Origin of the sequence: Nocardia sp. CC227C (genome assembly GCF_030767025.1) — a bacterium.
In the GTDB taxonomy this organism is placed as follows: domain Bacteria; phylum Actinomycetota; class Actinomycetes; order Mycobacteriales; family Mycobacteriaceae; genus Nocardia.
On record NZ_JASITE010000003.1, the window covers coordinates 1 to 230686 of the forward strand.

Annotated in this window: 187 protein-coding genes, 1 tRNA gene and 4 pseudogenes (1 of these 192 cut by a window edge); 115 read left to right on the top strand and 77 right to left on the bottom strand. The window is 69.4% G+C overall.

The features are described 5' to 3' along the window. The 5 genes and pseudogenes from QMO76_RS06025 to QMO76_RS06045 all read left to right on the top strand — a co-directional run. Positions 1-1178, top strand: a pseudogene (locus tag QMO76_RS06025) (histidine kinase); the annotation flags it as partial. Then, a complete protein-coding gene (locus QMO76_RS06030; RefSeq protein WP_029930951.1) occupies positions 1175-1588 on the top strand; it encodes a roadblock/LC7 domain-containing protein in 414 nt (137 codons plus the stop codon). The pseudogene QMO76_RS06025 and the gene QMO76_RS06030, both read left to right, overlap by 4 nt. A 7-nt stretch (positions 1589-1595) precedes the next feature. After that, the gene (locus QMO76_RS06035) at positions 1596-1970 is read left to right on the top strand and encodes a DUF742 domain-containing protein (RefSeq protein WP_029930952.1); all 375 of its coding nucleotides are present in this window, start codon (positions 1596-1598) and stop codon (positions 1968-1970) included. Then, positions 1951-2553 carry an ATP/GTP-binding protein gene (locus tag QMO76_RS06040; protein WP_172544792.1) on the top strand — a complete coding sequence of 201 codons (603 nt, stop codon included), beginning with the start codon at positions 1951-1953 and terminating at the stop codon, positions 2551-2553. Before QMO76_RS06035 ends, QMO76_RS06040 begins: the two co-directional genes overlap by 20 nt. Positions 2554-2586: 33 nt before the next feature. Continuing rightward, positions 2587-4125 (top strand): carboxyl transferase domain-containing protein, encoded by a 1539-nt coding sequence (locus QMO76_RS06045; RefSeq protein ID WP_306360196.1) that lies wholly within the window; start codon positions 2587-2589, stop codon positions 4123-4125. Positions 4126-4221: 96 nt separating this feature from the next. On the opposite strand, the gene QMO76_RS06050 is transcribed toward QMO76_RS06045, so the two are convergent. Further along, positions 4222-4761 carry a hypothetical protein gene (locus tag QMO76_RS06050; protein WP_306360197.1) on the bottom strand — a complete coding sequence of 180 codons (540 nt, stop codon included), beginning with the start codon at positions 4759-4761 and terminating at the stop codon, positions 4222-4224. Next, complete coding sequence (locus QMO76_RS06055) at positions 4758-5027, bottom strand: helix-turn-helix transcriptional regulator (protein ID WP_029930956.1); 270 nt, start codon at positions 5025-5027, stop codon at positions 4758-4760. Before QMO76_RS06055 ends, QMO76_RS06050 begins: the two co-directional genes overlap by 4 nt. Positions 5028-5126: 99 nt before the next feature. On the opposite strand from QMO76_RS06055, the gene QMO76_RS06060 reads away from it, so the two are divergent. Continuing rightward, entirely contained in the window at positions 5127-5984 is an 858-nt protein-coding gene (locus QMO76_RS06060) for an aldo/keto reductase (protein ID WP_306360198.1), read from the top strand. Between the two features lie 288 nt (positions 5985-6272). Here QMO76_RS06060 and QMO76_RS06065 read toward each other — a convergent pair whose 3' ends face one another. Beyond that, the gene (locus tag QMO76_RS06065; protein WP_372341921.1) at positions 6273-7490 is read right to left on the bottom strand and encodes a pyridine nucleotide-disulfide oxidoreductase; all 1218 of its coding nucleotides are present in this window, start codon (positions 7488-7490) and stop codon (positions 6273-6275) included. A 194-nt stretch (positions 7491-7684) separates the two neighbouring features. Here QMO76_RS06065 and QMO76_RS06070 point away from each other — a divergent pair, with 194 nt between their 5' ends. From QMO76_RS06070 to QMO76_RS06100, 7 genes are all read left to right on the top strand, one after another. Continuing rightward, a complete protein-coding gene (locus QMO76_RS06070; RefSeq protein ID WP_306360632.1) occupies positions 7685-8410 on the top strand; it encodes an enoyl-CoA hydratase in 726 nt (241 codons plus the stop codon). 143 nt (positions 8411-8553) lie between these two features. Further along, entirely contained in the window at positions 8554-9612 is a 1059-nt protein-coding gene (locus QMO76_RS06075) for an MBL fold metallo-hydrolase (RefSeq protein WP_306360633.1), read from the top strand. 29 nt (positions 9613-9641) lie between these two features. Continuing rightward, positions 9642-9932 carry an antitoxin gene (locus tag QMO76_RS06080; protein ID WP_306360200.1) on the top strand — a complete coding sequence of 97 codons (291 nt, stop codon included), beginning with the start codon at positions 9642-9644 and terminating at the stop codon, positions 9930-9932. Between the two features lie 172 nt (positions 9933-10104). After that, a complete protein-coding gene (locus QMO76_RS06085) occupies positions 10105-12399 on the top strand; it encodes an ATP-dependent DNA ligase (protein WP_306360201.1) in 2295 nt (764 codons plus the stop codon). An 84-nt stretch (positions 12400-12483) separates the two neighbouring features. Then, on the top strand, positions 12484-12711 hold the full coding sequence (locus tag QMO76_RS06090) for a type II toxin-antitoxin system VapB family antitoxin (protein ID WP_306360202.1): 228 nt from the start codon (positions 12484-12486) through the stop codon (positions 12709-12711). Next, positions 12708-13139, top strand: a complete 432-nt coding sequence (locus QMO76_RS06095; RefSeq protein ID WP_306360203.1) for a PIN domain nuclease — start codon at positions 12708-12710, stop codon at positions 13137-13139. Before QMO76_RS06090 ends, QMO76_RS06095 begins: the two co-directional genes overlap by 4 nt. Positions 13140-13398: 259 nt before the next feature. Continuing rightward, the gene (locus QMO76_RS06100) at positions 13399-14574 is read left to right on the top strand and encodes a lipase family protein (RefSeq protein ID WP_306360204.1); all 1176 of its coding nucleotides are present in this window, start codon (positions 13399-13401) and stop codon (positions 14572-14574) included. A gap of 41 nt (positions 14575-14615) precedes the next feature. Here the strand turns inward: QMO76_RS06100 and QMO76_RS06105 are convergent, their stop codons facing one another. The 3 genes from QMO76_RS06105 to QMO76_RS06115 form a co-directional block, all read right to left on the bottom strand. After that, positions 14616-15269 (bottom strand): ammonium transporter, encoded by a 654-nt coding sequence (locus QMO76_RS06105; protein ID WP_306360205.1) that lies wholly within the window; start codon positions 15267-15269, stop codon positions 14616-14618. Between the two features lie 216 nt (positions 15270-15485). Further along, complete coding sequence (locus tag QMO76_RS06110) at positions 15486-16247, bottom strand: energy-coupling factor transporter transmembrane protein EcfT (RefSeq protein WP_306360206.1); 762 nt, start codon at positions 16245-16247, stop codon at positions 15486-15488. Continuing rightward, a complete protein-coding gene (locus QMO76_RS06115) occupies positions 16244-18322 on the bottom strand; it encodes an ABC transporter ATP-binding protein (protein WP_306360207.1) in 2079 nt (692 codons plus the stop codon). The genes QMO76_RS06110 and QMO76_RS06115 overlap by 4 nt, the downstream gene beginning before the upstream one ends. Before the next feature lie 144 nt (positions 18323-18466). On the opposite strand from QMO76_RS06115, the gene QMO76_RS06120 reads away from it, so the two are divergent. After that, positions 18467-19381: a cation diffusion facilitator family transporter gene (locus QMO76_RS06120; protein WP_306360208.1), complete on the top strand. Its 915-nt coding sequence runs from the start codon at positions 18467-18469 to the stop codon at positions 19379-19381. Positions 19382-19403: 22 nt separating this feature from the next. Here QMO76_RS06120 and QMO76_RS06125 read toward each other — a convergent pair whose 3' ends face one another. Beyond that, the gene (locus tag QMO76_RS06125) at positions 19404-20855 is read right to left on the bottom strand and encodes an NAD(P)/FAD-dependent oxidoreductase (RefSeq protein ID WP_306360209.1); all 1452 of its coding nucleotides are present in this window, start codon (positions 20853-20855) and stop codon (positions 19404-19406) included. Positions 20856-21118: 263 nt separating this feature from the next. Between QMO76_RS06125 and crcB (QMO76_RS06130) the strand changes: the two genes are divergently transcribed. From crcB (QMO76_RS06130) to QMO76_RS06140, 3 genes are all read left to right on the top strand, one after another. Next, complete coding sequence (crcB, locus tag QMO76_RS06130) at positions 21119-21613, top strand: fluoride efflux transporter CrcB (protein ID WP_306360210.1); 495 nt, start codon at positions 21119-21121, stop codon at positions 21611-21613. Then, positions 21610-21972, top strand: a complete 363-nt coding sequence (gene crcB, locus QMO76_RS06135) for a fluoride efflux transporter CrcB (RefSeq protein ID WP_306360211.1) — start codon at positions 21610-21612, stop codon at positions 21970-21972. Before crcB (QMO76_RS06130) ends, crcB (QMO76_RS06135) begins: the two co-directional genes overlap by 4 nt. A 61-nt stretch (positions 21973-22033) precedes the next feature. Then, complete coding sequence (locus QMO76_RS06140) at positions 22034-23101, top strand: AraC family transcriptional regulator (RefSeq protein ID WP_306360212.1); 1068 nt, start codon at positions 22034-22036, stop codon at positions 23099-23101. Here QMO76_RS06140 and QMO76_RS06145 read toward each other — a convergent pair. The 4 genes from QMO76_RS06145 to QMO76_RS06160 form a co-directional block, all read right to left on the bottom strand. Next, on the bottom strand, positions 23085-23870 hold the full coding sequence (locus QMO76_RS06145; RefSeq protein ID WP_306360213.1) for a metallophosphoesterase: 786 nt from the start codon (positions 23868-23870) through the stop codon (positions 23085-23087). The genes QMO76_RS06140 and QMO76_RS06145 overlap by 17 nt on opposite strands. A gap of 139 nt (positions 23871-24009) precedes the next feature. Beyond that, positions 24010-24762 (bottom strand): RluA family pseudouridine synthase, encoded by a 753-nt coding sequence (locus tag QMO76_RS06150; RefSeq protein ID WP_306360214.1) that lies wholly within the window; start codon positions 24760-24762, stop codon positions 24010-24012. Between the two features lie 54 nt (positions 24763-24816). Beyond that, the gene (locus tag QMO76_RS06155) at positions 24817-26163 is read right to left on the bottom strand and encodes a wax ester/triacylglycerol synthase family O-acyltransferase (protein ID WP_306360215.1); all 1347 of its coding nucleotides are present in this window, start codon (positions 26161-26163) and stop codon (positions 24817-24819) included. Positions 26164-26253: 90 nt separating this feature from the next. Continuing rightward, a complete protein-coding gene (locus QMO76_RS06160; RefSeq protein ID WP_306360216.1) occupies positions 26254-27027 on the bottom strand; it encodes a hypothetical protein in 774 nt (257 codons plus the stop codon). A 182-nt stretch (positions 27028-27209) separates the two neighbouring features. Between QMO76_RS06160 and QMO76_RS06165 the strand changes: the two genes are divergently transcribed. The 9 genes from QMO76_RS06165 (at position 27210) to fabG (ending at position 36797) form a co-directional block, all read left to right on the top strand. Beyond that, positions 27210-27845, top strand: coding sequence for a TetR/AcrR family transcriptional regulator (locus QMO76_RS06165; RefSeq protein WP_306360217.1), 636 nt, complete (start codon positions 27210-27212; stop codon positions 27843-27845). Continuing rightward, positions 27842-28741 (top strand): SDR family NAD(P)-dependent oxidoreductase, encoded by a 900-nt coding sequence (locus QMO76_RS06170; RefSeq protein WP_306360218.1) that lies wholly within the window; start codon positions 27842-27844, stop codon positions 28739-28741. The genes QMO76_RS06165 and QMO76_RS06170 overlap by 4 nt, the downstream gene beginning before the upstream one ends. Continuing rightward, a complete protein-coding gene (locus tag QMO76_RS06175) occupies positions 28738-30330 on the top strand; it encodes an AMP-binding protein (protein WP_306360219.1) in 1593 nt (530 codons plus the stop codon). Before QMO76_RS06170 ends, QMO76_RS06175 begins: the two co-directional genes overlap by 4 nt. Before the next feature lie 42 nt (positions 30331-30372). Then, positions 30373-31506: a lipase family protein gene (locus QMO76_RS06180; protein WP_306360220.1), complete on the top strand. Its 1134-nt coding sequence runs from the start codon at positions 30373-30375 to the stop codon at positions 31504-31506. 188 nt (positions 31507-31694) lie between these two features. Then, positions 31695-33428, top strand: a complete 1734-nt coding sequence (gene ctaD, locus QMO76_RS06185) for a cytochrome c oxidase subunit I (RefSeq protein ID WP_306360221.1) — start codon at positions 31695-31697, stop codon at positions 33426-33428. 72 nt (positions 33429-33500) lie between these two features. Then, positions 33501-34454 (top strand): purine nucleoside permease, encoded by a 954-nt coding sequence (locus QMO76_RS06190; RefSeq protein WP_306360222.1) that lies wholly within the window; start codon positions 33501-33503, stop codon positions 34452-34454. 150 nt (positions 34455-34604) lie between these two features. Further along, positions 34605-35438: an SAM-dependent methyltransferase gene (locus QMO76_RS06195; protein WP_306360223.1), complete on the top strand. Its 834-nt coding sequence runs from the start codon at positions 34605-34607 to the stop codon at positions 35436-35438. A gap of 19 nt (positions 35439-35457) precedes the next feature. Continuing rightward, positions 35458-35997, top strand: coding sequence for a TerD family protein (locus QMO76_RS06200; RefSeq protein ID WP_306360224.1), 540 nt, complete (start codon positions 35458-35460; stop codon positions 35995-35997). A gap of 47 nt (positions 35998-36044) precedes the next feature. Beyond that, the gene (gene fabG / locus QMO76_RS06205) at positions 36045-36797 is read left to right on the top strand and encodes a 3-oxoacyl-ACP reductase FabG (RefSeq protein WP_306360225.1); all 753 of its coding nucleotides are present in this window, start codon (positions 36045-36047) and stop codon (positions 36795-36797) included. A gap of 100 nt (positions 36798-36897) precedes the next feature. On the opposite strand, the gene QMO76_RS06210 is transcribed toward fabG, so the two are convergent. Further along, positions 36898-37680 carry a hypothetical protein gene (locus QMO76_RS06210; RefSeq protein ID WP_306360226.1) on the bottom strand — a complete coding sequence of 261 codons (783 nt, stop codon included), beginning with the start codon at positions 37678-37680 and terminating at the stop codon, positions 36898-36900. An 11-nt stretch (positions 37681-37691) separates the two neighbouring features. Next, on the bottom strand, positions 37692-39011 hold the full coding sequence (locus QMO76_RS06215; RefSeq protein ID WP_306360227.1) for a LuxR C-terminal-related transcriptional regulator: 1320 nt from the start codon (positions 39009-39011) through the stop codon (positions 37692-37694). 240 nt (positions 39012-39251) lie between these two features. Here QMO76_RS06215 and QMO76_RS06220 point away from each other — a divergent pair. Together QMO76_RS06220 and QMO76_RS06225 are read left to right on the top strand one after the other, a co-directional pair. Continuing rightward, positions 39252-39494 (top strand): annotated as a pseudogene (locus QMO76_RS06220) (VOC family protein); the annotation flags it as partial. Positions 39495-39515: 21 nt separating this feature from the next. Continuing rightward, entirely contained in the window at positions 39516-39959 is a 444-nt protein-coding gene (locus tag QMO76_RS06225) for an iron chaperone (protein WP_306360229.1), read from the top strand. Between the two features lie 85 nt (positions 39960-40044). Here the strand turns inward: QMO76_RS06225 and QMO76_RS06230 are convergent, their stop codons facing one another. Beyond that, the gene (locus QMO76_RS06230; RefSeq protein ID WP_306360230.1) at positions 40045-41259 is read right to left on the bottom strand and encodes a lipase family protein; all 1215 of its coding nucleotides are present in this window, start codon (positions 41257-41259) and stop codon (positions 40045-40047) included. A gap of 192 nt (positions 41260-41451) precedes the next feature. Between QMO76_RS06230 and QMO76_RS06235 the strand changes: the two genes are divergently transcribed. Genes QMO76_RS06235 through pcaC form a run of 8 tightly spaced genes read left to right on the top strand, consistent with a single transcriptional unit; the run spans position 41452 to position 49608 of the window. Further along, entirely contained in the window at positions 41452-42633 is a 1182-nt protein-coding gene (locus QMO76_RS06235) for a 4-hydroxybenzoate 3-monooxygenase (RefSeq protein WP_306360231.1), read from the top strand. Beyond that, a complete protein-coding gene (locus QMO76_RS06240) occupies positions 42626-43441 on the top strand; it encodes a CoA transferase subunit A (RefSeq protein WP_306360232.1) in 816 nt (271 codons plus the stop codon). The genes QMO76_RS06235 and QMO76_RS06240 overlap by 8 nt, the downstream gene beginning before the upstream one ends. A gap of 56 nt (positions 43442-43497) precedes the next feature. Continuing rightward, entirely contained in the window at positions 43498-44223 is a 726-nt protein-coding gene (locus QMO76_RS06245; RefSeq protein WP_306360634.1) for a CoA-transferase subunit beta, read from the top strand. 55 nt (positions 44224-44278) lie between these two features. Then, on the top strand, positions 44279-45454 hold the full coding sequence (locus QMO76_RS06250) for a thiolase family protein (protein WP_306360233.1): 1176 nt from the start codon (positions 44279-44281) through the stop codon (positions 45452-45454). 16 nt (positions 45455-45470) lie between these two features. After that, positions 45471-46196: a protocatechuate 3,4-dioxygenase subunit beta gene (gene pcaH, locus QMO76_RS06255; RefSeq protein ID WP_306360234.1), complete on the top strand. Its 726-nt coding sequence runs from the start codon at positions 45471-45473 to the stop codon at positions 46194-46196. After that, complete coding sequence (gene pcaG, locus QMO76_RS06260) at positions 46189-46800, top strand: protocatechuate 3,4-dioxygenase subunit alpha (RefSeq protein WP_306360235.1); 612 nt, start codon at positions 46189-46191, stop codon at positions 46798-46800. Before pcaH ends, pcaG begins: the two co-directional genes overlap by 8 nt. Then, a complete protein-coding gene (gene pcaD / locus QMO76_RS06265; RefSeq protein ID WP_306360236.1) occupies positions 46793-49234 on the top strand; it encodes a 3-oxoadipate enol-lactonase in 2442 nt (813 codons plus the stop codon). The genes pcaG and pcaD overlap by 8 nt, the downstream gene beginning before the upstream one ends. Continuing rightward, on the top strand, positions 49231-49608 hold the full coding sequence (pcaC, locus tag QMO76_RS06270; protein WP_306360237.1) for a 4-carboxymuconolactone decarboxylase: 378 nt from the start codon (positions 49231-49233) through the stop codon (positions 49606-49608). The genes pcaD and pcaC overlap by 4 nt, the downstream gene beginning before the upstream one ends. A gap of 70 nt (positions 49609-49678) precedes the next feature. Here pcaC and QMO76_RS06275 read toward each other — a convergent pair whose 3' ends face one another. Then, positions 49679-51139: an aldehyde dehydrogenase family protein gene (locus tag QMO76_RS06275; RefSeq protein ID WP_306360238.1), complete on the bottom strand. Its 1461-nt coding sequence runs from the start codon at positions 51137-51139 to the stop codon at positions 49679-49681. A 179-nt stretch (positions 51140-51318) separates the two neighbouring features. On the opposite strand from QMO76_RS06275, the gene QMO76_RS06280 reads away from it, so the two are divergent. From QMO76_RS06280 to QMO76_RS06290, 3 genes are all read left to right on the top strand, one after another. Beyond that, on the top strand, positions 51319-51804 hold the full coding sequence (locus QMO76_RS06280; RefSeq protein ID WP_306360239.1) for a MarR family winged helix-turn-helix transcriptional regulator: 486 nt from the start codon (positions 51319-51321) through the stop codon (positions 51802-51804). Between the two features lie 112 nt (positions 51805-51916). Further along, positions 51917-52756 carry a p-hydroxycinnamoyl CoA hydratase/lyase gene (locus QMO76_RS06285; RefSeq protein WP_372341922.1) on the top strand — a complete coding sequence of 280 codons (840 nt, stop codon included), beginning with the start codon at positions 51917-51919 and terminating at the stop codon, positions 52754-52756. Between the two features lie 31 nt (positions 52757-52787). After that, a complete protein-coding gene (locus QMO76_RS06290; RefSeq protein WP_306360241.1) occupies positions 52788-54293 on the top strand; it encodes a long-chain fatty acid--CoA ligase in 1506 nt (501 codons plus the stop codon). A gap of 207 nt (positions 54294-54500) precedes the next feature. Here the strand turns inward: QMO76_RS06290 and QMO76_RS06295 are convergent, their stop codons facing one another. After that, positions 54501-55832, bottom strand: a complete 1332-nt coding sequence (locus QMO76_RS06295; RefSeq protein WP_306360242.1) for an MFS transporter — start codon at positions 55830-55832, stop codon at positions 54501-54503. Positions 55833-55962: 130 nt separating this feature from the next. After that, a complete protein-coding gene (locus QMO76_RS06300; protein WP_306360243.1) occupies positions 55963-56871 on the bottom strand; it encodes an amidohydrolase family protein in 909 nt (302 codons plus the stop codon). 51 nt (positions 56872-56922) lie between these two features. Between QMO76_RS06300 and QMO76_RS06305 the strand changes: the two genes are divergently transcribed. Next, positions 56923-57696: an IclR family transcriptional regulator gene (locus QMO76_RS06305; RefSeq protein ID WP_306360244.1), complete on the top strand. Its 774-nt coding sequence runs from the start codon at positions 56923-56925 to the stop codon at positions 57694-57696. 57 nt (positions 57697-57753) lie between these two features. Here the strand turns inward: QMO76_RS06305 and QMO76_RS06310 are convergent, their stop codons facing one another. Together QMO76_RS06310 and QMO76_RS06315 are read right to left on the bottom strand one after the other, a co-directional pair. Next, a complete protein-coding gene (locus QMO76_RS06310; protein ID WP_306360246.1) occupies positions 57754-58773 on the bottom strand; it encodes a hemolysin family protein in 1020 nt (339 codons plus the stop codon). Next, a complete protein-coding gene (locus tag QMO76_RS06315) occupies positions 58766-60130 on the bottom strand; it encodes a hemolysin family protein (RefSeq protein ID WP_306360247.1) in 1365 nt (454 codons plus the stop codon). The genes QMO76_RS06310 and QMO76_RS06315 overlap by 8 nt, the downstream gene beginning before the upstream one ends. Before the next feature lie 227 nt (positions 60131-60357). Between QMO76_RS06315 and QMO76_RS06320 the strand changes: the two genes are divergently transcribed. The 4 genes from QMO76_RS06320 to QMO76_RS06335 all read left to right on the top strand — a co-directional run bounded on the left by QMO76_RS06320 (position 60358) and on the right by QMO76_RS06335 (position 64418). Then, on the top strand, positions 60358-60813 hold the full coding sequence (locus tag QMO76_RS06320) for a MarR family winged helix-turn-helix transcriptional regulator (protein ID WP_306360248.1): 456 nt from the start codon (positions 60358-60360) through the stop codon (positions 60811-60813). Next, positions 60806-62611 carry a long-chain fatty acid--CoA ligase gene (locus tag QMO76_RS06325; protein ID WP_306360249.1) on the top strand — a complete coding sequence of 602 codons (1806 nt, stop codon included), beginning with the start codon at positions 60806-60808 and terminating at the stop codon, positions 62609-62611. Before QMO76_RS06320 ends, QMO76_RS06325 begins: the two co-directional genes overlap by 8 nt. 98 nt (positions 62612-62709) lie before the next feature. After that, positions 62710-63654, top strand: coding sequence for an ATP-binding cassette domain-containing protein (locus QMO76_RS06330; protein WP_306360250.1), 945 nt, complete (start codon positions 62710-62712; stop codon positions 63652-63654). Then, on the top strand, positions 63651-64418 hold the full coding sequence (locus QMO76_RS06335) for an ABC transporter permease (protein WP_306360251.1): 768 nt from the start codon (positions 63651-63653) through the stop codon (positions 64416-64418). Before QMO76_RS06330 ends, QMO76_RS06335 begins: the two co-directional genes overlap by 4 nt. On the opposite strand, the gene QMO76_RS06340 is transcribed toward QMO76_RS06335, so the two are convergent. Beyond that, the gene (locus QMO76_RS06340) at positions 64402-67572 is read right to left on the bottom strand and encodes a BTAD domain-containing putative transcriptional regulator (RefSeq protein WP_306360252.1); all 3171 of its coding nucleotides are present in this window, start codon (positions 67570-67572) and stop codon (positions 64402-64404) included. The two genes, QMO76_RS06335 and QMO76_RS06340, sit on opposite strands and share 17 nt — an antisense overlap. A 224-nt stretch (positions 67573-67796) precedes the next feature. Here QMO76_RS06340 and QMO76_RS06345 point away from each other — a divergent pair, with 224 nt between their 5' ends. From QMO76_RS06345 to QMO76_RS06355, 3 genes are all read left to right on the top strand, one after another. Continuing rightward, on the top strand, positions 67797-68438 hold the full coding sequence (locus tag QMO76_RS06345) for a DUF4097 family beta strand repeat-containing protein (RefSeq protein WP_306360253.1): 642 nt from the start codon (positions 67797-67799) through the stop codon (positions 68436-68438). Positions 68439-68638: 200 nt separating this feature from the next. Then, a complete protein-coding gene (locus tag QMO76_RS06350; RefSeq protein WP_306360254.1) occupies positions 68639-69511 on the top strand; it encodes a polysaccharide deacetylase family protein in 873 nt (290 codons plus the stop codon). Between the two features lie 74 nt (positions 69512-69585). Then, positions 69586-70035 (top strand): hypothetical protein, encoded by a 450-nt coding sequence (locus QMO76_RS06355; RefSeq protein WP_306360255.1) that lies wholly within the window; start codon positions 69586-69588, stop codon positions 70033-70035. A 40-nt stretch (positions 70036-70075) separates the two neighbouring features. On the opposite strand, the gene QMO76_RS06360 is transcribed toward QMO76_RS06355, so the two are convergent. The 3 genes from QMO76_RS06360 to QMO76_RS06370 all read right to left on the bottom strand — a co-directional run bounded on the left by QMO76_RS06360 (position 70076) and on the right by QMO76_RS06370 (position 72141). Next, positions 70076-70444 (bottom strand): DUF4189 domain-containing protein, encoded by a 369-nt coding sequence (locus QMO76_RS06360; protein WP_306360256.1) that lies wholly within the window; start codon positions 70442-70444, stop codon positions 70076-70078. Positions 70445-70714: 270 nt separating this feature from the next. Continuing rightward, the gene (locus QMO76_RS06365; protein WP_306360257.1) at positions 70715-71683 is read right to left on the bottom strand and encodes a haloalkane dehalogenase; all 969 of its coding nucleotides are present in this window, start codon (positions 71681-71683) and stop codon (positions 70715-70717) included. 14 nt (positions 71684-71697) lie between these two features. After that, a complete protein-coding gene (locus tag QMO76_RS06370; RefSeq protein WP_306360258.1) occupies positions 71698-72141 on the bottom strand; it encodes a hypothetical protein in 444 nt (147 codons plus the stop codon). 129 nt (positions 72142-72270) lie between these two features. Between QMO76_RS06370 and QMO76_RS06375 the strand changes: the two genes are divergently transcribed. After that, entirely contained in the window at positions 72271-72891 is a 621-nt protein-coding gene (locus QMO76_RS06375; RefSeq protein WP_306360259.1) for a TetR/AcrR family transcriptional regulator, read from the top strand. An 18-nt stretch (positions 72892-72909) separates the two neighbouring features. Here QMO76_RS06375 and QMO76_RS06380 read toward each other — a convergent pair whose 3' ends face one another. The 3 genes from QMO76_RS06380 to QMO76_RS06390 all read right to left on the bottom strand — a co-directional run bounded on the left by QMO76_RS06380 (position 72910) and on the right by QMO76_RS06390 (position 75879). Continuing rightward, on the bottom strand, positions 72910-73830 hold the full coding sequence (locus tag QMO76_RS06380) for an NAD(P)-dependent oxidoreductase (RefSeq protein ID WP_306360260.1): 921 nt from the start codon (positions 73828-73830) through the stop codon (positions 72910-72912). Between the two features lie 203 nt (positions 73831-74033). Continuing rightward, on the bottom strand, positions 74034-75242 hold the full coding sequence (locus QMO76_RS06385) for an NAD(P)/FAD-dependent oxidoreductase (protein ID WP_306360261.1): 1209 nt from the start codon (positions 75240-75242) through the stop codon (positions 74034-74036). Positions 75243-75333: 91 nt separating this feature from the next. Further along, a complete protein-coding gene (locus tag QMO76_RS06390; RefSeq protein WP_306360262.1) occupies positions 75334-75879 on the bottom strand; it encodes a dihydrofolate reductase family protein in 546 nt (181 codons plus the stop codon). A 120-nt stretch (positions 75880-75999) separates the two neighbouring features. Between QMO76_RS06390 and QMO76_RS06395 the strand changes: the two genes are divergently transcribed. Together QMO76_RS06395 and QMO76_RS06400 are read left to right on the top strand one after the other, a co-directional pair. Continuing rightward, positions 76000-76584 carry a hypothetical protein gene (locus QMO76_RS06395; RefSeq protein ID WP_306360263.1) on the top strand — a complete coding sequence of 195 codons (585 nt, stop codon included), beginning with the start codon at positions 76000-76002 and terminating at the stop codon, positions 76582-76584. Positions 76585-76743: 159 nt separating this feature from the next. Then, entirely contained in the window at positions 76744-77094 is a 351-nt protein-coding gene (locus tag QMO76_RS06400) for a MarR family winged helix-turn-helix transcriptional regulator (RefSeq protein WP_306360264.1), read from the top strand. Positions 77095-77319: 225 nt separating this feature from the next. Here QMO76_RS06400 and QMO76_RS06405 read toward each other — a convergent pair whose 3' ends face one another. The 8 genes from QMO76_RS06405 to QMO76_RS06440 all read right to left on the bottom strand — a co-directional run bounded on the left by QMO76_RS06405 (position 77320) and on the right by QMO76_RS06440 (position 83878). After that, positions 77320-77799 (bottom strand): ADP-ribosyltransferase domain-containing protein, encoded by a 480-nt coding sequence (locus QMO76_RS06405; protein ID WP_306360265.1) that lies wholly within the window; start codon positions 77797-77799, stop codon positions 77320-77322. Positions 77800-78047: 248 nt separating this feature from the next. Further along, complete coding sequence (locus tag QMO76_RS06410) at positions 78048-79250, bottom strand: RNA polymerase sigma factor (RefSeq protein ID WP_306360266.1); 1203 nt, start codon at positions 79248-79250, stop codon at positions 78048-78050. Then, positions 79247-79588, bottom strand: a complete 342-nt coding sequence (locus QMO76_RS06415) for a YciI family protein (protein ID WP_306360267.1) — start codon at positions 79586-79588, stop codon at positions 79247-79249. Before QMO76_RS06415 ends, QMO76_RS06410 begins: the two co-directional genes overlap by 4 nt. A gap of 6 nt (positions 79589-79594) precedes the next feature. Further along, the gene (locus tag QMO76_RS06420; protein WP_306360268.1) at positions 79595-80179 is read right to left on the bottom strand and encodes a dihydrofolate reductase family protein; all 585 of its coding nucleotides are present in this window, start codon (positions 80177-80179) and stop codon (positions 79595-79597) included. A 341-nt stretch (positions 80180-80520) separates the two neighbouring features. After that, positions 80521-80596 (bottom strand) — tRNA-Arg (locus QMO76_RS06425). Positions 80597-80708: 112 nt separating this feature from the next. Then, the gene (locus QMO76_RS06430) at positions 80709-81728 is read right to left on the bottom strand and encodes a HEAT repeat domain-containing protein (RefSeq protein ID WP_306360269.1); all 1020 of its coding nucleotides are present in this window, start codon (positions 81726-81728) and stop codon (positions 80709-80711) included. After that, positions 81722-82381 (bottom strand): HEAT repeat domain-containing protein, encoded by a 660-nt coding sequence (locus tag QMO76_RS06435; protein ID WP_306360270.1) that lies wholly within the window; start codon positions 82379-82381, stop codon positions 81722-81724. Before QMO76_RS06435 ends, QMO76_RS06430 begins: the two co-directional genes overlap by 7 nt. 33 nt (positions 82382-82414) lie before the next feature. Then, complete coding sequence (locus QMO76_RS06440; protein ID WP_306360271.1) at positions 82415-83878, bottom strand: NAD(P)/FAD-dependent oxidoreductase; 1464 nt, start codon at positions 83876-83878, stop codon at positions 82415-82417. Between the two features lie 502 nt (positions 83879-84380). Between QMO76_RS06440 and QMO76_RS06445 the strand changes: the two genes are divergently transcribed. Both QMO76_RS06445 and QMO76_RS06450 read left to right on the top strand, forming a co-directional pair. Beyond that, entirely contained in the window at positions 84381-86018 is a 1638-nt protein-coding gene (locus QMO76_RS06445) for a long-chain fatty acid--CoA ligase (protein WP_306360272.1), read from the top strand. Between the two features lie 188 nt (positions 86019-86206). Continuing rightward, positions 86207-87505, top strand: coding sequence for a CdaR family transcriptional regulator (locus QMO76_RS06450; RefSeq protein ID WP_306360273.1), 1299 nt, complete (start codon positions 86207-86209; stop codon positions 87503-87505). Between the two features lie 132 nt (positions 87506-87637). On the opposite strand, the gene QMO76_RS06455 is transcribed toward QMO76_RS06450, so the two are convergent. From QMO76_RS06455 to QMO76_RS06465, 3 genes are all read right to left on the bottom strand, one after another. Then, positions 87638-89008 (bottom strand): lipase family protein, encoded by a 1371-nt coding sequence (locus QMO76_RS06455; RefSeq protein ID WP_306360274.1) that lies wholly within the window; start codon positions 89006-89008, stop codon positions 87638-87640. Beyond that, the gene (locus QMO76_RS06460; protein WP_306360275.1) at positions 89008-90150 is read right to left on the bottom strand and encodes a triacylglycerol lipase; all 1143 of its coding nucleotides are present in this window, start codon (positions 90148-90150) and stop codon (positions 89008-89010) included. The genes QMO76_RS06455 and QMO76_RS06460 overlap by 1 nt, the downstream gene beginning before the upstream one ends. 127 nt (positions 90151-90277) lie before the next feature. Further along, on the bottom strand, positions 90278-90925 hold the full coding sequence (locus tag QMO76_RS06465) for a TetR/AcrR family transcriptional regulator (RefSeq protein ID WP_306360276.1): 648 nt from the start codon (positions 90923-90925) through the stop codon (positions 90278-90280). 369 nt (positions 90926-91294) lie between these two features. Between QMO76_RS06465 and QMO76_RS06470 the strand changes: the two genes are divergently transcribed. Beyond that, complete coding sequence (locus QMO76_RS06470) at positions 91295-92914, top strand: acyl-CoA synthetase (RefSeq protein ID WP_306360277.1); 1620 nt, start codon at positions 91295-91297, stop codon at positions 92912-92914. A 6-nt stretch (positions 92915-92920) separates the two neighbouring features. On the opposite strand, the gene QMO76_RS06475 is transcribed toward QMO76_RS06470, so the two are convergent. Then, positions 92921-94189 (bottom strand): CdaR family transcriptional regulator, encoded by a 1269-nt coding sequence (locus QMO76_RS06475; protein WP_306360278.1) that lies wholly within the window; start codon positions 94187-94189, stop codon positions 92921-92923. A gap of 224 nt (positions 94190-94413) precedes the next feature. On the opposite strand from QMO76_RS06475, the gene QMO76_RS06480 reads away from it, so the two are divergent. The 7 genes from QMO76_RS06480 (at position 94414) to QMO76_RS06510 (ending at position 100945) form a co-directional block, all read left to right on the top strand. Beyond that, positions 94414-95172: an ABC transporter ATP-binding protein gene (locus QMO76_RS06480; protein ID WP_306360279.1), complete on the top strand. Its 759-nt coding sequence runs from the start codon at positions 94414-94416 to the stop codon at positions 95170-95172. A 46-nt stretch (positions 95173-95218) separates the two neighbouring features. Then, positions 95219-95986, top strand: a complete 768-nt coding sequence (locus QMO76_RS06485; protein ID WP_306360280.1) for an ABC transporter ATP-binding protein — start codon at positions 95219-95221, stop codon at positions 95984-95986. A 2-nt stretch (positions 95987-95988) separates the two neighbouring features. Further along, positions 95989-96870 (top strand): branched-chain amino acid ABC transporter permease, encoded by an 882-nt coding sequence (locus QMO76_RS06490; RefSeq protein ID WP_306360281.1) that lies wholly within the window; start codon positions 95989-95991, stop codon positions 96868-96870. Further along, positions 96867-97922, top strand: a complete 1056-nt coding sequence (locus tag QMO76_RS06495; protein ID WP_306360282.1) for a branched-chain amino acid ABC transporter permease — start codon at positions 96867-96869, stop codon at positions 97920-97922. Before QMO76_RS06490 ends, QMO76_RS06495 begins: the two co-directional genes overlap by 4 nt. Beyond that, positions 97912-99162 carry an ABC transporter substrate-binding protein gene (locus tag QMO76_RS06500; RefSeq protein ID WP_306360283.1) on the top strand — a complete coding sequence of 417 codons (1251 nt, stop codon included), beginning with the start codon at positions 97912-97914 and terminating at the stop codon, positions 99160-99162. The genes QMO76_RS06495 and QMO76_RS06500 overlap by 11 nt, the downstream gene beginning before the upstream one ends. A 69-nt stretch (positions 99163-99231) precedes the next feature. Next, on the top strand, positions 99232-99987 hold the full coding sequence (locus QMO76_RS06505) for a hypothetical protein (RefSeq protein ID WP_306360284.1): 756 nt from the start codon (positions 99232-99234) through the stop codon (positions 99985-99987). A gap of 172 nt (positions 99988-100159) precedes the next feature. Next, positions 100160-100945, top strand: a complete 786-nt coding sequence (locus QMO76_RS06510) for a helix-turn-helix domain-containing protein (protein ID WP_306360285.1) — start codon at positions 100160-100162, stop codon at positions 100943-100945. A gap of 176 nt (positions 100946-101121) precedes the next feature. Here the strand turns inward: QMO76_RS06510 and QMO76_RS06515 are convergent, their stop codons facing one another. Beyond that, positions 101122-102198: a nitronate monooxygenase family protein gene (locus QMO76_RS06515; RefSeq protein ID WP_306360286.1), complete on the bottom strand. Its 1077-nt coding sequence runs from the start codon at positions 102196-102198 to the stop codon at positions 101122-101124. A gap of 340 nt (positions 102199-102538) precedes the next feature. Here QMO76_RS06515 and QMO76_RS06520 point away from each other — a divergent pair, with 340 nt between their 5' ends. The 6 genes from QMO76_RS06520 (at position 102539) to QMO76_RS06545 (ending at position 130837) form a co-directional block, all read left to right on the top strand. After that, positions 102539-103366 (top strand): M23 family metallopeptidase, encoded by an 828-nt coding sequence (locus tag QMO76_RS06520; protein WP_306360287.1) that lies wholly within the window; start codon positions 102539-102541, stop codon positions 103364-103366. Between the two features lie 56 nt (positions 103367-103422). Next, positions 103423-104403, top strand: coding sequence for a helix-turn-helix transcriptional regulator (locus QMO76_RS06525; protein ID WP_306360288.1), 981 nt, complete (start codon positions 103423-103425; stop codon positions 104401-104403). Between the two features lie 233 nt (positions 104404-104636). After that, positions 104637-114035 (top strand): non-ribosomal peptide synthetase, encoded by a 9399-nt coding sequence (locus tag QMO76_RS06530; RefSeq protein ID WP_306360289.1) that lies wholly within the window; start codon positions 104637-104639, stop codon positions 114033-114035. Between the two features lie 213 nt (positions 114036-114248). Further along, entirely contained in the window at positions 114249-128195 is a 13947-nt protein-coding gene (locus QMO76_RS06535) for a non-ribosomal peptide synthetase (RefSeq protein ID WP_306360290.1), read from the top strand. 189 nt (positions 128196-128384) lie between these two features. Continuing rightward, a complete protein-coding gene (locus tag QMO76_RS06540) occupies positions 128385-129425 on the top strand; it encodes an alpha/beta hydrolase family protein (protein WP_306360635.1) in 1041 nt (346 codons plus the stop codon). A 158-nt stretch (positions 129426-129583) separates the two neighbouring features. Continuing rightward, entirely contained in the window at positions 129584-130837 is a 1254-nt protein-coding gene (locus QMO76_RS06545; RefSeq protein WP_372341911.1) for an Nramp family divalent metal transporter, read from the top strand. Positions 130838-130940: 103 nt separating this feature from the next. Here the strand turns inward: QMO76_RS06545 and QMO76_RS06550 are convergent, their stop codons facing one another. Next, positions 130941-131813, bottom strand: coding sequence for a polysaccharide deacetylase family protein (locus QMO76_RS06550; RefSeq protein WP_306360291.1), 873 nt, complete (start codon positions 131811-131813; stop codon positions 130941-130943). Between the two features lie 65 nt (positions 131814-131878). On the opposite strand from QMO76_RS06550, the gene QMO76_RS06555 reads away from it, so the two are divergent. Then, a complete protein-coding gene (locus tag QMO76_RS06555; protein ID WP_306360292.1) occupies positions 131879-132250 on the top strand; it encodes a MerR family transcriptional regulator in 372 nt (123 codons plus the stop codon). Positions 132251-132270: 20 nt separating this feature from the next. Here the strand turns inward: QMO76_RS06555 and QMO76_RS06560 are convergent, their stop codons facing one another. Continuing rightward, entirely contained in the window at positions 132271-133065 is a 795-nt protein-coding gene (locus QMO76_RS06560; protein WP_306360293.1) for an enoyl-CoA hydratase-related protein, read from the bottom strand. A 139-nt stretch (positions 133066-133204) separates the two neighbouring features. Between QMO76_RS06560 and QMO76_RS06565 the strand changes: the two genes are divergently transcribed. Beyond that, positions 133205-134446: a TetR/AcrR family transcriptional regulator gene (locus QMO76_RS06565; protein WP_306360294.1), complete on the top strand. Its 1242-nt coding sequence runs from the start codon at positions 133205-133207 to the stop codon at positions 134444-134446. 15 nt (positions 134447-134461) lie between these two features. Here QMO76_RS06565 and QMO76_RS06570 read toward each other — a convergent pair whose 3' ends face one another. Further along, complete coding sequence (locus tag QMO76_RS06570) at positions 134462-135877, bottom strand: aldehyde dehydrogenase family protein (RefSeq protein WP_306360295.1); 1416 nt, start codon at positions 135875-135877, stop codon at positions 134462-134464. Between the two features lie 344 nt (positions 135878-136221). Between QMO76_RS06570 and QMO76_RS06575 the strand changes: the two genes are divergently transcribed. From QMO76_RS06575 to QMO76_RS06585, 3 genes are read left to right on the top strand one after another with little or no spacing between them, the layout of a single operon-like run. Beyond that, positions 136222-137217, top strand: a complete 996-nt coding sequence (locus tag QMO76_RS06575) for an ATP-binding cassette domain-containing protein (protein ID WP_306360296.1) — start codon at positions 136222-136224, stop codon at positions 137215-137217. Next, a complete protein-coding gene (locus tag QMO76_RS06580; protein ID WP_306360297.1) occupies positions 137214-138029 on the top strand; it encodes an ABC transporter permease in 816 nt (271 codons plus the stop codon). Before QMO76_RS06575 ends, QMO76_RS06580 begins: the two co-directional genes overlap by 4 nt. Further along, a complete protein-coding gene (locus QMO76_RS06585; RefSeq protein WP_306360298.1) occupies positions 138026-138889 on the top strand; it encodes an ABC transporter permease in 864 nt (287 codons plus the stop codon). Before QMO76_RS06580 ends, QMO76_RS06585 begins: the two co-directional genes overlap by 4 nt. Positions 138890-138910: 21 nt before the next feature. Here the strand turns inward: QMO76_RS06585 and QMO76_RS06590 are convergent, their stop codons facing one another. Beyond that, positions 138911-139606 carry a hypothetical protein gene (locus tag QMO76_RS06590; protein ID WP_306360299.1) on the bottom strand — a complete coding sequence of 232 codons (696 nt, stop codon included), beginning with the start codon at positions 139604-139606 and terminating at the stop codon, positions 138911-138913. A gap of 143 nt (positions 139607-139749) precedes the next feature. Between QMO76_RS06590 and QMO76_RS06595 the strand changes: the two genes are divergently transcribed. After that, positions 139750-140778 carry an SDR family oxidoreductase gene (locus tag QMO76_RS06595; protein WP_306360300.1) on the top strand — a complete coding sequence of 343 codons (1029 nt, stop codon included), beginning with the start codon at positions 139750-139752 and terminating at the stop codon, positions 140776-140778. A 10-nt stretch (positions 140779-140788) separates the two neighbouring features. Here the strand turns inward: QMO76_RS06595 and QMO76_RS06600 are convergent, their stop codons facing one another. Beyond that, on the bottom strand, positions 140789-142012 hold the full coding sequence (locus QMO76_RS06600) for a lycopene cyclase family protein (protein ID WP_306360301.1): 1224 nt from the start codon (positions 142010-142012) through the stop codon (positions 140789-140791). A 92-nt stretch (positions 142013-142104) separates the two neighbouring features. After that, entirely contained in the window at positions 142105-142713 is a 609-nt protein-coding gene (locus tag QMO76_RS06605; protein WP_306360302.1) for a hypothetical protein, read from the bottom strand. Between the two features lie 286 nt (positions 142714-142999). Between QMO76_RS06605 and QMO76_RS06610 the strand changes: the two genes are divergently transcribed. Continuing rightward, positions 143000-143662: a hypothetical protein gene (locus QMO76_RS06610; RefSeq protein WP_306360303.1), complete on the top strand. Its 663-nt coding sequence runs from the start codon at positions 143000-143002 to the stop codon at positions 143660-143662. Between the two features lie 207 nt (positions 143663-143869). Continuing rightward, a complete protein-coding gene (rpmI, locus tag QMO76_RS06615) occupies positions 143870-144076 on the top strand; it encodes a 50S ribosomal protein L35 (protein ID WP_306360304.1) in 207 nt (68 codons plus the stop codon). Between the two features lie 18 nt (positions 144077-144094). On the opposite strand, the gene QMO76_RS06620 is transcribed toward rpmI, so the two are convergent. Genes QMO76_RS06620 through QMO76_RS06630 form a run of 3 tightly spaced genes read right to left on the bottom strand, consistent with a single transcriptional unit; the run spans position 144095 to position 145134 of the window. Then, positions 144095-144571 carry a hotdog fold domain-containing protein gene (locus tag QMO76_RS06620; RefSeq protein WP_306360305.1) on the bottom strand — a complete coding sequence of 159 codons (477 nt, stop codon included), beginning with the start codon at positions 144569-144571 and terminating at the stop codon, positions 144095-144097. A gap of 48 nt (positions 144572-144619) precedes the next feature. Continuing rightward, positions 144620-144925: a type II toxin-antitoxin system PemK/MazF family toxin gene (locus QMO76_RS06625; RefSeq protein WP_306360306.1), complete on the bottom strand. Its 306-nt coding sequence runs from the start codon at positions 144923-144925 to the stop codon at positions 144620-144622. Further along, on the bottom strand, positions 144922-145134 hold the full coding sequence (locus QMO76_RS06630; protein WP_306360307.1) for a hypothetical protein: 213 nt from the start codon (positions 145132-145134) through the stop codon (positions 144922-144924). Before QMO76_RS06630 ends, QMO76_RS06625 begins: the two co-directional genes overlap by 4 nt. 479 nt (positions 145135-145613) lie before the next feature. Here QMO76_RS06630 and rpsJ point away from each other — a divergent pair, with 479 nt between their 5' ends. The 12 genes from rpsJ (at position 145614) to QMO76_RS06690 (ending at position 151832) form a co-directional block, all read left to right on the top strand. Further along, positions 145614-145919 carry a 30S ribosomal protein S10 gene (gene rpsJ, locus QMO76_RS06635; protein WP_003938093.1) on the top strand — a complete coding sequence of 102 codons (306 nt, stop codon included), beginning with the start codon at positions 145614-145616 and terminating at the stop codon, positions 145917-145919. Positions 145920-145933: 14 nt separating this feature from the next. Next, positions 145934-146599: a 50S ribosomal protein L3 gene (gene rplC / locus QMO76_RS06640; RefSeq protein ID WP_143982819.1), complete on the top strand. Its 666-nt coding sequence runs from the start codon at positions 145934-145936 to the stop codon at positions 146597-146599. Then, positions 146596-147291, top strand: a complete 696-nt coding sequence (gene rplD, locus QMO76_RS06645) for a 50S ribosomal protein L4 (RefSeq protein ID WP_306360308.1) — start codon at positions 146596-146598, stop codon at positions 147289-147291. The genes rplC and rplD overlap by 4 nt, the downstream gene beginning before the upstream one ends. Continuing rightward, on the top strand, positions 147288-147593 hold the full coding sequence (gene rplW / locus QMO76_RS06650) for a 50S ribosomal protein L23 (protein ID WP_029923608.1): 306 nt from the start codon (positions 147288-147290) through the stop codon (positions 147591-147593). The genes rplD and rplW overlap by 4 nt, the downstream gene beginning before the upstream one ends. A gap of 33 nt (positions 147594-147626) precedes the next feature. After that, the gene (gene rplB, locus QMO76_RS06655; RefSeq protein WP_029923609.1) at positions 147627-148457 is read left to right on the top strand and encodes a 50S ribosomal protein L2; all 831 of its coding nucleotides are present in this window, start codon (positions 147627-147629) and stop codon (positions 148455-148457) included. Between the two features lie 14 nt (positions 148458-148471). Then, the gene (rpsS, locus tag QMO76_RS06660; RefSeq protein WP_029923610.1) at positions 148472-148753 is read left to right on the top strand and encodes a 30S ribosomal protein S19; all 282 of its coding nucleotides are present in this window, start codon (positions 148472-148474) and stop codon (positions 148751-148753) included. A 26-nt stretch (positions 148754-148779) separates the two neighbouring features. After that, positions 148780-149181 carry a 50S ribosomal protein L22 gene (gene rplV, locus QMO76_RS06665; RefSeq protein ID WP_306360637.1) on the top strand — a complete coding sequence of 134 codons (402 nt, stop codon included), beginning with the start codon at positions 148780-148782 and terminating at the stop codon, positions 149179-149181. After that, positions 149182-149988: a 30S ribosomal protein S3 gene (gene rpsC / locus QMO76_RS06670; protein WP_306360309.1), complete on the top strand. Its 807-nt coding sequence runs from the start codon at positions 149182-149184 to the stop codon at positions 149986-149988. 3 nt (positions 149989-149991) lie between these two features. Further along, a complete protein-coding gene (rplP, locus tag QMO76_RS06675; protein WP_029923613.1) occupies positions 149992-150408 on the top strand; it encodes a 50S ribosomal protein L16 in 417 nt (138 codons plus the stop codon). After that, positions 150408-150647 (top strand): 50S ribosomal protein L29, encoded by a 240-nt coding sequence (rpmC, locus tag QMO76_RS06680; protein WP_029923614.1) that lies wholly within the window; start codon positions 150408-150410, stop codon positions 150645-150647. Before rplP ends, rpmC begins: the two co-directional genes overlap by 1 nt. Positions 150648-150723: 76 nt before the next feature. Beyond that, complete coding sequence (rpsQ, locus tag QMO76_RS06685; RefSeq protein WP_029923615.1) at positions 150724-151020, top strand: 30S ribosomal protein S17; 297 nt, start codon at positions 150724-150726, stop codon at positions 151018-151020. 287 nt (positions 151021-151307) lie between these two features. Beyond that, positions 151308-151832: a hypothetical protein gene (locus tag QMO76_RS06690; protein WP_306360310.1), complete on the top strand. Its 525-nt coding sequence runs from the start codon at positions 151308-151310 to the stop codon at positions 151830-151832. 7 nt (positions 151833-151839) lie between these two features. On the opposite strand, the gene QMO76_RS06695 is transcribed toward QMO76_RS06690, so the two are convergent. From QMO76_RS06695 to QMO76_RS06730, 8 genes are all read right to left on the bottom strand, one after another. Then, positions 151840-152421, bottom strand: a complete 582-nt coding sequence (locus QMO76_RS06695) for a putative glycolipid-binding domain-containing protein (RefSeq protein WP_306360311.1) — start codon at positions 152419-152421, stop codon at positions 151840-151842. A 130-nt stretch (positions 152422-152551) separates the two neighbouring features. After that, positions 152552-153073, bottom strand: a complete 522-nt coding sequence (locus tag QMO76_RS06700) for a hypothetical protein (RefSeq protein ID WP_306360312.1) — start codon at positions 153071-153073, stop codon at positions 152552-152554. Between the two features lie 109 nt (positions 153074-153182). Next, complete coding sequence (locus QMO76_RS06705; RefSeq protein ID WP_306360313.1) at positions 153183-153614, bottom strand: hypothetical protein; 432 nt, start codon at positions 153612-153614, stop codon at positions 153183-153185. A 183-nt stretch (positions 153615-153797) separates the two neighbouring features. Then, entirely contained in the window at positions 153798-154232 is a 435-nt protein-coding gene (locus QMO76_RS06710; RefSeq protein ID WP_306360314.1) for a pyridoxamine 5'-phosphate oxidase family protein, read from the bottom strand. A 320-nt stretch (positions 154233-154552) separates the two neighbouring features. Next, entirely contained in the window at positions 154553-154963 is a 411-nt protein-coding gene (locus tag QMO76_RS06715) for a hypothetical protein (RefSeq protein ID WP_306360315.1), read from the bottom strand. 118 nt (positions 154964-155081) lie between these two features. After that, positions 155082-155846, bottom strand: a complete 765-nt coding sequence (locus tag QMO76_RS06720) for a CPBP family intramembrane glutamic endopeptidase (RefSeq protein WP_306360316.1) — start codon at positions 155844-155846, stop codon at positions 155082-155084. 56 nt (positions 155847-155902) lie between these two features. Then, the gene (locus QMO76_RS06725; RefSeq protein ID WP_306360317.1) at positions 155903-156841 is read right to left on the bottom strand and encodes an RluA family pseudouridine synthase; all 939 of its coding nucleotides are present in this window, start codon (positions 156839-156841) and stop codon (positions 155903-155905) included. Positions 156842-156933: 92 nt separating this feature from the next. Next, positions 156934-157386 (bottom strand): TIGR03667 family PPOX class F420-dependent oxidoreductase, encoded by a 453-nt coding sequence (locus QMO76_RS06730; RefSeq protein WP_306360318.1) that lies wholly within the window; start codon positions 157384-157386, stop codon positions 156934-156936. A 241-nt stretch (positions 157387-157627) separates the two neighbouring features. Here QMO76_RS06730 and QMO76_RS06735 point away from each other — a divergent pair, with 241 nt between their 5' ends. Further along, entirely contained in the window at positions 157628-158911 is a 1284-nt protein-coding gene (locus tag QMO76_RS06735; protein ID WP_306360319.1) for a SidA/IucD/PvdA family monooxygenase, read from the top strand. 52 nt (positions 158912-158963) lie between these two features. Here QMO76_RS06735 and QMO76_RS06740 read toward each other — a convergent pair whose 3' ends face one another. Next, positions 158964-159617, bottom strand: coding sequence for a GNAT family N-acetyltransferase (locus QMO76_RS06740; protein WP_306360320.1), 654 nt, complete (start codon positions 159615-159617; stop codon positions 158964-158966). Positions 159618-159673: 56 nt separating this feature from the next. Here QMO76_RS06740 and QMO76_RS06745 point away from each other — a divergent pair. Further along, positions 159674-162943 (top strand): annotated as a pseudogene (locus tag QMO76_RS06745) (amino acid adenylation domain-containing protein); the annotation flags it as partial. A 22-nt stretch (positions 162944-162965) separates the two neighbouring features. Here QMO76_RS06745 and QMO76_RS06750 read toward each other — a convergent pair. From QMO76_RS06750 to QMO76_RS06760, 3 genes and pseudogenes are all read right to left on the bottom strand, one after another. Continuing rightward, the gene (locus tag QMO76_RS06750; protein WP_306360321.1) at positions 162966-165092 is read right to left on the bottom strand and encodes a glycogen debranching N-terminal domain-containing protein; all 2127 of its coding nucleotides are present in this window, start codon (positions 165090-165092) and stop codon (positions 162966-162968) included. An 851-nt stretch (positions 165093-165943) separates the two neighbouring features. Then, a pseudogene (locus QMO76_RS06755) lies at positions 165944-167074 on the bottom strand (glycosyltransferase family 4 protein); the annotation flags it as partial. 455 nt (positions 167075-167529) lie between these two features. After that, entirely contained in the window at positions 167530-168651 is a 1122-nt protein-coding gene (locus QMO76_RS06760) for an AMP-binding protein (protein ID WP_306360322.1), read from the bottom strand. Positions 168652-168833: 182 nt separating this feature from the next. On the opposite strand from QMO76_RS06760, the gene QMO76_RS06765 reads away from it, so the two are divergent. Together QMO76_RS06765 and QMO76_RS06770 are read left to right on the top strand one after the other, a co-directional pair. After that, positions 168834-169811 (top strand): ABC transporter substrate-binding protein, encoded by a 978-nt coding sequence (locus QMO76_RS06765; protein WP_306360323.1) that lies wholly within the window; start codon positions 168834-168836, stop codon positions 169809-169811. 38 nt (positions 169812-169849) lie between these two features. Next, on the top strand, positions 169850-170203 hold the full coding sequence (locus tag QMO76_RS06770; protein WP_306360324.1) for an MmcQ/YjbR family DNA-binding protein: 354 nt from the start codon (positions 169850-169852) through the stop codon (positions 170201-170203). 21 nt (positions 170204-170224) lie between these two features. Here the strand turns inward: QMO76_RS06770 and QMO76_RS06775 are convergent, their stop codons facing one another. Together QMO76_RS06775 and QMO76_RS06780 are read right to left on the bottom strand one after the other, a co-directional pair. Continuing rightward, positions 170225-172282, bottom strand: a complete 2058-nt coding sequence (locus QMO76_RS06775) for a M13 family metallopeptidase (protein ID WP_306360325.1) — start codon at positions 172280-172282, stop codon at positions 170225-170227. 105 nt (positions 172283-172387) lie between these two features. Beyond that, on the bottom strand, positions 172388-174445 hold the full coding sequence (locus tag QMO76_RS06780; RefSeq protein ID WP_306360326.1) for a M13 family metallopeptidase: 2058 nt from the start codon (positions 174443-174445) through the stop codon (positions 172388-172390). Positions 174446-174824: 379 nt separating this feature from the next. On the opposite strand from QMO76_RS06780, the gene rplN reads away from it, so the two are divergent. The 6 genes from rplN to QMO76_RS06810 all read left to right on the top strand — a co-directional run bounded on the left by rplN (position 174825) and on the right by QMO76_RS06810 (position 178974). Continuing rightward, positions 174825-175193, top strand: a complete 369-nt coding sequence (gene rplN, locus QMO76_RS06785; protein ID WP_029923634.1) for a 50S ribosomal protein L14 — start codon at positions 174825-174827, stop codon at positions 175191-175193. Between the two features lie 2 nt (positions 175194-175195). Continuing rightward, on the top strand, positions 175196-175510 hold the full coding sequence (gene rplX, locus QMO76_RS06790) for a 50S ribosomal protein L24 (protein WP_029923635.1): 315 nt from the start codon (positions 175196-175198) through the stop codon (positions 175508-175510). After that, entirely contained in the window at positions 175510-176097 is a 588-nt protein-coding gene (gene rplE, locus QMO76_RS06795; RefSeq protein WP_306360327.1) for a 50S ribosomal protein L5, read from the top strand. Before rplX ends, rplE begins: the two co-directional genes overlap by 1 nt. Positions 176098-176101: 4 nt before the next feature. Next, positions 176102-176287 carry a type Z 30S ribosomal protein S14 gene (locus QMO76_RS06800; protein WP_029923637.1) on the top strand — a complete coding sequence of 62 codons (186 nt, stop codon included), beginning with the start codon at positions 176102-176104 and terminating at the stop codon, positions 176285-176287. A 270-nt stretch (positions 176288-176557) separates the two neighbouring features. Next, positions 176558-177499: a hypothetical protein gene (locus tag QMO76_RS06805; protein ID WP_306360328.1), complete on the top strand. Its 942-nt coding sequence runs from the start codon at positions 176558-176560 to the stop codon at positions 177497-177499. Between the two features lie 113 nt (positions 177500-177612). Then, complete coding sequence (locus QMO76_RS06810; protein WP_306360329.1) at positions 177613-178974, top strand: MFS transporter; 1362 nt, start codon at positions 177613-177615, stop codon at positions 178972-178974. A 419-nt stretch (positions 178975-179393) separates the two neighbouring features. On the opposite strand, the gene QMO76_RS06815 is transcribed toward QMO76_RS06810, so the two are convergent. From QMO76_RS06815 to QMO76_RS06845, 7 genes are all read right to left on the bottom strand, one after another. Beyond that, a complete protein-coding gene (locus tag QMO76_RS06815) occupies positions 179394-180983 on the bottom strand; it encodes an HNH endonuclease signature motif containing protein (protein WP_306360330.1) in 1590 nt (529 codons plus the stop codon). A 290-nt stretch (positions 180984-181273) separates the two neighbouring features. Continuing rightward, entirely contained in the window at positions 181274-182521 is a 1248-nt protein-coding gene (locus QMO76_RS06820) for an alpha-L-fucosidase (protein ID WP_306360332.1), read from the bottom strand. A 67-nt stretch (positions 182522-182588) separates the two neighbouring features. Then, a complete protein-coding gene (locus QMO76_RS06825; RefSeq protein WP_306360333.1) occupies positions 182589-183101 on the bottom strand; it encodes a hypothetical protein in 513 nt (170 codons plus the stop codon). 52 nt (positions 183102-183153) lie between these two features. After that, entirely contained in the window at positions 183154-183666 is a 513-nt protein-coding gene (locus tag QMO76_RS06830) for a hypothetical protein (protein ID WP_306360334.1), read from the bottom strand. Between the two features lie 5 nt (positions 183667-183671). Beyond that, positions 183672-184871 (bottom strand): hypothetical protein, encoded by a 1200-nt coding sequence (locus QMO76_RS06835; protein ID WP_306360335.1) that lies wholly within the window; start codon positions 184869-184871, stop codon positions 183672-183674. Further along, on the bottom strand, positions 184868-185173 hold the full coding sequence (locus QMO76_RS06840) for a type VII secretion target (RefSeq protein WP_306360336.1): 306 nt from the start codon (positions 185171-185173) through the stop codon (positions 184868-184870). Before QMO76_RS06840 ends, QMO76_RS06835 begins: the two co-directional genes overlap by 4 nt. A gap of 13 nt (positions 185174-185186) precedes the next feature. Continuing rightward, on the bottom strand, positions 185187-185513 hold the full coding sequence (locus tag QMO76_RS06845; protein WP_306360337.1) for a YbaB/EbfC family nucleoid-associated protein: 327 nt from the start codon (positions 185511-185513) through the stop codon (positions 185187-185189). Between the two features lie 360 nt (positions 185514-185873). Here QMO76_RS06845 and rpsH point away from each other — a divergent pair, with 360 nt between their 5' ends. From rpsH to QMO76_RS06905, 12 genes are all read left to right on the top strand, one after another. Further along, a complete protein-coding gene (gene rpsH, locus QMO76_RS06850; RefSeq protein WP_029923644.1) occupies positions 185874-186272 on the top strand; it encodes a 30S ribosomal protein S8 in 399 nt (132 codons plus the stop codon). A gap of 14 nt (positions 186273-186286) precedes the next feature. Continuing rightward, on the top strand, positions 186287-186826 hold the full coding sequence (gene rplF, locus QMO76_RS06855; protein ID WP_143982798.1) for a 50S ribosomal protein L6: 540 nt from the start codon (positions 186287-186289) through the stop codon (positions 186824-186826). Positions 186827-186829: 3 nt separating this feature from the next. Continuing rightward, positions 186830-187237 carry a 50S ribosomal protein L18 gene (gene rplR, locus QMO76_RS06860; RefSeq protein WP_306360338.1) on the top strand — a complete coding sequence of 136 codons (408 nt, stop codon included), beginning with the start codon at positions 186830-186832 and terminating at the stop codon, positions 187235-187237. A gap of 55 nt (positions 187238-187292) precedes the next feature. After that, a complete protein-coding gene (gene rpsE, locus QMO76_RS06865; protein WP_029923647.1) occupies positions 187293-187919 on the top strand; it encodes a 30S ribosomal protein S5 in 627 nt (208 codons plus the stop codon). Position 187920: 1 nt separating this feature from the next. Next, complete coding sequence (rpmD, locus tag QMO76_RS06870) at positions 187921-188100, top strand: 50S ribosomal protein L30 (RefSeq protein ID WP_029923648.1); 180 nt, start codon at positions 187921-187923, stop codon at positions 188098-188100. 3 nt (positions 188101-188103) lie between these two features. Continuing rightward, positions 188104-188547 carry a 50S ribosomal protein L15 gene (rplO, locus tag QMO76_RS06875; protein WP_306360339.1) on the top strand — a complete coding sequence of 148 codons (444 nt, stop codon included), beginning with the start codon at positions 188104-188106 and terminating at the stop codon, positions 188545-188547. 157 nt (positions 188548-188704) lie between these two features. Then, positions 188705-190024, top strand: a complete 1320-nt coding sequence (secY, locus tag QMO76_RS06880; protein WP_306360340.1) for a preprotein translocase subunit SecY — start codon at positions 188705-188707, stop codon at positions 190022-190024. Next, the gene (locus tag QMO76_RS06885) at positions 190021-190566 is read left to right on the top strand and encodes an adenylate kinase (protein ID WP_306360341.1); all 546 of its coding nucleotides are present in this window, start codon (positions 190021-190023) and stop codon (positions 190564-190566) included. Before secY ends, QMO76_RS06885 begins: the two co-directional genes overlap by 4 nt. Then, on the top strand, positions 190567-191367 hold the full coding sequence (gene map / locus QMO76_RS06890) for a type I methionyl aminopeptidase (RefSeq protein ID WP_029923652.1): 801 nt from the start codon (positions 190567-190569) through the stop codon (positions 191365-191367). Between the two features lie 99 nt (positions 191368-191466). Further along, complete coding sequence (locus QMO76_RS06895) at positions 191467-191685, top strand: ribbon-helix-helix protein, CopG family (protein WP_306360342.1); 219 nt, start codon at positions 191467-191469, stop codon at positions 191683-191685. Further along, positions 191682-192029 (top strand): type II toxin-antitoxin system PemK/MazF family toxin, encoded by a 348-nt coding sequence (locus tag QMO76_RS06900; protein ID WP_306360343.1) that lies wholly within the window; start codon positions 191682-191684, stop codon positions 192027-192029. Before QMO76_RS06895 ends, QMO76_RS06900 begins: the two co-directional genes overlap by 4 nt. A 131-nt stretch (positions 192030-192160) precedes the next feature. Continuing rightward, entirely contained in the window at positions 192161-192385 is a 225-nt protein-coding gene (locus tag QMO76_RS06905) for a hypothetical protein (RefSeq protein WP_306360344.1), read from the top strand. Here QMO76_RS06905 and QMO76_RS06910 read toward each other — a convergent pair. From QMO76_RS06910 to QMO76_RS06945, 8 genes are all read right to left on the bottom strand, one after another. Continuing rightward, a complete protein-coding gene (locus tag QMO76_RS06910; RefSeq protein ID WP_306360345.1) occupies positions 192382-192984 on the bottom strand; it encodes an AAA family ATPase in 603 nt (200 codons plus the stop codon). The two genes, QMO76_RS06905 and QMO76_RS06910, sit on opposite strands and share 4 nt — an antisense overlap. Positions 192985-193040: 56 nt before the next feature. Next, positions 193041-193484: a D-aminoacyl-tRNA deacylase gene (dtd, locus tag QMO76_RS06915; protein ID WP_306360346.1), complete on the bottom strand. Its 444-nt coding sequence runs from the start codon at positions 193482-193484 to the stop codon at positions 193041-193043. Positions 193485-193671: 187 nt separating this feature from the next. Continuing rightward, on the bottom strand, positions 193672-194892 hold the full coding sequence (locus tag QMO76_RS06920) for an acetyl-CoA acetyltransferase (RefSeq protein WP_306360347.1): 1221 nt from the start codon (positions 194890-194892) through the stop codon (positions 193672-193674). A gap of 8 nt (positions 194893-194900) precedes the next feature. After that, entirely contained in the window at positions 194901-196601 is a 1701-nt protein-coding gene (locus QMO76_RS06925) for a class I adenylate-forming enzyme family protein (RefSeq protein WP_306360348.1), read from the bottom strand. A 26-nt stretch (positions 196602-196627) separates the two neighbouring features. Then, complete coding sequence (locus tag QMO76_RS06930) at positions 196628-197812, bottom strand: acetyl-CoA C-acyltransferase (protein WP_306360349.1); 1185 nt, start codon at positions 197810-197812, stop codon at positions 196628-196630. A gap of 113 nt (positions 197813-197925) precedes the next feature. Beyond that, positions 197926-198906, bottom strand: a complete 981-nt coding sequence (locus tag QMO76_RS06935) for an LLM class F420-dependent oxidoreductase (RefSeq protein WP_306360350.1) — start codon at positions 198904-198906, stop codon at positions 197926-197928. Further along, entirely contained in the window at positions 198903-200363 is a 1461-nt protein-coding gene (locus QMO76_RS06940) for a carotenoid oxygenase family protein (protein ID WP_306360351.1), read from the bottom strand. Before QMO76_RS06940 ends, QMO76_RS06935 begins: the two co-directional genes overlap by 4 nt. A 70-nt stretch (positions 200364-200433) precedes the next feature. Next, positions 200434-201342 carry a helix-turn-helix domain-containing protein gene (locus tag QMO76_RS06945; RefSeq protein WP_306360352.1) on the bottom strand — a complete coding sequence of 303 codons (909 nt, stop codon included), beginning with the start codon at positions 201340-201342 and terminating at the stop codon, positions 200434-200436. A gap of 212 nt (positions 201343-201554) precedes the next feature. On the opposite strand from QMO76_RS06945, the gene QMO76_RS06950 reads away from it, so the two are divergent. The 7 genes from QMO76_RS06950 to QMO76_RS06980 form a co-directional block, all read left to right on the top strand. Then, positions 201555-201875 carry a hypothetical protein gene (locus QMO76_RS06950; RefSeq protein ID WP_306360353.1) on the top strand — a complete coding sequence of 107 codons (321 nt, stop codon included), beginning with the start codon at positions 201555-201557 and terminating at the stop codon, positions 201873-201875. 19 nt (positions 201876-201894) lie between these two features. Beyond that, entirely contained in the window at positions 201895-202446 is a 552-nt protein-coding gene (locus QMO76_RS06955; protein ID WP_306360354.1) for a YbaB/EbfC family nucleoid-associated protein, read from the top strand. 17 nt (positions 202447-202463) lie between these two features. Further along, the gene (locus QMO76_RS06960) at positions 202464-227843 is read left to right on the top strand and encodes an ADP-ribosyltransferase (RefSeq protein WP_306360355.1); all 25380 of its coding nucleotides are present in this window, start codon (positions 202464-202466) and stop codon (positions 227841-227843) included. A 96-nt stretch (positions 227844-227939) separates the two neighbouring features. After that, positions 227940-228221: a hypothetical protein gene (locus tag QMO76_RS06965; RefSeq protein WP_306360356.1), complete on the top strand. Its 282-nt coding sequence runs from the start codon at positions 227940-227942 to the stop codon at positions 228219-228221. Between the two features lie 140 nt (positions 228222-228361). Next, on the top strand, positions 228362-229948 hold the full coding sequence (locus tag QMO76_RS06970; protein WP_306360357.1) for a hypothetical protein: 1587 nt from the start codon (positions 228362-228364) through the stop codon (positions 229946-229948). A 197-nt stretch (positions 229949-230145) separates the two neighbouring features. Next, the gene (locus QMO76_RS06975; protein ID WP_306360358.1) at positions 230146-230463 is read left to right on the top strand and encodes a hypothetical protein; all 318 of its coding nucleotides are present in this window, start codon (positions 230146-230148) and stop codon (positions 230461-230463) included. A 57-nt stretch (positions 230464-230520) separates the two neighbouring features. Next, a protein-coding gene (locus QMO76_RS06980; RefSeq protein WP_306360359.1) for a YbaB/EbfC family nucleoid-associated protein crosses the window boundary here: on the top strand, positions 230521-230686 show its 5' portion. Its footprint extends 341 nt past the window's final position; 166 of the gene's 507 nt are visible here — the first part of the coding sequence; the start codon lies at positions 230521-230523; the stop codon falls past the right edge of the window.

A 230686-nucleotide genomic window follows, 5' to 3' on the forward strand; every position in this document is an offset into this window, starting at 1 on the left:
CCGGCGGTCCGCCGCAGCGCGCGGCCTCGGGCGGGTTGCCACAGCGTGATCCGGGCGCCAATGGCGCGCCGCCGCGCGAGGGCGGCAAGGGGCTGCCGCAGCGCCAGGCCGCCCCGGGCGGGCTGCCGCAGCGTGGTGAGGCCCCGGGTGGTTTGCCGCAGCGTGGCGATGCGCCGGGTGGTTTGCCGCAGCGTGGCGATGCGCCGGGTGGTTTGCCGCAGCGTGGCGATGCGCCGGGTGGTTTGCCGCAGCGTGGCGAGGCCCCGGGTGGTCTGCCCCAGCGTGGCGAGGCCCCCGGTGGGCTGCCGCAGCGCGCGCCCGGCGGCAATGGTGCGCCGCCGCAGCGTGATTCGGCGCTGGGCGGGCTGCCGCAGCGGGACAGCGGCCTACCCAGGCGCGACGGCGGTCTGCCGCAGCGCGACGGCGGTCTGCCGCAGCGCGATAGCGCGATGCCGCGCCGCGATGCCGCGTCCACCGGCCTGACCCAGCGGGATACCGTGCTGCCGCAACGCGAGTCGGCGCTGCCGCAGCGGGACAACACCCTGCTCCCGCAGCGGGACGGCGGTGCGGGCGGCGGTCTGCCGCAGCGACAGCCGGGCACCGCTCCGGGTGGTATGCCGCAGCGGCCCAGTCCTTCCGGCCTGCCACAGCGCGATCCGGGTGCGGGTCTGCCGCAGCGTCCGGCTCCGGTGCCGGGGCTGCGCGGCAATTCCGCGGGCGGTTCCACCGAGGAGGCGCCCGCCGGTCCGGGCAAGCACAGCTTCCGCTCCAATCCGCAGAAGACGGCGTCGTTCTTCCAGACTCGACTGCAGCCTGCCAGCGAAGACGACTCGTCGTTCGGCACTCCGATCTTCGCCGAGATGATGTCGGCGTGGCTGCAGGATCCGAACGCGGACCGGTCCCAGGTGGCCGCCTCCTTCGAATCACCGGGGGACGAGGGTTGGCAAGCGGCCCGTCGTGCGGTGGAATCTCAGCCGGAGAAGCGAACGGCAGCCGGTCTGCCGCAGCGTGATCCGGGGCACCGGTTGGTGCCGGGCGGCGTGAACGGCAACGCCGATCGGACCACCCGCCGGGATCCGGAATCCATCAGGTCCAGCCTGAGTCGTCACCAGCAGGGCGTCCGGGATGGCCGTGCACAGCAAGCAATGAACCTAACCGGAGATAAAGGAGACCGATGAACCCCGATCTAGGTGGTACGAAGCGACAGCTGGATTGGCTGGTTTCGAACTTCGCGAATGAGGTTCCCGGCGTCGCGCATGCCGTGCTTGTCTCGGCCGATGGCCTGCTGATGGCTGCCAGCGCGCAGCTGCCCGTCGATCGGGCCGAACAGCTGTCCGCGGTGACCGCGGGGCTCGCGAGCCTCTCGGTGGGCGTGTCCAACCTCTTCGAGGGCGGCACCGTGCTGCAGTCCGTTGTCGAGATGGAGCACGGATACCTGTTGCTCATGGCCGTTGGTGACGGTTCCTACCTCGCCGTGCTCACGAATACCTCGTGTGACATCGGCCAGGTGGGGTACGAGATGGCTTTGTTGGTCGAGCGGGTGGGCCAGACAGTCCAGGCCACACCTCGCGTCACGATGGGTTCCTGATGGTGGGATGGACATAGACAATCAGCGCTTGGGGAGCGCCGAGCCCAGCCTCGTTCGCCCGTATTCCTTGACCGCCGGCCGCACGCGGCCGAAGGTGGAATTGGCGTTGGAGGCGCTCGTCGCATCGCATCCGGTCGCCTTCGAGCGGCAGTTCGAACTCACCAATATCGAGACGTCAATCGTGGAGTTGTGCAGAGAATCGCCGTCTGTCGCCGAAGTCGCAGCGCGCCTGGGCATCCCGATCGGGGTAGCCCGGGTGTTGGTCGCCGACTTGATCGAAGCCGGCCACGTGAAGGTTTCGGCGACATTGAAAGACGATTCCAGCGACGATGAACGTCGCGAGCTGATCGAAAGGGTTCTCAGTGGACTCCGGCGTATTTGATTCGACGACACAGGTCGACACACGCACGAGTAAGCCGACGTCGGCGAAGATCGTGGTGGCCGGTGGCTTCGGTGTGGGCAAGACGACCCTGGTCGGTGCCGTTTCGGAGATCGTTCCGCTGCGCACCGAGGCATTGGTGACCAACGCCAGTGTCGGCGTCGACAGCCTCAGTGGCGTCGAATCGAAGGCCACCACCACGGTGGCCATGGACTTCGGCAGGATCAGCCTTGCCGATGACCTGGTGCTGTACCTGTTCGGTACGCCCGGCCAGTACCGATTCTGGTTCATGTGGGACGACCTGATCCGCGGCGCCATCGGCGCGGTGGTGTTGGTCGACACCCGGCGACTGGAGGACAGTTTCGCCGCCGTCGACTACTTCGAGGCGCGGAACCTACCTTTCCTGGTGGCCATCAACGAATTCGACGACGCGCCTCGCTACCCGATCGAGGACATCCGCCAGGCCCTCGCGGTCCCGGCGGATACGCCGATTCTGTCGATGGACGCCCGTCGCCGGGAGCCGGTGAAGCAGGCCCTGGTGGCCGTCACCGAGTACGCCCTGCGCAAGGTCGTGCAGGGGTACTGAGGCGACCCTCTTCGGTACAGCTATTCTCGCGCCGTGAGTATTTCGGCGCGAGATCTCCTCGGCGGTCTGCTCGATCCCGGTTCCTTCGTGAACTGGGATCGGCCTCCGCTGCCGATTCCCCGTTCCGCCGAGTACCGCGCCGAGTTGCGGGCGGCCGAGGCCGCGACCGGTCTCGACGAGGCGGTGCTGACGGGGGAGGGGATGCTGCGTGGGCGGCGGGTCGCCGTGATCGCGTGCGAGTTCGGCTTCCTCGCGGGTTCGATCGGTGTGGCGGCGGCCGAGCGCATCGTCGCCGCCGTGGAGCGCGCCACCGCGCGGGGCCTGCCGCTGGTGGCCTCGCCGACCTCGGGCGGAACCCGAATGCAGGAGGGCACAGTCGCTTTCGTGCAGATGGTGAAGATCGCCGGGGCGGTCGCGGCGCACAAGTCGGCGGGCTTCCCGTATCTCGTCTACCTGCGGAATCCCACCATGGGCGGCGTGTTCGCCTCCTGGGGTTCGCTGGGGCACATGACTTTCGCCGAGCCCGGCGCTCTGATCGGCTTTCTGGGGCCGCGGGTGTACCGGGCGCTGTACGGGCGTGATTTCCCCGCGGGGGTGCAGACGGCGGAGAACCTCTATCGCAACGGTGTCATCGACGGTGTGGTCCCGGTGCGGGTTTTCCGTCGTATCGCGCACCGAGCCCTCAACGTGTTCAGTGGAATCGCTGTCGGGCATGCCGAATATTCGCGGGATCCAGCCACTTTGGATTGTTCTCCGGCGGAATACGGTTCGTTGGAAGCTATTCCGGCCTGGCAGTCGGTATCGACGTCGCGACGTGCCGACCGCCCCGGTATCCGCGAACTGCTGCGTCAGGTCACCGATCGGGTGCCGCTCAGCGGTACCGGCCAGGGAGAATCCGACCGGACGGTGGTGCACGCGCTGGCCCGCTTCCGCGGCCGGCCCTGTGTGGTGTTCGGCCACGACCGCTCCGGGCAGACCACCGAAACGACCATGGGCCCCGCCGCTCTGCGCGAGGCGCGCCGCAGTATGCAGTTGGCTCGGGAGTTGCGGGTGCCGCTGGTGCTGGTGATCGACACCGCCGGTGCGTCACTGTCCCGCGAGGCCGAGGAGCGCGGGCTGGCCCCCGAGATCGCCCGCTGCCTGGCCGATCTCGTCACTCTCGACACGCCGACCATCTCCGTCCTGCTCGGCCAGGGCACCGGCGGCGGCGCGCTGGCGCTGCTGCCCGCCGACCGGGTGCTGGCGGCCTCGCACGGGTGGCTCGCGCCGCTGCCGCCAGAGGGAGCCAGCGCCATCGTCTTCCGCGATACCGAGCACGCGTCGGAATTGGCGGCGGCGCAGCGCATCCGGTCTGTGGACCTGCTCGCCGACGGCATCGTGGACCGCATCGTCCCCGAACGCCCGGATGCGGCGGCCGAACCGGTGGAGTTCGCCCGCCGCATGGTGGCGGTCATCGCGCGGGAACTGGCCGACCTGACCGCCCGCCCGGTGGCGGAACTGCGCGCGGCCCGACACCTCCGATACCGCCGCCTCGGCGACACATCCGTGCTCGACCAACAGCTCGACCGATAGTCGGCGGGCGGGGCGGACTCGGTGCACGGGTCATCGTCGATGCCCCGGGCGGGACGCGTCCGCACTCTCGACGGGACGTGCCCGCACCCCGGCGGCTCAGCTCTCCGGCTCCGGCTCCGGCCGCGTCCACGCCAGGATCATGGCGGGGGCGAAGCCACCGCCCAGCAAGGTCGCCAGGATCATGACGCCGCCCGCGTAGGAGGTCTGGAAGGCGCTCGAGTCGGAGGCGAGCGCGGGCGCCCAGATCAGGTAGAACAGCGGCGGCAGCGTCAGCCACTGGGTCACCGACAGCCCGATGGACCGGGCGGCCGTTCGCTGCGCGATCTCGAGTTCGTCGAGGATTTCGGCGGGTGCGTTGTCCTGGCCCTGGGAGACGATGCGCAGCATGGTCCAGGCGACCAGGAAGATCAGGACCACCGGGAGGATGAGCAGCGTCGCCCATTCCAGATCGAATGCGCACAGCACGCCGGCGACGAAGAGCGCGACGAGGCCGACGGTCACGGTGACGACCAGCGCCCGTCGCCTGCGCCGGGTGCGCCATTTCGGGAGCATGCCCGCCATGCGCTGTTCGTGGACCAGCCAGCGGCGGACCCGGTAGGCCTGATAGCGGTCGATGAGGCCGGTAGCGGTGGTCATGGTTTCCCCTTCGAGTAGAACTCCGCGGACAGCGGCGTGAATTCGGTGCGAGAGAACACGGCCTCGACGGGCACACCGAAGACATCGCAGATGCGCATGGCCAGGTCGAGGCTCGGGTAGTGGTCGCCGCGCTCCAGTGCCCCGATGGTCTGCACATTCACGTCGACCGCCTCGGCGAGCGCCGCGCGGCTCATGCGATGCTCGGCTCGCAGCACCGCGATGCGGTTGTAGATCGGTAGGGTTTTACCCCTTCGCACTGGGCTCACACAACAGAGTGTTGTAAAAACACAATATCCTGTCAAGCCGTGACCAACACAGCGAAGGGGCTGATTGACCAAGCGGCAAACCGCTTCTACGGTCGGAACGTGACCTTCAGGAGTGAAACGAGCGCCGTCCCCTCGATCGTGCTGAACGACGGGCAGGTGATACCGAAGCTCGGTTTCGGCGTCTTCCAGGTGACGCCCGAACAGGCGGTCGACGCCGTCACCACCGCCCTGGAGGTCGGCTACCGCAGCATCGACACCGCCATGGTGTACGGCAACGAGGCGGAGGTGGGCCGCGCCATCCGCGATTCCGGCCTGCCGCGCGACCAGGTCTACGTGACCACGAAGCTGTGGAATTCCGATCAGGGATACGACGCCACGCTGCGCGCCTTCGACGCCAGCATGGAACGGCTGGGCCTGGACTACCTGGACCTGTACCTGATCCACTGGCCGATCGCGGACTCCGGCCTGTACGTGGACACCTTCCGGGCATTCCAGTCGCTCAAGGCCGCCGGGCGCATCACCTCCATCGGCGTCTCCAACTTCACCCGCGAGCACCTCCGGCGCGTCATCGCCGAAACCGGTGAGACCCCGGTGGTGAACCAGATCGAACTGCACCCCCGCCTGACCCAGCCCGAGCTACGCGCCTTCCACGCCGATCACGGCATCGCCACCGAAGCCTGGAGCCCACTCGGTCAGGGCACCCTGCTCGACGATCCGGCCGTCGTCGCCGTCGCCGAGGAAACCGGCCGCACCCCCGCCCAGGTCATCCTGCGCTGGCACCTGCAGCTGGGCAATATCGTCATCCCCAAGTCGGTCACCCCCAGCCGCATCGCGGAGAACTTCGCCGTCTTCGACTTCGAACTCACCAACGACCAGATGTCGCGAATCTCGGCGCTGGACAAGGGCTCCCGGGTCGGCCCGGACCCCGACACCTTCACCGCGGGCGCTCCGGGGTGAGACACCCCCACCCGAACCGCCGCGCCCGGCCGGTCCACGCCTGAACCACCGCGCTTGGGCAGTCTGCGCCTGAACCACCGCGCTTGGGCAGTCTGCGCCTGAACCACCGCGCTTGGGGCAGTCCGCGCCAGGGACGCAGGGTGGGCGAGCGCAGCACCCTCCGCGCGGGAGCGACGCCACCGGTCGCTCTGCCCGCCCCGCGCGGCGCTTCCCGCGCGGCAGTCGGTAATCCGGCCCGGTACCCGCCCCGCCCGCGACCCGACCGATCGGTCGAATTCCTGCTCGGATCTACCCGCGTCCGACCCCCAGAAACTCCGTCAGCTCCACCGCAGCCGCCCGGCCCGCGCGATTGGCTCCGATCGTGCTGGCCGATGGCCCGTACCCGAGCAGATGTATCCGCGGATCCGCTGCGACCTGCGTGGCCAGCCGACCGGTCATCCGGATTCCGCCTCCGGGTCCGCGCAGCCGCAGCGGCGCGAGATGGTCAAGGGCACTCCGGAAACCGGTGCACCACAGAATCACCTCGGCGGCCTGGAATTCGCCGTCCGCCCACCGCACCCCCTCGGGTTCGATGTGGTCGAACATGGGGCGGCGGCGCAGCGCGCCGCGTGCCCGCGCCGCCCGCACCCGGTCGTCCTCGCGCAGTCCGGTCACCGACACCACCGACCCGGGCGGCAGGCCCCTGCGCACCCGGTCCTCGACGATCGCCACCGCCGCCCGTCCGTCCTCGGGCGCGAACTCGCCGTCCCGGAACACCGGCTCCCGTCGTGTCACCCACGTGGTGCCGGTGACCTGCGAGATCTCATCCAGCAACTGCACGGCCGTGATCCCGCCGCCCACCACCACGACATGCCGTCCCGCGAACTCGTCGGCCGCTCGGTAGTCGTGGGCGTGAAGTTGTCGCCCGGCGAATGTTTCCGCGCCCGGGTAATAGGGAATGAATGGCTTGTCCCAGGTGCCCGTCGCGTTGATCAAGCCACGGACACGCAGCGCGGCCCCTGGGGTGGGCACCCGACGAGGAACGCCCCCGCCGAGGTCGGAGGCGGCGGCCGGAGCGGTTCGTTCGGTGTGCGAGGTGGCGGCGTCGCTCGGACCGGAATCGACAGCGTGGTCGGTTTCCGGACCAGCGGCGCCGCCGCCGCGGTCTCCGGCGGCCCGCTCGCCACCCACCCGTGTCTCCGCGTGCAGCAAACCGTCTACCTCCGCGTTCGGGCAGGTCGCGGCGGTGGCGCGATCACACACCACGGCCACCGAGACCGGTCGGTGCACGCGCAGGTCGAACCGCTTCTCGTACAGCTCGAAGTAGTGCGGGACCGCCGTCGCCGCCCGGGCGTCCGCCGCGTCGGGCGGCAGGGTTTCGGCGAATCCCATGCCCGGTAGGTCATGGACACGATTGACCGTGCTCAGTGTGAGTGAGGGCCAACGGAATTGCCAGGCGCCGCCCGGCCCGGGGGAGTGGTCGACAATGAGAAAGTCCTGCTCGGGCCGCAGCCCGAGTCGCCGCAGGTGGTAGCCGACGGAGAGACCGGCCTGCCCCGCACCGATCACCAGGATGTCCACATCGGGTGTCGCGCTCACCGTCCAGACAGTACCGACGGTGCGTTACCGGTTGGTACGTACGGCCGCGTCGAGCGCGGAACTGCCGGTCGGTCCCGCTTAGAGTGAAGGTGTCCAGGGTGCCGACAGTGGGGAAGGGACAGATGCTCGGAGTCAGCCGCGATGGTGAGGTGGTCACCATCGAACTGCAGCGTCCGGAACGCCGGAACGCACTCAACCTCGAGCTGGTCGGCCGGTTGCGCACCGCTCTCCAGGAGGCGGCGGCCGACGCGCGGGTGATCGTTCTCACCGGTCAGGGGCCGATCTTCAGCGCGGGGGCCGATCTGGACGGCGTCTATTCCGACGAGTTCCTGGACGGCCTGATGGGTATGCTGCGCACCGTCGAATCGGTGCCGGTGCCCGTGATCGCCGCCGTCAACGGCGGCGCGCTCGGCGCGGGTGTGCAGTTGGCGCTGGCCTCGGACCTGCGGGTGCTGAGCCCCGATTCCTACATCGCCATTCCGGCCGCGAAACTCGGTATCTCCGTGGATCGTTGGACGGTGCGCCGGCTGGCCTCCCTGATCGGATCCGGTCCGGCCCGCACCATGCTGTTGGGCGCGGAGCCGATCTCCGCCGCCGACGCCTACGGTTTCGGTTTCGCCAACCGTCTCGGCACCCTCGCCGACGCGCAGGCGTGGGCCAAATCCATCGCGGAGCTGGCGCCGCTGTCGCTGCGGCATATGAAACTGGTGTTCAACGACGACGGCACCCGTGAGGCCGACACCATCGAGCAGCGAGAGGCGCTGAGGGCGGCATGGACGAGCGAGGACGCACAGGAGGCGCGCGTGGCGCGCAAGGAGAAGCGTACAGCGAGGTTCACCGGACGATGAATGCCGAACGAGTTACCGGGACAACGGATATCGATGCGGTGCGGGGCCGGCTCACCGGCGCGGCCCGCACCGCGGTTGGTGCGGTGGCCGGTGCCGTGGGCATCGGCTGGCTGGTACGCGCGGCGTGGGGCCTGCCCTCGGCCATGGGGGCCGGCATCTCGGCCATCCAGCCGACCGCCACCGCCTCGGTCCGCTACCGCAACCGCCAGTTCCACAACACCGAGCCGAGCAGCCAGATCGCCTCCGGGTCGGGTTTCTCGCTGCTGAACTCGGTGCTGACCAAACGCAATCTGGGCCGGGCCCCCGGCCCGATCCCGCTGGTCACCCCGGAGCTGCCGGAGCAGGCCGCGGATCTGGCCGTCACCTGGTACGGCCACGCCACCGCGCTGGTCGAGATCGACGGCTACCGGGTGCTCACCGATCCGGTGTGGAGTGAACGCGTCTCGCCGTCGCCGCTGATCGGCCCGGCCCGCCAGCATCCGGTGCCGCAGCGGCTCGACGAGCTGCCGCCACTGGACGCGGTGATCATCTCGCACGACCACTACGACCACCTGGACCGCGATACGGTGCAGGGTCTGGTCGAGAGCCAGAGCGCGGTCTTCATCGTGCCGCTCGGTATCGGGGCCCATCTGCGGCACTGGCGGGTGCCGGACGAGCGGATCGTCGAAATGGATTGGGGCACCTCGGTTTCGCTCTCGACGCTGCAACGCGCGCACGAGGGTGCGGATCTGACCATCACGTGTACCGAGGCCCGCCACTTCTCCGGCCGCGGTCTGGTGCGCAACACCACGCTGTGGGCGTCCTGGTCGTTGGCCGGTCCCGAGCACCGGGTGTACTTCGGTGGCGACACCGGCTACACCAAGGCGTTCGCCCAGGCGGGCGCGCGGCTCGGTCCGTTCGATCTGACGCTGCTGCCCATCGGCGCGTACGACGCCGCCTGGCCGGATGTGCACATGAATCCGGAGGAGGCGGTGCGCGCACACGCCGATCTGAATCTGGGAAACGCGGCGCACGGACTGCTGGTGCCGATTCACTGGGCGACCTTCAATCTGGCCTTCCACGGCTGGTCGGAGCCGGTACAGCGGATGGTCGCGGCGGCCGCGGCGGCGGGCACGGCGGTCGCCGTCCCGAAACCGGGACAGCGGATCGACCGCAATGGCGTGCCACCAGGACAGACCTGGTGGAAAGATATCGACCGATGACCGAAGACCGAGTGTGAAGGAGCAGGGCTGTGAGTCTTTTGGACACGCTCAAGGGATTGGTCGGCAAGGGCAAGGATGTGGCGGCCCAGAACGCCGAGAAGATCGAGTCCGCGGTGGACAAGGCCGGGGGCTTCATCGATCAGAAGACCGGAGGCAAGTACTCCGGCCAGATCGACAAGGGTGCCGAGGCGGTGAAGAAGGCCATTCCCGAGCAGGGCGGTGCGGCCGCGGCTCCGGAGGCTTCGCCCGCGCCGGAACCGGCTCCCGAACCCGCGCCGGGTGAGAAGCCGCCCGGGGAGCAGAAGCCTCCGACGCCGTAGCACGGCCGACCGGGGCAGCCCGGTACGGCACAGGGTTCAGGGCGCGGCCCTGAACCGACCGAGTGCGGTATCCGGACCGTTCGAGTCCTCCCGCGGCCCGCGGGGGGACCCGAACGGTCCGTTGGTTTTTCGGGTCCAGCTGATTGTCGATGCCCGCCTCTAGACTGGCGTTATGGGATCCCGGCGGAGTTTCGGGGGAGTCGAGGTGGCGCTGACCAACCTCGACAAGGTGCTGTATCCCGCCACCGGTACCACCAAGGGCGAGGTCATCGACTATTTCACCGCCATCGCCCCGGCCCTGCTGCCGCATATCACGGGGCGGGCCGTGACGCGCAAGCGCTGGCCGAACGGGGTGGACGAGCCGTCGTTCTTCGAGAAGAACCTGCCCGACCACGCACCGAAGTGGATCGAGCGCCATCGCCTCGAGCATTCCGACCGCACAGTCGTCTATCCGGTGATCGACTCGGTTGCGGGCATGGCCTGGCTGGGGCAGCAGGCGGCCCTGGAAATCCATGTGCCGCAGTGGATATTCGACGGTGACGCGCGCGGCCCCATCACCCGGCTGGTGTTCGACCTGGATCCCGGGCCGGGGGCCGGGCTGCCGCAGTGCGCCCAGGTGGCGCTCATGCTGCGCGATGTGGTGCGTGATGTCGGCCTGGACGCCTTTCCGGTGACCAGCGGCAGCAAGGGCATCCACGTCTATGTCCCGCTCGATCGGCGATTGAGCGCGGGCGGCGCATCCACCGTGGCCAAACAGGTCGCCACCAATCTGCAACAGCTGTACCCGAATCTGGTCACCGCGAATATGGCAAAGGCGGCGCGCGCGGACAAGGTGCTGCTGGACTGGAGTCAGAACAACCCGGCCAAGACCACCATCGCGCCGTACTCGCTGCGCGGCCGCGCCGAGCCGACCGTGGCCGCACCGCGCGCCTGGGACGAGATCGAGAACCGGAAGAAGTTGCGGCACTTGCGGTTCGAGGAAGTACTGGAACGCTGGCGATCCGACGGCGATCTGATCGCCGCGCTGGACGCGCCGCCGCCGGAACATCGGCCCGACCGGCTCACCCGCTACCGCTCCATGCGTGATCCGGACCGCACCCCGGAGCCGGTGCCCGCCGATCGGCCCGCGCCTACCGAGGGCAATCGCTATGTGGTCCAACAGCATCGGGCCCGGCGGCTGCACTGGGACGTGCGGCTGGAACGGGACGGCGTGCTGGTGTCGTGGGCGGTGCCCAAGGGTCCGCCGACCGACACCAACGAGAACCGCCTCGCCGTGCACACCGAGGACCACCCCCTCGAATATCTGGAGTTCCACGGCACGATTCCCAAGGGCCAGTACGGGGCCGGGGAGATGACCATCTGGGACGCGGGCACCTACGAGACCGAGAAATGGCGCGACGACGAGGTGATCGTGCGTCTGCACGGCGAACGGCTCGACGGCCGGTACGCACTCATCCGGACCAATGGCAACCAGTGGCTCATGCACCTGATGAAGGACCAGCATCCGGAGCTCGACCGGCCGGGGACGGACGGCGAGGCGGTCGGCGAGGGAGCGCGGATGTTCACGCCGCCACGGCAACCGGTGCCGCTGCCGCGCGGGCTCACCCCCATGCTCGCCACCCCCGGCGACGTCTCCACCTTCGAGGCCGACGAGTGGGCCTTCGAGACCAAATGGGACGGCTTCCGCCTCATCGCCGAAATCGACGACGGCGCGGTGACCTTGCGCAGCCGCGCCGGAAATATCGTCACCGGCCGCTATCCGACCATCGCGCGGCTGGGCGTGGAACTGGCCGGGCATTCGATCGTGCTGGACGGGGAGGCGGTGGTCTTCGACGATCACGGCACCGCCAACCTCGGACTGCTGCGCAACCACGCCGGGCAGGCGGTATTCGTCGCCTTCGATGTGCTCTACCTGGACGGCACCGCACTGCTGCGCAAACGCTACGACGACCGCCGCCGGGTGCTGGAAGCGCTGGCCGGGCGGTCGTCCTCGCTGGTGGTGCCGCCGCGCCTGGACGGTTCCGGAGCGCAGGCGCTGCGCTACAGCCAGGAGCACGGCATGGAGGGGGTGGTCGCCAAACGCCGGGATTCGGTGTACCTGCCCGGCAAGCGCGGGCAGTCCTGGGTCAAGACCCGCAACTGGCGCACCCTGACCGTGACGGTCGGCGGTTACCGCCGCTCGGACGTGCGCCGCTTCGCCTCCCTGCTGGTGGGGGTGGAGCATGAGGGCAGGCTGTACTACCTGGGGCGGGTCGGCACCGGCTTCAGCGACCAGGAGATGAGCGAGCTGGACGCGAAGCTGCGCCGCCTGGAACGCAAGACCAGCCCGTTCGACAACGAACTCACCGCCGAGGAGCGCAAGGACGCGGTGTGGGTGACGCCCAAGCTCACCGGCACGGTGCGGTTCATGAACTGGACCGAGACCGGACGCCTGTGGCACCCGGCCTGGATCCCCGCCTCGGACTGAATTCTCGGCGCGCCGGTTGGTCCACAGCTCCTGCGCATATCGTCTATGTGTATCTACGATGCATAAGGCACGTATGCTTGAGGGATGACGCGGACGATGATCGACCTTGACGACGAATTATTAGCGAAAGCCGCCAAGGAGTTGGGTACGACGACCAAAAAGGACACCGTCCATGCGGCCCTACGGGCCGCACTGCGCCAGAGCGCAGCCCGCAACTTGCGGACCATGATGACCGGAGACCGCCAGGGGCTGGCGCATGAGGCCGTGGTCAACGCGATGTGGGAGGACGATGATCAGGCAAGGAATCCATGACGACGCGGTACCTGCTGGATAAATCCGCCGGATTTCGAATGCATATCGAGGTGGTCGACGCACGCGTCGGCCCACTGCTCGAGCGTGGGCTGCTCGCCACCTGTGGGATGGCCGATCTCGAGGCCGGGGTATCGGCGAGATCTCCTGAGCACCACCGGGCTCTCGGTGATGCGCGCCGATATGCGTTGCAGTACTTGACCACTCCCGACGGGGTGTGGGAGCGGGCCTGGCAGGTCCAAGAGCAGCTGTGCGCCCGCAGTCTCCACCGCAGCGTCAAGATTCCGGATCTGATCATCGCCGCGGTCGCCGAGCATCACGGTCTGACAGTGCTGCACTATGACCACGACTTCGACCGCATCGCCGAGATCACCGGCCAGCCGGTCGAGTGGGTCGTTCCACCGGGTATGGCGGATCAGCCGGTTCCGTAGTGGACCGCGGTCGGCGTACGCCCGCCACGCCCGGATCGCGAGACGCGCCGATGGCGCACGCATGTCCATTGACCAGGCCGGATGGTCCGCAGTACCGTGGGGTCTCCGATGCGCCGGGAGTACGTACGGCGATCACGGGCCTGATGAAGCTGGAGCGTCGGTGGGATACGACGCTGGAGGCGTAATGCGGCAGGGCGGCGCGCGGATTCGAGGATGCGCGCGGGGCGGCAGGGGCTGGTGGGCATTCCCGATCGCGGTGGTGATCGCTGTGTTCGCGGTGGTCGCGCCGCTGGCCAGACCGCAGATCCCGGTGCCGGACGAGGATCCGTTCTACGTGCCCCCGGTGAACCTGTCGGCCTATGCCAATGGGGCGGTGCTGGATTCGCGGCCCATCGCGGTCTTCGGGCTACCGCTGCCGGTGGCCGCCTGGCAGCTCCAATACCGCAGTACCGATGCGCTGGGCGTCCCGATCGCGAATGTCGCCACGGTCGTGCTGCCGCCCGGGGCGTGGACGAATCCCGGTGGACGCCCGCTGCTGTCGTACCAGATAGCGGAGGACAGTCTCGGCACCAGATGCGCGCCCTCCTACGCCCTGCGCGGCGGCCGCGACTTCTCCATCGTGAACACCCTTCTGGACATTCCGTTCCTGGCCGCCGCGTTGTATCGCGGCTGGGCCGTGGTGGTCTCGGATTACCAAGGGCCGCAATCGCGTTTCTTCGACGGGGTGACCTCGGGACGCGGTGTGCTCGACGGTATCCGGGCGGCCCGCGACTTCGCCCCGCTGGGTCTGACCTCCGACAGCCCGACCGGGGCCTGGGGCTACTCGGGCGGCGCGTTCGCCACCCTCTGGGCCGCACAGCTCCGGGCCGCCTACGCACCCGACATCTGGCTGCACGGGGTCACGGCGGGCGGTGTGCCGGCGAACATCCCGGCCGTCGCCCGCGGCGTTGACGGCACCCTCCAGGCCGGACTTGCCCTGCTCATCGTGTTGTCGCTGGCCCGCAACGACCCCGCCTCGGGTCTGATCGACCTGCTCGGCGATCGCGGCCGCGCGGCGCTCGCAGAGGAGTCCGAAGCCTGCGGTGCGGACCTGGTGGTCCGGCACCCGTTCGACCGGGTGGACAACTACTCGGCGGTCCCGAATCTCCTGTCACACCCGGTGTTTGAGGCGACCGCCCGACCCAAGGAGCTGGGTGGATCCACCCCCGACGTGCCGCTGTACCTCTACCACAGCACCGGCGACGACGTCATCCCCATTGCCGGATTCACCGCGCTCCGGAATCGATACTGCGCGGGCGGCGCGACGCTGGTCGCCGTGCACTCGCGGGTCCCCGGGCACAATCCCGCGGCCCTCGTGGAATCCGTTGGCGCGATGAACTACCTGTCGGAACGCTTCGCGGGCAGCCCGGCTCCCCGCGAGTGCGCCGAGAAGTGACGCAGCGGGGGCGGGCCTGCCCGCCAGCGGAGCGGGTGCCGTCAGTTGGCCCCGGCGAACTTGCTGGTGCCCGGAGGGGCCATGAGCGTGTTGATCAGGTCGATCCCCGCGATGATCAGCGTCGGACCGCCCACCACCAGGGTGCCGATAATGCCGCCGACGGCCGCACCGGCGATCACACTGGAGAAGCCTGTCGGCGGACCAACGATGAGCCCGACCGCCGCGCCGAGCGCGGTGCCGATGAAGGCGCCGATGGCGGTGGCGATTCCGAACTGGCTGGCGAAGGTCTGCTGCGCCAGCAGATTCTCCCTCGGCGAGGCGACCGGCTTGATCGCGGCCGGTCGAGCCGTCGACTCGTCCTTGATCGCCGTCAGCGACAGCGTGGTCGCGTCGGCGCTGATGTTGTGCGGCAGCGCGTATTCCGTGCCGTCCTGCTGGAACGACAGCGGCAGGCTCACCATGGTGCGCCCCGCCGCATCGTTGACATTCACCGTGTTACCGGCGAGCTGGAAGGTTCCGTTGGTGAGCGTGGTGACGACGGTGTTGCCGACCAACGTGGCCTCGTACCCGATATCGGGCGCGACGGTATCGGCCTGCGCGGTGCCCATGGCGCCGGTGCCGATGGCGAGGGCGGTGATTACCGGTGCGGCAACAGCCGTGATCTTGCGGTACATCTGCGGTTGTCCAATCTTCATCAGGTTGTTCTGTCAACGCGTGCCGCACGCGCTGAAATTTCCTCACCCCTCGCGCGCATGCGACCGTGATGCGAATCGCATCGTGATCCCTCATCCGATCTTCAATCGCCAACGGTAGCGCGCCCCACCGACACGCCGTATGATTTTCGGCCCAGACCGAGGTCAGTGGACAAAACGCTTGGGATGCAGCGGAATCTGCACCGCCGCGAAATCCACTCAGACCAGCACGTCGACCAGGATCGCACCCGCGCAGACGGCACCGACGATAGCGAGCGCGTATATATCCCTTCGGCCCGGCGCGCTGGGTCGCGCCGTGAGTTCTCCGGTGCCTCCGCGCGCGGTGATCGCCTCGCCGAGTTCGCCCGCCCGCCGCGTGGAGACCGCCAGCGCCGCGGTGAGAATATCCACCAGCGGGTTCGCGGCCCGCTGCAACATCCCGTTGCTCGGCCGCAGTTTCCGGGAGGCCCGCAGAATCCGCATCTCCTCCAGCAGCAGCGGCAGTCCGCGCAGCGTCAGCGCCACCACGACCGCCCATTCGTCCACCGGCACCGCGTGCCGCACACCGCGCCGCGTCCACCCGATCCGCCGCAGCGGCGCGCCGAGTTTGGCGAGTGCGGGCGCGATCTCCCCCATGGGCGTGGTCCAGGCGATGAGGAAGGAGGCGCTCAGCAGGATGAGCCCGAATACCGCCACATTGAGATAGCGCAGCACCGCCGCGCCGCCGATGGGGAGGTTGATCAGCGCGCCGAGCAGCAGCCCGGCCCAGAACCACCAGGGAAAGCGCGGCAGGGTGCCCAACGGCAGCCGCGCGGTGATCCACACCGCCGCCAGGAAGGCCACGCAGATGCCCAGGACCGGCCAGGACGGAATGAACATGAGCAATATGCTGACGGCGAAGGCGGCGATCATCTTGGTGCCGGCCCACAGTCGGTGCACCGGGCTCGCCACCGGGACTTCGCGCAGGATCGGGCCGCTCATCGCCAAGCCTCCGGCTGGTTCGTCGGGTAGGGGTGCCGCGGTGGCGCGGATCGCGCCGGGGGAGCGGGGGGTTCGAGTATCCGCCCGCCGCTCAGATGCACGGTGCGGTCGCACAGTACGGCCATGTCGTCGACATCGTGGGAGATGACGATCAGCGTGAGCCCGGAATCCCGCAGCCGCCCGAGCAGTTCCACCACGTCCGCGCGCCCCTCGGGGTCGAGTCCCGCCAGTGGTTCGTCCAAGACGACCACCTGGGGGCGGCTGGCCGCGATGGCCGCCAGCACCACCCGTTTCGCCTGTCCGCCACTGAGTTCCTCGATGGAGCGGGTGGCCAGCGCACGGTCCAGCCGCACGGCGTCCAGGGCGCGGCCGATGGCGAGGGTGCCGTGTCCGCCCCAGTCCTCGATCTCCGCGCCGACCGTCTGGCGCTGCAATTGCAGGCGGGAATGCTGAAATGCCAACTGCACGGCTCCGATTCGGCGGTGGGTGGGGCGGGGGCCGGTGGGTTCGAACAGCATGCAGGTGCCCTCGGTGGGCGCGGTGAGTCCGGCCATGATCCAGGCGAGGGTGGATTTGCCGGATCCGTTGCCGCCCACGATCAGCAGCGCCTCCCCGCGATACACGTCGAGGTCGATGCCGTGCAATGCCGGTGCCTCCCAAGGCGTTCGGCGATTGTAGGTGTGGCGCAGACCGCGCAGACGCAGGATGGGTTCGCCGATGGGCCGCCGCCGGGGCTCGCGGACGGGGCGCGGCCAGGCGGGCAGGTGGTCGACGGCGCGGCCGTCGCGCAGATGCACGACGCGATCGGCCACGGCGGCGTCGGCCTCGTGATGGGTCACCAGCACCACCGCCATGTCGTGTCGCTTCGGCAGGTCGGCCAGGAGAGCGACCAGTTCGCGTCGGCCCCCCGGATCGATCATGGCGGTGGCCTCGTCGGCGATGAGCAGGGTGGGGCGGCGTGCCAGGGCGGCGGCGACGGCCAGGCGCTGCTGCTGTCCGCCGGACAAGGTCGCGGTCTCCGCGTCTCCCATCCCGCCGAGCCCGACCTCGGCCAGCAGTCCCTCGACGTCGACGGTGGCGGCGATCTCGGTGGGCAGTCCCCACACCACGTCGTCGGCGGCGAGGACCCCGAGGGTCTGGCTCTCGGGCCGCTGGAGCACCAGCGCGGTGCCGCCGGTGACGCCCAGGCCCGCGGATCCGGGGCGGGTGACGCTGCCGGAGGTCGGCGGCCGTCCGGCGAGGATCCGGGTGAGCGTCGATTTGCCGGAGCCGTTGTGCCCGACCACCGCCACGAATTCGCCGAGCCGCACGGTGAGGTCGATGTCCTGGAGCGCGGGGGTGCGCGCACCCGGGTACCGGAACGACACCTGGCGCAGGCTGACCGGCAGCGGTGCGACGGGGCGGTCGTCGGCGGGGGCGTCCAGCAGGTCGCGGCCGGGCAGCCAGGACAGCCGCTCCAGCACCGAGCCGAGTACGTACCAGGAGATGAGGCCGCTGGTGACGACTCCCGCCAGGACGCCGCCCGCGATCCACGCCCACCACCAGCGCAGCACCGTATCGGTGAGATCGGCGATGGCGTGGCCGAGCGGTGCCAGGGTGGACTCGCTGGCGAAGATCTTCTCCAGTCCGGCGGCGGTATTGCGGATAGTGTCGAACAACAGTTGGCGTGCCCGGGAGAACAGCAGCAGCAATCCGATGGAGAACGATGCCCCAGCCAGTCCCGCCAGGGTGGACAGTCCCAGCACCGCGAGCAGTCCGCCGCGCCGCCGTTTCACCACGCCGATGATGCCGCCGATCACCGCCACCGACGCCAGGTTGAGCGCCGGGACGATGCCGGCCGCCACGAAGGTCACCAGGGTGGCCGCCACCGTGGTGGTGCTCAGCGCCCGCACCCGGTGCCGGTATGCGAGCAGTCCCATCGGCACGGCCGCCACCAATTGCAGCGCGGCGGCGAACGGCACCACCGACCCGACGGTCACCAAGCCGACGGTCGCCCCGCCGAGCACCGCACCGGTGGCGAGTTCGATCGGGCGCAGCGGGCCGTGCGGTACGGGAGCTCCGGGCGAAACAGTCACGCACCCAGTCTGCCGTGTGCACGGGTGTGCACGTACCGACCCGTGCCCGGCCTGTCCGCCGTGGTCGCCGGGGAGGCGGGTGTGCCGAATTCGTTCGGCCGTAGGTGTTGCATTCATGCGCAACTATGCATAGTTTGGATCATCGTGGGACACGATCATTCGCATGGCATCGCGCCGGAGAGCGCGTCGGGGAAGTATCTGAGCCGCCTGGTGATGGCGCTGGGCATCGCGGTCGTCTTCATGGTGGCCGAGTTCGTGGTCGCCTTCTGGACCTCGTCGCTGGCGCTGCTCTCCGATGCGGCGCACATGCTGACCGATGTCGTCGGCGTCGGCATGGCGCTGTCGGCGATCCTGCTGGCCAAGCGCAGCCGCCCCACCTACACCCGGACCTTCGGCTACTACCGCGCCGAGGTGCTGGCGGCGCTGGCCAACGCCGTGCTGCTGTTCGGCGTCGCGATCTACGTGCTCTACGAGGCCATCGCGCGACTGGGCGAGCCGCCGGAGGTGCCGGGCTGGCCGGTGCTCATCGTGGGCACGCTGGGCATGTTCGCCAATATCGCGTCGGCGCTGCTGCTGCGATCCGGTGCGAAGGAGAGCCTGAATGTGCGCGGCGCGTATCTCGAGGTGTTCGCCGACCTCATCGGCTCGGTGGGCGTGCTGATCTCGGCGGTCATCACCCTCACCACCGGCTGGCGCTACGCGGACATGATCATCGGTGTGGCCATCGGCCTGTGGGTGCTGCCCCGCACCTGGGTGCTGGCGCGCCGATCGCTGCGCATCCTGTTCCAGCACAGCCCCGAGAATCTGGATGTGGAGCAGATCGCCGCCGCCCTGCAGGCCGTGCCCGGCGTCGCCGATGTGCACGATCTGCACGTGTGGACGCTGACCTCCGGCATGGAGGTGGCCTCGGCGCACATCACCGTGGCGGGCGGGCACACCGGCGACGACGTGCTGCTCGCCGCCCAGCACGTGCTGGCGCACGATTTCCGCATCGAGCACGCGACCCTGCAGGTCGAGGGCGCGGACTCGGCGCGCCGGTGCGCCGAGTTGTCGTGGTGAACGCGGGCGGTGACCTCGGCGGCTAGCGGACCCGGGTGAGGAGGTAGTCCTGCGGCAGCACCTTCCGGGTCCGCCGCCGATAGCTGCGCGTCGTCCCCGGCCAGTTGTTGGTGATCTTCCCGGCCTCGTTGCGGTACCAGCTGGTGCAGAAGTTCCACGGCGTCAGGGCCAGCCGCTGCTGTAGCGCGATATTGAAGGCGCGTTCGGTCTCCGGCCGCACCTCCAGGGTGCAGCCCGGATGCTCGGCCAACACCTGTATCGCACCGCGGATGTAGCGGGCCTGCGACTCCTGCATGTAGATGATGGAGCCCACGCCGAGATTGGTGTTCGGGCCGTACACCAGGAACAGATTCGGGAACTCCGGCACCGTCATCCCCAGATACGCGTGTGCCCCGTCGGCCCACACATCGGCCAGGTTCCGGCCACCCCGCCCCCGGATCTTCATCGGCCACAGGAACTCCGTGCCCTTGAATCCGGTGCCGTAGATGATCACGTCGGCGGCGTGCAGGATGCCGTCGGCGGTGCGCACGCCCTCCGGCACGATCTCGGCGATCGGCGCGGTCACCAGCTCCACATTGGGCTGGGTCAGCGCCGGGTAGTAGTCGTTGGAGAACAGTCCCCGCTTGCAGCCGATCGGATAGTCCGGCGTGAGCGCGGCGCGCAGTTCCGGATCGGGCACCTGTTCCTCGAGGTGCTTCTCCGCGATCCGCGACACCAACCGCGCGATGCCCGGGAACTCCACCAGCCCGAGCGCCACCGTCTCCCCGACGAGCCACCACGAAACCCGCTCGGCCAGCGGCATTCCCGGAATCCGTCGCAGCACCCGGTGATGTACCGGCGTGTAGTCGGTGTCGAACTTCGGCAGCACCCACGCCGGGGTCCGCTGAAACAGCGTCAGCCGCTCCGCCGCGGGTTGGATCTCCGGAATGTACTGCACCGCACTGGCTCCCGTGCCGATGCAGGCCACTCGTTTGCCGTTCAGGTCCACGTCGTGATCCCACAACGCCGAATGGAACGACTCGCCCGCGAAGGTGTCGATCCCCGCAATCGCGGGCCAGGCGGGTCGCGACAGCTGTCCCACCGCGGAAACGAGCACATCCGCGGTCCGCGCGACGCCGTCGCCGGTCAGCACGGTCCACCGGCCGCTGGCTTCGTCGAACTCGGCCTCGGTCACCTCCGCGCCGAACACGATGGACTCCAGCAGTCCGTGCCGCCGCGCCACCTCCCACAGATAGGCATGAATGTCGCGTCGCCCCGAATAGCGCTGCGGCCAATCCGGTTTGGCCTCGTAGGAGAACGAGTACAGCGGTGACGGCACATCGCACGCCGCCCCCGGATAGGTGTTCTCCCGCCACACCCCACCCAGGTCCTGCGCCTTCTCCAGGATGGTGAACTCGCGAAATCCGTTGCGCTGCAACTCGATCGCCATGCCCAACCCGCCGAATCCAGCCCCGATGATGATCACGGACGGCATTGTGGCGCTCCTCACACTAGGTTGCTCTCCACTCTAGAATCCGACCTGGCGCGAGCCGATCGAGAAGTTCGGCCAATCTGCCGGGAGCCGCGCTTCGGTGATCTCACCCACCGGCGACCCCCACCCGGGGGTCGCGCGGTATGCTGATTCGCATTGCGGCGGTGGGGCTCGCCGCTCGGGCCGAACGGCTCCGAACAACCGTGGATTCCACCAACAGTCCCTACCCCAGAGACACCCCTGCGGTGATGGAGTAGGAGACGCCTGTGTCCGGTGAGCTGACCGCGTACGACGCGATCGACCCCGATGTCGACATCCGCCAACCCGAGCAGCGCCGCGAACTGTCGCATTCCCACGGCGCGGTCCTGATCGCGGTCTCCCTGGGCGGCGGTATCGGCGCGCTGGCGCGCTACGCGCTGGCTCAGCTCTGGCCCACCGCGCCGGGCGGCTTCCCGTGGGCGACCTTCGCCACCAATGTCCTCGGCTGTTTCCTCATCGGCGTACTGATGGTCGTCATCACCGAGATCCGCCCCGCCCACCCGCTGCTGCGTCCCTTCCTCGGCGTCGGCGTCCTCGGCGGCTTCACCACCTTCTCCACCTATGCCAACGACTTCCGCGTCCTGCTCACCCCGGAAACGGTCGCGACGGCCTTCGCCTACCTCGCCCTGACCCTGCTCTGCGCTCTGGCCGCCACGGCGGCCGCGGTGGTGCTGACCCGCCGGGTCCACCGAATCGTCCGTCGGCGGCGGGTGATGTCGTGACCGCGCTGCTGGTCGTCCTCGGCGCCATGCTCGGCGCGCCCCTGCGCTACCTCACCGACCGTGCCGTCCAATCCCGGCACGCCACCGTCTTCCCCTGGGGCACCACGACGGTCAACCTCACCGGTTGCCTGCTGCTGGGCGTCCTGACCGCCGCCGCGCTCGCCGCCCCCTGGACGGCGTTCCTGTCCACCGGCCTCTGCGGCGCCCTCACCACCTACAGCACCTTCAGCTACGAAACCCTCCGCCTCGCAGAATCCGGCGCCTACCGCCACGCCGCCCGCAATGTCGCCGTCAACGTCACCGTCGGCTTGGGCGCGACCCTGCTCGGCTACACCGCGACGCACGCGCTGCTCGGCTGATCGCCCGCCGACACTCCCACCCGGACTAGTTCTGATTGAGACTTTCGGCCACAATGCTCGGATGGGCACGGTGCAGGAGCCGGAGATTCGGGACTGGGACTTTCCGCGGGGAGTCGCCAGTGCGGCGTTGATGGTGGGGTATGCCCGGGAGCGGGGGGTGGCCGAGGAGCGGATGCTGCGGGGGACCGGGCTGACCGCGGCGACATTGGCCGATCCGGATCTGCAGATCGACGCCCGGACCGAACTGGCGGTGGTGCGGAATCTGGTGCGGGAGCTGGGGGACGAGCCGCTGCTCGGGGTGGACGTGGGGCGGCGGTATCGGATCACGACGTTCGGGATCTTCGGGTTCGCCTGCGTCAGCAGCCCGACGCTCGGGGAGGCGATCTCGTTCGCGCTGCGGTATCTGGAGTTGAGCTTCACCTTCTGCATTCCGGTGGCGCGGTGGCGGCCCGGTGAGTTCGTCGCCCGGGTGCACGATGAGCGGGTGCCCGCGGATGTGCGGCGGTTTCTGGTGCAGCGCGATGTCACCGCCATGCATCAGATGCTCTGCGATCTGTTGGGTCGCAAGGTCGCCCTGGTGCGGGCGGAGTTCGATTTCCCGGCCCCCGCGGGTTCCGAGCTGATCACCGACATCTACGGGGTGACACCGGCGTACGAGCAGCCGCACAACCTGTTCGCGCTGGATCCGGTGGAGCTGGAACAGCCGCTGCCGCAGGCCAACGAGTCCACCTGGGCCATGTGCCTGGCGCAGTGCCGGGATCTGGTGTCGCGGCGGCGCGCCCGCACCGGTATCGCCGCGGAGGTGCGGGAGCGGCTGGTGCCGCGCGGCGGGGTGGACGGATTCGCCACGCCGCCCGGAATCGACTCCGTGGCACGAGATCTCAATATGAGCACCCGGACACTGCGCCGGCACCTGGATGCGGCGGGTACCAGCTACCGGGCGCTGCTGGACGAGGTCAGGCGGGCGTTGGCCGAGGAAATGCTCACCGCCACACCGCTTTCGGTGAGCGACGTGGCGATTCGACTGGGTTATGCGGAGGCGTCCACCTTCATCCACGCCTTCAAGCGCTGGACCGGCACGACACCGTCGGTCTACCGCCGCAACCGGGTCACTACAGCGGTTCGGTGAGCCGGCCGCCCATGGGCACCGGTCGCAGCGAGGTCAGCAGGCGGCGGTCTTCGACGGCGTGGAAGTACAGCGAGGGCTCCGGCGCGAAATCGATCGGCACCCGGCCGGGGACGCCGACCTCCCACTCGCACCCGATGAAGGAGGCCACGCTCGGCGCGATCGCCAGCTGCTTCCCGGCGAACATCGTGTGCACGGGCACGTGCGCGTGCCCGGTGAGCACGCCCGCGATCCGGTCGTCCCCGGCGACGATCTCGGCCAGCCGCTGCGGGTTGGTGAGCGGAATCGGGTCCACCACCGTGGATTTGATCGGCACCGGCGGATGGTGCATGGCGATGACCACGGTGTCGTCGGCGGGCGTGGCGGCGAGCAGATTCGCCAGCCACGCATAGGTCTCGTCCGCGAGCAGGCCCTCGCTCTTGCCGGGGATGCTGGAGTCGAGCATGGCGACAGTCAGCCCTTTGACGCGATGCACCTGGTTGATGGGCTGGTAGCCGGGGGCCTCGCCGAACAGGATCTCGCGCATGGTGCCCCGGTCGTCGTGGTTGCCGGGCAGGAGGAGAACGGGCACGTCGGCGCCGTGGAACACGGCGCGCGCCTGTTCGTATTCCTCGGCGGTGCCTTCGTCGGCGATGTCGCCGGAGACGAGAATGGCGTCGGGGCGCGTCGGCAGCTCGGCGAGGAAGGCCATGACACGTTCGGCGCGTTCGCTGTTGCGGCCTCGGGTATCGAAGTGGGTGTCACTGAGGTGTGCCAACAGAACCATCGGCATTCGCTTTCTGCTGTGGATCGCGCCATTGCGCCCGACGTGCCGCGGGAGGCACGTTTTCCAGCGTAGTTGACCCGGTTTCCCCAGGTCTCGGTGAGCCTCGACACCGCTTATAGGTGTCGGCTACCGCCCGGTCGTCGAGCTATTCCGCGGCCCACAGCGCCTCGGGATCGGCGATGACGCGCGCCCCGCCGACCGTCCAGAAATCCGCGTCCGGCCGTGCCCGCAGATCCAGCACCGGCGGGGTGCGCCAGTCGGCGTCCAGCCGCAGCCGCCACGAGTGCAGATGGGTGCGCGGGTGCGTCCCCGACCGGTCGAACAGCGGATCGCCCACGATGGGATGCCCGATCCAGGCCAGATGCACCCGGATCTGATGCCGTCGCCCCGTGACCGGCCGCAGGGCGAGCACCGTGTGCGCATCGGTCACGGCGAGGGTGGTGAACTCGGTGACCGAGGGATAGTTCTTGCCCGCCAGCACATCCGCCGCATCGACGGTCCAGGTGTCCGCGTCACACCGAATGCGCTCGCGGGGCGCGGCGATCCGCACCCGGTTCTTGCGCCCGACGCTCAACGGCAGGTCGATGACACCGTGCTCGGGCAGGCCGGTGGTCGCGGTGATCGCCAGGTACGCCTTCTCGGCCGTCCGCTTGTTGAACTGCCGGGTGAGCTGCCCGTGCGCCTTCAGGTCCTTGGCCAGCAGCACCAGCCCCGAGGTGACCTTGTCGATCCGATGCACCGGGTACAGTTTCTCCCCCTGCGCCGCCGCCATGTCCACCATGTCGGTGTCGTGCCGCTCCCCGGTCACGGAGATCCCGGCGGGCTTGTTCAGCGCGAGTACGGCGTCGTCCTCGGTGATCAGACACTGTTCGCGCAGATCGGCCCACTCCACATCCACGCAGGACAGCGTAGGCGAGCCCGGATGGCGGCAGCCGGACACCCGGCCGCCGGGTCAGGCCACCGCCTTCTCGAGTTCGGCCAGGCCGCTCTCCAGATGTTCGGGCAGCCGGTCCAGGTGCGGGACGCGCCGGCAGCCGACGATGCCGAAATCGAGGTTGTCGCCATTGGTGTTGAGGGTGATGTTCATGGCCTGGCTCTCGAAGGGGATCGAGAGGGGGTAGTTGGCGTCCAGGCGCGCGCCCTGGAAGTAGACGGGGGTGCGCGGTCCCGGGACATTGGAGATCACCAGATTGAACGGCATCCGGGGCAGGGCGTCGAAGCCGGGCAGCAGGGAGACGCCGAGGGGCGCCATGAGCAGGGCCGACAGCGCGATGGCCTCCAGCTGCGGAAGCTGGGTGAAGATCTGCTTGGCGTCGCGCATGGAGGTGCTGATGGTTTCCAGGCGGGCGACCGGGTCCGCGATATTCGTGCCGAGGTTGCACAGGCAGGCGGCCACGATATTGCCGTCGGTCTCGGCCTCGGTGCGGATGTTCACCGGCACCATGGCGATGAGCGGCTGGTCGGGCAGCGCGTCGTGGTCCATGAGGTATTCGCGCAGTGCGGCGGAGCTCATGGCCAGCACGACATCGTTGACGGTGGCGCCGGTGGCGGTCCGCACCGCATTGATCCGCTCCATCGGCCATGACCGCACCGCGATCCGGCGCGCTCCGCCGATCGGCACGTTGAACATGGTGGGCGGCGCGGTCATGGGCAGCTCCAGGCGGCCGTCGAGCACGCCGCGCAGCGGGCCTACGGCGGCGCGGGCACCGGATACCGTGCGCGGCAGTGCCTTTCGCAGTTGCTGCCACGGGCTCACCGGTTCGGCGTGCGGCCGGGCCGGAGCGCCCATGGTCCACGGCACCCGCAGTTCGGTATCGAGCGGATCATCGGTGAGGGTGCGTTGCAGCAGGCGCATGGCGGAGACGCCGTCGATGAGGGCGTGATGGATCTTGATGTAGACCGCGAACCGGCCGTCGTCGAGCCCCTCGATGAGCCGCGCCTCCCACAGCGGCCGGTGCCGGTCCAGCAGCTGTCCGTGCAGGCGGGCGGTCAGGTCCAGCAGTTCGGACATGCCGCCGGGCGCGGGCAGGGCCGAACGCCGCAGGTGGTAGCTCAGGTCCACCTCGTCGGCGTGGTGCCAGGACACGCTGGAGAAGCCGCCGAACAGACCGCGGCTGGGATGACGGCGGAAGCGGGTGCGCACGTCGGTCGCCGAGGTCATCCGGCGGAACACGTCGCGGGTGAACGTCGGCCCGGCGTCGGCGGGCGGTTCGAACAGCTGCAAGCCGCCCACGTGCATCGGGTGCTCACGGGATTCGATGCCCAGGAAGATCGCGTCGATGGGGTTGAGAAGATCCATGTGTCATCGCCTGTGCCGGGTGGGGCAGATGTTGCCCGGGAGTACGGTTCGGCGACACTGCCCCCCGCTGCGTATCAGTGAACGAGGCTATCACGGTACTTGATTCGTCATAGCCGCTTCACCCGCGATCAAACCTGGTCCGGGCGTGTCGGGGGCGGGGCGGGCGCTCGCCCGCGCGGTGCGCACCCGCTCCGGATCGCCGCGCGCCGCGAAGCTCATGCTCACGATGGTGCGATGGCCGTGCTCGAAGGGATATACGCGGTGCAGGGTGCTGGCGGTGCGCATGAGGTACAGGTCGCCGGGCTGCAATTCCCAGGAGCGAATGGGATTTCGCGTGAGGGTGCGATGAATGTCCTCGCGATAGTGCGAGCGGCGGGTGTGCGCGACGGTCTGGACGAATCCGCCTTCCGCCAGCGGCGGACATTCCACCACCAGAACGAAGGCGAAAGAGTAGTCGTCCCAATGCCATTGGCACGGCTCGTCGTGGTGCCGCCGGGCGATCGCGTAGCGGGGTGCGTCCGGGCGGGGCAGCACCGTCTCGGCCGCCACCGTGGAAAGCTTGTGCCGCAGCGCATCACAGTCGTAGAGCTGCGGGATCAGCACGGCGTGCGTGTCGATGGTCCGCGCCGGGATGTCGATGCCGTACGACGTCGGCGCCGACTCGATGGGCAGCTGTTCGCCCCATCGCCGGTGGTGCTCGACGAGGGCAAGCGCCTCCGCGGCCAGCGCCCGCTTCACGCGATAGGGCAGCAGGAATCCCAGACGCGCGATACCGGTTTCGGCGAGCCGGTTGCGCGAATGCAGAAGTGCGTCCGGATCCACTCCGATCAGATGACGGCGTGCCGCCTCCAGTGTGCTGTGCACATATTCAATGGTAATTCCTTGCCCGACAAGGAATATGAGAATTACCCACGACCTTCTGTATCGCGACACGATCGCGGGTGGCCGGGCCGGTGTGCGGTGGCCCGGGGGGTTGACGTGAAGCCCGGTTACGGGCATTCTGAACCTTGTTCAATATGAACCGTGTTCAGAAACGGAGCGGCGGCATGGCCAAATGGGGTGACCGCGACGCGCGCCGACGCGACATTCTCGACGCCGGGCGCGCCCTGCTGATCGAACACGGCTTCGGGGCCCTCCAGATGCGGGACGTGGCCAAGGGCGCCGGGATCAGCCCCGGCACCGTGTACACCTACTTCGCCACCAAGGAAGCGCTGTACGCGGCGCTCTACGCGCAGCGCCTGCACGAATTCGCCGACACCATCGAACCCGTGTGCGCCGCCGCGGACGACGCCGAGGACCTGTATGTCGCCGTCGCCACCGAATACCTCGATGTCTACCGGGTCTACGGGCGGGAACTGAACGTCTGGAGCGTGCTCGCCGGTGAGGTCCACCTGGACCCGGAGGTGGGCGGCGTGCTGGCCGCCGCGGCGGGACGGGTGCTCGCCGTGACCCGCCGGGCGGTGGTGCGGCTGGGCGGCCACGACACCCCCGAGGACGAATTCGGCCCGGCGCTGGTGCTGCTGTGGTCCTCGATCAACGGCCTGGCCGATCACTTCACCAGCGTCCGCCAGTACCTGCACGCCTACGGCTGGGAGGAACTGGTGCGGTTCGCCGCGCGCACCCTCGCCGTCGGGCTCGCCGGTACGGCGGGGGAGCGCGCCATCGAGGAGAGACAGCGATGAGTCTGTGGGACAACGTCGTCCACACCGCCCGCGGCGCGGCCGACCGGGTGGTGAACCCGCCGCGGCTGCGGGACCCGGAAGCATTGCGCGCCGCGGTATCCGGGCGGACCGTGCTGGTCACCGGCGCGTCGTACGGCTTGGGCGCGGCCACCGCGCGGCTGCTCGGCGCGTCCGGTGCCACGGTGCTGCTGGTGGCCCGCACCGCCGACCGGCTGGAAGCCCTCGCCGCCGAGATCGAGGCCGAGGGCGGCCGGGCCGTCGCCTGTCCGGCCGACCTGTCCGACGAGACGGCGGTGGCGGAGCTGGCCAAGACGATCACCGAGCGGCACGGCGCGCCGGACGTGATCGTCAGCAACGCGGGCAAATCCCTGCGCCGCTCCCTGCATCTGCAATACGACCGATTCCACGACTTCGAACGCACCATCGACATCAACTATCTGGGCCCGATCGGGTTGCTGCTGGGGCTGCTGCCCGCCATGCGGGAGCGCGGCGGCGGGCACATCGTGAACGTCTCCACCATCGGCGTGCGCATCGCGCCCGGCCCGCGCTGGGGTGCGTATCAGGCGTCGAAGGGGGCCTTCGACACCTGGCTGCGCAGCGTGAGCCCGGAGATCCGGCGCGACGGGGTCACCGTGACCACCATCTATATGGCGCTCATCTACACCCGGATGAGTGCGCCCACGCCGATCATGCGTGCCCTGCCCGGCCTGTTCCCGGACGAGGCTGCGCAGATCGTGGCGCGGGCCATCGTGCGGCGGCCGCGCGGTATCGAGCCGTGGTGGGTGTGGCCCGCCGGGGTGGCTTCGGCCGCCGCGCCGGGCGCGATGGACCTGCTCATGCGCGGCTGGACCCGGTTCACCCGCGATACCGATGCGGCGCTTGGGAAGTCGTCATGACCGCGCCGTTGGCCGAGGTCGCCGCGGCGGTCACCAGATCCGGCATCCTGGCCCCGATGACTCCGCCCGCGCTGGCACGCATGGCAGGTGCGGTATGGCGCGGGCCGAATATCGCCACCCTGCTGAGTATCTCGGCCGCCCGCTGGCCGCACCGCATCGCCCTGGTGGACGAGCGCAGCCCGCTCACCTTCGCGACCCTGCACCATCGGGTGCGGGCCCTCGCGGGCGGCCTGCGCACCGAATACGGTGTCGGCCACGGCGATCCGGTACTGGTGATGTGCCGCAACGGCCGCGCCTTCGTGGAAGCCGCGCTGGCCGCCGCCCTGTGCGGCGCGGATATGGTGCTGTGCAATACCGAATTCCACGCCGACGCGCTGCGCCGCACCCTGTCCGAGCAACGCGCCTCGGTCTTGATATGCGATGCGGAATTCATCGAGAAGGTCCGCGCCGCAGGCTATCGCGGCCCTCTTCTGGTCGGCGCGGGTGGGGCGGAGTGCACCCTGGAGGAGTTGATCCGGCTGGGGCATCGCGCGCCGGGGCGGATTCGGCCGGGGCGCATCGTCATTCTCACCTCCGGGACGACCGGTGCGCCCAAGGGCGTGCCACGGCGGCCGTCGGTGCGGTCGTTCCTCGGCCCGGGGCTGAGCGCGCTGCACCGGCTGGGATTGCGCGGAGGTAGCACCATCGTGGTCGGGATTCCGCTGTTCCACGGCTTCGGGCTGGCGGTGCTGGCGCTCGGGCTGTCGCTCGGCGGGACCCTGGTGCTGCGCCGCCGCTTCGACCCGGAGGCGGCATTGGCCGCCACCGACATTCGGCGCGCGGAGGCATGGGCGGTCGTGCCCGTCATGTTGCAGCGGGTGCTGGACCTGCCGCCGGAGGTGCGCGCGCGGTACGACACCGCTTCGCTCGCGGCCGTGCTGTGCGGTGCCGCCCCGCTGACTCCCGCACTCGCGCAGCGGTTCATGGACGTCTTCGGCGAGGTGCTGTGCAACGGCTACGGCTCCTCCGAGATCGGCATCGCCGCGCTGGCCACGCCCGCGGAGCTGCGGGCCGCGCCGGGGACCGTGGGCAGACCGGTGGCGGGTGCCGCGGTGGCGGTGCTCGACTCCGCCGGTCGTCGCGTTCCGGCGGGCGGCACGGGGCGCATTTGCGTCGGTGGCGCACAGGGGTTCACGGGCTATTCCAGCGGGCACGACAAGCAGCGGGTGGCCGGGCTCATCGACTCCGGTGACCTGGGGCGATTCGATGCCGCGGGTCGGCTGTTCGTGGTCGGGCGCTCCGACGACATGATCATCTCCGGCGGGGAGAACGTTTATCCCCAAGCCGTGGAGAACGTTTTGGCCGCCCATCCCGATGTATCGGATGTGGCGGTCTTGGGTGTGGACGACGAGGAATACGGTCAGCGGCTGGTGGCGTATGTCGTGGCCGCGACCGGATCGTCACCGTCCGTCACCCGATTGCGAGAGTATCTGTATCCCAACGTCTCTCGTTTCGAACGCCCCCGTGACATCATGATCACGGGGGAGATTCCCCGCAATGCCGCCGGCAAGATCGACCGCACGGCCTTGCGACAGCAGTACGGCGGGTAGGCCATGGGGAACATGCCTGCCCGGGATGTGAAAGGCGGATCGATGATGACCGCGTTCCCGAACACCTCGGATTTCACCGCGCACCAGCATTCGCCCGGGCGACTGCTGGAGGCGCGGCGGATGAAAGCGTATCTGCTTCCCGGACTGCGGCATCGAGCCCGCGCCTGGCACATCCGCTACATGTCGACCAATGCGCAGGGCGCGCCCATCGAGGTCACCGGGACCGTGCTGGTGCCGCGGGCCCCGCACACCGACGGGCCGCGGCCGCTGATCGGATACGCGGTCGGCACCCAGGGGCTGGCCGATTTCGTGGCCGCCGCGTCGTGGCAGCTGAGCCGCGGTCTGGAGTACGAATCGCTGTTCATCGCGCAGGCGCTGCGGCGCGGCTGGGCAGTGGCCATCACCGACTATCCCGGGCTCGGCAGCGACGGCACCCATCCGTATGTGATGGGGCGGGCGCTGGGTCCGTCGGTGCTGGACAGCATGCGGGCGGCCCGGCAACTGGCGGACGCGGGACTGGATCCGGACGGCCCGCTCGCCATCTGCGGCTACTCCGAGGGCGGCTGCGCGGCGGGCTGGGCGCTGCAATTGCAGCCCGGCTACGCGCCCGATCTGCCGCTGGTCGGCGGGGCGGTGGGTTCGCCGCCCGCGGATCTGGAGGGCATGTTCGAGGCGCACGACGGAAAGCTGTTCGCCTTCCTGCTGTTCTGGGCGGTCATGGGCATCGACGCCGCCTACCCCGAACTGAAGGTGCTCTCCCACCTCAAGCCCTCGGCCCGGATGCTGGCCGCGGTGCTGCGCCGCGCCCACGTGGTGCCCGGCTTCGCGTTCGGCATGGCCTACGGCGCGGTGCTGCCCACCCAGTCGGCGCGCTTCGTGCACCGCCACCCGCTCGAGGTGCCGGAGGTCCTCGCCCGCGTGCGCGAGAACCGCCTGGGTTCCATTCCGCCCGCCGCGCCGATCCTGCTCGGCGCGGGGACGGGGGAGCAGATCGTCCCGTTCAGCCAGACCGCCAACCTCTACGAGGACTGGCGCGAACTCGGCGTGGACGTCACGATGCACACCATGCCGCGCCTGGAACACCTCACCGGGGCCTTCGGCTTCGCGCCCCGGGCCTTCTCCTTCCTGGCCGACCGCTTCACCGAGAACCGCCTCCGGCGCCCCCTCAGCGCCTGACCGCCCAGCGCGGGTGATGCGCCGTCGCGCGCATCACCGGCACGGGCCCCTTCTTCCAGTTCGGTTGCTTTTCTTCCGAATCGGAGTGTTTTCCGCGAAGATCTATTTGCTGTGGGTACGCTGTGCCCGCGTTTGCTGTGGTGCCGATCGGATCGTTCGCAACGAAAACCCTCCCGAGGAGGATGTGCGTGACTGCCGTAGCTCCAAAACCCGAACAGAACCTCGAGGCCGCCAGGCCGTTCCCCCGGCGCGGCAGGCCGAAGGGCGGGTTCCTGCGTGACGCGGTCACCACGACCGATCCGAAGACGCTCGGTCAGATGTACCTGTTCACCGCCATCTCGTTCTTCCTGATCGGCGGGTTGATGGCGCTGCTCATGCGCGCCGAGCTGGCGCGGCCGGGCCTGCAGTTCCTGTCGGCGGAACAGTTCAACCAGCTGTTCACCATGCACGGCACCATCATGCTGCTGTTCTACGCGACCGCGATCGTGTTCGGCTTCGCCAACATCATCCTGCCGTTGCAGATCGGCGCACCCGACGTCGCCTTCCCGCGCCTGAATGCCTTCAGCTACTGGCTGTACCTGTTCGGCGCGACCATGGCCACGGCCGGTTTCATCACACCGGGCGGCGCGGCCGACTTCGGCTGGACCGCCTACATCCCGCTGTCGGACATCGTGCACTCGCCCGGCGTCGGCGCGGACCTGTGGATTCTCGGTCTGGCCGTCTCCGGTCTGGGCACCATTCTCGGCGGCGTCAATATGCTCACCACGGTGGTCTGCCTGCGCTGCCCGGGTATGACCATGTTCCGCATGCCGGTGTTCACCTGGACCATCGCGGTCACGAGCATCCTGGTGCTGCTGGCCTTCCCGATTCTCACCGCGGCCCTGCTGGCGCTGTACTACGACCGGCACCTGGGTGGGCACATCTACGATCCGGCCTCCGGCGGCACCATTCTCTACCAGCACCTGTTCTGGTTCTTCGGGCATCCAGAGGTGTACATCATCGCGCTGCCGTTCTTCGGCATCATCTCCGAGGTGATCCCGGTGTTCAGCCGCAAGCCGGTCTTCGGCTACACCACGCTGATCTACGCGACCATCGCCATCGCGGCGCTGTCGGTGGCGGTGTGGGCGCACCACATGTACGCCACCGGCGCGGTGCTGCTGCCGTTCTTCTCGTTCATGACCTTCCTCATCGCGGTGCCCACCGGTGTGAAGTTCTTCAACTGGATCGGCACCATGTGGAAGGGGCAGCTGACCTTCGAGACGCCGATGCTGTTCGCGGTCGGCTTCATCGTCACGTTCCTCTTCGGCGGCCTGTCCGGTGTGCTGCTCGCCAGCCCGCCGGTGGACTTCCACGTGTCCGACACCTATTTCGTGGTGGCGCACTTCCACTACGTGCTGTTCGGCACCATCGCCTTCGCCACCTACGCGGGCATCTACTTCTGGTTCCCCAAGATGACCGGCCGCATGCTGGACGAACGCCTGGGCAAGTGGCACTTCTGGACCACCTTCGTCGGCTTCCACGCCACCTTCCTGGTGCAGCACTGGCTGGGCAACGAGGGCATGCCGCGCCGTTACGCCGACTACCTGCCGATGGACGGGTTCACCACGCTGAACACCATTTCCACCATCGGATCGTTCATTCTCGGCGCGTCGGTGCTGCCGTTCGTGTGGAACGTCTTCAAGTCCTACCGCTACGGCGAGGTGGTGACGGTGGACGATCCGTGGGGCTACGGCAACTCCCTGGAGTGGGCGACCTCGTGCCCGCCGCCGCGGCACAACTTCTACGAGCTGCCGCGCATCCGCTCCGAGCGCCCGGCGTTCGAGCTGCACTACCCGCACATGATCGACCGCATGCGCGCGGAGGCGCACGTGGGCTGGGGCACCGGAAGCCAGCACGAGGTGCGCGAAACCGAACGCGTCTGAATCGTCTGAATCGTCGGAATCGGCGCGGTGGCGTGCCCCGCCGCCGCGCCTCGGTGTGCTTATGCTGACCCGATGACGCACCGTTGCCGAAAGTTCGCCATCGCCCTCGGCGTGGCCGTGCTGGCCCTGACCGGCTGCTCCGGAACCGACGACGGCCCCGACCGGGTCGAGGTCGGCGTCCTGGTGATCACCATGTTCGACCCGGAGTCCGAGGTATGGCTGCGGCGCGAGCAGCCGTCCACCACGGTGGAGGTGCCCGGTGCGTACAAACCGGTCACATGCAATGGCGACGGTCTGTGCGTGGCCGAGACCGGGCAGGGCAAATCCAATGCCGCCACCACCATGACCGCCATTCTCGCCAGCCCGAAGTTCGATTTCTCGCACGCCTGGTTCCTGACCGCCGGAATCGCGGGCACGCCGCCGGATCAGGGCACGCTCGGTTCCGCGGCCTGGGCCCGCTGGGTGGTGGACTTCGATCTCGGCAATCACCTCGATCCGGCCGAGGCACCCGAGGTGCCGTTCGGCTTCCTCCCGGTGGAGGACTACAACACCGCCGCCTACCGCCTCGACGACGCCCTCGTCGAGACCGCCTACGAACTCACCCGCGAGGCCACCCTCGCCGACAGTCCCGAGGCCGCCGCCGAACGCGCGCAGTACCCGGGCCAGGCCGGGCGCACCCCGGATGTGCGGATCTGCGACACCATGACCGGTGACGACTACTTCTCCGGCAAGGTGCCCTCCGATACCGCCCGCTACATCATGGGCGTGCGCAGCAAGGGCGAGGGCGTGTACTGCACCACCCAGATGGAGGACAACGCCACCGCGACGGCATTGAACGGTTTCGGCTACCTCGACCGCTACCTGTCGCTGCGCACCGTCAGTAACTTCGACCAGCCCTTCCCCGGCCGGTCCGTGGTGGCGCATCTGGACCACTCCGGGCCGGGTTTCGCGCTGGCGCTGGAGAATCAGTACACCGTCGGCCGCCGCGTGGTGGACCACCTGTTGCGGAATCCGTATCAGAATTAGCGTTCGCCATATGGCGTTCGCCCAGCTCGAGCGGGTGTGGCCGGGCCGCGGCGGGGAACGTCGCAGATAGGTAAGGCCGTAACGCCCACAGGATGCGAGGAATGCGGGAAAATCTTCGTGTCGATGCCGAACCGACGCGAGGAGTTCGAGATGTCCCAACACTTCGCCGCCTATCCGAGCGCGGCGCCGGTCGGGGTGGACATCACCCGCGCGAGTATCGCGCGCGTCTATGACGCCGCGCTGGGCGGCAAGGACAACTTCGAGGTGGACCGCGAGGTTCTGGAGCAGGTGCGCGCGGTCGCCCCGCAGGTCGCCGAATTGGCCTGGGCCAACCGGGATTTCCTGATTCGGGTATGCCGCTTCCTGGCGCGGGAGGCCGGGGTCGAGCAATTCCTGGATCTGGGTTCCGGATTGCCGACGGCGGAGAACACCCATCAGGTGGTGCAGCGTCTCGTCCCGGCTTCGCGGGTCGTGTACGTGGACAACGACCCCATGGTGCTCACCCATGCGCGGGCGCTGCTGGACAGCGCGGCCCGCACCGCCATCGTGGGAGCGGATATCTTCCGGCCCTTCGACGTGATGAACCATCCGGATGTGCGCGCCCGTCTCGATTTCGACGAGCCGATCGCGCTGTTCCAGATCGGCACCCTGCACCACTATCTCGATGACGACGTGGGCGCGCTCATGCGCAGCTACGTCGATGCGCTGCCGTCGGGCTCGTATGTCGCCATCGCGCATTTCTTCGATCCGGAGACGCCCGAGCACAGCGAGTTGGCCCGCAAGATGGAGGACAAGTTCGTCCACAGTCCCATGGGCAGTGGACGATTCCGCACCCGCGCGCAGATCGAGGCCATGTTCGACGGTCTGGAAATGGTCGATCCCGGATTGGTGCTGTGCGACGAATGGTGGCCGGACGGCCCCCGGCTGCGTCCGCTCGAATCGGTTCGGCACTGTATAGCGGGTGGCGTCGGACGCAAGCGCTGATTACTGGCAAGCTCGTGTAATGACTCTGCGTGATGAGACCGAGGCGGCGCTGACCTATATCGAGTTGGCGCTGGGCTGGGATCCGGCCCAGCGGCGCGTATTCGGCGGGCGGGGCCGGAATATCGACCTCAATGCGGCGGCGCTGTTGTTCGTCGGCGGCGATATCGTCGATGTCGTCTATTCCGAACAGTTGACCTCGCGGGATGGCGCGGTGCGTCACCACGGCGACAGCCTGACCGGTGAGGGCCGGGGCGACAACGAGGTGATCACCGTCGATCTGACCCGGCTGTCCACCCGGGTCACGACGGTCGTATTCCTGGTGACCTGTTATACCGGGCAGGCTTTCGACCAGATCGACAATGCCTTCTGCCGTCTGGTGGACGGGGTGCGCGGCACCGAACTCGCCAACTACGACCTGATCGACGCCGAGCACGCGGGCTTCGTCGTTGGCAGGTTGTTCCCGGTCGATGGGACGTGGCGGTTCGAGGCGCTCGGGGTGCCGATCCACGCCGAGCATCCGGTGGAAGCGGTGGGGCAGATGGCGCGGTTCCTCACCTAGGCTCAGGCCGACCGGTCGGAACGGACGGAAGGTAAGGAACGAGGACTATGACCGAGCGCATCGCCATTGTGACGGGAGCCGCCCGCGGCATCGGCGCGGAGACCGCCCGCCGCCTCGCCGCCGACGGATTCGCCGTCGCCGTATTGGATCTGGACGAGGCCGCCGGCAAACCGGTGGTGGACGAGATCGTGGCCGCGGGCGGCAGGGCCCTCGCGGTCGGCGTCGACGTAAGTGACGAGCAGGCCGTCGAGACCGCCGTGCGGCGGGTCGCCGAAGAATTGGGCGCGCCCACCGTCCTGGTCAACAACGCGGGCATCACGCGGGACAATCTGCTGTTCAAAATGTCGGCCGCCGACTGGGATTCGGTCATGAACGTGCATCTGCGCGGCTCCTTCCTGATGACCCGGGCCGTGCAGAAGTACATGGTGGAGGCCGGATACGGTCGCATCGTCAACCTGTCCAGCACCTCCGCGCTCGGCAATCGCGGCCAGGCCAATTACTCGGCCGCCAAGGCGGGCTTGCAGGGTTTCACCAAGACCCTCGCCGTCGAGCTCGGCAAGTACGGCGTCACGGCCAATGCCATCGCCCCCGGCTTCATCGAGACCGAGATGACCGCGGCCACCGCCGAGCGGGTGGGCATGAGCTTCGACGACTTCAAGGCCGCCAATGCCGCCATGATCCCGGTCGCCCGCACGGGCGTGCCCGCGGATATCGCCAACGCGGTGTCGTTCTTCGTCTCCGAGGCGGCCGGATTCGTCTCCGGGCAGGTGCTCTACGTCGCGGGCGGCCCCAAGAACTGAGCCGTCTCACCTCCGCGACCGACTGCCGAATCGCGGTCACCGCAGCGTGCCGGTCCCGCGGGGCCAGCGGCATCGGTGGCCCCGCGGCCGAGGCAGCCGGTCAGCCGAGTGGGCTCAGCGGGCGCGGGGCGTAGGCGGTCGGTTCGATGATCTGGCCGGTGACGAAGTGGCTCCAGAGGCCGAACTTCAGCGGGGTGCCCGGGAGCGCGAAGGACTCCAGGTAGCTGTGCGTGCCGGTGTGATCGGTGTACGTCGCGCCGAAGGTGACGCGGAAGCGGGTGGTGGCGGGACGCTGGCCTGCGGGCAGCGGCGAGGGCAGCAGTTCGTCGAAGGCGACACCGTAGTCGGCGCGGTAGCCGTCGGACACCGGCTCGAGGGTGTTCTCCAGAATGCCGCCGGTGGCGGGAATGGTGATCAGCACGCCCCGATCGCCGTTCTCGTAGCGGGTATTGAACACCAGCACCTCCGCGGCCCGATCCGGATAGATCTCCGCCGCGCCCGCCCCGACCTGCGAACCGGACGGGCACCCCGCCGGTCCCCGCGCGGCCAGCACCGCACGCGCACAAGTGGGGAACCGCTCCGCGTTGATCCGCACCGACCGATCGAACAGGAATACGAACTGCTGTGCGGCGGCGGGCTTCTCCCCGCTCGCGGTACGGCTGCTCCGATCGAATTCCACGGTGACCCCGGTGAGGTAACCGCCGTCCGGCCGGACGTGCACCGTCAGCCCGTCGAGATTCTCCGGTCCGTCGACCGGTGCCTCGGCGGGCGGCGTCGGCCCGCCCGGTGTGGGCGGCTCCGCGCCCGCCACCCCGACGCCCAACAGGCCCGCGCACACGGCCGCCGCGGCGACCCTTACCAGCTGTGGATATCGAATTCCCATGCTCCATCACGCTATTGACCGGCGGCGCGGGCAGACAGGGCGGCGGATGACCAGTGTGGCGCGCGGTCGACCGTGTTAGACGCCGTCGAGTGACCGGGTGCGGTCCCGCTGATACGGGCAGCCCGCGGCCTCGAAGGCGGCGGCGACCGCGGGCAGACGACCGAGGTCGTTGTCGCGCAGCGCGACGGCCCGGTCGACAATGGCGCTGGCGACCGGGTTCCCGGACACCACGGTGCCTGCCGCGGTGAGGAACTCGGACGCCCGCGGATCGCCGGTGAGCGTCGCGGCTTCCGCGCGCAGCGCCGTGTACCAGTGCCGCCACACCCAGACGTACTCCACATCCAACTCCTCGGGCGGAGCCGCGAGCCGGGCCAGCGCCTCGTCGAGAGCGGCGCTGTGCGCCAACGGCTCTCCGGTCCGCTCCGCCAACTCGACCGCCCGCCGGGCCAGCGCGATCGCGGCGGCCGTGACCGTGTCGTGCTCGGCGACGACTCGGCGGTCCGGCTCGCGCGCAGCCCGTCCAGCCGCTGGCACACCTCGGAGACCTGATCCAGCTGCTCCGCGGGCACGGTCGAACCCAGCGCCGCGGCCCGGTCCAGGAACAGTGCGACGGCATCGGCGGTGCCGCCGTCCACCGACAGCGGCGGCACCGGGTAGACCTGTTCGAAGGGCACCATGAGCCGGGCCCGGCTGGTGGCCAGCACGGACACCCGCGGGCAGTGCGCGAGCAGGCGTTCGACGAACGGCACCACGCCGTCGAGCAGATGTTCGCAGTTGTCGAGCACCAGCAGCGTGTGCCGGTCGGCGAGGGCCGACAACACCGAATCGTCCAGACCGCGCCCCTGCTGCTCGCCCAGGCCGAGCGCGCGCGCCACCGCGGAGCCGGTCATCTCCGGATCGGTCACCGGCACCAGATCCACGAACCACGCGCCGCCGCCGAACGCACCGGCCAGGTCCGCGGCCACGGCCAGCGCGAGCCGTGTCTTGCCGACGCCGCCGGGGCCGAGCGCGGTGACGTGCCGGTGCGCGGTGACGGCCTCGCGCAGGGCGACGCGCTCGCTGGTCCGGCCGACGAACGACGTCAGCGGGGAGGGGAGCGTGGCCGCCTCCTCGGTCGGCTCCTTCCCGGTCAGCTCGGCCGCGCGGCCCGCGAGCGCTCGCCGGTCGGGGACGCCGACCTTGCGCAGCAGGGAGGACACGTGGGTTTCGACGGTGCGCACCGAGATGTACAGCTGTGCCGCGATCTCGGCATTGCTGCGGTGTTGCCCCACCAGGGCCAGCACCTCGGCCTCCCGTTCCGAGATCCCGGCGGAGACCTTCTGCTTCGACACGCCACCCATCCTCCCGCATCGGTGGCGATCCGTCGCACGGACTCGATTACGTGGTGAGATCCGTAGTCGGCACGGATGGCACCGGTCCGCGCCGTCCCTAGCGTTGTCGCCATGGAAGCACCACGAACGGTCGACCACTCCGGCATCAGGACCGTACTGCATCCCGTCTCCGATCTGGCGGCGGCCAAGCGGGTGTACAGCGCGCTGCTCGGGGCGTAGCCCGAGGTCGACGGCCTCTTCTACGTCGGCTTCGAGGTGGCGGGGCAGCACATCGGTCTGGTCCCGGACGGCGGGCCGCAGGGGATGATCGCACCGGTCGCCTACTGGCACGTACCGGATATCGAGGCCACGCTCGCCGATGTGCTCGCGGCGGGCGCGACCGTGCGGGAACCGGTGCGCGATGTCGGCGGCGGCCGCCTGGTCGCCACCGTCACCGACCCCGACGGCAATGTCCTCGGCCTGCTCCAAGACCGTACGCACTGACCACCGAGAGAGGTAACCACCATGACCAGCACCCGCAAGACCAAGTCCACCGCCGGCTTCTCGGCCGAGGAGCGCGCCGCCATGAAGGAGCACGCCCAGGAGCTGAAGGCCGCCGCCCGCCGCGGCCCCAAGGCCGATCCCGAGGTCGACGTGCTCGCCAAGATCGCCGAGATGCCCGCCGCGGACCGCGCCCTGGCCGAACGCATCCACGCCATCGTCAAGGAGAACGCCCCCGCCCTGAGCCCCAAGCTCTGGTACGGCATGCCCGCCTACGCCCGCGCCGGCAAGGTGGTCTGCTTCTTCCAGGGCGCCGAGAAGTTCAAGGCCCGCTACGCCACCCTCGGCTTCAACGACATCGCCAACCTCGACGACGGCCCCATGTGGCCCACGGCCTTCGCCCTCACCGAACTGACCCCGGCCGTCGAGCAGCGGATCGCCGACCTGGTGCGCCGGGCCGAGTCCTGACGCACCGCACACCGGGCCCGGAACCGGGCGAATGGTTCCGGCCCGGTGTGCGTGAGCAGCTGGTGCCGGGGCCCGGTGCGCGCGGTCAGTCGGCCGGGCAGTTGTCGGCGGCCGGGCGTCCGGCGAAGCGGTCCGCGGCCCAGGCCGGGAAGCGCTCCGCCGCCGTCGGCACCACCGTCTCGTGGTCCATATCCGGGAATTCGTGGTACTCGACGGCCGCGCCCGCCGCGCACAGCGCGGCGCGTTCGCGCAGGGTCAGCTCCACGGGCGTGGTGATGTCCCGCGCCCCCTGGAAGATGGTGAACGGCATGGAACCGGCCGGGCGGAAGTCGTCGATCGCCGTGAGCGCGTTCCACCAGCTGCTGCCCGGAGCCATGGCCTCGGGCCGGTAGGCGTCGCGCAGCGGCGCGGCCGCAGCCCAGATGTCGAAGCAGCCGTCGGCCAGCACCGGCAGCTCCTCCATGGCGGACGGGGTGAGGAAGTCCCGGTAGCGCAGCTCGGGGTGGGCGGCCTTGATGCCGGGCAGGGTGGCGATGACGTATCCGGCGTTCTCCGGGCCGCGCATGGAGTTGGCGGTGAGATCGCGAATGCGCACGGCGGGCGCGATCAGGGCGGCCCCGAGACCTTCGAATTCGGGGGCGTAGGACCCGGCGACGGCCTCCACCACCATGGTGGTCTGCCCGCCCTGGGACCAGCCGTACTCCACATAGCGCCGGGAGGCGTCGAGTTCGGGCAGTTGCTGTACCGCGCGCAGGATATCCAGGGACGCACGGGCATTGACCTCGCCGACCATGTAGTAGGCCGGACCGGGCAGGCCCTGTCCCGGATAGTCGCTCATGGCCACGATGTAGCCGGCGTCGAGCAGTGCCGCGATGCCGGGCACCCGGGCGGTGTCGCCGTCGTAGAGGCTGCGGCGCGACGGCGCGCAGTTGTCGGCCAGGCCGGTGGTTTCGTGATTCCACAACACCATGTCGCGCGGGCCGTCACCGGGGTTCAGCGGTGCGTAGATCTCACCGGAGACGTACTTCTGGACGCCCGGCGCGATCTCGGACACGTAGACGACATTCCACCCCTGGGCGCCCGCCGGAGCGTCGGAGCGCGGCTGCACCCGGAGGATGTCGCCGGGTACGGCATCGGCCGGTGGCGTGTCCTCGACGTCCCAGAACGGCGTGCCCTCCGGCCCCGCGGGTGCGGCGAGGGAAAGCGGTTGCGGCGCTGCGTTCTCCGACCCGCAGGCGGTGAGGCTCAACAGGGTCGCCGCCGCGGCGACGGCCGTGGCGGCGCGCGCGAACGACGTCACGCCTGTTCGGGAAACCGGCATCGGTCTGTCTCCGTATTCGTAGGTCTCTGGGGTGCCCGGGGTCACAGTCAATCAGCGGCGACCCCGGCCCGGCCCGAGCCCTTTCATTGAATGGAAACGGCCGTAGTCCGACCCGCTCCGCGTGACCGATTCTGTGCTCACTTCACCAGCACAGATGAGGAGTTCGGAACAGTGCGAACCCGAGTCGCGATCATCGGATCCGGCCCCGCCGGGCTGCTGCTTTCGCAGCTGCTCGACCGCGCGGGCATCGAATCGGTGCTCGTCGAACGCCAGTCCGCCGACCATGTGAAATCCCGGATCAGAGCCGGAATCCTGGAGTCGGCAACGGTCGAGCTGCTGCGGCGGGCGGGGGTGGGTGAGCGGCTGTCACGGGAGGCCATCGAGCATCGCGGCATCTATCTGCAATGGCCCGGAGAACGACGGCATCTGGACTTCGCCGCGCTGGCCGGGCGGTCGGTGTACGTCTACGGGCAGACCGAGGTCACCAAGGATCTGCTCGAAGCCCGGACGAGGGCCGGACAGCAGGCGTACTACGAGGTCTCCGATGTCGCGGTGCACGACGTGGCGACGGACCGGCCGCATATCACCTTCACCGACGCCGGGGGTGCCCCGCAGCGGGTGGACGCGGAGGCGGTGGTCGGCTGCGACGGCTACCACGGGCCCAGCAAACAGGCTGTCCCGCAACGGTTGCGGCGGACGTGGGAGCGGTCGTACCCGTATGCCTGGCTCGGTGTGCTGGCCGAGGTGCCGCCGTCCACGGACGAACTGATCTACGCCTGGCATCCCGAGGGGTTCGCGCTGCACAGCATGCGATCGGACCGGGTGAGCCGGTTCTACCTCCAGGTCGATCCCGCCGAGCGCATCGAGGAGTGGAGCGACGACCGGATCTGGGAGCAGCTGTCGACCCGTCTGGGAGTGGACGGCTGGACGCTGCGCACCGGCCCGATCACCGAGAAGAGTGTGCTGCCCATGCGCAGCTTCGTCACCGCCCCCATGCGCCACGGCCGCCTGTTCCTCGCCGGCGACGCCGCTCACATCGTGCCGCCCACCGGCGCGAAGGGACTGAATCTCGCGGTCGCCGATGTGGCGGTGCTGGCCCGGGCGCTGACGGCACTGCTGCGCGACGGTGCGAGCGAACTCGCCGACGCGTACTCCGACACCGCACTGCGGCGGGTGTGGCGGTGCACCCACTTCTCCTGGTGGATGACCAGCATGCTGCACCGGCACGGCGACGATTTCGACGCGCGGCTGCAACTCGCACAGCTGCACCGGGTTGTCGAATCTCCCTCGGCAGCAAGGGAACTAGCCGAGAACTACGCGGGACTTCCGATTCCGGGAGGCGACCATGGCTGAGTTCACGTCCCTGTCCGAAGCGGTCGGGGCACTGGTGGAGGACGGATCGACGGTCGCGCTGGAGGGCTTCACCCACCTCATTCCCATGGCGGCCGGGCGCGAGATCATCCGGCAGGGCAAACGGGAGCTGACGCTGGCGCGCATGACCCCGGACCTGGTGTACGACCAGCTCATCGGCGCGGGCTGTGCGCGCAAGCTGATCTTCTCCTGGGGCGGCAATCCCGGGGTGGGCTCATTGCACCGGTTCCGGGAAGCCGTCCAGCACGGCTGGCCGCGGCCGCTGGAGATCGAGGAGCACAGCCACGCCGGGATGGCGAACCGGTATGCGGCCGGTGCGTCCGGACTGCCGTTCGCGGTGCTGCGCGGTTACGCCGGAACGGATCTGGCGGCCGTCACCCCGACCATCGCCTTCATCACCTGCCCGTTCACGGGTGAGCGGCTGGCGGCGGTGCCCGCGCTCCGCCCGGACGTGACGGTCGTCCACGCCCAGCGCGCCGACCGCGCGGGCAATGTGCAGCTGTGGGGGCTGCTCGGGGTGCAGAAGGAGGCCGTGCTCGCCGCCCGGCGCAGCCTGGTCACCGTGGAGGAGGTGGTCGAGGAGCTGACACCCGTGCCCGGCGCGGTCGTGCTGCCGAACTGGGTGGTGAGTGCCGTCGCGGTGGTGCCGGGCGGCGCGCGTCCCTCCTATGCCCAGGGCTATTACGAGCGCGACAACGACGCCTACGCCCACTGGGATCCGATCGGACGTGATCGCAGCGCATTCCTGCGCTGGCTCCAGGACATCGAGGCCGAGGAGGTCGCATCGTGAGCACATCGGAACCCGTCGGGGGAGAATGCGCACCCGGGGATTACTCCGCCGACGAGATGATGTCCATTGCCGCCGCCCGCGCGCTGGGCGGGGACCGGCGGGTCTTCGTCGGCATCGGGCTGCCCTCCACCGCGGCGAATCTGGCGCGCCGCACCCATGCCCCGGAACTGGTGCTCATCTACGAATCGGGTGCCATCGGCGCGAAACCCGCCCGGCTGCCAGCCTCCATCGGCGACGGCATGCTCGGGGAGACCGCCGACGCGGTGGTGAGCGTGCCGGAGATGTTCAACTACTGGTTGCAGGCCGGACGCATCGACATCGGCTTTCTCGGTGCGGCGCAACTGGATCGGTTCGGCAATATCAACACCACGGTCATCGGCGACTACGCCGATCCGGTGGTGCGGCTGCCCGGCGCGGGCGGTGCGCCGGAGATCGCCGCCTCCTGCGGTGAGGTGTTCGTGGTGACCCGGCAGAGCCCGCGCAACTTCGTGGAGCGGGTGGATTTCATCACTTCGGTCGGGCACGGCAGCGGCCCGGGCGATCGCGCCGCGCTCGGACTGCGCGGGGCGGGGCCGACCCTGGTCATCACCGATCTCGGTGTGCTGCGGCCGGATCCGCGCACCGCGGAACTGGTGCTGACCGCCGTCCATCCCGGCGTCACCGTCGAGCGGGTGGTCGCGGCCACCGGCTGGGACCTGCGCACCGCCCCCGAGGTGACGACCACCCCGCCGCCGACCGCCGCGGAGCTGGCCGCGTTGCGCGCCCTGGAGGCGGCGCGATGACCGGCGTCCGCGGAACGGTCGGTGCGCGGGCTCCGCGCGGACGGGAGGAGCTTCGATGACCGACGTCTTCGTCATCGACGGCGTGCGAACGCCGTTCGGACGCTACGGCGGCGCGCTGTCGGCGCTGCGGCCCGACGATCTGGCCGCCCATACGCTGGCCGCGCTCGCCGAGCGTACCGGGCTGGACCCGGCCGAGGTCGGCGATGTGGTCCTCGGTGCGGCCAATCAGGCGGGCGAGGACAACCGCAATGTTGCGAGAATGGCCGCGTTGCTGGCCGGTTGGCCCACCGGTGTGCCCGGTACCACCGTGAACCGGCTGTGCGGCTCGGGTATGGACGCGGTGTTCCACGCGTCCCGGACCATCGCGGTCGGCGACGCGGAGTTGGCGGTGGCAGGCGGCGTGGAGTCCATGAGCCGTGCGCCGTGGGTACTGAGCAAGCCGGACAGGGTATTTCCCGCCGGGCCGGAGACCCTGCACTCGACCACACTCGGATGGCGGTTGGTGAATCCCCGGATGCCGCAGCGCTGGACCGTCGCGCTGGGCGAGGCCACCGAACTGCTCGCGCAGCGGTACGGGATCGACCGTGCGGTCCAGGACGAGTTCGCGCTGCGCAGTCATCGCGATGCCGCGCGCGCCTGGGAAGCGGGCTTCTTCGACGACGAGGTGACCGCGCCGCCCGGTGTGGACCTGCGCCGCGACGAGCCCGTCCGGGCCGACACCACCCTGGACCGCCTTGCCGCCCTTCGCCCTTCGTTCCGGAGCGCGGGCACGGTGACGGCGGGCAACGCCTCACCGCTCACCGACGGCGCGGCGGCGCTGCTGCTCGGCGACGCCACCGCGGCGGCCCGGCTCGGGCGGGAACCGCTGGCGCGCATCGCCGGACGCGGCGCGGCCGGGGTAGATCCGGACGTCTTCGGCATCGGACCCACCCGGGCGGCCGAGATCGCCCTGCGCCGCGCGGGTATCGGCTGGTCGGATCTGGCCGCCGTGGAACTGAACGAGGCGTTCGCCGCGCAATCGCTGGCATGTCTGGCGGAGTGGCCCGAATTGGATCCGGCCCTGGTGAATACGCACGGCGGCGCGATCGCGATCGGTCATCCGCTGGGCGCGTCGGGGGCGCGCGTCATCACCACGCTGGCCCGGAGGCTGCGGCAGCGCGGCGGCGGCTGGGGCCTGGCCGCGCTCTGCATCGGCGTCGGGCAGGGGTTGGCCGTGGTCCTGGAAGCATGACGATCGGAAGAGACTGATGACCACACCACATCGGGTAGTGCCGGGGTATCGACCGGACCCGCCGAATACTCATCCGCCGCTGCACTTTCCGGCCTACCGGGCCACCACGCTACGGCATCCCACCCAGCCCCTGGCACTGCTGCCGCAGCTGCTGACCGAGGTGACCGGGCCGCTGCTCGGCCCCGGCCGGGTCGCGCCCACCGACAGCGACCTCACCGCACAGCACGCCGGTGAACCCGTCGGCCAGCGCATCATCGTCTTCGGGCGGCTGCTGGACGGCGACGGGCGGCCCGTGCCCGATTCGCTCATCGAGATCTGGCAGGCCAATGCGGGCGGGCGGTACCGGCACGCGAACGACCGCTGGCCCGCGCCCCTGGACCCCAACTTCACCGGCGTCGGCCGCACCCTGACCGATGCGCGGGGACGCTACGAGTTCACCACGGTCAAACCGGGCGCGTATCCGTGGCGCAATCACGACAATGCCTGGCGGCCCGCGCATATCCACTTCTCGGTCTTCGGCCGTGCGTTCACCCAGCGGCTGGTCACTCAGATGTACTTCCCCGACGATCCGCTCTTCGCCCAGGACCCGATCTTCGGCTCGGTCCCGGAGTCCGCCCGCCCGCGGCTGATCTCACGCTTCAGCCTCGAACGCACCAGCCCCGAATGGGCACTGGCCTTCGAATTCGACATCGTGCTGCGCGGCCGGAACGCCACCCCGTTCGAGGAGCCCCATGATGACTGAACCGGCTCCGCTGCCGACCACACGCACCGTGCGTCCGGCGGCGAGCGTCGAACCCGCCCTGCGCCCGACGCCGTCGCAGACCGTCGGCCCCTATCTGCATATCGGTCTGACCTGGCCGGACGGGGCCTATGTCGTCCCCGAGGGCACGCCGTCGGCCTGCTGGCTGCGTGGCCGTGTCATCGACGGCGGGGGCGAGGTGATCCCCGACGCGCTGGTCGAGACCTGGCAGGCCGATCCGGCGGGCCGTTTCGCCCATCCCGACGACCCGCACGGAAGCGGAACGGCCTGGCGGGGATTCGGCCGCAGCGACACCACATCGGGCGAATACGCCATCCACACGGTGCGGCCCGGCGCTCTGCCCGGTCCCGCCGACATCCCGCAGGCGCCGCACCTGAACGTGTCGGTCTTCGCCCGCGGTCTGCTGCGCCGCGTGGTCACCCGCGTCTACTTTCCCGAGTTCGAGGCCGCCAACCGAGTCGACCCGGTGCTGAATTCCCTTCCCTGGCAACGCCGCGACACCCTGATCGCCACCGCGACCGCCGACGGCTACCGCTTCGACATCCGCCTGCAAGGCGACCGGGAGACCGTGTTCTTCGATGTCTGACCTTTTCGGCCCGCTACAGGCCGCCGGACCGGTGGCCGCAGCCACCGACGACACCGCCTGGCTGCAAGCCCTTCTCGACGCCGAAGCCGCCCTGGCCCGGGCCCAGGCCGACACCGGCCTGATCCCGCCCGCCCACGCGGCCGCCATTGCCGCCGCCTGTCGCGCGGACCTCTACGACCCCGCCGAACTCGGAGCGGCGGCCACCGCGATCGGCAATCCCGCCGCCCCCCTCGTCCGCGCGCTCACCGCCCGCGTGGCCGACGCCGAGGCGGCCGGTCGACGGTCGGCCATCGACGAGTTGCCCCCCGGCAGTGCCGATACCGCCGTGGGATCGGTCGCCACCGGGACGGGTGCGGCCGACGCCGGTGTCGCCGCCGACACGACCGACGCCGACGCCGAGGTCACTGCCACCGTCGGCGCTGCCGCTGCCGCGACGACCGCCGCGCGGAACGTCGATCCGGTCGACACCGCCCCGACCATCGGCGGCGCGGCCGGGTCGGTGCATGTCGGGGCGACGAGCCAGGACATCATGGACACCGCCGCCATGCTGGTCGCCGATCGGGCGCTGGCGGTGCTGCTCGATGATGTCGCGGCGTGTGCCGACCGGCTGGCGGAGTTGGCCGTGCAGCATGCCCGCACCCCGCAGGTGGGGCGGAGCCTGTTGCAGCAGGCGCTGCCGGTGACCTTCGGGTTCACCGCCGCCGGATGGCTGGCGGCGCTGCGGGCCGCGAGCGCGCAGCTGGACCGGGTGCGGCGGAAGCGGCTGGCGGCGCAGCTCGGCGGCGCGGTGGGAACCCTTGCCGCGCTGGGTGACTCAGGTCCGGAGGTGCTGGCCGCCTATGCGCGGCGATTGGGCTTGCCCGCGCCGGAGCTGCCCTGGCACACCGATCGGACCCGCATCGCCGAATTGGCCGGTGCGCTGGGCACCCTGGCCGGTGCGACGGCCAAGATCGCCCGCGATATCACCCTGCTGGCGCAGACCGAGGTGGGCGAGGTCAGCGAGTACGCGGCCGGTGCGGGCGGGTCCTCCACCATGCCGCACAAGCACAATCCCATCGCCGCGGTCACCGCCGCGGCCGGAGCCGCGCAGGCCCCCGGCCTGGTGGCGACCCTGCTCGCGGCCGGAGCCCAGGAGCACCAGCGCGCCGCCGGGTCCTGGCATGCCGAATGGCGTCCGCTCACCGAACTGCTCCGCAGCACCGGCGCGGCGGTGCACTGGCTGCGAACGAGCCTGTCCCGCCTGCGGATCCACCCGAAGCGCATGCGAGACAACCTCACCCGCACCGGCGGCCTGCTGCTGGCCGAACGCGTCACCACCGCCCTGACGCCCGTGGTCGGCAGACTGGCGGCCCACGACGCCGTTACCGCCTGCGCGGCCCGCGCCGCGGCGGGTGAGGGCGAGTTCGCGCACCTGCTCGCCGCGCACCCGCTGCTCGCACCGCACCTGGACCTCGCCCGCGTCGAAGCGCTGCTGGAGCCCGCGTCCTATCTCGGCAGCACGGCCACCTTCGTGCGTCGCGCCGTGACCGCCCACGACGCGGACCGAGCCCGCGTTCCCCGATGGCCTCGAGACGCCGAGGGGGAATCCGCGGCGGATGCGGGCGGCGCTGCCGTCGCCGACCGCACTCGTGCCCGCGGGGCCGCGCATGCTGCCGCGCCGACGTCCGTGCGGGTCCACAGCTACGTTCACGGTGATCCCGACGGGGTACCACTCGTCCTGCTCAATGCGCTCGGCAGCGATGCGAGCATCTGGGACGTGTACGTACAACCGCTGGTGGACAATGGTTTCCGGGTGATCCGCTACGACATGCGGGGCCACGGTGATTCGCCGGTGCCGGAGGGGCCGTACGCGCTGGCCGATCTCGGCGCGGATGTCGAGGCACTGCTGGACCGTCTCGGCGTCGCGGCCGCGCATCTCACCGGCATCTCGCTCGGCGGTATGGCGGCGCTCTGGCTGGCCCGGCACCGCCCCCGGCGGGTGCGCGGTCTGGTGGTGTGCTGCACGTCGGCGCGCCCCGGCAATGCCGCCATGTGGTCGGAGCGGGCCGCGCTGGCTCGGACCGGGGGAATGCGCGCCATCGCGGCGGCCAGTGTGGAACGCTGGTTCACCCCGGACTGGCGGGCATCCCACCCCGAAACCGCCGAGCGCATGCGGCGATTGACGGCCGACACCCCGGCCGAGGGCTACGCGGCCTGCTGCGCGGCCCTGTCCGGGCTGGACCTCACCGACGCCCTGCCGCACATCACCGCGCCCACTCTGGTGATCGCCGCCGCCGCCGACCCTGCCTTCCCGCCCGAGCACGGCCGGTGGATCGCCGACCGCATACCCGGCGCACGCCTCGAAATTATCGATGCCGCCGCACATCTGGGCACCGTCGAACGTCCCGACCGCTTCCTTCCCCTGATCATCGACCAGCTGAGGACGAACCCGTGAACCACTCCGCCGCAGAATCCGTCCGCCGCGCCGTCCTCGGGGACGAGCACGTGGATCGCGCGCAGGCCGAAACCACCGAATTCACCAGGCCCTTCCAGGAATACATCACCACCGCCGCGTGGGGTGCGATCTGGACGCGCGACGGCCTGGACCGCCGCACCCGCAGCGCGATCACCCTGGCGCTGCTCACCGCCCTGGGCTGTCCCGAGGAACTGGGCATGCACGTGCGCGCGGCGCTGCGCAACGGCCTGACCCGGGACGAGATCGGCGAGGTGCTGCTGCATTGCGCAGCCTATGCCGGAATCCCCAAGGCCAACACCGCTTTCGCGGTGGCGAGCCGGGTGCTCGCGGACGCCGACGCCCACCCGGGGTGATCCGCACCGACGGATCGCGGTGAAAAGCCCGGCCCCCATCGGGGCCGGGCTTTCCCCTCATCACCGCCGTTCAGCCCGGGAACGGCAGTTGCTCGGTGGCGACGGTCAGCCAGCGCGTATTCGAGAAGGCGTCGATGCCCCACCGGCCGCCGAATCGGCCGTACCCGGAGTTCAGCACCCCGCCGAACGGCGCCTGCGGTTCATCGCCCACCGTCTGGTCGTTGATGTGCACGATGCCGGTGCGCAGCCGCCGCGCGACACGCAGACCGTGGGTGGCGTTCTCGGTGATCACCCCGGCCGACAGGCCGTGCTCGGTGTCATTGGCCATGGCCACCGCCTGATCGTCGTCGGCGAAGGTGTCGACCACGCACACCGGCCCGAACGCCTCGGCGTAGTGGATCTCGGCGGCGGGCGGCACCTCGGTCAGCACGGTGGCGCGATGGACCGCGCCGCGCGGCTCATCGCCACCGGCCCGCACCGTCGCCCCCCGTGCGACCGCATCCGCGATCAGGGCCGAAACCCGCTGGGCGGCGGCGGTATTCACCAACGGACCGATTACCGTGTGTGGATCGGCGGGATCGCCGGTCGGCAGCGCGTCGACGATCGCGGCGAACTTGCCGAGGAATTCCGCCGCCAGCGATTCGTGCACCAGAATCCGGTCCGCGGACATGCAGATCTGTCCCGAGTTGGCGAACGCGCCGAAGACCGCCGCGCGTACCGCGTAGTCGACATCGGCGTCGTCCAGCACGATGATCGAATTCTTGCCGCCCAGTTCGAGCACCGCGGGCTTGAGGTGTTCGGCGGCCAGTGTGCCGATGATCCGCCCGACTCCGGTGGATCCGGTGAAGTTGACCGCCCGCACCCGCTCGTCGGCGATGAGGGTGCGCGCGATCTCGGCGGCGTCGGCGGGATCGTTGGTCACCACGTTCAGCACCCCGTCGGGGAGCCCGGCCGCGCGCAGCGCATCGGCGACGAGCAGTCCGCTCGACAGCGGAGCGGCCTCACTCGGCCTGAGCACCACCGTGTTTCCGGCGGCCAGCGGTGCGGCGACGGCGCGCGCGGACAGGATGACGGGTGCGTTCCACGGCGCGAAGGCGGCCACGACCCCGAGGGGTTCGCGAACGGCCAGTCCGAGTACCCCGGCCTGTCCCGAGGTGAGCACCTCACCGCGCGGTGCGGTGACGGCGGCGGCCGCCTCCCGCAGCACCGCGGCCGCCAGGGTGACATTGAATCCGGCCCACGGTGCGGCCCCGCCCACCTCGCCCGCCATGTATTCGGCGGCTCGGTCGGCGCGGCTCTCCAGCAGATCGGCGGCACGGGTGAAGATGGCGCGCCGCTCGAACGGGTCGAGCGCGGCCCAGGCCGGGAAGGCGGTGTGCGCCGCGTCCACGGCCGCCGTCACATCCGCGGCGGACGCCGCCGCGACCGTGGCGTAGGCGGATCCGGTGTAGGGGTTGATCACATCGGTGGTGCGGCCGGAGCGGGCCGGGGTCTCGTTGCCGCCGATGAGCAGCGCACGTGCGATTGCCATGTGGAAGTTCCTCATTCGAGCGCGGCGGACCGTCGGACGGGCCGCGGTCCGCGAGTCGTTGGGTATCGGTGGACCGAGGATGGTTCCGCTGTGTCCCGCGCCACCACCGCGATTTCATTGAATGGAAGACGGGCCGACGGGTGGCGTGCTTTCCCGGGGTTCGGTGCGAAGATGACTGGGTGACCGGCACGTTCGACGACGACAGCGAGGCCCGGCCCTCCACCCTCTACCTGATCAAACAGCTGGAGCTGGCGGTGCGGGCGCTGATGGACGACGCCCTGCGCCCGCTCGGCCTCACCACGCTCCAGTACACGGCGATGACAGTGCTGGAGCGCCGCAGCGGTCTGTCCTCGGCGCAGCTGGCGCGGCGGTCCTTCCTGCGGCCGCAGACCATGAACGTGATGGTGCAGACCCTGGAGGAGCGCGGCCTCATTCGGCGCGACCGGGATCCGGCCAATCGCCGCGTGCTGGTGGCGACCCTGACCGAGCGCGGCCGCGAGGTGCTGCGGGAGGCGGCTCCGCTGGTGCGGTCGATCGAGGAGCGGCTGCTCGACGGGGTGAGCGAACAGCGCGGGGCCGCGTTCCGCGGCGTGCTGCGGCACGGTATCGCCGCCCTGGCGGAGGAGGCGGCCAGGCGCGAGGTCGCCGAACTGCCCGGTGGCTGAACGTATTCCGGCTTCCATTCATTGGTAGGGGCGGTTGACTCCCGGGTGTCGGCGCGGCGACCCTGTGCCGGTAATTGTCAGCAATACTGATAAAGGAGGGGTGATGGACACCCTGACCGGCACCGAACCCTGGGGCGACACCGTCACGGTGGAATTCGACGAGGGCATCGCCTGGGTCACCCTCAACCGCCCGGACAAGCGCAACGCCATGAACCCGGCCCTCAACGAGGAGATGGTGCGCACCCTCGACCACCTCGAGGACGACGACCGCTGCCGCGCGCTCGTGCTCACCGGCGCGGGCGAATCCTTCTCCGCCGGAATGGACCTCAAGGAGTACTTCCGCGAGGTCGAGGCCACCGGCAGTGTGGCGGCGCAGCTGCGGGCGCGCCGCACCGGCGTGGAATGGCACTGGCGGCGGCTGGCGTTCTTCAGCAAGCCCACCATCGCCATGGTCAACGGCTGGTGTTTCGGCGGCGCGTTCACCCCGCTGGTGGCCTGCGATCTGGCCATCGCCGACGAGCGCGCGCAGTTCGGCCTGTCCGAGGTGAACTGGGGCATCCCGCCGGGGAGCCTGGTCACCAAGGCCATGGCCGCCACCGTCAGCCAGCGCGACGCGCTGTACTACATCATGACCGGCGAGCCCTTCGACGGCGTGCGCGCCGCGCGGATGCGGCTGGTCAACGAGGCGGTACCCGCCGAGCGGCTGCGCGAACGCACCCGCGAGCTGGCGCTGAAGCTGGCCTCGCTCAATCCGGTGGTGCTGCACACCGCCAAGGTGGGCTACAGGTTCGCGGCCGAGATGACCTGGGCGCAGTCCGAGGACTACCTGTATGCCAAGTTGGACCAGTCCCGCGCGCTGGATCCCGAGCACGGCCGGGAGAAGGGCATGAGCCAGTTCCTCGACGACAAGAGTTACCGCCCCGGGCTCGGCGCGTTCGACCGGTCGAAATAGGCTCCCGCCGCGACCTAGGAGAGGGGCGAACGTGCGCAATCGAGGGTTGGGCTCCTGGCCCGTGCGGCGGGCCCGGATGACACCCGCCGCCGTCGCCGTCACCGGCGGCGACGACTCGCTGACCTACGGGCGACTGGCCGAACGCGCCACCCGCGCCGCCTGGACGCTGCGCGGGCTCGGGGTCGCACCCGGTGACCGGGTCGCCTATCTGGGTCCGAATCATCCCGTCTACCTGGAGGTGTTCTTCGCCACCGGCCTGCTGGGGGCGGTCTTCGTACCGCTGAGCACCCGGTCGGCGGCGGCGGAGCTCGAGTACGCGCTCACCGATTCCGGTGCGGCGATACTCGTGCACACCGGCGAGCACGATGCCCTGGTGGCTGCCCTGCCCGGCGCGGCCCGCCCGGGCATCGTGCGCGTCGGCGGGCCCGGCGGCTACGAGGAACTGCTGGCCGCCGCGTCCGTCGAGCCGATCGACGAGCCGGTCGCCCTCGACGACGACTGTCTCATCATGTACACCTCCGGCAGCACCGGTCGGCCCAAGGGGGCGGTGCTCACCCACGGCAATCTCACCTGGAACTGCGTCAATGTGCTCGTCGAGAGCGATGTCGCCGCCGACGAGGTGACGCTGGTGGCCGCGCCGCTGTTCCACGCGGCGGCGCTGGGCATGGTGTGCCTGCCGACCCTGCTCAAGGGCGGACGGGTGGTGCTGCTCGGCAAGTTCGATCCGGCGACGGTCCTGGAACTCGTCGAGCGTGAGCGCGTCACCCGGATGTTCGGCGTGCCGACCATGTTCGACGCGCTCGCCGCGCATCCGCGCTGGGCGGCGGCGGACCTGTCCAGCGTGCGCACCCTGCTGTGCGGCGGATCCCCGGTGCCGCACAGCACGATTCGGCGCTACCTCGACCGTGGCCTGAGCTTCGTCCAGGGCTACGGCATGACCGAGGCCGCGCCGGGCGTGCTGGTGCTAGATCGCGACCACGCCGAGTCCAAGCTCGGATCGGCCGGTGTGCCCTCGTTCTTCACCGATGTGCGGGTGGTCGACGCGGAGGGGACGGCGGTGCGGCCGGGGGAGCGCGGCGAGGTGGTGGTGCACGGGCCGAATGTCATGCGCGGCTACTGGAATCGGCCCGAGGCCACCGCGGATGTGCTGCGCGACGGCTGGTTCCACTCCGGCGATGTGGCCACCGTCGACGCCGACGGCTACGTCTACATCGTGGACCGCCTCAAGGACGTGATCATCTCCGGCGGAGAGAACATCTACCCCGCCGAGGTCGAGAACGAGCTGTGCCGTCATCCCGCGGTCGCCGCCTGCGCCGTCATCGGCGTCCCGGACGACCGCTGGGGCGAGGTCGGCAAGGCGGTGGTGGTGCCGGTGGACGGCCACCGTCCCACCTCCGGCGAGCTGCTCGAATTCCTGCGCGAACGGCTGGCGGGCTTCAAGGTGCCCAAATATGTGGCGTTCACCGATGAACTGCCCACCACCGGCTCGGGCAAGATCCGCAAGGCCGAGGTGAGAGCGCGCCACGGTCGGTCCTGAGCCGCCGTACGCACCGACGAAGGCCGGTCCCGCATTCCGGGGACCGGCCTTCCGGCGTATCCGTGCGGCGTCCCATGGCAACTCGTCACCGCTGAGAGCCGCACGGCGGGCCCGCCGCGCATGGCCGACGGCGAAGCCGCCCGGTGCGCACTGCACCGGGCGGCTTCCGTGTTGCCGTGCCGCCGGTGGCCCGGCGGCACGGCGATGTCAGCCGACCGTGACGCCGGATGCGGTCCGGTCCGCGCGCGGCTGTAGCCGCGGGCTGTGCGCGATGAGGATGGCGACGGCCGACAGCACCGTCATGGCGGCGAGGTAGACACCGATGAACACGGAGTTCTGCGTCTCGGCGAAGATGGCGGTGGCGATGATCGGGGACAGCGAACCGCCCAGAATCGCGCCGAACTGGTAGCCGATCGACGAGCCGCTGTAGCGCACGTGAGTGGGGAACAGGTCGCTGATCACCGCCGGAAGCGGCGCGTACTGGGTGGTATTGGCGATCATGGCCAGCGATCCGCCGATCGCGGCCAGCACGACGAGACCGGTGTCGAAGATCGGGAAGAACAACAGCGCCATGAGCGCCTGGAACACCGAGCCGATCAGCATGAGCCCGCGGCGGCCGAAACGGTCGGCCATGGTCGCCAGGATCAAGGTGGCGGCGAACTGCACGATGCTGACCACGATGACCACCACGAGCAGGCTGTCGCGCGAGTAGCCGACCTCCTTGGTGCCGTAGGACAGGATGTAGGTGAGCACGATGTACCCGAAGGCCGGGCTGGCGCCCGCGGCGAAGATGGCCACCACCACCCCCGCCGGATACTTCCGCAGCACCTCCAGAATCGGCATGCGCGTGGTTCCGCGCGCACCGGCCGCCCGGGCGAACTGCGGGCTCTCGCTCAGCCGTCGGCGAATGTAGAGGCCGTACACCACCAGCACGATGCTGGCGACGAAGGCGATCCGCCAACCCCAGGTGGTGAACGCGTCGCCGGTGAGAGCGGACAGCAGCAGCATGGTGCTGTAGGCGAGAATCGCGCCGCCGGGCACGCCCAGCTGTGTCGAGGCCCCGTAGAACACCCGCCGTCGCGGCGGTGCGTGTTCGATGGCCATGAGCGCCGCGCCGCCCCACTCCGCGCCGACCGCCAGGCCCTGGAGCAGGCGCAGCGCGAACAGCAGGATCGGTGCGGCGATGCCGATCTGGTCGTAGGTGGGCAGCAGCCCGACCAGGACGGTCGAGCCGCCCATGATCAGCAGCGACACGATGAGCACCTGCTTGCGGCCGATGCGGTCGCCGAAGTGACCGGCGACCACCCCGCCCAGCGGCCGGGACAGGAATCCCACCGCGAAACTGGCGAAGGCGCCCAATTGGCTCACCGCCGGATTGCTCGACGGGAAGTATTGCGGTGCGAAGATGAGCGCCGCCGCGGCTCCGTAGAGGAAGAAGTCGTACCACTCGATGGCGGTGCCGATGAAACTCGCGGTGGCGGCCTTTCGAGCCGCTTCGGGAGTCACCGGCGAGGCGCCGTCTCTGGGCTGGTTGGGCATCAACCCGCTCCTGTTCGATCAATGGCTGAATCGCCGAACAGGAAAGGACATCGGGCACGTGCGCTCAATACGCCTTTCCGTTCAATGAGAGAACTGGCTCACACCGGGAGCAACCGGCTATGAGCCGCGTTCAGCGCAATGCGAGTGCGCGAATAGCGTTGTCCTTCATGATTTTCGGCCGGATGTGCGGTTCGATCTCGAGCTGTTCGAAGTCCCGGATCCAGCGCTGCGGGGTGATGACCGGATAGTCCGAGCCGAACAGCACCTTGTCCGCCAGCGGTCCGTTGGCCGCGCGCACCAGCTGCGGCGGAAAGTATTTCGGCGACCAGCCGGACAAGTCGATGAACACATTGGCCTTGTGGGTGGCGATGGAGATCGCGGCGTCCTGCCACGGCACCGACGGGTGCGCCATGATCACGGTGAGTTCCGGGAAATCGGCGGCCACGTCGTCGAGCAGCATGGGATCGGAATAACGCAGTTTGATCCCGCGCCCGCCGGGCAGGCCCGCCCCGATTCCGGTCTGCCCGGTGTGGAAAAGCGCTGGGACGCCGAGGGATCGCAATTCCTCGTAGAGCGGGTAGACGCGCCGGTCATTGGGTTCGAAACCCTGGAGGCTGGGATGGAATTTGAAGCCGCGGACCCCGTGGTCGGTGACCAGTCGCCGAGCCGCCCGCACGCCCGCCGCCCCCCGCGCGGGATCGATGGACCCGAAGGGGATGAGGACATCGGGGTGCGCGGCGGCGGCCGTCGCGATCGCCTCATTGCTCAGGGCGGGATGTCCGGTGGTGGCCTCGGCGTCCACGCTGAACACGACGGCGGCCATATTCAGCGCGCGGTAGTGCGCCGCGAGGTCGTCGACGGTCGGGCGGGCCGTATCGGTTCCCCGGAAGTAGGACTCGGCGGCTTCCAGCAGCTCGCGGTCCAACGCGAGGTTGCCGTGGTGGTCGGCGTGGATATGGGTGTGCACGTCGATCGCGGTGATCCGGTCGAGGTCGAGGCCGGTCGCGCGGTTGACGGGTGTTGTCGCGGAGTGGTACACAACACATATATATCAGCAATCCTGATAATCTTGGAATGGTGGTGGCGGCATATGGCCAGGTCGACGAGCGGCGAATCGCTCATGTCCCGAGTCGTGCGCATCTACGAGGCATTCGGCCCCGATCACCGCGCGGTCACGCTGTCCGAACTGGCCCGACGCAGCGACCTCCCGCTGGCTACCGCCTCGCGCCTGGTCAACGAGCTCATCGACTACGGCTGGCTGCGCCGCGACGCCCAGCGCCGGATCTGCGTCGGCGTGCGCATGTGGGAGCTGGCCTCCCGCGCCGCTCCGACCCTCGGCCTGCACGAGGCGGCCATGCCGATCATGTCCGACCTGCACGCCGTCGTCGGCCATCACGTCCAACTCGGGGTGCTGCACGACCGGGAAGTGCTCTACGTCGAGCGGCTCTCGTCCTCGCGCACCATCCGCAATCGGGTGCGCTTGGCCGGACGGCTGCCCCTGCACGCCGCCTCGGCCGGGCTGGTGCTGCTGGCGCACGGCCCGCACGAGTTCCAGGAGTCGGTGCTGGCGGGGCCGCTGCGCGGGCTCACCCCGCACACCATCACCGACCCCGCCGCGCTGCGCACCGCGCTGGCGGAGATCCGCCACACCGGAATCGCCTACTGCCCGGGCCATGTCGACGAGTGCGCGACCGGTATCGCGGTTCCGGTCCGCGCCGTCGGCGGGCGCGTGGTCGCCGCCCTGTCCATCGTGCTGCCCAACGATCTCGCCGCCAGAGGTGCGATCCCGGCCCTGCGCGCCGCGGGCCGGGGCATCTCCCGCCTGCTCGGCGACGCGCCGCTCGACAGCAGGTTCATCGCCTGACCGCTGCCCCCGGGCCGTCGACGACATCGACGGCCCGGGGTGGCGTGCCCCGCCCGCTCAGGTCGCCGGACTGCTGGCTGTCGGCATGAGGCGTTGCAGGATGTCGGCGAGCGTGACCACGCCGAGCAGCCGTCCGTCGCCGTCGGACACCACGGCCAGGTGGTTGCGCGAGTCCTGGATGGTGCGCAGCACCTGGTAGGCCGGGGTGTCGGCGGCCAGGCGCAGTACCGGTCGGGCCAGCTCGGCGGCGGTCGCGGTGGCCGATGCGCGCAGGGCGTCGCGGACATGGACCACGCCGATGATGCCGCCGGGACCGGTGACCAGCAGGCGCAGATGCCCGGTGGTGTCGGCAGCGGTCTGGATCTGTGCCGGGTCGGCATCGGCGGGCACCGAACTCGGGTTCGGATCGGCCCGCATCAGGTCCGCTACGGTGACGCTCTCCAGTTCCAGCGCGGCCGCCAGCCGCCGATGATCGTCGGGGTCGAGCGCGCCGACGGTGGCGGAGTGTTCCACCAGGTGGCGCAGCGCCTCCGGGTTCTGTCCGGCCGACACCTCGTCGACCGGTTGCACGCCGACCCGGCGCAGGCACCAGTTGGCCAGATTGTTGAGCCGGGTCAGCAGCGGCCGGGTCAGCCACATGAAGGCACGCATGGGCAGCGCCAGCATGATCGCCGATCGCTCCGGATGCGCGATGGCCCAGGACTTCGGGGCCATCTCGCCGACCACCAGGTGCAGGAACGTCACGATCAGCAGGGCGAGTACGAACCCGGCGACATCGGCCAACCACAGTGGCGCGCCCCAGGTCTCGAAGGCCGGTGTGAGCCAGTGGTGCACGGCCGGTTTGGTGATCGCGCCGAGCGCCAGGGTGCAGACGGTGATGCCGAGCTGCGATCCGGCCAGCAGCACCGACAGTTCCGAGGCGCTGCGCAGGGCCGCGCGGGCGGCGGCACTGTGCGGCGCGGCGTCCTCCAGCCGGTAGCGGCGGGCGGCGACCAGCGCGAATTCCACCGCGACGAAGAAGGCGCTGGCCACGATGAGCCCGACGGTGACGGCGACGACGATCCACGGGTTATCCACGGCCGTCCTCCTCCGACTCGGCGACGGTCACGAAAACCTGTGCGGGCACATGCTTGTCGACCGCACGAACCTCGGCGTGCAGCACCCGGGGCGTCGGCGGGGCGTCGGTGATCAGCGTGGCCGGATCCGGTGGCAGTTCGATCTCGACGGTGTCGCCGACATCGGGCAGATCACCGTTGACGGCGATGAGCAGTCCGGCGAGCGTTTCGTAGTCGCCGGACGGCAGCCGATGGTCCAGCTCGCGGGCGACCTCGTCGAGATGCAGGCCGCCCGGCATGAGCCAGCCGTTGTCCAGCCGCTGTGCCTGACTCGGATCGGTGGACGGGTCGTGCTCGTCGGCGAGCTCGCCGACCAGTTCCTCGGCCATGTCCTCGATGGTGACGATGCCGGCGAAGCCGCCGTATTCGTCGACCACCAGCGCCATTTCATCCTCCGCGTCGTTCAGCTTGGCCAGTACCTCGGGTAGCGCCAGCGATTCCGGCACCACCACCGCACGTCGGGTGTACGCGGCTACCGGCCCGGTCGCGGTGGTGTCGAGCAGATCGTGCAGGTGCACGATGCCCACCAAGTCGTCGCTGGTCTCGCCGGTCACCGGATAGCGGGTGTGGCCCGTGGCCATCCGCTCCAGCACCAGTTCGACGGGTTCGTCGGCGCGAACGGTGTCGACGCGGGGCCGCGGCACCATGGCGTGTTCGGCACTGCCGGTGGGGAAGTCGAGCATCCGATCCAGCAGCATGGACAGATCCGCGGGCAGTTCACCGGCATTGCGGGATTCGGCGACGATGTGCGCGAGGTCGCGTGGATTGGCCGAATGCTCCACATCGTGCACCGGCTCGATGCGGACCGCGCGCAGCAGCAGATTCGAAGCGTGGTCGAACAGCGTGATGAGCCAGCCGAACAGGCGCAGGTACAGCGTGGTCGACCAGGCCAGCCAGCGGGCCACCGGCTCGGGCCGGGCGATGGCGAGGTTCTTGGGCACGAGCTCGCCGAACACCATCTGCACGAGGGTGGAGAACACCACGGCCGCCACCGCGCCGATGCCGACGCCGATCGCGAGCGGCACCCCCGCACCGTCGAGCAGATCCCCGATCCCGCGTCCGATGAGCGGTTCGGCCACATAGCCGACCAGCAACCCGGTGACGGTGATACCGAGCTGGGCCCCCGACAGCATGAACGATGTGCGCCGCGTCACCCGCAACGCGCGGGCGGCGCTCGTGTCCCCCGCCTCCGCGGCAGCTTTCAACCGGGACCGGTCCACCGCCATATAGGCGAATTCCTGGGCTACGAAGTAGCCGGTCAAAGCGGTGATGGCGAAGACGACCGCTACGCCGATGAGAATGCTCACCGCGGTGATCACGTCAGCTCCCCTCGTCGGGGTCGCCTACTTCGACCGGGTACGGATTTTCGGTGGCGGCGCGAACGTCGCTTCATGACCTGCTTTCTCCAGGATCGACGGGTGGCATCGAGGATAGGGCAAATCGGGCCGCCATGGCCGAATGCCGGGCCGAGGTCACAACCCGGCCCGGACCCCTCACGCTAGCGGGCGGCCGCCGTCGCCCCGGAGCCAGGCGTTATAGTTGCGCTATGCAACACCAGTCGGCCGGGGCTTCCCCCGGGCTCGTCGCGGTTCACGACGAGCTCGCGTGGATCGTCCGCGAGATCATCGCGGGCCGCCCCGCCGCCGAGGGCGTGCCGTCGTTCGCGCAGCAGTCGACGCTGTCCTATATCGAGCGGAATCCGGGGTGCCGGGCCACGCAGCTCGCCGAGGCATTCGGTGTGCACCGGTCGACGGTCTCGCGGCAGCTGCGGTCCTGTATGGACGCGGGCTGGGTGGCGGCGGGGGAGGGCAGCCTGCACGCCGGATACCCGCTCACCCTGACCCCGGCGGGACGGCGGGCGCTGGAGTCCGCGGTCGCCCGGGATCTGGCTCTGCTCGGCGAGCGCATGAACGACTGGACTTCCCGGGAAGTCTCCGACTTCGCCGCCGCGCTCCGGCGATTCCGTCACCCCCACCCGACCACTGGAGACGAGCATGCGTGAGTTCACCGCGGCACCCAGCTTCACCATCGCCGACGACGAGACCATCGTGCGATCGGTCTACGCCCAGGCCGAGCGGTATCCGAGCCGGGTGCTGTTCTCCCGGCCCGCCGGAGACGAGTGGCGCGATGTCACCGCCGCCGAGTTCGCGCGCCTGGTCTCGGCCGTCGCCAAGGGCCTGATCGCCAATGGCATCGAACCCGGCGACCGGGTGGTGCTGCTGTCGGCGACCCGGTTCGAGTGGACGCTGCTGGACTTCGCGATCTGGGCCGCGGGCGCGGTGACCGTGCCGGTCTACGACTCCTCCGCGGCCGACCAGGTGCGCTGGATCCTCGAGGATTCCGGCGCCGCGCTCGCGGTGGTGGAGACCGCCCGCCACAAGGACCTGGTCACCGCCGCGCCGGAGACGCTGCGGCGCATGCTGGTCATCGACGACGACGCCGAGGCCACCCTGATCGCCGACGGCACGGACGTGTCCGACGACGTGCTGCGGGAGCGGCTCGACGGGCTGCGCGCCGACGGACTGGCCTCGCTGGTCTACACCTCCGGCACCACCGGCCGCCCGAAGGGCTGCATGCTCACCCACCGCAACTTCCTCGCGGAGGTGCGCGGCATCCTGAAGGCCAGCATCGGCGACGTCGCCCGCCCCGGGCAGCGCATGCTCACCTTCCTGCCGCTCGCCCATGTGCTGGCCCGCGCGGTCTCGCTGGCCGCCCTCGAGGGCGGCATGACGCAGGCGCACTGGTCGGACTTCAAGACCATTACCGGGCAGTTCGCGCGCTTCCGCCCGCACACCATCCTCGGGGTGCCGCGGGTGTTCGAGAAGGTGCGCGACGGCGCGGACAAGAAGGCGCACGACGGCGGCGAAGTCAAGGGCGCGATCTTCCGATTCGCCGAGCGCACCGCCATCCGCTGGAGCGAAAACCTGGACCGCACCGGCGGTTTCGTGCGGCGGCCGTCCCCGCTGCTGCGCGTGCGGCACGCGCTGTGCGACCGCCTGGTGTACGCGCCGCTGCGCGCGGCCCTGGGCGGCGACTGCGAATTCGCCATCTCCGGCGGCGGCGCGCTCGCGCCCCGGCTCGGGCATTTCTTCCGCGGTGTCGGCGTCCCGATCTACGAGGGTTACGGCCTGACCGAGTCCACCGCCGCGCACTGCGTCAACGTGCCGGGTTCGGTGAAGATCGGCACGGTGGGACAACCGTTGGGCGGCAACGCGGTTCGGATCGCCGAGGACGGCGAGATCGAACTGTCCGGCGGCGTGGTGTTCGCCGGATACTGGCGCAACGAGGAGGCCACCGCCGCGGCGCTGTCCGACGGCTGGCTGCGCACCGGCGATCTCGGCGAACTCGATATCGACGGCTTCCTGTCCATCACCGGCCGCAAGAAGGACCTGCTCGTCACCGCGGGCGGCAAGAACGTCTCACCCGGCCCCCTGGAAGACCGCATCCGCTCGCACCCCCTGATTTCCCAGGCGATCGTGGTCGGCGACGGCCGCACCTTCATCAGCGCCCTGATCACCATCGACCCGGAGGCGTTCGAGACCTGGAAGGCGTCCACCGCCACCCCGCCCCACGCCACCATCGCCGACCTGCGCGACGACCCGACCCTGCTGGCGGAGGTGCAGCGGGCCGTCGACGACGCCAACAACACCGTCTCGCACGCCGAGGCGATCAAGAAGTTCACCGTCCTGCCCCGCGACCTCTCCGAGGAGTCCGGCGAACTCACCGCCACCCTCAAGGTCAAACGCCACGTCATCGCCGAACGCTTCGCCGACGAGATCGAGGGCATGTACCGCCGCTGACCGCCCCGTCGACGCGCTGAACAGCGGTAACGCTGTGTCAGCGGGCGTATCAGGTCGGTGTCAGGCCGGTATCAGGGGTCGCCGCGACCGTTGTTCCCATGAACGACACGGCAATCGTGGCCTCCGGGCTGCGGAAGGCATACGGGGACAAGACGGTCCTCGACGGAATCGACCTGAACATCGGGGCGGGAACGATCTTCTCGCTGCTCGGCCCGAACGGTGCGGGCAAGACCACCACGGTGAACGTGCTGACCACCCTGCAACGGGCGGACGGCGGCACGGTGCGGATCGCCGGACACGACCTCGTGACCGAACCGGAGGCGGTGCGCAAGGTCATCGGAGTGACCGGGCAGTTCGCCGCGGTGGACGACCTGCTCACCGGTGAGGAGAACCTGCGGTTGATGGCGGATCTGCACCGGCTGCGGGGCGCACGGCGGCAGCGGGTGATCGACGCGCTGCTGGAACGCTTCGAGTTGACCGAGTCGGCGCGCAAGCCCGCCGCCACCTACTCCGGTGGCATGCGGCGCAAGCTGGATCTGGCGATGACGCTGGTCACCAAGCCCGGCATCGTCTTCCTGGACGAGCCGACCACGGGCTTGGACCCGCGCAGCCGCCGCACCATGTGGGATATCGTCCGGGAACTCACGGCCGACGGCGTGACCATCTTCCTCACCACCCAGTACCTCGAGGAAGCCGACCAGTTGGCAGACCGGATCGCGGTGCTGGACTCCGGCCGCATCGTCGCCGAGGGCACCGCCGAGGAACTCAAGCGGCGCATTCCCGGCAGTCACATCCGACTGCGCTTCACCACCGCCGCCGAGGTGGCGGCGGCCGCGCACGCACTGCCCACCGCCACCCGTGACGACGACGCCCTCGCCCTGCGGGTGGAGGGCAGCGGCGGCAGCGCCTTCCTGCGCGACCTGCTGGACCGGCTCGCCGCGTACTCGATCGAGGCCGCCGAGGTCTCCATCCACACCCCTGATCTCGATGACGTTTTCCTCGCCCTCACCGGGCGGGCCACCACGGAGGCTGTCGCATCATGAGCACCCTGTCCCCGGTCGCCTCACTGGCCGATTCGTCGACCATGCTCGGCCGCAATTTCAAGCACATCGCCCGCAACCCGGTCACCATCTTCAACGCGGCGCTGATGCCGGTGATGATGATGCTGATCTTCGTGCACGTCTTCGGCGGCGCGTTCGACGTGGGCGAGGACTACATCGACTACGCGACCCCGGGCATGATCCTGCTCGCCATCAGCTACGGCCTGTCGGGCACCGCGGTATCGGTGAGTTCCGATATGGCCAAGGGCATCATCAACCGGTTCAAGGTCATGTCGGTCTCCCGCAGTGCCATCCTGATCGGCCATGTGGTGGCCACCATGGCCATCAATGTGGTCGCCATCGCCGCGGTGATCGGCGTGGCCTTCGCGCTGGGCTTCCGGCCGGACGCCACCGCGACCGACTGGTCGGGCGCGATCGGCGTCATGCTGGCGACCTCGTTCGCGGCGTCCTGGCTGACGGTCGCCCTGGGCATGGCCGCCAAGACCCCCGAATCCGCGGGGATGAGCGTGGTGCCGCTGATCATGCTGCCCTTCCTGAGCAGCGCGATCGTGCCCGCCGAGCAGATGGGCCAGGGTGTCCGGCAGTTCGCCGAGTATCAGCCCTTCACGCCGATCATCGAATCGCTGCGCGGATTCCTCTCCGGCAACCCGTCGGGCGGTGACACCGCCGCGGCGCTGGCCTGGTGCGCCGGATTCGCCATTGTCGGATTTCTCTGGTCGCGTGCCACTTTCAGCAAGCGAGCGTAGTTTCGGCCAGTTCCCGCGGGCTCGCCCGCTCGCCCTCCCGCAACGCCTCGGTGTACTTCGTGTCACCGAGGCGTTGTCGTGCCGTCCGCTCGACGCGGGCGGCGTCCGGCAGCGAGTGGTCGGACCGGCCGCGCACGGCGGTGCTCGCCGCGAGCAGCCGCACCGCCTGCTCGTCCGCACCCGCCCGCAGGGCCAGATCCGCGATGCCGACGAGCACGCGAGCGAGCAGGGGAATATGCCCGGCCTCGGTCGCCGCCCGGTAGGCCGCGCCGTGCTGGGTGCGGGCCGCGTCGAGATCCTGCGCCAGGTAGCCGCGCAGCTCGTGGATGACCGCGCTGGTGTGCGGCTGCTCCGCCTCCGCGCCCAGTATGGTCGTCGCGATGTCGATCTGCTCGTGCGCCCGCTCCGCGTCGCCGGTCCACCACGCGAGTTCTGCTTCGGCCAAAGCCAATTCGGCCCGTGCGATCGGCCACGCGGACTGCGCAGCCCACCGCCGCGCCTCCGCCAGCGCGGCCGCGCTCGCATCCGGATCGCCCCGCAGCCAGGCCAGTTGCGCTTGCCGCGCTCGCATCCGAATCGCGTCCTCGTGCGCGCCCACCTCCGTGACCACCGCGACCGCCTGTTCGAAAAGCTCATCGGCGGCGGCGAATTCGCCGCCGGTGGCCAGGTGATCGGCCAGCTCGGTCAGTGCGAACGAGATGCCCCACCGTTCTCCGATTTCCCGGAACTCGGCCAGCGCGGTCGTCAGGTACTCCCCGGTCTCCGGTCCGTCCTGACCCAGGACGACCCGCATCTTGCCCAGCTGTAGTCGAGCCAGCGCTCGCACCCACGGATCGTCGTCGCCGAGCAGCGATTCGAAGGCGGGCAGATATTCCTGCGGCCCGTGCAGCAGCCGTTCCAGCACGCCGGCGAAACGCAGCGCCGGATGGCCGTCGCGGCGGCCGTGCGCGTAGTCGTAGGTTTTGCGGATCAACTCGGCCAGTTGCTGTTCGCCGCTGCGCCCGGAAGCCAGGAAGTGGACGGCCAGGCCGTACACGGTGGCACGGGTCTCGTCGTCCACCGCACCGGGCGCGTCGGCGGCGGCGGTCACGAACTCCGTGCCCTCGGCCTTGTGCCCGCCGAGCCACCAGTACCAGCCCGCTGCGGCCGCGAGCCGCAGTGCGCCGGGGCCGTCGCCGGTCGCCAGCGCCGCGCGCATGGCGGCGGCGATATTGTCGTGCTCGCGCTCGAGCACGGCGAGCCACTCCAGCTGCTCCGCGCGGCGCAGATGCGGTTCCGCGGTCGCTGCCAGGTCGGTGAAATACGCCAGATGCGCCCGCCGCGCCGATTCGGCGTCACCGGCTTCGTCGAGCCGGTCGCGGGCGTACCGCATGATCGTGTCGAGCATCCGATAGCGCGGGCCGCCGGGGCGATGACCGGGTGCGGCATCGTCGTCGGTGCCGCGCAGCAGTGATTTCTCGACCAGTGCGGTCAGCAGGTCCGGCACCTCCCACCGTTCCACCACCGGATTCGTTTCCGCACTCGCGCACACCTGTTCGGCCGCTTCGGAACTCGCGCCGTCGGCGAAGACCGCAAGTCGGCGCAGCACGACCCGTTCGCTGTCGGTGAGCAGTTCCCAACTCCAGTCGACCACCGCGCGCAGCGTCCGATGGTGCGGGATCGCGGTGCGGCTGCCGCCGGTCAGCAGCCGGAACCGGTCGTCGAGGCGGTCGGCGAGCTGTTCGAGTGACATGGTGCGCAGGCGTGCCGCCGCCAGTTCGATCGCCAGCGGGATGCCGTCCAGCGCCCGGCAGATGCGCGCCATGGTCGTCAGGGTGTGCGTGTCGGCGGTGATGTCCTGGCGCACCGCATCGGCCCGATCGCGCAGCAGCCGCACGGCGGGGGCGGATTCGATCTGCGCGGGGTCGGCGTCGGGAACGGGGGAGCCCAGCGGCTCCACCCGCCGGATCGCCTCGCCGGTGATGCCGAGCGGTTCCCGGCTGGTGGCCAGTATTCGCAGACCCGGGCATTCGCCGAGAATCCGGTGCGCGAATCGCGCCGCGGCCTCGATCACGTGCTCGCAATTGTCCAGGACCAACAGTGCTTCGCGGTCGCGGATCGCGGCGACCAGCCGCTCCATCGGTTCCGCGTTGGACGCGCCGCCGAGCAGGCTGTCGCGAAGTCCGAGCGCGGCGAGCGCCGCCTGCGCCACATCCCCGGTGGGGCCGAGCGACGCCAGTTCCACCAGCCAGGCCCCGTCCGGCAGATCGTCGAGCATGGTGCGCGCGGTCTCCAGCGCCAGCCGGGTCTTGCCGGAACCGCCGGGTCCGGTCAGGGTGGTGAGCCGGTATCCCGCGAGAAGTTCACGGACCACGGCGATCTCGGCGTCCTTGCCGACGAAGCTGGTCAGTTCGACCCGCAGATTGGTGCGGCGCTCCTCCTCGCGCGCGCCCACCTCGCCACGCAGCAGGGCGACGTGCAGGGCGGACAGTTCCGGCGAGGGGTCCGCACCCAGTTCGTCGGCGAGGGCCTCCCGGGTGCGCTGGTACACGGTCAGCGCCTCCGCGCCGCGACCGGCCGCCGCCAAAGCCCGCATCAGCGCGGCGGCGAGCCGTTCCCGCAACGGGTTCCGAGCCACCACCTCGGTCAGCTCGGCGACCAGGTCCGCACCCCCGGCCAGGCGGACCTCCGCCTCGTAGCGGTCCTCCAGCGCGGCGAGGTGCAGTGCTTCGAGACGGGTGACCACGGCGTCGACCGCTCCGCTGTCCACGTCGACATCCCGCAGGGGCGCACCGCGCCACAGCTCCAGCGCTTCGCGCAGCAGCGGGGCCCGCTGCGGATCCGTCGCGCCGCGCGCCTGTTCGAGCAGTCGCTCGAAGCGGTGCGCGTCGACGGCCCGCGGCGGCACCGCCAGCCGGTATCCGCCCGCCTGCACATCGAGCACGCCGTCCGGCAGCGCCCGGCGCAGCCGGGAGACCAGTGCCTGTAGCGCGTTCGCCGCGTCCGCCGGGGGCCGCTCACCCCAGATCCAGTCGACCAGTTGTGCTTTCGGCACCGCGCGCCCGGGTTCGAGGGCGAGCGCGATCAGCAGTGCCCGCAACCGCGCACCGGACACCTCGATCGCACCGCCGTCATCCGTCCGGATTTCCAGCGGTCCCAGCACTCTGATCTGCACCCGGACATTCTGCCGTGATCGGTCAGCGGTTCGCCCGGCGACCTGTCGGCGGCCTCGCAATCGCCGGTGAACAGGCGCGACGCGGAGGCGACGGCGGTGTCAGTCGGCTGTCAGCCCGGTGTCAGCGGAGCCCGCGACAGTTGTTCACGTACCCAGCACGGCGGATGCGGCCTTCGAATTTGATGCCGCCCCCGCTCATCGACCGACTCCCGAAAGAGCCCATCATGCCTACCTTCCGGACTCCGAATCCGATCACCGTCGCCGCCGAGGTGCTGTCCGGCACCGTCACCGTCATCGCCTCCGACCGCACCGACACCATTGTCGAGGTCCGCCCGGCCGACGCGTCCAAGAAGGGCGATGTGCGCGCCGCCGCGCACACCGCCGTCGACTTCTCCGACGACACCCTGACCGTGCGCGCCCCGAAGGGTTGGCGCACCTACACCCCGTTCGGCGGCAACCCCACCATCGAGGTGAGCATCGAGGTCCCGACCGGCTCCCGCCTGTCCGCCACCGCCGCCGTCGGCCGCCTCTCGACCACCGGCGAACTCGGCGACTGTGACCTGGACGTCTCCGCCGGGGACATCCTGCTCGACCGCATCCGCGGCGCCGTGTCCGCCAAGGCCGCCCGGGGTGACATCCGCGTCGGCGCGGCGATCCACGGGGTACTGCGGCTGGAAACCTCGATGGGCGACCTGGACGTCGGCATCCACCCCGGCAGTGCCGTGCACCTGGAGACCGCAGCCCCGACCGGCACGATCCGCAACCTCCTGGACCCGGTCTGCGATGCGCGGAACACCGGCGAAGTGCAGGTCTACGCGCGAACCATGCACGGCGACATCAGTGTTCGCCACGCCACCGTGGCGTGAGTTCGACCGACCCGCATCCGCCGTTTCGCCGGGCGGCCACGGAACCGACGTCGACATCGGTGACCGGCCCGCCCGCGCGAAGGCCGATCCGGCGTTCCAGTGCCGTTCCATCCCGGCGGCCTCGATCGTTTAGTCCAGCTTATCGACCGTAGCGGAATTCAGCCTTGTTCGGCCTGCGCATCCCGTCGAACGTTACTCATGTGCAACTGGAGAACACCCTCTTCGACTACAGCCCCATCACCGACCGTCCGGAGTTCAGCTGGCCGGGCGGTAAGAAGGTCGCCTTCTACGTCGGCCTGAACATCGAGCACTTCCGCATCGACAAGCCCTCCACCAGCATCTGGCCCGGCACCGCGGATCTGGTCCCCGACGCACTCAACTACGGCTGGCGTGACTACGGTGCCCGGGTCGGCGTCTGGCGAGTGATGGACGCGCTGGACAAGTACGGCATTCGCGCCAGCGCGTTGTTGAATTCCGATGTGGTGGAATACAACCCGCAGATCGTCAAGGCGGGTGTGGAACGGGATTGGGCCTGGCTGGTGCACGGCAAGACCAATTCCGAGGTGACGGCGGGAATGTCGCCCGAGGAGGAGCGGGAATACCTCACGCGCGTCGTCGAGGTCATCGCCGGGGCGACGGGTGCGCGCCCCAAGGGCTGGATGGGACCCGGCCTCACCGAAACCTTCGACACCCCGAGGATTCTGCGCGAGCTCGGTCTGGACTACATCCTCGACTGGACCAATGACGATCAGCCCTACCCGCTGAACATCCCCGGCATGCTCTCGGTGCCCTATACCCTCGAGCTCAACGATCTCGGCATCTTCGCCAAGGCCACCACCGGACCCGAATACGTTCGGATGATCCAGGACCAGTACGACGTCCTGCTGTCCGAATCCGATCGCAGCGCGCGCGTTCTCCCGATCGCCCTGCACCCCTTCGTCATCGGCCAGGCGTTCCGGACGAAGTACCTCGAGCAGGCGCTGGGATTCCTTGCCGCCCAACCGGACATCTGGCTCACCACGACCGACGAGATCGCCGCCTACTACCGCGGCACGGTGCTGGGGCAGCGCTGATGCGCGACCGTGATGGCCGGGCCTTTCGTCCTTGCCACTGCGTCGCAAGGTATTTGATGGAAAGATCGGTTGATATGATCAACAGACGAATTTCCCGCATCGGGCTCCTCGCCGTCACGGCGGCCGCGGCGCTGGCACCCGTCGCCGCCGCGCCCGCGAGTGCGGACACCCCGTTCCACGCCCCCGAGGTGAACTTCGCCGGGGCCGGCGCCGGTGCCGTGTCCGCCACCCTGCGCAACCCCAACGACCGCGGCGCCTGCTGGGCGGAGGCGTCGATCGGTGGTCAGCGCGTCTTCTTCGGCGACAGCGATCCCCTGGACGGTTACGAAGAGCCCGCCGGCAACGACACCCTCGCCAGGGTCGGCCAGACGGTCACCGTGACGCTGTCGGGCCTCGAGCCCGGCTCGACCATCGATGTGCGCGGCGGCTGCGTGAACCAGTGGGAGGAGCAGTTCACCGACTTCGTCGCGATCACTGTCCCGACCACCGGAACACCACCCGCCACCGGCAGCTTCGGCTTCTGAGAGCCGATGCGACGGCGGGCCGAACGAATCAGTGGTCGGCTCAGCCCGAATGGGCGGTGCACTCCGTATGCATCACGGTCGGGAACGGGTCGCCGCCCGCGCTGATCGACGCGAGATCGGGGGGACCGAAAGCGGCCATGGCGGCGTTCTCGGCCTCACCCCTGGTGAAGCCCGCCCCGCCCAGCACCACGCCGTTGCGGATCGCGACGGAGCCGCAGCCGTTGGCGAACCGCGCCTGCACCGTGCAGTTCTCCGACACGCACTTCGACAGCACCACCCCATCCGCATCCGCCCAGCTCGGGTAGTTGAGCGCCCAGATGACGTGGACCTGGTCGCCGAGAATCTCGGTGGCCATGGATCCGTAGAAGCGGCCGTCGGATCCGGGTCGACAATGCCGATTCGTCCGCATCTCCCGACCGTCACGGCTCGTAGCCGCCGCGGCGGTCGCGACCAAGATCAAACGCGCTGATTGCGGACTCTACGCCGCGCCGCGATCCGCTGTCTCGAAAACCGGGCCGATCGGGTGATCGTGACGGTCATCGAAGCCGTTCGGCCGAGGTCATCCCGCTGATCTCGCGGTGGATACGGCCGGTCTTCGGCTGCCGTCGCACGTTCGCCGCCCGACGATCCTGCCGGGTGAACACCCGGTCGCTGTCGCGACCCCGACTCGGGCTCCGGCTCAACGGGTTTCGTGCAAGGCGTGCCGGTCCATCCAGGTGGCGACGGCCGCGCCGATCTCGTGTGGGCGGTCCTCCGGGGCATGGTGCTTGGCGGGCGGGATCATGACCTTCTCCGCGCTCGCGAAGGTGGTCGCCGCCCAGTCGACGGCTGCCGCGGTGACGCCCTGGCCGTTCTCCAGGGCCATGATCAGCTTCGGGAGTTCCGGTGTGCTCGCCAGGTAGCGGCCGTAGTTCTCGATGATCGCCACCACATCGGCGGGCTCGCCATCGAGCGGCAGCTCCCTGGGCCACGCCAGCAGGGGTTTGCGCGAGGCCGGTGTCGGATAGGGGGCGCGGTAGACATCATGGTCTTCCTCGGACAGATCCGTCACCTGTGCGGGCAGGTTGAATTCGATGAACATGTTCTCCTCCAACACCATTCGCTCGCCTTCGGTGCTGCGGTACTTGGCGAACAGCTCCCGGGCCTGCGGTGCCATGTCCTCGGCCCGGCCCGGCCGCAGGAAGGTCTCGATCACGGCGATGCCACGCACCCGGCCGGGATGGCGTGCGGCCCAATCCATACCGAGCGCACCGCCCCAGTCGTGGCCGACGATGATCACCTGATCGAGGTCGAGGGCGTCGAACCAGGCGTCGAGGTAGCGGGCATGGTCGGTGAAACGGTAGGGGCTGTCGGGTTTGCCGGAGTCGCCCATGCCGATCAGGTCCGGGGCCAGGACCCGGGTCTTGTCCGAGACATGCGGAATCACATTGCGCCACAGGTACGACGAGGTCGGGTTGCCGTGCAGGAATACGACGGGGATGTCGCCGGATCCGGTGTCGCTGTAGGAGATATAGGAGTCGAGCACATCGACGGTGTTCACGGCGGATGGTCCCTTCTCGGGTGGTGTCGCGCACGCCATGGTGGTGCCGGCGACGAGCGCCAGAGCGCCCGCCAGTCGCAGCAGTGATCGTCGGTTCAGCTGTTTCATATCGCGTCTTTCCCTCAGGCGCGGGCCAGTTCCTCGGCCATGCGGGTGGTGATGGTGGCAAGTACGCGGGCCGTGGTGTCCAAGTCCTCGGGCGCGACCGCGCCGTAGGCGGCCTGCACGATCGCGCCGGACGCGGCGCGCACCTCGGCGGCCAGGGCCGTGCCCGCGTCGGTGACCTCGAGACGGTCATCGGTCGCGGTGCGCAGCAGACCCGCTTCGAGCAGGGCGGCCACGGCGTGGTCGACATCCGCGGGGTCCCACTGGGTCATGCCCGCGACGCGGACGCCGTGCCCGGTCCGCTCGACTGGCTGACCTGCGGCGACGGCCTGGTTCAGGGTGATCCACTGCTTCTCGTCGAGCGTGGTGCCGGCCAGCGCCCGGGCGAGGACCGCGGTGTGGTGCTTCTCGGCCTGGCCGACGATCGACGGGGTCAAGGTGGCCGGGGTGGTGGTGCTCATTCGCGATCTCCTCGATCGGGGTGCTCGTTGACGAGGTAGATTCTGACACTAAGTCTCATTAGTGCGCAAGTATCATTTATGCCTGAGTATCTTTCGGTCCTGAGGTTCGTATCGCGTTAGGATTCCGGCATGGCCACCGACGACCGCGCCCTGCCGCTGCGCGAACGCAAACGGATCCGCACCCGTCGCGCACTCGCCGACGCGGCACTGCGGCTGTTCACCGAAAAGGGCTTCGCCGCAACCACGGTGGAGGAGGTGGTGGACGCGGCCGAGGTCTCACGCAGCACCTTCTTCCGCGCGTTCCCCACCAAGGAAGACGTGGCGATCGAGGCCGAAACCGAACTCTGGACGAGCTATCTCGAAACGTTGGCCGACCGCGAACCCGCCGGACCGATCCTCGCCGGGCTGCGCGACGCGCTCATCGACACCGCGCTCGCGCTACCGCAGGACTGGGACCAGCGCTACGTCGCCACCCGGCGGCTGATCCTCACCGCGCCCAGCCTGCTCGGGCACGTCGGCTACACCCGTTCCGGCGTGCGGAAACAGATCGCCGCACAGCTCGCCGACACACTCGATCTTCCCGGCGACGACCTGCGCCCGCGCATCCTCGCCGAAATGACCACCGCCGCCTGGAGCATCGCCGGACGCGACTGGGTGGCCGCCGACGGCGACGGCGGTCGACCCGGCCTCCTCGACCGGCTGCGGGACGCCTTCACCGCCATCCCCGACGCCCTGCGATTGACGGCCTGACGGCCACGTTCGGGATGATCAGATCCCGTCGCGCAGCGCCTGGACCCCGTCGCGGAAGCTGGGATACCGAGGCTTCCAGCCCAGGTCCGCCTTCGCCTTGGCGTTGGACACCCGCACGGACGTATCGATCATGAGGGTCGCGAGGTACGGAGCCGCCATCCGGATTACCCACTTCGGGATCCTGCGGGGCGGACCGGTGCGCCCGGCGCGGGCATGTGCGGTGAACATCTCGCCCCAGGTCGCCGGTGTGTCGTCGACGATGTTGTAGGCCCGTCCGGCGCTGCCGGACTCCATGGCGGCGACCGTGGCCGCGGCGGCGTCGGCCAGGTGGATCCATGCCATGGTGCCGCCGCCGTCTCGGGGGACCGGCAGGGTGCGCGCCCGCAGCGCCCGGATGAAACTCTGGGAGCCGGACAGTCCGTAGAAGGCGCCGTAGCGCAGCGCGATCCCGTCGATGCCGTCGGCGTCGAACACCTGCTGCTCGGTCGAATCGAGTGCCGCCACAATGGGATCGGTCTTGTCTCCGCGTTGCAGACCGAATGGATCGCGTTCGGTCAGCGGCCGGGAGCCGTGGTCGGTGTAGCCGTATCCGGGCACCATGGACTGGGTCAGGAATCGGCGTGCGCCGATCGCGTCGGCCGCCTGCAGCAGATGCGCCGTACCGGTGACCCGCAGCCGATTGGTCAGGTCCAGATCCCGGTACCTGGCCGGTGTCTTGCGCAGCGCGGTGAGCTGGTGGATGACGACATCCGCCGAGAGACCCTGCACGGCGCGCAGCAGTCCGTCCCGGTCGAGCACGTCGGCCACCACGATGCGGGCGTTCGGAATGTTCACCGCGGAATCCCGACTCACCGCGAGCACCTCATGGCCGCTCGCGTGCAGGGCCGCCACCAAGGGGCGGCCGATCGCGCCCGTAGCACCGGCGATCACAACTTTCACGATGATGTCCTCTTCAATATCCGTATCCGGGTGAGCAGTGCGGCGGCGATCACGGACACCGACCCGAGCAGCCACGGGTCGGAACCGTTACCACCGTCGCCACCGCGATGCGCCCGTGTGCGGGAATGCGCCGGGCGGCCTGACCGGCCAGCAATCGTCCGGTGGGCCCATTGGCCCCGACAACGATGATCCGCATGACGCGGTCATCCCTCGGACGAGCCGGTGCCGGCACGGGTTGCCTTGCGGGTGGCGCGGCCGCCCTTGGACAGCTGGACCGGGAGTTTCACGTAGCGGCTCATCTTGGCGGCGAGCGGTGGGGTGCTGCTGACCTGTTCCTTGTAGAAGGCGGCGACCTTGCCGGTGAGGTACCACCGGTTCGGGGTGTCGTCGGCCTTGGTGAACTGGATGACCGCGTCGCGGCGGCCGAGGCTCACCGGCTGGTGGAAGTAGCCGAAGCGCAAGGGCTTCACCTTCTTCCCACGCAGTAGCCGGGCGATGACCGTGGCGGTGTAGTCGGCGGTGACCACGCCGCTCTGGCAGGTGCCGTGAATCTGTCCCCAGGGCTGCCGCACCAGCGCGGCGTCTCCGATGGCGTGGATATCGGGGTGGGACTCGGAGCGCAACGTGGGATCGGTGATGATGAGTCCTCGTGCGTCGGTGGATATTCCGGCGCGGGTGGCCAGAGACGACACTCGTACGCCGGTGGTCCACAGGGTCAGATCGGAGCCGAGGTTGACACCGGTGTCCAGGCCGACGGCGGTGGGCAGCACCTTGGTGGCCTTCACACCGACCATGCGGACGACGCCGAGACGGTCCAGCACACGATTGAGGTGAGCACGGGCCTTGACGCCCATCATGGCACCGGGCTCGCCGGAGCTGACCAGGGTGACGGTCAGTTCCGGGTACGCCTCGGCGATTTCGGCGGCCGCCTCGATACCGGTGAGCCCACCCCCGCAGACGGTGACCGCGCCGCGCGCGGCGTTGATCTCGGGCAGTCGCTGGGAGAACAGGCGTGCGGCGCGGGGATCGTCGAGGGTCCAGGCGTGCTCCGCCGCGCCGGGCACCATGCTGGTGTCGGCGGCGCTGCCGAGCGCGTAGACCAGGGTGTCGTAGCGCAGGACCGCTCGATCGTCGAGGGTGACGACCTTGGCGGCGGTGTCGATGGCGGTGGCCGAGGCTCGATGGAACTCCACGCCGGTGCCCGCCAGCAGGTCCGGGATCTGATAGTCGGTCAGTTCCTGCCCCGCGGCGACCTGGTGCATGCGCAGCCGCTCGGTGAAGCGGGACGAGGGATTCACCACGGTGATGCGGGTGTTCAGCTTGCGGGTGTAGCGGGCCAGCCGGGCGGTCGCGATCAGGCCGGTGTAGCCGGCGCCGAGGACGACGATCTCGTGGGCGGTGTGGGTGTTCATCGCGGGCTTCCTGTCGGTCGTTCGCTGGAGTCGGCTATGGGACAAGGCAGCCCGGCAGAGTGTGACAGTCCGAGAATGTGACTCGGGTCACTCAGACGGGCGCGTAGGTCAGGTTCAGCACGCCGGAGGCGAGGGCGGTCGACCGCACGAGGGTCAGCGGCGCTTCGGGGGTTCCGGCGGGGAACAATCGCGCGCCGCCGCCGAGCACCAGGGGGTGGATCAACAGGCGGAGTTCGTCGAGCAGGTTCGCTGCCAGTAGCGCGCGGACGAGGCTGATGCTGCCCTGGAGCAGGATGGTCCTTCCCGGCTGGCGCGCGAGTTCGGTGGTCGCGGCGATCAGGTCGCCGTCGAGCAGCGTGGTGTTGTGCCAGTCCGGCTTGTCGATCGCGGTGGAGGCGACGACCTTCCGCATGCCATTGATGGTGTCGGCCATCGGTCCGGTCCGATCCGGCCAGGCGGCGGCGAACGTCTCATAGGTGACGCGCCCCATGAGCAGCGTGTCGGCTTCGGAATACCACTGGCCGACAAGGTGATCCATCTCGTCGTCGTGATACGGCAGATGCCATTTCTCCGGTGCCTCCACGACGCCGTCGAGCGTGATGAACAGCCCGGCGACGAGCGTGCGTGTGGATTCCATGGTTTCCCTTTCGCATGGGACATCGAGCCTCGGTGGTCGTCCGAGGCCGTGCCGGTGGGTGCGGAGGATGATTCGCCGAGGAGCGGCGGGCACACCCGAAGATAGTGCCATAATGGAATAGTGTCAATCTGGAATTACATGCGAGATGCCAAAGCTCGCCTTCCGCTCATCGCGTCCGGCAGCTATGCCGCCCTCGCGACGGTGGTCTTCTGCACCATGCTCGCGGAGACGGTCTTCCTCTATCCGAACTACTTTCACGACATTCCGAACTCGCTGGTGGTGGCCGACGAGTTCACCGCTGTGGTGTCGGTCGGCAGTGTGATGCGGCCACTCGGCGCGGCCCTGACCCTGGCCGCGGTCGTGGCGGTCGCGGTCGGCCTGTGGGCCGGGCAGGCCCGGTTGTGGCTGCTTGCCTCACTGCTGTCGCTGGTATCGGGACTCGCCCTGCTGTCGATGCTCTACCTGTGGCCTCGCTGGACGATCCTGTTCGACGATCGCGCCCGGTACACGATCGACGAACTGAGCCGCACGGCTCGGGAGATCGAGAGCGCCCATGCGGTCCGCCTGGCCCTCGGTGCTCTCACCGCGCTGCTCGCGGTGATCGCGGCGCTGCGGACCTATCGGAACCGGATTCTGGAGACCGCGGGAACGGGCGGGCCTCGAACCGTGGCGTGCCAACCGACGGAAGGCGGGCCCGAAAAGTAGTCCCAGAATGGAATTATGTTAATCTGGCATCAAATCCGGCGCTGCGCGAGGCAGCCCATCGGCCGGTGACCAGATCGAGGATCGCAGATGTCATCACGCCCGCGTGTCGAGTCGAATATCCGCGCCCTGATCACAGGGGGCGTGCTGCACAATCACGCCGTGGCTCAACGGCTCGGCCTGCACGTCATCGACCTGCAGGCCCTGAACCTGCTGGCGATCGCGGGCGGCAGCATGGCGCCGTCCGCGCTGGCCGCGGCGATGCATACGCCCCGATCATCGGTCTCGCGCATCGTGCGACGCCTCGGGGAAGCCGGCTACGTGCACCGGCGCGAGTCGCCCACCGACCGCCGGAGCGTGACCGTCGAGCTCGACCACGAGCGCCTCGCGGACGTGACGGCGGAGTACCGGCAGCAATCCGATCGGCTGGCCCGTGTGCTCGCGGGCTTCGATGACGACGAGGTGGCGGTGATCGTGAGGTTTCTCGACGCGGTGCTCGATCGCGCGCCCTAGATGTGGATCCGCTCGACTTCCCGGACTCGATCCGCTTGTGCGAATGTGGCCGCGGCCCAGTCGATTCCCTCCGCCGCAGCGCTGGTCCCCGCCGCCTCGTTCGAAATGGAATTACTTGCGTGGAGCGATTCCCGGTGCCCGAGCACCGCCGGGACCGACGAGCTGGCTGCGGCGATGAACCTGATCGACACTGTCCCGCATGGATTCGCCTAGGGCGCAACAGGTTCAGATCTGGGTCAAATGGATCGAGGTTGTCGCGGTGAGCTGGTTGTATTTTCGTTTCACCACTTCGAACCGGCTGCCGGGCGCGAACAGGACCTCGTTCTCGCCCGGCCTCCTGGAGTATTCGCCGATCTGCTTGCCATGCTTGGAGGCGATCCGGAAGCGCACCGCGCCGGTGAAGGTTCCGTTTTTGGTAGAGGTACTCAGAAACGCCGTCTCTTCGATGACGTTGCCGAGCCGATAACGGGCGAGCACCGCGGGCGGCAACTCGGTCCCTCGATAGACCGTTCCCGTGTAGTCGGGCAGCTTGGTCAACGCCGCGCGAAGCGCTTCGACTTTGTCGCGGGTCAGCTGATCGAGGCGTCCGGCCCGCAGCGCCTCGTTCAGTCGAGAGAATTCCGGGCCCGAATAGGAGTCCAGTGCGAAGAGATCGTGCTCGGTGAGGCGGCTGGCGGTCGGCAGCGCTCGTATCGCGTGCCACATTCTCGAGCGTGCTGGCGAACGCTTTTGTGATTCGGGAATGCTCCGCCCCCGCGTCGTGGGTGGCCGTACGGAGCGGCTCGACGATCCGCTCACGAACGATCCGGCGCAGTCGACTCACCCAATTCTCCTCGGCCGAACTTCCCCGGCCGAGACATCGTAGGGCCGGCTGTGCCCTCGGCGAGCCGCCGGTGATCTGCACCTCTCGGATGTGCACCTCCGCGCCCGGCCTGGCTGGCTCGAGGACACACCTAGCCGAGTCGGTCGCGCCGGGCGATCAGGAAGTTGCGCTCCGACTGGTTCGCGGTGATCTGGGCCGCGGTGTCGAAGGCCCGCTGTGCTTCCCGGCTTCGTCCGAGGCGGGCGAGGAGGTCACCGCGGATCGCGTGGAACAGGTAATAGTTCCCGAGGTCCAGGTCATCCACCACGCGAAGTGCCGCTGCGGGGCCGTGGACCTCGGCGAGTGCGACCGCGCGGTTGAGCGCCGCGACCGGACCGGCGTCGAAGTGCAGGAGGCGGTCGTACAGTGCCAGGATCTGAGTCCAGTCGGTGACGGGGTCCGTGTGCACGGCGTTTATCGCGGCCAGGATCTGATACCGGCCCGGCTGGTCGCGGCGCAGGCACGCGCGGACGATCGCGCGGCCCTCCAGGACCAGATCGGCGTTCCAGCGTGAGCGGTCCTGGTCGGCCAGCCGAACCAGGCCGCCGTCCGGGTCGGTGCGGGCGGCGCGGCGGGCCTCGATCAGCAACATCAGCGCGAGAAGTCCGGCGGCCTCCGGTTCGTCCGGCATCAGTTCCACCAGCAACCGGGCGAGGCGGATCGCCTCGGCGCACAGATCGGCGCGGGCCAGTTCGGCGCCGGAGGTCGCGACGTATCCCTCGTTGAAGATCAGGTAGAGCACCGCGAGCACCGCACGGAGGCGATCGGGCAGATCGGCGTCGCTGGGCACCCGGTAAGGGATCTTGGCATCGCGTATCTTCGCCTTCGCCCGGACGAGGCGCTGCGCCATCGTCGGTTCGGGCACCAGGAAGGCGCGGGCGATCTCGGTCGTGGTCAGCCCGCCGAGCAGCCGCAGCGTGAGTGCAACCTGTGCGGGCATGGCCAGGGCCGGGTGGCAGCAGGTGAACACCAGCCGGAGGCGGTCATCGCGCACGGGACCCTCCTCGTCGGGTTCGTCCGGGCAGTGCAGGCGCTGAGCCTCGGCGTGCTTGTGCGCGCGGAGCGATTCGCGGCGTAGCTCGTCGATGGCCCGGTTGCGGGCGGTGGTGATGATCCAGCCGACCGGGCTGGGCGGCATGCCGTCGGCCGGCCAGCGTCGCAGGGCGGTGGTGAACGCTTCGGCGACGGCGTCCTCGGCCGTGCCGATGTCGCCGAGCCCGCGCACGAGCACGGCGACAGCCTTGCCGTACTCGGCGCGGAACACGGCTGCGATCTCCTGCGGTGTCGGACTCAATACGGTTCCACGTCCTGGAACGGGCGGACCTCGATCGGCAGCGTGGTCGCGGCGGCCGCCTTGCGCCCCCACTCCAGGGCGACATCGAGGTCGGGGGCGGTGATCACCCAAATCCCGCCGATGTGCTCCTTTCCCTCGACGTAGGGGCCGTCGGTGACCATGCCGTCGGCGCGCACGACGGTCGCGGTGCCCGGCGCGTGCAGGCCGCCGGTGAACACCCACGAGCCACTCTCGCGCAAATCCTGGTTGAACCGGTGCAGATCGGCCGCGATCCGGGCCATGGTCGCGGGGTCCGGTTCGCCTTCGGGCTGGTAGATAGAGAGCAGGTATTTCGGCATGGGTTCCTACTTGCGGGTGTAGCGGGCGATGATCACGCCCGTGGTGGTGGTGACGCTGCCGGTGAGGTCGAACTCGGTCAGTGGGGCGGGGCCCTCGAACAGCCGAGTGCCGGAGCCCAGGGTGAGCGGGTGGATCAGCAGCGTGTAGGTGTCGACGAGGCCGGCGGCGTGCAGGTCGCGGACCAGTGCGGCGCTGCCGATGATCGTCAGGTCCTTGCCCGGCTCGGCCTTGAGCTTTGCCACCGTCTCAGCGGCGTCGCCCGACAACAGGATCGAGTTCTGCCAGGCGTCCGCGTTCTCCAGAGTTCTGGAGGCGACATACTTGGTGGCCGCGTTCATGTGCGTGGTGAACGGGTTGTCGTCGGTGCGGGTGCCCCAGGCGGTGATGAAGTCCTTCCAGGTCCGGTGTCCGAACAGCATATCGGTCGGGTCGGCCATACTCTTGCCCATCTCGTGGCCCATGACTTGGTCGTTGTACTTGCCGCCCCAGCCCCCGTGGGTGAAGCCACCGCGGGTGTCCTCGTCGGGGCGGCCGAGGCCCTGGACGACTCCGTCGAGGGTGATGGACAACGTGGCGTTGACTTTGCGCATGATCATTCTCCCTTGCTCCTGCGGACCGCACCTCCGCGTCCCGCTCACCTTCTACACGAAGAGCCACCGGCGAAATCGACACCTGCGCCGAACTTTTTCCCGAACCCGGGAATGGAGGCTGACGGCGAGCGCGCCGCCTCGCCGCCCGGACAACGGGACTCCCGCAGGGGAGGTGACGCTCTCGCCCGATCCCGCAGCGGCCACGTTCCGAGTGCTGCAATGCATGGTGCGGACACGCTTCTGCGTGTCGTCGGAAGTCCACTGCTGCGCCACTCGGCCGACAAGATCGGGCACGCATTGGGCACGCGATCATGCTCTGGATGAATCTGCTCAGGTCAGGGTGGTGCCCTCGGCAGGATTCGAACCTGCGACACCCGCTTTAGGAGAGCGGTGCTCTATCCCCTGAGCTACGAGGGCTGGGTGGGGGCGCGGGGCGCCGCCTACCTGGACGCCGGGGAGTCTACCGGGTCACAGGGGTGAGGGCAGCATGCACGGGGGTGGGGGTGTTCGTCCAGGGGTTATCGGTGGGTCAGGGGGATTCGGGGGTGTGGGTGTCGGGGCGGTGGAGGAGGGCGGTGGCTATGCCGGAGACGGTGCGGTCGGGGTCGTGGGTGAGGTGGCGGAGGGTGGGGGTCGTCAGGGGGGTGGGGAGTTCGGCGAGGGCCTGGGTGAGGCGGATGCGGGGGGCGGGATCTGTTGGGTGGGTGGCTAGTTCGTTGGTGAGGGCGGTGAGGATGGGGGTGGACCAGGCGGGGTCGCGGGCCAGGGTGCCGAGGATTTCGGCGGCGTCGATGTCGTTGGGGCCGGTGGCAACGGTGTGCACGAGGACGGGGATGGATGCGGTGACGCCGCGGGCGCCCGCCGCCAAGGCCGCGTGGCGGCGGATGGCCGGGTCGGGGTCCGCCAGGGCGTCGGTGAGGGCCGCGGTCGCCTCGTCACCGGGCAGTTCGGCCAGCGCCAGCACCGCGCGCAGGCGGGTGGCGGTGTCGTCCGAGCGCAGGCCGCGGGCCACGCGCGGCACGCCGTCACCGCCCGCGCGGGCCAGCGCCCAGCGCAGCGCGCCCGCGACATTGGGGTCGGATTCGGTCAGGACCGCGTCGGCGAGCAGGTCGGCGGGCATGGCGGTGTCCTCGGCGGGGGCGAGGACGGCCTGTTGGCGGCGGGCGGCGTCGGGGGAGCGCAGGGCGTGCAGGAGTTCGACGATGCGCAGGACGTCGCGCCAGCCGTCGGGGTTCGCGGCGTCGACCGTGCGGAGGCGATCCAGCAGTTCGCGTTCGCGGTCGAGCCGGTCCTCGGTCTTTCGGATGAGGTCGCCGACCAGGGCGGAAGGGCTGAATTCGGGATCGTCGAGCGCGCGGCCGATCTCGCGCAGGGACAGTCCCAGCGAACGCAGCCCTTCCAGCAGGAAGAGGCGGCGGATGTCGGCGGCCGCGTACTCGCGGTAGCCGCCCAGCGTGCGGCCCGTCGGCCGGACCAGCCCGAGCGAGTCGTAGTGCCGGAGCATGCGGGCGCTCACGCCGAGCCGCCGCGCCACCTCACCGATCAGCACGCATTCGCCTCCTTCCGATCCGGTCCGAGCGCGACGACCCGGCGCGCCTCGTCGACGGCGAGCTCGAAACCGGCGTCCGGGTCGCGCAGCAGCCGCTGCGTGGCGCGGGCGTGTGCGTGGACCGCCGCGTCCCGGCTGGCGGCGGCCGCCTGCAACACCGGTTCGATCACCTCGCCCAGCGTGACCAGGGCGCGGCTCAGGCTGAGCTGTAGCTCCCGGTCGCCGCGGCCGAGCAGCGCACCCAGTTCCGTCGCCAGGCCCGCCCGCTCGGCCTCGGGTACCAGAATGACAGCGGCCCGCCAGGCACTGCGCGCCACCTCGTCGTCGGCGTCACGGAGCAGCCCGGTCGTGATGTCGGGCCACACCCCGCGGTACCCGATCTTGGACAGCGTGTGCAGCGCCTGACTACGGGCCTGCGCCGGCTCCGCCCGGAGTTCGGCGCGCAGTCGCGGCACGGTGAGTTCCGGCGGATAGCGGGTCAGCGCCCAGGTGAGCATGTCGCGCACGAAGAAGTCCGGCTCGATCGCGCACCGGGCGACGAGTGCGTCGACGACATCCGGCTCGCGCCGGGTGCCGATCGCCAGTGCCGCCGCGAGCCGGGTGGACGAGTTCTCGGCGGCCAGACCGGCGAGTAGTCCCTCTCGTGTGTTCATGCCGCCACTGAACACCTTGTCACCGTGACAAGGTCAAGCGCGCACGGCGACCTCGTAGTCGCCCGGCTCGAACTTGCGCGCCTTCCAGCGGAACAGCACGGTGGCGCCCGGCCAGTTGTTGGTGATGCGTCCGGAGGCATTGCGGTACCAGCTGGAGCAGAAGTTCCAGGGGGTGTCCTTCAACCGGTGCTGGAGCCAATCGTCCCAGGACTGTTCGACATTCGGGCGGGCGGACACGAAGCTGCCCGGCCGCCGCGCCAGATAGCCGATGGCCTGGCGGATGTAGCGGGCCTGCGCCTCCAGCATGTAGATGATGGAACCGGAGCCGACATTGGTGTTCGGGCCGTACATCATGAACATATTGGGGAAGTGCGGCACGGACATGCCCAGGTAGGCGCGGGCGCCCTCGGCCGCCCACTCGTCGGCCAGCTTGCGGCCGCCCAGTCCGTAGATATTCATGGGCGCGAGGAATTCGGTGCCCTTGAAACCGGTGCCGTAGATGATCACGTCGACCTCGTGTTCGACCCCGTCGGCGGTGCGGATGCCGGTCGGTGTCACCGCCTCGATGGCGGTGGTCTCCACGGCCACATTCGGCCGCGCCAGCGCGGGGAAGTACTCGTTGGAGAACAGCCCGCGCTTGCAGCCCGCCGCGTAGTCGGGGGTCAGCTTGGCGCGCAGCTCCGGGTCGGGCACCTGCTGCTCGCGGTGCCGGTCGGCGATGGCGATCACGGGCTTCTTGATCGCGGGGATATCGGTGAGCGCCAGCGCGAGCACCTCGAAGAAGGACCAGATCGCGAAGCGCTCCGCCAACCGCGTGGGCGGCACGTATTTGAACAGCGCGTGGTGCAGCGCCGAGTACTCGGTGTCGAACTTCGGCAGCACCCAGGCCGCCGAACGCTGGAAGAGAGTGAGGTGCGCGACCGTCGGCGCGATGGCCGGAATGTATTGGATGGCACTGGCTCCCGTGCCGATGCAGGCCACCCGTTTGCCGGTGAGATCGACGCCGTGATCCCACTGCGCCGAATGGAAGGCCGCACCGGTGAAGGAGTCGATGCCCGGCAGCTGCGGCACGGCCGGCCGGGACAGCTGGCCGACGGCCGGAACGAGGATGTCGGCGGTGCGGGTCGCGCCGTCCGCGGTGGTGACCCGCCAGACGCCCGCCCGCTCGTCGAATTCGGCGTCGGTGACCTCGACGCCGAATTCGATGTGCTCGGGGATGCGATGCTTGTCGGCGACCGCGCGCATGTATTCGTGGATGTCGCGCTGATGCGAAAAGCGGCGCGGCCAATCGGATTTCGGCTCGAACGACCACGAGTACAGCGGTGAGGGCACATCGCAGGCCGCGTTCGGGTAGGTGTTCTCCCGCCAGACGCCGCCCAGATCCGCGGCCTTCTCCAGCAGGGTGAAGTTGCCTATGCCGTGGCGGCGCAGTTCCAGCGCCATGCCCAGGCCCGCGAAACCCGCGCCGATGATCAGGATGGACGGCTCACGACTCATATACCGAAGGTAGAGGGCCGGGCGGTCGGTAGCGAAGACATCGCGGGACATGGAATCCATATTTTCGGCCAGCAGTGCGTGCGGGCAGCGGAGTACCCCCCCGGGTCACTGTCTCAACCAGCGAGTCTTCGCTCGACTGGACAGCTCAGAAAGCAACGCTTATATTTCACGGAAGAATTTACTTCAATTTGCTTGTCTCGGTTCGGGATTGGTGTTTTCTGCGGCGCCGCAGGGGGTGTCGTTGCCCATCGATGCCGTGCTGAGACCTCCGGGTCGGCTCGGCGCTGCGTGGGGCGGCGACGTGTCGGCATTCGGCTTGCGGGCGGCGAAGGTGGGGTTCGCCGCCCGCAAGTCGGCACATAATCTGCGGCGCGCTGCCCTCACTTTCCCGGCTCCGGGCGTGTTCGGTACCCCCGGTCACACAATGTCCGAATTCGGCTATCCTCGCCGGTTAGTGACCCGTCTCACGGTCACTCAGGGAAGTGCAAGGGAGCGGTTGGAAATGTTGAGCACCATGCAGGATGAGCAGTTGTCGCTGGCGACGCTGCTGCAGTACGCATCCACCTTCCAGGGCGACAGCACCGTGTCCACCTGGACCGGGGAGGGCGTCCGGACGCAGACCTACCGGGAGATCGGGGCCGATGCGGCGCGGTTGGCCAATGCCCTGCGTGGACTCGGCGTCGGCATCGGCGATCGGGTCGGCACCTTCATGTGGAACAACAACGAGCACATGGTCGCGTACGTGGCCGTGCCCGCCATGGGCGCGGTGCTGCACGCACTGAACATCCGGCTGTTCCCGGAGCAGTTGATCTACGTCGCCAATCACGCCGAGGACCAGGTCGTGATCGTGGACGGCACGCTGCTGCCCATGTTCGCCCAGTACCTGCCCAGCCTGAAGACCGTGCGCCACGTCATCGTGGCCAACGGCGACGCCGCCGCGCTCACCGCCCCCGAGGGCGTGCAGGTGCACTCCTACACCGACCTGCTCGCGGCGCAGCCGGACAGCTTCGACTACCCGATCATCGACGAACGCTCCGCCGCGGGCATGTGCTACACCTCCGGCACCACCGGCGATCCCAAGGGCGTCGTCTACTCGCACCGCTCCAACTGGCTGCACGCCGCCCAGGTGTGCGCGCCCAACGGCATGGGCTTCACCGCCGACGACACCGTGCTGGCCATCGTTCCGCTGTTCCACGCCAATGCCTGGGGCATCCCGTACGCCGCGCTCATGTCCGGGTCGAACCTGCTCATGCCCGACCGTTTCCTGCAGCCCGCACCGCTGCTGGAGATGATGGCCGCGGTCCAGCCCACCTTCGCGGCGGCCGTGCCGACCATCTGGGGCGGCGTGCTGGCCACCCTGGCCGCGCAGCCGCAGGACATCTCGCATCTGCGCACCTGTGTGGTGGGCGGTGCGGCGGTGCCGCCGTCGATGATGCACGCCTTCGAGGAGAAGTTCGGCGTGAAGCTGCTGCACGCCTGGGGCATGACCGAGACCTCGCCGCTGGGTTCGGTCTCGCATCCGCCGACCGGCACCGAGGGCGACGAGCGCTGGGCCTACCGCTACACGCAGGGCCGCTTCCCGGCCGGTGTGCAGGCGCGGCTGGTCGGCGACGACGGCAATGTCGTTCCGAATGACGGTGTTTCGCTGGGTGAGCTGGAGGTCAAGGGCCCCTGGATCACCGCCTCCTACTACTCGCCCGACGGCGCGCAGGTCGATCCGGACAAGTTCCACGACGGCTGGCTGCGCACCGGCGATGTTGGCAAGATCAGCCCCAACGGCTATCTGACGCTGGTGGACCGCTCCAAGGACGTGATCAAGTCCGGCGGCGAGTGGATCTCGTCGGTGGACCTGGAGAACGCGATCGTGGGGCACCCGGCCGTGGCCGAGGCCGCCGTCATCGGCATTCCGGACGAGAAGTGGGACGAGCGGCCGCTGGTCGCGGTGGTGCTGGCCGAGGGCGCCGCGGCCAAACCCGAAGAGCTGCGCGAATTCCTGGCCGACAAGTTCGCCAAGTGGCAGCTGCCGGAGTACTGGACGTTCATTTCCGAGGTGCCGAAAACCAGTGTGGGCAAGTACGACAAGAAGCGGCTGCGCGCTCGGTACGCCGAGGGCGAGCTGACGGTGACCAAGCTGTCCTGATCCGTTCCGATCGAATCCCGGTGGCGGGTGCGACTTCTCGTTCGCACCCGCCACCGCCGTTCGTGGTGACACGGTTGCGCTGTCATGCGTGATTGCCGCCGCGCGTGACAGCCATTACAGTGGAGCTCCAATGGGAACGTCAGCGTTCCTAAACGTCGGCGTTTTCAGCAGCTGTAGTGGAGTCGCGCATGATCGGAAGAGGGCATACCGCAACGACCACCGCATCCGACGGTATCGCGGCGGTGCGGACGATCTCGGCTCCGCTGCACGATGTGCGGGCGCTGTCGCAGCGGCTGGTCACCCACTTCACCGAGGCGGTGACCCCCATCGGCAACCTGCCCCGTGAGGTGCTGCGCGGCGAGGTCACCACGGTCACCCGCACCTGCCTGGAACTCGCCACCGGCGTGCTCGAGGGCCACGACGTCGAGGACAAGATCGAACGCCTGCACCGGGCGGGCGCGGAATGGGCGCGCGAGGGCATTCCCATCGGGGCCATCCACCGCGCGGTCCGCGACGGCGTGGAACTCGCCTTCGGACTGGTGCTGGAGGCCGCCGGACCCGACGACTACGCCCGGCTGATGGTCACCGCCCAGCGGTTCCTGGAAATCCTCGCGCTGATCAACGCGGCCTTCGCGGTCGCCTATGTGCGCGAGCACCGGGCGGCCGCGGCCGAACACCATACGGCCGTGCAGACGGTCACCTCCGCGCTACTGGCCGGACGCTCCGCGGCGACCATGGCGCGCTCCGGGGGAGTCGAGATAGCCGACTCGTATTCGGTTCTGGCACTGGGTATCCCGGAACCCCAGCCGCGGCCGGGGCTCGATCTCACCGTTGCCGCCCGGCGCACGCTGCGGCGAGTGCAGGCCGCGCTGTCCGCGCACACCGCCGGTCGTGGGCTGTCGCTGCTCGGCACCGAGGGCGGCACCGTGCTCGTCCCCGCCCCGGAACCGCTGCCGGTGGCGGATCTGGTGAGCCGACTGTCCGCGGCCACCGGGGTCGCGCTGACCGCCACCGTGGTGGAAACCGCCACCGGTGGCATTCCGGAGGCGGCCGAGCGCGCGCACGAACTGCTCGACATGGTGCACCGCCTCCAGTGCGCGCCCGGCCTCTACCGCTTCGACGATCTGGCGGTCGAATACCAGCTCACCCGGCCCGGGCCGGGCCGCGAGCACCTCGGCGCGCTGCTCGACCCGCTCGACGAGCATCCCGACCTCATGGAGACGCTGCGCACCTACGTCGCCAGCGACCACAGCCGACAGCGCGCCGCACGGGTGCTGGGGGTGCACACCAATACCGTGGACTACCGGCTCAAGCGCATCGCGCAGCTGACCGGATTCGATCCGTCGCGACCGTCCGGGCTGTGGCATCTGCGCTCCTCGCTGGTGGCGCGGACGTATCGGAATTCGGTGCCGGGGAACGCGTCCGCGGCCGGTGAGCCGCGGTCGGGCGGTATCGACCTGCTGGGCAAGGAATTCCAGCGTATCTGAACAGGGCTGTGGCACAGGGCTGCGGCACATTCGAGAAGCGCGGTGCGCCGCGGGCGTGGACGACGCATCCGGACATGGCAACGCGCCCCGGTCCTCGCGCGAGTAGGACCGGGGCGCGAGACGTCGATCGCCCTACGCCGGGGCGACTTCCGAGTCGTCGTGACGCGGGGCCGTCGGCCGGACATCGGCGGCGATCTCGACGCGCTCCCGAATCGGGCTGCCGGCAACCATTCTCGCGCACAGCTCGGCGAAATCCCGGTGCTGGGCCAGTGCCCGGCGAGAGGTCGCGACCGACCACACCGTATCGATCCCGGCGGGCTGGAGCGGGCGGCGCGCGAAACGGTCGGCCAGCCAATCCATCATGACCGGCGCGCCCAGGAACTGCAGCGGCAGGTGGGCACTGAGCCGATCGCGCAGATAGTGCACGTGGCCGCCGCCGTAGAGGTATCGCCACACTTGGGCGTCGACATCGCCGACGGAGATCACCTCGTCGTTCACGCCCTGCACGATCAGCATGGGCATATCCGGAACCCGGTGGCCGGGACGGATGTCGGCGAGGATGCGCTGCATCTCCGGATGCCCCAGGAAGGCGTCCAGGCCGCCGCGGACATGATCGTCGACACTGCGGAAGGCCAGTTTCGCCAGCAGCGGGAAGGTGGCGCTGGTCTCCGCGCGCAACAGCAGCCGCAGGTACTCGGCCGAGACCCGGGTGCGCATGATGCGGTCCAGCTGCGGATAGGCCCGGCGCAGCCCGGCGGTGAACACCATGGCGAAACCGGCGAAGGCGGAACCGTTCATGCGCACGAAGGCGGCCGCGGGATCACCAACCGGTGAGCCCGCGGCCGCGCCGACGATATCCAGTTCGGGGGCGTAGTCGGCGGCCAGTTCCGCCGCCCAGCTGGTGGCGAGACCGCCGCCGGAATAGCCCCACAGGCCGATGGGCGTACCGGCATTCAGTCCGAGCGGGTCGAAGCGCAGGGCGGCGCGGGCGGCGTCGAGGGCGCGGTAGCCGGGCTCGCGGGCCGCGCCGAACCGTCCGCCCAGCCCCTCGTGATCGGGGACCGAGACCGCCCAGCCGCGCGCCACGGCGGCGGCGATGAGCGGAAGCTCCAGTTGCGGAATGGCGCCGAGCGCCCGGGCACCGTGCCGTAACGCATAGGAGGGGAAGCATTTCGGGGCGACGGCGTCGATGGCGCACTGGAAGGAGACCAGCGGTCGCCCGGCGTTCGGATCGGCCTCCCAGGGCAGTGCGACCGTGGTCACCGCCGCCTCCGGGACGCCGTTCAGATCGCGGGTCCGGTACAGCAGCTGCCAGGCCGAGATCCGCTGTGGCACGGCTCCGAACAGGCTCAACTGGACCGGTCGGGAGCGCAGGATCTCGCCGGGCGCGAACCGCTCCAGCTCCGCGGGTGCGGCGTGGAACGGGTCCACGTCGGGGAGCACCGGCCGGGTGATGGGAGCGGGTTGCGGCCGGATGGGCACGGCCGGTGCGGTCTGCGGCATTACAGCTTCCCTCCGCCGCCGAGCATCCAGGGGTTGAAACTGCACACCAGATCCGGATGGGCGGCCGGATCGAGCGCGCGCAGTGCGATGGAGAGCGAGCGGGGCGAGTACAGGATGGTCAGATGGTCGGAGAAGTCCTGCTCGCAACCCTGCTGGAGCGTGATGTTCTCGACCGTGGCCTCCGGTCCCGCTTGCAGGAAGGTCCACTCGTACGGATTGGAGATCTGGTCGTGCCGGGTGCCGACCGAGGTATAGGAGACGCCCGGCACCGTATCGCCGTCCGCATTGAGAACCTGATAGAAGTGCGAACCGACGGCCTGCTGAATATTGGCCGTTCCCAGCAGCGGTCGGTAGAAGCCCATGATATTGACGCCCAGATTGGTGATGGTCCGGCCCAGCGTGGCAATTCCCATCAATGAGGTGCCGTGATTCGTCGCGCCGAAACCGATGACCTTTCCGACCTTTCCGCGGCCGCCTTCGAATTTCAGATACTGGCTCGTCACCGGGCCGCCCTGGGAATGGGCGATGACATCGACCTGTTCGGCACCGGTCGCGGCGAGAACCCGGTCGACCAGCGTGCCGAGCTGTTTCGCGGATTCCTCCATGGGGCCGACACCGTGGCGGCCCGGCATGATCTGGCCGATACCGCCGCCCTCCAGCATGCCGAGTCGACCGAAATTCGTTGTGAACACGCAGAATCCGGCCCGGGCGAGCTGGGGTGACAGATAGGCGAAACTGTCGTAGGCATTCAGCCAGGTGCCGTGCACCAGCACCACCGGGCGCGGACGTTCGGCGGTGGGCCGACAACTCCAGTCGTTCGCGCCGGGCGGCGCGGCGTCCGGCTGGGTGAGCCCGTGCGCGAAAGCCGCCAGGAAGGAGGACATCTCCGGGCCGCTGCCGCGGGTGTCGGTCGCGAAACTGCGCGTGGACGACGATCCCGAGCCGCTGCCGGTATCGACGACGAAGGTCGGGGTGCGGCCGTCGGCGGCGGGGACGAGGCCGGATTCGATATAGCGCGCCAGCCCCTCCGGTGTGGCCGGAATTTCCGGTTCGGCGGCGGCCGCTCCGCTCGACAGCGCCATGGCCGCGGCAGTGATGCTCGTGAGGGCAGCGCCCACGAGTGTCCGAATACCTCGTTGCATCGGAAACCTTTCGTCATTGTCCCGAATTCGACGGTAGGGCGCGCGAAACCCGCATGTCACTCACGCTGTGTCAACAGACAAAGCGGCCGGGCGGGAGCGGGTGACGGTTTGTGGCGGGCGACAGGGTTCAGTCGGGCAGCGGGTGGACCAGGGCGATGGCGGTGCGGGTGAACAGCGGCGCCAGCTGCGGCAGCGCCGTCGCGCCCCGCTCGTGCAGGCAGTCGCGGACCCGGTCGTCGATACCGCCGAGCAGCATGTCGATGGCCTCGGGATCCGGGTCGGCGGACAGATCGCCCTCGCGGACGCCGATCCGGGCCACGGCCATGATGTAGTCGGCGAACATGCGGTGCACGCGGGCGCGGTGCGCGATCAGCGCCGGCCCCGCCGCGAGGGTTTCCACGTAGAGCGCCCGGGCCGCGCCGGGCTGGCTCGCGAGGAAGGCCAGGTAGATCTCGAAGGAGATCCGCACCCGGTCGGCGAAGCGCACGCCTTCCATGCCGGTGACCGTGTCGCGCAGCCCGTCCAGTGCCGCCTGCACCGCGAGATCGTATGCGGCGGCGAAACATTCGTCCTTGCCGCCGAACATGGTGTAGAAGGTCCGGCGCGCCACCTTGGCGCGGCCGACGATATCGGCCACCGTGGTCGCGGCATAGCCGATCTCGCCCACCGACTCCAGCACCGCGGTACACAGCCTGCGGTACTGCGAACTCGTCACCTCTTCGCGGCTGAGCCGATGCCGTCCGCGCGGCAGCGGCCCCGCGGCCTCCTCACTCACATCGCACAGAATAGGTGCGACTGCGCCTGGATCACCGACCGACTCTCAGGGAGTGGGTTCGGTGCATCCCCGCTGAGCGCGGTCCGCCGCTACCTGGGCGCGGCTCGCCTCAGCGCCTGCCCACCGCGACCACCCGCGCCTACTCGACGCGACTGTCGCGCGTGCCCACCGGCCTGTCCGTCGCGACCGCCGTGCCTGTCCGTCGCGACCGCCGTGCCTGCCCGCGCGACCGTCGCACGTGCCCACCGGTCCTGCCCGGCGCGCGGGTCCGGTCTGGCGGGTGCGGTCGTTCCGTTCCGGCGATGGCCACCGTACGGTGGGGTTGCGGGCGGATGCCCGCACTTGGATGGGCGGGACGAGGAGGGCCGGGTGACGGTCGGGTTGCTCAAGGCGGTGGGGAATCGCGCGTATACGGAGATCGAATCGGCGCGGTTGGTGCTGCGCACCGGTGTGGTGAGCGTCGAATCGCCCGCGACCGTGGTGGCGGCGGCCACCGCCATGCTGCGGTACGGCACCATAGCGGCGGGACTGACGCTGTCGGCGGCCCGGTACGGGAATCGCACGGCGGTCATCGACGAACTCGGGTCGCTGACCTTCGCCGAGCTGGAGGAGCGGTCCAATCGACTCGCCAATGCCTGGCGGGCGCGGGGGCTGCGCGGCGGTGAGGGCGTGGCCATTCTGGCGCGCAACCACCGCGGCCTGCTGGACGCGATCTTCGCCGCGGCCAAGTGCGGTGCGCGAATCATCCTGCTGAACACTGATTTCGCCGGACCGCAGATCCGGGATGTCGCCACCCGGGAGGGCGCCGACCTGCTCGTCTACGACGACGAGTACGGGGACATGCTCGCCGGTGTCGCGCCGAAGCACGGCATCTGGCGCGCCTGGACCGAGAAGACCCGCCCGGACTGCCTGGAAGCGCTCATCGCCGAGGGCGACCCGGCGCCGCCGCCCGCGCCCGGCGCCATGCCCACCCTGATCCTGCTGACCTCCGGCACCACCGGCACCCCCAAGGGCGCGCCGCGCCCGGAACCGAAATCCCTGGCCGCCCTCGGCGCGCTGCTGTCGAAGGTGCCGTTTCGCGCGGGCGAGGTCACCGAATGCTGCGCCCCCATCTTCCACACCCTCGGATTCGCCTGCGCCATGCTGGGTCTCGGCTTCGGCTCCACCCTGGTGATCCGCCGCCGCTTCGACCCGCGGGCCACCGTCGAGAGCATGGAGCGGCACCGGGTCACCACGGTGATCGCGGTGCCGGTCATGCTCGCCCGCATCGTGGAACTCGGCGGCCGGGCGCTGGTCGGCCGGGATCTCAGCGCGCTGCGCATCATCTTCGTGGGCGGCTCCCAGCTCGGCGCGCAGCTGGCCCGCGACCTGACCGGCCTGTTCGGTCCGGTGGTCTACAACGTCTACGGCTCCACCGAGGTCGCCTACGCCACCATCGCCACGCCGGACGATCTGGCCGCCGAACCCGGCTGCGTGGGCAGCCCGGTGCTCGGTGCGCGGGTGGAGATCCTGGACGACCGGGGCCGCCGGGTGCCCGCCGGCACCACCGGCCGCATCTTCGTCGGCAATTCGGTGCAGTTCGACGGCTATACCGGTGGCGGCGGCAAGGAACGCGTGCGCGGCCTGATGTCTTCCGGCGATGTCGGCCATTTCGATGCCGCCGGAAGGCTTTTCATCGACGGCCGGGACGACGACATGATCGTCTCCGGCGGCGAGAACGTCTTCCCCGCCGAGGTGGAGGAGCTGCTGCACGCGCATCCGGAGGTCCGGGAGGCCGCGGTCATCGGCGTCGACGACGAGCGGTTCGGCGCGCGCCTGAAAGCGTTCGTGGTCCGACGTCCCGACGCCACTCTCACCGAGGACGGCACCAAAGCCTTCGTGAAGCGGAATCTGGCCCGCTACAAGGTTCCCCGCGAGGTCGTCTTCCTCGACGAACTGCCCCGCAACCCCACCGGCAAGGTGTTGAAGAAGCGTCTGCGTGAACTCTGACCCCGGTCACCGCGGCCCATCCTGCAGTTCGATCGCCACCAGCAGGTCGATCAGGTCCCCGACAGCGCGCGTGTTCCGCCCGGTCAGCTCCTGGATGCGGCCCAGCCGGTACTTCGCCGTATTGGGGTGGATGCAGAGCGCCTCCGCCGCCTCGCGCAGATTCATGTCCGCCGCGGCGAAGGCGCGGATGGTGGCCGCCAGCACCCCGCCGCGCGAGCGGTCCTCGGCCAGCAGCGTCGCGATGCGCGGGTCCACCAGATGCCGGGCGGTATCGTCGGCGCGCAGCACGAGATAGCGGAACGGCGTGAGATGCGGCAACGCCAGGACGCCGCCGTCCTCCGGCAGCAACTCCAGCGCCGAGCGCGACTCCTGATGCGCCCGTGGCAGATCCGCGATTCGGGTGACCACCGGGCTCACCCCGACGGCGAGCCGGATCCGGGCCGTGCGCAGTTTGTCGTGTGTCTCGCGCAGCCGCGCGCACAGCTCCTCGGTGCTGCCCCGGCCGAGCGCCGGAATCGCCACCACCTCGTCGCGGTAGGGCCCCGCCAGCGTGCGCAGGCCGTTCACGCCGACCCGGGCCAGTGATGACGCGGTGAGTTGCGTTGCGTCCGAATCGGTGTCGTGCGGGCCGAGCAGCACGGCGGTGATCACCACCAGCGGTGCGGCGGCGTCGACGCCGAGGCCGAATCCGTGCGCCAGCGACAGCTGCGGACTCCCTTCCGGCAGTGCGCCGCTCAGCAGTGTCTCCAGCAGTTCCCGGCTCGCGTGGCCGTTCTCGGACTGGTAGCGCTGGAATTCCAGATAGGCGTTGGCGGCCTGGGTGCTGATCAGATCGCAGTACCGGTTCAGCGGCACCACCATCGACAGCGCGGCCTCACGGTCGTCCTCGGAATCGCCCGCGTAGTCCATGAGGGATTTCCACAGCGCCTGCTGCCCCAGCCGGAAGGCGTTGATGTAGTCGACCAGCGCGAGCCCGGCCCGCGCCCGCCGGGCCGCCGCCCGCCGCGTGTAGGCGATATCGCCGGGCGTGACCTTCCGATTCTCGAGCAGCGCGCCCAGCCCGATCCGACACAGCTCGGCGAGTTGATCGTGCACATCGGCGTGGAAGGTCTCGTCCCGGGCGGCATAGGCGGGAATCCGGCTCATGATGGCGGAGACGCCGACATCGGCCATGTCGTGCACGTGGTCGAACAGCCGGGTCACGATGCGCGTGCGGGCGGCCAGAACGCTCTCGGAGTAATGCACGGCTCCGATCGATTGTGATCCAGCGGACATGGGACGGGATTAATCCACGCTTCGCCGTGGCGTGTCAACGCCGTCATTGTGACGCAGACCATGTCCACGGGAGACAAATGCGGCCCGCGAAGTTGGTCCTCCGCATCCAGTGTGCCCCCTGACCTGCGAATTTACGCTGAGCGAGTTCTATCCCTGCGGTGGCGGGCGCGGTTCGCGCCCGATACCGACGACAGTCCGCCGCCGCGCGGCGGACCGGAGGACGCATGCTCGAAATCTCCCAACTCACGCTCCGCTTCGGCGGGATCACCGCGCTGTCGGACGTCGGTTTCCGGGTCGCCGCCGGTCGCATGGTCGGTCTCATCGGGCCCAACGGCGCGGGCAAGACCACCCTGTTCAACTGCCTGACCCGGCGGTACACACCCGATGCCGGAACCATCGGCTACGAGGGCGCGTCGCTGCTGGAGCAGCCGCCGCACGCCCTGGCCGACCTCGGCATCGCCCGGACCTTCCAGAACCTCGGCCTCTTCACACGCATGTCCGTGCGGGACAACGTGCTCGTCGGCGCGCACCACCGCGCCCGCGCCGGATTCCTGGCCGCCGGACTGCGGCTGCCTCGGGTGCGCCGTGCGGAGGCGCGACTGCGCGCGGAGGTGGACGAGCTGCTGGAGCGGCTGGAACTGACCGAGGTGGCCGACCGGCCCGCCGTCGGCCTGCCCTTCGGCACGCTCAAGCGCATCGAACTGGCCCGGGCGCTCGCGGTGCGGCCGCGGCTGCTGCTGCTCGACGAACCCGTCAACGGCCTCAGTCACGGCGAGGTCGACGAATTCGCCGAACGGCTGCGCGCCCTGCGACGCGACCTCGGGCTCACCGTGATCGTGGTCGAACACCACATGGGCTTCGTCATGGGCACCTGTGAGCACGTCGTGTGCCTGGAATTCGGCCGCGTCATCGCCGACGGCGAACCCGAAGCCGTGCAACGCGATCCGGCCGTGGTCGCCGCCTACCTGGGCAGCGCCGCATGAGCGGGGGAGCGGTGGCCGCGTGGTCGGAGCCCGGCGAGGCGGCGGCATGAGCGGGGTACGGACGAGCGCCGCCGGGCGGTCGGTGGGGTCGCCGGAGGGGCCGTTCCTCACCGTCGACGACGTGCACGCCGGATACGGCGGGGCGCGGGTGCTGCACGGGGTCGACTTCGCGGTGCGTCGCGGCGAGGTGTGCGCGGTGCTCGGACCCAATGGGGCGGGCAAGACCACCCTGTTGCGGGCGCTGTGCGGAATGGTGAAGGTGCGCGGTGAGATTCGGCTCGACGGCATCGAGATAACGGGGCGCGCACCGGAATCGGTGGCGCGACTGGGTGTCGCCCACGTCCCCGAGGGACGGGGCACCTTCCCGGCGCTGACCGTCGAGGAGAACCTGCGGGTCGGGGCCTACACCCGGCGCGACCGCACCCGCGTGGACGCCGACCTGGCCCGGGTCTTCGACTTCTTCCCGGTGCTGCGGGAGAAGCTGGCCGAACCCGCGGGCAGCCTGTCCGGCGGTCAGCAGCAGATGCTGGCCATCGGCCGCGCGCTCATGCTGCGGCCCCGGCTGCTGCTGCTCGACGAACCCTCCCTCGGACTCTCGCCCCTGGTCACCCAGGAGCTCTTCCAGATCGTGCACACCATCAACGCCGAGGAACGCACCACCGTGATAGTCGTCGAACAGAACGCGCACCTGGCGCTGAAGATCGCCCAGCACGCGCATGTGCTCGAGGCCGGGCGAATCGTGTTGTCCGGCACCGCCGCCGCCATCCGCGCCGACGACCAGGTCGCGCGGTCCTACCTGGGATACCGGGTGTGATCGTGTCCGGACCCCTGCAACAGCTCATCGAAGGGCTCAGCGCCGGTGCGATCTACGCCGGTCTGGCGCTGGCCATGGTGCTCATCTATCGGTTCACCGGCATCGTCAACTTCGCCCAGGGCGAGCTCGCCATGTTCTCCGCCTTCCTGGCCTGGCAGTTCACCGAGATGGGCATGCCGTTCTGGCAGGCGCTCATCGCCACGCTGGTCGTCTCGTTCCTCGGCGGCATGCTCATCGAACGGGTGGTGATCCGGCCCGTCGAGGGCGCACCCGAACTCACCCTGGTGATCGTCACCGTCGGGTTGTACTTCTTCGTCAACGCCGCGGCCGGATGGATCTGGTCCTACCAGGTGAAGTCCTTCCCGAATCCCTTCCCCGACGGTGCTTTACGCGCCGGGGGAGTGACCGCCGGATACGGCAGCCTCGGGGTGATCGCGGTGGTGGCGCTGGTCATGGCGCTCATCTACCTGCTCTTCCGCTACACCAAGATCGGCCTCGCCATGCGGGCGGTGGCGAGCAATCCCGTCTCGGCGCGGCTGTCCGGTATTCGGGTCGGCGTCGTCCTGGCCCTCGGCTGGGGACTGTCCGCCCTGGTCGGGGCGGTCTCCGGGGTGCTGTCGGCGCCCGTGCTCTTTCTCGAACCCAACATGATGGGAGGGGTTCTCATCTACGCCTTCGCCGCCGCCACGCTGGGTGGCTTCGACAGTCCGGGCGGCGCGGTGGCCGGTGGCCTCATCGTCGGCGTCGCCGAAACCCTCACCGGCGCTTACGTGGACGCCATCGGCACCGAACTCAAGATCGGTGTGCCGCTGGTGATCATCCTCGGCGTCCTGCTGCTGCGCCCACAGGGGCTGTTCGGGCGAGCGGTGGTGGAGCGGGTATGAGCGACGAGACTACCGTGATGGCCGAGAACAGCGCGGCCGCAATTTCTTCCGGTCCGCCGGATCGTCCTCGGACCGCCTGGCCGGTGCGCCACCGGAACCTGGTGGCCGCGCTGGTGCTGCTGGGCGTCGCCTGCTACGCGCCTTTCCAGCTCGCGCCCTTCCACACCTTCCAGCTGTCCATGGCGCTGGTGTACGCCATCGCCCTGCTCGGCCTGAACCTGCTGGTGGGGCAGACCGGGCAGATCTCGCTGGGGCACGGCGCGTTCCTGGCCATCGGCGCGTACACCACCGCCGTGCTGCTGGATCGCTGGGACGTACCGCATTTCGCGACCCTGCCGGTGGCCGCCGCACTGACCTTCGTGCTCGGCTACGGGCTCGGCGTGCCCGCGCTGCGGCTGCGCGGGCTCTATCTGGCCCTGGTCACCCTGGCCATCGCCATCTTCCTGGTACCGCTGCTCAAGCGCTTCGAAACGCTGACCGGCGGTTCCATGGGGCTCACCGTGGGCAAGCCGGAGGCGCCCGCGTGGACCGGGCTGGCCGAGGACCAGTGGCTGTACCTGCTGACCCTCGCGGTCGCGGCGGTGAGCTACCTGTTCGTCGCCGGGGTGGTGCGCTCGCGAGTCGGCCGGGCACTCAACGCCATTCGCGATCACGAGACGGCGGCGGAGGTGATGGGCGTGCGGCCCGCGCACTACAAGACCCTCGCGTTCGCCTGGAGCGCCATGTTCGCCGGGATCGCGGGCTGTGTCTACACCTGGGTGATCGCCTTCGTCTCGCCCGACTCCTTCGCCACCGGCCTGTCCATCACGCTGCTGGCCGGGCTGGTCGTCGGCGGACTGGGCTCGCTGTGGGGGCCGCTGCTGGGCGGGCTGTTCGTCATGTACGTCCCCGGCCTCGCCCAGGACGTCAATCAGGCCGCGCCCGGCGTGGTCTTCGGACTGCTGCTCATCGCGGTCATGTACCTCGCACCGACCGGATTGGCCGGACTCGCCGACCGGGCGGGGCAGTGGACAGGAAAACTCGTTCGGAAAGGGAAAGCCAATGCGCACTGAGGCCATTCGCGTCATCGGAGCCACGGCGGCCGTGCTGCTCGCGGCGACCGCCTGCGGTGGACGCGGCGAGGGTGACGGCACCGTCGCCCAGGGCGACTGCAAGGGACAGCAGACGGTCGGCATCACCGACTCGAGTATCGAACTCGGCGGCGTCTACCCGCTCTCCGGCCCGGCATCGGCCTACGGGGAGATACCCAAGGGCGTGCGGGCCTACTTCGACTACATCAATGCCGAGCACGGCGGAATCGACGGCCGCACGGTCGAATACCAGGTGCGCGACGACGGCTACCAGCCGCCCAAAACCGTGGAGGAGGTGCGCCGCCTGGTCGAACAGGACCAGGTGTTCGCCATCTTCCAGACCCTGGGCACCCCCACCTCCTCCGCCGTCTGGGACTACCTGAACCAGCGCGAGGTGCCGCAGATCTTCGTCGCCGGCGGAGCCACCAAATGGGGCGCGGACACCGAACATCCGTGGACCATCGGCTGGCAGCCCAGCTATCGGGCCGAGGGCCGGGCCTTCGCGGAATTCGTGAAGCAGGAGCGGCCCGACGCCACCGTCGCCGTGCTCTATCAGAACGACGACTTCGGAAAAGACCTGCGCGACAACTTCGTCGAAGCCATCGGCGGCAGCGGGGTGCGGGTGGTGGCCGAACAGAGTTACGAGGTCACCGATCCCACCGTCGATCCGCAGCTGCGGAATCTGGCCAACTCGAAAGCCGATGTGCTGCTCAACTTCTCGACACCCAAGTTCGCTTCCCAAGCGCTGGCCGGGGACGCCCGCAACCCGGACTGGAATCCGCTGCACATCCTGTCCATGGTGTCCAACTCGCTCAGCGTGCTGAAACCGGTCGGGCTGGAGGATGTGCAGGGCGTGGTGTCCGGTGCGTTCACCAAGGATCCGGCCGATCCGCGCTGGGCCGACGATCCGGCCATCACGCTCTACAGGGAGAAACTGGCCACCTACGCCCCGGGCGCGGACCCGACCAATACCTACACCCTGATCGGCTGGGCCGCCGCCGACAGCTTCGCCAAGACCTTCGCATCCGCGAAATGCGCCACCCGCGAAGGACTCAGCGCCGCGGCGCGGTCGCTGTCCGGCGTGCAGATCGACACCCTGCTACCCGGAATCACCCTCACCACCGGACCCGACGACGCCTTCCCCATGGAAGGCGTGCAGATCCAGCGTTTCGAGGACGACCACTGGACCGCCGTCGGCCCCGTCATCGACACCAGCGAATAACCCCGTCCCCGCGACCCGTCCAGTCCCTACAACCCGTTCAGCCTCTCGACCGGATCAACGAGGATCACCATGAAGTTCCGTACCACCGTCCTGACGGCCGCGCTCGCCACCATCGCTCTCGGGGTCGCCGCGGGCCCCGGCCATGCCGCACCCGCGCCCACCCAGACCGAGGTGCACTACGAGATCGGCCGCCAAGGCGATTCGGCCGTCCTGACCACCAGCGACGGCGCGCTGCGGACCGTCGGCGACCAACTGGTGCTGACCGCGGCCGACGGCACCCCGGTGGCGGCCGTGCCGCTGACCTACCGCATGAACGACACCGCGTATCCGATCACGGCGCGCATCGACGGCGGCACCGCGGTGCTGACGCCACAGCGGGACGGTGGCACCCCGGTGGCCGATATCGCCGCCGGTGAGATCGTCACCGCCGACCGGGCCGCCGCGCCCGTCGCGGAATCGCTCACGCCCCGCGATCAGGCGGCGCTGGGCACCCTGGCCCAGCGCCTCACCATCGGCAGCGCCATCAGCGCCGTCATCGGCGCGGTGGTCGGCGGCGGCATCGGCTGTCTGGTCGGCGGCGCGGCCGGCGCGACCATCGCCAGCCCGGTCATCGCCCTGCTGCTGCCCTTCGTCGGCGCCGCCATCGCCGGCTGCGTCATGGGCGCCGCCACCCTCGGCGCCGTCGGCGGCATGGTCGGCCTGGTCACGGTGGGCGGCCCCCTCGCCCTCTTCTCCGCCTTCCAATACTTCAGCACCATCCTCTCCCCCTGCCCGCCCGAACTCCCCGCCTGCAAGAACCCGATGACCCCCGCCCCGCGCAAGTAGTCCCACCGGCCCGCCCACGTGGTCGGTATGCCCCTGCTGACCACGCGGGAGGACGATCGCCGCACCCGCACGGGTGCGGCGATCGGTGTTCGACGCGGTGCACGCGGGCTGCCACGATCGGGGTTCTCAGGTGCTGATGGGAGGATTCGGGGTGGACAGAACAGGAGGAACGATGCCCGACGCAGCACCCGAAACCCCGATCTACGAGCAGGCGCACCCGACCATCGGCGGGTACATGCGGCAGCAGCGCTTGTTGCAGGGACTCACGCAGAAGCAGGTGGCCGACGCGCTGTTCATGTCCAAGTCCGCGTATCAGAAATACGAGAACGAGGAACGCAATCCCACGGTGCCGGTGATCCGGCAATGGTGCGACGCGCTCGATCTGCGATACGACAAACGCCGCCGGGTGATGTCGATCGTGATGGGAGAGTTGGCGCCCTGGGCCGTGGGTTCGCCGGAGGCCATCACGCCCGACGCTCTCGAATTCATCGACTCCATGCCGTATCCGGCATATCTGCACCGGGTGCCCCAGTACGACGTGCTGGCGGCGAATGCGGCCGCCAATGAGATGTGCCCCTTCCTGGACCCGGCGTTGGGCACGCCGGAGCGGCCGATCAATGTGATCGTGCAGATGATGACCGATCCGCGCGCCGAGAAGATCCTGGTCAACTGGGAGCCCATCGTGCATCGGATGATCTATGGGCTACGCGAATTCTCGGCCGGTGTGGTTCCCGCCGCGGAGGTAGCCGCTGTCTATGAAGCCTGCCGCTCTCACTCGCGATTCGAATACATGTGGAACAACCCCATGGATCCGGCCGTCTTCGACGACGATCACGTCATCATGCTGGATCCTTCGGGCCGACAGACGAATTGGCGCATGCGCTCGCTGCAGTCGTTGCATCCCTGGTGCGACTACGAGATCTTCCTGCTGACTCCGCGATCGGCCCCCGCGCCGTGAGCAGGGGCACAGCACACGAAATGTGTGTCATCCCAGGCTTGACGGGAGCGGGGTTCGGATCAGAACCTCGATGAGCCGGTGGTGTCCGAAGGGGGGTCACCACCGTGTGCGTGTGTTCACCACAGGATTCGGCGCGCGGGACACCGTCGTCCCGCGCGCCGCATCGGCGCTTGCCGTCAGTCTCGGCGCGATTGCGGATCGCCGGGAGCGTGGAGCGGGCGAATTCGCTTCGACAGCGTCCGCTCCAGGGCGGTTTTCGCATCCTCCGACAGTTGTCGCACCAGGTCGCCCGCCGGTAGGTCGGTGCCGAGGGTGTGGCTCTGCCCGGCCCAGAGGTTGACGGCGTCGGGGTTGTGCTCGGCTCGGGCCGCGGCGCGCAGGGGGGCGGTGGCGTGGTGGATTTCGGGGTAGGCGGCGGGGGCGTCGGGGTGGTCGAGCAGGAAGCGGTTGCGTAGGCCGCGGGCGCGGCGGCCGGTGAAGGCGCGGGTGAGCATGGTGGGGGTGTCGAGGGTGACGGCATCGCGCAGCAGCGCCGGGGTACCGGCCTCCGGGCAGCGCAGGAAGGCGGTGCCGAGTTGGGCGGCGGCCGCGCCCGCGGTGAGCGCGGCGGCCACGGCCGCGCCGGTCGCTATCCCGCCCGCCGCGACGATCGGCGTCTCCATCGCCGCGGTGAGCAGTTGCAGCAGTGCGAGCAGGCCGAGCGGGTCGGTGGCGTCGTCTGCCGGACGGTCCGCGAACGAGCCGCGGTGTCCGCCCGCCTCACTGCCCTGCGCGATGAGCGCGTCCGCGCCCGCCGCCACCGCCAGTCGTGCCTCGGCGACCGAGGTGACCGTCACCCACACCTCGGATCCGGCCGCGCGCAGCCGGGCGATCTCGGCGGCCGAGGGGCAGCCGAAGGTGCACGACACCACCGGCACCGGCGCGTCGGTCAGCAGGTCGAGTTTGGCCGCCCAGTCGTCGGTGTCGTGGCGCGGCTCGCCGACGGGGAAGTCGCGGCGCAGTTCCTCGAGATAGCGGGTGTAGGCCGCGGCGGGCGTGGGCGCGGCGGGGACGAAGAGGTTCACGCCGAACGGCGCGGCGGTCAGCTCCCGGGTGCGGGCGATGCGTGCGGCGGTGTCGGCGGCGGAGAGGTAGCCCGCGGCCAGGAAGCCGAGACCGCCCGCGTTCGACACCGCGGCGGTGAGTTCGGGAGTGGAGGGTCCGCCCGCCATGGGGGCCGACACGATGGGGGTGCGCAGCTCGTCCAGAAGCATGCGCCCAGTGTGCTCCGGATGACTTCGAGGTCACGGCGCGGGCGGTATGTACGCGGGCGGTATGTAACAGCACGGGCCGTCCCCTCGATGCGTGTCGTCCGGTTTGTCGGGTGTCCGGGTCTCGCGCGGAAACCGCAGGTAGAAGGCATGTGTCCAGTTGGTTTCCGACGAAGGGATAGGACTGAGTACCCAAATTTCGGCCAAGCAAGGTTGCGGAATGGTCACGACGGAGTACAGTTTCCGTCACAGCGATGCCGAATCGTTACCGGAAGCATCACCACCCGAACGCTAGGACAAAGCTTTGGCTCAGCACCGAGAGAACTCGAACTCCGTGTCAGTTATGGATTTGCTGGGCGAGAACGCGGGTGGCGTCCGGGCCAACCGCCGGCATCGTGCCGAGCCGAGCACCGCCGACCGGGTGAAGGTCGCCGCCGGTGCCGCGGTCGCCGCGGGCGCGCTCATCGGCAGCGCCAGCCAGTTGGTGCCCGCGCTGGCCAATGCCGCGCCGGTGCCCGGCAACAACGCCGAGAAGCGCGCCGCCGAGGACACCGATCTGAGCCTCGCCACCCAGACCTTCGAGCAGGCCACTCAGGCCGAGGCTCCGGCTCCGGAGGCCCCCGCCGCGCCCGACGCACAGGCCGCCCCCATCGCGGGCCAGGCCGCCCCCTTCGGCCTGAGCAATCTGCCGCCCGAGGTCGCCGCCCCGCTGGCCCAGGCCGAGCAGACCCTCAAGAGCCTGCAACAGCAGTTCGCCCCCGCCCCGGCCGTAGCGCCGGTGGCCGGTCAGATCAGTTCCGGTTTCGGCAGCCGCTGGGGCGCCATGCACTACGGCGTCGACTTCGCCGACGCCCTGGGCGCGCCGATCAAATCCGTCATGAGTGGCACCGTCGTCGAGGCTGGTCCGGCCTCCGGCTTCGGCCTGTGGGTGCGCATCCTGCAGGACGACGGCACCACCGCCGTCTACGGCCACGTCAACGACATGCTGGTGCACGAGGGCCAGCGTGTGAACGCGGGCGACGTCATCGCCACCGTCGGCAATCGCGGTCAGTCCACCGGCCCGCACCTGCATCTGGAGATCTGGGATGCCGCGGGCAACAAGATGGATCCGCTGCCGTGGTTGGCCAGCAAGGGCGTCGTCATGCAGCAGCAGTGGGGCCCGGGCCTGTAGATCGTCAGGCGCCCGTGCCGGGACGGTTTCCGGACCGACGCGTCCCGGTGGGTGCGGTGACGACCTTGGATGAACTATTCGACCCGACCACGCTGCCGGGCCGCGCGTACGCCGCGCTGGTCCAGCATCCGCGGTCCACACTGACCGAAGTCGCGGCACGACTGGGCGCTCCGCCCCGCGTGACCGAGGCCGCGCTGGAAGCCCTCTGCCGTATTCAGGCGGCGGTACGCATCGTCGACCACGACGGCAGCGTCCGCTGGGACGCCCATGCGCCGGAAGCCCTCTCGGAGGCCGAATCGCGTCGCCGCCATCACGACACGCAGCGCATGCAGGCCGCCGCCGCGCGACTGGGCGAGACCTTCCGCTCGGTGCGGCGCGCGACCGACACCAACGGCGCGATCGTCGCGGTCTATGAAAGACGGCAGTTGCTGGCCGATTTCGAGGATCTGCAGCACACCGCGCACACCCACGTGAAGACGATCGAGCGCGGCCCCTACCTCTCCGACGTGGAGACCGAGGAGCGGCTGTTCGAGCTCAAGACCGCGCGGCTGTCCCAGGGCATCGGCTACCGGACCCTGTACCAGGACACCATCTACCAGGATCCGGAGCGGCTGCGGCACGTGCTGGCCACCAACGCGGCCGGGGCACAGGCGCGCACGCTGCCCGATCCGCCGATGAAGCTGATCGTGGCCGACGACCGGCGCGCCATCCTGGTGCTGCACACCGACGAGCGCCGCGGCGACCCCATGGGCCTGCGCATCAGCCTCTCCCCGACGCTGGACCTGCTGGTGAAGACCTTCGACGTGCTGTGGGCCATGTCCACGCCGATCTCGGTGAACCCGCAGGAGTCGCTGGACGAGCGCGATCGCGCCATCCTCACGCTGATGAGCCTGGGGGCCACCGACGACACCATCGCGCGGCGACTGGGTCTGTCCCGCCGCACCGTGGTCCGGCGCACCGCGAGCCTGCTGGAGCGGCTCGGAGCCAGCACCCGCTTCCAGGCGGGCGTGCAGGCCACCCGGCGCGGCTGGCTCTGACCGGCACATCGTGTGGCGTATGTCACTGCGTTGACGGAACCGTGCAACACCTGCGCCCCCTCGTACCGATGGGTATAGGGAGTTCGGGCGGTCTCGGCCGCATCGCTTCCCCCATATAGGATTGCTCGGACCGCAGGCCCAGGCGACGACACCGGTTCGACGCCCGTGGGCGCGGGCCGAATTCGCTGTTCGGTCGCGCGGACCTGATGAATGCGAGAGGTGAACTAGCTCGAATGGATACTGCCCGCCGTTCCGCACGTGGTAGCCGTCGCCGCCGGTCGGGCAGCCCGCTGTTCGCCCAACTGCTGACGGCCGCGGTCGAGTCGGCCGCCGACGCGGTGGCCATCCGGTTCAATCCGACCGGAGCCCCGGCCGACGCCCGCGAGCTCACCTATCGTGAGCTCGACGAAGCCTCCTCGAAACTGGCCCGCGAACTCATCGCGCGCGGTGTCGGACCCGGTGACGTGGTGGCCATCGGCATCGCCCGGTCCATCGAGTCGGTGCTGTCGGTGTGGGCGGTCGCCAAGACCGGCGCGGCCTACGTGCCCGTCGATCCGAGTTACCCGCCCGAGCGCATCGAGTACCTGCTGACCGATTCCGGTGCGGTGCTGGGCCTGACCACGTCCGCGCATCGCGCGGCCCTCGGCACCACCGTCTACTGGGTGGAGCTGGACGATCCGGTGCGCGCCGAGCGCATCGACGCCCATCCGGCGCACCCCATCTCCTACACCGATCGGGTGCGCCCGCTCACCGAGCAGCATCCGGCCTACGTCATCTACACCTCGGGTTCCACCGGCCGCCCCAAGGGCGTGGTGGTCACCCACACCGGCCTGGCGGGTCTGGTGGCCGCCGAGCGCGAACACTATGCGGTGAACGGGGATTCGCGCGTGCTGCACGTGTGCTCCCCGAACTTCGACGTCTCGGTGCTGGAGCTGTTGCTCACCTTCTCCTCGGGCGCGACCCTGGTGGTCTCCCCGCCCCGGGTCTTCGGCGGTGACGAGCTCGCCGAACTGCTGCGCCGCGAACGTGTTTCGCACATGCTCATCACCCCGGCCGCGCTGGAGTCGGTCGACCCGACCGGACTCGACGAGTTGCGGGTCGTGGTGGTGGCCGGTGACAAGTTCGGTCCCGAGCTGGTGGCGCGCTGGGCGGTCGAGGGCCGCTCCTTCTACAACGGCTACGGCCCCACCGAGGCCACCATTCTGGCCACCAGCACCGCGGCCATGGTGCCCGGCGAGCCCATCACCATCGGCCCGGCCATCGCCGGGGTCGGCGCGTTCGTGCTGGACACCCGGCTGCGGCCGGTGCCCGCGGGCGTGACCGGCGAGCTGTACCTCTCGGGTCCGGCGCTGGCGCAGGGCTATCTGGCCCGGCCGGGCCTGACCGCGGAACGCTTCGTGGCCAGTCCGTTCGGCGCGGATACCGGGCATCCGGGGGCGCGGCTGTACCGTACCGGCGATCTGGTGCGCCGCCGTGAGGACGGCGTCATCGAATACCTGGGCCGCTCCGACTTCCAGGTCAAGATCCGCGGTCTGCGCATCGAACTCGGCGAGATCGACAATGCCCTGACCACGCATCCCGATATCGACTTCGCGGTCACCATGGGCAAGACGCTGCCCTCGGGCGCGACCGCGCTGGTCGCCTACGTCCTGGCCAAGCCGGGCCGCGCCGCCGATCCGGCCGCGCTGAGCGAGCACGTCGGCCGCGGCCTGCCCGCCCACATGGTGCCCTCGGCCATCGTGGTGCTCGACCACCTGCCGCTCACCCCGAACGGCAAGCTGGATCGGGACGCGTTGCCGGAGCCGGTATTCGAGACCACCACCACCCGGGCCCCGTCCGGACCGGTGGAGGAGAAGATCGCGGAACTGTTCGCGGAACTGCTGCGCGTGCACGAGATCGGCGCGGACGATTCGTTCTTCGCCATCGGCGGCGATTCGATCCTGTCCATCCAGCTGGTGTCCCGGGCCCGCGCGGCGGGCATCGTGTTCACCCCGCAGGACGTCTTCGAACAGCGCACCGTGGCCGCGCTGGCCAAGGTCGCCGTCCTCGGCGACGGCGGCGCGCCGGTCACCCTGGAGGAGCTGCCCGGCGGCGGCGTCGGCACGATTCCGCTGACCCCGGTGCTGGCCGACTATCTCGAAGACGGTGTGTACAACCGTTTCTCGCAGAGCATGGTGCTGTCGCTGCCGGAGGGCATCGACCGCGCGGCGCTGGCCGAAACGCTCGACGAGATGCTGGCCCATCACGATCTGCTGCGGGCTCGACTCGTCCAGGCGGACGGGCGATTCCAGCTCGAGGTGCCCGAAGCCGGTGCCGTGTCCGCAGATTCGCTCCTCGCCGAGGGCGACATCCCGGCCGGAGCCGTCGGTGACGAGCTGGCCCGGATCGGCAGCGCCGCCATGGATGCCACGCTCGACGCGCTGGATCCGGCGGCCGGTCGCATGCTGGCCTGTACCCGGCTGCGTCGCCCCGACGCCGCGGACGTGCTGCTGATCGCCGCCCATCACTTCGTCATCGACGGCGTCTCGTGGCGCATCCTCATCGCCGATCTGGTGGCCGCCTGGATGCAGCGCGCCGCCGGACAGCGGCCGACGCTGCCCGCCGTGGGCACCTCCTTCCGACGCTGGGCGCACGGGCTGCGCGAGGTGGCCGGTTCGCAGGCGCGCCGGGCCGAGCTGCCGTACTGGCGGCAGGTGCTCGCCACCCCGGACCCGCTGCTGGGTGCGCGCGAACTCGATTCCGCCGTGGACACTTTCGCCACGGTGCGTCGCTTCTCCGTCCAGGTGCCCGCCGATATCACCGACGCCCTGCTCACCGAGGTTCCGGCGCTGTACCGCGGCGGCGTGAACGACGGCCTGCTGGCCGCGCTGGCCCTGGCCGTGCGCGGCTGGCGCGCGCGCCGCGGCGTCGACTCCCCGGTCACCCGGGTGCGTCTGGAGGGCCACGGCCGTGAGGAGAACGTGCTGCCGGGGGCGGACATCACCCGTACCGTCGGCTGGTTCACCACCGTCTACCCGGTCGCCCTCGACCTGTCGGGCATCGACACCGCCGCCGCGCTCGAGGGCGGCTCGGTCACCGCCGCCGCGCTGCGGTCGGTGAAGGAACAGCTGATCGCCGTGCCCGACAAGGGCATCGGCTTCGGCCTGCTGCGTTACCTCGACCCCGAATCGGCCGCGGAGCTGGACGGGCGGCTGGCGCAGATCGGCTTCAACTACCTCGGTCGCGTCTCCGCCAGCGAGGTGCCCGAGAGCATGGCCGATGCCGCGTGGCTGCCCACCGACGCGCTGGGCGAGCTGAGCGTCGACCAGGATCCCACCATGCCCGCGGGCATGGTGGTCGATCTCAATGCCATCGTCACCGACGGCGAGGACGGCCCGCGCATGTCGGTCTCGGTGCAGTACGCCGCCGAGATCCTGGACGAGTCGGCGGTGCGGGAACTGGCCGAGGACTGGGTGCGCGCGCTCACCGCCGTCGCCCGCCACGCGCAGGATCCCGCCGCCGGCGGCCTGACGCCCTCGGATGTGCCGCTGGTGCGGGTCACGCAGGTCGAGCTGGACGGTTGGCGCGCATCGTATCCGGGACTGTCGGATGTGCTGCCGCTGTCGCCGTTGGGCGCGGGTCTGCTCTTCCACACCCAGCTCACCCAGGGCGCGGCCGACGACTACGTCACCCAGTTCGCCCTGGAACTGGCCGGTCAGGTCGATCTCGAACGGCTGCACCGGGCGTCGCAGGCCATCCTGGACCGCCACGCCGGACTGCGCGCGGCCTTCGTGACCGCCGCCGACGGCACCCCGGTGCAGGTCGTGGTGGACTCCCTCGAGGTGCCGTGGCGGCTGGTGGACGTCGCCGACGAGGACATCCCGGCGCTGCTCGAGGAAGACCAGCGCACCCGTTTCGATCCGGCCGCCGCGCCGCTCATGCGCTTCACGGTGTACCGCACCGGAACCGGCCGCATCCACTTCGTGCTGACCACGCACCATCTGCTCTTCGACGGCTGGTCGCTGCCGCTGCTCATGAAGGATCTGCTGGTCCTCTACGCGACGCACGGTGATTCGTCGCCGCTGCCGCCGGTGCGGCCCTACCGCGACTACCTGGCGTGGCTGGCGAAGCAGGATCGCGCGGCGACCCTGGACACGTGGCGCGACACCCTGACCGGTGCGCAGCCCACCGCCGTCTCCGCCGTGCTGGAACGCCCGGAGCAGGCGGAGATCGGTTACGGCGAAATCGAATTCGAGTTCTCCGAGGCCGAGACCCGGGCCGTGACCGCCTTCGCCGCCGACGTCGAGGTGACCGTCAATACGGTCGTGCAGGCCGCCTGGGCGCTGCTGCTGGCCACCCTCACCGATCGCGAGGACGTCGTCTTCGGCGCGGTGGTGTCCGGCCGCCCGCCGCAGCTGGACGGCGTGGACGACATGATCGGCCTGTTCGTCAACACCATTCCGGTGCGGGTGCGCTTCGACGCCGAGCAGTCCGTGCGGGATCTGCTCACCGCGGTGCAGGCCGAGCAGGCGGGCCTGCTCGAACACCACTACCTGAGCCTGGCCGAGATCCAGAGCGCGGCCGGCACCGGCGCGGCGTTCGATTCGCTGGTGGCCTACGAGTCCTACCCGGTGGACGCCGAGGGCCTGCAGGCCGCCGGCGGCTCCATCGACGGCCTCGAGGTCGCGGGCGTGCGGTCGGTGACCTTCACCCACTACCCGGTGACCGTGGTGGTGGAATCCGGTGCGTGCCTGCGCTTCAAGATCTGGCACCGCCGTGACACCGTCGGCGATCCGGCGGCGCGGGCGCTGGCCGGTCTGCTGCGCATGCTCATCGGCCGCTTCGTCGGCGCACCGCAGGAGACGCTCGCGGTGCGGCCGGACTGGTGGCGCGCGGGCGCGGCGCCCGGTCAGCTGGAACTGCCCGCCGACCGGCCGCGTCCGGCGTCGCCCACGCGCCGCGGCGGGGAGCTGCGCTTCGACGTCTCCGCCGAGGTCGCCACCGCGCTGGAAGCGCTGGCGCGGCAGACGGATTCGACCCTGTTCACGGTCGTGCACGCCGCCTTCGCGGTGCTGCTGGCGCGGCTGTCGGGCGGCGCCGGGGAGATCGCGGTCGGCGCGGTGTCCCCGGAACTCGGTGCGGTGCACCCCGGTTCGGCCGCGGTCGCACTGCGCACCGAGATCGACCCGGGCATCGTCTTCGCCGACTTGCTCGCTGCCGTGACCCGCGCCGAGGCCGAGGCGTTCGGCCGCGCGGGCGGCGGCTCCGAGCGGCTGGCCGATGTGCTCGACGTGATCCGTTCGGCGGCCGGGCATCCGCCGTTCCAGGTGCTGCTCACCACCGGGCAGGCGGGGCGCGCCGAGCGCACCGCACTGGTCGATCTCCAGCTGGATATCACCGAGCGCACCGACACCCGTGGCATGGCCCTGACCTACACCTACGCCGTGGATCTGTTCGATCCGGCGACCGTGCTGGACTTCGCCGACCGGCTCGGCCGCATTCTCGCGGCCGTGGCCGCCGACGCCCGCGCCGTGGTCGGCGATATCGACGTCTACGCGCCGGGGGAGCGCGAACTCGTCCTGCACGAATGGAATACGCCCGGCGTGCCGGTGCCGGAGCTGACCCTGGTCGACCTCATCACCGCGCAGGCGGCCGGTCGCCCCGACGCCCCGGCCATCCGCTCCGGCGACACCACGCTCACCTTCGGTGAGCTGCTGCGGCGCGCCAATGTGGTGGCGCGGGCCCTCATCGCCTACGGCGCCGGGCCGGAAACGCTGGTGGCGGTTGCCGTTCCGCGCACCGAGGAACTGCCCGTCGCGCTGCTGGCGGTGCTCATCTCCGGTGCGGGCTATCTGCCCGTCGACACCGCGTACCCGGCGCAGCGGCTGGAATTCATGCTGACCGATTCCCAGCCCGTCTGTGTGCTGACCACGACCGCCGAGCGGGATGCGGTGCCCGCCGGTGACTTCCCGGTGGTGCTGCTCGACGAGGTGGCGAGCTTCTCCGACGCACCCGTCACCGACGCCGAACGCCGTGCCCCGCTGCGCGCCGACCACCTGGCGTACGTGATCTACACCTCCGGATCCACGGGCGTGCCCAAGGGTGTGGGCGTCGCGCACCGCAACGTGGTGGAGCTGTTCGCGAATACCCAGGCGCACTTCGAATTCGACGAGAACGACGTGTGGACGCTGTTCCACTCCTTCGCCTTCGACTTCTCGGTGTGGGAGCTGTGGTGCGCGCTGGCCAACGGCGGCGCGGTGGTGGTGGTCGACCACCTGACCTCCCGGTCGCCGGAACAGTTCCGCGAGTTGCTGATTCGCGAGCGCGTGACGGTGCTCAACCAGACCCCGTCGGCGTTCTACCAGCTGGCCGAGGCCGATCGCGCCGCCGCGGCGCGGACCGGCGACTACGCGCTGCGCTATGTGGTGTTCGGCGGCGAGGCACTGGATCTGCGGCAGTTGCGACGCTGGTACGACCGGCACGCGCCGGACGCGCCCACCCTGGTGAACATGTACGGCATCACCGAGACCACGGTGCACGTGTCGTTCCTGGCCCTGGACGAGGAACTGGCGCAGCAGCCGAGCAGCATCATCGGCCGCGCCCTGCCGGGTCTTGGCGCGCGCGTGCTCGACCAGCGCCTGCATCCGGCACCGGTCGGCGTCGCGGGCGAGATCTACGTGGACGGCGCGCAGCTCTCGCGCGGCTACCTGGGGCGTCCGGGCCTGACCGCGGCGCGGTTCGTGGCCAACCCCTACGGCCCGCCCGGCTCGCGCATGTACCGCGCCGGTGACGTCGGCCGCTGGGCCGGATTCGGCGGCGAGGCCAACCTCGAGTACGCGGGCCGCAGCGACCAGCAGGTGCAGCTGCGCGGCTTCCGCATCGAACTCGGCGAGATCGAGTCGGCGCTGCTGCGGGTTCCGGGCATCAGCCAGACCGTGGTGCTGGTGCGCGACGACAACGGCGTCGACCAGCTCGTCGGATACGTGGTGCCCGAAGGCGACACCGCGCTCGACCCGGCCGAGATCAAGGCCGCGCTGGGCGAATTCCTCACCGCCTACATGGTTCCCGACGCCATCGTGGCCTTGGACGTACTGCCGCTCACCCCGAACGGCAAGCTGGACCGCAAGGCCCTGCCCGCACCGGAATTCGGCGGCTCCGTCGAGTACCGGGCCCCGCGCACCGAGTCCGAACGCGTGGTGGCGGCCGAATTCGCCGCCCTGCTGGGCGCCGCCGAGGTCGGCGTGGACGACGACTTCTTCGCCCTCGGCGGCAATTCGCTGCTCGCCACCCGCGCGGTGGCGCGCATCAACGAGGCGTTGGGCGCGAATCTCGCCGTGCGGGAGCTGTTCGAAGCGTCCAGCGTCGCCGCGCTGGCCGCCCGGGTAGTGACCGGCACCGCCGAGAACCGCCCGCCGCTGGTGCGCGCCGAGCGTCCCGCGCGGGTGCCGCTGTCGCTGGCGCAACAGCGCATGTGGGTGATCAACCAGCTCGATCCGGAATCGTCCGCCTACAACATCCCACTGGCGCTGCGGCTTTCGGGCACGCTCGACATCGAGGCATTGCGCCTGGCGGTGCTGGACGTGCTGGAGCGGCACGAATCGCTGCGCACCCGCTATCCCGTGGACGCCGACGGCATCGCCTACCAGGACATCCTGTCGGTCGCGGAGGCGCTCCCGGGTGGGCTGGCCGTGGAGCCGCTGGGCAATGCGCTGCACCGCATGACCGAGGTGCTGTCCGCCGGATTCGACGTCACCGCACAGGTTCCCGTCCGGGCGCTGCTGTGCACCGACGGCGAGACCGGATCCGAGCACTACTTCGTGGTCGTGGTGCACCACATCACCGCCGACGGCGCGTCGCTGCCGCCGCTGGCTCGCGACCTGATGACCGCGTATGTGTCGCGCTGCCAGGGCAATCCGCCCGCGTGGTCGCCGCTTCCGGTGCAGTACGCGGACTTCGCGCTCTGGCAGCACGAGGTCATCGGCACCGACGACGACGAGAACTCGGTCGCCGCGGGACAGTTGGCGTTCTGGCGGGATCGGCTCGACGGCGCGGTCGGCACCCTCGACCTGCCGCTGGACCGTCCGCGACCCGCGGTGCGCACCATGCAGGGCGGGGCCACCACCTTCACGGTGCCCGCCGAGGTGCACGAGGGGTTGCAGCGGATCGCCCGCGAGCACAACGCCTCGCTGTTCATGGTGGTGCACGCCGCGCTGGCGGTGCTGCTGTCGCGGCTGTCCGGCAGCGGCGACGTCACCATCGGCACGCCCATCGCGGGTCGCGGTGAGCGGGTGCTCGACGATGTGGTCGGCATGTTCGTCAACACCCTGGCGCTGCGCACCGCGGTGGACTCGGCGGCGAGTTTCGACGAGCTGGTCGACAAGGCACGGGAGACCGACCTCGCCGCCTACGGCAATGCCGACATCCCCTTCGAGCGCGTGGTCGAGGTGGTCGCGCCCGACCGGGCCAACGCCCAGGACCCGCTGTTCCAGGTGGTGCTGTCGTTCCAGAACACCGACCGCCCCGACCTCGAACTGCCGGGCCTGTCCATCAGCGCCCTCGACACCGGCGCGGTGTCGGCGAAGTTCGACCTCCAGGTCACCATCGACCCGCGTCAGTGGGAGGACGGCGCGGTCGGCGAACTGGCCGGCGCCCTCACCTACGCCTCGGACATCTTCGACGAGTCCACCATCCACACCTTCGGTGAGCGGCTGCAGCGTGTGCTGGCGGCCGTGGCCGCCGACCCGCGCCAACGCGTGGGGGACATCGAATTCGGTGGCGTGCAGCAGCGTTCGCACACCGCCGCCGCCAGTCTCCCGGGCACCGCGCCCGCGGTCACCCGCGGCACCCAGCTGCCGCTGCTGCTGACCGCCGCCGTGGAGGACGACCCGGACGGTCCGGCCCTGGTGTGGGGCGAGGACGCGCTGTCCTACGCCGAACTCGACGCCCGCTCCTCGCGGCTGGCGCGAGTGCTCATCGGCCGGGGCTGCGGTCCGGGCACCGGTGTCGCGCTGCGCCTGGACCGCGGCATCGACGCCGTGGTCGCCACCTGGGCGGTCCTCAAGTCCGGTGCGGCCGTGGTCCCGGTCGCCGCCGCCGATGCCGAGCTGCCCACCGACCTGGTGGTCAAGGTCGGCCTCACCGCGAGCGCCGAGAACTCCGGCAACGGCGTGGACTGGCTGGTCCTGGCCGACCCCGCCCTGGTCGCGGAGATCGCGGCGGCCTCACCCCGCCCGGTCACCTACGCCAACCGCACCCGCGCCCTGCAGGGCGGCGACCTCGCCTTCGCGCCCGCCGACCGGGGACTGAGCTACGACGAGCTCGCGGAACTGGTGAACCGGGTCAGCGGCCGCACGGAGCTGACCTTCGAGTCGCGAACCTTCCGGTTCGGTCGCCCCGATGTGCTGGCCGCCGTGGTCGAGGTGCTCGCCGCCGGTGCCGGCGGCGCGTCCGTGGTCGTCACCGCGCCGGACGGCGCGCTGGGCGAGATGCTGGCCGACGAATGGGTGACGCATCTGTTCACCGATGGTGCGGGACTGGCCGAACTCGGTGGTGAACCGCTGGAAGACCTGGCGGCCGTCGTCGTTGACGACGGGTCGGACCTGGACGCGGCGCGGCGCATCCCCTGGCTGCCCGCGGTCGTGCCGCTGGACTGAGTGCATTCCGTCCGTCATTCCGGCATGCTGTGGAGCCGGAATCCCCATACTCCGGCGGCCGACCACCGCCGGGGTAACGGTCGATGCGCAGAGATTCGATGAAGCAGGATGTGCGCCCGCGCGGTGCGCAGACGTAGACGGCAAGAATGAGGCGGAGTTGATGGGTCGGGAAGACGGAAAGCAGCGCACGCTGACAGGGGAAGGGCCGGTGGCATGACCCGGCCGGTCCGTCAGCGGCCCACCCGCACCCGTCGACCCCGGGTCACCACGCTGCCGCAGCTCATGGCGTCGGCGGTGGAGGCCAATCCGAGCGGGGACGCCATTGTCTACGCCGATGCCGCGGGCACGCTGGCGACGCTCGGCTACGCCGAACTGGACGCGCGGTCCACGCGGCTGGCGCGGCTGCTGATCGAGCGGGGGATCGGGCCCGAGGATCTGGTGGCGATCGGGATCCCGCGCTCGCTCGACTCCGTCGTCGCGGTGTGGGCGGTCGCCAAGACCGGTGCCGGATATGTCCCGGTCGATCCGAACTATCCGGCCGACCGGGTGACCCATATGGTCACCGACTCGCGGGCGGTGCTGGGCCTGACCGTCGCCGCGGTGCGCGACGACCTGGCCGACGACGTCGAATGGCTGACCATCGACACCGCCGAATTCGCGCGGTCGGCGGCGGCGTATTCGGAGGAGGCCATCACCTCGGCGGATCGGGTGCGGCCGCTGCGCGCCGAACATCCGGCCTATGTCATCTACACCTCCGGTTCGACCGGCAAGCCCAAGGGCGTGGTGGTCACGCAGGCCGGTCTGTCCGGCTTCTGCGATGAGCAGCGGGAGCGCTACCGCACCGGAACCGAATCGCGCGCACTGCATTTCGCCTCCCCGTCCTTCGACGCCTCGGTGCTGGAACTGCTGCTCGCCCTGGGCGGGGCCGGGACGCTGGTGGTCGCCGCGCCCGATGTGCTCGGCGGTGACGAACTGGCCGCGCTGCTGCGGCGCGAACGCGTCACGCACGCCTTCATCACCCCGGCCGCGCTGGCATCGGTGGACCCGACCGGGCTCGACGACCTGCGCGTGGTGGTCGCCGGTGGCGAAGCCTGCCCACCGGATCTGGTGCGGCGCTGGGTACTTCCCATCGCGGGCGGCGGCACCCGGGAGTTCTACAACGGGTACGGGCCCACCGAGACCACCATCATGACCAATATCAGCGCACCGCTGGTGCCCGGGGAGCTGGTCACCATCGGCGGTCCGGTGCGCGGCATCACCGAATACGTGCTCGACGAGCGGCTGGTGCCGGTGGTCGACGGCGTGGTGGGCGAGCTGTACATCGCCGGTGCACAGGTGGCGCGCGGCTACCACGAGCGGCCGAGCCTGACGGCGGCGCGCTTCGTGGCCAATCCGCTCGATCCCGCCGGCTCCCGGCTCTACCGCACCGGCGACCTGGTGCGGCGCACCCCCTCCGGTGATGTGGAGTACCTGGGGCGCAACGACTTCCAGGTGAAGATCCGCGGCTTCCGCATCGAACTCGGTGAGATCGACGCGGTGCTCGGCTCGCACGACAGCGTGGATTTCGCCGTCACCGTCGGTCACCGGCTGGAGACCGGGGCGACCATCCTCGCCGCCTACGTCCACGCCGCCCCGGGCGCGTCGGTGGACGTGGACGAGCTGACCGCCTATGCCGAGCAGAGCCTGCCCGCGCATATGGTGCCCACCACGATCATGGTGCTGGACGCGATTCCGCTGACCCCGGTCGGCAAGCTGGACCGCCGCGCCCTGCCCGCGCCGCAGTTGCGCACCAAGGAATTCCGCGCCCCGGCGGGGCGGCTGGAGGAGCTGGTCGCGGGCGTCTTCGCCGACCTGCTCGACCCGACCGATCCCATCGGCGCGGACGACGACTTCTTCGAACTCGGCGGCAACTCGCTCATCGCCACCCGGGTCGCCGCCCGGCTGGGCGCGGAGATCGCCGCGCGCGTCCCGGCCCGCATGATCTTCACCGCGCCGACGGTCGCCGGACTGGCGGCCCAGCTGGAGCCGCTCGTCGGCGCGGGCGGGCGGCCCGCGCTCACGCCACAGCCGCGCCCCGACCGCATTCCGCTGTCGCTGGCCCAGCAGCGCATGTGGTTCCTCAACCAGTTCGACACCGCCTCGGCGGCCAACAACATCCCGTTCGCCATCCGGCTCACCGGCGCGCTCGATATCGCGGCGCTGCGCGCGGCCATCGGTGACCTGGTGCGGCGGCACGAGACGCTCCGGACGGTGTACCCGGCCGTGGACGGCACCGGATACCAGGTGATTCTGCCCGCGGAGCAGGCGATTCCGGAGCTGGAGCCGCAGGCGGTGGAGCCGGAGCGGGTCGCGGAATGGCTCACCGGGCTGGCGCTGCGCGGCTTCGACGTGGCCGCCGAGGTGCCGCTGCGCATCGAACTCGCCGAAATCGGGCTCGACGATTACGTGATCGCGGTGGTGGTGCACCACATCGCCGCCGACGGCGCGTCGGTGGGACCGTTCATGCGGGATCTGCTGGCCGCCTTCTTCGCTCGCCGTGATGGGCAGGCTCCGACATGGGAGCCGTTGGCGGTGCAGTACGCCGACTACACCCTGTGGCAGCGGGCGCTGCTGGGCGACGAGTACGAGCCCGGAACGCTGGCCGCCAACCAGATCGCCTACTGGCGCGAGACCTTGGCGGGCATCCCGGACCGCCTCGACCTGCCCGCGGACCGGCCGCGGCCGTCCATCGCGTCGGGCCGGGGCGCGGTGTACACCTTCGAGATCGACGCCGCGCTGCACGCGCGCCTCACCGAACTCGCCCACGACAGTGGCGCGTCGCCGTTCATGGTCGTGCACGGCGCGCTGGCGACGCTGCTGGCGCGGCTGTCGGGCACCGACGACATTGTGATCGGCACGCCGGTCGCGGGCCGAGGCGAGCGCGAACTCGACGACCTCATCGGCATGTTCGTCAATACGCTCGTGCTGCGCACCCGCGTGGACGCGGGTGCGTCGTTCGCGGAACTGCTGGAGCACGCGAAAGAGACGGATCTGGCGGCGTTCTCGCACGCCGAGCTGCCGTTCGAGCGGCTGGTGGAGGTCCTGGACCCGGTGCGGTCGCAGGCGCACCACCCGTTGTTCCAGGTGGCGCTGTTCTTCCACAATATCGAGACCCCGCGCATGGAACTGCCCGGCCTCACCGCCGAGGCCGTCGAGTTCGACGGTGCGGTAGCGAAATTCGATCTACAGCTGTCGGTGATCCCGCGCGAGCGCGACGGCGCGGCCGACGGCATGACGGCCGTGTTCACCTACGCCACCGACCTGTTCGACGAGGTCACGGTGGCGGAGTTCGCGCAGCGGCTGGTGCGCGTGCTCACCGCCGTCACCGACGATCCGCGCGCCGCCCTCGGTGCGATCGATCTGCTCGACGCCGCCGAGCGGGAGCGAATCCTGCACCACTGGAACGACACCGCACATCCCATCGCCCCCGAACTGCTGCTGGACGAATACCGCCGCGCGGTGCGACGGCATCCGGACGCCGTCGCCGTGGTGTACGAGGGCGCGGAACTCACCTACCGCGAGTTCGACGAGCGGGTCAACCGCCTCGCCCGGGTGCTCATCGCCGAGGGCGTGGGCGCGGAATCGCTGGTTGGCCTGGCCATTCGGCGGTCGCTGGATCTCGTGGTCGGCATGTACGCCATCATCACCGCCGGTGGCGCGTACGTGCCGCTGGATCCGGACCACCCGGCCGAGCGCATCGCCCACATTCTCGACACCGCGCAACCGGTGGCGGTGCTCACCACCACCGCCGACGAGGTGCCGGTGCCGGCGGGCACGCCGGTCATCCGGCTCGACACCGTGTCGCTGGACGAGTTCGCCGCCGCGCCCGTGACCTCCGCTGAGCTGCTGCGGCCCGTGCGGCCGGAGCATCCGGCGTATGTCATCTTCACCTCCGGCTCTACCGGTCGGCCCAAGGGCGTCGCGGTCTCGCATGCCGCCATCCACAACCAGACCACCTGGATGCTGGCCGCCTACCCGCTGACGCCGGATGACGTCTACTTCCAGAAGACCGCCACCACCTTCGACGTGTCGCTGTGGGGCTACTTCATGCCGCTGCGCACCGGTTCGAAGCTGGTGGTCGGCACCCACGACGGCCACCGGGATCCGCTGTACGTGGCGGAAACCATTGCCCGCGAGGGTGTCACGATCACCGACTTCGTGCCGTCCATGCTCACCGTCTTCGCCGCGCACACCACGCCCGGCAGCATTCCGACGCTCCAGGACGTCTTCGTCATCGGTGAGGCGCTGCCGCCGGAGACGGTCGCCGCGTTCGGGGCCGTGTCGGGGGCGCGGGTGCACAACCTGTACGGCCCCACCGAGGCCGCGGTGTCCATCACCTACTGGCAGGCGCGCGGGGACGAGCGGTCCTCGGTGCCGATCGGCCTGCCGCAGTGGAACAGCCGGGTGTACGTGTTGGATTCGCGGTTGCGGCCGGTTCCGGCGGGTGTCGCGGGTGAACTGTATCTGGCCGGTGATCAGCTGGCGCGCGGGTACGTGCGGCGTCCGGACCTGACGTCGGATCGGTTCGTGGCCAATCCGTTCGGGCGGGGCGAGCGCATGTACCGCACCGGCGACCTGGTGGTGTGGCGCGAATCCGACGGGGTGCGGCCGGAGCGGTTGGACTACATCGGGCGCACCGACTTCCAGGTGAAGTTCCGTGGTCAGCGCATCGAGCTGGGCGAGATCGAGACCGCGCTGCTGGCCCAGCCCGCGGTGAGTGCCGCCGTCGCGCTGGTGACGCAGTCCGAGCTGGGTGACCAACTGGTGGCCTATGCGGTGCCCACACCCGGCGCGACGATCGAGCAGACCGAACTGCTGGCGGCATTGGCGGATTCGCTACCGCAGTACATGATCCCGGCGACCATTGTGGCGCTGGAGGAATTCCCGCTGAACGCGAGCGGGAAGCTGGATCGCAAGGCGCTGCCCGAGCCGAGTTTCGCCGGGCGGGAGTTCCGTGCTCCGGCCACGCCGGTGGAGGAGATCGTCGCGGGGGTGTTCGCCGAGGTGCTCGGGATCGAGCGGGTCGGCGCGGACGACGATTTCTTCGCGTTGGGCGGCAATTCGCTGGTGGCCACGCAGGTGGTGGCGCGGCTGGGTACGGCGATCGGTGCGCGGGTGCCGGTGCGCACCCTGTTCGAGACGCCGACCGTGACCGCGTTGGCGGCGGCGGTGGAATCGCAGACGCGTCAGGGCCGCACGCACGAGCTAGGCGGTATCGAACGGCCGGAACGTTTGCCGCTGTCGCTGGCACAGCAGCGCATGTGGTTCCTCAATCGCTTCGAGGATCTCGGCGACGGCACGGTGTCGGCGGGTTCGGCGGCCTACAACCTGCCGTTCGCACTGCGGTTGTCGGGCAGCCTCGATACCGAGGCGCTGGCTTTCGCGCTCGACGACGTGGTGACCCGGCACGAGGTGCTGCGTACGGTCTATCCCGAAACAGCCGACGGCCCGGTGCAATTGATCCTGCCCGCCGGATCGCCGGAGGCGGCCGTTCGGCTCGCGCCCATCCGCGTCACCTCGGCGGAAGCCTTCGCGGCGGTCGCCGAACTCGCCGCCACCCCCTTCGACGTCACCCGCGAGGTGCCGATCCGGGTGCGGCTGTTGGAGATCAGCGATCTCGCGCCCGGCTCCCGGCGCGAATACGTGCTGGCCGTGGTCGCCCACCACATCGCCGCCGACGCCTCCTCCATGGGGCCGCTGGTGCGCGACATCATGACCGCCTACGCCGCCCGCACCGGCGGCTACGAGCCCGGCTGGCAGCCGCTGGCCGTGCAGTACGCCGACTACGCGCTGTGGCAGCGCGCCGTGCTCGGCGACGAGCACGACCCGGAATCCATTGCCGCGCAGCAGATCGACTACTGGCGCACCGCGCTCGCCGACCTGCCCGACCTGCTGGAGCTGCCCACCGACCGGCCGCGCCCCGCGGTGGCGTCGCTGGCCGGTGCGCGCGTCGACGTCACCATCGACGCCGACACCCACGCCGGGCTGGCGCGGTTGGCCCGCGAGCACAACGCCACCATGTTCATGGTGGTGCACACCGCGTTCGCGGTGCTGCTGGCGCGGCTGTCCGGCTCCGGCGACATCGCCATCGGCACCCCCGTCGCCGGGCGCGGTGAACGCGAACTCGACGACCTCATCGGCATGTTCGTGAACACGGTCGTCTTCCGCACCCGTCTGGACGGCGGTGACACCTTCGCCGACGTGCTCGCCCGGCAGCGCGATATCGACCTGCAGGCGTTCTCACACGCCGATATTCCGTTCGAGCGCCTGGTGGAGGTGCTCAGCCCGCCGCGCACCACCGCGCACCACCCGCTGTTCCAGGTCGGCCTGTCCTTCCAGAACATGGCCAGGGCCGCGCTCGAACTGCCCGGCCTCACCATCGCCGGGGTGGACGCGGACCTCGAGGTCTCCCAGTTCGACCTGCACCTCATCGTCTCCGACGCCTACGACGAGCACGGCGCACCGGCGGGCATCGGCGGCTTCATCACCTACGCCACCGACCTGTTCGACGAAAGCACCGTGGTCGGCTTCGTGGAGCGGCTGACCCGCCTGCTCGCGGCCGTGGTCGCGGACGACTCGGTACGCGTCGGCGATATCGACCTGCTCGCCGCCGCCGAACGCGCCGAGCTGCTCGGGGCGCGCAACGACACCGCGCGCCGCGTCGAAGCCACCACCCTGGCCGCACTGCTGGACCGCAGCGTCAACACCGTGCCCGGGGCCATCGCGCTCATCGGCCCCGACGGCGAGACGGTGAGCTACGCCGAGCTGAGCAAGCGGGTGAATCGCCTGGCCCGGCACCTGATCTCGCTGGGCGTCGGTCCCGAGGCGCGGGTGGCGCTGGCGCTGCGGCGCTCGGTGGACCTGGTGGTGGCGATGTACGCGGTCTCGGTCGCGGGTGGCGCGTATGTGCCGGTCGATCCCGACCAGGCCGCCGACCGCACGAACTACATCCTCGACACCGCGGCCCCGGTCTGTGTGCTGACCAATGCCGCCGCCGACTTCCACACCGACCGCGCCCCCCTGGTGCGGATGGACGAACTCGACCTCGGCACAGTCGATTTCATGGCGCTCACCGACGCCGACCGCATCGCCCCCCTACGCCCCGAACACACCGCCTACGTCATCTTCACCTCGGGTTCGACCGGCCGTCCCAAGGGTGTGGCGGTGCCGCACGCGGCCATTGTCAACCAGTTGCAGTGGAAGACGGCGGAGTTCAGCCTCGGTGTGGCCGACGCGGTCCTGCTGAAGACGGCTGCGACGTTCGATTTGTCGGTGTGGGAGTTCTGGTCGGCGGCGGTGTCGGGTGGCCGCCTGGTTATCGCCTCGCCCGACGGCCATCGCGACCCGGCGTATCTGAACGAGTTGATGGTCCGGGAGCAGGTCACCACCCTGCACGCCGTGCCATCGATGTTGGACGCCCTGCTCACCGAGTCGGGCGGCACCCTGGCGGGTTCGTTGCGTCGTGTGTTGGCCATCGGTGAGGCGCTGCCCGCCGCGGTGGCGCAGCGTTTCCGTGCGGCGAATGCTCAGGTGCGGCTGTTCAATCTCTACGGTCCGACCGAGGCGGCGGTGTCGATCACCTCGCATGCGGTGACCGACGCCGATGCGGGTTCGGTGTCGATCGGTGTCCCGGAGTGGAACAGCCAGGTCTATGTCCTGGACTCCCGTTTGCACCCGGTGCCCGATGGTGTCGCGGGTGAGCTCTACCTCGCGGGTACGCAGTTGGCGCGAGGCTATTTCGCTCGCCCGGACCTGACGGCGGATCGTTTCGTGGCGAATCCGTTCGCGGCCGATGGTTCGCGGATGTATCGCACGGGTGACTTGGTGGCGTGGTCGGCATCGGGTGGGTTGGAGTATCGGGGTCGTACCGATTTCCAGGTGAAGATCCGTGGTTTCCGTATCGAACTCGGTGAGATCGAGGCGGCGTTGCTGGCGTTGCCGGAGGTAGCCCAGACGGCGGTGTTGGCGAAGTCGGATGCCCGCACGGGCGACCGCTTGGTGGCGTACGTGGTCCCCGCGTCGGGCGAGCGGGACGTTGTCGGTGGGTCGTCCTCCGGCCGCGAGCTTTCTGTCGCGCTTGGGCAGTCTGCGCCAGGGGCGCAGGGTGGGCAAGCGCAGCCGCGCACCCCGGAAGCGGACTCGTTCCCTACAACTGGTCCGGGCGTCTCCGAGCCCGCGCTGTTGGATACCGCCGGGTTGAGGTCGGCGTTGTCGGCGGCGTTGCCGTCCTATATGGTCCCGTCGGCGTTCGTGGTCTTGGACGAGCTCCCGTTGAATGTCAACGGCAAGCTCGACCGCAAGGCGTTGCCGGAGCCGGAGTTCGAGTCCACGGCCTTCCGTGCCCCGGCGACCCCGATCGAGGAGATCGTGGCGAGCGTGTTCGCCGAGGTGCTGGGTGCTGATCGGGTCGGTGCGGACGATGATTTCTTCGCGCTGGGCGGTAATTCGTTGTTGGCGACGCAGGTCGCTGCTCGTATCGGTGCGGCCCTGGATGCGCGGGTTCCGGTGCGGGTGTTGTTCGAGGCGTCCACGGTCGCGGGTTTGGCGGCGCGGGTGGAGCAGCATGCCGGTGCGGGTGACCGCACGGCGTTGACCGCGCAGGAGCGTCCGGAACAGATCCCGTTGTCGTTGGCGCAGCAGCGGATGTGGTTTTTGAATCAGTTCGATACGTCTTCGGCGGCGTACAACATTCCGGTGGCGGTGCGTTTGTCCGGTGATCTGGATGTGGATGCGTTGGGTCGGGCGGTGGCGGATGTGGTCGCGCGTCACGAAACCCTGCGCACCATCTACCCGCACACCGACGGCGCGGCCCACCAGCTGATCCTGCCCCCGTCCCGAGCCGTCCCCGACCTCACCCCGATCCCGGTCACCACCGCCGACCTGCGCGACAGCATCACCGCCATCGCCTCCACCGGCTTCGATGTGACAACGGAAGTCCCGTTGCGCGCCAAGCTGTTCCACGTCGATCCGGGTGCGATCGCCGACCCCGCGGCTGATCCCGAGTACGTCCTGGTCTTCGTCGTCCACCACATCAGCGCCGACGGCTGGTCCATGGGTCCGCTGACCCGTGACGTCATGCTGGCCTACGCCGCCCGCTCCCATGGCGATGCCCCCGCGTGGACCCCCTTGCCGGTGCAGTACGCCGACTACACCCTGTGGCAGCGCGAGGTGCTCGGCTCCGAGGACGACCCGCGGAGCCTCATCTCCGCCCAGACCGACTACTGGCGTACCGCGCTGGCCGATCTGCCGGACGAGATCAACCTCCCGTCCGATCGCCCGCGCCCGCCGGTGGCCTCCTTCCGCGGCGGCACGGTGAGCTTCCCGATCAGCGCCGAGATCCAGGCGGGTCTGCGGGAGATCGCCCGCGAGCGCAACGCCACCATGTTCATGGTGGTGCACACTGCGCTGGCGGTATTCCTGGCGCGGCTGTCGGGCACCGCCGATATCGCCATCGGCACCCCGGTGGCCGGTCGTGGCGAGGCCGAACTCGACGATGTGATCGGCATGTTCGTCAACACCCTGGTGCTGCGCACCCGGGTGGCCGGTGACCTGACCTTCGACGAACTGCTCGCCGAGGTCAAGGACACCGACCTGCGCGCGTTCGCGCACGCCGACCTGCCGTTCGAACGGCTCGTCGAGGTGCTCAAGCCGGAGCGCAATACCGCCCGCAATCCGCTGTTCCAGGTCATGCTGGCCTTCCAGAACCTGCACGACAGCAGCTTCGACCTGCCCGGCCTGCGCATCACCCCGCTCGAATCCGACGCGCAGGCATCGCAGTTCGATCTGGCGCTGGCCCTGCGGGAGACCGGCGACGCCGGCATCTACGCCATGTTCACCTACGCCCGTGACCTTTTCGACGAGGCCACGGTGGAGGTGTTCGCGCAGCGCTTCACCGCCCTGCTGGCGGAGATCACCACCCGCCGCGACACTCCCGTCGGCGACCTGCCGCTGCTCGATCCGGTCGAGTACGAACTGCTCACCCACGTGCACGGCGACGACGTCATGGCCACCGGGCTGCTGCCCGATCTGCTCACCGCGGGGCTGCGGCACGGCCGCGACCGCATCGCGGTGCGCTGGCGCGGCAATTCCATCTCCTACGGCGATCTCGACGAGTACTCGTCGCGGCTGGCGCGACTGCTCATCGCCCGCGGCGTGGGGCCGGAAAAGCTGGTGGCCGTGGCCTTCCCGCGTTCGCTCGGCATGGTCATGGCGGTGCTGGCGATCAGCAAGGCCGGCGGCGCGCACGTGCCCATCGACCCGACCTACCCGGCGGACCGGGTGCGGCACATGATCACCGATTCCGGTGCGATGCTCGGCCTGACCTCCAAGGCGTACGCCGATATCCTGCCCGCCGAGGTGGATTGGCTGGTCATGGACGATCCGGCCACCGATCAGCTGGTGTCGCTGCGGTCCAACGCGCCGGTGACCGACGCGGATCGCCGTGCGCCGCTGCGGATGCGGCATCCGGCGTACATGATCTACACCTCCGGTTCCACCGGCAGGCCCAAGGGCGTCGTGGTGACGCACGCCGGTGTGGGCGGCCTCGCCGACTACGCCACCTCGCGCTACGACCTGCATCCCGATCACCGGATGCTGCACATCTGCTCGCCCAGTTTCGACCCGTCGGTGCTGGAGTGGGTGTGCGCCTTCTACACGGGCGCGACGCTGGTGATCGTGCCGTCGGAGATCATGGGCGGCCCGGAACTGGCCGAGCTCATGCGGGCCGAGCAGGTCACCCACGCCATCATCACTCCGGCCGTGGTCGGCACCATGGATCCGGAGGGGCTCGAGCAGCTCGAAATGCTGTCCGTGGGCGGCGATGTCACCACGCCCGAGCTGCTGGCCAAGTGGCAGCCGGGGCGGGTGTACCACAATGCCTACGGTCCCACCGAGACCACCATCATCTCGTCCTACGCGCAGTTGACGCCGGGGCGGCACATCACCATCGGCACGCCGGTGCACGGCATGTCGGCGCTGGTGCTCGACGCCCGCCTGCACCCGGTGCCGCCGGGTGTCGCGGGTGAGCTGTACCTGGCGGGCGGTGCGCTGGCCCGGGGCTACCACAACCGTCCAGGGCTGTCGGCGGATCGGTTCGTCGCGAATCCCTGGGGCGCACCGGGTGCGCGCATGTACCGCACCGGCGATGTGGTGCGCTGGTACGCCGAACCACAGGACCGCAGCGGCAACCGCGCGCTGCCGTCCATCCAGTGGGAGCTGGATTACGTGGGGCGCAGCGACTTCCAGGTCAAGATCCGCGGCTTCCGCATCGAACTCGGCGAGATCGACGCGGTGCTCGCCGGCCACCCGGACGTCGACTTCGCGGTCACCCTGGGCCGCGCGAACAGTGCGGGTGCCACCATGCTGGTGTCCTATGTGCTCGGGAAGTCCGGCCGTGCCGTCGATCCCGACGCGCTCACCGATTTCGCGGCGCACAGCCTGCCGCCGCATATGGTGCCCGCGGCCGTCGTGGTGCTCGACGAGGTGCCGCTGACGCCGGTCGGCAAGCTGGACCGCGCCGCGCTGCCGGAACCGGTACTGGCGCAGCGGGAGTACCGCGCCCCCGGCACACCGCTGGAGGAGGCCGTGGCGGCCGCCTTCGCCGAGGCGCTCGGGGTGGACCGGATCGGCGCGGACGACGACTTCTTCGCACTCGGCGGCAACTCGCTGCTGGCCACCCGCGTCGTCATCGACCTGTACGAGCGCACCGGGGCGCGGATCGCGGTGGCCGCCTTCTTCGGCGACGCCACCGTTTCCGGGCTGGCCCGGCAACTCGGCATCCTGCTGGAGTCCGAGCAGGACGCGGAGGCCGCCGAGCTGGACGCGGAGGCCGCCGTGGCGGCCGCCCTCGCGGTGGTGCTGCCGCTGCGTGCCGGAGGGCAGCGACCGCCGCTGTTCGTGCTGCATCCGCTGGGCGGATTGTCGTGGTGCTATTCGGGATTCACCCGCCACCTGCCCGTGGAGCAGCCGATCCTGGGCATCCAGACCCCGGCGCTCACCGAACCGGACTACGCGCCGGAGTCGCTGGCCGATATCGCGAACCGCTATGCGGCCGAGATCCGGCGGGCGCAGCCCGAGGGTCCGTACCGGCTGCTGGGCTGGTCGCTGGGCGGCAAGCTCGCCCACGCCGTGGCCACGCGCCTGCAGAGTGCGGGCGAGCGGGTGGACCTGCTGGCCGTTCTGGACGGCTACCCGCGCGTGGACGACACCGATTTCAAGGCGGCCATCCGGGAGACGTTCACCAGTCTCGGCGTCGCCGTCGAGGACCTGCCGGATACCGACGATCTCACCGAACTCGGTGACGCGGCACTGGCCGCGCTGCACGCCTCCATCTCCCAGGAGCTGGCGGCCATGACGCCCGAGCGCCTGCGGCGCATCTATCAGACCGCCATGCGCAGCGTGGAATTGTCCGATGTGGAGCTCGCCGAGATGTTCCGGGGCAACCTCCAGTTCTTCACCGCCACCGTCGACCGCACCGAGACCATGCGGCAGTGGTCGGCGGCGGACTGGCAGCCCTACGTCTCCGGCCGCATCGTCGACCACGCGATCGAGGTGCCGCACGAGCAGATGACCGGCGACGAGGCGCTCGCGGTGATCGGCCCGCGCATTGCCGAACTGCTCGATTCGGCGGAGGAATCGCGCGCATCGCAGCGCGAGCCGATGGCCGAACCAGCGGGGCGGGGCCGCGAAACGGCGGAGCCGGACCACGAGCCCGACCACACGGCCCATACACCGGACAGCGGGGTGATCGGTTCGCCGTTCGGTCCCGCGGTACCCGTGGACGGGATGATCGTGCCGGGCGCGGGCGGCGACGTGGACGCCGACCCGGCGTCCGGTCCGCTGGAAGTGTCGCCGCTGCCGCCGGGTGCGGTGGATGTGCTCGCCGCCGAACCGTCCGGTCTCGTACTGCGGGTCATCACGCTCGATATCGCCGCCGACTGCCCGCCCTGGCGGGTGCGGCAGTCCGTGGCCGCGCTGTTCGAACGGCACCCTGGGCTGCGGGCCCGGCTGCGCCGGGACGCGGAGGGGCTGAGCTTCGAGTATCCGGACGCCGATCCGGACGACGCGGTGGTGTGGCGGTTCGACTGGGCGGGGGAGACCTCCGGCGAGCTCGTCGACAGCGTCATCCGCGCCGCCGCCGCGGAACTCGATCCCGACAAGGGGCGCAATGTCCGCTTCGTGCTGCTCGACGCCAAGGAGGTGGACCCCGTCGCCGAGACCGTCGACGAGGCGGCCGCCACGCTGGTGGTGATCGCCAACGGCCTGGTCGTGGACGACACCTCCTGGCGCACCATCATCGAGGAGCTGACCGCCTCCTGGTCCGGCGGGCACGCCACGCCGCCGGCCGCCGTGGCCCATCCGGCGGGCCTCGCCCGGGAACTGGCGCGCCGCGCCGACCACCCGGACATCGTGGCCGAACTGCCGTGGTGGATCGACGCCCTGGAGGCCGGGCCGATCACCGACGCCGACCCCGCCGGGGGCCGCGGGCGGATCACGGTGACCATCACCGCCGAGGGAGCGGGCGCGGTCGACACCGTGGCCCGCCGCTACCGGGCCACCATCGACGAGGTGCTGCTCACCGCGCTGGCGGTCACCCTGCCCGCCCTCGACGGCATGAGCGACCTGCTCGGCTCGGTGGTCCGGCTGCCCGCCGACGGCCGCCTGTTCGGCGACCCCGACACCCAGCGCGCCATCGGCTCCTTCACCACCAGCTATCCGCTGCCGCTGCGGCTGAACGCGGTGGACTTCGACGAGATCCGCCAGGGCGGCCCGGTCGCCGGAAGTGTGATTCAACACGTCCGCGACATGTGCCGGACGGTGCCGTCGCAGGGGGTGGGTTTCGGCCTGCTGCGCCACCTCGGCACGCCCGCACCGGAACTCGCGGGCGCGGCGGGCCGGATCGGATTCCGCTACCGGGATCTGCGCCCGGCCCGCGTACATCCGGAAACGGCCGCGCCGGATCTGCATCTGGACATCACCGTCGACACCACCCAGGACGGATTCATCGCACGATTCGACTACGCCGGAGCGGTGTTGTCCTTGGATCAGGTGAAGGGATTGGTGGAAGGTTGGGTACAGGCTCTGGGCGGACTGGCCGAGCACGGCCGGACATCGAATACGTAACATTGACCCCTGTTGTGGCGACTGCATAGGCCGTATGGTCTGTCGAAGTGCTCTGGCCACAGTGTGTGGAGGCCGTCGGGAGATCCCTGACGGTCGGGGTGGTCGCCAGGACTCGAATTGAAGCGAAGGTGTGAAACATTGATTCGTCGATCTGTCCGGAACGGGGTTGCCGTCGGCCGTCGCCGCGGCGTGCGTGCGGCCGCGCTCATCGCGGCCACCGCCGTACTCACCGGTCTGACCGCCGGCATCGGCACGCAGAGCGCTGTCGCTGACCCGATCATCGACAACAAGAAGCTGCTCGCCGATCCCGTCGCCCCCGACGGTTCGAAGATCACCAAGGCCGAGATGAAGGACGAGCGGAACATCCGCCTCTACGTCTACTCGGCCGCCATGGACGCCACCTACCCGGTCGATGTGCAGCGGCCCGCCGACACCTCGGCACCGCGCCCGACCCTCTACCTGCTCAATGGCGCGGGCGGCGGTCAGGACGACGCCTCGTGGCAGAAGAAGACCGACATCGTGAACGGCTTCCTCGGTGACAAGAACGTCAACGTGGTCCAGCCGATCGGCGGCAAGTGGTCATACTACACCGACTGGCAGCAGCCCGACCCGAATCTGGGCGTCAACAAGTGGACGACCTTCTTCACCGAGGAGCTGCCGCCGCTCATCGACGCCGCCCTCGGTACCAACGGCATCAACGCCATCGCGGGCATCTCCACCTCCGGCACCACCGTGCTCCAGCTACCCGAGAAGGCCCCGGGGCTGTACAAGGCCGCCGCCGCCTACTCGGGCTGCGCCCAGTTCGCAGATCCGGTGGGCCGTGAGTTCATGCGCCTGACCGTCGAGGTCTGGGGCGGCGGCGAGATGGAGAACATGTACGGCCCGCCGGACTCGCCCGCCTGGGTCGAGAACGATCCGGTGGTCAACGCCGACAAGCTGCGCGGCGTCGAGCTGTACATCTCCACCGGCAACGGCCTGCCCGGCCAGTACGACACGCTGAACGGCGAGTACGCGCTGCCCGGTGCGTACGGCCTGGCCAACCAGCTCATCATCGGCGGCGCCATCGAGGCGGGCACCCAGTACTGCACCGCCAACCTGAAGAACAAGCTGGATTCGCTCGGCATCCCGGCGACCTACAACTTCCGCAGCTCCGGCACCCACTCGTGGGGCTACTGGAACGACGAGTTCATGAACTCGTGGCCGGTGCTGGCCCGCGGCCTGGGTCTGTAGGCGGTAGCCGAACCGAGGATCGACGCCCCGTCCGCACTGCCGTGCGGGCGGGGCTTTGTCGTGCGGCGCCGAATGTTCTCACCTGGAAACAGGGAGATTGGTCTCTTTGATCGGGGTCTCGCTGAACGATAAGTTCGGTAACCCATAAACTTTGTTTTGTGAGCACTACCGTACTGACCGAACCGCCGCGTTCCGCGCGGCAACGCGCCCGGTCCGCGGCGGTAATGCTCGGTCCGGCCTTCGTCGCCGCCATCGCCTACGTGGACCCCGGCAATGTCGCCTCGAATATCAGCGCGGGCGCGCAATTCGGATATCTGCTGGTGTGGGTCATCGTCATGGCGAATGTGATGGCCGGACTGGTGCAATTCCTCAGCGCCAAACTCGGGCTGGTGACCGGCATGTCGCTGCCCGAGGCGGTGCGTGCCAAGGCCGGCCGCCCGGTCCGCCTGTCGTACTGGGCACAGGCCGAGGTCGTCGCCATGGCCACCGATCTCGCCGAGGTGGTGGGTGGCGCCATCGCGCTGAACCTGCTCTTCGGCCTGCCGCTGCTGATGGGCGGCGTCATCACCGGATTGGTGTCGCTGGCCCTGCTGGCCGTGCAGAACCGACGCGGGCAGCGGCCCTTCGAACGCGTCGTCACCGGCATGCTGGCCGTCATCGCGGTGGGATTCCTGGCCAGCGTGGTCATCGCACCGCCTTCGGCGGCGGGCACGCTGGGCGGCCTGGTCCCGCGTTTCGACGGCAGCGAGAGCGTTCTGCTCGCCGCCGCCATGATCGGCGCGACCGTCATGCCGCACGCGGTCTACCTGCACTCCGGACTGGCCCGCGACCGGCACGGCAGCCCCGAACCCGGTCCGGCGCGCGTCCGGCTGCTGAAGATCACCAAGGTCGATGTCGGCCTGGCCATGGTGCTGGCGGGCACGGTGAACATGGCCATGCTGCTCATGGCCGCCCAGACGCTGCGCGGGCGCGAGGGCATCGACACCATCGAGGCCGCCCACGGCGCGGTACGCGATGTGCTCGGCCCCGGCGCGGCGCTGCTGCTGGCCATCGGGCTGCTCGCCTCCGGACTGGCCTCGGCTTCGGTGGGCGCGTACGCGGGCGCGATGATCATGGACGGTCTGCTGCACCGCACGGTGCCGCTGCTGGTGCGCCGCGTGGTGACCCTCGTCCCGGCCCTCGCCGTCCTTGCCGTCGGCGTCGACCCCACCCGGGCGCTGATCGTCTCGCAGGTGGTGTTGTCCTTCGGCATCCCCTTCGCCCTGATTCCCCTGGTGCGCTTCACCAGTGATCGCGCGCTGATGGGCGAGGACGTCAACCACCGCGTCACCACCGGCCTGGCCTGGGTCGTCGCGGGCATCATCTCGGCGCTGAACGTGGCGCTGATCTATCTCACGGTCGCCGGAGGGTGACCGTGTCCCACGCGGTGTCACAACCGCTCGTGCGGCGCAGGGGGCCGCACGCAGGGCCGCGCCCCCGTTCCGGGCAATCCGGAGCGGGGGTGCGCGGCAGCGCTCAGGCGGCCGAGCGCGCGTAGTGATCGGCGATGTCGTCGCTCGTCGTCACCCATACGGCCGGATGGCCGGTGATGTAGTCCAGGGCCTCGACCAGATAGCGGTGCCGGAACGCCTGCCCGATCACGAACGGGTGCAGGGCAAGGGGCAGCACCCGGCCGCTGTCGTCCGCCTCGGCGTCGGCGACGAGTTGGTCGAGCTGATCCTTCATCATCCGGGCGAAATCGGGTCCGGTCAGGCCCTTGCTCACGAAGGCGCCGATGTCGTTGAGTTCCACCGAATACGGGAGGCTCAACATGCCGGGCACGTTCAGACGGTAGGGCTGGTCGTCGTTGGTCCAGTCGAGGACGTACCGAAGTCCCAACTCGGCCAACAGTTCCGGGGTGGCGAATGTTTCGGTCAGACCGGGTCCCATCCAGCCCTGCGGCCGCTGTCCGGTGGTCTTCTCGATAGTGGTGACGATCTCGCGCAGAGCCGTGCGCTCCTCCTCGCGCGCGAGGTCGGTGTGCAGGTGGCTGTTGCTGCTGCCGTGCGCCAGCCAGACCCAGTCGCGCTCCCGGCCCGCCGCGATGATCTGGGGATAGCGTTCGCCCACATCGGAATTCAACAGCGCACTGGCCCGGATGCCGTGGGTGTCGAGCGCCTGTATCACCCGCCAGATGCCCACCCGCGGGCCGTAGTCGCGCCAGCCGTAATTGAGTGGGTCCGGGGTCAGCGCCGTTGTGCCCTCGTAGGTGGCAGTGCCCGGCAGGTCCACGTAGAAGTGCTCGATATTGAGCCCGACGTAGAAGGCGACGGATTTGCCGTCCGGCCAGCGCAGCGGTTCCCGTCCGGCGATGGGGCCGTAGTCGAAGAGGGTGACGTCCTTACTCATGGCGCTATGCTCGAACATTGACATTGATGTGAAGGTCAACCGGTAGCCGATGTGAGGTGCGGCATATGCGAATCAAGGAACTGGCGGAACGCACCGAGACCTCGCCGCGCCTGCTGCGCTACTACGAACAACAGGGCCTGCTGCGAGTCACTCGCTCCGCCAATGGTTATCGAGATTACGACGAGCGCTTCGTGGAGCAGGTGCTGCATATTCGCGGCCTGCTGGAGGCGGGTCTCCCGACCCGCATCATCAAACAGATCCTGCCCTGCCTCGACGACCCCGCCGACATCCACTTCGCCGATGCCACACCGGAAATCATCGCAACCCTGGAACACCAGCGCGACCGCATGAGCCAGCGCATCGACCTGCTGACCCGCAACCGCGACGCCATGACGCGCTACCTGGAGTCGCTGCGCGGCTGCGCGCGACCGGTGTGAGGGTGCGGGCGCCGGTGGGTTCAGTCGGTGAACACCGGCTTGCGCTTCTGGAGCATGGCGGCCGCGCCTTCGGCGAAGTCCGGTGCCTCCAAAAGCTCGGACTGACCGATCTTCTCGGCCGCGAGCGCACCGTCCAAGGCGGCGAGGGCGGCCTGATTGAGGGCGCGCTTGGTGAGCTCGGTGGCACGGCGCGGGCCGTTGGACAGTGTGGCGACCGCAGCCTCCACCCGGGCATCGAGCTGGTCGGCGGGCAGCACGTCGGTGACGAGGCCGTGCTGTTTGGCCCTGGCCGCGGGCAGCCGCTCGCCCAGCAGCGCCATTTCGGCGGCCAGCGGGCGACCGGCGGCGGCCGCGACCATGGCCGCCGCGCCGCCGTCGGGCATGAGGCCGATATTGATGAATGCCAGCAGCAGGTAGGAGTCCTCGGCGAGGTAGGTCAGATCGGCGGCGAGCGCGAAGGCCGCGCCGACTCCGGCGGCGGCCCCCTCGACCCGCGCGATCACCGGCAGCGGCGAATCCACGATGGCCTTGATCATGGCGTTGGCGGCGTCCATGGTCATCTCCGCGGTGACGCCCCGTGCCGTCGCCGCGGGTGCGGCCGCCAGATCGGCCCCGGTGCAGAAGTCGCCGCCCTCGCCGGTCAGAACGATGACGCGCAACGCGGTATTCTGCGATGCCGCCCGGACCGTCTCCCCGAGCCCGACCATGGTGTCGTAATCGATGGCGTTCTTCCGCTTGGGGTTGGTGATCGTGATACGCAGTACCCGTCCGTCCGGAACGGCGCTGAAGCCCGGGGTGGTCGCGATATCGGTCATGGGTGCTCCTGGGTACGCGAACGGCGACGGTGCCGATGTGGTCCGCATTGCCATTGTGGCTCGCATTGCGAATTGTGGTTAACTTAGGTGTACTTGTTCGGCACTGTCAACAGGTGGTGCCACCGAGAAGGAGTAGTGAATGGTCGCCGATCGCAGCGAGCCGGGACTCGCTTCCGCGCGACCGGACGGCGATGCGACGCCCCGGCGTCGACCCAAGAACCGCAAGGCGCAGATCGTGCGAGTTGCCGCCCGGGCGTTCGCCGAACGCGGCTATCACCCGGTCGGAGTGGACGAGATCGCCGCCGAGGTCGGCATCTCCGGCCCCGCCCTGTACCGGCACTTCAAGAACAAGTACGCGCTGCTGGTCGCCGCCGCCGACATGGGCGCGCGGCAACTGCTCGACGCCGCCGAGGCCGCGGACGATCCCGGCCTGGAACCGGAACCGCGACTCACCAAGCTGATTCGCGGCATCGCCGAGTACACCATCGAGGTGCGACGCGAGGGCGGCCTGTACCGCTGGGAGCGCCGCTACCTGGAGCGCGCGGACCGCGATCGCATCCGGGTCATGTACGTGGACCTGCACAAAACCGTGGCGGTGCCGATCCGCGAGCTACGCCCCGACGCCGACCCCGCCGACATCACGCTGCTCACCGCGGCCGTCCTCAGCGCCATCGGCAGCGTCACCCACCACCGCACCACGCTGTCCACCACCCGGCTGATCGGACTGCTCGACGATATCTGCCGGTCCATCCTGCGTACCGACCTGCCGCCCGCGCCGCCGCCGGTCACCGGCGACCCCGTGCCGCGCGGCCTGCCGGTCATCTCCAAGCGGGAACAGCTGCTCACCGAGGCCATCCGCATCTTCGGACGGCAGGGCTACCACGAGGCGAGCATCGAGGAGATCGGCGCGGCCGCGGGCATCAACGCCTCCAGCGTGTACCGCTATTTCGCCAGCAAATCCGATCTGCTGGCCGCGGCCTTCCACCGCACCGGCGAACGGGTGGCCATCGCCAATGCCGAGGCGCTGGCGGAGGCCACCAGCCGCGCCGACGCCGCCGTGCGCATCGCCGAGCGTTTCGCACGGATGACCTTCACCATGCCGGAGATCCTGCCGGTCTACTTCGCGGAATTCTCCAATCTGCCCGCCTCCGAACAGCATCGGCTGCGCTCCATCCAACGCCAGAACGTGCTGGAGTGGGCCAATCTGCTCGACGGTGACGCGGTGGAGGCGCGTTTCCGGGTGCACGCGGCCATCGCCCAGGTGATCGACGTGGGGCGGCGCATCAAATTCGACGCCCGCCCCGAGAACATCGCGCGGGTGAGCACGCTCATGCGCGCCGTGCTGCTCGGCGTCGACGCGACCGCCCCCGTGCGGAACTGACGGTCACTTACGTGCTCACACCCGGTGGCGCAGCCGGAAGATCATGCGCGCCAGGCGCAGGTGCTGCGGATGCCGTTCGAAGCTGGACTGCTCGACCGGGTCGCGCCGGTGCTTCTCGGTAATGGTGAGCGGTCGGGCGAAGGCCCGCAGCTGCTGTTCGTCGCGGGTCCGGCCCGGACCGTCGGTGCCGTAGACCGGAGCCGAGTTCACGGTCACCACTTCGGTTTTCAGCCGCTCGGCGAATTCCGGCACGCTGCGCACATCCCGGGTGAAGACGGCGACCGAGCGGGAGCGGGCGCCGAGCCGCTCCACCGCCTCGTCCATGCTCCGCACCTTGTTCACCACCAGCACCGGCCCGACCGCGTCCCCGCTCAGGGCCAGGCTCACCTCCGGAACCTCGGTGAGCACGATCGGTTCGATGTAGGGCGTGCGGATGGAGTCCAGTCCGCCGACCACGGCCTGACCGCCCCGGCTGAGCGCGTCCCGCACGTGGCGGCGCACCACGTCGGTCTGCGACTCCAGGGTCATCGGACCGTAGGAGGCGCGCCGATCCGCCCCGGGGCGCAGCTGACGGGCTTGCGCCGCAACGAGATCCAGGAACGGCTCGTACACCGACTCGGCCACGTACGCGCACTGCACCCCGGCCGGATGCTGCCCGGCATTGGCCATGGCGCCGAAGACGGCGGCCGCGGCGGCCTCGGGCAGCCGGGCGTCCACCTGCACCACCATGGCTCCCCGGCCGCCCTGTTCGACGAGCAGGGGGGTGGCGTGCTGGGCGCACAGCGCGCTCACCTCGCGGGCCCCGGCGGCGGAGCCGGTGTAGGAGATGGCGGCCAGCCGCGCTCGGCACAACGCCGCGGCCGTCGTGCTGTCCCCCGTGACAACCTGCAACACCGGTTGATTCGGGGCGAGGCGGCTCCAGCTGTCGGCCAGCCAGGCGCCGACGCCGGGGGTGAGTTCACTGGGTTTGAGCACCACCGGGTTTCCGGCGGCCATGGCGCAGACGATGGCGTTCATGGCGGTCAGCACGGGGTTGTGCCAGGAGCCGAGCACGCCGACCACGCCCAGTTGCCGGTAGCCGACCGACGCCTGCCGCGTGCGCCGGAATCTTCCGGTGGTGCGTCGGCCGAGCACCTTCTCGGCGTTGCGGGCGGCCCAGTGCAGATGCTCCACTGCGGCGGTCACCTCGATGGCCGCGTCCAGTCGGGGTTTGCCGGTCTCGGCGCTGACGAGTTCGACCAGCTCGCGGGTGCCGCGCGCCACGGCGCGCTTCCAGTCCAGCAGCCAACGTTTGCGTCCGTCGAATCCGATTGCGGCCCACCACTGTTCGGCGGCGTGCGCGGCGCGGACGGAGCGGGTGACCTCACCGGAGCCCATAATGGCGTAATCACCCACGACCTCGCCGGTGCGCGGGTCGTAGGACGTCAGCACCTTCGGTCGGCCAGTTCCTCCCGGGTGCGCTGCCGTGCGTGGCTGCGCGGACTCGGCCATGATCACCTCTCGCAGGCCGGAAAAACGTCTCCCCGTGGGCCAGACTATGGTCCGTTCGGCGTACCCGACAAGGTTCGGAATACTGCACGGACCGGGCGGTCTGTGTCGCGACCAGCGGCTATCCGAGGACCGTCGGGTTTGTGACCAAGGACACAGGCCGGCGATGGGTGCTTCACCGAAGCAACGAACGAGCATCCGCAGCGCCGGTAACATCACGCGGGCCGGAGGGGATCATCCCCACCGGGAGGCGAAATCGTCCCGCCGTAGCCGATAGTGGAGAGTTGATGCCGAGCTTGGACAAACCGGAGTCGAACACCGCCAGCGTGGGCGACGACCCGGCGGTGTACGTCGAAGACGTCCGCAAATCCTTCGGCGAGGTACACGCCCTGCGCGGTGTGAGCTTCACCGCGACGCGCGGCAGCGTGCTCGGCATCCTCGGCCCCAACGGTGCGGGCAAGACCACCATGGTCAAGATCCTGTCCACCCTGCTGCGCCCCGATTCCGGCACCGCCCGGGTGGCCGGACACGATGTGCGCAAGGATCCGGCGGGGGTGCGCCGCTCCGTCATGATGACCGGGCAGTATGCCGCCCTGGACGAAAACCTTTCGGGCCGTGAGAATCTCGAGCTGTTCGGTCGCCTCATGGGACTGTCCCGCAAGGCCGCCCGGCAGCGCGCCGACACCCTGCTCGAACAATTCGATCTGACCGGCGCCGGGCGTCGCGCCGTGCGCGGCTACTCCGGCGGCATGCGCCGCCGCGTCGACATCGCCTGCGGCCTGGTGGTCCGGCCCGAGGTGGTGTTCCTCGACGAGCCGACCACCGGACTCGACCCGCGCAGCCGTCAGGGCGTGTGGGATCTGGTGTCGGCGCTCAAGACCCAGGGCATCACCGTGCTGCTCACCACCCAGTACCTCGAAGAGGCCGACATCCTCAGCGACAACATCATCGTGATCGACAAGGGCACGGTCATCGCCGAGGGCACCGCCGACGAACTCAAGGAGAAGACCGGCGGCAGCTACTGCGAGATCGTCCCGCTCGACCCGGCCCAGCTGGCCAAGGTCGCCGACGCGCTCGGGGACCTGGTCCCGGCCGCCGTGCACGCCGAACTCGACACCGCCGAACGGCTGTCCATCCCGGCCCCCGACGGCGCCGCCACCCTCGCCGAGGCGCTGCGCCGCCTGGACGGCGCGTCCGTGCAACTCGCCGACATCGGGCTGCGGCGGCCCTCGCTCGACGACGTCTTCCTGGCCCTCACCGGGCATTCGGGCAGGCAGGCATGAGCACAGCACTGGCCGCCGAGCCCGAATCCGATCTGTTCGCGGGGCTACCGGCGGCGCAGCCGTCCAGCCTCGCGCAGTGGTGGGCGCTGACCGCGCGCATCGTGCGGGTGATGGTCACCAAGGGTGAACTCGTGGTCGCCGTGATCACGCCGCTGGTGTTCACGGTCGGCTTCTACCTGCCGCTGCGGGCCATCATGAACCTGCTCGGCGTCGACTACGCGCAGTACGTCATGCCGATCATCGTGCTGCAGACCATGGCCTTCACCATGATGTCGAACGCGCAAATGGCCGCCTTCGAGGCGATGACCGGTTTGACCACCCGCATGCAGACCATGCCCATCGGCTCGCTGGTGCCGCTGTCGGCCCGCATCAGCGCCGGACTGGTGCGGTCGGTGACCTCGCTGACCGCCGCCCTGATCTGGGGGCACCTGATCGGCTTCCGCTTCGTCGCCGGGTGGGGGCAGGCCGTGCTGTTCTGCGTCTTCTCCCTGGTGGTCGGCACCGTGCTGGCGATCGGCGCGGACGGATTGGGTTCGCTCACCAAGAGTCCGGAATCGCTGAGTCAGGCGCTCACCCTGCCGACGCTCATCTTCGGCATGCTGTCGTGCGGGTTCGTGCCCGAGTCCCGGTTCCCCGAGTGGATCCAGCCCTTCGTGCGCAACCAGCCCATCTCCCAGTTCTCCTTCGCGCTGCGGGACATGGCCGCGGGCGGGGTCACCTGGGAGGTGCTGTGGGTGCCGCTGGTGTGGCTGGGCGGTCTGTCCGTGGTATTCATCCCACTGGCGATCTGGGCGAGTGTGAGGCGGTCATGAGTACGGTCGAGAACAGCGCCGCGGCGGCCGTGGCCGACCGGGTGCCGAGCGATGTCCCGCTGCCGGTGGTGCCGCCACGCTCCGAACGGGCATTCACCACCTTCGTCGAGCAGAGCCTGATCCAGTGCAAGCGCATGCTCATGGGCTGGGCGCGCAATCCCGCGGTCACCGTGCAGGTGCTGCTGTATCCCGCGCTCACCCTGCTCATGTTCGACGTGGTGCTGGGCGGATCCATCAAGCAGGCGACCGGTATGCCCGCCATCTACGGCCAGGTGCCGATGGTCATGCTGGTCGCGGCCATGACCGGCGCGGTGGTGAGCGCGCTCGGCTTCAAGGTGGAGAAGGTCACCGGACTGCTGAGCCGGTTCTGGACCATGCCGATCCACCGCGCCGCCGGGCTGACCGGCCGCCTGCTCGCCGAGGTGGTGCGCGTCCTGGTCACCACCGTGTTCGTGCTGATCGTCGGCATCGCCCTGGGCTTCCGATTCTGGAACGGCCCGCTCGCCGCGATCGCCATGGTCCTGATTCCGGTGCTGTTCGCGGTGGGTTTCGCGGTGCTGGTGACCTCGCTGGCGACGATCAGCGAGGGCGTGGTGCTGGTCCAGATGGTCGGCATCGTCAGCAATCTGCTCATGTTCTTCAACACCGGATTCGTGCCGGTGGGGGCGTATCCGACCTGGCTGCAACCGGTCGTCGAGAATCAGCCCATGAGCTGCGCCATCGACGCCATGCGCGGCCTGGCCTGGGACGGCCCGGTGGTGGTGCCGCTGCTGAAGACCCTCGCCTGGACCATCGGCATGGTCGTGCTGTTCGTCTACCCGGCGATCCGCGGCTATCAGCGCGCCGCCGAGACGGCCTGACCGCCGGGCAGACGCGACAGCCTACGGCGCGTCCGCGACCTTGCGCACGGCGTCGGCGAAGAACTTCTCCGCCTTCGCCTCGTCGAGGGTGTCGCCGAGGGAGGTCACCCGCACCGCCACGGTGGTGCCGCGCAGGGACGCCCAGCCCGCATAGGACACGGTGGTCGTCGGCGTGACATCGCGCACCGACGCCGTGCTCGTCGAATACGAGGCGATGGCGTCGACATCGGCGAGGGCGGCGGGCGGGGTGCGGCTCTCGACGCGCACCCGGGAGTCCACCCGCTCGCCCTCGAACTCGCTGCTCACGGTCAGCTCGTCGCACCGGGCCTCGGTTTCGGCGAACTCGCGCAGGTCGATGCTGCCACCGGAGACGAATTCGATGAAGATGACCGTCTCGGCGACCACCGCGGTGACCGCGGCCTCGTCCAGAGCCCGCTTGCTCGCGGCCTCCAGCTCCAGCTGCGGCGCCCGGCACTCCTCGGGTTCGATGGTGGAATCCGACTGCACCCCCGCGAAATCGGTCAGCTGCTCGCGCAGCCGTTCCGCGGGCAGGTTCACCGGCTTGGCGTCGGCGGGTAGTTCCGACCCGGTCAGGAGCAGTTGATCGCGGGGCGTGCCGGGGGCGGCGTCGGAGGCTTCCGAGGAGTCGCCGCCGCAGCCGGTCGCCAGCACACCCGCGCACACCACCGACGCGGCCATCAGAGTCCGAAGGTTCACTCGCACAGCATGCCGTGAATCACCGGTCCGGACGGGCAAGTTCGTCCATCTGCACCCGGTCACGGCGAGTCACGCGTCCGGTATGACCGGCTCGCGAGGATGCACCCGCAGGGGTGTGGCATGGGTCACGCTATGGTGTGCCCATGGCTTACCTGGTTACCGGAGCGACCGGGTTCATCGGCAGATTCCTCGTACCGGAGCTGCTGAAACGCGGCGAACAGGTCTACGTGCTGGTGCGGCCGGGCGAGGATTCGGTCCTGCGCTTCAACCGCTGCCTACGCGGCTGGGCGGCCGGGGACCGGGTGCGGCCGGTGCGCGGTGACCTCAGCGCACCCGGTGTGGGCGTCGACCCGCGTTGGATTGCGGCGCAGCGCGGTTCGATCTCGCACGTCTTCCATCTGGCGGGCGGGTACGACGCCATCGGCACCGGCGGCGGCACCCGGCGGGTGGTGGACCTGGCGGGGGAGCTGTCGGCCGGTGCGCTGCACCATATTTCGAATGTGGCGGTGGCGGGGGACTGGGAGGGGCGCTTCTCCGAGGACATGTTCGAGGTCGGGCAGGTACTCGCCACGCCCTGGCAGCGGTCGCTGCTCGAGGCCGAGCGGGCGGTGCGGGACAGCTGCCCGGTGCCGTGGCGGATCTACCGGCCCTCCATCGTGATCGGCGATTCCCGCACCGGCGAGATCGACCGGATCGAGGGGCCGTACTACTTCTTCCGGCTGTTGCGCATGGCGGCGCAGCTGCCGCGCATCCTGCCGGTGGTGGCGCCGAAGCTGGGCGAAACCAATATGGTGCCGGTCGATTTCGTGGCGCGGGCGCTGGACCACATCGCGCACGCCGAGGCCGAGTCCGGGACCACCTTCCATCTGGTGGATCCGCGCCGCCAGAGCGTGGCCGACGCCCTGAACCTCTTCGCCGACGAGGCCGGCGCGCCGCATCTGGTCGAGGTCATGCCGAAGCAGACCCTCGACATGACGCTGCGGATGCCGGGGGTGGGGCGCATCCTGCGCCAGGTCGGGGTGCCCACCGAGATCATCGAGCACAGCGAGTTCACCTGCTGGTTCGACTGCCAGCGCGCCGCCGAGGCGCTGGCCGGAACCGATATCAAGGTGCCGCCGCTGGCGGGCTACGCGCCCATCATCTGGAAGTACTGGATCGAGAACTGGGTCTGAACCGGCCGCGCTACAGGTGATCGGGCAGTTCCGCGGCGGCCGCGATGATCTCGTCGGCGTCGGCGGCGCGTCCGAAGTCGTAGCCCACCCAGCGGTTGCGGTTGGTCCAGCCGACCAGGTCGTAGCGCCAGCGGAAGGGCCAGGTGGTGGCGACGGTCATGAACAGCGCCGCACCCAGCGCGGTGTAGTCGTCGTGTGCCGAGAGCAGGGCCCGCTGCTGGCGTGGCGGGCGGGTGAAGAACGCGTCGAACATGGATCTGGACTGCGCGGTGGTGAGGCGGCCGAGGCCGTACACGCCGCGCATCCGCATCCAGTACACCAGTCGCGCCCGCCACGGCCACATGGCCTGGATCGGGTCGTCGCCGCGCCGCAGCGCGTCCAGCGCGGTGTCCACCAGCGACAGCGAATCCGCGACGCAGTAGCCGGTGATGGGATGCATCATCCCGCCCCGGGAGCCGAAGGGGACGACCTGTCCCGGACCGGCCGTGGGCGGGGCGTAGTCGAGTGGGTAGTGCGCGGCCTCGCTCTTCTCGTCGCCGCGTAGTCGAATGCCGTGCGCCGCCAGCCGATTCAGGGTCCGTCGCCGCAACTCGTGCTGCGGCATCCCGCCGCGCAGGCCGAGGCTGGTCTCCTCGAAGATCACCGTGCCGTCGCCGAGCGGCACCGAGTACAGGAACGAGGGCGGCGCGTCCGGGCCGGCCCCGTTCTCGTCGCGCCAGTCCAGCATCAGGCCCTCGCCGGGGGTGACCATCGGCGCGGCGCGGTCCTCGTCCACGAAAATGCCGTGGGCGCTGGCGGTTCGGCGCCGGCCCGGCGACGCCTGGCCGCGCGTGTCGAAGACGGCCCGGGCCTCGACCTCGGTGCCGTCCGCCAGTTCCACCCGGTGTGCCTCGACCGTACGGGCGCGCTGCGCCAGCACGGTGGCGTCGTCGAGCGGCAGCGCATCCCACAGCCCTCGCTTCGACAGCACGCAGTAGGGGCGCTCGATGCGGCGTTCGGCGGTGGTCCACACCACGGGCCGGTCGATCCGGCTCGCGATGACGCCGTCCGGCAGCCACTCCGGCAGCTCGTCCACCCAGCACGAGTAGGTGGGCACCCACAGCCGGTCCGGGCGCGGGTCCACCGCGACCACCCGCAGCCCCGCCCGCATCGCCCGATGCGCCAGCGCCCGCCCCGTCGGCCCGAGTCCCACCACGCACACATCGGCTTCCTTGCCGGTCTCCAGGCCACTCATACCCGCATTCAAACAGCCGTGCCCGGCGGACGCCAGACCGCCCGTGGTCCCCGCACCGGCTTCCGGGACCGGCCGCGGTCAGCCGCGGCGGTTCAGGGCTGGCCGCTCACCACGGCCGTGACCGCGTCCAGGAACGGCTGCCCGCCCATGGCGTAGCCACCGGCGATCGCACCGACCAGCAGGCCGATCGGCCCGGTCAGAATGCTGAAGAAGCCCATGCCGAGCACGGTGCCGATGAGGCCGCCCAGCAGGCCGCCGGCCACGACGCCCACCACGTTCTCGTTGATCTCGTTGGTGAGCCGGGCCATGGAGTTGATCGGCTGCATCTCGCCGATCTCGCTCGCGGTCACCGTGGGCTCGAGCGCGAGTTCGCGTCCGTCGTCGGAAATGTGGTGCGCCACTTCGACGGTGGTGCCGGAGATCTCGTAGGCCAGCGGCACCGTGGCAACCACCTCCCCGGCGTCGGAGGTGAGGGTGACGGCGGTGGCGTCGTCGTCGACCGCGAAGCTGCCGCCGGAGACCGCTGTGGTCAGCGTCCGGGAGAAGTCGGAGAGTACGGCGTGATAGCGGACGCCCTGGTCATCGCCGCTGGCGGCGAGCTCGCGGGGGGTGGGCTCGGGTGCCGCGCCGACACCGCCAGCGGTGATTCCCACAGCGGCGACGGTCAGGAACGCGACGGTGGCGAAGCGGCCGAACTTCATTCAGGAAATTCCTTCTGGCAAACCCTCGACCCGCGCAGGCCGAATGTACGAACGTTTACAGCGTTCGAACCTTGGTGCCCACAAACGAGATTGGCGAGACCGAAGGCCGCATCGTTATCAGAATGAAATCTGGACATTTGCCCGAAATTGCGTTGTAAAAACATGCACATTCACAACTCGACGGTGCCCTGGCGGGTGGTGTATGACATGTCCTGATTGTCGTTATCGTCGACACTTCGAACGGGGTGGGCCTGAGGTTCGGAGCATTGCAGGGAAGGGCAGGAAAATGTCGCCTCGGAAGGCCCGAGCCGGAATCGCTCTCGCGGGCGTCGTCATCGTGGGTGCGCTGGCGACCGCCGGCGCGCTGGCCGCCGTCCTCTCCCAGGTCGCCGAGCGCCGCGCCGCGGCGGTGGAGAACCGCGGCGCCACAACGACATCGGTGGCGACCACCGAGGCCGTCGTCATCGACGGCGTGGTGCAGCCCGGTATCGCGGCCGCCACCACCTCCGCTCCCTCGACCTCCCTCGTGCACAAGACCGCCAGCCAGGGCAGCCCGGAGCTGCAACTGACCGTCGGCGACTGCGTGGCTGTCGGCGGCCCGGACTCCGGCCTGGCGAAAACCGCCTGCGGCAGCGGCACTTCCGCCTACACCGTCACCCATCTGGCCACCGACGGCGCACCCTGCCCGGGTGACATCGACCGGTCGCACCGACGCACTCTCCCCGACGGCGAGCACGACGCGCTCTGTCTCGACATCGCCTGGGTCCCCGGTACCTGCATGGACCTGTCCGGCGATACGGCCACCCCCGTCGACTGCACCGCCGCCGCCCCCGGCCGCGTGCGCGTGGTCGAGATCAAGCGCGACACCACCGACGTCAACGCCTGCTCCGCGGGTGACCAAGGCTTCGTCTACGCCGAACGCCGCTACGTCGTCTGCGTGGCCTCCTGACCTTCTCCCCGTGCGTGATTCGCGGCAAGGTTGTCATTCGCGGCGCGGTCGTCATCGGCAACGGCCGTGCGACGTGAATTGCCGGAATTATCTCCTATGAATTCTTTTCTACTCGAAGATCGCAGCGGCGCTTTCGGATTCGGACTCGTCCGGGTGCCGCGAGCCCTACCCTGGAGGGATATCCGCACGGCGTCCGGCGCTTCAGGGATGGTGGTTCGAGTGCCGAAGAACAAGTCGCACAAAGGAATTTCCAAGCGCGTCAAGGTGACCGGAACGGGGAAGCTGCGGCGGGCGCAGGCGAACAAGAATCACCTGTTGGAGAAGAAACCATCCACGCGGACGCGGCGGTTGAACAAGGAGGAGGACTTCGCCAAGGCGGATCGCAAGCGGGTCAAGCGAATGCTGGGGATCTGAGGGGGACCGCCGCCGCGACTATTTCGGTGTCACCCAGGTGGTGATGTCGGCGTGCACGACCTCCAGGCCCGTCTTGTCGTAGATGGAGACGGGGACGATCAGGTCCCGCCCCTCGATGATGGTGTCGAAGTCGGGGACCTCGGGCAGTGCGGCCACCGCGCGCAGCCCCGAGTCGGCCTTGGCGAGGTACTGGACGTTCATGGCCTTCGGAATCCACCGGTGGGTGGTGGGGACCGTGGCCTCGCTGAGCATGCCCATGGCGACCTCGGCCAGATTGCAGGCGGCGATGGCGTGGAAGGTGCCGAGGTGGTTGTGGATGCCGAACCACTTGGGCGCGGTCACCTCGCACAACCCGGGCTCCAGGCGCACCACGCTCGGCAGCACCGTGCCGAAGTACGGCACCCGCGCGACCATGCCGAGCGAGAACAGGGCGTGGCCCAGCCGATTGTCGGGCAGCTTCTTCCAGCCGCGCAGGGTGGAGGTCTCATTGCTCATGAGCGGTATCTTACTCGAAAGTAAGATACGAGCGAAGTGAGCACGTGGCTAGAGTGCCAGTAGTCGTCGCAAGGTGCGGTCGACGCTGTCCATCACGCTGGCGTCGACTGTGAAAAGCAGATCGCGGAGGTTGTCGGGATTCACGCGGGAAACATTCAGACACTTCGCGTACAGGTCATTTCCCACTGCGACGCTGAGCGACAGGGCCACGTTCTCGCTGATCGGCATGACATCGGTGACGTCGACGCAGACGCATGCGCCCTCCGTGTTGACCGGGTCGGCACTGACGACGAGAACGTTCCGGATGCGGCCGAGCGCCTGATAGGCGCGCACTTCGCCGCGCGAGTGGCTCAAGACCGGAATTCCTCCATCTCGGCATCGCGGTCGTCGTGAGCGGTGAAGGCGGTAGGTATCCTGCGCTCAGCCGCCAGTTCCATGCGTACAGCGGCTCGCAACAGGGCTTCCTCGCAGACCTTCGCCACCCATGCGGACACGTTCCCGTTCGCTTCGGTCTTGATTGCTTCGGTTAGATCGTCGGGCAGTCGGACGGTCATCTTTGCCATACCTTGTAGCCTACCCGTTGTCCGACACGCGAACCTGTCCTTCGGAGATTGCTTCGGCCGTGTGACCAGCGCCATCGGCGGCTGGAGCGGGGAGGGGGCGATTTGAGATCGCCCCTCGCCTCGAGGCATACTGTTCGGGTTGCCCGCACCGGGCTGTGTCTGTTCTGCGGAAAGGCGCTGGTGGTGGCGGGTGAGCAGGACCCAATTTTGTGCCCGGCCGAATGCGGCGCGGGTGCGTCCGGAACGAGGTTCCGAGGCTCAGCGGATTTCATCCCGGGCCGAGGAATGAGCGGCTGAGCGACACGCCCGACCGCGTGGACCGGAAGAACCATGACAGATGAACAGCGGTGACGGAGCGGGGTGCGCCCCGGTCGAGTTGGTAGCTGATGCGTCTTCGTGTGTTCGGGCTGTGCAAATGAGGGTGGTTCGGGAGCGAAAGCTCCGGTGCCACAACGTAAGCGGAGAAAAGGACACTCAGCGTGGCGGGACAGAAGATCCGCATCAGGCTCAAGGCCTACGACCATGAGGCGATCGACGCGTCTGCGCGCAAGATCGTCGAGACGGTGACCCGCACCGGCGCCCGTGTCGTCGGCCCGGTGCCGTTGCCGACCGAGAAGAACGTGTACTGCGTCATCCGTTCGCCGCACAAGTACAAGGACTCGCGCGAACACTTCGAGATGCGCACGCACAAGCGGCTGATCGACATCCTCGACCCGACGCCGAAGACGGTTGACGCTCTCATGCGCATCGATCTCCCGGCCAGCGTCGACGTCAACATTCAGTGACGGGGACTTCAGATATGACTGACAACAAGAGCCGCCCGGCAGCGGGCATCCTGGGCACCAAGCTCGGCATGACCCAGGTCTTCGACGAGAAGAACCGCGTCGTTCCGGTGACCGTCATCAAGGCTGGTCCCAACGTCGTGACTCAGATCCGCACCCAGGAGCGCGACGGCTACTCCGCCGTCCAGGTCGCCTTCGGCGCCATCGACCCGCGCAAGGTGAACAAGCCGGTCTCCGGCCAGTTCGCCAAGGCCGGCGTCACTCCGCGCCGCCACATCGTGGAGATCCGCGTCGCCGACGCCTCCACCTTCGAGGTCGGCCAGGAGATCAATGCCGACGTGTTCGAAGAGGGCAGCTACGTCGACGTGACCGGCACCTCCAAGGGCAAGGGTTACGCGGGCACCATGAAGCGCCACGGCTTCCGCGGCCAGGGTGCCTCGCATGGTGCGCAGGCCGTGCACCGTCGTCCGGGTTCGATCGGTGGTTGCTCCACCCCCGGCCGTGTCTTCAAGGGCATGCGCATGGCGGGCCGCATGGGTAACGACCGCGTCACCACGCAGAACCTCTCGGTCCACAAGGTGGACGCCGAGAACGGCCTGCTGCTGATCAAGGGCGCGATCCCGGGCCGCAAGGGCGGCGTCGTGATCGTCAAGAGTGCAGTGAAGGGTGGTGCCCGGGCGTGAGCGCTGTGAGCACTAAGAAATCCGACGCCGAGAAGAAGGCGAATCTTTCCCTCCCGGTCAAGGCACCGGGCGGCAAGACCGAGGGCACCGTCGAACTCCCCGCGGAGATCTTCGACGCGACCGCCAATATCGCGCTGATGCACCAGGTCGTCGTGGCCCAGCAGGCCGCGGCCCGCCAGGGCACGCACGCCACCAAGACCCGGGGCCAGGTCTCCGGCGGTGGCAAGAAGCCGTACCGCCAGAAGGGCACCGGCCGCGCCCGCCAGGGCTCGACCCGCGCGCCGCAGTTCGCCGGCGGTGGCACCGTGCACGGCCCGCAGCCGCGCGACTACAGCCAGCGGCTGCCCAAGAAGATGAAGGCCGCCGCGCTGCGTGGCGCCCTCTCGGACCGGGCCCGCAACGAGCGCATCCACGTGATCACGGAATTGGTCCCCGGCCAGAGTCCGTCGACGAAGACCGCGAAGTCCTTCCTCGCCGAGCTGTCGGAGCGGAAGAACATCCTGGTCGTGGTCGGCCGTGAAGATCTCACCGCGTGGAAGAGCGTGGCGAACCTGCAGGGTGTGCACCCGATCGCTCCCGACCAGCTGAACACCTACGACGTCCTCAAGAGCGACGACGTGGTCTTCTCGGTCGAGGCGCTCAACGCCTTCGTGCACGGCCCCGCCGAAGCTGCACAGGAGGAGAGCAAGTGACCACCATCGCCGATCCCCGCGACATCCTGCTCGCGCCGGTGATCTCCGAGAAGTCCTACGGGCTGATCGAAGAAGGCACCTACACCTTCCTGGTGCACCCGGACTCGAACAAGACGCAGATCAAGATCGCCGTTGAGAAGGTCTTCGGTGTGAAGGTGACCAGCGTCAACACCGCCAACCGTCAGGGCAAGCGCAAGCGGACCCGCTTCGGTTACGGCAAGCGCAAGAGCACCAAGCGCGCGCTCGTGACCATCTCGGCCGACAGCAAGCCCATCGAGATCTTCGGAGGCCCGGTCGCGTAAGCGGCTGGAGCTCCAGAAAGCAGAGAAGAACTCATGGCAATCCGTAAGTACAAGCCGACGACCCCGGGTCGCCGCGGTGCTTCGGTCTCGGACTTCGCCGAGATCACCCGCTCGACCCCCGAGAAGTCGCTGCTGCGTCCGCTCACCAAGTCCGGTGGCCGCAACGCCCACGGCCGGATCACCACCCGGCACCGCGGTGGCGGCCACAAGCGCGCCTACCGTCTGATCGACTTCCGTCGACTGGACAAGGACGGCATCCCGGCCAAGGTCGCGCACATCGAGTACGACCCCAACCGGACCGCGAACATCGCCCTGCTGCACTACGCGGACGGCGAGAAGCGCTACATCCTCGCGCCCAAGAACGTCACCCAGGGCACGAAGATCGAGTCCGGCACCGGCGCCGACATCAAGCCCGGCAACAACCTGCCGCTGCGCTCGATCCCGACCGGTACCACCATCCACGCGGTGGAGCTGCGTCCGGGTGGCGGCGCCAAGCTGGCCCGTGCCGCCGGCATGAGCATCCAGCTGCTGGGTAAGGAAGGCTCCTACGCCGTCCTGCGTATGCCCTCCGGCGAGATCCGTCGCGTCGATGTGCGCTGCCGCGCCACCATCGGCGAGGTCGGCAACGCCGAGCAGTCCAACATCAACTGGGGCAAGGCCGGCCGTATGCGCTGGAAGGGCATCCGCCCGACCGTGCGTGGTGTGGTCATGAACCCGGTCGACCACCCCCATGGTGGTGGTGAAGGCAAGACCTCCGGTGGTCGCCACCCGGTCTCGCCGTGGGGCCAGCCCGAGGGCCGTACCCGCAAGCCCAACCGTCCGAGCGACAAGCTCATCGTCCGCCGCCGCGGCAAGAAGCGTTAAGGAGGAGGTTAAAGATGCCACGCAGCCTCAAGAAGGGCCCGTTCGTCGACGAACACCTCCTCAAGAAGGTGGACGTCCAGAACGAGAAGGGCTCGAAGCAGGTCATCAAGACCTGGTCGCGTCGTTCCACCATCATCCCCGATTTCATCGGCCACACGTTCTCGGTCCACGACGGCCGCAAGCACGTGCCGGTGTTCGTGTCGGAGAACATGGTTGGGCACAAGCTCGGTGAATTCGCGCCGACCCGCACGTTCAAGAGCCACGTCAAGGAAGATCGGAAGAGCAAGCGGCGATGAGCGAAGCGAAGAGCAATACAGCGCCGATGAGCGCTGAAACTCAGAATCCCTGCGCGCGCGCGACCGCGAAGCACGTTCGCGTGACCCCGATGAAGGCGCGCCGCGTCGTGGACATGGTCCGCGGCCAGCGGGTCGAGGACGCGCTGAACATCCTGCGGTTCGCTCCGCAGGCCGCCAGCGAGCCGGTCGCCAAGGTCGTGGCCTCCGCCGCGGCCAACGCCGAGAACAACCTCGGTCTGAACCCGGCGACCCTGGTCATCTCGACGGCCTACGTCGACGAGGGCGTGACCATGAAGCGCTTCCAGCCGCGTGCCCAGGGCCGCGCGTTCCGGATTCGCAAGCGCACCAGCCACATCACCATCGAGGTCGAGAGCGTGCCCACTGCCGGCGCTGCAGCTCGTAGCCGCCGGAAGGGAGGGGCAAAGTAAATGGGACAGAAGATCAATCCCCATGGCTTCCGCCTCGGTATCACCACCGACTGGAAGTCGCGTTGGTACGCGGACAAGCAGTACGCGGACTACGTGAAGGAAGACGTCGCGATCCGCAAGCTCCTCGCCACCGGCATGGAGCGGGCCGGCATCTCGAAGGTCGAGATCGAGCGCACCCGTGACCGCGTGCGGGTGGACATCCACACCGCGCGTCCGGGCATCGTGATCGGCCGTCGTGGCGCCGAGGCCGACCGCATCCGCGCCGCGCTGGAGAAGCTCACCAAGAAGCAGGTGCAGCTGAACATCCTCGAGGTCAAGAACCCCGAGTCGGATGCGCAGCTCGTCGCTCAGGGTGTGGCCGAGCAGCTGTCGAACCGTGTGGCGTTCCGTCGCGCGATGCGCAAGGCCATCCAGTCGGCCATGCGTTCGCCGAACGTCAAGGGCATCCGTGTGCAGTGCTCCGGCCGTCTCGGCGGCGCGGAAATGTCGCGCTCGGAGTTCTACCGCGAGGGTCGCGTGCCGCTGCACACCCTGCGTGCGGACATCGACTACGGCCTGTACGAGGCGAAGACCACCTTCGGCCGCATCGGCGTGAAGGTCTGGATCTACAAGGGCGACATCGTCGGCGGCAAGCGTGAGGTCACCGCGACCGCCGCGCCGTCCGGTGAGCGTCGCGAGCGTCGTGAGCGGCCGAGCCGTCCGCGTCGCTCCGGTGCCCAGGGCACCACGGCGACCAGCACCGAGGCCGGGCGTCAGGGCACCGCTACCGCGGTGGCCGACGCTCCGGCAGAGTCCAAGGAGGGCTGACCTATGTTGATGCCTCGCAAGGTCAAGCACCGCAAGCAGCATCACCCCAAGCGCTCTGGCATGGCCAAGGGCGGCACCTCGGTGGCGTTCGGCGAGTACGGCATCCAGGCTCTGGAGCCGGCCTACGTCACCAACCGGCAGATCGAGTCGGCGCGTATCGCGATGACCCGCCACATCCGTCGTGGCGGCAAGATCTGGATCAATATCTACCCGGACCGCCCGCTCACCAAGAAGCCGGCCGAGACCCGCATGGGTTCCGGCAAGGGTTCGCCCGAGTGGTGGGTCGCGAACGTGAAGCCCGGTCGGGTCATGTTCGAAATGTCTTACCCGAACGAGGAGACCGCTCGTGAGGCCCTGCGCCGCGCGATGCACAAGCTCCCGATGAAGTGCCGGATCGTGACCAGGGAGGAGCAGTTCTGATGGCTACCGGAACTCCGGCTGCAGAGCTGCGCGAGCTCACCGAAGACGAGCTCGTCGCCAAGCTGCGCGAATCCAAGGAAGAGCTGTTCAACCTGCGCTTCCAGATGGCGACCGGCCAGTTGCAGAACAACCGGCGCCTGCGCGTGGTCAAGCACGAGATCGCGCGCATCTACACGGTCATGCGGGAGCGCGAGCTCGGCCTGGCCACCGGTCCTGAAGGCAAGGGAGACGCCGCATGAGGGAGCGAAGCGAGCGAACAATGAATACAGCCGACGCGTCGGTCATGCCGGAGCCGAGCGCTAGCGAGGTGGAGGCATGAGCGACGTAAAGGGCCCGGCCAAGACGCCGGCCAAGCAGGAGGAGCGTGGCTCGCGCAAGGTGCGCATCGGCTACGTCGTCTCCGACAAGATGAGCAAGACCATCGTGGTCGAGCTGGAGGATCGCGTGAAGCACAAGCTTTACGGCAAGATCATCCGGACCACCTCGAAGGTCAAGGCGCACGACGAGAACGAGATCGCCGGCATCGGCGACCGCGTGCAGCTGATGGAGACCCGTCCGCTGTCGGCCACCAAGCGGTGGCGTCTGGTCGAGGTCCTGGAGAAGGCCAAGTAGGACTCGCGGGGCTCCGGCCCCACGGGTACCCCGGGGCGTCGCCCCGTGGCCCCGGACCAGGTGACTGGTTTGTCCGTTATCCGAAGGCCCGCTTCCCGTTTCGGGGGAAGCGGGCCTTCGGGCGTTCCGGCACAGCGGCATTCGTGTCGCGGGCATTCGTGTCGCGCAGATCTCTCACACACCGGCCGTGGTATTGGCGCGAGCGGCGCCGGACCGCTATCTTCTTTGGTGCTATGACTGCGGTGACTACGGCTTCGGGTGCTTGGCGGGCGAGTGATGGAGAGGCGGTGTCGTTCCGCGACGCCTCGGTGGCGTGGGCCTTGGCCGCGCACGAGGTGTTGGTCGAAACCGCCTCGGAATACGGACATTTCGTAACGGTCAACGAGTTGGCCGAGCGTGTGCAGGAGATGTCCGGCGTGCACACCGACGCGCCCACCCGCACCTGGATGGACGCCATTCTGCGCAAGGTGACCCGGCGCTGCCACTCCGCGGGCGAACCGCCGCTGGCCGCACTGTGCGTGCGACAGAACCACAAGGTCGGCGACCACTACAAGTACATCCTCGAGGTGGCGGGTCTGCCCATTCCCACCGACCTCGAACTGCATGCCGCCTACGCCCGCTGGCAGTGCTACGCCGCGTACGGCGAGGTGCCCGCCGACGGCGGCATTCCGCCGCTCACACCGAAGGTCGCCGCCAGCCGCAACGCCTCCGCCCGCAAGGCCGAGCCCAAGCCCGCCGAGGAAGCCCGCGTCGCCGTCTGCCCCTCCTGCTTCACCCAGCTCCCGGCGAACGGCGTCTGCTTCTACTGCTGAGGTCCCGCTACCTTTCCCGCACGGCGATGCCCGGATAGTCGACGATCAGCCCGGCCGCGTCGTACTCCAGCGTGGCCCGGAAGTCGAATTCCGGTGACTCGTAATCGAATCGGTGTCCCGGACCGGCATCGGGCAGGCGGCGGTAGCGCTGCTCCAGCCGAGTGACCGTCGGCACCGCCACATGCACATAGGCGGCCGGGGCGGCGGTATCCACGCCGACAGCCAGCGGCAGTCGGTGGATGGGAAAGGTGTTGGTGCAGGCCGATGCCTCCAGATCGATGTCGACACACCCCTCCAGCGCGGGCGCCGGCTGCCCGTCGACGGTCCACCGCCCCTCTCCGTCCGCCGCCAATCGGACCGTCCGCCAACCCTTCTCGTCGCGTACGGTCACGCGCGCCGCGCGGGTACGCCAGTATGCGTCGAGTTCGATCGAATACCCCACCGACCAGCAATGCGCGTTCTCGACCGCGGTGGTGTGGCCGTCGAGCAGGACGCCGGAATCCGTGACGCGCGGGAAGACGACCTCGAATCCGTCGCGTGCCCCGCGATGCCGCCAAGCGGCCGTGCGAGGCAGATCATCGAACCTCATCACACCACTGTGCCACCCCGGCAGTGGTCTGCTCCCGCTCGAACGGACCCGAGCCGCTGAACCGTGCACCCGGGAGGGTCGGCCCGCGCCGACGGCGGGTCGGTGGGGCTCGGCGGTTGCCGCCGGTGGATCAGGTCGGGTCGACGGTGAAGGCGGCCTGTCCGGGGTGGTGCAGGAGGGGCGCGGTGGAGACCGACGCCTCGATGCGGCCGGGACCGGTGGGCAGCAGAACGCCTGTGGCCGGGCCGGTCTCGCCGGAGGGGCCGCCGACGACCACGGTGGCTGTGGAGCCGGTCGCGCCGGTGTCGAGGTTGCGCCAGTTCACCGTGGCGGTGACGGAGCAGCCGGACTGGTGGGAGCCGGGGGTGACGCTCCAGAAGGTGCCGCGCAGGTAGACGGCGGCCTCGCCGGGGGCGCTGTAGTCGCTGGGGCCCGGGATGGCGGTGCCGCTGACCTCGCCCGCGCAGGTCCACCCGGTGGCGAGGGTGTAGGTGGGGGAGAAGGTGGTGGCGGCCGAGGCCGTGCCGGTGGTGGCGACCAGCGCGGCGGTGACGGCGATGCCGAGCACCGCGGTGCGACCGAGAGTGGCGATCATGGGAGCCTGCCTTTCGCTGACGAGTGTGGTCGTGCCGTCGTCGGCGTGCTCGCGCATCGCTGCGGGTGCTGCCCAGCGTGCCGACGAGTGGGGCGGCTGTGTACGAGCCCGCTCCGCGAGAGTTCCCAGGGTATGTCGAATCGGGTGGTACGGGCGTTACCGCAGCTCAGCCGACGGTGAAGCTGACCGTGCTGGGCAGGTGCGGCAGCGGCACGGTCGAGACCCACGCCTCGACACGGCCCGGACCCGTGGGCAGCACCGCGCCCGTGATGGGGCCGGGCCGCCCGCCGGGGCCACCGCTGACATCGGCCGCGGCGGTGCCCGAGGCGCCGCTGTCGAGGTTGCGCCAGGCGATGGTGGCGGTCGCCAGACAGGCGGGCTGGGGCACCGGGGTCATGAAGGTGCCGCGCAGATAGATGGCGGCCACCCCATCACCCGGCAGCGCCACCGCGCTGATCTCGCCCGCGCAGGTTCCGGCGGAAGCGAGCGTCACGACGGCGGGAAACGGCACTGCCGCAGCGGCTTTCGCGGTGGAACCGAGCAGGGCGGCACCGAGGGCGAGTCCGAGCGCGGTCGTGGCCGCGACGATCCTGAACATGGCTACCTTTCGCTGACGGTGGTCGAGCGGGGAAACGCGGGGTTTCGGCGATAGCGGGAGAACCGCAGCTTACGTCGGATCGGCGAGCGTGCTCAGGGCAGGGGCGAAGAGGTCGGTCGGAACGCGAAGACCCACCTCCCAGGTCGGGAGGCGGGCCCGGGTCGAACGGTCCGATCAGCCAGGTCAGCCGAGTTCGCTGAGGTCACCCAGGTCGGCGGAGAGCCACTTCTCGGGGCGCATGAACACGGCCACCTGGTCGCCGTGTGATTCGGCGATTTTCAGGTACGGGTCCACCTTCTCGGGCGGCAGATAGCGCGCGGCCATCTCCCGGTGCATGGCGTCGGTCATGGGCTCCACCCGGGTGATCGGCCCCTCCGCCGTGACGTAGCGGATGGTCGGTTCGAGTACCTGCGCCATCAGGCTGAACCGCCCGGCATCGCGCAGCCGCCGAAGTTTGGCGGATTCGACGCCGGTCAGTATCCAGAGTTCGCCACCGGGTGCGTACTGGTACCAGATCGGGACATTGAGCGGTGCGCGGTCCGGGGCGACGGCCACGGCGAGCGCACCGATGTGCGGTTGGGCGAGAAATTCCTGTCGATCTTGCAACGTCAGCGCCATGGTCACCACGGTACGTGCGCGGTGTGGTCCCGACCACCTGGTGTGTGGTACGTGCACGTCTACGTCCGGTGAGTTCGGGAGCGGCCGACTGTTCGCGGATTCCTCGGGGTCGAGAACCGAAAGGCACAGCGGCACTGCGAGATCGAGGGTGTCGTTGCGCTCCGGTAGCGACGGCGACGGCCCGCCCCGATGGGCGGGCCGACCTGTGGTGCGATGCCCGGGGGTGGGCCAGGCCGGCGAGGGAACAGAGGAAATGTGCCGACCTGGCCCCCGGGACGGTTCGGGGGGCCGAGCCCTGCCGAACCGGGTCTGGGGGGGTGCTACGAGCCCAGGAAGCCCAGCGGTGACGCACCGCAGGTGGCGCTGCCGGTGAGGGTGGGTTGCAGGACGTTCACCTTGAGTTCCCAGGCCGAGCCCTGGAGCACGGCCAGGGTGTGGGTGCCCGCGAAGGTCGGCGTCCACTGGATGGTGGCCTTGCCGTTGACCGGTTCGACCGGGCTGCCCTGGATGACCCGGCCGCTGTCGTGGAACCAGACCTCGAACCAGTGGTCCACGGTCGCGGTGATCTCGTAGGTGCACGCCTCGTAGATGGTGCGGGCATTGACCGACAGGCCGGTGGGGACGGCGGTCGCGTAGGGCGCCGTCATCGCCGCCGAACAGGCCATCCCGGCCAGGGCGGTGACGCCGACACCGGCCCGTCGCGCGACGCGCTTGTTCACGGACTTCGTCATGGGGGAAACTCCTCGGGTGCCTACCCGCATCAGATGCGGACCAGCGAACCTTAGCGAGCGTCCAGTTGGCCGCGCGGCACTTTCGGAAAATTACTGAAACAAGTTCCAGTCAGATAGCTCAGTGCAGCGTGACGTGCCAGACGACCGCCGCCGCCAGCGCCCCCGCGCCGTTCACGGCCCAGTGGAAGGCGATCGGTGCGAGCAGGCTGCCGCTGCGCCGCCGCAGCCAGGTGAACACCGCACCCGCGGCGGCCGTGACCAGGACGGCGAGCGCGATCCCGAGCGCCTGCCCCAGCGGCCCGCCGCCGAGGAAACTCGACAGCCCCTTGTTGCCGCTGGTCAGCCCCAGCGACGAGGCGATATGCCAGAGCCCGAAAAGCAGTGAACCCGCCATGAATACGCCACGGGCCGCGAAGATCCGGTCCAGGGTTCCGTGCAGTACGCCCCGGAAGGCCAGCTCCTCGGGGATCGCGGTCTGTAGCGGGATGACGACCATGGAGGCGATGAGCGCGCCGGAAATGGTGGCGTACCGATCGGCCAGGAAGAACGGCCGCGTGATCGGCAGCGCCGCACCGATGGCGACCGCGGCGAGCACCACCCCCACCGCGCCGAGCGCCCACAGCGAACCCGTGCGCCAGTGTCGCGGGGACAGTCCGAGGTCGGCCCAGCTCAGTCCCCGGCGGCGCACCATGGCCAGCAGGATCACCGCGGCAACGGGCACGGTGACGATATTGGCCCAGGCGGTGGTGCAGTGCGCGATGAGATTAGTGCCGGTCAGGACGACGATGACAACGGCGACGTCGATATACGCGTGCAGCCTCCGGGACTGCGGGGCCGCCGGAGCCGGGCTGACGGCGACCGCGCCGTTATCATTTCGAGACATCGCGGCCAGTCTACGTTCATATTCTGAGAAAGCATCCGGATGTGGCGAAGTGCGAACTAATTCTCAGGCCCAGCCCAGCCACGCGGATCGTCCCACGCCTGAAGAGTCCGTTTTGTCATGAATCGCCGCGGCTCCCGGGTCACCGGATCGGTGAATGCGAGTGCGGAGGCGAGCAGTTGGAGCGGCCGGGTGAAATCGTCGACCGGTTTGTCGGTGAGTTCGGGGTAGAAGTCGTCGCCGAGAATCGGCACCCCGAGTCCGTTCATATGCAGGCGCAGCTGATGGGTGCGCCCGGTGCGCGGCCGCAGTCGGTAGCGGCCCCGCCCGTCGCGGTGTTCGAGCAGTTCCACCTCGGTTTCGGCATTGGGTTCGCCGTCCACCTCGTACGCCTGCAGCACCTGCCGCTCCTTGACGATGCGGCTGCGCACCACGCGCGGCAGCTCCAGCTTCGGATCGAAGCGCGCGATCGCCTCGTACTCCTTGTGGACGAGTCGCCGGTGGAACAGGGTCTGGTATGCCCCGCGCCGGGCCGGGTCGACGACGAACAGCACGAGCCCGGCGGTGACGCGGTCGAGCCGGTGGGCCGGAACGAGATCCGGTAGGTCGAGTTCCCGGCGCAGCCGCACCAGGGCGGTTTCCAGGATGTGCTGTCCGCGCGGGATGGTCGCCAGGAAGTGCGGTTTGTCGACAACCAGGATCGACTCGTCGCGGTGCACGATGCCGATGTCGAACGGCACGGCTGTCTCGTCGGGCAGATCGCGGTGGAACCAGATCGCCCCGCCGGGAACGTAGGGGGCGTCGGGGGCGAGGGGACCGTCGAGGTCCACGATCCCGCCCTCGCGCAGCAGTTCGTCGATGCGGTGCGCGGGTACCCGCGGCAGCCGCTCCACCAGGTGGTCGCGGACGGTGGCCCAGTGGCCGTCTTCCGGTAGTCGCAACCGTGCCGGGTCGAGCCCGTGCCGCTTGGGTAGCGGCGGTTGCTGCCTGCGTCTCACCGGCTCGACCCTATCGGTGTGGGCCGAGCGATGATCTCGCAGGCGGGGGCGGGTGTGGACGGCGTCACGCGGAGTCCGCGCGGCCGGGAGTCTCAGAAGCCGCGCAGCCGGTCGGGTCGAACCCGCACCACCACCGAGTACTCGGAGTAGAACTGCTCGTCGGTCATCCCGATATCCACCAGGCCCCGGGTGTACTTGCGGGTGTACTGCACGATCTCGGGCGGTGTCGCGCCCTCGGGATCGATCCGCGCGTCACCGGTCACGATGACGACGTCACCACCGGACTCGGTGCTGTTGAGATGCAGCGAGACCCGCGCATTGCGCGCGATATTGCGCAGCTTGGCCTGATCGGGCTGGCTGAAGATGAGGAATTCGGTGCCGTCCCACAGGAACCACACCGGATTCGGCTGTGGCGTGCCGGTCGATCCGACCGTGGTCAGCCAGGCCACGGTGTCCTTCCGGAACCGCTCGGTGGCGTGCTTACCGAACTCGGTGCCGGGGTCTACGACGGGCTCATGCGAGGAACGGGCGTCGGTAGTGGTCATTCCACCCTTAACGCCGGTCCATGGGAAGGGATTCCGATATTCAGGATTTCGGTTCGACGGTGCGATTCAGGGGCGAGTGCGCCGAGCGGGAGTACCGGCGGCGGCCGGTCGTTCCGCTCGCCGTGCACCGCTGCGGCGGTCTGGGCAAGCGGGAGTCCGGTAGATAAGGTAAGCCTATGCAAATATTGGGGTGGGATGGCGAGACGGCGCATTGACGCCGAACAGGAGGGCAGGAGAACCGGTGGACACACTTCTGGTGGTCGGTGCTGGGCCGAAAGCCATGGCGGTGGCGGCGAAAGCGCACGTATTGCGGCGGCTCGGCCTGCCCGCGCCGCGGGTGGTCGTGGTGGAAGCCCATGCGGTGGGCGGAAACTGGTTGCCCAGCGGGGGGTGGACCGACGGCCAGCACCGCCTGGGCACCAGCCCGGAGAAGGATGTGGGCTTTCCCTACCACTCCACCTGGGCGCGCGGTCACAATCAGGCGCTCAACGAGGGCATGACGGCCTTCAGTTGGACCGCGTTCCTGATCGAGCACGGCACCTACGCCGAGTGGATCGACCGCGGCCGCCCCAGCCCGCAGCACCACGTCTGGGCCAAGTACCTGCAATGGGTGGGCCGCAAGACCGATGTCGAACTGGTGCTCGGCACCGTGCGCACCATTGCCGCCGCCGATGACGGCTGGCTGGTGACGGTGGCCGACGCCGCGGGTGAGACCTGCGAAATCGATTGCGACGCGGTCATGATCACCGGTCCCGGGCGCAGCGACCGGGCACTGGCCGACCATCCGAAGGTATTGAGCATCGCCGAGTTCTGGGATCTGGCGGGTAAACGCCGCCTGCCGCCCTCCTCGCGGGTGGCGGTGGTCGGCGGCGGCGAGACGGCGGGGTCCGCGCTCGACGAGTTGGTGCGGCACGAGATGCTGTCCATCTCGGTGATCACGCCGAAGGCCACCATCTACACCCGGGGCGAGGGCTACTTCGAGAATTCCCTCTTCAGCGACCCCGTCCGGTGGGGTTCGCTGGGCATGGCCGAGCGGCGTGACGTGATCCGCCGAACCGATCGCGGCGTCTTCTCGGTGCGGGTGCAGGAAACCCTGTTGGGGGACAATCGCGTTCACCACCTCCAGGGCCGCGTGGTGCGGACCGTCGATCAAGGCGACGGCGTAGCGGTGACGCTGCGCAACGAGCTGCGACCGGATCAGGTGCACACCTACGACCTGGTGGTGGATGCCACCGGCGGTGATCCGCTCTGGTATCTGGAGCTGTTGGACGCCGCCGCGACCGATCTGCTCGAACTGGCGGTGGGGGGACCGATCACGCAGGAGCGCGTGGAGGCGGCCATCGGCTACGACCTGGCGGTCGCCGAACTCGACAACAAGCTGTACCTGCCGAATATGGCGGCGTTGGCGCAGGGGCCCGGATTTCCGAATCTCAGCTGCCTGGGCGAACTTTCGGATCGGGTGCTGCGGACGGTTCCGGGTCGCCACCGGACTCCGGTCCGGGCCGGGGCCGCCGTCGCCGGATGAGCGAAACGCCTCGCCCGCCGCCCGTGCGGCGGCGGACGAGGCGCGGTCGGGTTCAGCGCAGGGCAGGCACGTCCCCGGCCGCGCGCGGCAGGGTGTACAGCGAGATACGGCGATCGGGGCGAATATCGAAGTCGCCCAGGTGTGTCCAGCCGTTCTTCGTCAGCGCCTTGCGCATGGGCGCGTTCCGGTGGTCGGGGTCGCACATCATGCGGCGGCATTCGGGTTCGGCGGCGAAGACCCTGGTCGCGAGCTCCCGCATCCAGGCCGACATCACCCCGCGGCCGATGAGCTTCGGCTCGGCGGTGGCGATGTGGAAGCCCATGTCGCGCGGGTCGGCGGTGTACAGGGTGCCGATCTCGTCCTTGGCGGGCCGGTACAGCTCGACGTAGGCCACCTCTTGGCGGCCCAGTTCGGGCAGGTCGGCCGCGGTGAAGTCGTAGCCGAGAATGCATGGCCGGGAGAAGGTTCCGGCCAGTTGGGCGGCGCAGTTGTCGCGGCGCTTGGCCGAGGGCCAGTCCTGCTCCCAGGTCTCGACCAGGTGCGGCCGGTGCATCCACTCGGTGATGAGTTCGGGGTCGGCACCGTCGGCATCGACGATCCGCAGGTCGTAGGGATGGTCGAAGTCGGGAACGACGGGTGCGGGCGCGGTGCGGACGTTCTCGGGAATGTCGGTCAGCTCGCGCTCGAGCACGTACGTCCGGTTCATAGGGGTGGAACTCCGTTCGGTCGTTACCTCGATCACTCGGTCAGTAAGGATAGCCTATGCTAATTTGCATGTCGGATACCGTCGGCCCCGCCCTCGACCGCCACCCGCTGTCGGCGGGCCAGCGGCGCATGTGGTTCCTCCAGACTCGCGATCCCGCGGACACCACGCTGAATATCTGCGTGGCCTACCGCTTGTCGGGCACGCTGGACCCCGCGCGACTGCGCGCCGCCGTCGACGCGGTCGCGGCCCGCCACGACGTGCTGCGCACCACCTACGGGATGGATGCCGAAGGGGAACCGTATCAGGTGTGCTCCGAGGGGATTTCGATCCCGTGGCAGATGCATGACGTGAGCGGTCTGCCCCCGGCCGACCGCCCCCGGAGGGTGGCGGTGCTGGCCCGCCGGGAATTCGCGCGCTGCTTCGACCTGGCCGCGGAGCCCCCGCTGCGCCCGACCCTGGTGCGGACGGCCGCCACGGAGCATGTGCTGCTGCTCGCGGTGCACCGCATCTGCTGGGACGACGACTCCTGGGCGGTGTTCTTCGCCGAGGTCGACGCCGCCTACAACGGCCACGAGATGGGCGCACCGCCAGCGCGATTCCGCGATATCGAGGTCCCCGCCGATCCCGACACCGCCGCGAACACCGCGAACACCGCCGTCGTCGACCCCGCCGCCCCCGCTGTCTACGCCGACACCGCTGGTGCCGCTCTCGCCACCGACGTGGCCGCCTGCACCGATGTGGCCGCCTCCGACGGCGCAGCCGCCACTGACGACGTCGCCGCCACTGACACCGCGGCCACCACCGATGCGACCGCTGTCGCCTATTGGCGGTCCACCCTGCGCCCACTGCCCGAACCGCTGCTGCTGCCCGGTGCGGCCGTGGTGAATCCGTCCACCCGGGCCGATCGCGCCACCGTCGCGCTGCCCCGTGAACTGTTCGACCGGGTCGACGCCTGCGCGCGCGAATACGCCGTCACCCCGTTCGCGGTGCTGCTGGCCGCCTGTGCGGTGCTGATCGAGCGCTACACCGCCGCGGGCGATTTCCTCATCTCGATACCGGTCACCAACCGGCGCTCGGCCGCCGCCCGCCGGTTGATCGGCTACTTCGGCAATACCCTGCTGCTGCGCCTGACCCCGCATCCCGCCGCGACCTTCGCCGAACTCGTCGCCGCCACCGAGCGCCGCCACCGGGAGGCCCTCGCACACCGCCATGTCGGCATCGAGCGCATTGTGCGCGAGGCCGACCCGGAACGGGTGGCCGGGCGCGACGGAATGGACCAGCTGGTGCGACTCGGCTTCAGCACCCGGGAGAGCACCCATGGGTTCGCGCTCGACGGCGTCACCTCCACCCGTCTCGACGAACTCGGCGCGCCCACCGCGCAGGTGCCGCTGGCGCTGGCCGTGGTCACCGACGGCGACGGCCGTGCGCTGGTGGAGGCCGAATACCAGGTGGACGTGCTGACCCGCCCGCTGGTGGAGTCCATGCTCGAGCACTATGTGCGGCTGCTGGACAGCGCGCTGGCCGCACCGCACCGCCGCATCGGCGACCTGGACATGCTCGGCGCCCGGGACCGCGACGCGGTTATCGCCGCTTCGCGCGGTGCGGTCGCGGAGATCGCGCCCACCACCATGGTCGCCCTGTTCGAGCGCAGCGTCGCCGCCGCGCCGCACGCGATCGCCCTGGTCTCCGACACCGCCGAACTCACCTACGCCGCATTCGATCGCCGGGTGAACCGGTTGGCGCACTGGCTGATTCGCGAAGGCATCGGCGCCGAGGACCTGATCGGGCTGCGTTCGGGCGCCTCGATCGAGTTCCTGGTGGCCGTCTACGCGGTATTGAAGGCCGGCGCCGCCTACCTGCCCATCGACCCGGCCGACCCCGACGACCGCGTCGACTTCCTGATCGAGGACGCGGGTCCGCGCCTGGTGCTGAGCCGGGCGGATCTGGAAGTGGCGGAGGAGCTGGCCGCCGCGCTGCCGGAGACCACGCCCACCGATGCCGACCGGGTGCGTCCGCTGCGTCCGGCCAACCTGGCCTATGTCATCTACACCTCGGGATCGACCGGCAGACCCAAGGGCGTTCCGGTCGCGCACGCGGCCATTGCCGAGCATGTGCTGAGCTTCATCGCCGATTGGGGGATGACCTCCGACGACCGACTGCTGCAATCGTCGTCGGTCGGCTTCGACGCCTCGCTGCTCGACATCTTCGTCACGCTGGCCCTCGGCGCTCGGCTGGTGGTGCCGAAACCCGATGCGTTCCAAGATATCCGCTATGTCGCGGAGCTGATCGCCGAACAGGGGGTCACGGTGCTGCACATGGTGCCCTCCATGTTGAGCACCTTCCTGCAACTGCCCGAGATCAGTGCGTGGCGGGCGCTGCGCCGCGTGCCCGTCGGCGGTGAGCCGCTGCCCGGTGAGGTGGCCGACCGGTTCGCCGGGGTCTTCGACGCCGAATTGCGCAATCACTACGGGCCGACCGAGGCGGTCGTCTGCGCCACCCATATGCCGGTGGACGGACGGATGGGCACCGGCATCGTGCCCATCGGCGTACCCAATCGGAATGTGCACGCCTACGTGCTGGACGCGGCGCTGAATCTGGTGCCCGCCGGTGTGGTGGGTGAACTCTATCTGGGTGGTGCGCAGCTGGCCCGCGGCTATCTGGGCCGCCCGGGCCCGACCGCCGCGAGTTTCGTGGCCGACCCGTTCACGCCCGGAGCCCGGCTGTATCGCAGCGGGGATCTGGTGCGCCGCAACGAGTTCGGTGAGCTGGAGTTCGTCGGCCGGGCCGACGAGCAGGTGAAGGTGCGCGGCCACCGCATCGAACTCGGCGAAGTGGAGTCGGTGCTGTCCGCGCACGCCGCGGTCGGCCGCTGCGTGGTGGTCGTCGCCGACGATCCGGCCACCGGCCCGATGCTCGCCGCGTACCTGGTGCCCGCCGCCGACCGGACCGTCGATATCGAGCAGGTCCGCGCGCACGCCGCCGCGGTGCTGCCGGACTACATGGTCCCGCGCGCGTTCGCACTGGTGGACGCGATCCCCCGGACGGCAAGCGGCAAGCTCGACAAGCGCGCCCTGCCCGCGCCGCACCCGGCGGCCCGGCGTCGGCACCGCGAACCCGCCACCGACGCCGAACGCCGCATGTGCGCCCTGTTCGCCCGCCTGTTCGCGCGGGATCGGATCAGCGCCGACCACTCCTTCTTCGACCTCGGCGGGCACTCGCTGCTCGTCACCCGGCTCGCCGCGCGGATCCGCGCCGAATTCGGGGTGGAGCTGCCGGTGCGCACCATTGTCGACACCCCCACGGTGGCCGAATTGGCGGCGGCCGTGGCGACCCGGACCGCCGCCGCGGTCAGTGCGTGATCAGCCGCCAGTCCTCCGGCAGGTTGGAGGCGGTGACGCGATCACCCTCCACGGCGAGGTCGATCACCGTGCCGCCCAGGCGCAGATCGGTGAGTTCGACGCTGCCCCAGCGGGCGGGCAGGTGCGGGAGCACCGTGAGGGTGCGGCGCGGGACGTCGGGTTCGAGTCCCAGGAAGGAACGCACCAGCAGCAGCGGCGCCGCGCTCGCCCATGCCTGGGGTGAGCAGGAGGTGGGGTAGGGGATGGGCGCGGCGAATCTGGAACGCGGGAAGCCGCAGTACAGTTCGGGCAGCCTCCCCCCGAATGCCCCGGCCGCGGCGAGCAGGCCATCCGCCAGTTCGGTGGCCAGCTCGATGGCCCCGGGAAGATGCCGGTAGCGCAGCAGACCGGCGACGGCGATGGCGGTGTCGTGCGGCCAGACCGAGCCGTTGTGATAGCTCATCGGGTTGTACGCGCCCATATCGGAGGCCAGGGTGCGCAGCCCGAAGCCGGTGCTCATCGCCGGGCTCGCCAGCCGCTCGATCACCTGGGCGGCGTGCTCGTCGGAGACGATGCCCGACCACAGGCAGTGCCCGATATTGCTGGTGAGCGCGTCCAGGCGGCGTTTGTCGCCGTCCAGGGCGACCGCGAACCAGCCCCGTTCCGGCAACCAGAAGGCTTCGGCGAATTTGGTGCGCAGTTCGGCGGCCCGGTCGCGCAGATGTCCGGCGGTGGTCGCGTCGCCGAACTCCTCGGCCAGTTCGGCCCGCGCCAGCAGCGCGGCATAGGCGTAGCCCTGGACCTCGCACAGTGCGATGGGCGGTTGCGGCACGCGTCCGGCCGCGTCGTTGATGCCGTCGAAGCTGTCCTTCCAGCCCTGGTTGAACAGGCCGCGGTCGGTGGCGCGGCGGTATTCCACGAAACCGTCCCCGTCGCGGTCGCCGTAATCGGTGACCCAGGCGAGCGCGGCGTCGGCGGCGGGCAGCAGGGCACGCACCGATTCGGTATCCGCGCCCCAGCGCCGCGCCTGCGCCAGCAGCATGACGAAAAGCGGTGTGGCGTCCACGGTTCCGTAGTACGTCTCGCCGCCGAGCACCGCGCCGCTGGCCGGGCCGCGCCGCATCTCGTGCATGATGCGCCCAGGTTCCTCCTCGGTCAGCGGATTCACGCGCTTCCCCTGCATCTCCGCGAGCTGCTGCATGGTGCCCAGCGCCAGATTCACGTCCAGGGGCAGCGCCATCCACGCGGTGAGCAGGCTGTCGCGGCCGAAGAGGGTCATGAACCACGGTGCTCCGGCCGCCACGAACGGGCGGCCGCCGCGCATATCGTCGTGGATCTGCAAGGCCCCCAGATCGCTTTCCGTGCGTTCCAGCACCCAGGCCAGCTGCGGATCGGCGGCGGTGATGGTGGTGGCGGTGTCCCGCCAGGCCGCGATCTTGCGGCTGGGTTCGCTGAATTCGTACTGCTCGCCGGGGTGCAGCGGGGAATGGACGGGCTGGCTGCCGATGGTCGGCTGGGCCAGGATCTCGGTCCGCCAGCTGCTCCCGGCGGGCACCACCACCCGCCAGGACAGTGAACCGGGCAGTACCACCGGTGTTTCCGAGGAGGTCACCACCACGCCGCGGGCCCGGTCCGAGCGGTCGTTGAGCAGCAGTTCGACATCGGCCACCAGCACCTCGGCCCGGCTGTGGCCGGTGCGGCCCTCCTTCACCGCGAACAGGTCCACGAAATCGGCGTCCACATGCAGTTGCAGAGCGACGGCCGTGGTTTCGCGTCCCAGGTTCTCCACGGTGATGGTCTCGTGCAGTGCCTCGGCCAGCAGCCGCTCCCGCACGATGAGCACGGTGCTGTCGGCCGCGCCGGCCCGGGGAGGCCGGCGCAGCACGAACCGGGCGGTGAACGCCTCCGGGCTCAGCACCGACAGCGGTTCGGCCCGCTGCCCGTCCACGCGCAGTTCCCAGCGCGACAGCACCCGGGCGTCCCGATAGAACAGCCCGTACGGGGTGTCCGGCTCGACATCGCCGAGCCGGTCCGAAAGGCAGAAGGTGCTGCCCTCCACCAGGGTGACGGCGCCACCACCGCCACCAAGGGGCGACGGCTCGCCGGCATTGAGCGCGGCGGGCGTCTCTCCGATCATGCGGAACCTCCCGTCGGGGCGTCCCTCCCGCTCTCCGGTGTGCTGCCGGTATCGGGGTTCGACGCGGAACCTGTTGTCTTGTCGACCCTTTTCGCTCCGCGGCCACGCTTGGCGGCGGAGCGCGCCACGGCGCGCCGCGTCCGCCCGCGTTCACCCCCGGGTGCCCCCGGGTGCGTGGCCTTCCCCGCCGCCGCCTCCACGGCCTCCCCGGAATCGGGGATCGTCGTGATCGAGCCGAGGGCGGGCAACCCGCTATGAGTCACCGTATCCGGAAACACCCGCGGTCCGGTGTCGCCGAGCGATCCCGAACCGAAGTCCGGCGCGCGGGTGTCGCCGATGGTGCCGGACTCCATTCGTGGGATCTTGTTCGGAACATCGCTCGAGACAGCATCATTCGGGTGTCCGGGGTCCGCGGCCCGGTCCGCGGTGGTGGCGGGTCCACCCGGCCTGAGCGCAGGTCCGTACGGGGTTGTTCTGCTTCCAGACGGAGCCTCTGTCATTCCGAACGGATTGGCAACTGTTCCTTTTGGAATGTCCGCCAGATTCGGATCGTTCGCCGCGGCGGGCGCGGCGGCCGGATTCGGTGTTCGAGGGTCCGTATTCGCGCCCGCCCCGAGCCGCTTCCCGCGTTGCCGCGGCGGTGGTGCGCCGGTCCGCCGTGCCGGTGTCGTACGCGCGGGTGCGGTACTCGGAACATGTCCCGGCCCACCGGCCGCCGAGGTACCGGCGGGGGAGGGGGTGCGGCCGGGGGCGGGGCCCGCGGTGCGAGCGGGCGCCGGGGCCGCCCGGCCGGGGCCCTCGCCCGCGGTGCGGGTCGGCGGGGCGGCGGGCACCGGGTGCACCGTGGTCCGGCCGGTCCGCCGTGACGGACGGGTCGCGATGACCCTGCGATAGACGTCCTCGTACCCGAGCCCGAGGGTGTCCGTTCCGAAATGCGCCAGCACATGGTCGCGGCACGCCTGCGGGTCGTAGTCGCGCACCTCCTTGATGGCGGCGGGCAGTTCGTCCGGGTGGTCGCAGATGCGTCCGGTGACGCCGTCCACCACCACCTCGCTCACCGCGCCGCCGCGCAGCGCCACCACCGGCGTCCCGCACACCATGGCCTCGATCATGACCATGCCGAACGGCTCCTCCCACCGCACCGGGAACAGCAGGCAGCGCGCCCCGGCGAGCAGTTTCTTCTTGGCGGCGGCGTCGGCCATGCCGAAGACGGTGTCCCGCTCGGAGAGCAGCGGGGCGACCTGTGCGTCGAAGTACCGTATCTCCGGCGGTTCCGCGCATTTCCCGGCCAGCACCAGCGGCAGATCGCAGGCGTGTGCGGCGGCCAGCGCCAGATGCGGGGCCTTCTCCGGGGTGTACCGGCCCAGGAACAGCGCGTAGTCCTCTTTCTCCGGCTGGAACGGGAAGTCGGCGACGCGCAGTGCGTTGTGCACGCGCCCGACCCAGTTCAGGTCCGGCGCCAGCGCTCGCTGCCGGTCGCTGATGGCCACCAGCGCGGCGTCCTCGCCGAGTTCGCTGTAGTACATGTGCGGATCGCCGTCGACGGGTCCGTGCACGGTGACCACCATGGGTAGGCCGAGGGCGCGGTACACGGGTAGGTTGAGCGGTCCGGCGAAGGTGTGATCGTGCACCAGGTCCAGTCCGCGCGACATCACGAGGCGCTCCAGCGCCCGCCGAACCTTCAAGGCGTGCATCACCTCCGGGAAGGGGTCACCGAGCCGGGCGGCCTGGATCTCGTCCCACAGCGGTATGAAGTCCGCGGCCCGGGTGCCGTGCGCACCGGCCCCGAGCAGGGTGACCTCGTGCCCGCGCTCGACCAGGGCGTCGACCAGGTCGGCGACCACGGCCTCCACGCCGCCGTACGCCTTGGGCGGCACGTCGAAGTACGGTGGGACGACCATCGCGATGCGGAGCCGCTCGTGCTCGGGCGGTACGAGGGTGTTGGAGGACGCCGGACTCGGCGCCGCGGGTGTTGCGGTCATGACCCACCTTCCTGGGACCGGTCGGACGGCATCGCGACTACCCGATGCCGAACAGTGTGGCCGGGGTCGGTGGGCGACCGAAAAGTCTGTACCGCAGGCGTTTTCAGCTCGTCTGCTGTCTCCGGTGCAGCAGAAGAGTGCGAGCCGAGTTATGGGTAGCGCTCCCGCGGGGTGGACATACGCGGCGATCGTCGCGCCGACCGGTGCCAACGCTCATGGCAGACCGGCGACACGGCACGACCGATTTCAGCACCGATGATGAGATCGTCACCGTTATCGCGCGGTGAGACCATAATCTGTGGCACCCCGAAGCGCCTCATTGCGTTCGGCGGCCAGTGACTGAGTTACACGATATCGCCGGAGATCACAGCGAATCATCGGATCAGTAAATATTGCCGGAGAATTCGTGCGCGGTTTCCCGCCGTGCCGGCTCGCTGACCGGGGGTGGAGCGGTATCAGGCGGCGATTTCGGGGAATATGGTCGCATTGACGCCAAGATCCGAACCGGTCGCTTCGTGTTCGGTGACGATATCGCCGGTTGCGAATGTCAACCATCCGTCCGCGGTCCAGCGACCCGATATTCCGGTGCGGCACAAGCGCGCACCCGCTACGAACGGATCGGCCACGAACGGCGCCGCGTCGGCGTCGATCTCGGCGGCCAGGGCGGTGCCGCCCAGGTAGATCCGGCCGGATCGGCCGGGGGCCACCGGCCGCAGGTATGCGTCGAGCACCAGCACGCGCGCACCCGGAATCGGCCGCACCCGGCCGCTGCCGTCCAACGGTCCGCGCGCCACCACGCCGGCGTATTCGGGTGCGGTGTAGGCGAATCCGGCCACCGAGCCCGGCGCGAGTTCGCGCAGCAGGTCGGGAAGGATGGCGGGGCAGCGGGTTCCGGTGACATCCCAGCGGCGCACGGTGGGCAGGGGGACGGCGGCCGTATCGGCGAAACGCGCGAGGACGGCGGCCTCGGCCACCACGTGGGTGGCTCCGGTGTCGGCGACCAGGTCGGCCAGCGCGGCCGGATCGTGCCGCTGCGCCTCGGTGGCCACCACCAGGGTCGCGCCGTCGGCAATGGCCGCGAGCAGTTCCACGGCGGTGTCCGCGCAGGTCCAGGCGGTGGCGAGCAGTCGGATATTCGTGGTGCCCTGGGCCGGGTCGATATGTCCGGCACGGCAGTCGGTGGTCACGGCGCGGCGGTCGTCGACGGCGGCGGCCAGGGCGTCGGCGCGCAGCCCGATGGTGGAAGCGGTTTCGTTCGGACCGGTCGGCATGGAAAGTGTCAGCGCCGCACCGGAGTTCGCGGCCGCGGCGATATCGGCCAGCAGCCGGACCGCGCCGTCGAGCGAGGCTTCGCAGCGCCCGGCGGCGGTCCCGCGCGCCATGCGCTCGAACAGCTCACCGTAGGTCAGGGTCGCCGCGCCGCAGCGCAGCGCCGGGCGGATCGCGGGCACGCGACGGCCGCGCTCGATCAGCGCGGGGACGGCCGGGTAGCCCGAGAGCTCGACCCCATTGGCCCATTCGTCGACGAGTCGGTACCGCTCGACAGCGGACAGGAGTTCCGGCACAACGCTCTCCATCGCTCGTATCGTCAACGCAAACTATGGCAACCCTAACCTAACAGCATTGCGCCGCGGTACCCCGGGCATCACATCTGTGCGCCGATCCACTCGGCGCGCCGAGGGTCGGCTGGTCGCGGCCTTATTAGGCTAGGCTCACCTTTTATCGGTCGGGATATCCGAAAGCAAGGAGTGATCACACGATGCAATCGGTGCGAACCCACCGCTGGCCGCGCACGGCCGCCGCCGTCCTCACCGGCGTACTCGCCCTCGGCCTGGTGGCCTGTGGAACCTCCGCCGACGACGAGGCGTCCGGTGCGGGCGGCACGACCATCACCCACGCGCTCGGCGAGACCACCGTCGACGGCACACCCGAGCGCATCGTCGCCCTGGGCAACCAGTGGCTGGACGCCGTGCAGTCGCTCGGTGTCACCCCGGTCGGCTACGTGGACAATATCGCCGTCCTCAGCAAGGATTCGCCGCCGTGGGAACCGCGGGCACTGGAGTCCGCCACCGTCATCGACACCGGCGGCGACCTGACCGAGCAGGTGGCCGCGCTGGAGCCCGACCTGATCCTGGCCGACGCCTTCCTCGCCGATCAGAAGACCTACGACAACCTCTCACAGGTCGCGCCGACCGTGCCCGGACTCACCGGCGAGGCCGTCACGCCCTGGCAGGACCAGGTGCGCGCCCTCGGGAAGATCCTGCACAAGACCGCCGACGCCGACCGTGTCATCGGCGATATCGACCAGCGCGTCGAACGCATCGCCCAGGCCAATCCCGGCCTGCGCGGCAAGACCTTCGTCAGCAGCTGGCTGTCCGGACCCACGCAGCTCATGGTGCTCACCGATCCCGAGGACGGCTCCAGCCGGCTGTTCACCGAGCTCGGCATGACCATTCCGGCGCACCTCACCGCCCAGGGCGGTGCGGGCGGCCGGCTGGCGCTGTCGCCGGAACGGCTCGGTGAACTCGACGCCGATCTGCTGCTCGCGGGCTACTCGCCCGGTATGGACGCCACGTACCGGGAGCTGCCCGGTTACGGTGAGCTGCCCGCCGTGCGCAAGGACGCCGCCGTCTTCCTGACCGTGCAGGAGATCAGCGCCGTCAACCAGCCCTCCCCGCTGTCGCTGCCCTACCTGCTGGACAAATTGGAACCGGCGCTGGCCAACGCCGCCGAGTAGCCGCTGCGGGTGTCGGTCGCGCCTGAGACCATCTGTTCATGACAGCGACTGGGGACGATGCTCGCGCGGTTGCGCTTGCGCTGCCGGGAGTCCGGGAGGGATTCGACTGGCAGATGCCGACCTTCCGAGTGGCGGGAAAACTGTTCCTGACCCTGCCGGAGGGGGAGACCTCGATGGCCGTGCGGTGCCCGATCCTGGACCGGGACGAACTGGTGGCGGCCGAGCCGGCGAAGTTCTGGATCGCGGGGCACGAGGCGAACAACGCGTGGGTGCGGGTGCGCCTGGCCGCCCTCGACGATCTGGCGGAACTCGAGGCGATCGTGACCGATTCGTGGGCCCAGGCCGCGCCGCGCAAGCTGATGGAACAGCACCCGGACGGGGGCGGTGGGTAACCCCGCCCGGGCGCTCGCGGATCAGAAGGTGACGCGCTGGTCCTGGGGCAGGAACAGCTTGTCGCTCTCCCGCACCTCGTAGGTGGTGTAGAACTGCTCCAGATTGCGCACCACCTGGTTGGCGCGGAACTCGTTGGGGGCGTGGGTGTCATTGGCCAGCAGGTTCTCGGCGTACTGCCGGGTGGACTTGTCGCGCCAGTTGCGCGCCCAGGATTCGAACAGCGGCTTGTAGTCGGGCGTCTGCACGCCCCGGCGCTGCTCGGCGATGGCCAGGGCGGCGATGGACATCTGCAGGCCGCGCACGTCGGCAACGTTCTCGCCGAGGGTGAGTTCGCCGTCCACCGTCTGCTCGGGGTCGAGTCCCGCCGGGACCAGCACGTCGTACTGCTCGACGAGCTTCCGGGTGCGCGCCTCGAACGCGGTGCGGTCCTCCGGGGTCCACCAGTCCTTCAGATTGCCGTCGGCGTCGTACTTGGAGCCCTGGTCGTCGAAGCCGTGCCCGATCTCGTGGCCGATGACCGCGCCGCCCGCGCCGTAGTTCACCGCCGGAGCCGCGTCCTTGTCGAAGAACGGCGGCTGCAGGAAGGCGGCCGGGAAGACGATCTCATTGGTGACGGGGGAGTAGAAGGCGTTCACCGTCTGGGGCGGGCTGCTCCACTCGGACTTGTCGACCGGCTTGCCGAGGTAGCCGAACATGCGCTCGACCTCGAAGGTATTGACCGCGCGCAGGGATTCGATCAGCTTGCCCCGGGTGATCTTCAGCTCGGAGTAGTCCTCCCACTTGTCCGGATAGCCGATCTTGGCGCCCATCTTCTCCAACTTCTCGATGGCGGCATCGCGGGTGGCCGGGGACATCCAGGTGGAGGCGCGGAAGTTGTCGCGGTAGGCGGCCTTGAGGTCGTCCACCATCTCCAGGGCGCGCTCCTTGGCCTCGGGCGGGAAATGCTGTGCCACATACAGTTTGCCGAGCGGCTCGCCCAGATTGCTGCTCACCGTGGCCACGGCCGTCTTCCAGCGCTCCGGCCGCTCCTCGAGCCCGTTCATCACGGTGCCGAAGAATTCGAAATTGGCATCGGAGATCGTCTTGGGCAGGAAGCGCGCGAACTCGCGCACCAGGTAGATCTTGAGGTATTCGCGCCACAGTCCCAGATCGGTGTCGTGCCAGAGGTTTCCGGCGTGGGTGAGATACGACGGCTGGTGCACGATAATGGTGTCGAAGAGGTTCTTCGGCCGGTCGGTCTGTCCGGCGAGCCAGGGATCCCAATCGAATTGCGGAGCGAGCGCGGTCATCTCGCTCCACGACATCTTGTTGTAGGTGGCGTCGGTATCGCGATTGCGCACATTGTCCCAGAAGCCCGCGGCGATGCGGGTCTCCAGATCCAGGACGCGCGTGGCCATTCCGGCCGGATCGTCGAATCCCGCGCCCTTGGCGATGGACTCCAGGAACGTCTTGTAGGCGACGAGCTTGTCGGCGTACTCGGGCTTGCGGTAGTACTGCTCGCTGAGGCCGAGGCCGGACTGGCCGACCGCGGCCACGTGCGCGCTGGAATTCTTGCGGTCGATGGTGACGCCCAGTCCGATGATGCCGCCGATCGGCAGCGCCGCCATCACCTTGGCGAGTTCGGTTTTGCCGTCGGCGGCGTCGATGCGGGCGAACAGGTCGGTCAGCGGAGTCATGCCGAGCCGCTCGATCTCGTCGATATCCATGCGGGCGTCGTAGAGGTCGCGGATCTGCTGCGCCTCGGTGCCGTCCTGCGGTTCGGTGATGCCCTCGATGATGCCGCGCAACTGCTCCTCGACCCGGTCGCCGACCTCGTCGAAGGTGCCGAACGCGACCTTGTCCGGCGGCAGTTCGTATTCGCGCAGCCAGGTGCCGTTCACATTGCGGTACAGGTCGTCCTGCGGCCGCACGGCCTGATCCGCGCCGGAGAGGTCCGGACCCTTCAGCGGCGTGGTGGTCGATGTCGTCATCGGCGCGTCGTCGCTGCTGCACGAGGCCAGCCAGGCGGCGGTGGGCGCTAATCCGAGCGCCACGAGGAAGGCGCGGCGATCGAAACGGACCGGACCGGACGATGTCACGGGTACCCCTCTCTGAGCGTGCGGTGGTGCCGCACCGTGGCTGTGCTTCGGCACGAGGCTACCGGCGGCGCGGCGGCAAGGTCGGGCGGACGTTCACGGCTGGGATCAGAGCGTGACCCGCTGGTCGGGCGCGAGCCATTCCCGGTCGCCCTCGCCCACCGCGAAGGTGCTGTAGAACTGCGGCAGATTGCGCACCGTCTGGTTGCAGCGGAATTCGCCGGGGGCGTGCGGATCCTCGGCCAGCAGCGCTTCCGCGTACTCCGGCGTCACCTGGATGCGCCAGATCCGGCCCCAGGACTGGAAGACCGGCGTGAAGTCCGGTTGCGCGGTGTCACTGGGCTGCGCTGTGTCCCCGCGTCGCTGGGCGATGGCGTAGGCGGCCAGGGCGATGCCGAGGCCGCGCAGATCGGCCAGGTTCTCCCCGACCGTCAGCGCGCCGTTGACGTGTGCGGTCGGCGGCAGCCCGGTCGGCACCAGGGCGTCGTACTGGGCGATGAGCTGCCGGGTCTTGGCGTCGAAGGCCGCGCGGTCGGCGGGCGTCCACCAGTCGTGCAGGTTCCCGTCGCCGTCGTAGCGCGAGCCCTGATCGTCGAAGCCGTGCCCGATCTCGTGGCCGATGACCGCGCCGATGCCGCCGAAGTTCACCGCGGCCTCGGCGTCGGAGTCGAAGAATGGGGCTTGCAGGATGGCCGCCGGGAAGACGATCTCGTTGCGCGTCGGCTCGTAGTAGGCGTTCACGGTCTGCGGCGGCATGCCCCACTCCGAGCGGTCGACCGGTTCGCCCAGTTTGTCGAACATGCGCCGGGCCTCGAAAGTGTGCACCGCCAGCAGGGATTCGAGGAGTCTGCCGCGGGTCACCACGACGCCGGACCAGTCCTCCCAGACATCCGGGTAGCCGATCTTGGTGTCGATCTTGTCGAGTTTGGCGACAGCGGCTTCCCGGGTCGGCGGTGACATCCAGCTCGAGGCGCGGAAGTTCTCCCGGTAGGCGGAACGGAGATCGTCGACGAGATCCTGCACCAGGCGCTTGGATTCGGCCGGGAAGAACTCCGCCACGTACAGCTTGCCCAGCGGCATGCCCAGATACGTGTTCAGCACGGTGATGGCCGACCGCCAGCGCTCCGGCCGTTCCCGCTGGCCGTTCACCAGTGTGCTGTAGAAGTCGAAATTCGCGTCCGCGATGTCCTTCGGCAGGTACTCCGCCCAGGTGCGGACCAGGCTCAGCCGCAGATAGTCCCGCCAGGTCGCGATATCGACCGCGGCCCACAGCCCGGCCGCCGCCGTCACGAACGACGGTTGCCGCACCACGACCGTGTCGAAGAGTTCGGCGGGACGCTCGGTCTGTCCGGAAAGCCAGGGGCCCCAGTCGAATTCCGGACCGAGGGCAATGAGCTCCACCCGGCTCATGCGGTTGTAGGTGGCTTCCGGATCGCGGGTGCGAACGTTGTCCCAGAAGCCCGCGGCGATCCGCTGCTCCAGCTCGAACACCCGTCCCGCCATGGCCTTCGGGTCCGTGAAGCCCGCTCCGGCGGCGATCCGCTCCAGGTAGGCGCGGTAGCCCGCGAGGATGTCGGCGAATTCCGGCTTCCGATAGTTCTGTTCGGGCAGGCCGAGCCCGGATTGACTGATGGACGCGATATTCCGGGCCGCGTCCCGGTCGTCGGGGCCGACCGAGAGCCCGATCAGTCCGTCGATGGGCAGCTGGCCCATCACCAGCGCCAGATCGGGTTTGGACCGCGCGGCGTCGATGCGGCGCAGCAGCTCGTCGAGCGGGGTCGTGCCGAGCGCGTCGATCTCGTCGGGGTCCATATAGGCGTCGTAGAGGTCGCGGATCTGCTGTTGCGGGGAGCCGCCCTCGGGATTGTGGATCCCGGTCACGATCTCCTTCAGATGCCGCTGCGTGCGGTCCTCGACCTCGGCGAAGGTGCCGTAGGCGGGTTTGTCGGCGGGTAGGCGGTAGTTCTCCAGCCACTTGCCGTTGACGTAGCGGTAGAGATCGTCCTGCGGCCGCACCCCTGGATCCGATCCGGACATATCCGGCCCCGCCGCCGCGCCGGGCTTATCGGTGGTGCAGGCTGGCAGCAGCGCCAGGGCGGGCACCAGCCCCAGCGCCTTCAGCAGGCTGCGGCGGTCGAGAGCGAACGGCTGCTCCGGCGAACTCACGGGACTCCTCGGTCGGAAGTGCAGATGGATTGCTCGGGTGTTGCTCGGCGTCGAGGCTAGCCGCAAGCGTGCGGCGACGCCCGCAGCCCCGCCCGGGTCGCGCGGGTGCGGGCGCCCCCGGATCACGGCTGCGGCCGCCCCCGATTTGGGCGCTACCTGGGCGTTGGCTACACTTGGGCGGTTGCCTGCGGGAGCTATGCCCGCACTCCGGCCGCGAACCCACAGTGGATTGATCGCTTGCGATCAGAGTTTCCGCTGGCAGGCGCTGCCCCGCGTAGCTTGCGGAGCGGGCCGAACGGCTCAGCTGAGAGGGCAACTGACCATGCCCGTCGGGTCGGCAATCCGGCGTGCATAACGTCCAGGTCTAGGAGGAGCTGAAGTGATTCAGCAGGAGTCGCGGCTGCGCGTCGCCGACAACACGGGTGCCAAGGAAATCCTGTGCATCCGCGTGCTCGGCGGTTCGTCGCGCCGCTATGCCGGTATCGGTGACGTGATCGTCGCCACCGTCAAGGACGCCATCCCCGGCGGCAACGTCAAAAAGGGTGAGGTCGTCAAGGCGGTCATCGTGCGCACCGTCAAGGAGCGTCGTCGCGCCGATGGCTCGTACATCAAGTTCGATGAGAACGCCGCTGTGCTGATCAAGGCGGACAACGATCCGCGCGGCACCCGCATCTTCGGCCCCGTCGGCCGTGAGCTGCGCGAGAAGCGTTTCATGAAGATCGTTTCGCTGGCCCCGGAGGTGCTCTGACCATGAAGGTGCACAAGGGCGACACCGTGCTCGTCGTCTCGGGTAAGGACAAGGGCGCCAAGGGCAAGGTCATCCAGGCCTTCCCGGCGACCGGCAAGGTCCTGGTCGAGGGCGTGAACCGGATCAAGAAGCACGTCGCGAACTCCGCCAACCAGCGCGGTGCCAGCTCGGGCGGCATCGTCACGCAGGAAGCGCCGATCCAGGCCTCCAACGTGATGGTGATCGACTCCGACGGCAACCCGACTCGCGTCGGCTACCGTACCGATGAGAACGGCAAGCGCGTTCGCATCTCCCGTCGCAACGGGAAGGACATCTGATGACCTCCACCGAGAAGACCGTCGGCACCGCCGACGCGAAGACCCAGCCCCGGCTCAAGGCGCGCTACCGCGCCGAGATCAAGGACGCGCTGAACTCCGAGTTCAACTACGACAACGTCATGCAGATCCCCGGCGTGGTCAAGGTTGTCGTGAACATGGGTGTCGGCGACGCCGCCCGCGACGCGAAGCTGATCAACGGCGCGATCGCCGACCTGACCCTGATCACCGGCCAGAAGCCGGAGATCCGCAAGGCCACCAAGTCGATCGCGCAGTTCAAGCTGCGTGAGGGCATGCCGATCGGCGCGAAGGTCACCCTGCGCGGCGACCGCATGTGGGAGTTCCTGGACCGCCTGATCTCGATCGCGCTGCCGCGTATCCGCGACTTCCGAGGCCTGTCGCCGAAGCAGTTCGACGGAAACGGCAACTACACCTTCGGTCTCTCGGAGCAGTCGATGTTCCACGAGATCGACGTGGACAAGATCGACCGTCCGCGTGGTATGGACATCACCGTGGTGACCACCGCGACCAACAACGAAGAAGGCCGCGCGCTGCTGAAGCACCTCGGCTTCCCGTTCAAGGAGAACTGAGCACATGGCTAAGAAGGCTCTGATCAACAAGGCCAACGCCAAGCCGAAGTTCGCGGTGCGGGCCTACACCCGCTGCCAGCGCTGCGGCCGCCCGCACGCCGTCTACCGCAAGTTCGGCCTGTGCCGCGTGTGCCTGCGCGAAATGGCGCACCGCGGCGAGCTGCCGGGCGTGCACAAGAGCTCCTGGTGAGCTGACACACCGACACCCGCAGGCCCCCGGCGAGATCCGTCCCGCCGGGGGCCTGCGGCGTTCGTGCACCTCCCGTCCATTCGCAAGGCGTGGGCCGGGCACGACCTCACCGTGCTCCACTACGACCATGGCTTCGACACTGTCGCGAGTGTGACAGGTCAAGCAACGCAATGGATTTCGTCCCCGGGCTCGGTGCCGTAGGGGGCTCGATCAGGTTGTGGACAGGAGCGTCGAGTGCGCGAGCGGGCGTGATCGAACAGAATCGGGTCCGTGGTGCACAACAATGAGTGGCGGTCGCCGGGGCCGGGACGGCCGGCGCGGCCGATGCCGGAACCGGGGCCGTTCGAGTATCCGCCGCTCGAGAACATGCCGTATCAGCCGTTCGAGTTCCCGGCGCTGGACGACCATCGCGATCCGTTCCAGGCGCGGTACACCGAGGTCGGCTCGATGCCCCCGCCCCCGCCTCGACGCAACTCCGCCGGGCCGGTACTCGCTGTGATCGGTGCCGTGCTGGTGCTGGCCGGTGTTGTCGCCGCCGGGCTGTACGCCCCGTCGTCGAGCGACGACACACGCGAAACCCCTTCGACCCGCCTGGCACTCTCCGTGCCGCGGACGACCTCGCCGCCGCCGAGCGCCATCACGACGCCACCCATTCGAACGCCCGCCACCACCGCCGCGGTGCTGCCCGGCTACCAGGGGGTGGAGGTGGCGTCCCGGGGAGTGGCCTACGACGTGCCCGCGGGGTGGACGGTGGACAAGCCGGGCATCATCCGCGGATTCGAGGGCGACGGCGGCCGCATGTCCGGCACCGGGACCACCGTCGACGGCCAGGACTACTGCGAGTCCTCCACGCGCACCGTCACTTTCGTCCACCGATCGAGTCAGGAAGACCCGGCCACGGCCGCCGCCGAGGTGGCACGCCGGGTGGCGGAGTTCGGTTTCGAGGGCCCGGAATGGGGCCGCCGGACCTCCCCGGCCTCCCCGGTCACCACCCTGAGCGGGATCACCGGGCAGATGTCGGAGACCTCCGGAACCTGGACGCCGGAGAGCGCCGAGTGCGCCAGCACCCGATTCTCGGTGTACACCTTCGCTTTTCCCGGTCCCCAGCACCCCATGCTGGTGCTCACCATCGCCGCCGACCGCGAGGTCGCCGGCGAGGTGACCCCGGAACTGGCGCGCGAGATCTTCTCCAGTGTCCGCCTGATCGAATAGCGGCCTACCCCATTTCGGGGGTGCAGCGGATGTGACGCAGGTAACTACCGTGGGCGCACCCGGCGTGATGAGGCGCCGGGGTTTGCGAGAGAGTGAGACCCACGGTGACGACCATGAAAGACAACACGCCACCGAGCGAGCCGACGGGTGTGGCGACCACGCCGGTGCGGCGCACCAGCCTGCGACGGGTGGCGGCGGCCAGTTCGATCGGCACCACGATCGAGTTCTACGACTTCTTCATCTACGGCACCGCCGCCGCGCTGGTGTTCCCGACGGTGTTCTTCCCGGCGGCCGATCCTTCGACGGCCACCCTGGCCTCGTTCGCGACCTTCGCGGTCGCCTTCTTCGCCCGGCCGGTCGGCGCGATTCTGTTCGGGCACTTCGGCGATCGCATCGGCCGTAAGCGCACCCTGGTGTGGACGCTGCTCATCATGGGCTTCGCCACCGTCGCCATCGGACTGCTGCCCGGGTACGAGTCCGGGGCCTTCGGGCTGTTCCCCGACGGTATCGGCATCTGGGCTCCGGTGCTGCTGGTTGCCATGCGCTTCCTGCAGGGGTTCGCGGTCGGCGGTGAATGGGCCGGGGCCACGCTGCTCACCGCGGAGTACGCGCCGCCGGGCAAGCGCGGGCTGTACGCCATGTTCCCGCAACTCGGTCCCGCTTTCGCGTTCTTCCTGTCCAGCGCCACCTTCCTGATCGCGAGCCGCACCCTCGGCACCACCAGTGACGCCTTCCTGGACTACGGCTGGCGGATTCCGTTCCTGCTGTCGTTCGCGCTGGTCGGCGTGGGGCTGTGGGTGCGGCTGGCGGTCGCGGAGACCCCGGTGTTCCGGGATCGGGTGCGCGAGCAGGCACCGGCCGCGCGCAGCCTGCCCTTCCTGGACGCCGTGCGGTACCAGCCCAAGGAGATCCTGATCGCGGCGGGCGCGCTGACCAGCCTGTTCTCGCTCTTCTATACGGGCACGGCCTTCCTCACCAGCTACGGTGTCGGCACCCTGAAGTTGTCCCGCGATTACATCCTCACCATGGGGATGCTCGCCGCGATCGTCTTCGGCCTGGCCACCGCCGCCTCGGCGCTGTGGTCGGATCGGGTGGGTCGCCGCCGCGTCATCATGGTCTCCTGCGCCGTCGCGGTGCCCTGGACCCTGGCGCTCTTCCCGATTCTCGACATCGGCGGCCCGGCCGCCTTCGCCGTCGGGTTGTTCGGCACCCTCGCCGTCTTCGGGATCGCCTACGGTCCGGCGGGTGCGCTGCTGCCGGAGATGTTCCAGGCCCGCTACCGCTACACCGGCGCGGGCATGGGCTACAACCTGGCGGGCATCCTGGGCGGGGCGCTGCCGCCGCTGATCGCCACCAAGCTGCTCGCCGGCCCCGGCTCGTTCTGGGTGGGCGTATTGCTGGCGGCGCTGTCCGTGATCAGCGTGGTGTGCACCCGGCTGATCGTGGAGACCAAGGATCGCAGCATCGACGCCTGACCGCGTCGCCCCGGCTCGCGCGCGGATGAGCCGGATTCCGGACCGCGGAGGCTCCAGGATCGGGAGCTCTCCGACCGGAACCTCCGAGGCAGTGAGATGTGCGCCGGATCCGCGAGGTGCTCGAGACCTATGAGGGGGCGCTCGAGCCGAGGGCACGGAGAGGCCCCTCCCGAGTTCGATTCGGGAGGGGCCGCGGCGTTCACCGAAGCCGTCGGTATTGCAACAAGCATCAGGTTCCACCGAATGACCCGTCCCCCAACGAATGAGGTTGTCTCGGCGTCTTTCATTCCGGAGAGCACCGGCGAGTGTGGTGCGCCTGGACCGGTTCTCGCCGACATGCGGCTGTGTGCGGCGTGCTGCTGGCCCGGCTCACGAATCCGGCCGGGTGGTGTTTGCGAGTGGGTCGCGCGCGGTTCGGCCTATTGGCGTAGGTGATCGCCCCGGGCTGTTCCGGGTCGTGGGCCGTGGTGGTCGGTGAGCCATTGCCGAGGGTGGTGGTGCAGGTTCACGCGGGGAGCGCGGGCGGGGTGGATACGGGTCGGGGGTGCCCACACGACACGGCCGGGATACCGCCCGCTATCGATACCGGTGCTGCTGGCGTCGACACCGAACCCGCCGCTGCCGCTGCCGCTGTCGCCGGTGCTGCCGGTGGCGGTGCCGCCGCTGCTGCCGCCGCCGCTGCTGCGGCTGCTGGTGTTGGTGAGGCTGGTGCTGCCGTTGCGTCCGAGGGTGGCCCAGCCGGTCGGGTCCTCGGCGTCTTCGGGGATCTGGGCGTGGCAGCGGTCGCAGACCAGGGTGAGGTTGTCGATGTCGGTACGCCCACCGCGCAGCCACGGGATCATGTGGTGTACCGCGCACATCGTGGCCGGGGCTTCACAGCCGGGCCGGGTGCAGCCTCGGTCGGCGGCGATACACGCCAACCGCTGCCACGGCGACGCCAACCGATACTTGCCGCGCCCCAGATGCAGCGGCAACCCTTTCCCGTCGAACAGCATCAACAGCGGGTAGGAGCCTTCGGCCATGCGCAGGGCGTCGGGGATCGACATCACCGACCCCGACGCCGTATGCGCGTACCCCGACCCCGATTGCAGATCGGCGACGCTCATGGTCAGGATCACCGAGACGGGCACGCCTCTATGTCGACCGAGCTGTTCGGGTCCGCCTCCCGCGGCCAGGAAGGCTTTGAGCGCGTCATGATTACGTTGCCCGGCACTACGTCGATCCCGCCGCGCGGCGGCATCAACCGCGTCTGTGTCGATCACACCCGATCCCATGCGGGGACTGTCGGGGTCGTCGGGATTACACATGCCCGGGCGTGCCCACTTGGCCAGCACCACATCCACCAGGGCTCGCAGTTGTGGGTCGAGGACGCCTTTGATTTCGCTCATGCCGTCGACGCGTTGCTTGCCCACGACCAGTTCGCGGCGTCGGGCGCGGTCGTCGTCGTTGGTGAGGACCCCGTCGGGGTCCAGGCACGACAACAGCACGTGTCCGACCTTGGTGACGTACTCCGGCGGCATCTGTGTGGCGGCCTCGGCGAGGTGTCGTTCGGCCTCGACCTTGCGCTCGGCGGGGACCGCGTTGGGGATACGGTCCATCACCCGCGTGATCACGCGGGCGTGTTCGGGCGACACCGCGCCTTCGGCCTGCAACGCCGCCGTGGTCGCCAACAACGCCGGACCGGGCTCCCCGCAGAACACGCGGGGCCGCAACGGGACCGACGCGCGTACCCGCGCCCCGGCCTCGGCGGCCGACAGGCGCAGCACATCGATCAGATACCCGCGCGTGCCTTTGGCTCCGGCGCGTTCCCACAGATGCCTGCCCTCGACCTCGGCGATCATCCGATGCGACAGCGCCGCCATCCGACACCGCACCGATTCGACCTCCCGCATCACATCCACGAGAGCCGAATCCGACAGTCCGGTGAGATCGGTGCCCAGCAGGGTGTCCATCGCCGCCGACAACCCGGCCGCGGTATCACCGCCTCGCGTTTCCCCCTCCGGATTCATGCATTGATTCTATCGCGAATTCTGTTGCGACAGAACGGTAATAGACATGTGGTATTGACATTTTCAATGTAGTGCCGCGACGGTTTTCCGGTGGGTCGTCGTTGGTCGATCTGGTCGCCTTCCGCTGGTCGTCTTCTCCGCGTGGCGGTCGGCGACAGATGGCGGCCAGTCGAGTGCCGAGCAGTTCTCTCTCTCGGATCTACGTAGGCGGTTCATCGGGAACTGCCAGCCACCCTCCTCGCAATTCCTGCGAAGATTCGCGTTTCTGCGAATCGACGGAGAGGGGCCGATCACACGCCCGCCGTTTCACTCGGTCGTGACCGCCACGACCGGTGCGAACGATCCGGTGAACACCGCGTCCAGCACCGTGTCCGTGCCGACCCGGCGTACTCGGGCCGGTGCTCCGGAGCCGAGCATTCGTGCGGTTCCATCGAGCTGGATGTGTCGAAGCCGGTGTACTCCGGAGTGCGGAAGTCGCTGTGCGGCACATCGGGTGGCGTGGTGACCCGCTCGGCGGCGCCCGGCTCGGCCAGCACCTGCCGCATGACCTGGTCGAAGATCCACCGCACCGGGCCGAGTCCGATGACCTCGCGCAGGAACGACGCCGTCTCCCACCGGTCGTTGACCACCCCGTCGGGCACGGTGTTGTAGTAGTCGGCGAGCAGCGCGTTGAGCCGCTGCTGCCCGGTCGGCCAGCCGATGTCGTTCCACAGCAGATCGGGTTCGTACCGTTCGATGAGTTCCCGCACCTGCGCCTCCGCGTATTCGGGATAGCCCTCGGCGTACGGCCCGAACGCGTAGTCGCCGAGCGTCTCGACCACCGCCGGATGGAATGTCCAGTCCACGCCGCCCGAGTAGTAGAGCCCGAACCGCATCCCCCGCGCCCGCACCGCCCGCGCGAGTTCACCGACCAGATCACGCGTCGAATGGAATTCCGGGGCATGCGGATTCCGCACCTCGGTCGGCCACAGCGAATACCCGTCGGCATATTTGGCCGTCAACACCACATAGGACGCGCCACTGTCCCGAAACGCCTTCGCCCACGCCTCGGGATCCCACGCGTCCAGCCCCCGCTCGAACTCCCGCGCCAGATCCGCATAACCGGCATTGCCGTACCGCTCTCGATGAAACGCCGCGGTAGGCGACCCCGGATCCTTGATCTGATTCGCGTAGTCCTCCGCATACGGACTACGCGTCACCGCATGCCCGTAATCCTCCCGCAGCATGTCCGCGAACGTCCGCCCCACCGGCGCGAACCCCGGCACCGAATACGGCCCCCAATGCAACATGACCCCGAACTTCGCATTCCGGAACCAGCCGGGCAACGGATGCGACCGCACCGACCCCAACGAAGCCTCGTATGGCCCAGACGTGCTCATCCGGGCCTTGGCATCGTCCCGCCGCCCCCACCACCACGACCCCACCCCGAGCACGGCCGCCACCACGACTGCGCACACGGTGAGCCCGGCGGTCCCGAGCATCGCGTAGCGACCGATGCGACGCGGCAACGACCTTGCCCGCGAACCCTCCCTGCTCATGCCTCGAACGTAGGCGCGCCGCCGACTGCTGTCGTCGTACCACGGGGGGACGCCGGTGTAGTCCCTATTACTGAGGAACGATCCAGCCCTCGGCGTCGACTGTCAGAACGGACTCCTTGGTCAACGCATCGTGGTCGCCGAACTGAATGATGCTGACCGCTTCCGGCCACCGGACCGTCTGAACAGGCTGCCCGTCCCTCGTGAACAGATAGAACTCCGGCGGATAGGATTCGTCGAATCCTGCGGAGGTGGGAAGGTTTTCCCAGCAGTACTCCGTCCCGGCGTTCCTGTTCAATTTCTCCGCAGTTGTGCCGGTAGATACCTGTACCATTCTGTCCCACTCGTCGGACCACCCAGCCGCGCGAGTCACATCTACCATCAGGAACGGCTCCGCACTGCGGATGAAATTCGTCAGCTCCGCATTCAGCCGCTCACCGGCTCCCAATGGCTCGGCCCTGTCGTGCAGGTCGAATGTCGATGTGCAAACGGGTACCGCGAGATCTTCCTGCGGAGTGCTGGAGCAGCCACCGATAAAGATCGCCGCTACAGTAGCCACTGCGGTTTTTCGAGCTTTCAACATTTCCTCTTCGCCGTTGCCCGAACGCTTCCCTCGGTCATCCGCCTGTTTGTTACTACGGGTGGGCGACTATCCAGCCGTTGCCATCGGAGGAGAGGAGGGAATCTCGCGTCAACGCGCCGTGATCACCGAACTCGAGCTCGCCGACCACGTCCGGCCACGGAACTACCTGAACGGGTTCCTTGTTCTTTATGAAGAGGTAGTACTCCTGCGGCCGGTATCCTTCGCCGTCGGATTCCGGTAGATTTCTCCAGCAGCTTTCCGTTTCAGCCTTGCTGTTCAGCTTGCCGTCGGTGATATTCGTCCGTACCTCGACGACACGGTCCCAGTCCTCGGTCCATCCCGCCGCCGCGGTGATATCGCCCAGGTGGTAGCTTCCCTCTCGATTGCTGAAGTCCTCCAATGCCGCGTTGAAGCGGTCGCTGGAGCCAAGTGATTCGGGAACCTCGAGCAGGTCGAATGTCGATTCGCATCTGGGCACCGCAAGGTCTTGCTGTGACGTTTCGGAGCAGCCGCTCAGCCAAACAATCGCGATAGCCGCGAAAACTCCCATTCTCGTGTTGTGCATCCTCATCACCGTCCCGGGAGCGGTACGTAAGTACCAGGCTTCAGACCTGTGTTCTGCTCGGGGATTCCGTTCGGACCACCGCTCCACCCGATTTGTGGAGCCCCTCCGTCCGTACTCGAGCCGATGACGACCGCGCGGCCCTGGTTTATGGCTTCTATCACCTTCATCTTCAGTTCCTCCGGAGTGGCGTCGGGGTTCTCGACTGCTATCCGTCGACCCAGATCGTTGTTGTGGAGGTCCATCGCCTCACGATGGGAAGGTTGACCACCGGAATATTCGTGTGCCGTGGCGTATCTCGCAGCGAACTCTTCGCTGAACTGCGTGGTCATAAGTGCATTCCAGTATGCATGCCGAAAAGCGTCGCCCTGCCCGTCGTTGACGGAGTCCGGAAAGACCTCTTGCGCAGTATTCGTGGCTTGCGTCTTGATGTCATAGAATTCCTGTAGCTTCCAGGGAGCTTTCGTCGCGATGTCTTCCAGGGCACTTATCTCGGACTTGGTCATCGCCACCGGCACGAAGTTCGGGTTGAAGACGAGGATGGCATCGAGCAAGGCGCCGCTCGGCCACACCTCCATCTCCTCCGTACCGACCTGGTTCTCCAACAGGATTCCGGCCAGCTTTGGATCCGTGGGGATGTTGGCCAGGCCGTACTTGACTCGATCCGTCAAATCCTCGACCACTCCGGCAATCTCGTAAGTTGCCGCGTCTGTCGATCTGATCTTCGTCAGCGCCTCTCGAAACTTGTTGCCGATCGTGAGGATTTCGAGCTCTTTCTCGGCGATAGCGGTCAGTGGAGCCCACCAGTTCGACTTGGCTGTCTCATAATTCGATTGGTGCGACTTCACCTCGCCGTGGTCGCTGTAGAACAGCTCCCACTTCGAGTCCTCGGTCTCGGCAACCGCTTCCTTCAGGCGGTCCAATTCGGTCTCGAACGTGTCCACGAGGGGCGTGATTTTGCCCGCCAGTTTCTCGTAGATATCGACCGTGGCCAGACCGTCCGTCTTCTCGTTCGCGCTGCGTTCCCTGGCCCCGGTGCCGCCGTCACCGACGAAGTAGTCGTCGGATTTCGCGAACTCGTCCGCCACCGCGGTCATCTCCTGCTCGATCTCCGGGCCGACCCGCTGCAGTGTGGTCACGACGTCGCGCAGATGGCTCAAGTTCCACCCGAGCAGTACCGGGACGGTGAGCTTGGACTCCTCGCTCATCTCGGCATCATCTCCGCGTTGTTGTTGTCCATTGCCTCGGCCACGGCCGCGGAGGCATCGGTTTTGTCCGCGATCTCTCGGAGGGTGCGGACATGGTAGTTCTCGAGCACCGTGTCGAGGGTTTTCAGCGTTTCCTCGATGGAGACGGCGATCGCCGAGTGGGCCATCCCGCCCCCTTCCTGGCTGCGGGCGGCATTGCGGCTGGTTCCCGCTACCGGCGTCTTTTCGGAGATCGCGTTGGCGCGGTCGCGGACATGCGTGGCGAGCGCCCGCATCTTCTCCGGGTCGAATCCGACGGTCATCCCTGCCTGCCCTCTACACCGAGTACGTGATCGGAGTCGGCCGGTCGTCGTCCCATTCCGCGGCTGTGGGGCGAACGGTCGGGCGCGGTGCGGTCAGCTGCTCGAACACCCGCTGGGCGGCGGCCTCCACCTCCTCGCTCGCCTTGCGGTGCAGCGCGGCGATCACCCGGGCCAGGTTGTCCGGGTCCGCGCTCATGGCGTGCGGCGCGATCCGGATAGCCGTGATCATCTTGTAGGCGTCGACCTCGATGGATACCGCTCCACCGTTGGATTGCGCCCGCCCCCGCACCCGGGATATCGCCTCGTCGATCCGTTCGGCGCGATCCGCGTCGCCGGTCATCCCCACCCGCCTTCGAAACATCCTCGCCCGCAGCCCGATCCGCGGCGTCCCTTGTGACGGGTGAAACTACGTGACGGAGTTGTCGGTCGGCAATCCGCGTGGGCGGCGGATCGTCGCCGGTCAGCCGCCCGGTCGGGTTCGCACACCCGGATTTGGCGAGACCAGCGGCGTTGCCTACACTAGACCGGTTGCTCGGGCACACCTGTGTCCGCATGCGTCCGCGTGCGGCGTGTTCCGGGCCGCTGTGAATCATCCGGTCGGCATGCTGCCGATCGGACCGAGCCGAATTGTCGTAGGCCCACGACCGCCCGTGTGACGGTGCTGAATGGGAACCGCGGCGAGAAAGGTAGCGGTCAACCTATGACCATGACTGATCCGATCGCAGACTTCCTCACCCGTCTGCGCAACGCCAACTCGGCGTACCACGATCAGGTGAAGGCCCCGCACTCGAAGCTCAAGGCGAACATCGCCGAGATCCTCAAGCGTGAGGGCTACATCGCCGACTACCGCTCCGAGGATGCGGAGGTCGGTAAGACCCTGATCGTCGACCTGAAGTACGGCCCGAGCCGTGAGCGCTCCCTGCAGGGTGTGCGTCGTGTCTCGAAGCCCGGTCTCCGTGTGTACGCGAAGTCCACCAACCTGCCCAAGGTGCTCGGCGGCCTCGGCGTGGCGATCATCTCCACGTCCTCCGGCCTGCTCACTGACCGTCAGGCCAAGCAGCAGGGCGTGGGCGGCGAAGTCCTCGCCTACGTCTGGTAAGGGAGGTAGGAACAATGTCGCGTATCGGTAAGAAGCCGATCACAGTTCCCGCCGGTGTCGAGGTGACCATCGACGGCCAGCGCGTCACGGTGAAGGGTTCCAAGGGAACGCTCTCGCACGTGGTCGCCGAGCCGATCGTGGTGACCAAGGCCGAGAGCGGTGAGCTCGAGGTGGCCCGCCCGAACGACGAGCGGGAGAACCGCTCGCTGCACGGTCTGACCCGCACCCTGATCAACAACATGATCGTCGGTGTGACCCAGGGCTACGAGAAGAAGATGGAGATCTTCGGCGTCGGTTACCGCGTGCAGGCCAAGGGCTCGAACCTGGAGTTCGCCCTGGGCTACTCGCATCCGGTTCCGGTCGAGGCCCCGGAGGGCATCACCTTCGCGGTCGAGTCGCCCACCAAGTTCTCCGTGTCCGGCATCGACAAGCAGAAGGTCGGCCAGATCGCCGCGGTGATCCACGGTCTGCGCAAGCCCGATCCGTACAAGGGCAAGGGCATCCGCTACGCAGGCGAGGTCGTGCGCCGCAAGGTCGGAAAGACGGGTAAGTAAGCCATGGCACAAACCGAAAACCAGAAGACTCGGCGCAAGCCGGTCGGCACGGATGTTTCGACCGCGCGGCGTCTGTCGAAGACCCGCCGTCACTTCCGTCTGCGCAAGAAGATCGCCGGAACCACCGAGCGCCCGCGTCTCGTGGTGAACCGCTCCTCGCGGCACCTGCACGCCCAGCTGGTGGACGACTCGGCCGGCAAGACCATTGCCGCCGCGTCCACCATCGAGGCCGATGTGCGCGCGTTCGAGGGCGACAAGTCCGCCAAGAGCGCCAAGGTCGGCGAGCTGCTCGCCGCCCGCGCCAAGGCCGCCGGTGTCGAGGCGGTCGTGTTCGACCGTGGTGGTCACGACTACCACGGCCGGATCGCGGCCCTCGCCGATGCCGCTCGCGAAGGTGGGCTGAAGTTCTGATGATCAACACTGTGCACAGTGCAGGCCCCGCCTGCGTGAACGGAAGGACTGTCTGATGCCGGGACGTCAGCGGCGTGACGGCGGCAACGGACCCGCCGGACAGAACAGCAATGACCGCGACAACCGGGGTCGCCGCGGCGACCGCCGGAACGAGCAGGCTGCCGAGAAGACCAACCAGCTCGAGCGGGTCGTCGCCATCAACCGCGTCTCCAAGGTCGTGAAGGGTGGTCGTCGCTTCAGCTTCACCGCCCTCGTGATCGTGGGTGACGGCAACGGTCTGGTCGGCGTCGGCTACGGCAAGGCCAAGGAAGTTCCCGCGGCCATCCAGAAGGGTGTCGAGGAGGCTCGCAAGGGCTTCTTCCGCGTTCCCATGATCGGCTCCACCATCACCCACCCGGTTCAGGGTGAGGCGGCCGCCGGTGTGGTCATGCTGCGTCCGGCTTCGCCCGGTACCGGTGTGATCGCCGGTGGTGCGGCGCGTGCCGTGCTGGAATGCGCCGGCATCCACGACATTCTGGCCAAGTCGCTGGGTAGCGACAACGCCATCAACGTTGTGCACGCGACTGTTGCCGCGCTGAAGATGCTCCAGCGTCCGGAAGAGGTGGCCGCCCGCCGCGGTCTGCCGATCGAGGATGTCGCTCCCGCGGGCATGCTGCGTGCGCGTGCCGGACAGGGAGTCTGACATGGCTGAGCTCAAGGTGACCCAGATCAAGTCGAGCATCGGCGCCAAGGCGAATCAGCGCGAGTCGCTTCGCACCCTCGGGCTGCGCGGTATCCGCAAGTCCGTGGTTCGCGAGGACAACCCGCAGAACCGTGGCCTGATCAATGCCGTGCGCCACCTCGTTCAGGTTGAGGAGGTTTAAGGCATGACCATCAAGTTGCACCACCTGCGTCCTGCCCCGGGAGCCAAGACCGAGAAGACCCGTGTGGGTCGCGGTGAGGCGTCCAAGGGTAAGACCGCGGGCCGCGGTACCAAGGGTACGAAGGCTCGCAAGAATGTTCCCGTCCGCTTCGAGGGCGGGCAGATGCCGATCCACATGCGTCTGCCCAAGCTGAAGGGCTTCACCAACCCGTTCCGCACCGAGTACCAGGTCGTGAACGTCGGTGATATCGCCGCGAAGTTCCCGCAGGGCGGCGAGATCGGCAAGGCCGAGCTGGTCGCCGCGGGCCTCGTTCGCCGCAACGAGCTCGTGAAGGTGCTCGGCGAGGGCGAAATCGGTGTGGCCGTTCAGGTTTCCGCCGACAAGTTCTCCGGCTCCGCCAAGGAGAAGATCACCGCGGCCGGTGGCACTGCCACCGAGCTGGCCTGACGGTAGGCTGAAAACACAGCGGCACCGGACGAGTGGAGAGCTCGTCCGGTGCCACTGTTAAAGTTCAAGTGTTGTCTGCCAACACCGTCATGGGGATCGGCGTTTCCCGCAATCGCTGAAGCCATGGCCTGACCCATGTCGTTAGCCAGGAGGATCTGTGCTTTCCGCCTTCGTGTCGGCTTTCCGGACCCCGGACTTACGGCGGAAGATTCTCTTCACGCTGGGCCTCGTCGCGCTCTACCGCGTCGGTGCCGCGCTGCCCTCACCGGGTGTCGACTACCAGAACATCCAGAAGTGTGTGGACCTGGTCTCCGGTGGTGACTCCGCCGGTATCTACCAGCTCATCAATCTCTTCTCCGGCGGCGCGCTGCTGCAGCTGTCCGTGTTCGCGATCGGCATCATGCCCTACATCACCGCGAGCATCATCATCCAGCTGCTGACCGTCGTCATTCCGCGGTTCGAGGAACTGCGAAAAGAAGGTCAAGCGGGTCAGACGAAAATGACCCAGTACACCCGGTACCTGTCGATCGCGCTGGCGGTCCTGCAGGCGACGGGTCTGGTGGCGCTCGCAGCGCGCGGACAGCTGCTGCGCGGGTGCCCCGACGACATCCTGGCCGATACCTCCATCTTCGGCATGATCATCATCGTGCTGGTCATGACGGCCGGCGCGGCGCTGGTGATGTGGTTCGGTGAGCAGATCACCGAAAAGGGCGTCGGCAACGGCATGTCGTTGCTCATCTTCGCCGGTATCGCGGCGCGCATCCCGGCCGAGGGCAAGATGATCTGGGACAGCGGTTCCCACGTGAAGTTCGCCCTGGTCGTGCTGGCCGCCTTCGCGGTCATCGTCGCGGTCATCTTCGTGGAGCAGGGTCAGCGCCGGATTCCGGTGCAGTACGCCAAGCGCGTGGTCGGCCGCAAGATGTACGGCGGCTCGTCGACCTATCTGCCGTTGAAGGTGAACCAGGCCGGTGTCATCCCGGTGATCTTCGCGTCCTCGCTGCTGTACCTGCCGAACCTGGTGGCGCAGCTGACGCAGGACACCACCGGCGATCCCGCCTGGTGGCAGGAGCAGATCCAGAAGTATCTGGTGAATCCGAGCAACCCGGTGTACGTGACGATCTACTTCGCGCTGATCGTGTTCTTCACCTACTTCTATGTCGCGATCACCTTCAATCCGGAGGAGCGCGCGGACGAGATGAAGAAGTTCGGCGGCTTCATTCCGGGCTACCGCCCGGGCAAGCCGACCGCCGATTACCTGAACTTCGTGCTCAGCCGCATCACCCTGCCGGGCTCCATCTACCTCGGTGCGGTGGCGGTGCTGCCGAATGTCTTCCTCAATATGGGCAATAACACCGGTGTGCAGAACTTGCCGTTCGGCGGTACTGCGGTGCTGATCATCGTGTCCGTCGGCCTCGATACGGTCAAGCAGATCGAGAGCCAGCTGATGAATCGAAATTACGAAGGGTTCCTCAAGTGAGAGTTGTTCTGCTCGGACCGCCGGGGGCCGGCAAGGGTACTCAGGCCGTTCTGCTGTCGGAGAAGCTGGGTGTGCCGCACATCTCCACCGGGGATCTCTTCCGCGCCAACATCAGCCAGCAGACTCCGCTGGGCCGCGAAGCACAGAAGTACATGGACGCCGGGAACCTGGTTCCCAGCGATGTCACCAACCGCATGGTCGAGGCTCGGATCGCCGAGCCGGACGCGGTGAACGGCTTCGTGCTGGACGGCTACCCGCGCACCGTCGACCAGGCGGAGGCGCTGGAGAAGATGCTGACCCAGGCCGACAAGAAGCTGGACGCGGTGCTGTGCTTCGTGGTCGCCGAGGACGTGGTGGTGGAGCGCATGCTCTCCCGCGGCCGCGCCGACGACAACGAGGAGACCATCCGCAACCGGATGCGCGTCTACCGCGAGGAGACCGAGCCGCTGCTCGAGCATTACGACGGGCTGGTGGTGACGGTCGAGGGCGTCGGTGAGATCGACGACGTGAACGCGCGGGCGCTCAAAGCGCTGGGTCGCTGAATGGTCTTCGGGCGCAAGCACAAGAAGGTGGTGCCGTTCCGCACCGCCGGTGAACTGGACGCCATGGCGGCGGCCGGCGCTGTCGTCGGCCGCGCCCTGGTGGCGGTGCGCAACGCCGCCAAGCCCGGGGTCTCCACCCTGGAGCTGGACGAGGTGGCCGAGCAGGTGATCCGCGAGGCCGGGGCGATCCCGTCGTTCAAGGGCTACCACGGCTTCCCCGGCTCCATCTGTTCATCGGTCAACGACCGGGTGGTGCACGGCATCCCGTCGACCGAGGATGTGCTGGCCGAGGGCGATCTGGTGTCCATCGACTGCGGCGCGATCCTCGACGGCTGGCACGGCGATTCGGCGTGGACCTTCGGTGTCGGCAGCCTCATCGAGGCCGACCGGCTGCTGAGCGAGGCCACCAAGATGTCCATGGAGGCCGGGATCGCCGCCATGGTGGCGGGGAACCGCCTCACCGACGTCTCGCACGCCATCGAACTCGGCACCCGCGCCGCCGAGGCCGAGCACGGCCGCGCCTACGGCATCGTCGACGGCTACGGCGGCCACGCCATCGGCCGCGAAATGCATATGGACCCCTTCCTCCCCAACGAGGGCAAGCCCGGCAAGGGCCCCACCCTCGTGGTCGGTTCGGTCCTGGCCATCGAGCCCATGCTCACCCTCGGCACCACGGAAACCAAGACCCTGGAAGACGACTGGACCGTGGTCACCACCGACGGCTCCCGCGCCGCCCACTGGGAGCACACGGTCGCCGTGACCGAGGACGGCCCCCGCATCCTGACTCTGCGCCCGGAGTAGACATCCTGATCATTCGTGCCCGCCTCATGTCGAGGCGGGCACGTCTCTTTGCGGCAACTCCTCGGTACCAGGCATTCCTACCGGTGGTAGCATCGGAGTATGAAGCTCAGTGTGAGCCTGACGGAGGAGGATCTGGCGACGCTCGATGCGGAAGTGTGTCGAGCCGGGCTGCCTGGCCGATCCTCCGCTGTGCGGAAGGCGATCGCGCTCCTGCGTGCCCGCGCGCTGGAGGATGCCTACGAGCAGGCATGGGACGAGTGGGAAGGTTCCGATGAGGAGTCTGTATGGTCGACTGCCGCTGATGACGGGCTGGCGTGATGCGGCGCGGGGATATCGTAGTGGTGGACTTCGACCCGGTTCGGGGCAATGAGGTCGCCAAGCGGCGTCCAGCCATAGTCGTCAGCAACGATGGGGCCAACCGGCGGGCGGTGGAGTTGGGCCGTGGCGTCGTGACGGTCGTACCGGTCACCAGCAATGTCGAGAAAACGTTCCCCTTTCAGGTGCTACTCGAGGATATTCCAGGTTTGCGGGTGCCGTCGAAGGCCCAAGCTGAACAAGTGCGGTCGGTGTCCGTGGAGCGCGTCGGCCGCGTTTTGGGCCGCCTTCCCGCAGCTGCGGTGACAAGGCTGGATCGGGCACTCAGGTTGCATCTGGCCCTCTGAACTGGTGCGCCACCAAACCCACTCCGTCGCCGCCCATTCCGCACCACCTACTGTGCGAGAAGTGGCCCGCCGCACAGCGGACCATATCTGGGCCGCCGACTCCGGACGCGTACCCTGCGGCGATCACGCGCATGGCGCAGTTGGTCGGCACCATTACCGACGCTCCCGGCCCGGTGACCATGCGCGGTGAGGACCCCATCCGCACCGACGCCGCCGGATGGTCCCGCATTCTGGCGGAGCTGGCTCGTGAGACCGGGTTCGACACCTTCGTCTACCGGCCCGAATCCGAGGACGAGACACAGCTGCGCCGCTGGATCTCCGAGGTGGTTCCGGCCACCAGGGAGCGGTGCGCCTAGAAACGGATGTGCCTGATGCCCACTCCGGCGCGCCGTAGCCGGGCGCGGAGTGGGCCATCGGTATTCGGCGCGAGCGTGAGCCCGCAGGAGGCTGCGATTCGGTCGGCCACGTCGGTGATATCGATATGGTCGGTCTGGATGTGTTCGGCGAACTCGGAGTGCCGGAGCGCGTCCAGGCAGCGGTCCACATTGGCGGCGGCGAAGGTGTCGCCGCGTAGGCCGAGCCGGATGAGGGAGCGTTCGCGCAGGCGCTCGAGCACGGTGTCGCGGCTGGCCAGCAGGGAGAAGTGTTTGACGTCGTGGCCGTTTTCGCGCAGCCGTCCGACCGTTTCGGCGAAGTAGGCCCGGTTCACCACGGTCATCGGGGCGATGACCGGTCCGTCGTGTTTCCGCAGCACCAGATCCAGCACCTCGAACACCCCCTGCCGCCAGGCGGGTAGGTCCTGGAAGTCGCCGCGTAGTTCGGGCGGCATGGTCCGGTGCAGCCCGAACCCGACCATTTCCGGGTCGCACACCACACTGCCGGGTAGCCGTCGACGCAGTTCGAATGCGGTCTGGGTCTTGCCGCCGCCGAAGGGGCCATTGATCCACACGAGCATGAGCGCCACAGTACCGAGGTGGCGGACGACGGTGCGGTGCTGGCGAACTCGGTGCGTCAGCCCTCCAACAGCAGCGTGACCGGTCCGTCGTTGACCAGTTCCACATGCATATGCGCACCGAACCGCCCGGTCGCCACTGTCGCGCCGAGTTCTCGCAGCGCGGCGGCGAAGAAGTCCACCAGCGGTTCGGCCACCGGTCCCGGAGCGGCGGCCGACCAGGACGGGCGGCGGCCCTTGGCGGTGTCGGCGTAGAGGGTGAACTGGCTGATGACGAGGATGGGTGCGCCCAGGTCGGCGGCGGAGCGTTCACCCTCGAGGACGCGCAGCCGGAACAGCTTGTCGGCCAGCGCTTTCGCGGTGGCCTCGGTGTCGGTGTGGGTGACGCCGACGAGAGCGACCAAGCCGTGGGGCGCACCGTGGTCGGCCGGGTCGATCCGGCCGACCACCTCGCCCTCGACGGAAACCGCCGCTGAACTCACCCGCTGCACCAGTATGCGCACGGACCGATCTTTTCATCTCCGGTGCGGTGACCGCTAATCTGCGGGCCGGTGCACCTGATCCTGGTCGGCGGACTCCCGGGATTGTGCACGGCGCTGCGTCCGGCGAACCCGCATCAGGCCGGAGAAGCCGCATCAGGCCGGAGAAGCGCCGTGACAGCGACCGGTTTGTGAGCCGGAAGCGCGCGGTTCACCCGTATGCCTCCACGACGAAGCTGGCGACCGTGGTGGCGCTGCCGCCGATATTGACGGTGGCGTAGCGGCGGGCTCCGGGGAGTTGGCAGTCGCCCGCCCGGCCGGTGACCTGTCGGTAGGCGTCGAGGAGCATGCGGACGCCGGTCGCGCCGACGGGGTGGCCGATGCCGATGAGGCCGCCGCCGGGGTTGATCGGAATGGTGCCGTCGCGGGCGATGTCGCCGGATTCGATGGCCTTCCAGCTCTCGCCGGGCGCGGTGATGCCGAGGTGGTCGATGGCGAGGTACTCGGACATGGAGAAGCAGTCGTGTACCTCGATGCCGTCGACCTCGGTGATATCGGCGAGGCGGGCCCGGTCGAGAGCGTCGCGCACGGTGTGCCGCAGATGTGGAAACACATACGGATCGCTCGCGGCGGCACGGAGTTTGGCGTCCAGCGGAAGGCCGACGGTGCGGTGCCCCCATCCGGTGATCGTCGCGTACGGCACGCCGCGTCGCCGTTCCAGGAACCGATCCGAGACCAGCACGACACCCGCCGCCCCATCGGTCATCTGGCTGCAATCCTGGCGGCGCAACATTCCGGCCACCGGTGGGTTGGCGGTGTCGTCGGCGGTGAAGCTCTCGGCGGTGAACGACCAATCCCGGGTCTGCGCCAGGGGATTGGCGCGGGCATTGCCGATATTGAGTTCGCTGATCGCGCGCAGGTGCGCGGCGTCGAGCCCGTATCGGCGATCGTATTCGTCGGCGACGGCGGCGAACATGGTCGGCCACACGAAGTCGGTGTCCTGCGCCTCGTGTCCGGCCCAGGCGGCGGCCCCCAGATGGCGTGCGGCCTGCGCGCCGGGCACCGTCTTCTCCAGTTCCGCGCCGAGCACGAGTGCGCAGTCGTAGCGCCCGGATTCCAGATCGGACATGGCGGCCAGCGCGGCCATACTGCCGGAGGCGCAGGCGGCCTCGTGTCGGCCGGCGGGCACGCCCCACAGTTCGGGCAGCACGGTGGCGGGCATGCCGCCGAGCTGCCCCTGTCCGGTGAACAGCTGACCGAAGGCATTGCCCACGTGCACGACTCCGACGTCGGCCGCGTCGACCCTTGCGGCTTCCAGTGTGCGGGAGACGGTTTCGGCGACCAGCGCGTCGAACTCCTTCCCGGCACGGTGCCAGTTGACGGCGAAGTCGGTCTGGCTGCCACCGAGGATGTGTACGGCATCGGGGGACATGTGAACTCCTATCTCCGGGCGGCGAGGCTGTCGCGCAGTTCCCGCCGCAGCACCTTGCCGACCGGATTGCGCGGTAGCGCCTCGACGAGCTCGAGCCGTTCGGGCAGTTTGAACGAGGCCACGTCGAGCGCCCGCAGATGCGCCACCAGATCGGCCAGGGTGACCGTGGCTCCGGCGGCGGGAACCACGACGGCGCAGCATTTCTCACCGAGCACCGGATCCGGGTAGCCGACCACGGCCACCTCCGCAACCCCGGGATGGTCGGTGAGCAGCCCCTCGATCTCGGCGGGCGCGATATTCATCCCGCCGCGAATAATGATCTCCTTCGCCCGGTCCACGAATCGCAGATATCTGCCGTCCTCGCCCGCGAGTTCGAAAACATCGCCGCTGCACAGGAATCCGTCGGCGTCGAAGGGATCCGCCGTAGCGGTGCCCGGGAGATAGCCTCCGAACACGGCCGGGCCGCGCAACCGCAGCTCACCCCGGCCGCCGGGCTCGGTCACCGTCTCACCGGTGGTGAGATCGACCAGTTTCACCGCCGTGCTCTCGGCGAGCCGGGTGGACCACCGCGTCCCGGGAGCCCCGTAGCGCGGCAGATGCTGGGCCCGCATGGTCGGATCCGGAATGTCGGCGGGCGCGCCGAGCAGGCATACGCCCTCATTGGAGCCGAAATAGTTCAGCACCTCGATCCCGAACTCCTCCTGCCAGCGGCGCACCACCCCCGGCGGCAGCGGCGCGCCGCCCGAGCCCACCCGTCGCAACGAGGTGAGATCGGTGCTCGCCCGCAGTGCGTCGTTCTGCACCAGCATGGTGAGCAGCGCGGGCGGCATGCTGGTGTGGGTGACGCGGTGCCGGGCGATCTGCCCGAAGAACACCGGCAGGTCCAGCGGGTGGTGCTGCACCAGGTGTCCGCCCACCAGCAGCCACGGCAGGAACGAGCCAGCGAACCCCGCCATGTTCACCATGGGAAAAGGATTGAGCAACACCGCGTCCGGGGTGAGCTGGAGTCCGTCCTGCACACCGCGCGCCATGGCAAGCCAGTCCCCGTGACAGCGCGGCACGCCCTTGGGCGCGGCCTCGGTACCACTGGTCCAGCAGACGGTCACCCGGTCGTTGACCGTGACCGCCAGCCCGGATTCGTAGTCGCGCATCCGCTCTCGCGCCGCCGTGTCCGGCTCATCCAGACCGACAGCGCCGTGCGGCGCATCCGGCCCGAAGGCGAAGACGGTCCGCACCACCTCGGCCGCCTCGAGGGCGAGCTTCCGGTCGGCCAGCCGTCCCACGGTGACGACGGCGGTCGCGCCGGTGGCGGCCACGATGCCGGACAGTTCGTGCCGCCGGTACGAGACGGGCATCGGGGTGGCGACCGCGCCGAGCCGCCACAGCGCGAAGTACACGGCCGTCAGCGCCACCGAGTTCGGCAGCAGGACGGCGACCGTATCACCCTGCCGAACGCCGTGGGCGAACAGCGCACTCGCCAGATCGACGGTGTAGGAGTCGAATTCGCGCCACGAAAGGGTGCGCGGCGCGGCTCCGGTGAGGTCGGCCAGATTGGCCGGATCGCTGACGGCCGCCGCGTCGGGTGTCGCGTCGACCCGCCGCCGCAGGGCCTGCGGCAGCGTCTCCGGTTCCCACCACCCCCGGTCGAGGTAGTGGCGGACGGTCTCATCGGGGTGGCAGGTGAGGATGGGGCGGGGTGACTCGGACATCATTGTTCCTGAGGTGGGAGTGGTGATCAGTGGAGACGTCGCAGCACCATGGCCGCACCCAAACCGAGGGCGGCGGGAATGGTGACGAGCGCGAATTCGCCGTCGGTCCGGGCGAGTTCGTCGAGTGCCTGGGCGATGAGAATTCCTCCGGTCGCGCCGAGCGGATGGCCGACGGCGACCGCGCCGCCGTTCGGATTCACCCGCGCCGGATCGAGCCCGAGTTCGCGGGTGAGCACCAGCGGCGTGACGGCGAAGGATTCGTTGACCTCCGCCACATCGAGGTCGGCGGCGCGGATACCGGCGCGGTCCAGTGCTTTCCGGGCGGCGGTGACCGGTGCGGTGAGCAGCGGGGAGCGGACGGCGGTCTGCGCGGTGCCGACGATCTGGGCGAGGGGTCGGCGGCCGAGGGTATCGGTGGCGGCGCGATTGCCGATGACGACCGCCGACGCGCCATCCGCCAATTGCGGTGCGGTCGCCAGGGTGTGCAGTCCCGCCGCCGGACGGGGAGCGTCCGGCAGGCGGCGTGCGACCCGTGCCCAGCCCGCGTCCTCGCCGAACAGTGCGGGCAGCGCTCCGAATTCGTCGGTGCCCGCACCGGGGCGCGCGCCCTCGTCTGCGTAGAGCAGTACGGTGCCGCCCTTGCGGGCCGGGATCACGGAGCGCGATACCGTGCTCGCGGCGGCTCGGCGATGCGAGGCCACCGCGTAGGAATCGAGTTCGGCGCGGCCGATCCCGTACCCGGCGGCGGTCAGATCCGCGGAGACGCCGATGGTCACGAACCCGGTGCGTTCGCCCAGATCCGCATCGGTGGCGATGGCGGGCCGGTCCGAGAGCATCGGCACCCGCGACATCGACTCGACCCCGCCCGCCACGATCACATCGGCGAATCCGGCCGCCACCCGTGCCGCCGCGCTCTCGATGGCGTCCAGTCCGGAACAGCACAGGCGCGACACCGCCCCGCCCGGCACGGAATCCGGCCATCCGGACCACAATTGGGCGGCCCGGGCGATGTCTCCGGCCTGCTCACCCGTCGCGGTGCTGACGCCGACGAGCACATCGTCCACCACTTCCGGTGGGCAGCAGCGATGTTCGAGCGCCGTCAGCAACTGGCCGAACAGCTCGTACGGTGGCAGCTCGGCGAGGGTGCCCCCGGTGCGACGCACCCGCCCGCGCGGCAGCCGCACCGCGTCGTAGATGTAGGCGTCAGCCACGGGCCACCGCCCGCGTGACGACCGCCGCAGCGTGGAGCGGCTGCTCCGCGGCTACCGCGCCCGGCCGTGAGCCAGTGGACAGCGTCCCGGCGTCTGCCGGTATCGAGCCGGTGTCACACATCCTTCACCTCCGTGAGGATTTCGAGGGTGCGCAGGCCCGCCGGGTCCTCGGCGGTGGTGACCGGGACGATGACCACCTCGTCGGCTCCGGCGCGCCGGTAGGCGGCGATGCGCTCGGCCAGCGTGTCCCGGTCGCCGAACGCGCCCACCGCGTCGGCGAGCCCCGTGGGCACGGCGGCCGCCAGGTCGCGTGGATGCGCACCGGAATGGGCCAGGCGTACGGGCTCCCCGAATCCGGCGGCGGTGAACATGGCGTCGTAGCCGGGCGCGCGCAGGTAGGACACCAGGCCACGGCGCACGCTGTCGTAGACCTCCGGTGTGGGGTCGGCGGCGGCCGTCACCCAGACGGACAGTGCGGGGCGGGGCCGTCCGGCGCGGGCGGAGTAGGTGCCCAATGCCTCGGCGCAGCGGGAAACCTGTTCGGGTGTCACGAGATTGAGTACCGCGCGGTCGGCGGTGCGCGCGGCGGCCGTCAGGGCGCGGTCGCCGAAGGCCGCGACGGTCAGCTCGCATTTCGGGGCGGGCAGGCGCAACCGATATCCGTGCGTGTTCTCGGTTTTCCCGTCGAAGTCCACCTTCGCGCCGTCCGCGAAACCGCGAACGATTCGTGCCGACTCCTCCAGATGCCTTGCGGTGCTGCGTCTTTCCCGACCGTGCCAGTCCCGCACCACCACGGTGCTGGAGGTGCCGAGCGCGATCCCGACCCGCCGCCCGGTCAGCGCGGCCACACTGGCCGCGCCCATGGCGATGGTCGCCGGACTGCGCACGTCCACCGCCAGCGGTCCGATGCACAGCGGAATCCGTCCCGGTGCCGTGCCGATCGCGGTGGCCAGCGCGAAGGCGTCGAAGGTTGCCATCTCGCCCACCCACAGCCGTCGGTAGCCGAGCTTGTCGGCGGTCTCGGCCACCCGCAGCGCGTCCATGGGGTCGCGGTCCTGCCAATACGGCAGGCTGACACTGAGTCTGGTGTTCATGCGACCGGCCGCGCCGCCGCGCGCATGCGTTCCCCGCTCACCCAGGTGGCGTGGAAGCCCAGCGGCACCCGCACCGGCAGCCCGAGCCGGCAGACCGGACCGGCCGCGAGATCGGCGGCGTCGAAGATCCACACCTCGCCGAGTCCGGTGTGCGCATTGTGCGCGAACATGGTGAGCCAGGCGTCGTCCTCCCCGTCGCCATCCGCGCGCGGCACCACGGTCAGCTCACTGCCGAAGATCCCGTCGCCGAAGGGCTGGGTGTGCTTGGCTCCGGTCAGCACGTCGTACTTGATCACCGCGTCGAACAGCATGGTGCGGTCCACCGACAGCCGCATCTGGTACGACCAGCGGCCGCGCCGCCCGGTCAGTCCCTGATCGATGGCGGGGAATTCGGTGTTCACGTCGTCGAGCGGCTCCTCGACGGTCGCGCCGGTCGCCAGATTGAACCGGTACCGGTACAGCGTCGCCTCGGGCCGCAGATACGCCAGCAGCTGCGCGAGCGGATGCGTCCGGTCCGACGCCGGGCTGGGCCGCGCCACCCGGCACGCCACCATGACGATCTCGTCGCCGTCCTCCCAGGCATTGACGGTGTGATAGATGTAGCCCGGCTTCGCCTCGAACCATCGCACCCGCGCGCCGTCCCCGCGGCGCGGCAGCACCGCGAAGCGCGAAGGCAATTCGCGATCGAAGAAAAGCTTGAACCGTCCCGCCGCCGCGGCGCGCGGATCGTTGTACAGCGGCAGGTCCATGAGAATCGACCAGTTCTCGGTGATCGCCATATCGTGCGGCAGTCGCGGTCCCGGCAGTTCGATTCCGGTGTAGTGGGTGACCTGCCCCGACGGGTCCGCGACGCCGTACCGCAGGTAGGGCGCGTGGATTCCGTAGTCGAAGAACACGAACTCCTCGGTGCGCTCGTCGACCTTCGCGTGCGCCGACACCTCGCCCGGTAGCGTGCCGCCGAACTCGTCCGTGCCGCGCGTCTCCAACGTGATCGGGTCCACCGCATAGGGTTTGCCCGCCCGATACCACAGCGCCAGCAGGTTCCCGTGGTGGAACACCACATCGGTATTCGCCGAGTTGCGCTCCCGCCGATCCCCGGCCGGGTTGCCCTCCCACGGCTCGATCACCCCGCGCCACAGGGCGGTTCCCGCCGCTCGCTCGGCCTCGAATTCCCGGGTCCGCACATAGCGATTGCGATAGGTGGCCTTCCCGCCGTCGAAATGCACCGCATGCAGCATCCCGTCCCCGTCGAACCAGTGGTAGCGCCCCAGCGGGGCGAACTGCGGGTTCGGCCCGTTGCGCACATACACACCGTCGAGGTCGGCGGGCAGTTCCCCGGCCAGCACCGGCAAGTCGGTCGCGGTGACCTCCTCGGCCGTGGGCGCGTACGGACCTTCGAGATAGGGATTCGCCAGGGCCTCGGCGGCCGGTGCGATGAGTTCTTCCCTGAGCGTCATGGGAGTGCCTCCGAATGCGGCCGGGTAGTCCCGTCCGCGTATCACTACAGTTAATGAAGTGATACGCGTCTCACTCTTCCGTGTCAACCCCCGGCAAGGGCTCGAAACGCACGGCCGTGCGCCCCAGCCGCGCTTCGCACCCTCGACAGCGCAGCGCGGGCAGCAGCGTCTCCCCGCAGTCCAGATGCCGTATCCGGATCCCGGATTCGGGCCCCTCCGGATGCGCCAGATCCGCCCAGGCCAGCAGAAACGCGAACACCCCGAACAGGCCCCGCCCGCGCGGCGTCAGCCGGTACTCCCGCCCGCCCGCGTCCTCGGGCCGCCACAGCACCCCCGCCTCGCACAATCGGGTCAGTCGCTCGGTCAACGTGGTCGGCGACATTCGCAGCACGTCCCGGAACTCCCCGAAGCGCCGCACCCCCGCCAGCGCCAACCCGGTCACCGCGGCACTCCAGCGGTCCCCGATGGCCTGCATGATCTCGTCGAACCGCACATCCCCCCGTGCTCCGACGGCGCCCCGCGAGGACCGCCGCCGCCCGGAGGTCAACTGCCACAGCGCATCCCCGGCCAGCTCGACCGCCGTATCGTGAGTGGTGACCCCGCGCCCGCACCCGTGGCACATGAGCATCGGCGGCCCCCGATGTCCGCAGGCCCCGTGCACGAACTCCGGCAGCCGCGCCCCCTCCTCGGTCCACTCCCGCTGCCACGCCCACACGCACACCAGAATCTCCCAGGTGGCGAGCCCGAGCTCGGTCAGCCGGTACTCGTACCGATCCACCGTCCCCGCCCGCGGCACCCGCGCCAGCACCCCGGCATCGACCAGCGCGCCGAGCCGTGCGGTCAGCACCGCGGGCGGGGCTCCCGTGTAGTCGAGCCACTGGTTGAATCGGCGCGCCCGCTGCGTGAAGGCGTATCGCAGGATCGTCAGCGTCAGCCGATCACCGAGTAGATCGAAGGTCGCAGCCACCGGATTGCTCACCGGTCAACGGTAACAGTTGCGATTCGTTAACTGTACTAACTGGAGTGAGGGCGGGGTGGGGGACCGCGCCGGTCATGCCGGTTCGCCCGTCGTCCACCACTTGTTCAAGTTCGGGATACGAACGATTCGCTCTTGGCTGCCAACGTCTTCGGAGTACGAGTCGAGCGGGGGAGCAGCCGGGCGCCCACGCCAGCATGAGAGGAGTGGAGTCCATGTCGCAACCCCTCGACTTGGAGGCTTACGAGGATCTGCTGCGCAAGGCCGCGCTGGCGACGGGCGAAGTGCGGGATCGGGTGGACACCGTACTGACCACGTTGCAAGGCGCGCTGAGCGGCCGTGGGGCGCCCTGGGGCGACGACCAGATCGGTGACCAGTTCACTCAGGGCGAGGACGGCTATTTCGAGACCCGCAAGGACTTCTTCGAGAGCCTGACCAACATCCGTACCACCTTCGCGAACTTCTCCACGGGCCAGACCGAGGCGGCCGACAAGTTGGAAGCACAGGAACTGGCCAACCGCGATACCTTCCGGTGACCGGGAAGTGATGCGCCCCATGGTGAATGAACAAGCGCGTGCGGAAATGCTCTCCGTCCTGGGCGATGTGCGGGAGCAACTGCGAATGATCGCTCGGATGCAGCAGGACCGGGCGCGGCTCACCGCGAGCGCCAGTGTGCGCAACAAGCGGGTGACCGTCACGGTCAATGCCGACGGCGTGGTAGTCGAGACGAAGTTCGGTCCGGGAATCGATGAACTCGGATACGGCGAGATCGCCCGTGCCGTCACCGAAGCGGCCCAGCAGGCTGCGGCCGAGGTGGCACGACGGGGTAGCGATCTGCTGGCCCCGCTGCACGACCAGCGGGCGCGTCTGCCCAAGCTCACGGATCTGATCGAGGGCATGCCCGATATCGCCGATGAGGTCCCCACGCCGATGCCCGCGCCGCTCACCAAGCCCGATGGGACCGAGACGGATGATCCCGTGTCCGCCGAGGGCGGCACGGTCTCGGCGGATGCCGATGATGCCCAGCCCGTAATGCTTTTCACCGATGTGGAGTCGCGCGATCACGACCGCAAGCCCGCGCACGGGGTCACCGAATCCAGCTGGTGACCGCGGGGTAGTCGCAAATGGGTGATATTCCCGGCTATTTGAAATGGCTGGAGTGGGTAGCCGGGTCGGAGTGGCCGCATGGCGACGAGGACGGCATGTGGGCGCTGGCCGACGACTGGCGCGCGGCAGCGGAAGGTATCCGCGAACTCCTGCCGTACCTCGATGACGCCAAGAGCGCGACCTTCGCCGCCTACCCGGTAGGTGAGGGCTCCGAGGAGATGCGCAAGCTGTTCGACAGCCTGCGCGTCGGTGACGGCTCCTTGGAGAAAATGGCGGAGGCGTTCGAGAACCTGGCTCTCGCGGCGGACGATGTCGGAACCGAAATCGACTACGCGAAGTTGTTGATGATCACGTCGCTGGCCCTGCTGGCAGCCGAGATCGCGGCGGCGTGGATCTTCCCTCCGACCGCGCCCGCGGTGTCGGCTGCGGCCATCACCGTGACGCGCTTCGGAATTCGCGCTATCGCCATGCGACTGATGTCGGCGGTGGCGCGGCGGGTCGCCGGTATGCACACCATCCTGCGGTTCGTGGCCAGGCATGTGGCCATCGACTTCGCCATCGGTGTGGGCCAGGAGGTGGGGATCCAGGCCTATCAGATGTCCCAGGACCATCGCCGGGATATGAATTGGGGCCAGGTGGTCGTGACGGCCGTCAGCTCCGGTGCCGGTGGCGCGGCGGCCGGGCCGATCGGCGACAAGGTGGGCGACTGGCTCGGCAATCGGATGAAGCCGTGGATGTCGGGTGCCCTCACCGGTGCGACCGCGGGTCTGGTGGGTGGCACCGTCGGAGTCTATGCGGGTGCGGGGACTCAGCTCGCCCTCGATCTGACTGTCTACGACAAGAGTTGGGACGAGGCGTGGGGGAACTTCAAGAACTCCGCGTCCGATTGGAACGCCATCCTGGGCGGCGCGGCGCCAGCGGGTGTGCTGAGCGGTGCGATGACGGGCGCCAGCAAGGCCGCGGCAACGCAGTACTACCACAACAAGTATCCCGACATCTACAACACGACACCGGATTTGGGGGGCCTGAACCGGATCGGCAATACGGCGGGAATACCGCCGACGGGAGGCGGAGGCACGACCGGTGACGGTTCGGCTCCCGCGACCGGGCAGAACGGGGCCGGAGATCCGAGTGGCGGCCAGAGCCCTGCCGGTTCCGGAGATTCCCGTGCGGGTGTTCCCGGCGCAGACAACGGTTCCGCCGGTTCGAGCACGAACAACAGTGCAGGAGACGCGAATTCGAGCAATGGCGCGGGAACGGGCGACGCGTCCGGCACCCGCGCGGGTATCCCTGCCGGGGATGCCACGGGGGGCGACTCGCCTACCGGACGGAACGACAGCACGGACCCCGGTAACGACACGCAGGCGCCCACCGGTGGTGCGGACGACTCCACCGGTGACACCACGGGCACCGATATCGGTGCTGACGCGACCGCCGGTGATCGCGGTGATGGCGTGTCCGACGGTTCCGATGACCGCGCCGGGGCCGCGGCCGATAGCGGCGCACGTGATGAGGGTGGCCCGGATTCGGGCGTCCGCGCCGATTCCCGCGATGAGGGCGCAGTGGACCGGGGCGAAGAGACGGGCGAGCGTCCCGGGAGCGATGTCGGCCCTGGCGTGGATACCGATGCGCGCAGCGATGGTGCCGGTGACCGCGCCGACAGCGGGACCGGTGCCGATTCCGGCGGCACGCGTGCGCAACCGGCGGCCTCCGCTCCGGAGAGCGCTGGGCAGCCGGACGGCGAGGGCGGTCGCGACGCGGGGGACTCCGCCGCCCGAGACGCGGAGGAGTCCGAGCAGCGCCAGCCCGGTTCGGGCGGTGAAACTCCCCGTGGCGCCGGCAGATCCGATGATCAGTCGACCGATTCCGGCCGGTCGACCGATTCCGGAGCGCCGGATGGCGGCACCACCGGAGTCACACCGCTCGCGGGCACCTCGGCCGCGCCGGTCGACGGCACCATCGCGGGCGGCACGGGTGCCCCGGCTGGTTCGGCGCGCGTTGCCGGTGCGAACACGGGTGATTCGGCCGATTCCGCGCAGTCGCCGCCCGGCGGTGCGGCACCCGTATCCGGGATGCCCGCGCCGACGGCCGGTAGTGCCGCGGGGGCAGATGCTCGTGGTGCGGCACCGGTGCGCGGCGGCGAGATTCGTCCCCCGGCGGGCACCGTGTCGCCGCGCCCCGGCACCGCACCGCAGGTCGACGCGCAGGTCTCCCCGATCCCGCGGACCGGTCCGGAATCGAGCTCGGCAGGTGCTACCGATCGGCGCGACGGCGACGGCACCGCACCGGTGGTTCGACCCGATACTGCGTCGGACTCGTCGAGGGCCGGTGCGGCTCAACCGCATTCGGGCGCGGCATCGACGGACCCCGCCCCGGTGGTGCAGGCCGGGACTGCGGATTCGGAGGCACCGCGGCGCGCTGCCGACGAAGCCGAGAACGGTGAATCGCGCACTGCCACACCGGAGACCGAACCGGTACCGCCTCCGGCACCCGCTCCGCTGCCGGACGCGGGGACGACGGGACGTCCGCCGGGCTCCGACGGCCGGCCGTCGAATCGACGTGACGACACCGACGGTGCGGCCGATGACGCCTCCGCACAGCCGAGGCCGGAGGCCGATCCTCGAGCCGGTGAGGACGAGCGGGCCGGAGATGACGTGCGCTCGGACGACGACCGGCCCGGTGATGACTCGACAGCGGATGACCGCGCACGGGCGGGCGATGGTTCGCGCACCGATGGCGGAGATTCGGATACCGGTCCGGAGTCCGGCTCCGATGGTGACGCGCGATCCGACGGCCCGCCTGAGCATCCGAACCAGGTCCAACAGGCCCTCGCCTATATCCGGGACGTCACCGGCAATGACGACATTCGGGTTCCGGACCGCGAAGTCGGCCCGGAGGGGATGTACGCGGAGGAGGTGGTGCTCTCGGCGGGTGGCGAACCGCGCAGGTTCCGTGACCACGACGCGATGGCCCAGCGGCTGCGGGACGAGGGACGCCACCGCGCCCGGCGCGGTGCGAGCGACCGCATTTTCGCCTTGGTGATCGATGTCGAGGCCGATGCCGGTGCACGGGTCTACGTGGTCGCCCACGAGGGCGGCGAGGTGACCGTCCGCGATGGCACCGACGGCTCGCGGCAACCCTTCCCACCCACGATCCCTGTCGACCTGGACAGCTCACACGCCATTCTGTTCGACGATGCCGGCAAGCCGCTCTTCCCGCTCACCGAACAGACCCGCGCCTACTACGCGCGCTCTCTGCTGCGCCGTCTCGAGGAGGACGACGCCGACGTCCAATCCCCACCGGACGACGAAGAAGCCCAACGCCCGGAAGCCGACGACAGCCAGCGCCCGGAGCCGGACGGAACCGGTGACCGCGCACCGGAGCCTGATGAGGGGGGTGAGAGTCGGCCCGCGCCCGATGAGGAGAGCGGGAGCAGGCCCGCGCCGGACGAGGACGGCCAGACGCGAACCGTCCCCGATCACGCGGCTCAGTCCGCGGGCGACGGTGCCACTCGCGCGCAGCCGAACGGCGACGACGCCATGCCGGCGACGGTGGGCGACGGGGACGCCTCACCGTCCGGTCCGTCGCCCGCGGTGGATCCGCTGGCCGCCGCTGCCGCCGACTCGAACCGATCCACCGGAACCAATGGTGTCCAGCGGATTCCACGGCCAGAGCAGCAGGTCGGTGAGCATTCCGGTCCCGAGGCTCCGGCGGCGGCACCCGGTGCCGGAGGTGGTACGAGGCCGCCTTCGGAACCACCCGGGGCACCCGCGACCCCGGACGATCCGGGCGATGAAGGTACGCCCGGCGCTACTCAGCCGGACGGTGAGTCCGGTGATTCCGGGGCGCTGGAACCCACCGCTATCCTGCCGCCCGCCGATGAGGGCACCACCACAATCGATGTCGACGGTCAACCGGTGCCGCTGCGACTGGTCCCCGACGGCGCCGACCGCTGGCGTGTCGATACGGGAGAGAATCGGCCCAGTACAAGGGATTCGACTTCTCCACGGCGGAGCTCCGCCGTGCACCGGATGTGGAATCGGCTTCGCGATGCCCTGCACGTGCGCGGCTTTCACGGGGAAGCCCCCAAGTACCCGTCGGGTTCCGGAGAAGACGGTCGTGGTCAGACCGCACTGCGCGACTCGGCCGTGAACGCCCCCGATCTGTTCGGCCCGCCGCCCCCACCGGCTCCGCCGCCACCGGACATCCCGGTGTTCGCACCACCCTCGGACGCCGTCGGCAGTGGCGACTTCCCCAATCTGGCGCGCATTCTGAAGGAGTCGTTCACGCTCTGGCATCAGCGCGAGAACATCCCGCTGCTCGAACTCCTGTCGGGTCGGCTGGCGACACAGGCGGGGGAGCATATGCCGCTGCGCACCGCCGACGGCGACGAATATCGCCCGTGGATCACCGACGCCGATCCGGACGCGGCCAGGCAGGGGATCATCGCCACCCTCGGCAACGGCCTGATCACGCCGGAGCAGGCCCGCGCCGATCTCGAGTCGCTGCTCGAGCTGACCTCCGATCCGGAACTGCGACAACGCATTCTCTTCGACCTGGCGAACGAGGAGTTGATTCCGCAAGCGGAGGCCGCGTCACGGCTGCTGGACCTGCTCGCCACCGTCGCCGCCCCAGACCTCCGGCAGCGGATCATCGACGACCTCTTCTACAGCGGCCTGATCACCGCGGACGAGGCCGATCAGTTGGAGCGCGCTCCGATCCCGGCGCCAGCCACCGATGTGGAGCCGGTTGTCGAACCCGACGCACCGCCGAACGACGAGTCGCTGACGGATATGGCGGAACGGCTCGGCTTCCGGCTGCCCGATGAGGACCCTGCGACCGTCCGCCGGGTCTTCGGTGAGCAACAGTACCGAATCCTGCGTGCCGCAAGCGCGATCGAGGGGTTGGGCGATTCCGCGCGCCGCCTGAACGAGGAGTCGACCCGCCCCTACTCGTGGCGGGAGGAGGACGGCGCACCCGGCACCGACAACGCCGGACGTGACCGCGGCGCCTTCCCGATCGGTGGTGTACCGCGTAGCTTCTTCGACGACAACCCCATGGGTCATTTCGTCGACGAGATGATGAACGGCATGGGCGATGGCGCAGGTTTGCGCGGCACGCCCGGTGCCAACAATGGCGCCGACCCGCTGCCGGAGTGGAACAAGGTCGGCGAGAATCCCGAACTGGGCCGGGATGACGGCCTGCCAGTGTACTTCCAGCATGCCCTGCGCCGCGATCAGCTGGCCGACGAATTGTCCACGTGGGCAGCCATGTTCGGTGTCGATCTGCGCGACCTGACTCCCGAGAGCCTGGATGCCACGCTGGATCGGCTGCGGGCGGCGAACAATGCGCGCGCCGAGGGACTCGCCGACTTCGCCGCCGCGGCGGCCGAACAATTGGCGCAGACCGACCGGTCGCCGGAGCCGGGTGTGCCATATGGCGATCAGATCGCGCGAATCCCGTTGGGGGATGGCCAACCCGATCTGCTGGTCGTCATCGACGGACCCCGCGACCGCGACGAGGTCCTGGCCGACATCCTGGCCACGCATCCGGAGTTGGCCGCCGATCTGCGCGACGGCACACTCCAGGTCGACTACCGGCAGGTCAGGACCGACGAGTCCGGTGTCACCCAGCTCGATCCCGTCCCCACTCCCGAGGTGCACCACCACCGCGAGACCATCGACGGGCGCGAATTGACCGTCACCCTGGTGCGGACGGGAGACGGCGAATGGACGCCGGTGCCGCATACCGTCGAGCCGGTATCGGCCATGCCCGCCGCGGACGGCCCCACCGACCCGGCTGGGGACGCCGGGGCACCTCCGCGTTCGCCGGAGCAACTGATGCGCGACATCGGTGACCTGGCAAGGGAACTCGGCTTCGGTCCCGATGAGCTGGGGATCACGCCGGCAGGAGTGGACGCGGGACGGGCGGCCGACACCATCGCCTCGCGGAAGTTGCTCAACGCGCTGCGGGCCGGGCAGGTCGAGGCGCTGGCCGATTACATCCGGACCAACAACGACATTCAGACCTACCACGGCCTCGCCGAGCGACGCGCCCCGCTGGCGCAGCGGCTGGGGGCCTCGGAGGCGGAGCTGACACCCGAGACCGTCGCAGACGGTCTCACCGACAGGTCACAGCGTCGCGCCCTGCGCATCCAGCAGATCCAGGATCTGGTCGCCTACACCGCGCAACTGCGTGGCGTGGACCCGGCGGCCGTGGATGCCGCCCGCGACGCGCTGGCCGCGCGGTTGGGGGTCGACGCTGCGGATCTGTACCCGAACAAGTACACGAAGAATCCGGCAGGACGCCTCGTTCGGGTGCCGGACCCCGAAGGGCTCGATCCGCGGAAGTTGCGCAAGCTTATTCTCCGGTTGGAGCGGGCGGGGCAGAGCGAGCTGTTGCGCGACGCGCTGCGGGATTACGCCGCCGCGCTCATTGCCGTCGACCCCTACTCGGAGATACCTCGCGGGGATCACAGCGCCGACCCGCGCAACGCGGACAATGAAGCGGCCGTGCACGATATCGACGCACTGCCGGCACTTCGCGACATCATCGCCGACGCCACGCCCTCCGGCGATCCGCTCGATTTCGGCCGGGCCATCGCCGACGCGGTCGCCCGCGCCGGCGATGAACCGGAACCGGACAATGCGCTGCCCGGCAGTGATCCGTCCACTCGCCCGCAGCCTGGTCGGGACTGGTCGCGCCTCGCTGGCGTCGATCTCGCCGCGGCCGATGACGCGACCTTCCTGAAGGTCTACGAGGCGTATCGCGATGGGCGGATCGACAAGCACGAGGGCCTCAGCCCGGCCGATCTCGCCGCCGCCCTCGCCGATATCCGCGCCGATATCCGCACGCGGGCGGATCAACTCCGTACCCTGGCCGATCTGATCGATCAGCTCGATCGACTGTTCGATCGTGGCAGCCTGGGGAACGATCTGCCGGGCCTCTCCGACGGTGGAGCGCGTCCGTCCGATCCTGTTGGCGACCCGGGCACCGCGCCGAACGGGCCCGGGGACCCGCCGGACAGCCAGCGGTCCGATGGTTCGACGAAAGCGCCTTCGACGGGGCCGGATTCGTCCGACAGCGATCCGATTGCGCGGATCGACGCCGCCGTGCGGCGGGAGTCGGACACGCTGGACGACGCCGCCCGACAGCGGCGGGCGGTCATGGATGTTCTCGCCGCCGACAGTGCGGCGGCGGTGCGCGAGCGTGATGCCGCTCTGGCCGCGCTGCACGAGGCCATGTCCGGACTGCCGGTGAACGAGTCGGATCTGACCCCGGACCGACTGCCGCATACAGTGGCGGATCTGCTCGGCCGCACAATGCGGGTGGCGGATATGCCCGGGCGTGAGGCCGCGGTGCGGGCGCTGGAAGCGGCGGCCCGGCGGTTCGACGCCGCGAGTGAGCGCCTCGACATCCTGGACCGCGCCATGGCCACCGCGATGGAGCGCGACACGCTGCTGACGGCTGGGGCCCGGTTGGTCACCGATCGGGTGGGCGTAGTCGACGGCGACCCGCCCGTCGTGCTCGTGGTCGACTGGGGCGGTACCGACGCGCTCGAGGTGTGGCAGGGCGCCCGGCGGTCGCATCCGGAGCTGGCGGCACTCGTTGACGGCGGTGCACCGGTGCGGCGGTTGACGATCGACTACGACGCCGAGGGGCGAATCACCGTCACCCACACCGACGTGACCATCCCGGACTCGGTGGCGGATGCCGGAACACAGCGGCCGGACGAGGCCGATGTGAACTCGGAACCGGCTGCGACGCCGCAGGACCCGTCCGACATCCTGGCGGGATTCGATGCCGCCCTGCGCGCCGCCGACGAGCGGTTCGACGAACTGTCGCGACAGGCGAATCAGCGGCTCGACGAGGCCGCCCGAGCCGCCGACGCGGCGATAGATGCGGCGATCGATAAGTTCCGCGGCTCGGGTGGGCCTTCTGAACCGGCAGTGCCACAACGGGAGTCGCCAGCTGAGGGGCGAGACGATCGACAGGATCCGGACGCCGGTGATGATGAACCCGGTGCCTCGACTCCGCGCGGCCCATCCGGGCGGGGGCCGGGTTCCGGCGACGGCGCGGCCGTCCCCGCGGGGCCGCCCCCGGAAACACCACCGGGCGATGGCAATGTCGGCGATTCGGCTCCCGGACCGAGCGCGGAAGGTGGGGATCAGCAGCCGCCTCCTACCCCGCCGTCGGGCGGTGGGCCCGTCGATCCGCCGGGTGAGCCGCCCCACGGCGGTGCTGACGACGACTCACGGCCCGGCGACCCGGACCGTGACCCCCTGGATGGCATCCGCCGCTTCCTCGCTCAACCGGAGGTACGAGAGGGCGGGCTCGACCCGGTCGCGCTGACCGATGCGCAGCGCGACTACGTCGATCGGCTCGCAGCCGCCCTCGACCTCACCGAGGCCCTGGTGGGCAACCGGGACCCCTTGGGCACGCTGCGGGAACTGGCCGAAATGGCCCGCGCCCGTGGGTTCCTCGATACCTCCGGCAACGCCGCCGGCATGCGGTATCCGGACGATTTCGCACCGCTGACCGTCGATGAACTCTACGCCGGTGAGGACTTCTGGCGGGAGGCCGATCCACAGGCGCGCCAGCGCATGGTGGACGAGTTGCGCGCACTGGGACTCGGCAGGCTGACCGCGCCCACTCCGCCGAGTCCGGCACTGCCGTCGGGTGACGGCGATTCCCGGCCGGTGCCGGGCGGCGCCGCACCTCGACCGGGCTCGACTCCGACGCCGGTACCCTCCACCGCCGATCTCATCGCCGGGCTGGCGGAACGACTGGGCCTCACCGACGCCGACCTGCGCGCCGACGCCGTGGATCGCACCCTCGCCGCACAGCGCTACTGGAACCTGTTGACCGCCGGCGCCATCGAAGCCCTCGGCGATGCCATCGCCAGGCACGACACCGCCACCGACGCTGTCCACCGCCGACAGATCGAAGCGACCCGCGACGGCTGGGCGCGGTTGCTCGGTCTCGAACCGAGTGCGTTGACGCCGGACAACCGCGCCCGCACGCTGGCGGATCTGCGCGCCGAGACGGTGCGGCGTGGTGAGGATATCGCCGCCCTCGACGAGGCGGTGCGGACCCGGGCGCCGGATAGAACCGCCGACGGCACCCGAAGATTGATGCTCGCGGTGGACGGCGACCGCATCACGGTCACCCTGCGCCCGGATGAGAACGGCGAACTGCGCGTGGTTGCGGACAATCCGTCCGAAGGCACGCTGGAACCCGCGCCCGACCTACTGCCCGCCGATCCGCTCGACACCCGCCATCGCGAATTGCTGACCGTACTTGCCGATCCCGGGCAGCGGCTCACCCTGCGCGAGCGCTGGGAGCTGGCGCGGATCGAATGGCAGATCGCCAAGCGCGACGGGCTGCTCGGTCAGCGTTTCCGTGATCAGCTGCGCGCCTCCACCCTCGGCTACGAGGGCGGCAACCCCAAGTATCCGTCCGGGTCCGGGGAGGACACCCGCGGCCTGACCGCGATTTCCGACCTGGCCGGGCTCACCGAGGGTGGTGACTTCAATCCGGCGCGGATCGGCAAAGAGGGCTACACCATGGGCCAGAACCGTGAGCGCATGCCGTTCATGGATCTGCTGCGCCGAATTCCGTTTCTGCGCTGGCTCGCCACCGGGCGTACCCGCGACCAGGCCGGTGACCACGTTCCGCTGCTCGACGATGATGGCGAGGAGTACCGGTACTGGATCGACGAGGCCGACCCAGAACTGTTGGCCGAGATGGAGGAGGAGCTGAAGCTCGCCGGGCTCATGGATCCCGACGACACCTTCTTCCCGGACACCCTGAATCTCCCGGAGATTGCTCCTGCACAGCATGATTCGAATGCGAACCGGCCCGACAGCGACAATGCCGACACCATCCCGCTGAGCCCTGAGGAGCAATTGCACGCCGCGGCGCAGCGGGCCGGAATCCGGCTGCCCGACACTGATTCGGAGACCGTGCGGCGGATTCTCGCTGAGCACGAATACCGAGCCTTGCGGCGGGCGGCCGCCATCGAGGGGCTGGCCGACGCGGCGCGCCGCTACATCGCCGAGGACGCCCGCCTGCCGTTCCTGCACCGGATCGCCGATGTGGACAATGACCCGCTCGGCCGCTTCCTCGAGGAGCTGGCCGCCGCGGACAACCGGGACGTGCTGCTGTATTGGGAAGGCGTCAACAATGGCGGCGAGCCGGGCCTACACTGGGCGGATCCACGCGGCGGGGAGATCTCCGAGGTCGAAACCGACGGACTGCGCGAGCATTTCGAGAACGCGCTGCGCCGCGACCAGATCCGTGACGAGCGCTCGGTGTGGGCACAGCTGCTCGGGGTGGAACTGTCCGGGCTGGGGCCGCGAGACCTCGCCGATCTGACCGCCGATGAGGCGGCGCGGGCGCTGCGGGAGTTGTCCGCGTCGGAGCGATTGCGCCTGTTCGGCGATCTCTACATCGACTTTCTGACCGAACTGGTGTCGCAGGCGCCCGCCGATGTCCTGGATTCCGTGCTCGCGGGGGTGGACCCCGCCGACTTCCGGCTGCACTTTCCGGACTGGAGCGCGGCGGACCTGTACGACCACCTGTCCGGACTCGGCCGTGACGAGCTGGAACCGCTGCTGGGACATCTGGGCGAGCGGCGACTGGCGGGCATTCTCGCGGCTCTGGACACCGCGCAGCTGCGGGAGGTGTTGGCGACGCTCGGACCCGCCGATCGCGGGGAGATCCTCGACGGGCTGGACCGCGCGGAGCGGATCCGCGTGCAGCGGGAACTGTCCGAGGCGCGACTGCGCGACACCCTGGATCGGCTGCGTCGGGAAATCGGGGACCAGACCGCGGCTTTAGCGGATTTCGCGCGGGTCGCCGCCCCTCACTTGCGTGCCGAGGACGCCGAGCGACTCACTCATCTGCTCGGTGAATGGACCATGGCGCAGAACGGTGAGCCACTCGGTACCGCCGTGGTGCGGCTGCCCGACCCGGACGGCGGGCCGGACCGGGTCGTGGTCCTCGATGGTCACGGCGACCGTGCCCGACTGCTGGCCGATGCCCTGGCCGACTATCCGGATATCGCCGACGCGGTGAATAGCGGTGCCGCCGTGGTGGATTACCGCGATGCATGGCTGGATCGCACCGGGCGGCTGCATCTCGATGCCGCGGACACGCCGGAGGTCCGGCATTTCCGCGGCGAGGTGGACGCCCGCGACGTGGAGGTTACGCTGCTGCGTGACGGGGACGGGCCGTGGCGGTCCGTCCCGGATGTCACGTCGGACCCGGATGTCACGTCGGACACCGAGACGGTGGGGCCCGTGCGCCGACCGGCGGATGCGAACCGTCCGGCCGCCGTACTGCGCGCCGAGATCGACCATCTCGCCGCGGAATTGGGCCTCGATCCGGGCGATCCACTGCTCGAACGCACCATTGCGGAGCGCACGCTCGACACGGCGTTGCGCGCGGCGCAGATCGAGGGCCTCGCCGATTTCGCCCGCAGCGCCAAGGATATCGAGACCTTCTTCACCCTCGCCGCGGCCCGCTCGCAGCTGCTGACCCGGCTGGGCATCGATCCGCGGGCCGTGAACCCCGAGGCCGTCGCCGATGCGCTGGCGACCGCGAATCAGCGGAATTCTCGGCTACGCCAACGCCTCGCCGATCTCGCCGAGTACGTCGGGCGGGTGTCGAAGCACATCGATGCCGACACCGTGGCCGCCGCCCGAGACCGGTTGGCCCGTCACTTGGGCATCGATCCCGACCAGTTGCGGCCCGGCCGGTACCTGAGAGGCGATGATCCGTACTTCGCGGAGCGCGGGGAAACCCGGCCGCCGCACGCCCATATCTTCGTGCCTCACGCAGACGTGAACGGTCTCGACGCCCGTGCGCTGTTCGACGCGGTCACCTTGCGGCAGCGCGCCGGTGACAGCGAGCTGGTGCGGCGGGCGCTCGCGGAGTTCGCCGGCACCCTCCTCGACACCGATCCGTATGCCGAGGTCCCGAGCGGCAACCGGATTGCCGACCCGCGCGCCGCCGACGGTGAGGTGCGGATCTCCGATCCGTCCGGCTCGGGATACGTGCGAGATATCGTCGGCGATCCCGGCGCGTTCGTCGACGCGCTCCGGGACGCGGCGCTCCGGCGCGACTTCGAGCGGGTGGACGGGCCCCCACGGCCGGGACGGGACTGGGCTCGCATCATCGGCGTCGATGTCACCGATGCCGACGCCGAGCGGTTGGCGAAGGTCTTCGCCGAATACCGCGACGGCAAGATCGAGAAGCACGAGGGCGTCACCCCGGCAGAACTCGCGCGGATCCAGGCCGAACTGCGTGCGGACCTGCGACAGCACGCCGATCGGCTGTCCGAGTTGGCGGAACTCGTCGAGCAGCACCAGCGGCGTGTCGCTGAGGAAGCGGCCATCGATGTGGGCGGCCGAATCGACAACGCCCGAACGGAACTCGACGCGGCCCGTCGGGCATTCGAAACCGAGCTGTCCCGCCACCCCGTGACCGAGTCGGAGCTGCGTCCGGACACGCTGGAAGATCTGCGTGCCCGAACCACCCCCGTCGCCGAACAGGCGGAGCGTTCCCGCCAGATCGACGCTCTCGACGCGGCACTACGGCGGTTGCGTGCCGCGGAAGCCGCCGTTCACGCACTCGAGGACGAAGCCGCCAGGCTGGAGCAGCAACTCACCCGCCAGGTGCACCCGGTGGTGCGCGACTACGCCGACCTGCGCGATCAGCATGCCGCCGCGCGTCGGGAACACGATGCGGCACAGGCGGCCCTGGAGTTGGAACGACAGCGACACCCGGTGCGGGCCGCCGATCTGGCACCCGAACGGGTCGGCGACACCCTGGAGGCGCTGCGCGCCCGTACGGTGCCGGTCGCCGAACAGCCCGCGCATCAGGTGCGAGTCGATGCGCTGGCGGCGGCCGTCCGGCGGCTGTCCGACGCCGCCGCCGATATCACTCGCCTGGAAGCCGAGATGTCCCGGCTGCGAGCGGATGTGGACTGGCAGCGCACCCGGCTGCAGCGGGACGTCGCCGCTGCCGCCCGTGAACGTGACGACGCGCGGGCCGCCCTGGACGCCGCCCTGGACGGAATTCCGGTCGACGCCGCCGACCTGACTCCCGGTCGCCTCGACGACACTCTCGAATACCAGCGCACCCGCACCATGCGCGCGGACGAGATGCGGCAACGCCAGGCCCGCCTCGACGCCCTCGAATCCGCCGCGCGGCGGCTTCACCTCGCCGACGCCCGGCTCGCCCGGCTGGAGAACGAACTCACCGGACTGCTGGACCGCGTCGGCCCACCTGCCGATTCCGCGGCACGGCAACCCGATTCATCGGAGGCCGGGCAGCCGCACAGTGCCACGCCGGCGACCGGTTCGCGACCGGAGGACGCCGCCGACGCCAGTACACCACTCGATCCCGGCGCCCGACCGGACGGGCCCGGCGAGGACGAGCCGCCGCCCGCGACGCCACCGGTGGGGCCGGGCAATCGTCCGCCGGACAGCCAACCGTCCGGCGGCGCGGCGAAACCTGTGCCCGCGGAACCGGAGTCGGCTGGTAACGAGGCCGGACGGAGCGAGCAGGCGGCGCTCGACGAGGCGGCGCGGCGGCGGGCGGTCATGGATATTCTCGCTGCCGACAGTGCGGCGGCGGTGCGCGAGCGTGATGCCGCTCTGGCCGCGTTGCGCGGGGCCATGTCCGGACTGCCGGTGAACGAGTCGGATCTGTTCGGGGACGACCTCGGACCGAGGGTGGAGGCGCTGCGCGGGGCGACCGTGCGGGTCGACGAGATGCCCGCGCGCATGGCCGCACTCGATGCCCTGGAGGCGGCGGCCCGACGCTTCCAGTCCGCGAACGAACGCGTCGACACCTTGGACCGCGCCATGGCCGTCGCCATGGAACGCGACACCTTGCTCACGGCCGGAGCCCGGCTGGTGACCGATCGGGTGGGGGTGGTCGACGGCCGACCGCCGCACATTCTGGTGGTGGGCTGGACCGACACCGATGCCGCCGGCGTATGGGATGAGGCGCGCCAGCACCATCAGAATCTCGCCGATCTCGCCGACGGCGGTGCCCGCGTGCAACGCCTGCTCATCGGATTCGACGACCAGGGCCGGATCACCGTGACCCGCGATGACCTGGGCGCGGTCCCGGACGTCGATTCGCCCGCCGAAACATCCGCTACCGCAACCGATCCGAATGACGTGCTGGACCGGTTCGACGCGGCACTGCACGACAACGACCAGCGTTTCGATCAGTTGCTACGGCAGACCGAGACAGCCCTCGACCGCATTCGTCGCGAGTCCGAGGCGGCCTTCGACGCTGTGCGTCAGCGCCTCGGCGACGGTCCGGACGACGAGGGCCCGGAGCCGAGCGGAGCACCGGACCGTTCGCCGAACGAACCTCCGGACGCCCCCACCTCCGATGCCCGCCCCGAACCCGACACCGCCGCCCCGGTCCGCTTCCTCCGTGACGGTGACGAATTCACGCTCGATCTCGGTGCGCGCGTGCGGTATGGACAGCAGGTCTGGGGGGATGCGCACGCACGGCTCGGCCAGGATCAGCGTGACGCTCTGCGCGACTACGTCGGGCGCGCCGACGCGGACGCGCCGAACTCGCGCGACCGGGTGGACGCGGCGCTGCGGGACACCGAGTCCGCCGCAGCGGAGACCACCCGGGCCATCGGTCTGATCGATGCGGCGCTGAGGCTGCACCCGACACCGGAAGGTCTCATGGTCACGGTGGCCGGATCGGAGAACCTCTTCGGCGTGCCACCGAGCGAGCTGGAGGGGACGACCCGCCACGTAGACGGCTACATTCAGGCCGGGATCGGTGCTCTCCCATCGATGTTGGGCGCGCGGTTTCACCTCGAGATCGTCCTGCCGCCGGGAACTCCGGCGCTGTACCTCGGCGATCTGTCACCGTACGGAGCCAGCATGCCCATGATGCTGCTCGCGCACGGCCTGTCGTTGCGGGTCGACTCGGTGCGTGATCTCGGCAATGACGGTCACTGGCTGATCCGGGCCACCGTCGTGCCGGGCGAGGCGCAGTCCACGCCGCGCACCGACGCGACGGGCGGCCCGGAGCCCGCCGCGGACACGGGCACCTCCGATTCCGAATCTTCGACACCAGAGCCTTCGACACCAGAGCCTTCGACACCAGAGCCTTCGACGCAGCAGCCGAGCGACGACGCCCAGGCCCGGCACGACCAGCTCATGCAGGAACGCATGCGGGTGGTGCGGGAACTGGAGTTCCAGCGGGTCAAACGGAACAACCGCGCCGAGTACCTGGGAATCGCCCGGCCCGAGGAAGCGCTGGGAACCCGGGAAAGGCTCGCGGATACCGAGTTGCGGCAGTTCGAGGAACTCGGGTACCGCACCGTCGACGTGAGCGCGATCGGTGAGGACAGCGGCTACCAGGTGCGTCAGCAGGTGGGCCCGGCGGAGTTGGCGAAGCGGCGGGAGACCCTGGCGAAACTGGTCGCCGCCGCCGAGGAGGTCATCCGACTCTCCGATCGACTGGCCGCCATCGACCGCGAGATCAACGGATTGGATGTCGGCGAAGTCCGGGCCGAGACCCCCACCGCGGACATGGACCGGACAGCGGCCGAGCGTGCGCGGGAACTGAACCGCATCAAACCGCGCCGCGCCATGCGCGACGATCTCGCCGAACGGCTCGGCGTCATCGACGATCAGGGCCGGGTGGACGAGGCCCGGTTGGCACCCGAGCACGTCGACGACACGCTCCGCCGGTTGCGGACCGAACAGCCCCGGCGAACCGACGACATCGCGGGCCTGGCCGACGCGGCCCGAGATGTGAACGAGACCCACAACCACGTCGGGCGGTTGCAGGACGAGCTGGCCCGGCTGGCCGGCGCGTACCGGCAGGCGCTCACCGACGCGGGAGCTCACCCGCTCACCGATCGGGTCGGCATCATCGACGGCGAGCGGCCCAGGATCATCGTGCTCGGACCACGTGACGCGATCGGGCGTCCGAACGCCGATCACGATGCGGCGCTGTGGGACGCGCTGTCGACCAGTTCCCGCGCCGCCGATGCCATGGCGTATCGGAACGCCGAGATCGAGTATCGGCGCGTGCTGGCCGACCGCGACAGCACCTGGCGGGTGGTGGACACCCCAGGTCCGGCCGTCCGGCACTTCGCGACCGATCCATTGAGTCCCCGCTGGACCGAATGGCGTGACGGCGAGGGCAATTGGCACGCGGTCGATCCCAACCGACCGCAATGGATCACCAACCGTGACACCGGGAAGCTGCCCAAATCACCGGAGGAACGCGATTATCCGGAGGGCGCCGGCGGCTGGGGGTTCAACCCGGTGCACGGCACGATCCAGGACGCCATCATGGGCAGACCGGTGGACCCGGCCACCGGACAGCCGGTCGAGGGTGTGAACGAGCATCTGCTGTCGAGCGTTCCCGGTGGCGGACCGCTCATGGACCCCGATCTGTCCACGTACACGCAGCCCTTCGTGGGTGAGGTGTACGCCGTGATCAAGGTGTTCACCGAGCTGAAGAAGTTGTTCGGCTTCGGTTGGGTGCCGGACCCGGACAACCCGGGGCATTATCGCTGGCAGTTCAAGAACCATCCGTGGTTCCGATCGACAGCACGCGACAGCCAGCCGATGGTGCGGGTGCGGTGGACCCACCCGGGTGACCCGGATCGGCCGCAGCTCGACCCCGACTACGCCACCCAGCGCCTGCGCGCCGAGCGACGCTGGGCCGACGTGCAGATGTGGGCGGAGGCCGAGTACGCCCGATTCCGTTCCGACGACAGCGACGTTCTACGGATCGCCGCCGGATTGGAGCGGCATTGGCGCACCGAACGCGCCGATTCCGCCCGGGAATTCGTGGACCATGTGCGTCGCGCGCTGGTGGACGGCCACCGCGGCATCGACCCGACCGGCGATGTCGACCAGCAGTTGCGTGCCGTTCAGGAGGCCATCGACTCGGTGGCCGACGACTGGCGGGACCGATTCAACGAAGATGATCTGGACCTGATTCGAGGGACTGTCGACCACGTCCGCGAGCTGATTTTCGAGGGCGCGGACACCGATCACATCGCCGCGGTGCTGACCGAGCACATGCGGGTGGACGTGCCCAGGCTCGGCCGGGAACTCCTGGCGATCAAGAACCACCTGATGCGGGATCTACACCTGATGGAAGATCCCGACACCGGAATCCTGACTCGCCGTCGACTGGACGCGGTGGCCGATGTCGCCGAGGCATGGCAGCGGCTGATCGACGGCGCACCGCTCCCGCAGGACATCCTGCTGCTGCGGGACGCTCTGGCCGAAGCGGCCTACTTGCATTCCCATGAGGCGAACGGCAACCCACGGACCTGGCCGGAGGCCAATGCGCACGTGGCCGCCTCGGAGGGGCTGCACTGGGATGCGAATCGGCCGCCGCTGACCGGTGACCGGGCCGACGCCGACTACGCGCCGCCGTCGGAGTCGCTGAACCGGCTCGAGGTGGCCCAGCGCAGGCTCGATCAGGCCCAGCGTCACCTGGTCGCCGCCGAGCAGGCGGTCCGGAGCCTGTCTCGAGAACCGGCCGGTGACCACGACGCGCGCGCCGCGCGCCGCCGTGCCGACCGAGGTCGGGCACTGGCCGCCGAAGCGCTCGCCGAGGCTGCGGAGGCATTGCGGCTGACCAGGATCGGCCTGCCCACCCCCGATGACCTACTCGCCCACACCGGCCTGCGCACCGTCGAGGATCTGCTCGCACTGGCTGGGCAGCTCTCTCTCGCGGATCAGGCGGCATGGGGGTTGTCGGAGGAACTGCTCGATCGGGTTACGGACCTGGTGGACACCGAGCGGCGCTACGACGCCGTCTTCGATCGCCTGCACCGGCTCGGGCACCCGCCGCCATCCATCGCGAATCCCGAGCCACGAGAGGGCGACTCCCCGGAAGGACCGGCACCGCGGCGTGATCCGGAGGACGCCGATCCGTGGTCGGACTACTTCGAGGGCGTGGGATGGTACACCGAGGAGTTCCCGCCCGCTGCCGATCCGGATTGGTCACCCCGCCCCGACGATGTCTGGTCCACGCTGGACCGTGACGAGATCGCCGACCGGCTGCGCGGCCAGTTCGGTATCGAGGTGGACGGTTTCGACACTGCGCGGGTCGATCCTGAGGTACTGCGTGAGGTCGCCCGTGGTTTGGAACACGTCCTGCCCCGGTACGGTGCTATCGACCTGCGCCGCATCGTGATCGGTCCGATCGCGGACGACCCGAAGGCGTATGCCGAGGCTTGGCCCTCGCGTCCCGACGCCGCCGGTGACCGGTACACCGATCGGATAGTCCTGAACGAGCGATTCGCCACGAACCCGGAGACCTTCGCCCGCCTGCTTCGCCGGGACGAATCGCGCGGTATCGTGCCGGGCTCCGGCGCGCGCCCGGTCTTCTCGACGATCGTGCACGAGTTGGGGCACGCCCTGGACTTCGCCGGGAACATGCGTGCCAGACAGTCCGCGATCGACACACTGATCGACTACTACGACACGACCCACGGTCCGGTCGACGTCGACAATCCGGAGCAGGTCGCGACATTCCGCGCCTGGATGCGAGACTTGAGCACCTACGGTTTCAGCCGGGGCGAGTTCAATAGCGAAGAGGTGCTGGCCGAAGCGTTCACCGATGTCGAACTGAACGGCGAGGCGGCCAGCGAGCCCGCCAAGGTGCTGTACTGGGCCATGTTGGACGCGATCGCCCAGCAGACGAATACCACCGGCGGATCGCCGGAGGGACTGCCCCGGCGCGGCGACGGCACCGTGTCGCCGGAGCCGTCGCGGCGTGTGGTCGGTGCGGATACGCCGCCCGACCCGGTTCCGGCCTCGCCTCCGACACGGTTCGACGACTCGGAGATCCACCTACGAGAACTGTTGGGACAGACCGATATCGGCACGGAGATCCTGGCCCTCGTGGACAGTGCCCCGGTCCGGTCCCTATTCGACCACGGTTCCGCCGCGCCCCGCGCCATCGGAGCGCCGGTCGATATCTTCACCAGCGGAAACGGTCGGTTGCGGCAGGTACTGGACATGGCGCAGCAATCGGTCCATGTGCGGGAGCTGCTCGACGGTCGGGGGACCGATGAGCTGATCCGGACCCTGGACCGCGACGAGTTCGTCCGCGTGCTGACCGACCGGGAGGTCGAGGGCGCGGTCCGGCGCATCGAAATGGCGCAGGAACTGCGCGACCGCGGCTACGACATCAGGGTGTCGGAGGCGGTGCGCCGGATCCAGCGGACCTTCCACGACGCCTATGCGCGCGCAGTGCGCGAGGCGGCCATGGCACCGTTCGCGCACCGAGATCCGGCGCTGGCGCGCGACCCCGAGGCGACGCATCGATTCGCTCGGGAAGTGGCGGCGGATGCTGTTCGCGCGGATATCGCCGCATTGACGTCCGCGGACGGGCAGACCTATGCCGACCACTATCGAGACCTGTGGGACCGAGCCCGCACCGATCCGGATACCCGGGACGGACCACGCCCGCACTCGCCGACCACTCCGGAAATCGGGCGGCAGTTGCGGATTTCGGCTCTACGGCAGCACGACGCGCGGCTGCGGGCGACCATGGCTCGAATCGAGCTGTCCGAGCTGGCCGCGAACCTGGGGCTCGATCCGGACGCCAGCGCGGCGGCCGTGCGGGATGCGGCGCGCGAACGCGGTACGGATATCGCTGCCGAACTGGCCGCGGTGGCCACGCCCGCGGACCGCCGCGCCGAGTTGCGCCGACTCGCCCACGATCTGCGTTCCGCCGTCGATCTCGCCGACCGGTACGAGTCGTCACGATTCCACCTGCAGGAGCAGACCGACGACTGGTCGGCGCGCGCCGCCCGCGACGTCCTCACCGCATTGCTACCCGCCGACGGGATACTGCTCAGCGACCATGTAGCGATTCTCCCCGGCGCGACCGACCGTGTTGTGATCGCGGCGCCGGCGGGCGAGCACGCTCGCCTACTGTCGGAGGTGAGTCGAGATCCGGCTGTCGCCGAACGGATTTCGCGCATCGACGCACCGGAGTGGCTTGCGCTGCATATCGACGACGACGGCCGTGTCGGGGTGGACTCCCTGGACGGGCCGGACGCGGTCCCGGCCGAACGTGCGTCGGAGGTCGTCCCGAAGAACCACGCCGCCGTCGCGACCGTCGCCCGCGTCCGACGACTGCTGGGCGAACTGTCGAACCACGCCGACCTGCACTGGGCCAGAGACACATTCGAGAAGCTAAGCGTTCAGGTCCTGCACCGGTCCGGCGCGCCGACTCGATACGATCCGGCGCGTAACACCCTCGTGCTCGACCCGGGTGCCACCGACAGCGAGCATCTGCTCGCCCTGGTACACGCCGCGGTGCACGCCGATCTGGCGCGCCGCGACCCGATCACCGTCGCCCAACGGCGGCTGCAATCCACCCGCGAGGACTACATCCGGCGGATGATCGCGCGGGAGAGCCGTGCCTACGCACTGGAAGTGGTCGCGGCGCGGCAGCTGCGCGCCGCCCACCACGACCTTCCGGTGAGCGAACTGGAACGGATCTACACCGACGCCTTCGACGCCACCCGAGCCGAGGTCGAGCGCGCGGTGCCCGACGCTCCCGCCGCCGAACTCGACCGCGTCGCCAATCAGGCGGGCCTCGAGGCGCTGCGCCCCGTCCTCGCCGGCCATCGTCCGGTCAATGGCGAGCAGTCGCTAGCCGACGTGTACGGCCGTGAATGGGATGCGGCACACGGTAAGCAGAGCTTCGCCGACCGGGTCCGGGCCGCCCTGGACTCCGGAATCCGCTCTCGCGAACCCATCGGCGACCAGACCGGTATCCGCCGGACCGAGCGCATCACCTACGACAACGGCACCGTGCTGGACCGCGTCGTCATCCGAACCGGTCCGTCCGAGGAGTCCCAACGCGACATCCGGCATGCCGACGCCGAGGAACTGGCCATGATGGTCGGCCGGGCGCTCGGCGCGCGAGTTCCACAGGTGTTCCGCCAGCAGCCGAATGTGCTGTTCCTGGAGCCGATCCCGGGCACGGTGATCGCGGACAAGTTCCTGAGCGCACACGAGTTGTACCTGGACGCGCCGGGCGCGCTTGAGTTGGGGCTGCTCAATATCCTCACCGACGCTCCCGGCCGTGACGGATACGGCTGGATGATCGGTCCGAACAACGCCGTGATCGGAATCGGCCATTATCTGAACTTCGGCAACGATCCGGGCCCGGCGGACACGCTGAGCCCGTTCACGGAATACTTCCAGCATCGCCGTCCCGACGGCACCGTCGAGCCGGTCGTGCACACACTGCATGCGGTCGAACTGGAGATATACCGGGACCGGCTGGCGGACCTGCGGCCCGAATTCGTCGCGCGTGGGCGTGAGCAGTGGCATCGCGATGTGTTGGCGCGGCTCGCGGAACTGGCCGACTATGCCGAGACCGACGGGCTGCCGGATACGGAGGTGCCGGTACCCGGTGGCGGACTGCTCACCACGGGCGGGACCGTCTACGTCAACCGTTACGGTGGGGACGACAACTACGGGATCTTCGCCAGGGTCGATGCCGACGGTGTGCTGTTCCTCGACGTGAAGGTGGGGCCGGACACCCCATCCGGCTCCGCGATGTTCGCCGACGCCTGGCGAGCGCTCGGCGACCGTGTCCAGGTCATCGAGGGCAATTGGTCCGGGCGCGGCGGCCTGCTCACCGACAATCTGGCCAGCTTCGACGCCTCCATACAGAACGGTCGCACAATTCACGCCGCCGCCTGGTATACCCATACCGGTCAGCAGGCCGAACGCTACGGCTTTACGGACGTAACCATCGTCAAGGCCGAGCCGAAGGGTCAGCTGGGCGACTTCACCGAGGTCGTAGTCCGATTCACCCGTCCGGAGCACGGTGCGGTCATGAACGAGGGCACGCTGCCCGACGGAGAGGACCGCACGCCTCTGTACCGCGGCATCCCCCGGCTGCTCGACGACGGAACTCTCAACCCCGCCTATGCGGCCGCCTTGCTGGGTGCCGCGTTACCGCGCGGCACCCAGGATGTCTCCGCCGAAGAACACATCCTGTCCCGGTCGGACGTCAGCGATTCCACCTCGTGGTCCCGCAACCGCGCGACAGCGGCAGTGTTCGCCGGAAACGACGGTGTCATCCTGGAGTGGCGGACCGGTCGGCCGCCGGTGGACGCTACCTGGCGGTTCAAACCGATCCTGGATCACGATCTCGGCTCGGCGCTGGACCAGGTCCTCATTCAAGGGGACCTCTACGATGCCCGTGCCGTGCGGCACTTCGCCGAGCCCGAGCCCATCGAGCCGCCGAGTATGCGGCAACCGCTGGATGCGGACGGTCCGGAGTATTTCGACGGCAGCGACTGGGCGACTGGACCGGAATGGTCGCCGCGCCCCGGTGACACCTGGTCGGGGCTGCATCGCGACGAGATCGCCGACCGGCTGCGCGAGCGGTTCGACCTGGAGGTCTCCGGTTTCGACAATGCGCGAGTAGACACCGAGGTGCTGCGCGAGATCGCGCGCGCGATCGACGACATGATGACGCGCCAGCCGGACGCCGGTCTCTACGCCGTCGCGATCGAGCCGTTGGCGGCCGACCGCCGGTACGCGGAGGCGAGGCCGCAATGGCATGACGGCAGGCTGCGCACGAAGATCGTGGTGAAGACCGACTGGGCCGCTGACCCCAGGGCGTGGGCCGTCTCGCTCACCGCTGCGGAGGAGGGGGCTTTCCACCCCGTCGGCTTCGGCAAACGGCCCGCTTACTCCGTAATTCTGCACGAGTTCGCGCACGTTCTGGATTTTGATGCGTTCATGGCCGCCAGGGACCGGGCGATGGCCGCTCTGACCGGGTATTTCATCGATCATTACGGCTGGAACGGCGATCTGCGGCCGTTCGAGGATTGGCTCGCCACGCTGACGGGCTACAGCTTCGACGACGGCAACCACTACGGCAGGCCCGACCGCGCCGAGATGCTGGCCAATGCCTTCGCCGACGTGATGCTCAACGGTGACGCCGCCAGCGAACCCGCCAAGGTGCTGGCCCGCCTGCTCGAACAGGTGGTCGCCGAACTGCGGGGGTCGCGCCGTACCTCGTCCGATCAGGTCGACCCGTCGGTGGTCGGATCGGCCCCGTCGCGCCCGCACCCCGCCGACCGGGAGTTGCTGCGCGACAACGGGCTACGCGCTTCGCGCGTGGAGGCCCCCGCTGATCACGCCCGGACCATGGCGGGTAGCGACTTCCACGACCTCGTCCACAACCTCGTCCACGAACTCGACATCGAGCCGAACTCGCTGCGGGAACGGCCGATGGAAAGCGTCGCGGCTCTCGCGGACCGGTATCCCGAACTCGCGGAGCGGCTCGACATGCTCGCCGACTACCTGCGAGAGCGGCCGGATCTGTTCGCGCGCGATCCCCGGATCGTCGATGGCGTGATGCACGTGCGGCACCGGGACACCGCGCGATATCTGGCGGAGCTGCTTGGTGATTTGGAACAGTTCCTCGATGTGCTCGCCGAGCGCGCCGAGCGCGATACCGCCATGATGGGAACGCCCGCGCCCGACCGCGATCGGGCGCGCATGCTCGGCGTAGACCTGACAGATGTCAGCCCGGAAAGGTACACGCAGATTGACGAGGACTTCCGCGACGGCAAGCGCGACGAGCGGGAAGCGCTGACCCCCGCCCAGTTGACAGCCGCGCACGCCGCGCTCCGCGCCGAGATCCGCACGGCCGCCGCCGAGATCCGCGCCCTGTCGGACCTGGTTGCCGAGTACCACCGCCGCGGCACCCCACTCGACTTTCCCACCGCCGAGCCGACCGGCGACGGTGTCACCCCGCCGCCCACCGACCCCACCGGCGACGAACCTCCTATCGATCCGTCCGCCCCCGACGACCACGACCTGAACCGCCCACGCCGCGGCTACCGCTCCCACATCCCGCACCCGCCCCACGACATCGAGTTCGACCTCCCCGACTTCGCCGCGATCCCTCCCGCCGACCTACCCCCCTGGCCCTTCCCGCCCCCACCGCAACCCACCGACCCCCCGACACCCCCCACCCCACCCCAACCACCGAACCCGCCCGAACCAGCGAACCCGCCCGAGCTGCCGGAGCTGCCGGAGCTGCCGGAGCCGCCAGAGCTGCCGGAGCTGCCGGAGCTGCCAGAGCTGCCGGAGCTGCCGGAGCCGCCCGGGGGGCCGCAGCAACCCGAGCCGCCAGGGGTACCCGAACCTCCGGTGCCGCCGGGGTTGCCCGAGCTGCCCGAGGTTCCGGAGCTTCCTGTGCCGCCTCGGCCGCCTGAGGTCCCCGTGCCGCCGGGATTGCCCGTGCCGCCAGGATTGCCGGAGCTGCCGGGCGTGCCTGAGGTTCCGGAGTTGCCGGAGCCTCCTGCCCCGCCCCAGCGGCCCGCACCGCCGACGTTGCCCGAGCTACCGGTACCCCCGGGGCTACCCGAGCGACCGGAACTGCCGGAATTGCCGGAGGTTCCCACCTCGCCCCGGGCGACGACGTTGCCCGAGCCGTCTGCCGTGCCCAACTCGCCGGATGGTCTCGAGTTGCGTCGAGTTCCGGGACTGCCGGAGCCCGTCGGGTTTTCGGAGGTGCCCAACCCGCTCGGGAGCAATGACGCACGGGAACCGCTGGTCTCGCCCCGGCCGACCGAGTTGTCTGAGATGCCCGCGTCGCTGTGGGAGGCCCCGGTGGGGCCGGAGCGGACACAGGCGCCCACGGCTCCGGATGTGCCGTGGCACCCCGGCGCGCCGGTTCCGTCGCCCACGCCGCCGGTGAATGCGGTGGCACCGCAGCCGCACGAGTATTCGGACCCGCCTCGTCCGCCCTCCGCGGCCGTACCACCGTGGGCGGGTGATGCGGGCCGCTCGGAGGCGACCTTCGGTCAGCACATGGCACCGACCTCGCCGCCGGGCACGCCCGGAGCGCCCGGCGGTCCGGCGTCGGGACCCGCGCGTCGCCCCGGCTTCGCGGCGGACGGACACGGCGGTGGGCCGCAGGCCCGCGCCGGCGCGGGTGAGATTCTGGTGCGCCCCTTCACCGGATTCGGCGCGTATGCGAACTTCGATCCGGCCACCGGCCGATTGCAGGTCGTGCCCATGGACTCGCGCAGGCTCGGCGGGGTCTTCGGTGATGTGGGCGAGCTGCGCGCGGTGTTCTACCGGTACGCGGGCCGCCTGGCCCTGCGGCTCGGGGACCGGACCGTCGATGTGGAGGACCCCGCGGTGCAGGTGTACTGGACGCAGCCCGCGCACCGCACCGCGCGTTTCACGGTGATGGCGGGTCCAACGGTGCTCGCCGATATCGGCTATCACTCGATCGGCGGTGACCTCGATTTCGGTCTGCTCATCCGCGACATGTTGATCGATCCGGCACGACGGGCGAGCATGTTCGAATGACCGGGAGCTCGCCGATCGGTCGTACGCCGGTCACCCGTGGATTCGGCCGAGATATGGAACTCTGACTATGGAACCGCGAGGTGGAGGAGAGCAGGCGTGCGCATCGGCCGACCCAGTGACGACGAGTTGCGGCGGAATTTCGAATCGGTGCTGGCCGAGGTCATGGTCGGGCAGGGTGTCCGCACGGCGACCGGTCTGGACGACGACACCCAGGACGCGCTGTGGGAGATCGCTCGGGCATACCCGGATATTCCGGATGAACTGGTGCTGGCCGCCCGGCGCGCTTTCGCCGGTCAACTCGACGGCAGCAATGCCGATCGCTGGCACGAGGAGTTGGCGCGCAAGCTCGCCGAGCGCCGTACCGCCCGCGACGGGTAGCGTCCGGCCGGGCGGCAATGGCCGGGTACGCTCGGCGGTCCTGTGCCAGGATGGGCGATGACACCGCTATCGCGTGACGGCGTCGCCACACCCGTCGCGAGCTGCGGTGCCGGGTGCCCAGACGAGGAGACTGCTGCAGCGTGACCAGACCAGACGACGAGGCCCGCGACAACGGGGGGCCGGCTCCGGAAACGGAGCGACCGGCCGCCGCAGCCGGGTCGAGCGACCCCGACGCCGACTTCATGCGGGAGTTCAAGGAGAGTTTCGTCGAGGCCAGCGACGAGCCCGACGTCGGCTTCACCCTGCTGGAACCGGACACCGCACCGGAGGCCGACATTGCCGAACAGGCAAGGGAACTCACCCACGGTCTGGCCCGTGAGCTCGCGGCCGCGGGACCGCATGGCTGGCAGCAGTTGAATGCCGTCTTCGCGTTCACGGTCGCCGCCGAAGTGGTACAGGTGTTCTTCTCCGACGGCGAGAGTACGGTCCGCGTCCAGCCGCCGCCGAGCGCATTGGTGCTCGCCCGGGAGCATCGCGATCTGTCGGCCCGTTTGAGCGACGGCCCTTGGTGGCGATTGCTGTTGTCGCTGAACAAGTCCGGTCAGATCGAGGTCGACTACGACTACGGTGATGAACCCTTTCCGGACGATCAACTGTTCCCGGCCGAGGCGTACCGCGCCGACCTGCTGGAGTATCCCCGGACCCGGCTGCCGGTTTGGCTCGCGGCCTACACTCAACACGAGGGTCGGCAGTCCCGCACCCCGCAGGAAGCCGCCGTCCAGGCACGGGCCGACCGAGAATCGGGTATCCGAGCGACAGTGTCCGAGGGCGATTTCCCGGCCTTCCCGGAGATGTGGGCGCGCTGGGCGGTGATCTCCGCCTGCTTCGTGGCCAAGCGATCCCAGTGGGGGCCGCGGGTGCTGCCCGCCCTGGGATGGTTCGAGGGTTCGAAGCGCGGCGGCTCCACTCTCTACGCGCTGCCCGGCGGCCGCGCGGTGCTGTCCGGCGGCGTTTGGGACGCACCGGAATTGGATGCCGCGTACAACGGAGGCGGTCCGATGCCGCGATTCTTCGCGGGCGCTCCGGAGTGGGTCGCTAATCCGGTGCTGAACCCGCGCGCCGCCAATGGCCTGCTCTCCTTCTGCTATTGGTGGGAGAGCGGCCGCTGGTATCGCGGCGAATCGCCCGCCGCCGCGGGTCTGGCCAGCGCCCTGCCGGGGATGTGGACCGCGGACACCGTCGTGGACCTGGTGTCCGGCCTGATCGCTGAGGAGCCGACCGAACGGCGGCGCGCGGCGGTCGCCACCCTGGTCTCGGCGGCGGAAGTGGGTGTGGTCACCCTCGACACCCTGATCGACGCGTTCGGCGATGACAAGCAGGTCGATATCGATGGCGCGTTCTACCAGCTCACCATGGCCGGGGTCGTCATGACCACACCGGAGCCCATGTCGCGTGAGGAAGCCGTAGCCCGGGTGCGGGAGCACATTCGGGACAGTGGCATGGATACCACCGGCTACCCGCTCGAGGATTTGCGCGCGGATCGGATCAGTGTGGGCTGGATGGTGTACGTCCCAACGCAGCCCGGCGAGATCGCCATCGGACGTGCCATCTTCTATATCGCCGATGACGGTGTGCTGGAGCATTCCTCGTCCTCGGTGGCACCGTCGGCGTACATCGCCGAATTCGAGCGCCGGTTCGCCGAACGACACGGCGCGGTCGACGCCTGAACCGAATCAACCTGTGCGGCACCGCGTCGACCAGCGTCGGCCAGGAGTTTCGGCGCGCTGAAGGCCGACGCGGTCCGCACCGCGCGCGTGAGATCAGTTACTCACGAGTCAGCTGGATCCCCCGTTCACTCCCGCTTCGTCGCCCGTTCATGTAATGATCGACTCCTGAATGTTGTAGCGAGCGTGCGAGGTTCGAGATGGCCGACATCGAGGTGTACACGGAGAAGCTACGGCAGGCGGGCAATGACAATTCGGCCGTGAAGGACGGCCTGCTCGATGTACTGTCCGCGGCCGAGGCCGCCTACGCGGTCGGCAACGCTGCCTGGGGTGATGACAAGTTCGGCGCGCAGTTCGCGGAGGGGCCGAACGGATTCAAGGCTCGGATGAAGAATTTGCTCGAGGGCACCCGGAGCATGGCCGATTCCTACAAGGAGCAGGCGAAGGGGCAGTACGACGGCGCCAAGGCGCTCGACAATGCCGACGACGCGGGAGCCATGAACTTCCAGGTGCGTTGAGCCGGGAGTGAACATGGTGCGGATGCCTGGGTTCCCGGCCGGAAGCGAGGTTGTGCGGTGAGCGACGGTGCGGGGGAGATGTCGGACCTGCTGGAGGGTTTCCGGCAGCAGATGCGTTCCATCGCGGAGGTGCAGCGCCAGCGCGTGCGGCTCACCGCCAGTGCGACCTCACGTGATAAGCGGGTAACAGTGACCGTGAACGCGAACGGTGTCGTCATCGAGA

Coding starts and splice junctions, on each gene's coding strand:
- pcaD (WP_306360236.1), top strand. CDS start 46,793: ATGTCTGACCTTTTCGGCCCGCTACAGGCCGCCGGACCGGTGGCCGCA.
- QMO76_RS06390 (WP_306360262.1), bottom strand. CDS start 75,879: ATGGAATCCACACGCACGCTCGTCGCCGGGCTGTTCATCACGCTCGAC.
- QMO76_RS06075 (WP_306360633.1), top strand. CDS start 8,554: ATGGGGGCCGGCATCTCGGCCATCCAGCCGACCGCCACCGCCTCGGTC.
- QMO76_RS06085 (WP_306360201.1), top strand. CDS start 10,105: ATGGGATCCCGGCGGAGTTTCGGGGGAGTCGAGGTGGCGCTGACCAAC.
- QMO76_RS06700 (WP_306360312.1), bottom strand. CDS start 153,073: ATGCGCGAGCACGCCGACGACGGCACGACCACACTCGTCAGCGAAAGG.
- QMO76_RS06125 (WP_306360209.1), bottom strand. CDS start 20,855: ATGCCGTCCGTGATCATCATCGGGGCTGGATTCGGCGGGTTGGGCATG.
- pcaG (WP_306360235.1), top strand. CDS start 46,189: ATGACTGAACCGGCTCCGCTGCCGACCACACGCACCGTGCGTCCGGCG.
- QMO76_RS06335 (WP_306360251.1), top strand. CDS start 63,651: ATGAGCACCCTGTCCCCGGTCGCCTCACTGGCCGATTCGTCGACCATG.
- QMO76_RS06560 (WP_306360293.1), bottom strand. CDS start 133,065: ATGACCGATATCGCGACCACCCCGGGCTTCAGCGCCGTTCCGGACGGA.
- QMO76_RS06070 (WP_306360632.1), top strand. CDS start 7,685: ATGCTCGGAGTCAGCCGCGATGGTGAGGTGGTCACCATCGAACTGCAG.
- QMO76_RS06030 (WP_029930951.1), top strand. CDS start 1,175: ATGAACCCCGATCTAGGTGGTACGAAGCGACAGCTGGATTGGCTGGTT.
- rpmI (WP_306360304.1), top strand. CDS start 143,870: ATGGTGGTTCGAGTGCCGAAGAACAAGTCGCACAAAGGAATTTCCAAG.
- QMO76_RS06190 (WP_306360222.1), top strand. CDS start 33,501: ATGACGCACCGTTGCCGAAAGTTCGCCATCGCCCTCGGCGTGGCCGTG.
- QMO76_RS06975 (WP_306360358.1), top strand. CDS start 230,146: ATGGCCGACATCGAGGTGTACACGGAGAAGCTACGGCAGGCGGGCAAT.
- QMO76_RS06610 (WP_306360303.1), top strand. CDS start 143,000: ATGTCGCCTCGGAAGGCCCGAGCCGGAATCGCTCTCGCGGGCGTCGTC.
- map (WP_029923652.1), top strand. CDS start 190,567: ATGGTCTTCGGGCGCAAGCACAAGAAGGTGGTGCCGTTCCGCACCGCC.
- QMO76_RS06760 (WP_306360322.1), bottom strand. CDS start 168,651: ATGGAGAGCGTTGTGCCGGAACTCCTGTCCGCTGTCGAGCGGTACCGA.
- QMO76_RS06345 (WP_306360253.1), top strand. CDS start 67,797: ATGCCTACCTTCCGGACTCCGAATCCGATCACCGTCGCCGCCGAGGTG.
- QMO76_RS06705 (WP_306360313.1), bottom strand. CDS start 153,614: ATGTTCAGGATCGTCGCGGCCACGACCGCGCTCGGACTCGCCCTCGGT.
- rpsC (WP_306360309.1), top strand. CDS start 149,182: ATGGGACAGAAGATCAATCCCCATGGCTTCCGCCTCGGTATCACCACC.
- QMO76_RS06445 (WP_306360272.1), top strand. CDS start 84,381: ATGTTGAGCACCATGCAGGATGAGCAGTTGTCGCTGGCGACGCTGCTG.
- rplX (WP_029923635.1), top strand. CDS start 175,196: ATGAAGGTGCACAAGGGCGACACCGTGCTCGTCGTCTCGGGTAAGGAC.
- rpsH (WP_029923644.1), top strand. CDS start 185,874: ATGACCATGACTGATCCGATCGCAGACTTCCTCACCCGTCTGCGCAAC.
- QMO76_RS06250 (WP_306360233.1), top strand. CDS start 44,279: ATGACCGACGTCTTCGTCATCGACGGCGTGCGAACGCCGTTCGGACGC.
- rplO (WP_306360339.1), top strand. CDS start 188,104: ATGACCATCAAGTTGCACCACCTGCGTCCTGCCCCGGGAGCCAAGACC.
- QMO76_RS06835 (WP_306360335.1), bottom strand. CDS start 184,871: ATGAGCGAGGAGTCCAAGCTCACCGTCCCGGTACTGCTCGGGTGGAAC.
- QMO76_RS06140 (WP_306360212.1), top strand. CDS start 22,034: ATGGGCACGGTGCAGGAGCCGGAGATTCGGGACTGGGACTTTCCGCGG.
- QMO76_RS06145 (WP_306360213.1), bottom strand. CDS start 23,870: ATGCCGATGGTTCTGTTGGCACACCTCAGTGACACCCACTTCGATACC.
- QMO76_RS06730 (WP_306360318.1), bottom strand. CDS start 157,386: ATGACCACTACCGACGCCCGTTCCTCGCATGAGCCCGTCGTAGACCCC.
- QMO76_RS06415 (WP_306360267.1), bottom strand. CDS start 79,588: ATGCCGAAATACCTGCTCTCTATCTACCAGCCCGAAGGCGAACCGGAC.
- QMO76_RS06325 (WP_306360249.1), top strand. CDS start 60,806: ATGCGTGAGTTCACCGCGGCACCCAGCTTCACCATCGCCGACGACGAG.
- QMO76_RS06575 (WP_306360296.1), top strand. CDS start 136,222: ATGCCGAGCTTGGACAAACCGGAGTCGAACACCGCCAGCGTGGGCGAC.
- rpmD (WP_029923648.1), top strand. CDS start 187,921: ATGGCTGAGCTCAAGGTGACCCAGATCAAGTCGAGCATCGGCGCCAAG.
- rplV (WP_306360637.1), top strand. CDS start 148,780: ATGAGCGCTGAAACTCAGAATCCCTGCGCGCGCGCGACCGCGAAGCAC.
- QMO76_RS06515 (WP_306360286.1), bottom strand. CDS start 102,198: ATGCTTCTGGACGAGCTGCGCACCCCCATCGTGTCGGCCCCCATGGCG.
- QMO76_RS06090 (WP_306360202.1), top strand. CDS start 12,484: ATGACGCGGACGATGATCGACCTTGACGACGAATTATTAGCGAAAGCC.
- QMO76_RS06605 (WP_306360302.1), bottom strand. CDS start 142,713: ATGAAGTTCGGCCGCTTCGCCACCGTCGCGTTCCTGACCGTCGCCGCT.
- QMO76_RS06195 (WP_306360223.1), top strand. CDS start 34,605: ATGTCCCAACACTTCGCCGCCTATCCGAGCGCGGCGCCGGTCGGGGTG.
- rpsQ (WP_029923615.1), top strand. CDS start 150,724: ATGAGCGACGTAAAGGGCCCGGCCAAGACGCCGGCCAAGCAGGAGGAG.
- rplF (WP_143982798.1), top strand. CDS start 186,287: ATGTCGCGTATCGGTAAGAAGCCGATCACAGTTCCCGCCGGTGTCGAG.
- QMO76_RS06435 (WP_306360270.1), bottom strand. CDS start 82,381: ATGAACACACGAGAGGGACTACTCGCCGGTCTGGCCGCCGAGAACTCG.
- QMO76_RS06110 (WP_306360206.1), bottom strand. CDS start 16,247: ATGAGCGGCCCGATCCTGCGCGAAGTCCCGGTGGCGAGCCCGGTGCAC.
- QMO76_RS06105 (WP_306360205.1), bottom strand. CDS start 15,269: ATGAAGATTGGACAACCGCAGATGTACCGCAAGATCACGGCTGTTGCC.
- QMO76_RS06520 (WP_306360287.1), top strand. CDS start 102,539: ATGGATTTGCTGGGCGAGAACGCGGGTGGCGTCCGGGCCAACCGCCGG.
- QMO76_RS06765 (WP_306360323.1), top strand. CDS start 168,834: ATGCAATCGGTGCGAACCCACCGCTGGCCGCGCACGGCCGCCGCCGTC.
- QMO76_RS06420 (WP_306360268.1), bottom strand. CDS start 80,179: ATGCGCAAAGTCAACGCCACGTTGTCCATCACCCTCGACGGAGTCGTC.
- rpsS (WP_029923610.1), top strand. CDS start 148,472: ATGCCACGCAGCCTCAAGAAGGGCCCGTTCGTCGACGAACACCTCCTC.
- QMO76_RS06530 (WP_306360289.1), top strand. CDS start 104,637: ATGGATACTGCCCGCCGTTCCGCACGTGGTAGCCGTCGCCGCCGGTCG.
- QMO76_RS06295 (WP_306360242.1), bottom strand. CDS start 55,832: ATGCCCAACCAGCCCAGAGACGGCGCCTCGCCGGTGACTCCCGAAGCG.
- QMO76_RS06500 (WP_306360283.1), top strand. CDS start 97,912: ATGCGCACTGAGGCCATTCGCGTCATCGGAGCCACGGCGGCCGTGCTG.
- QMO76_RS06565 (WP_306360294.1), top strand. CDS start 133,205: ATGGTCGCCGATCGCAGCGAGCCGGGACTCGCTTCCGCGCGACCGGAC.
- rplB (WP_029923609.1), top strand. CDS start 147,627: ATGGCAATCCGTAAGTACAAGCCGACGACCCCGGGTCGCCGCGGTGCT.
- QMO76_RS06170 (WP_306360218.1), top strand. CDS start 27,842: ATGAGTCTGTGGGACAACGTCGTCCACACCGCCCGCGGCGCGGCCGAC.
- QMO76_RS06505 (WP_306360284.1), top strand. CDS start 99,232: ATGAAGTTCCGTACCACCGTCCTGACGGCCGCGCTCGCCACCATCGCT.
- rplP (WP_029923613.1), top strand. CDS start 149,992: ATGTTGATGCCTCGCAAGGTCAAGCACCGCAAGCAGCATCACCCCAAG.
- QMO76_RS06770 (WP_306360324.1), top strand. CDS start 169,850: ATGACAGCGACTGGGGACGATGCTCGCGCGGTTGCGCTTGCGCTGCCG.
- QMO76_RS06360 (WP_306360256.1), bottom strand. CDS start 70,444: ATGCGGACGAATCGGCATTGTCGACCCGGATCCGACGGCCGCTTCTAC.
- QMO76_RS06920 (WP_306360347.1), bottom strand. CDS start 194,892: ATGTCCCCCGATGCCGTACACATCCTCGGTGGCAGCCAGACCGACTTC.
- QMO76_RS06485 (WP_306360280.1), top strand. CDS start 95,219: ATGAGCGGGGTACGGACGAGCGCCGCCGGGCGGTCGGTGGGGTCGCCG.
- QMO76_RS06050 (WP_306360197.1), bottom strand. CDS start 4,761: ATGACCACCGCTACCGGCCTCATCGACCGCTATCAGGCCTACCGGGTC.
- QMO76_RS06210 (WP_306360226.1), bottom strand. CDS start 37,680: ATGGGAATTCGATATCCACAGCTGGTAAGGGTCGCCGCGGCGGCCGTG.
- QMO76_RS06715 (WP_306360315.1), bottom strand. CDS start 154,963: ATGACGAAGTCCGTGAACAAGCGCGTCGCGCGACGGGCCGGTGTCGGC.
- QMO76_RS06960 (WP_306360355.1), top strand. CDS start 202,464: ATGGGTGATATTCCCGGCTATTTGAAATGGCTGGAGTGGGTAGCCGGG.
- rpsE (WP_029923647.1), top strand. CDS start 187,293: ATGCCGGGACGTCAGCGGCGTGACGGCGGCAACGGACCCGCCGGACAG.
- rpmC (WP_029923614.1), top strand. CDS start 150,408: ATGGCTACCGGAACTCCGGCTGCAGAGCTGCGCGAGCTCACCGAAGAC.
- QMO76_RS06450 (WP_306360273.1), top strand. CDS start 86,207: ATGATCGGAAGAGGGCATACCGCAACGACCACCGCATCCGACGGTATC.
- QMO76_RS06355 (WP_306360255.1), top strand. CDS start 69,586: ATGATCAACAGACGAATTTCCCGCATCGGGCTCCTCGCCGTCACGGCG.
- QMO76_RS06840 (WP_306360336.1), bottom strand. CDS start 185,173: ATGACCGTCGGATTCGACCCGGAGAAGATGCGGGCGCTCGCCACGCAT.
- QMO76_RS06580 (WP_306360297.1), top strand. CDS start 137,214: ATGAGCACAGCACTGGCCGCCGAGCCCGAATCCGATCTGTTCGCGGGG.
- QMO76_RS06370 (WP_306360258.1), bottom strand. CDS start 72,141: ATGAGCACCACCACCCCGGCCACCTTGACCCCGTCGATCGTCGGCCAG.
- QMO76_RS06695 (WP_306360311.1), bottom strand. CDS start 152,421: ATGAGGTTCGATGATCTGCCTCGCACGGCCGCTTGGCGGCATCGCGGG.
- QMO76_RS06740 (WP_306360320.1), bottom strand. CDS start 159,617: ATGAACCGGACGTACGTGCTCGAGCGCGAGCTGACCGACATTCCCGAG.
- QMO76_RS06910 (WP_306360345.1), bottom strand. CDS start 192,984: ATGCTCGTGTGGATCAATGGCCCCTTCGGCGGCGGCAAGACCCAGACC.
- QMO76_RS06830 (WP_306360334.1), bottom strand. CDS start 183,666: ATGCACAACACGAGAATGGGAGTTTTCGCGGCTATCGCGATTGTTTGG.
- rplE (WP_306360327.1), top strand. CDS start 175,510: ATGACCTCCACCGAGAAGACCGTCGGCACCGCCGACGCGAAGACCCAG.
- QMO76_RS06940 (WP_306360351.1), bottom strand. CDS start 200,363: ATGACGCTCAGGGAAGAACTCATCGCACCGGCCGCCGAGGCCCTGGCG.
- QMO76_RS06950 (WP_306360353.1), top strand. CDS start 201,555: ATGTCGCAACCCCTCGACTTGGAGGCTTACGAGGATCTGCTGCGCAAG.
- QMO76_RS06180 (WP_306360220.1), top strand. CDS start 30,373: ATGATGACCGCGTTCCCGAACACCTCGGATTTCACCGCGCACCAGCAT.
- QMO76_RS06895 (WP_306360342.1), top strand. CDS start 191,467: ATGAAGCTCAGTGTGAGCCTGACGGAGGAGGATCTGGCGACGCTCGAT.
- QMO76_RS06175 (WP_306360219.1), top strand. CDS start 28,738: ATGACCGCGCCGTTGGCCGAGGTCGCCGCGGCGGTCACCAGATCCGGC.
- QMO76_RS06585 (WP_306360298.1), top strand. CDS start 138,026: ATGAGTACGGTCGAGAACAGCGCCGCGGCGGCCGTGGCCGACCGGGTG.
- QMO76_RS06095 (WP_306360203.1), top strand. CDS start 12,708: ATGACGACGCGGTACCTGCTGGATAAATCCGCCGGATTTCGAATGCAT.
- QMO76_RS06240 (WP_306360232.1), top strand. CDS start 42,626: ATGGCTGAGTTCACGTCCCTGTCCGAAGCGGTCGGGGCACTGGTGGAG.
- QMO76_RS06810 (WP_306360329.1), top strand. CDS start 177,613: ATGAAAGACAACACGCCACCGAGCGAGCCGACGGGTGTGGCGACCACG.
- QMO76_RS06275 (WP_306360238.1), bottom strand. CDS start 51,139: ATGGCAATCGCACGTGCGCTGCTCATCGGCGGCAACGAGACCCCGGCC.
- QMO76_RS06385 (WP_306360261.1), bottom strand. CDS start 75,242: ATGAACACCCACACCGCCCACGAGATCGTCGTCCTCGGCGCCGGCTAC.
- QMO76_RS06165 (WP_306360217.1), top strand. CDS start 27,210: ATGGCCAAATGGGGTGACCGCGACGCGCGCCGACGCGACATTCTCGAC.
- QMO76_RS06245 (WP_306360634.1), top strand. CDS start 43,498: ATGATGTCCATTGCCGCCGCCCGCGCGCTGGGCGGGGACCGGCGGGTC.
- QMO76_RS06620 (WP_306360305.1), bottom strand. CDS start 144,571: ATGAGCAATGAGACCTCCACCCTGCGCGGCTGGAAGAAGCTGCCCGAC.
- QMO76_RS06305 (WP_306360244.1), top strand. CDS start 56,923: ATGGCCAGGTCGACGAGCGGCGAATCGCTCATGTCCCGAGTCGTGCGC.
- QMO76_RS06405 (WP_306360265.1), bottom strand. CDS start 77,799: ATGTGGCACGCGATACGAGCGCTGCCGACCGCCAGCCGCCTCACCGAG.
- QMO76_RS06555 (WP_306360292.1), top strand. CDS start 131,879: ATGCGAATCAAGGAACTGGCGGAACGCACCGAGACCTCGCCGCGCCTG.
- QMO76_RS06600 (WP_306360301.1), bottom strand. CDS start 142,012: ATGAGTGGCCTGGAGACCGGCAAGGAAGCCGATGTGTGCGTGGTGGGA.
- QMO76_RS06375 (WP_306360259.1), top strand. CDS start 72,271: ATGGCCACCGACGACCGCGCCCTGCCGCTGCGCGAACGCAAACGGATC.
- QMO76_RS06750 (WP_306360321.1), bottom strand. CDS start 165,092: ATGATCGGAGAGACGCCCGCCGCGCTCAATGCCGGCGAGCCGTCGCCC.
- fabG (WP_306360225.1), top strand. CDS start 36,045: ATGACCGAGCGCATCGCCATTGTGACGGGAGCCGCCCGCGGCATCGGC.
- QMO76_RS06475 (WP_306360278.1), bottom strand. CDS start 94,189: ATGTCCGCTGGATCACAATCGATCGGAGCCGTGCATTACTCCGAGAGC.
- QMO76_RS06710 (WP_306360314.1), bottom strand. CDS start 154,232: ATGGCGCTGACGTTGCAAGATCGACAGGAATTTCTCGCCCAACCGCAC.
- QMO76_RS06330 (WP_306360250.1), top strand. CDS start 62,710: ATGAACGACACGGCAATCGTGGCCTCCGGGCTGCGGAAGGCATACGGG.
- rplC (WP_143982819.1), top strand. CDS start 145,934: ATGACTGACAACAAGAGCCGCCCGGCAGCGGGCATCCTGGGCACCAAG.
- QMO76_RS06955 (WP_306360354.1), top strand. CDS start 201,895: ATGGTGAATGAACAAGCGCGTGCGGAAATGCTCTCCGTCCTGGGCGAT.
- QMO76_RS06365 (WP_306360257.1), bottom strand. CDS start 71,683: ATGAAACAGCTGAACCGACGATCACTGCTGCGACTGGCGGGCGCTCTG.
- QMO76_RS06815 (WP_306360330.1), bottom strand. CDS start 180,983: ATGAATCCGGAGGGGGAAACGCGAGGCGGTGATACCGCGGCCGGGTTG.
- QMO76_RS06550 (WP_306360291.1), bottom strand. CDS start 131,813: ATGAGTAAGGACGTCACCCTCTTCGACTACGGCCCCATCGCCGGACGG.
- QMO76_RS06035 (WP_029930952.1), top strand. CDS start 1,596: ATGGACATAGACAATCAGCGCTTGGGGAGCGCCGAGCCCAGCCTCGTT.
- QMO76_RS06800 (WP_029923637.1), top strand. CDS start 176,102: ATGGCTAAGAAGGCTCTGATCAACAAGGCCAACGCCAAGCCGAAGTTC.
- QMO76_RS06480 (WP_306360279.1), top strand. CDS start 94,414: ATGCTCGAAATCTCCCAACTCACGCTCCGCTTCGGCGGGATCACCGCG.
- QMO76_RS06225 (WP_306360229.1), top strand. CDS start 39,516: ATGACCAGCACCCGCAAGACCAAGTCCACCGCCGGCTTCTCGGCCGAG.
- QMO76_RS06845 (WP_306360337.1), bottom strand. CDS start 185,513: ATGACCGGCGACGCGGATCGCGCCGAACGGATCGACGAGGCGATATCC.
- QMO76_RS06535 (WP_306360290.1), top strand. CDS start 114,249: ATGACCCGGCCGGTCCGTCAGCGGCCCACCCGCACCCGTCGACCCCGG.
- QMO76_RS06200 (WP_306360224.1), top strand. CDS start 35,458: ATGACTCTGCGTGATGAGACCGAGGCGGCGCTGACCTATATCGAGTTG.
- QMO76_RS06820 (WP_306360332.1), bottom strand. CDS start 182,521: ATGAGCAGGGAGGGTTCGCGGGCAAGGTCGTTGCCGCGTCGCATCGGT.
- QMO76_RS06455 (WP_306360274.1), bottom strand. CDS start 89,008: ATGCCGCAGACCGCACCGGCCGTGCCCATCCGGCCGCAACCCGCTCCC.
- QMO76_RS06495 (WP_306360282.1), top strand. CDS start 96,867: ATGAGCGACGAGACTACCGTGATGGCCGAGAACAGCGCGGCCGCAATT.
- QMO76_RS06510 (WP_306360285.1), top strand. CDS start 100,160: ATGCCCGACGCAGCACCCGAAACCCCGATCTACGAGCAGGCGCACCCG.
- QMO76_RS06595 (WP_306360300.1), top strand. CDS start 139,750: ATGGCTTACCTGGTTACCGGAGCGACCGGGTTCATCGGCAGATTCCTC.
- QMO76_RS06720 (WP_306360316.1), bottom strand. CDS start 155,846: ATGTCTCGAAATGATAACGGCGCGGTCGCCGTCAGCCCGGCTCCGGCG.
- QMO76_RS06460 (WP_306360275.1), bottom strand. CDS start 90,150: ATGCAACGAGGTATTCGGACACTCGTGGGCGCTGCCCTCACGAGCATC.
- rplR (WP_306360338.1), top strand. CDS start 186,830: ATGGCACAAACCGAAAACCAGAAGACTCGGCGCAAGCCGGTCGGCACG.
- QMO76_RS06905 (WP_306360344.1), top strand. CDS start 192,161: ATGGCGCAGTTGGTCGGCACCATTACCGACGCTCCCGGCCCGGTGACC.
- QMO76_RS06320 (WP_306360248.1), top strand. CDS start 60,358: ATGCAACACCAGTCGGCCGGGGCTTCCCCCGGGCTCGTCGCGGTTCAC.
- QMO76_RS06825 (WP_306360333.1), bottom strand. CDS start 183,101: ATGTTGAAAGCTCGAAAAACCGCAGTGGCTACTGTAGCGGCGATCTTT.
- QMO76_RS06935 (WP_306360350.1), bottom strand. CDS start 198,906: ATGAACACCAGACTCAGTGTCAGCCTGCCGTATTGGCAGGACCGCGAC.
- QMO76_RS06155 (WP_306360215.1), bottom strand. CDS start 26,163: ATGGATCTTCTCAACCCCATCGACGCGATCTTCCTGGGCATCGAATCC.
- QMO76_RS06440 (WP_306360271.1), bottom strand. CDS start 83,878: ATGAGTCGTGAGCCGTCCATCCTGATCATCGGCGCGGGTTTCGCGGGC.
- pcaH (WP_306360234.1), top strand. CDS start 45,471: ATGACCACACCACATCGGGTAGTGCCGGGGTATCGACCGGACCCGCCG.
- QMO76_RS06925 (WP_306360348.1), bottom strand. CDS start 196,601: ATGTCCGAGTCACCCCGCCCCATCCTCACCTGCCACCCCGATGAGACC.
- QMO76_RS06630 (WP_306360307.1), bottom strand. CDS start 145,134: ATGGCAAAGATGACCGTCCGACTGCCCGACGATCTAACCGAAGCAATC.